This window comes from Janthinobacterium sp. BJB304, assembly GCF_002735765.1.
Taxonomy (GTDB): Bacteria; Pseudomonadota; Gammaproteobacteria; order Burkholderiales; family Burkholderiaceae_D; genus Janthinobacterium.
The window spans coordinates 228,421-442,676 of the sequence record NZ_PDZN01000001.1; the positions used below are offsets into that span (position 1 = coordinate 228,421).

General features: G+C 63.1%; 198 protein-coding genes, 2 tRNA genes and 1 rRNA gene (1 of these 201 running past the window's edge). 85 read left to right on the top strand and 116 right to left on the bottom strand.

Features of this window, described 5'->3' with window-relative positions:
• The 7 genes from CSQ95_RS01050 to CSQ95_RS01080 form a co-directional block, all read left to right on the top strand.
• On the top strand, nt 1–624 hold the 3' portion of the coding sequence (locus tag CSQ95_RS01050) for a branched-chain amino acid ABC transporter permease (RefSeq protein WP_175444778.1). It extends 273 nt beyond the left edge of the window; 624 of the gene's 897 nt are visible here — the last part of the coding sequence; its start codon lies off the left edge, out of view; it ends in the stop codon at nt 622–624.
• A gap of 83 nt (nt 625–707) precedes the next feature.
• A complete protein-coding gene (locus CSQ95_RS01055; protein ID WP_034752817.1) occupies nt 708–1,766 on the top strand; it encodes a branched-chain amino acid ABC transporter permease in 1,059 nt (352 codons plus the stop codon).
• A gap of 58 nt (nt 1,767–1,824) precedes the next feature.
• Nucleotides 1,825–3,144, top strand: coding sequence for an ABC transporter substrate-binding protein (locus CSQ95_RS01060; protein ID WP_086144358.1), 1,320 nt, complete (start codon nt 1,825–1,827; stop codon nt 3,142–3,144).
• 135 nt (nt 3,145–3,279) lie between these two features.
• On the top strand, nt 3,280–4,119 hold the full coding sequence (locus CSQ95_RS01065) for an ABC transporter ATP-binding protein (RefSeq protein ID WP_099408128.1): 840 nt from the start codon (nt 3,280–3,282) through the stop codon (nt 4,117–4,119).
• Nucleotides 4,120–4,134: 15 nt separating this feature from the next.
• Nucleotides 4,135–4,494, top strand: coding sequence for an MmcQ/YjbR family DNA-binding protein (locus tag CSQ95_RS01070; RefSeq protein ID WP_099408129.1), 360 nt, complete (start codon nt 4,135–4,137; stop codon nt 4,492–4,494).
• Nucleotides 4,491–5,747, top strand: a complete 1,257-nt coding sequence (locus CSQ95_RS01075) for a phenylacetate--CoA ligase family protein (RefSeq protein ID WP_099408130.1) — start codon at nt 4,491–4,493, stop codon at nt 5,745–5,747. Before CSQ95_RS01070 ends, CSQ95_RS01075 begins: the two co-directional genes overlap by 4 nt.
• A gap of 63 nt (nt 5,748–5,810) precedes the next feature.
• Nucleotides 5,811–6,392 (top strand): hypoxanthine-guanine phosphoribosyltransferase, encoded by a 582-nt coding sequence (locus CSQ95_RS01080; protein WP_099408131.1) that lies wholly within the window; start codon nt 5,811–5,813, stop codon nt 6,390–6,392.
• Between the two features lie 121 nt (nt 6,393–6,513).
• Here the strand turns inward: CSQ95_RS01080 and CSQ95_RS01085 are convergent, their stop codons facing one another.
• The 4 genes from CSQ95_RS01085 to CSQ95_RS29545 all read right to left on the bottom strand — a co-directional run bounded on the left by CSQ95_RS01085 (nt 6,514) and on the right by CSQ95_RS29545 (nt 8,879).
• The gene (locus CSQ95_RS01085) at nt 6,514–7,467 is read right to left on the bottom strand and encodes a nitronate monooxygenase family protein (protein WP_070218965.1); all 954 of its coding nucleotides are present in this window, start codon (nt 7,465–7,467) and stop codon (nt 6,514–6,516) included.
• Between the two features lie 100 nt (nt 7,468–7,567).
• Nucleotides 7,568–8,491, bottom strand: a complete 924-nt coding sequence (locus tag CSQ95_RS01090) for an MBL fold metallo-hydrolase (protein WP_099408132.1) — start codon at nt 8,489–8,491, stop codon at nt 7,568–7,570.
• Between the two features lie 8 nt (nt 8,492–8,499).
• Entirely contained in the window at nt 8,500–8,649 is a 150-nt protein-coding gene (locus CSQ95_RS30265) for a DUF1289 domain-containing protein (protein ID WP_306532443.1), read from the bottom strand.
• An 80-nt stretch (nt 8,650–8,729) separates the two neighbouring features.
• Nucleotides 8,730–8,879: a hypothetical protein gene (locus CSQ95_RS29545; protein WP_180278921.1), complete on the bottom strand. Its 150-nt coding sequence runs from the start codon at nt 8,877–8,879 to the stop codon at nt 8,730–8,732.
• Nucleotides 8,880–9,010: 131 nt separating this feature from the next.
• Here CSQ95_RS29545 and CSQ95_RS01100 point away from each other — a divergent pair, with 131 nt between their 5' ends.
• Entirely contained in the window at nt 9,011–9,424 is a 414-nt protein-coding gene (locus CSQ95_RS01100) for a CopG family transcriptional regulator (protein ID WP_034752801.1), read from the top strand.
• A 54-nt stretch (nt 9,425–9,478) separates the two neighbouring features.
• A complete protein-coding gene (locus tag CSQ95_RS01105) occupies nt 9,479–10,759 on the top strand; it encodes a PHB depolymerase family esterase (protein ID WP_257217908.1) in 1,281 nt (426 codons plus the stop codon).
• On the opposite strand, the gene CSQ95_RS01110 is transcribed toward CSQ95_RS01105, so the two are convergent.
• From CSQ95_RS01110 to CSQ95_RS01120, 3 genes are all read right to left on the bottom strand, one after another.
• Nucleotides 10,752–11,903: a two-component system response regulator gene (locus tag CSQ95_RS01110; RefSeq protein WP_099408135.1), complete on the bottom strand. Its 1,152-nt coding sequence runs from the start codon at nt 11,901–11,903 to the stop codon at nt 10,752–10,754. The two genes, CSQ95_RS01105 and CSQ95_RS01110, sit on opposite strands and share 8 nt — an antisense overlap.
• A 31-nt stretch (nt 11,904–11,934) precedes the next feature.
• The gene (locus tag CSQ95_RS01115) at nt 11,935–14,991 is read right to left on the bottom strand and encodes a response regulator (RefSeq protein WP_099408136.1); all 3,057 of its coding nucleotides are present in this window, start codon (nt 14,989–14,991) and stop codon (nt 11,935–11,937) included.
• A 98-nt stretch (nt 14,992–15,089) separates the two neighbouring features.
• Nucleotides 15,090–15,287, bottom strand: a complete 198-nt coding sequence (locus CSQ95_RS01120) for a cysteine-rich CWC family protein (RefSeq protein WP_099408137.1) — start codon at nt 15,285–15,287, stop codon at nt 15,090–15,092.
• Nucleotides 15,288–15,518: 231 nt separating this feature from the next.
• Here CSQ95_RS01120 and argB point away from each other — a divergent pair, with 231 nt between their 5' ends.
• A complete protein-coding gene (argB, locus tag CSQ95_RS01125; protein ID WP_010393729.1) occupies nt 15,519–16,412 on the top strand; it encodes an acetylglutamate kinase in 894 nt (297 codons plus the stop codon).
• A gap of 65 nt (nt 16,413–16,477) precedes the next feature.
• Nucleotides 16,478–16,552, top strand: a tRNA-Thr gene (locus CSQ95_RS01130).
• Nucleotides 16,553–16,804: 252 nt separating this feature from the next.
• Here the strand turns inward: CSQ95_RS01130 and CSQ95_RS01135 are convergent.
• The gene (locus CSQ95_RS01135) at nt 16,805–17,674 is read right to left on the bottom strand and encodes a TraB/GumN family protein (RefSeq protein ID WP_257217909.1); all 870 of its coding nucleotides are present in this window, start codon (nt 17,672–17,674) and stop codon (nt 16,805–16,807) included.
• A gap of 90 nt (nt 17,675–17,764) precedes the next feature.
• Between CSQ95_RS01135 and CSQ95_RS01140 the strand changes: the two genes are divergently transcribed.
• The 3 genes from CSQ95_RS01140 to pabB all read left to right on the top strand — a co-directional run bounded on the left by CSQ95_RS01140 (nt 17,765) and on the right by pabB (nt 21,043).
• Nucleotides 17,765–18,499 (top strand): pyrimidine 5'-nucleotidase, encoded by a 735-nt coding sequence (locus tag CSQ95_RS01140; RefSeq protein ID WP_099408139.1) that lies wholly within the window; start codon nt 17,765–17,767, stop codon nt 18,497–18,499.
• A 102-nt stretch (nt 18,500–18,601) separates the two neighbouring features.
• Entirely contained in the window at nt 18,602–19,177 is a 576-nt protein-coding gene (gene slmA, locus CSQ95_RS01145) for a nucleoid occlusion factor SlmA (RefSeq protein WP_070313104.1), read from the top strand.
• Between the two features lie 21 nt (nt 19,178–19,198).
• Nucleotides 19,199–21,043 (top strand): aminodeoxychorismate synthase component I, encoded by a 1,845-nt coding sequence (gene pabB / locus CSQ95_RS01150; protein WP_099408140.1) that lies wholly within the window; start codon nt 19,199–19,201, stop codon nt 21,041–21,043.
• A 165-nt stretch (nt 21,044–21,208) separates the two neighbouring features.
• Here pabB and CSQ95_RS01155 read toward each other — a convergent pair whose 3' ends face one another.
• Nucleotides 21,209–21,568, bottom strand: coding sequence for a DUF1428 domain-containing protein (locus tag CSQ95_RS01155; RefSeq protein ID WP_070313106.1), 360 nt, complete (start codon nt 21,566–21,568; stop codon nt 21,209–21,211).
• A 121-nt stretch (nt 21,569–21,689) separates the two neighbouring features.
• Entirely contained in the window at nt 21,690–22,283 is a 594-nt protein-coding gene (locus CSQ95_RS01160; protein WP_099408267.1) for a glutathione peroxidase, read from the bottom strand.
• 181 nt (nt 22,284–22,464) lie between these two features.
• On the opposite strand from CSQ95_RS01160, the gene CSQ95_RS01165 reads away from it, so the two are divergent.
• Nucleotides 22,465–23,592, top strand: a complete 1,128-nt coding sequence (locus tag CSQ95_RS01165) for a poly(3-hydroxybutyrate) depolymerase (protein WP_099408141.1) — start codon at nt 22,465–22,467, stop codon at nt 23,590–23,592.
• A 157-nt stretch (nt 23,593–23,749) separates the two neighbouring features.
• Here the strand turns inward: CSQ95_RS01165 and gabD are convergent, their stop codons facing one another.
• From gabD to CSQ95_RS01240, 15 genes are all read right to left on the bottom strand, one after another.
• Nucleotides 23,750–25,204, bottom strand: a complete 1,455-nt coding sequence (gabD, locus tag CSQ95_RS01170) for an NADP-dependent succinate-semialdehyde dehydrogenase (RefSeq protein WP_099408142.1) — start codon at nt 25,202–25,204, stop codon at nt 23,750–23,752.
• Between the two features lie 92 nt (nt 25,205–25,296).
• On the bottom strand, nt 25,297–26,139 hold the full coding sequence (locus tag CSQ95_RS01175) for a PPK2 family polyphosphate kinase (RefSeq protein WP_099408143.1): 843 nt from the start codon (nt 26,137–26,139) through the stop codon (nt 25,297–25,299).
• Nucleotides 26,136–26,558: a CoA-binding protein gene (locus tag CSQ95_RS01180; RefSeq protein WP_099408144.1), complete on the bottom strand. Its 423-nt coding sequence runs from the start codon at nt 26,556–26,558 to the stop codon at nt 26,136–26,138. Before CSQ95_RS01180 ends, CSQ95_RS01175 begins: the two co-directional genes overlap by 4 nt.
• A gap of 64 nt (nt 26,559–26,622) precedes the next feature.
• On the bottom strand, nt 26,623–27,276 hold the full coding sequence (locus CSQ95_RS01185) for a bifunctional 2-keto-4-hydroxyglutarate aldolase/2-keto-3-deoxy-6-phosphogluconate aldolase (protein ID WP_099408145.1): 654 nt from the start codon (nt 27,274–27,276) through the stop codon (nt 26,623–26,625).
• A 13-nt stretch (nt 27,277–27,289) separates the two neighbouring features.
• Nucleotides 27,290–28,183: an SMP-30/gluconolactonase/LRE family protein gene (locus CSQ95_RS01190; RefSeq protein ID WP_099408146.1), complete on the bottom strand. Its 894-nt coding sequence runs from the start codon at nt 28,181–28,183 to the stop codon at nt 27,290–27,292.
• A 14-nt stretch (nt 28,184–28,197) separates the two neighbouring features.
• On the bottom strand, nt 28,198–29,928 hold the full coding sequence (gene araD / locus CSQ95_RS01195; RefSeq protein WP_099408147.1) for an L-arabinonate dehydratase: 1,731 nt from the start codon (nt 29,926–29,928) through the stop codon (nt 28,198–28,200).
• Nucleotides 29,925–30,938 (bottom strand): 2-dehydro-3-deoxygalactonokinase, encoded by a 1,014-nt coding sequence (locus tag CSQ95_RS01200; RefSeq protein WP_099408148.1) that lies wholly within the window; start codon nt 30,936–30,938, stop codon nt 29,925–29,927. The genes araD and CSQ95_RS01200 overlap by 4 nt, the downstream gene beginning before the upstream one ends.
• 84 nt (nt 30,939–31,022) lie before the next feature.
• Complete coding sequence (locus CSQ95_RS01205; RefSeq protein ID WP_099408149.1) at nt 31,023–31,796, bottom strand: hypothetical protein; 774 nt, start codon at nt 31,794–31,796, stop codon at nt 31,023–31,025.
• Nucleotides 31,793–32,992 carry a DNA-binding transcriptional regulator gene (locus tag CSQ95_RS01210; protein WP_099408150.1) on the bottom strand — a complete coding sequence of 400 codons (1,200 nt, stop codon included), beginning with the start codon at nt 32,990–32,992 and terminating at the stop codon, nt 31,793–31,795. Before CSQ95_RS01210 ends, CSQ95_RS01205 begins: the two co-directional genes overlap by 4 nt.
• Nucleotides 32,993–33,059: 67 nt before the next feature.
• Nucleotides 33,060–34,202, bottom strand: a complete 1,143-nt coding sequence (locus CSQ95_RS01215; RefSeq protein WP_099408151.1) for a sugar ABC transporter permease — start codon at nt 34,200–34,202, stop codon at nt 33,060–33,062.
• Nucleotides 34,199–35,776, bottom strand: coding sequence for a D-xylose ABC transporter ATP-binding protein (gene xylG, locus CSQ95_RS01220; protein WP_099408152.1), 1,578 nt, complete (start codon nt 35,774–35,776; stop codon nt 34,199–34,201). Before xylG ends, CSQ95_RS01215 begins: the two co-directional genes overlap by 4 nt.
• Nucleotides 35,777–35,921: 145 nt before the next feature.
• Nucleotides 35,922–36,896, bottom strand: coding sequence for a D-xylose ABC transporter substrate-binding protein (xylF, locus tag CSQ95_RS01225; protein WP_099408268.1), 975 nt, complete (start codon nt 36,894–36,896; stop codon nt 35,922–35,924).
• A 153-nt stretch (nt 36,897–37,049) separates the two neighbouring features.
• Complete coding sequence (locus tag CSQ95_RS01230; RefSeq protein ID WP_099408153.1) at nt 37,050–38,837, bottom strand: IlvD/Edd family dehydratase; 1,788 nt, start codon at nt 38,835–38,837, stop codon at nt 37,050–37,052.
• Nucleotides 38,834–39,601, bottom strand: coding sequence for an SDR family NAD(P)-dependent oxidoreductase (locus CSQ95_RS01235; RefSeq protein ID WP_099408154.1), 768 nt, complete (start codon nt 39,599–39,601; stop codon nt 38,834–38,836). Before CSQ95_RS01235 ends, CSQ95_RS01230 begins: the two co-directional genes overlap by 4 nt.
• Nucleotides 39,602–39,769: 168 nt before the next feature.
• A complete protein-coding gene (locus tag CSQ95_RS01240; protein ID WP_099408155.1) occupies nt 39,770–40,930 on the bottom strand; it encodes a fumarylacetoacetate hydrolase family protein in 1,161 nt (386 codons plus the stop codon).
• A 429-nt stretch (nt 40,931–41,359) separates the two neighbouring features.
• Here CSQ95_RS01240 and chvE point away from each other — a divergent pair, with 429 nt between their 5' ends.
• From chvE to mmsB, 3 genes are all read left to right on the top strand, one after another.
• A complete protein-coding gene (chvE, locus tag CSQ95_RS01245; RefSeq protein ID WP_223278970.1) occupies nt 41,360–42,382 on the top strand; it encodes a multiple monosaccharide ABC transporter substrate-binding protein in 1,023 nt (340 codons plus the stop codon).
• Nucleotides 42,383–42,495: 113 nt separating this feature from the next.
• Nucleotides 42,496–44,037: a multiple monosaccharide ABC transporter ATP-binding protein gene (gene mmsA / locus CSQ95_RS01250; RefSeq protein ID WP_099408156.1), complete on the top strand. Its 1,542-nt coding sequence runs from the start codon at nt 42,496–42,498 to the stop codon at nt 44,035–44,037.
• On the top strand, nt 44,027–45,232 hold the full coding sequence (mmsB, locus tag CSQ95_RS01255; protein WP_099408157.1) for a multiple monosaccharide ABC transporter permease: 1,206 nt from the start codon (nt 44,027–44,029) through the stop codon (nt 45,230–45,232). The genes mmsA and mmsB overlap by 11 nt, the downstream gene beginning before the upstream one ends.
• A gap of 49 nt (nt 45,233–45,281) precedes the next feature.
• Here mmsB and CSQ95_RS01260 read toward each other — a convergent pair whose 3' ends face one another.
• Both CSQ95_RS01260 and CSQ95_RS01265 read right to left on the bottom strand, forming a co-directional pair.
• Nucleotides 45,282–46,913, bottom strand: coding sequence for an NAD(P)-binding protein (locus CSQ95_RS01260; RefSeq protein ID WP_099408158.1), 1,632 nt, complete (start codon nt 46,911–46,913; stop codon nt 45,282–45,284).
• The gene (locus CSQ95_RS01265) at nt 46,913–48,424 is read right to left on the bottom strand and encodes a polyamine aminopropyltransferase (RefSeq protein ID WP_099408159.1); all 1,512 of its coding nucleotides are present in this window, start codon (nt 48,422–48,424) and stop codon (nt 46,913–46,915) included. Before CSQ95_RS01265 ends, CSQ95_RS01260 begins: the two co-directional genes overlap by 1 nt.
• A gap of 60 nt (nt 48,425–48,484) precedes the next feature.
• Between CSQ95_RS01265 and CSQ95_RS01270 the strand changes: the two genes are divergently transcribed.
• From CSQ95_RS01270 to CSQ95_RS01300, 8 genes are all read left to right on the top strand, one after another.
• Nucleotides 48,485–48,871, top strand: coding sequence for a DUF350 domain-containing protein (locus CSQ95_RS01270; RefSeq protein ID WP_070288892.1), 387 nt, complete (start codon nt 48,485–48,487; stop codon nt 48,869–48,871).
• Between the two features lie 31 nt (nt 48,872–48,902).
• On the top strand, nt 48,903–49,943 hold the full coding sequence (locus CSQ95_RS01275; protein WP_099408160.1) for an SPFH domain-containing protein: 1,041 nt from the start codon (nt 48,903–48,905) through the stop codon (nt 49,941–49,943).
• A gap of 20 nt (nt 49,944–49,963) precedes the next feature.
• Nucleotides 49,964–51,427: a DUF4178 domain-containing protein gene (locus CSQ95_RS01280; RefSeq protein WP_099408161.1), complete on the top strand. Its 1,464-nt coding sequence runs from the start codon at nt 49,964–49,966 to the stop codon at nt 51,425–51,427.
• Nucleotides 51,424–51,600 (top strand): hypothetical protein, encoded by a 177-nt coding sequence (locus CSQ95_RS29550; RefSeq protein WP_157792409.1) that lies wholly within the window; start codon nt 51,424–51,426, stop codon nt 51,598–51,600. Before CSQ95_RS01280 ends, CSQ95_RS29550 begins: the two co-directional genes overlap by 4 nt.
• A 2-nt stretch (nt 51,601–51,602) precedes the next feature.
• A complete protein-coding gene (speD, locus tag CSQ95_RS01285) occupies nt 51,603–51,968 on the top strand; it encodes an adenosylmethionine decarboxylase (protein ID WP_099408162.1) in 366 nt (121 codons plus the stop codon).
• 69 nt (nt 51,969–52,037) lie between these two features.
• Complete coding sequence (locus tag CSQ95_RS01290; protein ID WP_070218932.1) at nt 52,038–52,592, top strand: hypothetical protein; 555 nt, start codon at nt 52,038–52,040, stop codon at nt 52,590–52,592.
• A gap of 275 nt (nt 52,593–52,867) precedes the next feature.
• Nucleotides 52,868–53,911, top strand: a complete 1,044-nt coding sequence (rsgA, locus tag CSQ95_RS01295) for a ribosome small subunit-dependent GTPase A (RefSeq protein WP_257217910.1) — start codon at nt 52,868–52,870, stop codon at nt 53,909–53,911.
• A gap of 184 nt (nt 53,912–54,095) precedes the next feature.
• Nucleotides 54,096–54,683, top strand: a complete 588-nt coding sequence (locus CSQ95_RS01300; protein ID WP_143449870.1) for a hypothetical protein — start codon at nt 54,096–54,098, stop codon at nt 54,681–54,683.
• Nucleotides 54,684–54,752: 69 nt separating this feature from the next.
• Here the strand turns inward: CSQ95_RS01300 and CSQ95_RS01305 are convergent, their stop codons facing one another.
• The 13 genes from CSQ95_RS01305 to mnmG form a co-directional block, all read right to left on the bottom strand.
• Nucleotides 54,753–55,172: a F0F1 ATP synthase subunit epsilon gene (locus CSQ95_RS01305; RefSeq protein WP_065307860.1), complete on the bottom strand. Its 420-nt coding sequence runs from the start codon at nt 55,170–55,172 to the stop codon at nt 54,753–54,755.
• A gap of 62 nt (nt 55,173–55,234) precedes the next feature.
• Nucleotides 55,235–56,635 carry a F0F1 ATP synthase subunit beta gene (gene atpD / locus CSQ95_RS01310; protein WP_034752705.1) on the bottom strand — a complete coding sequence of 467 codons (1,401 nt, stop codon included), beginning with the start codon at nt 56,633–56,635 and terminating at the stop codon, nt 55,235–55,237.
• A gap of 29 nt (nt 56,636–56,664) precedes the next feature.
• Nucleotides 56,665–57,540, bottom strand: coding sequence for a F0F1 ATP synthase subunit gamma (atpG, locus tag CSQ95_RS01315; protein ID WP_086144317.1), 876 nt, complete (start codon nt 57,538–57,540; stop codon nt 56,665–56,667).
• A 62-nt stretch (nt 57,541–57,602) separates the two neighbouring features.
• Nucleotides 57,603–59,144, bottom strand: coding sequence for a F0F1 ATP synthase subunit alpha (gene atpA, locus CSQ95_RS01320; protein ID WP_034752701.1), 1,542 nt, complete (start codon nt 59,142–59,144; stop codon nt 57,603–57,605).
• A 78-nt stretch (nt 59,145–59,222) separates the two neighbouring features.
• On the bottom strand, nt 59,223–59,768 hold the full coding sequence (locus CSQ95_RS01325; RefSeq protein ID WP_034752699.1) for a F0F1 ATP synthase subunit delta: 546 nt from the start codon (nt 59,766–59,768) through the stop codon (nt 59,223–59,225).
• Between the two features lie 2 nt (nt 59,769–59,770).
• Entirely contained in the window at nt 59,771–60,241 is a 471-nt protein-coding gene (locus CSQ95_RS01330; RefSeq protein ID WP_034752697.1) for a F0F1 ATP synthase subunit B, read from the bottom strand.
• A gap of 43 nt (nt 60,242–60,284) precedes the next feature.
• A complete protein-coding gene (gene atpE, locus CSQ95_RS01335; RefSeq protein WP_034752695.1) occupies nt 60,285–60,563 on the bottom strand; it encodes a F0F1 ATP synthase subunit C in 279 nt (92 codons plus the stop codon).
• 59 nt (nt 60,564–60,622) lie between these two features.
• Complete coding sequence (gene atpB / locus CSQ95_RS01340; protein WP_046681851.1) at nt 60,623–61,432, bottom strand: F0F1 ATP synthase subunit A; 810 nt, start codon at nt 61,430–61,432, stop codon at nt 60,623–60,625.
• A 51-nt stretch (nt 61,433–61,483) separates the two neighbouring features.
• Complete coding sequence (locus tag CSQ95_RS01345; RefSeq protein ID WP_034752692.1) at nt 61,484–61,852, bottom strand: ATP synthase subunit I; 369 nt, start codon at nt 61,850–61,852, stop codon at nt 61,484–61,486.
• 270 nt (nt 61,853–62,122) lie between these two features.
• Nucleotides 62,123–63,007, bottom strand: coding sequence for a ParB/RepB/Spo0J family partition protein (locus CSQ95_RS01350; protein WP_099408164.1), 885 nt, complete (start codon nt 63,005–63,007; stop codon nt 62,123–62,125).
• A gap of 64 nt (nt 63,008–63,071) precedes the next feature.
• Nucleotides 63,072–63,842: a ParA family protein gene (locus CSQ95_RS01355; protein ID WP_046681849.1), complete on the bottom strand. Its 771-nt coding sequence runs from the start codon at nt 63,840–63,842 to the stop codon at nt 63,072–63,074.
• A 168-nt stretch (nt 63,843–64,010) separates the two neighbouring features.
• On the bottom strand, nt 64,011–64,655 hold the full coding sequence (gene rsmG / locus CSQ95_RS01360) for a 16S rRNA (guanine(527)-N(7))-methyltransferase RsmG (protein ID WP_099408165.1): 645 nt from the start codon (nt 64,653–64,655) through the stop codon (nt 64,011–64,013).
• Complete coding sequence (mnmG, locus tag CSQ95_RS01365) at nt 64,652–66,601, bottom strand: tRNA uridine-5-carboxymethylaminomethyl(34) synthesis enzyme MnmG (RefSeq protein ID WP_070288900.1); 1,950 nt, start codon at nt 66,599–66,601, stop codon at nt 64,652–64,654. The genes rsmG and mnmG overlap by 4 nt, the downstream gene beginning before the upstream one ends.
• Nucleotides 66,602–66,926: 325 nt before the next feature.
• Between mnmG and sugE the strand changes: the two genes are divergently transcribed.
• From sugE to CSQ95_RS01385, 4 genes are all read left to right on the top strand, one after another.
• Complete coding sequence (gene sugE / locus CSQ95_RS01370; protein WP_099408166.1) at nt 66,927–67,247, top strand: quaternary ammonium compound efflux SMR transporter SugE; 321 nt, start codon at nt 66,927–66,929, stop codon at nt 67,245–67,247.
• Between the two features lie 11 nt (nt 67,248–67,258).
• Complete coding sequence (locus CSQ95_RS01375) at nt 67,259–67,618, top strand: NADH-quinone oxidoreductase subunit A (protein WP_099408167.1); 360 nt, start codon at nt 67,259–67,261, stop codon at nt 67,616–67,618.
• 85 nt (nt 67,619–67,703) lie between these two features.
• A complete protein-coding gene (locus tag CSQ95_RS01380) occupies nt 67,704–68,861 on the top strand; it encodes an iron-containing alcohol dehydrogenase (protein WP_099408168.1) in 1,158 nt (385 codons plus the stop codon).
• A 44-nt stretch (nt 68,862–68,905) separates the two neighbouring features.
• Nucleotides 68,906–69,697 (top strand): EAL domain-containing protein, encoded by a 792-nt coding sequence (locus tag CSQ95_RS01385; RefSeq protein ID WP_099408269.1) that lies wholly within the window; start codon nt 68,906–68,908, stop codon nt 69,695–69,697.
• A 46-nt stretch (nt 69,698–69,743) separates the two neighbouring features.
• On the opposite strand, the gene CSQ95_RS01390 is transcribed toward CSQ95_RS01385, so the two are convergent.
• The 7 genes from CSQ95_RS01390 to CSQ95_RS01420 all read right to left on the bottom strand — a co-directional run bounded on the left by CSQ95_RS01390 (nt 69,744) and on the right by CSQ95_RS01420 (nt 78,484).
• Nucleotides 69,744–71,807: a 3-hydroxybutyrate oligomer hydrolase family protein gene (locus tag CSQ95_RS01390; protein ID WP_373631103.1), complete on the bottom strand. Its 2,064-nt coding sequence runs from the start codon at nt 71,805–71,807 to the stop codon at nt 69,744–69,746.
• Nucleotides 71,808–71,889: 82 nt separating this feature from the next.
• Entirely contained in the window at nt 71,890–72,870 is a 981-nt protein-coding gene (locus CSQ95_RS01395; RefSeq protein ID WP_070218920.1) for a branched-chain amino acid ABC transporter permease, read from the bottom strand.
• 31 nt (nt 72,871–72,901) lie between these two features.
• Nucleotides 72,902–73,786: a branched-chain amino acid ABC transporter permease gene (locus CSQ95_RS01400; RefSeq protein WP_070288905.1), complete on the bottom strand. Its 885-nt coding sequence runs from the start codon at nt 73,784–73,786 to the stop codon at nt 72,902–72,904.
• Between the two features lie 161 nt (nt 73,787–73,947).
• On the bottom strand, nt 73,948–75,156 hold the full coding sequence (locus tag CSQ95_RS01405; RefSeq protein WP_099408170.1) for an ABC transporter substrate-binding protein: 1,209 nt from the start codon (nt 75,154–75,156) through the stop codon (nt 73,948–73,950).
• A gap of 70 nt (nt 75,157–75,226) precedes the next feature.
• Complete coding sequence (locus CSQ95_RS01410) at nt 75,227–75,955, bottom strand: ABC transporter ATP-binding protein (protein WP_070218917.1); 729 nt, start codon at nt 75,953–75,955, stop codon at nt 75,227–75,229.
• Nucleotides 75,955–76,725, bottom strand: a complete 771-nt coding sequence (locus tag CSQ95_RS01415) for an ABC transporter ATP-binding protein (RefSeq protein WP_035823437.1) — start codon at nt 76,723–76,725, stop codon at nt 75,955–75,957. The genes CSQ95_RS01410 and CSQ95_RS01415 overlap by 1 nt, the downstream gene beginning before the upstream one ends.
• Before the next feature lie 133 nt (nt 76,726–76,858).
• On the bottom strand, nt 76,859–78,484 hold the full coding sequence (locus CSQ95_RS01420) for a GMC family oxidoreductase (RefSeq protein WP_099408171.1): 1,626 nt from the start codon (nt 78,482–78,484) through the stop codon (nt 76,859–76,861).
• Between the two features lie 1,471 nt (nt 78,485–79,955).
• Between CSQ95_RS01420 and CSQ95_RS01425 the strand changes: the two genes are divergently transcribed.
• Nucleotides 79,956–80,714, top strand: coding sequence for a 5'-methylthioadenosine/adenosylhomocysteine nucleosidase (locus CSQ95_RS01425; protein WP_180278927.1), 759 nt, complete (start codon nt 79,956–79,958; stop codon nt 80,712–80,714).
• Nucleotides 80,715–80,789: 75 nt separating this feature from the next.
• Here CSQ95_RS01425 and putA read toward each other — a convergent pair whose 3' ends face one another.
• A complete protein-coding gene (gene putA, locus CSQ95_RS01430) occupies nt 80,790–84,443 on the bottom strand; it encodes a trifunctional transcriptional regulator/proline dehydrogenase/L-glutamate gamma-semialdehyde dehydrogenase (protein WP_099408173.1) in 3,654 nt (1,217 codons plus the stop codon).
• Nucleotides 84,444–84,650: 207 nt separating this feature from the next.
• Between putA and CSQ95_RS01435 the strand changes: the two genes are divergently transcribed.
• Nucleotides 84,651–85,106 (top strand): Lrp/AsnC ligand binding domain-containing protein, encoded by a 456-nt coding sequence (locus CSQ95_RS01435; RefSeq protein ID WP_010393827.1) that lies wholly within the window; start codon nt 84,651–84,653, stop codon nt 85,104–85,106.
• 204 nt (nt 85,107–85,310) lie between these two features.
• Complete coding sequence (locus tag CSQ95_RS01440; protein WP_099408174.1) at nt 85,311–86,870, top strand: methyl-accepting chemotaxis protein; 1,560 nt, start codon at nt 85,311–85,313, stop codon at nt 86,868–86,870.
• Nucleotides 86,871–86,917: 47 nt separating this feature from the next.
• Here the strand turns inward: CSQ95_RS01440 and CSQ95_RS01445 are convergent, their stop codons facing one another.
• Complete coding sequence (locus CSQ95_RS01445; protein ID WP_034783859.1) at nt 86,918–87,898, bottom strand: LysR family transcriptional regulator; 981 nt, start codon at nt 87,896–87,898, stop codon at nt 86,918–86,920.
• Nucleotides 87,899–88,090: 192 nt separating this feature from the next.
• Here CSQ95_RS01445 and CSQ95_RS01450 point away from each other — a divergent pair, with 192 nt between their 5' ends.
• Nucleotides 88,091–88,396: a hypothetical protein gene (locus CSQ95_RS01450; RefSeq protein WP_070218913.1), complete on the top strand. Its 306-nt coding sequence runs from the start codon at nt 88,091–88,093 to the stop codon at nt 88,394–88,396.
• Nucleotides 88,397–88,468: 72 nt separating this feature from the next.
• On the opposite strand, the gene CSQ95_RS01455 is transcribed toward CSQ95_RS01450, so the two are convergent.
• From CSQ95_RS01455 to CSQ95_RS01475, 5 genes are all read right to left on the bottom strand, one after another.
• On the bottom strand, nt 88,469–89,065 hold the full coding sequence (locus CSQ95_RS01455; RefSeq protein ID WP_099408175.1) for a chalcone isomerase family protein: 597 nt from the start codon (nt 89,063–89,065) through the stop codon (nt 88,469–88,471).
• Between the two features lie 108 nt (nt 89,066–89,173).
• Nucleotides 89,174–89,440, bottom strand: coding sequence for a YfhL family 4Fe-4S dicluster ferredoxin (locus CSQ95_RS01460; RefSeq protein ID WP_099408176.1), 267 nt, complete (start codon nt 89,438–89,440; stop codon nt 89,174–89,176).
• 14 nt (nt 89,441–89,454) lie between these two features.
• Nucleotides 89,455–89,952: a pantetheine-phosphate adenylyltransferase gene (gene coaD, locus CSQ95_RS01465; RefSeq protein WP_034752633.1), complete on the bottom strand. Its 498-nt coding sequence runs from the start codon at nt 89,950–89,952 to the stop codon at nt 89,455–89,457.
• A 112-nt stretch (nt 89,953–90,064) separates the two neighbouring features.
• Nucleotides 90,065–90,724 carry a 16S rRNA (guanine(966)-N(2))-methyltransferase RsmD gene (gene rsmD / locus CSQ95_RS01470; protein WP_099408177.1) on the bottom strand — a complete coding sequence of 220 codons (660 nt, stop codon included), beginning with the start codon at nt 90,722–90,724 and terminating at the stop codon, nt 90,065–90,067.
• Between the two features lie 70 nt (nt 90,725–90,794).
• Nucleotides 90,795–91,700 carry a DUF6279 family lipoprotein gene (locus CSQ95_RS01475; RefSeq protein WP_180278922.1) on the bottom strand — a complete coding sequence of 302 codons (906 nt, stop codon included), beginning with the start codon at nt 91,698–91,700 and terminating at the stop codon, nt 90,795–90,797.
• A 26-nt stretch (nt 91,701–91,726) separates the two neighbouring features.
• Between CSQ95_RS01475 and glmU the strand changes: the two genes are divergently transcribed.
• Entirely contained in the window at nt 91,727–93,103 is a 1,377-nt protein-coding gene (glmU, locus tag CSQ95_RS01480; protein WP_099408178.1) for a bifunctional UDP-N-acetylglucosamine diphosphorylase/glucosamine-1-phosphate N-acetyltransferase GlmU, read from the top strand.
• Nucleotides 93,104–93,755: 652 nt separating this feature from the next.
• Here glmU and CSQ95_RS01485 read toward each other — a convergent pair.
• Nucleotides 93,756–94,229 (bottom strand): Lrp/AsnC family transcriptional regulator, encoded by a 474-nt coding sequence (locus CSQ95_RS01485; RefSeq protein ID WP_070217697.1) that lies wholly within the window; start codon nt 94,227–94,229, stop codon nt 93,756–93,758.
• Between the two features lie 161 nt (nt 94,230–94,390).
• Between CSQ95_RS01485 and glmS the strand changes: the two genes are divergently transcribed.
• Complete coding sequence (gene glmS, locus CSQ95_RS01490; protein ID WP_070288915.1) at nt 94,391–96,220, top strand: glutamine--fructose-6-phosphate transaminase (isomerizing); 1,830 nt, start codon at nt 94,391–94,393, stop codon at nt 96,218–96,220.
• A gap of 208 nt (nt 96,221–96,428) precedes the next feature.
• Complete coding sequence (locus CSQ95_RS01495) at nt 96,429–96,770, top strand: hypothetical protein (protein ID WP_218963562.1); 342 nt, start codon at nt 96,429–96,431, stop codon at nt 96,768–96,770.
• 27 nt (nt 96,771–96,797) lie between these two features.
• Here CSQ95_RS01495 and CSQ95_RS01500 read toward each other — a convergent pair whose 3' ends face one another.
• Nucleotides 96,798–97,697, bottom strand: a complete 900-nt coding sequence (locus CSQ95_RS01500) for a LysR family transcriptional regulator (protein ID WP_099408179.1) — start codon at nt 97,695–97,697, stop codon at nt 96,798–96,800.
• Nucleotides 97,698–97,826: 129 nt separating this feature from the next.
• Between CSQ95_RS01500 and msuE the strand changes: the two genes are divergently transcribed.
• From msuE to CSQ95_RS01515, 3 genes are all read left to right on the top strand, one after another.
• A complete protein-coding gene (gene msuE / locus CSQ95_RS01505) occupies nt 97,827–98,408 on the top strand; it encodes an FMN reductase (protein WP_099408180.1) in 582 nt (193 codons plus the stop codon).
• A 70-nt stretch (nt 98,409–98,478) separates the two neighbouring features.
• Nucleotides 98,479–99,459: a DUF1852 domain-containing protein gene (locus tag CSQ95_RS01510; protein WP_099408181.1), complete on the top strand. Its 981-nt coding sequence runs from the start codon at nt 98,479–98,481 to the stop codon at nt 99,457–99,459.
• A 24-nt stretch (nt 99,460–99,483) separates the two neighbouring features.
• On the top strand, nt 99,484–100,509 hold the full coding sequence (locus tag CSQ95_RS01515; protein ID WP_099408182.1) for a methionine synthase: 1,026 nt from the start codon (nt 99,484–99,486) through the stop codon (nt 100,507–100,509).
• Between the two features lie 33 nt (nt 100,510–100,542).
• Here CSQ95_RS01515 and CSQ95_RS01520 read toward each other — a convergent pair whose 3' ends face one another.
• The 3 genes from CSQ95_RS01520 to CSQ95_RS01530 all read right to left on the bottom strand — a co-directional run bounded on the left by CSQ95_RS01520 (nt 100,543) and on the right by CSQ95_RS01530 (nt 103,918).
• The gene (locus CSQ95_RS01520; RefSeq protein ID WP_099408183.1) at nt 100,543–101,787 is read right to left on the bottom strand and encodes a type II toxin-antitoxin system HipA family toxin; all 1,245 of its coding nucleotides are present in this window, start codon (nt 101,785–101,787) and stop codon (nt 100,543–100,545) included.
• Nucleotides 101,774–102,103, bottom strand: coding sequence for a helix-turn-helix transcriptional regulator (locus tag CSQ95_RS01525; RefSeq protein ID WP_099408184.1), 330 nt, complete (start codon nt 102,101–102,103; stop codon nt 101,774–101,776). The genes CSQ95_RS01520 and CSQ95_RS01525 overlap by 14 nt, the downstream gene beginning before the upstream one ends.
• A 144-nt stretch (nt 102,104–102,247) precedes the next feature.
• Nucleotides 102,248–103,918 (bottom strand): methyl-accepting chemotaxis protein, encoded by a 1,671-nt coding sequence (locus CSQ95_RS01530; protein WP_099408185.1) that lies wholly within the window; start codon nt 103,916–103,918, stop codon nt 102,248–102,250.
• 268 nt (nt 103,919–104,186) lie between these two features.
• Between CSQ95_RS01530 and CSQ95_RS01535 the strand changes: the two genes are divergently transcribed.
• Nucleotides 104,187–106,616 (top strand): DUF3772 domain-containing protein, encoded by a 2,430-nt coding sequence (locus CSQ95_RS01535; RefSeq protein WP_099408186.1) that lies wholly within the window; start codon nt 104,187–104,189, stop codon nt 106,614–106,616.
• 9 nt (nt 106,617–106,625) lie between these two features.
• On the opposite strand, the gene CSQ95_RS01540 is transcribed toward CSQ95_RS01535, so the two are convergent.
• A complete protein-coding gene (locus CSQ95_RS01540; protein WP_099408187.1) occupies nt 106,626–107,114 on the bottom strand; it encodes a DUF2938 domain-containing protein in 489 nt (162 codons plus the stop codon).
• A gap of 63 nt (nt 107,115–107,177) precedes the next feature.
• On the opposite strand from CSQ95_RS01540, the gene CSQ95_RS01545 reads away from it, so the two are divergent.
• The 4 genes from CSQ95_RS01545 (at nt 107,178) to CSQ95_RS01560 (ending at nt 111,198) form a co-directional block, all read left to right on the top strand.
• Nucleotides 107,178–107,822 carry a metalloregulator ArsR/SmtB family transcription factor gene (locus CSQ95_RS01545; RefSeq protein WP_099408188.1) on the top strand — a complete coding sequence of 215 codons (645 nt, stop codon included), beginning with the start codon at nt 107,178–107,180 and terminating at the stop codon, nt 107,820–107,822.
• Nucleotides 107,822–108,334: a ClbS/DfsB family four-helix bundle protein gene (locus CSQ95_RS01550; protein ID WP_099408189.1), complete on the top strand. Its 513-nt coding sequence runs from the start codon at nt 107,822–107,824 to the stop codon at nt 108,332–108,334. Before CSQ95_RS01545 ends, CSQ95_RS01550 begins: the two co-directional genes overlap by 1 nt.
• 96 nt (nt 108,335–108,430) lie before the next feature.
• A complete protein-coding gene (locus tag CSQ95_RS01555; RefSeq protein ID WP_099408190.1) occupies nt 108,431–110,146 on the top strand; it encodes an NAD+ synthase in 1,716 nt (571 codons plus the stop codon).
• Nucleotides 110,143–111,198, top strand: coding sequence for a bifunctional nicotinamide-nucleotide adenylyltransferase/Nudix hydroxylase (locus tag CSQ95_RS01560; protein ID WP_099408191.1), 1,056 nt, complete (start codon nt 110,143–110,145; stop codon nt 111,196–111,198). Before CSQ95_RS01555 ends, CSQ95_RS01560 begins: the two co-directional genes overlap by 4 nt.
• 22 nt (nt 111,199–111,220) lie before the next feature.
• Here CSQ95_RS01560 and CSQ95_RS01565 read toward each other — a convergent pair whose 3' ends face one another.
• Complete coding sequence (locus CSQ95_RS01565) at nt 111,221–112,051, bottom strand: hypothetical protein (RefSeq protein WP_143449871.1); 831 nt, start codon at nt 112,049–112,051, stop codon at nt 111,221–111,223.
• 115 nt (nt 112,052–112,166) lie between these two features.
• Nucleotides 112,167–113,069, bottom strand: a complete 903-nt coding sequence (locus CSQ95_RS01570) for a LysR family transcriptional regulator (RefSeq protein ID WP_099408193.1) — start codon at nt 113,067–113,069, stop codon at nt 112,167–112,169.
• 121 nt (nt 113,070–113,190) lie between these two features.
• On the opposite strand from CSQ95_RS01570, the gene CSQ95_RS01575 reads away from it, so the two are divergent.
• The 3 genes from CSQ95_RS01575 to CSQ95_RS01585 all read left to right on the top strand — a co-directional run bounded on the left by CSQ95_RS01575 (nt 113,191) and on the right by CSQ95_RS01585 (nt 115,476).
• Complete coding sequence (locus CSQ95_RS01575; protein WP_099408194.1) at nt 113,191–114,612, top strand: MFS transporter; 1,422 nt, start codon at nt 113,191–113,193, stop codon at nt 114,610–114,612.
• Entirely contained in the window at nt 114,609–115,019 is a 411-nt protein-coding gene (locus CSQ95_RS01580) for a DUF4440 domain-containing protein (RefSeq protein ID WP_099408195.1), read from the top strand. The genes CSQ95_RS01575 and CSQ95_RS01580 overlap by 4 nt, the downstream gene beginning before the upstream one ends.
• A 112-nt stretch (nt 115,020–115,131) precedes the next feature.
• Complete coding sequence (locus CSQ95_RS01585; RefSeq protein WP_099408196.1) at nt 115,132–115,476, top strand: hypothetical protein; 345 nt, start codon at nt 115,132–115,134, stop codon at nt 115,474–115,476.
• Between the two features lie 25 nt (nt 115,477–115,501).
• Here CSQ95_RS01585 and CSQ95_RS01590 read toward each other — a convergent pair whose 3' ends face one another.
• The 5 genes from CSQ95_RS01590 to CSQ95_RS01610 form a co-directional block, all read right to left on the bottom strand.
• A complete protein-coding gene (locus CSQ95_RS01590; protein ID WP_099408197.1) occupies nt 115,502–116,077 on the bottom strand; it encodes a DUF1349 domain-containing protein in 576 nt (191 codons plus the stop codon).
• 25 nt (nt 116,078–116,102) lie between these two features.
• A complete protein-coding gene (locus CSQ95_RS01595; RefSeq protein ID WP_099408198.1) occupies nt 116,103–117,491 on the bottom strand; it encodes an efflux transporter outer membrane subunit in 1,389 nt (462 codons plus the stop codon).
• A complete protein-coding gene (locus tag CSQ95_RS01600; RefSeq protein ID WP_099408199.1) occupies nt 117,488–120,586 on the bottom strand; it encodes a MexW/MexI family multidrug efflux RND transporter permease subunit in 3,099 nt (1,032 codons plus the stop codon). Before CSQ95_RS01600 ends, CSQ95_RS01595 begins: the two co-directional genes overlap by 4 nt.
• A gap of 12 nt (nt 120,587–120,598) precedes the next feature.
• Nucleotides 120,599–121,699, bottom strand: a complete 1,101-nt coding sequence (locus CSQ95_RS01605) for an efflux RND transporter periplasmic adaptor subunit (protein ID WP_099408200.1) — start codon at nt 121,697–121,699, stop codon at nt 120,599–120,601.
• A gap of 83 nt (nt 121,700–121,782) precedes the next feature.
• A complete protein-coding gene (locus tag CSQ95_RS01610) occupies nt 121,783–122,265 on the bottom strand; it encodes a DUF2165 family protein (protein ID WP_070312690.1) in 483 nt (160 codons plus the stop codon).
• Between the two features lie 125 nt (nt 122,266–122,390).
• Here CSQ95_RS01610 and CSQ95_RS01615 point away from each other — a divergent pair, with 125 nt between their 5' ends.
• The gene (locus CSQ95_RS01615) at nt 122,391–123,050 is read left to right on the top strand and encodes a metalloregulator ArsR/SmtB family transcription factor (RefSeq protein ID WP_070223362.1); all 660 of its coding nucleotides are present in this window, start codon (nt 122,391–122,393) and stop codon (nt 123,048–123,050) included.
• Here the strand turns inward: CSQ95_RS01615 and CSQ95_RS01620 are convergent.
• A complete protein-coding gene (locus CSQ95_RS01620) occupies nt 123,047–124,312 on the bottom strand; it encodes an MFS transporter (RefSeq protein WP_099408201.1) in 1,266 nt (421 codons plus the stop codon). The two genes, CSQ95_RS01615 and CSQ95_RS01620, sit on opposite strands and share 4 nt — an antisense overlap.
• A 112-nt stretch (nt 124,313–124,424) precedes the next feature.
• On the opposite strand from CSQ95_RS01620, the gene CSQ95_RS01625 reads away from it, so the two are divergent.
• On the top strand, nt 124,425–125,324 hold the full coding sequence (locus CSQ95_RS01625) for a LysR substrate-binding domain-containing protein (RefSeq protein ID WP_070223293.1): 900 nt from the start codon (nt 124,425–124,427) through the stop codon (nt 125,322–125,324).
• On the opposite strand, the gene CSQ95_RS01630 is transcribed toward CSQ95_RS01625, so the two are convergent.
• Both CSQ95_RS01630 and CSQ95_RS01635 read right to left on the bottom strand, forming a co-directional pair.
• A complete protein-coding gene (locus CSQ95_RS01630; RefSeq protein WP_070288937.1) occupies nt 125,321–126,073 on the bottom strand; it encodes an SDR family oxidoreductase in 753 nt (250 codons plus the stop codon). The two genes, CSQ95_RS01625 and CSQ95_RS01630, sit on opposite strands and share 4 nt — an antisense overlap.
• 117 nt (nt 126,074–126,190) lie before the next feature.
• Nucleotides 126,191–127,222 carry a methyltransferase domain-containing protein gene (locus CSQ95_RS01635; RefSeq protein WP_099408202.1) on the bottom strand — a complete coding sequence of 344 codons (1,032 nt, stop codon included), beginning with the start codon at nt 127,220–127,222 and terminating at the stop codon, nt 126,191–126,193.
• Between the two features lie 127 nt (nt 127,223–127,349).
• Here CSQ95_RS01635 and CSQ95_RS01640 point away from each other — a divergent pair, with 127 nt between their 5' ends.
• Entirely contained in the window at nt 127,350–128,240 is an 891-nt protein-coding gene (locus tag CSQ95_RS01640; RefSeq protein ID WP_099408203.1) for an AraC family transcriptional regulator, read from the top strand.
• 57 nt (nt 128,241–128,297) lie between these two features.
• Nucleotides 128,298–128,702 (top strand): VOC family protein, encoded by a 405-nt coding sequence (locus CSQ95_RS01645; protein ID WP_070223284.1) that lies wholly within the window; start codon nt 128,298–128,300, stop codon nt 128,700–128,702.
• Nucleotides 128,703–128,825: 123 nt separating this feature from the next.
• On the opposite strand, the gene CSQ95_RS01650 is transcribed toward CSQ95_RS01645, so the two are convergent.
• On the bottom strand, nt 128,826–131,696 hold the full coding sequence (locus CSQ95_RS01650; protein ID WP_099408204.1) for an insulinase family protein: 2,871 nt from the start codon (nt 131,694–131,696) through the stop codon (nt 128,826–128,828).
• 296 nt (nt 131,697–131,992) lie between these two features.
• Between CSQ95_RS01650 and CSQ95_RS01655 the strand changes: the two genes are divergently transcribed.
• From CSQ95_RS01655 to CSQ95_RS01675, 5 genes are all read left to right on the top strand, one after another.
• A complete protein-coding gene (locus CSQ95_RS01655) occupies nt 131,993–133,405 on the top strand; it encodes an ATP-binding protein (RefSeq protein ID WP_099408205.1) in 1,413 nt (470 codons plus the stop codon).
• Nucleotides 133,402–133,944 carry a SlyX family protein gene (locus CSQ95_RS01660; RefSeq protein WP_257217911.1) on the top strand — a complete coding sequence of 181 codons (543 nt, stop codon included), beginning with the start codon at nt 133,402–133,404 and terminating at the stop codon, nt 133,942–133,944. The genes CSQ95_RS01655 and CSQ95_RS01660 overlap by 4 nt, the downstream gene beginning before the upstream one ends.
• Entirely contained in the window at nt 133,941–135,308 is a 1,368-nt protein-coding gene (locus CSQ95_RS01665; RefSeq protein WP_070312683.1) for a sigma 54-interacting transcriptional regulator, read from the top strand. Before CSQ95_RS01660 ends, CSQ95_RS01665 begins: the two co-directional genes overlap by 4 nt.
• 267 nt (nt 135,309–135,575) lie before the next feature.
• Nucleotides 135,576–135,938, top strand: a complete 363-nt coding sequence (locus CSQ95_RS01670; RefSeq protein ID WP_034752546.1) for a BON domain-containing protein — start codon at nt 135,576–135,578, stop codon at nt 135,936–135,938.
• Nucleotides 135,939–136,138: 200 nt separating this feature from the next.
• Nucleotides 136,139–137,152: a bile acid:sodium symporter family protein gene (locus CSQ95_RS01675; RefSeq protein ID WP_070312682.1), complete on the top strand. Its 1,014-nt coding sequence runs from the start codon at nt 136,139–136,141 to the stop codon at nt 137,150–137,152.
• Here the strand turns inward: CSQ95_RS01675 and CSQ95_RS01680 are convergent.
• Together CSQ95_RS01680 and CSQ95_RS01685 are read right to left on the bottom strand one after the other, a co-directional pair.
• The gene (locus CSQ95_RS01680; protein ID WP_099408206.1) at nt 137,104–138,579 is read right to left on the bottom strand and encodes a UdgX family uracil-DNA binding protein; all 1,476 of its coding nucleotides are present in this window, start codon (nt 138,577–138,579) and stop codon (nt 137,104–137,106) included. The two genes, CSQ95_RS01675 and CSQ95_RS01680, sit on opposite strands and share 49 nt — an antisense overlap.
• The gene (locus CSQ95_RS01685) at nt 138,576–139,808 is read right to left on the bottom strand and encodes a putative DNA modification/repair radical SAM protein (RefSeq protein WP_099408207.1); all 1,233 of its coding nucleotides are present in this window, start codon (nt 139,806–139,808) and stop codon (nt 138,576–138,578) included. The genes CSQ95_RS01680 and CSQ95_RS01685 overlap by 4 nt, the downstream gene beginning before the upstream one ends.
• A 137-nt stretch (nt 139,809–139,945) precedes the next feature.
• Here CSQ95_RS01685 and modA point away from each other — a divergent pair, with 137 nt between their 5' ends.
• From modA to CSQ95_RS01705, 4 genes are read left to right on the top strand one after another with little or no spacing between them, the layout of a single operon-like run.
• Nucleotides 139,946–140,704 (top strand): molybdate ABC transporter substrate-binding protein, encoded by a 759-nt coding sequence (gene modA / locus CSQ95_RS01690; RefSeq protein WP_099408208.1) that lies wholly within the window; start codon nt 139,946–139,948, stop codon nt 140,702–140,704.
• A 15-nt stretch (nt 140,705–140,719) separates the two neighbouring features.
• Nucleotides 140,720–141,391 (top strand): molybdate ABC transporter permease subunit, encoded by a 672-nt coding sequence (modB, locus tag CSQ95_RS01695; protein ID WP_099408209.1) that lies wholly within the window; start codon nt 140,720–140,722, stop codon nt 141,389–141,391.
• 8 nt (nt 141,392–141,399) lie between these two features.
• Nucleotides 141,400–142,110 carry a sulfate/molybdate ABC transporter ATP-binding protein gene (locus CSQ95_RS01700; protein ID WP_217494580.1) on the top strand — a complete coding sequence of 237 codons (711 nt, stop codon included), beginning with the start codon at nt 141,400–141,402 and terminating at the stop codon, nt 142,108–142,110.
• A 40-nt stretch (nt 142,111–142,150) separates the two neighbouring features.
• Complete coding sequence (locus CSQ95_RS01705; RefSeq protein ID WP_099408272.1) at nt 142,151–142,918, top strand: TOBE domain-containing protein; 768 nt, start codon at nt 142,151–142,153, stop codon at nt 142,916–142,918.
• 92 nt (nt 142,919–143,010) lie between these two features.
• On the opposite strand, the gene CSQ95_RS01710 is transcribed toward CSQ95_RS01705, so the two are convergent.
• On the bottom strand, nt 143,011–146,085 hold the full coding sequence (locus tag CSQ95_RS01710; protein ID WP_099408210.1) for a response regulator: 3,075 nt from the start codon (nt 146,083–146,085) through the stop codon (nt 143,011–143,013).
• A 239-nt stretch (nt 146,086–146,324) separates the two neighbouring features.
• Here CSQ95_RS01710 and fnr point away from each other — a divergent pair, with 239 nt between their 5' ends.
• Nucleotides 146,325–147,083 (top strand): fumarate/nitrate reduction transcriptional regulator Fnr, encoded by a 759-nt coding sequence (fnr, locus tag CSQ95_RS01715; RefSeq protein WP_070223259.1) that lies wholly within the window; start codon nt 146,325–146,327, stop codon nt 147,081–147,083.
• A 124-nt stretch (nt 147,084–147,207) separates the two neighbouring features.
• Here the strand turns inward: fnr and CSQ95_RS01720 are convergent, their stop codons facing one another.
• The 11 genes from CSQ95_RS01720 to CSQ95_RS01770 form a co-directional block, all read right to left on the bottom strand.
• A complete protein-coding gene (locus tag CSQ95_RS01720; RefSeq protein WP_099408211.1) occupies nt 147,208–147,732 on the bottom strand; it encodes a FixH family protein in 525 nt (174 codons plus the stop codon).
• A gap of 146 nt (nt 147,733–147,878) precedes the next feature.
• The gene (gene ccoG / locus CSQ95_RS01725; RefSeq protein ID WP_099408212.1) at nt 147,879–149,261 is read right to left on the bottom strand and encodes a cytochrome c oxidase accessory protein CcoG; all 1,383 of its coding nucleotides are present in this window, start codon (nt 149,259–149,261) and stop codon (nt 147,879–147,881) included.
• A 4-nt stretch (nt 149,262–149,265) separates the two neighbouring features.
• Entirely contained in the window at nt 149,266–150,186 is a 921-nt protein-coding gene (gene ccoP, locus CSQ95_RS01730) for a cytochrome-c oxidase, cbb3-type subunit III (RefSeq protein WP_099408213.1), read from the bottom strand.
• Nucleotides 150,179–150,379, bottom strand: a complete 201-nt coding sequence (locus tag CSQ95_RS01735; protein WP_070223255.1) for a cbb3-type cytochrome c oxidase subunit 3 — start codon at nt 150,377–150,379, stop codon at nt 150,179–150,181. Before CSQ95_RS01735 ends, ccoP begins: the two co-directional genes overlap by 8 nt.
• A 1-nt stretch (nt 150,380) precedes the next feature.
• A complete protein-coding gene (gene ccoO, locus CSQ95_RS01740) occupies nt 150,381–150,995 on the bottom strand; it encodes a cytochrome-c oxidase, cbb3-type subunit II (protein WP_070223252.1) in 615 nt (204 codons plus the stop codon).
• 15 nt (nt 150,996–151,010) lie between these two features.
• Entirely contained in the window at nt 151,011–152,438 is a 1,428-nt protein-coding gene (gene ccoN, locus CSQ95_RS01745; protein WP_046681775.1) for a cytochrome-c oxidase, cbb3-type subunit I, read from the bottom strand.
• Nucleotides 152,439–152,676: 238 nt separating this feature from the next.
• Nucleotides 152,677–152,853: a cbb3-type cytochrome oxidase assembly protein CcoS gene (gene ccoS, locus CSQ95_RS01750; RefSeq protein ID WP_099408214.1), complete on the bottom strand. Its 177-nt coding sequence runs from the start codon at nt 152,851–152,853 to the stop codon at nt 152,677–152,679.
• Nucleotides 152,854–152,855: 2 nt separating this feature from the next.
• Nucleotides 152,856–155,285 carry a heavy metal translocating P-type ATPase gene (locus CSQ95_RS01755; RefSeq protein WP_099408215.1) on the bottom strand — a complete coding sequence of 810 codons (2,430 nt, stop codon included), beginning with the start codon at nt 155,283–155,285 and terminating at the stop codon, nt 152,856–152,858.
• Nucleotides 155,286–155,307: 22 nt separating this feature from the next.
• The gene (locus CSQ95_RS01760; protein WP_099408216.1) at nt 155,308–156,078 is read right to left on the bottom strand and encodes a sulfite exporter TauE/SafE family protein; all 771 of its coding nucleotides are present in this window, start codon (nt 156,076–156,078) and stop codon (nt 155,308–155,310) included.
• A 9-nt stretch (nt 156,079–156,087) separates the two neighbouring features.
• Nucleotides 156,088–157,536: an oxygen-independent coproporphyrinogen III oxidase gene (hemN, locus tag CSQ95_RS01765; RefSeq protein WP_099408217.1), complete on the bottom strand. Its 1,449-nt coding sequence runs from the start codon at nt 157,534–157,536 to the stop codon at nt 156,088–156,090.
• A 25-nt stretch (nt 157,537–157,561) separates the two neighbouring features.
• Entirely contained in the window at nt 157,562–159,220 is a 1,659-nt protein-coding gene (locus CSQ95_RS01770) for a PAS domain-containing methyl-accepting chemotaxis protein (RefSeq protein WP_070223242.1), read from the bottom strand.
• Nucleotides 159,221–159,484: 264 nt separating this feature from the next.
• On the opposite strand from CSQ95_RS01770, the gene CSQ95_RS01775 reads away from it, so the two are divergent.
• Nucleotides 159,485–160,702, top strand: coding sequence for a hypothetical protein (locus CSQ95_RS01775; RefSeq protein ID WP_070312674.1), 1,218 nt, complete (start codon nt 159,485–159,487; stop codon nt 160,700–160,702).
• A 10-nt stretch (nt 160,703–160,712) separates the two neighbouring features.
• On the opposite strand, the gene CSQ95_RS01780 is transcribed toward CSQ95_RS01775, so the two are convergent.
• The 3 genes from CSQ95_RS01780 to CSQ95_RS01790 form a co-directional block, all read right to left on the bottom strand.
• Nucleotides 160,713–162,821, bottom strand: coding sequence for an EAL domain-containing protein (locus CSQ95_RS01780; protein ID WP_099408218.1), 2,109 nt, complete (start codon nt 162,819–162,821; stop codon nt 160,713–160,715).
• A gap of 45 nt (nt 162,822–162,866) precedes the next feature.
• On the bottom strand, nt 162,867–163,298 hold the full coding sequence (gene yiaA, locus CSQ95_RS01785) for an inner membrane protein YiaA (protein ID WP_099408219.1): 432 nt from the start codon (nt 163,296–163,298) through the stop codon (nt 162,867–162,869).
• Nucleotides 163,299–163,382: 84 nt separating this feature from the next.
• A complete protein-coding gene (locus CSQ95_RS01790) occupies nt 163,383–164,330 on the bottom strand; it encodes a DUF808 domain-containing protein (RefSeq protein ID WP_070223238.1) in 948 nt (315 codons plus the stop codon).
• A gap of 181 nt (nt 164,331–164,511) precedes the next feature.
• On the opposite strand from CSQ95_RS01790, the gene CSQ95_RS01795 reads away from it, so the two are divergent.
• The 3 genes from CSQ95_RS01795 (at nt 164,512) to CSQ95_RS01805 (ending at nt 167,623) form a co-directional block, all read left to right on the top strand.
• Entirely contained in the window at nt 164,512–165,153 is a 642-nt protein-coding gene (locus CSQ95_RS01795; protein ID WP_070223237.1) for a LysE family transporter, read from the top strand.
• Between the two features lie 103 nt (nt 165,154–165,256).
• Nucleotides 165,257–167,011, top strand: a complete 1,755-nt coding sequence (locus CSQ95_RS01800; protein ID WP_099408220.1) for a DUF6600 domain-containing protein — start codon at nt 165,257–165,259, stop codon at nt 167,009–167,011.
• Nucleotides 167,012–167,326: 315 nt separating this feature from the next.
• Nucleotides 167,327–167,623: a DUF493 family protein gene (locus tag CSQ95_RS01805; protein ID WP_070223235.1), complete on the top strand. Its 297-nt coding sequence runs from the start codon at nt 167,327–167,329 to the stop codon at nt 167,621–167,623.
• Here CSQ95_RS01805 and CSQ95_RS01810 read toward each other — a convergent pair.
• A complete protein-coding gene (locus CSQ95_RS01810) occupies nt 167,616–168,815 on the bottom strand; it encodes a multidrug effflux MFS transporter (RefSeq protein WP_099408221.1) in 1,200 nt (399 codons plus the stop codon). The two genes, CSQ95_RS01805 and CSQ95_RS01810, sit on opposite strands and share 8 nt — an antisense overlap.
• A 125-nt stretch (nt 168,816–168,940) precedes the next feature.
• Between CSQ95_RS01810 and CSQ95_RS01815 the strand changes: the two genes are divergently transcribed.
• The 6 genes from CSQ95_RS01815 (at nt 168,941) to ung (ending at nt 173,675) form a co-directional block, all read left to right on the top strand.
• Entirely contained in the window at nt 168,941–170,413 is a 1,473-nt protein-coding gene (locus CSQ95_RS01815; RefSeq protein ID WP_099408222.1) for a PLP-dependent aminotransferase family protein, read from the top strand.
• Between the two features lie 75 nt (nt 170,414–170,488).
• The gene (gene lipB, locus CSQ95_RS01820) at nt 170,489–171,193 is read left to right on the top strand and encodes a lipoyl(octanoyl) transferase LipB (RefSeq protein ID WP_099408223.1); all 705 of its coding nucleotides are present in this window, start codon (nt 170,489–170,491) and stop codon (nt 171,191–171,193) included.
• A gap of 37 nt (nt 171,194–171,230) precedes the next feature.
• Nucleotides 171,231–172,238 (top strand): lipoyl synthase, encoded by a 1,008-nt coding sequence (gene lipA / locus CSQ95_RS01825; protein ID WP_099408224.1) that lies wholly within the window; start codon nt 171,231–171,233, stop codon nt 172,236–172,238.
• A gap of 122 nt (nt 172,239–172,360) precedes the next feature.
• Nucleotides 172,361–172,630, top strand: a complete 270-nt coding sequence (locus tag CSQ95_RS01830; protein WP_070223351.1) for a type II toxin-antitoxin system Phd/YefM family antitoxin — start codon at nt 172,361–172,363, stop codon at nt 172,628–172,630.
• Nucleotides 172,611–172,916, top strand: a complete 306-nt coding sequence (locus CSQ95_RS01835) for a Txe/YoeB family addiction module toxin (RefSeq protein ID WP_099408225.1) — start codon at nt 172,611–172,613, stop codon at nt 172,914–172,916. Before CSQ95_RS01830 ends, CSQ95_RS01835 begins: the two co-directional genes overlap by 20 nt.
• A gap of 90 nt (nt 172,917–173,006) precedes the next feature.
• Nucleotides 173,007–173,675, top strand: a complete 669-nt coding sequence (gene ung / locus CSQ95_RS01840; protein ID WP_099408226.1) for a uracil-DNA glycosylase — start codon at nt 173,007–173,009, stop codon at nt 173,673–173,675.
• Between the two features lie 180 nt (nt 173,676–173,855).
• Here ung and CSQ95_RS01845 read toward each other — a convergent pair whose 3' ends face one another.
• The 4 genes from CSQ95_RS01845 to CSQ95_RS01860 form a co-directional block, all read right to left on the bottom strand.
• Entirely contained in the window at nt 173,856–176,012 is a 2,157-nt protein-coding gene (locus tag CSQ95_RS01845; RefSeq protein ID WP_099408227.1) for a TonB-dependent receptor, read from the bottom strand.
• Nucleotides 176,013–176,112: 100 nt separating this feature from the next.
• On the bottom strand, nt 176,113–176,451 hold the full coding sequence (locus CSQ95_RS01850; RefSeq protein WP_143449872.1) for a hypothetical protein: 339 nt from the start codon (nt 176,449–176,451) through the stop codon (nt 176,113–176,115).
• A gap of 67 nt (nt 176,452–176,518) precedes the next feature.
• Nucleotides 176,519–177,340, bottom strand: coding sequence for a helix-turn-helix transcriptional regulator (locus tag CSQ95_RS01855; protein WP_218963563.1), 822 nt, complete (start codon nt 177,338–177,340; stop codon nt 176,519–176,521).
• The gene (locus tag CSQ95_RS01860) at nt 177,330–177,875 is read right to left on the bottom strand and encodes a YbhB/YbcL family Raf kinase inhibitor-like protein (RefSeq protein ID WP_099408230.1); all 546 of its coding nucleotides are present in this window, start codon (nt 177,873–177,875) and stop codon (nt 177,330–177,332) included. The genes CSQ95_RS01855 and CSQ95_RS01860 overlap by 11 nt, the downstream gene beginning before the upstream one ends.
• A gap of 215 nt (nt 177,876–178,090) precedes the next feature.
• Between CSQ95_RS01860 and CSQ95_RS01865 the strand changes: the two genes are divergently transcribed.
• Both CSQ95_RS01865 and CSQ95_RS01870 read left to right on the top strand, forming a co-directional pair.
• Nucleotides 178,091–179,248 carry a PepSY domain-containing protein gene (locus CSQ95_RS01865; protein WP_099408231.1) on the top strand — a complete coding sequence of 386 codons (1,158 nt, stop codon included), beginning with the start codon at nt 178,091–178,093 and terminating at the stop codon, nt 179,246–179,248.
• 90 nt (nt 179,249–179,338) lie between these two features.
• The gene (locus CSQ95_RS01870) at nt 179,339–179,761 is read left to right on the top strand and encodes a PaaI family thioesterase (protein WP_099408232.1); all 423 of its coding nucleotides are present in this window, start codon (nt 179,339–179,341) and stop codon (nt 179,759–179,761) included.
• Nucleotides 179,762–179,828: 67 nt separating this feature from the next.
• Here the strand turns inward: CSQ95_RS01870 and CSQ95_RS01875 are convergent, their stop codons facing one another.
• The 7 genes from CSQ95_RS01875 to CSQ95_RS01905 form a co-directional block, all read right to left on the bottom strand.
• Complete coding sequence (locus tag CSQ95_RS01875; protein WP_099408233.1) at nt 179,829–180,524, bottom strand: anti-sigma factor domain-containing protein; 696 nt, start codon at nt 180,522–180,524, stop codon at nt 179,829–179,831.
• On the bottom strand, nt 180,521–181,111 hold the full coding sequence (locus tag CSQ95_RS01880; RefSeq protein WP_099408234.1) for a sigma-70 family RNA polymerase sigma factor: 591 nt from the start codon (nt 181,109–181,111) through the stop codon (nt 180,521–180,523). Before CSQ95_RS01880 ends, CSQ95_RS01875 begins: the two co-directional genes overlap by 4 nt.
• A 98-nt stretch (nt 181,112–181,209) precedes the next feature.
• Nucleotides 181,210–181,731, bottom strand: coding sequence for a peroxiredoxin (locus CSQ95_RS01885; protein WP_099408235.1), 522 nt, complete (start codon nt 181,729–181,731; stop codon nt 181,210–181,212).
• An 86-nt stretch (nt 181,732–181,817) separates the two neighbouring features.
• On the bottom strand, nt 181,818–182,504 hold the full coding sequence (locus CSQ95_RS01890; RefSeq protein ID WP_070223194.1) for a BON domain-containing protein: 687 nt from the start codon (nt 182,502–182,504) through the stop codon (nt 181,818–181,820).
• On the bottom strand, nt 182,497–183,093 hold the full coding sequence (locus CSQ95_RS01895) for a phosphoheptose isomerase (protein ID WP_034752465.1): 597 nt from the start codon (nt 183,091–183,093) through the stop codon (nt 182,497–182,499). Before CSQ95_RS01895 ends, CSQ95_RS01890 begins: the two co-directional genes overlap by 8 nt.
• Nucleotides 183,094–183,150: 57 nt before the next feature.
• Nucleotides 183,151–183,504, bottom strand: a complete 354-nt coding sequence (locus tag CSQ95_RS01900) for a YraN family protein (protein WP_099408236.1) — start codon at nt 183,502–183,504, stop codon at nt 183,151–183,153.
• Nucleotides 183,505–183,514: 10 nt separating this feature from the next.
• Nucleotides 183,515–184,717, bottom strand: coding sequence for a penicillin-binding protein activator (locus tag CSQ95_RS01905; RefSeq protein ID WP_099408237.1), 1,203 nt, complete (start codon nt 184,715–184,717; stop codon nt 183,515–183,517).
• 165 nt (nt 184,718–184,882) lie between these two features.
• Here CSQ95_RS01905 and rsmI point away from each other — a divergent pair, with 165 nt between their 5' ends.
• Entirely contained in the window at nt 184,883–185,791 is a 909-nt protein-coding gene (rsmI, locus tag CSQ95_RS01910; protein ID WP_070223188.1) for a 16S rRNA (cytidine(1402)-2'-O)-methyltransferase, read from the top strand.
• Nucleotides 185,792–185,832: 41 nt separating this feature from the next.
• On the opposite strand, the gene CSQ95_RS01915 is transcribed toward rsmI, so the two are convergent.
• Nucleotides 185,833–186,426 carry a hypothetical protein gene (locus tag CSQ95_RS01915; RefSeq protein WP_099408238.1) on the bottom strand — a complete coding sequence of 198 codons (594 nt, stop codon included), beginning with the start codon at nt 186,424–186,426 and terminating at the stop codon, nt 185,833–185,835.
• Between the two features lie 208 nt (nt 186,427–186,634).
• On the opposite strand from CSQ95_RS01915, the gene CSQ95_RS01920 reads away from it, so the two are divergent.
• Nucleotides 186,635–186,711, top strand: a tRNA-Pro gene (locus tag CSQ95_RS01920).
• Nucleotides 186,712–186,886: 175 nt separating this feature from the next.
• On the opposite strand, the gene CSQ95_RS01925 is transcribed toward CSQ95_RS01920, so the two are convergent.
• From CSQ95_RS01925 to CSQ95_RS01980, 12 genes are all read right to left on the bottom strand, one after another.
• Nucleotides 186,887–187,810 carry a hydroxymethylglutaryl-CoA lyase gene (locus CSQ95_RS01925; RefSeq protein ID WP_099408239.1) on the bottom strand — a complete coding sequence of 308 codons (924 nt, stop codon included), beginning with the start codon at nt 187,808–187,810 and terminating at the stop codon, nt 186,887–186,889.
• Nucleotide 187,811: 1 nt separating this feature from the next.
• The gene (locus CSQ95_RS01930) at nt 187,812–188,744 is read right to left on the bottom strand and encodes a glyoxylate/hydroxypyruvate reductase A (protein ID WP_099408240.1); all 933 of its coding nucleotides are present in this window, start codon (nt 188,742–188,744) and stop codon (nt 187,812–187,814) included.
• Between the two features lie 11 nt (nt 188,745–188,755).
• Nucleotides 188,756–190,783 carry an acetyl/propionyl/methylcrotonyl-CoA carboxylase subunit alpha gene (locus tag CSQ95_RS01935; RefSeq protein WP_099408241.1) on the bottom strand — a complete coding sequence of 676 codons (2,028 nt, stop codon included), beginning with the start codon at nt 190,781–190,783 and terminating at the stop codon, nt 188,756–188,758.
• Between the two features lie 161 nt (nt 190,784–190,944).
• Nucleotides 190,945–191,991 carry a biotin synthase BioB gene (bioB, locus tag CSQ95_RS01940; RefSeq protein WP_070288973.1) on the bottom strand — a complete coding sequence of 349 codons (1,047 nt, stop codon included), beginning with the start codon at nt 191,989–191,991 and terminating at the stop codon, nt 190,945–190,947.
• A gap of 31 nt (nt 191,992–192,022) precedes the next feature.
• Complete coding sequence (gene bioD, locus CSQ95_RS01945) at nt 192,023–192,814, bottom strand: dethiobiotin synthase (protein WP_099408242.1); 792 nt, start codon at nt 192,812–192,814, stop codon at nt 192,023–192,025.
• Nucleotides 192,804–194,000: an 8-amino-7-oxononanoate synthase gene (gene bioF, locus CSQ95_RS01950; RefSeq protein ID WP_099408243.1), complete on the bottom strand. Its 1,197-nt coding sequence runs from the start codon at nt 193,998–194,000 to the stop codon at nt 192,804–192,806. Before bioF ends, bioD begins: the two co-directional genes overlap by 11 nt.
• A gap of 1 nt (nt 194,001) precedes the next feature.
• Nucleotides 194,002–195,330 (bottom strand): adenosylmethionine--8-amino-7-oxononanoate transaminase, encoded by a 1,329-nt coding sequence (gene bioA / locus CSQ95_RS01955; RefSeq protein WP_099408244.1) that lies wholly within the window; start codon nt 195,328–195,330, stop codon nt 194,002–194,004.
• Nucleotides 195,331–195,375: 45 nt separating this feature from the next.
• Complete coding sequence (locus CSQ95_RS01960) at nt 195,376–196,164, bottom strand: enoyl-CoA hydratase/isomerase family protein (RefSeq protein WP_076564571.1); 789 nt, start codon at nt 196,162–196,164, stop codon at nt 195,376–195,378.
• Nucleotides 196,165–196,185: 21 nt separating this feature from the next.
• Nucleotides 196,186–197,808 carry a carboxyl transferase domain-containing protein gene (locus tag CSQ95_RS01965; RefSeq protein ID WP_099408245.1) on the bottom strand — a complete coding sequence of 541 codons (1,623 nt, stop codon included), beginning with the start codon at nt 197,806–197,808 and terminating at the stop codon, nt 196,186–196,188.
• Nucleotides 197,809–197,848: 40 nt separating this feature from the next.
• Nucleotides 197,849–198,295, bottom strand: a complete 447-nt coding sequence (locus CSQ95_RS01970) for a YchJ family protein (protein ID WP_099408246.1) — start codon at nt 198,293–198,295, stop codon at nt 197,849–197,851.
• Between the two features lie 93 nt (nt 198,296–198,388).
• The gene (locus CSQ95_RS01975; RefSeq protein WP_099408247.1) at nt 198,389–199,675 is read right to left on the bottom strand and encodes a D-amino acid dehydrogenase; all 1,287 of its coding nucleotides are present in this window, start codon (nt 199,673–199,675) and stop codon (nt 198,389–198,391) included.
• A 93-nt stretch (nt 199,676–199,768) separates the two neighbouring features.
• On the bottom strand, nt 199,769–201,085 hold the full coding sequence (locus tag CSQ95_RS01980; RefSeq protein WP_099408248.1) for a serine hydrolase: 1,317 nt from the start codon (nt 201,083–201,085) through the stop codon (nt 199,769–199,771).
• Nucleotides 201,086–201,312: 227 nt separating this feature from the next.
• Between CSQ95_RS01980 and CSQ95_RS01985 the strand changes: the two genes are divergently transcribed.
• Nucleotides 201,313–202,053, top strand: a complete 741-nt coding sequence (locus tag CSQ95_RS01985; protein WP_099408249.1) for a GntR family transcriptional regulator — start codon at nt 201,313–201,315, stop codon at nt 202,051–202,053.
• A gap of 14 nt (nt 202,054–202,067) precedes the next feature.
• Here CSQ95_RS01985 and CSQ95_RS01990 read toward each other — a convergent pair whose 3' ends face one another.
• Both CSQ95_RS01990 and CSQ95_RS01995 read right to left on the bottom strand, forming a co-directional pair.
• Nucleotides 202,068–203,201, bottom strand: coding sequence for a nuclear transport factor 2 family protein (locus CSQ95_RS01990; RefSeq protein WP_099408250.1), 1,134 nt, complete (start codon nt 203,199–203,201; stop codon nt 202,068–202,070).
• A 142-nt stretch (nt 203,202–203,343) separates the two neighbouring features.
• The gene (locus tag CSQ95_RS01995) at nt 203,344–204,402 is read right to left on the bottom strand and encodes a helix-turn-helix transcriptional regulator (protein ID WP_180278923.1); all 1,059 of its coding nucleotides are present in this window, start codon (nt 204,400–204,402) and stop codon (nt 203,344–203,346) included.
• Nucleotides 204,403–204,589: 187 nt separating this feature from the next.
• On the opposite strand from CSQ95_RS01995, the gene CSQ95_RS02000 reads away from it, so the two are divergent.
• The 7 genes from CSQ95_RS02000 (at nt 204,590) to CSQ95_RS02030 (ending at nt 212,040) form a co-directional block, all read left to right on the top strand.
• Nucleotides 204,590–205,471, top strand: a complete 882-nt coding sequence (locus CSQ95_RS02000; RefSeq protein ID WP_070223161.1) for an N-acetylmuramic acid 6-phosphate etherase — start codon at nt 204,590–204,592, stop codon at nt 205,469–205,471.
• A gap of 45 nt (nt 205,472–205,516) precedes the next feature.
• Nucleotides 205,517–206,815 (top strand): MFS transporter, encoded by a 1,299-nt coding sequence (locus CSQ95_RS02005; protein WP_099408252.1) that lies wholly within the window; start codon nt 205,517–205,519, stop codon nt 206,813–206,815.
• Between the two features lie 91 nt (nt 206,816–206,906).
• On the top strand, nt 206,907–208,568 hold the full coding sequence (locus tag CSQ95_RS02010; protein ID WP_099408253.1) for a glycoside hydrolase family 10 protein: 1,662 nt from the start codon (nt 206,907–206,909) through the stop codon (nt 208,566–208,568).
• 94 nt (nt 208,569–208,662) lie between these two features.
• Nucleotides 208,663–209,610 (top strand): BadF/BadG/BcrA/BcrD ATPase family protein, encoded by a 948-nt coding sequence (locus CSQ95_RS02015; RefSeq protein ID WP_257217912.1) that lies wholly within the window; start codon nt 208,663–208,665, stop codon nt 209,608–209,610.
• Nucleotides 209,611–209,640: 30 nt separating this feature from the next.
• On the top strand, nt 209,641–210,441 hold the full coding sequence (locus CSQ95_RS02020) for an N-acetylmuramoyl-L-alanine amidase (RefSeq protein ID WP_070223153.1): 801 nt from the start codon (nt 209,641–209,643) through the stop codon (nt 210,439–210,441).
• Nucleotides 210,442–210,523: 82 nt separating this feature from the next.
• Complete coding sequence (locus tag CSQ95_RS02025) at nt 210,524–211,426, top strand: LysR family transcriptional regulator (protein WP_099408255.1); 903 nt, start codon at nt 210,524–210,526, stop codon at nt 211,424–211,426.
• Entirely contained in the window at nt 211,426–212,040 is a 615-nt protein-coding gene (locus CSQ95_RS02030; protein WP_099408256.1) for a M15 family metallopeptidase, read from the top strand. The genes CSQ95_RS02025 and CSQ95_RS02030 overlap by 1 nt, the downstream gene beginning before the upstream one ends.
• Here the strand turns inward: CSQ95_RS02030 and CSQ95_RS02035 are convergent, their stop codons facing one another.
• Nucleotides 212,041–213,420 carry a sodium-dependent transporter gene (locus CSQ95_RS02035; RefSeq protein ID WP_070223147.1) on the bottom strand — a complete coding sequence of 460 codons (1,380 nt, stop codon included), beginning with the start codon at nt 213,418–213,420 and terminating at the stop codon, nt 212,041–212,043. It abuts the gene before it with no gap.
• Nucleotides 213,421–213,946: 526 nt separating this feature from the next.
• Between CSQ95_RS02035 and CSQ95_RS02040 the strand changes: the two genes are divergently transcribed.
• Nucleotides 213,947–214,256 (top strand): 16S ribosomal RNA (locus tag CSQ95_RS02040); the annotation flags it as partial.

The following is a 214,256-nucleotide window of genomic DNA, read 5'->3' on the forward strand; positions in this document are numbered from 1 at the left end:
GAAATCACGCTCTTCATGGCCACCATCGGCCTGACTTTTTTCATCGAAGGCCTGGCGCAGCTGATGTGGGGCTCGCAGGTACACAAGCTGGACCTACCCATCGAAGACGTGCCGATGCCCTTCCTGATGGATCATTTCAACATCATCGTTTCGCAGTTCGACGTGGTGGCGGCCGGCATCTGCGCGCTGCTGGTGATTTGCCTGGCCCTGCTGTTCTCGAAAACCAAGGTGGGCCGCGCCCTGCGCGCCGTCGCCGACGACCACCAGGCGGCGCTGGCCGTGGGTATCCCGCTGCAGCGCATCTGGGCAGTGGTGTGGGGCGTGGCGGGCCTGGTGGCGATGGTGGCCGGCTTGCTGTGGGGCGCGCGCAACGGGGTGCAGTTCGCCCTCACCTTCATCGCCCTGAAAGCGCTGCCCGTGCTGATCCTCGGCGGCTTTACGTCGGTGCCAGGCGCCATCGTCGGCGGCCTGATCATCGGCGCGTCGGAAAAGCTGGCCGAAGTCTACCTGGGCCCCATGGTGGGCGGCGGCATCGAAGGCTGGTTCCCGTATGTGCTGGCCCTGCTGTTCCTGCTCGTGCGCCCGGAAGGCCTGTTCGGCGAGAAGATCATCCGTCGCATATAACACCACCGAAACAGCATCGTAGGTCGGGTTAGCGCATGGCGCGTAACCCGACAACAGCCAAAACAGCCCGCAAAGGATACGCCATGATTTACCGTGAAGCAGGACAATTCAAGACCAGCTACCAGGCTGACAACCAGATTTTCCCGATCCGGCAAGACCGCCTGGCGCTGACGGCCACGCTGCTCGTCGCCGTCTTCCTCCTGCCGTATTTCGCCTCGCCCTACATGCTGTCGGCGATCCTGATCCCGTTCCTGATCTTCGCCCTGGCGGCATTGGGCCTGAACATCCTGACCGGTTACGCAGGCCAGCTGTCGCTGGGCACGGCCGCCTTCATGGCCGTCGGCGCGTTTGCCTCGTATAACTTCATGGCGCGCCTGCCCGGCTTGCCGCTGCTGGTGTCGTTCATCCTGGGCGGCCTGTGCGCGGCCATGGTGGGCATCGCCTTCGGCCTGCCCTCCCTGCGCATCCGCGGCTTTTACCTGGCCGCCTCCACCCTGGCGACGCAGTTCTTCGTCGTCTGGTGCCTGACCAAGATCCCGTATCTGACCAATTACAGCTCCTCGGGCGTGATCACGGTACAAAAGATGACCATCCTCGGCTACCAGTTCGACACGCCGCAAAGCAAATACCTGCTGGTGCTGGCCATCGTGGCCGGCATGGCCCTGCTGGCCAAGAACATGATCCGCTCGAACGTGGGCCGCTCGTGGATGGCCGTGCGCGACATGGACATGGCGGCCGAAGTCATCGGTTTTCGCCTGATGCGCACCAAGCTGCTGGCGTTTGCCGTCAGCTCGTTCTACTGCGGCGTGGCCGGCGCCCTGTATGCGTACGCCTACCTGGGCACGGTGGAGCCGGAAGCGTACAACCTGGACCTGTCCTTCCGCATCCTGTTCATGATCATCATCGGCGGCGTCGGTTCTATCCTCGGTTCCTTCCTGGGCGCGGCCTTCATCGTGCTGCTGCCCGTCTTCCTGAACACCATCGCGCATGGCCTGGCGTTGCCGACCAGTGTGGCCTCGAACCTGGAGCTGATGGTGTTCGGCGCGCTGATCATCTTCTTCCTGATCGTCGAGCCGCACGGCCTGGCCAGGCTGTGGCAGATCGCCAAGGAAAAGTTGCGACTCTGGCCCTTCCCCCATTAAGTTTTTGCAGTCGATGTCGGTTCACTTGAATACCAAATAAAACAAGAGGAGACACACAATGAAACACATCAAATCGCTCATGCTGGCCGCCGCCATCGCCAGTGCCGCACTCACCATGGCCGGCAGCGCCCAGGCGCAGGACAAGGAACAGTACATCGCCCTGCCCTCCTACCGCGTGGGTCCGTACGCGGCCGGCGGCTCCGGTTTCTACGGCGGCATCATCGATTACTTCAACCTGGTCAACCAGGCCGGCGGCGTCAATGGCGTGAAAATCAGCTGGGAAGAATGCGAAACCGAATACAACCCGTCGCGCGGCGTCGAATGCTATGAACGCCTGAAAACCAAGCAGGGCGGCGCCACCCTGGTCGAAACCCTGTCCACGGGCGTCGCCTACGGCATCCTCGACCGCGTGGCGCAGGACAAGATTCCCATGACGATGATCGGCTACGGCCGCTCGGACGCCGCCAACGGCAAGGTCTTCCCGTATGTGTATCCGCTGATCTCCAGCTACTGGAGCCAGGCCGCCGCCATGATCAAGTATTTGGGCGACAAGGATGGCGGCATGGACAAGCTGAAAGGGAAAAAAATCGTCCACCTGTACCACGATTCGGCCTTCGGCAAGGAGCCGCTGCCCGTGCTCGAAGCGCTGTCGAAACAGTACGGCTTCGAACTGATCAAGATTCCCGTCGCGCCGCCCGGCAGCGAACAGCAATCGCAATGGCTGCAAATCCGCCAGGCCAAGCCGGACCACGTGATCCTGTGGGGCTGGGGCGTGATGAACTCCGTTGCCATCAAAACGGCGCAGCGCAACGGCTTCCCGCGCGACAAAATGCTGGGCGTCTGGTGGGCCGGCTCCGAGGAAGACACGATTCCATCGGGCGACGCGGCCAAGGGCTACACGGCGATGACGTTCAATACGCCGGGCAACTACCCCGTGCTCGACGACATCCGCAAGAAACTCTACGCGTCCGGCAAGGGCAACCTGTCCGACCAGTCGCGCATCGGCTCCGTCTACCACATGCGCGGCGTGACGGCCGGCATCCTGTGGGTCGAAGCGATCCGCACGGCGCAGGAAAAATTCGGCAAGGGCAAGCCGATCACGGGCGAACAGATGCGCTGGGGCCTGGAAAACCTGAACGTCGACGATGCGCGGCAGAAGGCCGTGGGCGCACTGGGCATGTTCCCCACCGTGAAAACCAGCTGCGACGACCATGAAGGCTCGGGCGCCGTGAAGGTGCAGCAGTGGGACGGCAAGAAGTGGACCGCCATCACGCCGAAATGGATCGTCGGCGACAAGGCCCTGGTGCGCAAGCTGGTCGAGGAATCGTCCGGCAAGTACGCCGAAGAGAAAAAGATCACGCCGGCGTGCATGAAGTAAGCGGCTCTCGACGTGGCGTCGGGTTACGCGCTACGCGCTAACCCGACCTACGCCGACCAACACCGCATTCACGTAGGTCGGATTAGCGTAGCGTAATCCGACAGCATCGCCAACACATATGAAAACGAAGCAGCCATGACACCCACTGCCACGCAAACACCAGACACCGCGCCGCCGCCCTACCTGTCGGTAAACAATATCGAAGTCATCTACGACCATGTGATCCTGGTCCTGAAGGGCGTGTCGCTGCAAGTCCCGCAAGGCAAGATCGTGGCGCTCCTGGGCGCCAACGGCGCCGGCAAGTCGACCACGCTGAAAACCATCTCGACCCTGCTGCGCGGCGAACGCGGCGACGTCACCAAGGGCGAAGTCCAGTTCAAGGGCGAGCGCGTGGATCAGTTGACGCCGAATGAGCTGGTCAAGCGGGGCCTGTCGCAAGTGATGGAGGGCCGCCACTGTTTCGGCCACCTCACCATCGAGGAAAACCTGCTGACGGGCGCCTACACGCGCAGCCTGTCGCGCGGCGAACTGAAAGACGCGCTGGACAAGGTCTACCACTACTTTCCGCGCCTGAAAACGCGGCGCAGCAGCCAGGCCGGCTATACCTCGGGCGGCGAGCAGCAGATGTGCGCCATCGGCCGCGCGCTCATGGCCAAGCCGTCGATGATCTTATTGGACGAACCCTCGATGGGCATCGCGCCGCAGATCGTCGAAGAGATCTTCGGCATCGTCAAGGACCTGAACCAGAAGGAAAACGTGTCTTTCCTGCTGGCCGAGCAGAACACCAACGTGGCGCTGCGCTACGCGGACTTCGGCTACATCCTGGAAAACGGCCGCGTCGTGATGGAAGGGCAAGCGCAGGAACTGGCCAGCAACGAAGACGTCAAAGAGTTTTATCTGGGCGTGTCCAGCGCCGGGCGCAAGAGCTTCCGCGACATGAAGTTCTACCGCCGCCGCAAGCGCTGGCTGGCCTGACACGGAAGTTACGACATGGACCTGGAACGGGCGAAGCAAGTGTGCCGCGGCTTTCCCGGCGCGACCGAAGACATCAAGTGGAGCAACGTGCTGGCGTTTTCCGTCGGCGGTCGCCTGTTTGCGCTGTGCGGCGCAGAAGTGCACAGCACGCGCGGCATGAGCTTCAAGGTCGATGCGGAGCGCTTCCTGGAATTGACGGACCGGCCCGGCATCCGCCCGGCGCCCTACCTGGCGCGGGCCAAGTGGGTGCATATCGCCAGCCCCGACGCGCTGGACGACGGGGAAATGGCGGCCCTGCTGCACCGCTCATACAGCCTGATTTTTGCCAGGCTGACGAAAAAACTGCAACGTGACATTGGAGAATCCGCAACATGACCGATACGCTCGACAGTCTGGAAGCACGCGCCCCCGAAGCGCGCGAACGCGAATTGATGGCCGGCCTGCCGCAGCTGATCGCGCGCGCGCAACAGGCGCCGGGCTGGGCCCGCATCCTCGACGGCGTCGATGCGGCCGGCATCACCAGCCGCGCCGCGCTGGCACAGCTGCCCGTGACGCGCAAGTCCGACCTCAAGCAATTGCAGCACGCGCAGCTGCCGTTCGGCGGCTTGAACACGACGCCGAAAAACGCCCTGTCGCGCGTGTTCGTCTCGCCCGGCCCCATCTTCGATCCGGAAGGCCGCGGCCCCGACTGGTGGCGCTTTGCGCGCCCCATGTATGCGGCCGGCGTGCGCGCCGGCGGCCTGCTGCAAAACTGTTTTTCGTATCACTTCACGCCGGCCGCCTTCATGGTCGAAGGGGGCGCCGCGCGCATCGGCTGCACCGTCATCCCGGCCGGCATCGGCCAGACGGAAATGCAGGTGCAGGCGATGGCAGACCTGAAGCCGGACACGTATATCGGCACGCCGTCGTTCCTGAAACTGATCATCGAGAAGGCGCGCGAAATGGGCGCCGACATCAGCAGCGTCACCAAGGCCGTGATGGGCGCGGAAGCGCTGCCCGAATCCTTGCGCAGCTGGTTTGCCGAGAACGGCGTGCCGCACGTGTTCCAGACCTATGCCTCGGCCGATATCGGCAGCATCGCCTATGAAACGGCCAGCAATGGCAAGCTCAATCCCGGCATGGTCGTCGACGAAAACGTGCTGCTCGAGATCGTCCATCCGGGCAGCGGCATTCCCGTCGCACCGGGCGAGGTGGGCGAAGTCGTCGTCACCGTCTTTAATGCCGACTACCCGCTGATCCGCTTTGCCACCGGCGATCTGTCGGCCGTGCTGATGGACGCGCCGCAGTCGCCGTGCGGGCGCACGAATACGCGCATCAAAGGCTGGATGGGGCGCGCCGATCAAACCACCAAGGTGCGCGCCATGTTCGTGCATCCGTCGCAGGTACATGAAATCGCGCGCCGCCACCCGCAAATCAGGAAGGCGCGGCTGGTGGTGTCGGGGCGCATGGCCAACGACGAGATGGCCTTGCATTGCGAAGTCGACGATCCGCATGACGCCAGCGGCGTGGAAGCCATCATCGGTTCGATCCGTGAACTGACCAAGCTGCGCGGCGACGTGGTGCTGGTGGCGGTGGGCAGTCTGGCCCAGGATGGGAAAATCATCGACGACATGCGCGATTACAAATAAGGCCGATTTGCGGGATAATACCGGCATTGACCATCAGCCCCTTTCATCGCCATGCAAGAGTCCATGCAAGAATTTCATCACAACCGTGCCCGTGACCTGATCAAGAACGCGGAACTGCTGTTCGACCAAGATACCGTGCAGGCGTCGATCACGCGCATGGCCGATGTGCTCAACATGCGCTTCAACGCCGAGGATTCGAAAGAGTTCCCGCTGGTGCTGGGCGTGATGGGCGGCGCCGTCGTGTTTACGGGCAGCCTGCTGCCGCAACTGAGCTTCCCGCTCGAATTCGACTACATCCACGTCAGCCGCTACGGCGACGACGACAAGGGTGGCGAAGTGGTGTGGAAAGTCATCCCCCGCTCGAACGTGGCAGGCCGCACCGTCATCGTGCTCGACGATATTCTCGACGAAGGCGAAACCCTGGCGCACGTCAAGCAGCGCTTGCTGGACATGGGCGCCTCGGAAGTCATCCTGGCCGTGTTCGCCGACAAGGCCATCGGCAAGAAAAAGCCTGTACAAGCCGACATCGTCGGCCTGGTGATACCGAACCGCTTCGTCGTCGGCTTCGGCATGGATGCGTACGGCTACTGGCGCAACTTGCCAGGTTTGTGGGCTATCAAGCCCGAGGATTTGAAACAGGAGTGATTGTGGTGTTGTCGGATTACGCGCTGCGCGCTAATCCGACCTACGCCACCAGGTTCGAGTAGGTCGAATTAGCGGCGGTACGCCGCGTAATCCGACACCACCACCACCGTCACAACAACGATTACAGCTTCAACCGCGCGCGCGCCGCATCGTATTCGGCCTTCAGGCGCGCCACCATCTCTGCCACGCTCGGCACGTCATCCATCAAGCCCACGCCCTGGCCCGCGCCCCAGATGTCGCGCCAGGCCTTGGCGCTGCCGGAGCCGAAATTCATCGCGCTCTTGTCCGCTTCGGGCAAGGCTTCCGGATCGAGTCCGGCCGCTTCGATCGATTTCTTCAGGTAATTGCCGTGCACGCCCGTAAACAGGTTCGTGTAGACGATGTCGGCCGCCGCAGACTCCACGATGGCCTCGCGGTAGCCGTCGCTGACGTTCGATTCCTTGGTCGCCAGCCAGCGCGAGCCGATGTAGGCAAAGTCGGCGCCCATCGCTTGCGCGGCCAGCACGGCGTCGCCCGTGGCGATGGAGCCCGACAGCGCCAGCGGGCCGTCGAAGAATTTGCGCACTTCGCCTACCAGCGCGAACGGCGACAGGGTGCCCGCGTGGCCGCCGGCGCCGCTGGCGACCAGGATCAAGCCATCGACGCCCGCTTCCAGCGCCTTTTTCGCGTGGCGGATCGAAATCACGTCATGCAACACGATGCCGCCATAGCTGTGGATGGCGTCGAGCATTTCCTTGGGCGGCGCGCGCAGCGAGGAAATGATGATGGGGACCTGGTGTTTCACGCACACTTCCACGTCATGCGCGAGGCGGTCATTCGACTGGTGCACGATCTGGTTGACGGCGATCGGCCCGACTTTTTTATCGGGATGGGCGGCCTGGAAGGCGGCCAGCTCGGCCTGCAGGTCGGTCAGCCACGTGTCGAGCAATTCGGCGGGACGCGCGTTCAGGGCCGGAAAGGAACCGACGATGCCGGCCTTGCACTGCGCCGCGACGAGGGCCGGGCCGCTGGCGATGAACATCGGCGAAGCGATAACGGGTAAGGAGAGGTTTTGCAACGCAACAGGCAATGCCATGGCGGACTCGCTGGAAAGTTGATCGGACGTGAAAGACACACTGAACGTTGATTATAGTGCAGAAAAAGTACGATCGTGCTGAATTTATCGCAAGACCGGTTCAACCGTCGTTGAGCAAGTACTCACCCTCGACCCGCGCCGCTGCAGCTCTGCATAGCTGCGACACGGCCCACTCGGCCAGCGCGGCCGACTCCTGGCGCAGGAAGCGCCGGTTGGCCTCTTCGAAGACGGGCATGCCGCGCAGCAGGGCCGGTATCTCGACCAGGGCGATGCGCTGGCGCTCCAGCAGCAAAAATTTCAGCAGCACTTTCACCGCATTCTGCGCATTGCGCACGGGGTCGGACGCCAGGTAATCGAGGCGCGAATACGCACGCTGCAGGGCGCCGGCGGCGTCCTGGAACGGCCGCCCGTGGCCGGGAATGACGACGCGCACGTCCAGGCTGGCGATCAGGTCCAGCGTGGCGCGCGCTTCCAGAAAGCCGGAGCCGCCATCGAGTTCGGGGAAGATCACGCCAAAGCCGTTTTCCCACAGGGCGTCGGCGGAAATCAGAATACCCTCGCCGGCGCAGTAAAAAATCAGCGAGTGCGGGTCGTGGCCCGGCGCGCCCAGCGCCTGCCAGCGCATGTCGGCCAAGGTCAAGGTGTCGCCGGGCGAGACGGTGGCGTCAAAGCGGAAGCGCGGGCATTGCTGGCCCGTGGCCTGGAAGCTGAGGGCATCGACATCCCACATTCTCACCTTGTCCGCTTCCGAAACGGGTATGGCCGTCTGGCAGCCGTATGCGGCTTGCAGCAGCGCATTGCCGCCGCAATGGTCGGAGTGCAGGTGGGTATTGAACAGGCGGTCCAGCGGCCGGCCGGCCAGGCTGTGGTGCAGCAGGGCCAGGGTTTGCGGCGCATGCGTGACATAGCCGCTGTCGATCAGGGCCGTGTCATCCTTCCCCTGGAACAGGATGTTGTTCGACGACAGCCAGCCGCGTTCGAACACCTGCATGGCATCGGGGAACAGCGCTGGCGATCGCGGCATGGGCTTCCTCAGTAGTCGGGCTCGAAATCGAGCAAAGATTCGCGGTCGGGCAATTCGGCCCAGACGGCACGCTTGAAGTCGTCGTCGGCCTTGCTCCAGGCGATGATCTCGTCGAGCGTGCGCAGGCAGCCTTCGCACAAGCCGCTGTTGCGGTTCATCTTGCACAGGCTGACGCAGGGCGACGGCACCGGCGACGGCAAAGAAAGCGGAACGGCTGGCGGAGGTGGGGGAGCGACCATCATGGAGCGGCATCGGTAAACGTGAAGACTTTCATTATGCCGCGAAACGGCGCCGGCGAGTCGATGGCATCGCCCTGCAATGTTTCCGTGAATATATTTTCCAGCGAAACAATGGTCAACAACTGCTCTTCCGGAAATATATTTTTCACACATTCTCACTCTACGGGTGCCCGTCCTACAACACGATCAGGCCAGATCCTGCTTGACTTGAGATATTTCAGAACTATACTACCATCCATACAGATGGCAAATGGATGCCACGTGGAGTTTATGGAGAGATATGGCCAAGCAAGACAGCAAGCCCAAAATTGGGGAATCCGAGAAAATCACGATCAACCTCGGCTTGATTGACCTGGGGCAGATCGATCTGCTGGTCCAGGAGGGATTTTATTCCAACCGCACGGATCTGATCCGTACGGCCATACGCAACCAACTGGGCACCCACGCCGACGTAGTGAAACAAACCGTGGCCCGTAAAAGCCTGGTATTGGGCATGCAGCATTACTCGCGCGCCGACCTGGAAGCGATTCAGGCAGCCGGCCAGCGCCTGCAGATACAGGTGCTGGGACTGGCCAGCATCGCCAGCGACGTTTCGGTGGAACTGGCACTGGCCACCATCGAGTCTATTTTCGTATTAGGTGCCCTGCACGCCAGCACCGTCGTCAAGACGGCGCTCGCAGGGCGAATTCACTAGCGTATTGGTTCGCGGCGATGACCCGGCCGATGCGCGGCACCGTTAAGGATGGTCATGAAACTACCTCTCAACATGTTGGCGCAGATGCGCACAGCGACCCGTAATCTGATGGGCAGCGGCCCCGCCGCCGCCACCGCAGCGATCCAGCAGGCGCTGTCTGCGGCCGGACTGACGCCGCAAGCGGCCGCCACGCAAGCGCCGCCACCGCAGCCGATGCGTGATATTAATCCGCCACCTGCGCCGCCACCGGCACCAGCGCAGGCCCGGGGGCAGCCGCAAACTGACGCCGCACCGGAAGCGGCATCGGTGCCGCCCACGCCCGCGCAGGCGGCGCAGGACTTCGCGCAGGATTTCATGGCGCGCCTGGGCGTGCCGGCCGGCCTGGGCCAGCACAGCTTCGACATGCCCAGCTTCGAGCTGCCGAATTTCCACCCGCCCGGCTTCAACGCGCCGGCCGCCACGCCGGTGGAAATCCCCGCCGGCGCGCAGTTCATCGATGGCGTGTACCGCAACCATGCGGGCACGCGTTCGTACAAGCTGTATATCCCCAGCAGCTACCACGGCCAGGCCATGCCGCTGATCGTCATGCTGCACGGCTGCACGCAAAATCCCGACGATTTCGCCGCCGGCACGCAGATGAATGCGCTGGCCGAAGAAAAGGAGTGTTTTGTCGTCTACCCGGCGCAGACGCAGGGCGCCAACAGCTCACGCTGCTGGAACTGGTTCAACGCCATCGACCAGCAGCGCGACCAGGGCGAACCGTCGCTGATCGCCGGCATCGCCCAGCAAGTCATCGACGACTACCCGGTCAACGAGCGTGAAGTGTTCGTCGCCGGCCTGTCGGCGGGCGGCGCCATGGCCGTCATCGTCGGCACCCTGTACCCCGACCTGTTTGCCGCCGTCGGCGTGCATTCCGGCCTGCCCTTCGCCTCGGCGCAGGACTTGCCGTCGGCGCTGGCAGCCATGAAGGGCGGCGCCATGCCCAATGCCCAGCGCAAGGCGCCGGCAGGCGGCGTGCCCATCATCGTTTTTCACGGCGACCGCGACACCACCGTCAACCCGCGCAATGGCGATGAACTGATCGCGCAGGGCGTGCGCAGCCAGGCGGGCGGCAAGGCGGCCAAGGCCGCATCCGTCGACGGCAGCGTACCGAACGGCCACCGCTACACGCGCACCACGCACAGCCAGGCCGACGGCTCGCCGCTGGGCGAACACTGGGTCATCCACGGCGCCGGCCACGCGTGGTCCGGCGGCAGCGATAACGGCAGTTATACGGACGGCAAAGGGCCGGACGCCAGCCGGGAAATGCTGCGCTTCTTCAAGACCGTCAGCTGATATTCTCGGTGTAGGGCGCGATCTGCCGCTGCTTGTCGGCGATCTCGCATACGCCGTCGGCATAACGGTTGGAGATGGCGATGAACTGGTCCTGGATCTGCAGGAAGGCGTCGACGATCTCGGCGTCGAAGTGCGAACCGCGTCCCTCGACGATGATCTGCACGGCCTGCGCGTGGTCCATGCCCTGCTTGTAGATGCGCCGGCTGATCAGGGCGTCGTACACGTCGGCCAGCGCCATCAGGCGCGCCGAAATCGGGATGGCTTCGCCCGCCAAGCCTTGCGGGTAGCCGCTGCCATCCCATTTTTCATGGTGGCTGTAGGCGATCTCTTTCGCATACTTGAGGAAATCGACTTCGATGCCCAGTTCGTGCTCGGCCGCCAGGATGGCGTCGCGTCCCAAGGTGGTGTGCGTCTTCATGATGGCCATTTCATGCGGCTCGAAACGTCCCGGCTTGAGCAGGATATGGTCGGGGATGCCCACCTTGCCGATGTCGTGCAGCGGCGCCGTCTTGAACAGCAGTTCGATATTCTTGTCCGTCAAAAAATCGCGGAAACGCGGCAAGTTGCGCACCTTCTCGGCCAGCGCCTTCAGGTAGTGCGAGGTGCGGCGGATATGGTTGCCCGTCTCGCTGTCGCGCGTCTCGGCCAGCGAGGCCATGGCGTGGATGGTGACGTCCTGCAGCGCCGCCACTTCCTGCACGCGGCGCTCCACTTCCGTTTCCAGGTACTGGTTCTGGTCGCGCAGGAAATCCTGCATCTGCTTCATCGCCAGCTGCGTCTTGATGCGCGCCAGCACGATGGGCGCCGAAATCGGCTTGGTGATGTAATCGACGGCGCCCAGGGCCAGGCCCAGCTGCTCGTCGGCCACTTCGCTCATGGCGGTCACGAAAATCACGGGGATGCCTGCCGTGGCGGGATCGGCCTTCAGCGCGCGGCATACATCGTAACCGCTCATGCCCGGCATCATGATATCGAGCAGGATCAGGTCGGGCTGGTCGCTGCCGGCGGCGATCTTCAGGGCGCGCTCGCCATTGACGGCGATCTTGGTGCGGTAATCGTCTTCCAGCACCGCGCGCAGCAGATCGATATTGTCTGGCGTGTCGTCGACCACCAGGATGGTTGGCTTGCTTGCCGGCGCTCTCATGCCCGTCCTTCGTTCTGCATAGTTATCCTTCTCACAGTGTCAACTCCAGCGCATCGGCCACTTCGCCCAGCTGCGCCAGCGCACCTTCGAAATCGTATTGTCCCAGCATGCGCTTCAACTGGCGCGCATGTTCCGCCTGCCCCGCCGCGACCAGCACGGGACCGATGCCGTCAAGGTGCTTGACGGCCTGCGCATCGTCCTGCTGCAGCAGCTGCGACAGCTCGCGCAAGCCCGCTTCCAGGTATGCCCGGTCCACCGGCGCCACGTGCGCCACCGCCGCGCCGCCCGCTTCGGCCGTATTGCCGCGCGACTGCATGGCCAGCACGATCTTCGGCACCAGTTCGTCGAGCGCCAGGGTGCAGGCGGCCAGCGCCTGCGGCAAACCGTCGTGCGAACCCAGGCTGAGCAAGTGCTCGACCCGCGCGGCGCTGTCGGCCAGGCCGCCGGCGCCGATATTGCCGGCCAGGCCCTTCAGGGTATGCGCTTCGCGGATCGCCGTCTCGAGCTGGTTGTTCTCGATGGCGGCAACGATGCGCTGCATGGCGTCGAACTGGGTTTCCACAAAACGGTCCAGCAATTTTCGCATCAAAGCGGCATTGCCGCCCACGCGGCGCATGGCGTCCGCCATTTTCAGGCCGGCGATCACGGGCAGCTCCGCTTCCGGCTGCGCCGCTACCGACGTCATTGCCTGCGGCGCGGCCGGCGCGATCCAGCGCGCCAGGGTGCCGAACAGCTGCGCCACGTCGATCGGCTTGGCGATGAAATCGTTCATGCCGGCGTCCAGGCATTTTTCCTTGTCGCCCACCATGGCATTGGCCGTCATGGCGATCACGGGCAAATTCGAATAACGGGGGTCCTGGCGCAGCTTGCGCGTCGCCTGGTAGCCATCCATCACCGGCATCTGGCAATCCATCAGCACGCCGTCATAGGCGTTTTCCTCGATCTTCGCCAGCGCGATGGCGCCATTGCCCGCGATGTCGACGCGGATGCCGGCGTCGTTGAGAATATGCTGCGCCACTTCCTGGTTCACTTCATTATCCTCGACCAGCAGCAGCCAGGCGCCGCGCAGGGCGCGCTCGTCGTCGCGGTAGCTGCTCTGGCGCTGCGTCTTGCGGCTCTGTCCCGTCACGCCGCCAAACACGAACGATATCTGGTCGAGCAGGGTCGAGGCGCTGACCGGCTTGTTCAATATCCCGTCGAGCGGCAAATCGCGCTGACGCGCCGCCTCCAGCAGCGCTTCGCGATGGAAAGCCGTGACCATGATGCAGGCCGGCGTCGCATCGATGCCGGCGGCATCGGCACGGATGCCGGCCAGGGTATCGAGGCCGTTCATGCCCGGCATTTTCCAGTCCATCAGCACGAGGCCGTACGGACGCCCCTCGGCGCGCGCCTGCGCCACGGCGCCGATGGCCAGCACGCCGCCAGACACGGCACGCGCCTCGAAGCCCAGCGCCGCCAGCATGCTGACGAAGATTTCACGCGCGCTGGGGTTGTCGTCGACCACCAGCACGCGCAGGCCCTGGAACTGCTGTTGATGTTGCAACTGCGGCAGATTATCGCGCGGCACGGCGGCCAGGCCGAAGCGGGCCGTGAAGAAAAAGGTGCTGCCCACGCCCGCTTCGCTGACCAGGTCGATCTCGCCTTCCATCATTTCCACCAGGCGTTTGCTGATGGTCAGTCCCAGGCCCGTGCCGCCATGGTGGCGCGTGGTGGAGGTGTCAGCCTGGGTAAAGGCCTGGAACAATTTGCTGCGCTGGGGCGGCGTCAGGCCGATGCCCGTGTCGCGCACGTCGACGCGCAGCACGGCCGCATGCTCTTCCAGCTGCTGCAGGCGGATGGTGACGACGATCTCGCCCTTGTCCGTAAATTTGATCGCGTTGTTGGTCAGGTTGATCAGCACCTGGCCCAGGCGCAGCGGGTCGCCCTGCAAGGCGTTCGGCACGTCGGGGGCGATGTCGAACAGCAGTTCAAGCCCCTTGTCCTGCGCGCGCATCACGGACAGGTCGGCGATCTGCGCCAGCACGTCCTCAAGGAAAAAATCGACTTTTTCAAAGGCCATCTTGCCCGCCTCGATCTTCGAGAAATCGAGGATGTCGTCGATGATGGCCAGCAGGTTCTTCGAAGCCGATTCCACCTTCTCCAGGTAGTTGCGCTGGGTTGACGTGAGTTCCGTCTGCAGCGCCAGATGGGTCATGCCGATGATGCCGTTCATCGGCGTGCGGATTTCGTGCGACATATTGGCCAGGAAGTCCGACTTCATCTTGGTCGCATCCTCGGCCACTTCGACGGCGTGGCGCAGGTCCTGCTCGACGGCCAGGCTGGTACTCATGTTCTTGAGCGCCTGCAGCAATTCGCCCGTCTCGTCGCGCGACGTCACCTCGATGACGGAACTGAAGTCGCCATTGGCCACGCGCGTGGCGATCGCCACCGCCTCGCCCAGCGGACGCGTGATCGAGCGCGCCGACCAGGCAAAGGCGAGGCCCGTCAGCAGGGCCGCCAGGCCGATGCCGCCCATCAGCAGCAGCGAAGTGTCGATGTCGTTGCGTATCCTGGCCGCGCTGTCGCGGATCAGCTGTTGCTGCAAATCGTCGAGCTGACCCACGTACAACAGCACTTTTTCCAGCACTGGCAAGGTCTGCGTCTGCATGGCCTGCTCGGCGCGGGCATCCTCGCCGCGCTCGACCAGTTCGAACATCGCCTTCAGCGAGCCATAATACTCGGCGCGCGCCAGGTGCATCTGTTCCAGCAGGCGCCGCTCCTCGGGCCGCGCATCGAGACCGTCGAGAATGCGCACCTGCTCATCGATGCCTTGCTTGATCGCTTCCAGGCGCGCCTGGTTCGCCTGGCGCAGCGCCAGCTCGTGCTGGTTCGGCAGATTGCCGATGCGCGTGGCCGCCTCGCGCGCCAGCCCGTGGATCTTGCTGGTGGCCTTGGCGGCGACCCAGTCGCGCTGCAGGATATCGTCGGTCTCGGCGCGGATGGCGTAGATGCGGCTGCCGGAGAGGACGATGACGATCAGCATCAGCACGATCAACATGGCATAACCGGCATTGATGCGCACGCCGATACTGATATCCCTGAAGCGCATAACTTTCCTATAAGAAATTCTTGAAAATCGAAGTCTGAACGTATTCCCCTACGAAATGCAAGGTTTATTGCAAAGCAATTGCATGCCGAAGCACTTATTTAGCCGACGTTAGGCTTGACAGGAGGTGCCAGGGTGGCGATATGGGCTTGCAGGCAGGCGGGGCACCAGCAGCCCACGGCGGCGCTGCCGGGCACGGGCATGGCGGGCGGCAGCGCCAGGCACCAGCACGGTCCGCTGGCCTGCGGGTCGGTCTGGCCGCACTGGAAGGTGGCGCCGCACAGGCTGCACTGGCTCATGGCTGTGTTTGAATTGGCAAGTGTGTGTCATGCTGCGCCGGGACACGACGCAGATGTAACGGGCAGTAAAAGGGCTGGCTGGGGAACATATCGGGCCAGACTATAGGATCATCAGGGAAAATACAACAAGATCGCCCTATAATGCCTCCAGGATTTTCTTCTTCCCTGTAAAATCGCACAAATCTATTTTCCGGACTCGCCATGAATCAACTAGCTAACTTGAACCTGGACATGAATGACGACTTGACGGCGGTGTCGCCGCAAATCAAGGCGCAGATTCTGGCCGAGGCCCTCCCTTACATCCGCAATTTCCACGGCAAGACCATCGTCATCAAATACGGTGGCAACGCCATGACGGACGAACGCCTGAAGCACGGCTTCGCGCGCGACGTCATCCTGCTCAAGCTGGTCGGCATGAACCCGGTCGTGGTGCACGGCGGCGGACCGCAGATCGACAACGCGCTGAAAAAAATCGGCAAGCAGGGCACCTTCGTACAAGGCATGCGCATCACCGATGAAGAAACCATGGAAGTGGTGGAGTGGGTGCTGGGCGGCGAAGTGCAGCAGGATATCGTCATGCTGATCAACCATTACGGCGGCCAGGCTGTCGGCCTGACGGGCAAGGATGGCGGCTTGATCCGCGCGCGCAAGATGCAGATGCCGGACCGCGAACATCCGGGCGAATTCCTCGACATCGGCTTTGTGGGAGAGATCGACGCGATCAACCCGGCCGTCGTCAAGGCGCTGCAGGACGACGCCTTCATTCCCATCATCTCGCCGATCGGTTTCGGCCAGGATGGCCAGGCCTACAACATCAACGCCGACGTGGTGGCGGGCAAGATCGCGGAAATCCTGAAAGCGGAAAAGCTGATCATGATGACCAACATCGCCGGCGTCCAGGACAAGCAGGGCAATCTGGTGACCGACCTGTCCGCGCGTGAAATCGACGAGATGTTCGCCGATGGCACGATCTCTGGCGGCATGCTGCCGAAGATCTCGTCCGCGCTCGACGCCGCCAAGTCCGGCGTGAACACGGTGCACATCATCGACGGCCGCATCGAACACTCATTATTGCTGGAAGTGTTGACCGAGCAGGCTTTTGGTACTATGATCCGTTCGCACTAAAAAAATCGCAACGCATCACAGCGAGTAGTTTGGCGGCGCAGATCACCTGGCGCCGCTTTTAATTTGCCCTTGTAGCTCAGTGGTAGAGCACTCCCTTGGTAAGGGAGAGGCCACGTGTTCGATCCACGTCAAGGGCACCAACTTTATATCCCCGTATCTGAAAAATGTCCATGGCTGCGTTGCCTCGCCTCGCCGTACATGCGTACTGTCTTCGTCTCGGCGCCTTGCCCTGAACACTTTTCATCTACTCTGCCGTCATCTCCTCATAGTAAAACTGTCCATGGCGGCGTTGTCCTTCCTCGCCGTACATTCGTACTGTCTTCGTCAGTCCGCCTTGCCCTGAACATTTTTCCATCTGCTCTGCTATCCGTCGCCCGCATCTCCTCCGCGTTTCAATACACCCGCTCGACCTTCAAGCCCTTCTGACGCAATAAATCCGGCACGCTTTTTTCTCCGACCAGGTGCAGCACGCCGATGGCGGCCAGGCTGTGCTTTTCGCGCGCAAGGAGTTTGGCGATGCCGTCGGCCAGGGCCGGGTTGCGGCCGTCCAGCAACACCTTTTGCACGAACTGCGCGGCGAACGAGGGGTCTGTCGCTGCCTTGGCCGCCAGCTTGTCGAAGGCGGCCGCGTCGGCGTTGCGCCACGCATCGGCGATCTCGCGCGCTTCCTGGCTTTGTTCCTGATCCTCGATCGATGCCACGCCGTCTTCCAGGAAGCGGCACTGCTCAAACGGCGACATGGCGCCAAACAGCGCCATCTGGCCTTCCATCGATTCGAGTTCCACCACGGGGATCTTGCGCGCCTTGGCCTGCTGCGACAGATAATTGTCGACGGCCAGGTCGGAGCGGTAACCGAGGGTGGAAAATTCGCCGATGGCCAGCACGCTGGCGAGCATCCATGGCTTCATCGGCGCCACCGATTCGGCCCGAATGCCGTATTTTTGCAACAGCGGCGCCAGGCGCGGAGCCAGGGTCTGGCGGCAGTCGGCCGGCACTTTGCTGCCCGGCGCCTCCATGCCGTATTTCAGCACGGCGCTCACAGCCTTGCGCGGATCGGCGCCGGGGTCGATCTCCAGCGCCAGCGCCCCGGCCCGGTGCAGCGCCTGCGTTACTGTCGGCTCGAGCGGGTAAAAATCGGGCGCGCCGACATGGATGGTGCCGAACAGATACAGGGTGTGGGCCGCGTCCTGCACCTTGAACAGGGCGCCGCGGTTTTGCGCCACGGGCGGCGCGTCGGCGAAGGCCGCCTGCAACGGCAGCAAGAATAATCCGCAAAACATCACTATAATCTGGCGTCGCATGGTTTTCCTGATTGTTGAATTTTTCATCTTCTCTCGCTAGCAAAGACTCTCGTGCCTGTGTCCCATCTTAACCGCTCGTCGCCGGTCTGGCTGTTTGACCTCGACAACACGCTGCACAATGCCTCGCACGCCATCTTCCCCACCATCACGGCCAATATGAACACGTATATTGCCCGGGTGCTGGGCGACGGCGTGACGCCGGCCGACGACGCCATCGTCAATGCGGCGCGCGCGGCCTACTGGCGCCGCTATGGCGCCACCTTGCTGGGCATGGTCAAGCACCATCAGGTGCAGGCCGCGCATTTTTTGCACGAGACGCACGCCTTCGACGATTTGCGCGCCATGATACGCGCCGAGCGGGGACTGGGGGCTTTACTCAAACGCCTGCCTGGCCGTAAAATTTTACTCACCAACGCGCCGCTGCGCTATTCGAGCGACGTGATGCGCCACCTGGGGCTGCGCCGGCACTTTTCACACCATGTCGCCATCGAGGCGATGCAGGTGCACCGCCAGCTGCGGCCCAAGCCATCGACGCTGATGCTGCGCAAACTGATGCGCAAGCACCAGATCCGCCCTGGCCGCTGCATCCTGGTGGAAGACACCCTCGCCAACCTGAAGGGCGCAAAAAGACTGGGGCTGCGCACGGCCTGGGTCACGCAATACCTGAAAATGGTCGACCCGATCGGCGTGGCGAAGTTGCCCAAGGCGTTAAATCGCCCCGCTTACGTCGATGTCAAAGTAAAATCTGTCCGGCATTTGGCACGCCGCCTTCACCGTCTGCGTTGAAGGGGACTCCTGGACTTCCGGCTGACGCCGGAAGCTGCACCGCTAGCGGCGGTGACGGACTTCCCCATCAAGGCAGCATTTTTTTTAACGACAAGAGAAAATATGGCAAGCACACCGCCGGGCCAACGCAGGCTACAAATTCTTCAGGCCCTCGCCGCAATGCTGGAGCAGCCGAAAGGCGAAAAGATCACCACCGCCGCACTGGCGGCCAGACTGGCCGTCTCGGAAGCGGCCCTGTACCGCCATTTCGCCAGCAAGGCGCAAATGTTCGAAGGGCTGATCGAATTCATCGAGTCGAGCGTCTTCGGCCTGATCAACCAGATCGCGGAAAAGCACAGCGACGGGATGACGCAGACGCGCGACATCATCGGCATGCTGCTCAATTTCGCCATCAGCAATCCGGGCATGACGCGCGTGCTGATCGGCGATGCGCTGGTCAATGAGGACGAGCGCCTGCAAGTGCGCATGAACCAGTTCTACGACCGCGTGGAGCTGGCGCTCAAGCAGGCCTTGCGCGTGGCCGCCGCCGAAGGCCATGGCAAGGAAAGCGAAGTGGCGGCGCGCGCCACCCTGATCGTCAGCTTCGTCATTGGACGCTGGCACCGCTACGCCAAGAGCGGCTTCAAGATCAATCCCTCCCAGGAAGCGGCGCTGCAAATCGCCATGCTGCTGGGGTAAGTCACCGCCGCGGCTGTCCCCATGCATACCGACTGTTTCGCCCTGCTCGACGACGCCAGCACGCCCGGCGCCGCATCGCGCCTGTACACGGGCCTGACGGCGGTCTTGCGGTGCAGCGAGGGGGAACAGTGGCCGGCCCTGCTCGAAGGGCTGCAAGCGGCCTTGGAACGCGGCCAGTATGCCGTCAGCGTGTGCAGCTACGAGCTGGGCGCGCACTTGCTGGCCATGCCGCCGCGCGCGGCGGATCCCGGCGCGCCGCCGCTGGCGCAGGTGCTCGTCTTCGAACATTGCACCCAGCTGTCGCAGGACGAGGTGGCGCAGTGGCTGGCCGCTCGTACGCCAGCGGCGGAAACGCCGGCCGGCATCGCCGGCATCCGCGCCAACGTGGATCAGGCCGAATTTACGCGCGCGCTGGGGCGCATCCACGACTACATCGTGGCCGGCGACACCTATCAGGTCAACTATACGTATCGGCTGCGCTTCGACGCCTTCGGCTCGCCCCTGGCCCTGTATGCGCGGCTGCGCGCCCGCCAGCCCGTGCCGTATGGCGCGCTGGTGATGCTGCCCGATGGCGGCGCCCTGCTGTCGCTGTCGCCGGAACTGTTCGTGCGCCATGCGCAGGGCGAGCTGACGGCGCGCCCGATGAAAGGCACGGCGCCGGCGGCTCCGCCTGAACAAACGGACGAGAACGCGCGCCGCGCGGCCGCCCTGGCCAATGATCCGAAAAACCGCGCGGAAAACCTGATGATCGTCGACCTGCTGCGCAACGACATCGGCCGCATCGCCGCCACGGGCTCCGTCAAGGTACCGGCCCTGTTCCAGGTGACGCGCTACAGCAGCGTGCTGCAGATGACCTCCACCGTGCAGGCGCGTTTGCGCGGCGACGCCAGCCTGGCCGACATCTTCCAGGCCTTGTATCCGTGCGGCTCGATCACGGGCGCGCCCAAACGCCGCACCATGGAGATCATCGCCGAACTGGAACCGGCGCCGCGCGGTATCTACACGGGCGCCATCGGCTGGTTCGATCCGCCGGCCATCGGCGCGGCCCACCCGGTGGGTGACTTTTGCATGTCCGTGCCGATACGCACCCTGGCCTTGCAGCCGGCGGGCCCTGACGGCCTGCGGCGCGGCGAGATGGGCGTGGGCGCCGGCATCGTCTTGGACAGCGACCCGCACGAGGAATTTGCGGAATGCCAGCTCAAGGCCCGCTTCCTGACGGGGCTGACCAATGACTTCGAACTGTTCGAGACCCTGCACGCCAGCCGCGCCGGCGGCTGCCGCCAGCAGGAGCGCCACCTGGCGCGCCTGGCCGCTTCCAGCGCCTACTTCGGTTTTGCCTGGGACCAACATGCTGCCCGCGCCGCGCTGCAGGCCGCTTGCGCGGCGCGGCCCGACGATGCGCCCTTCCGCCTGCGCCTTGCGCTGCGCCAGGACGGCCAGTTTACGACGCAAAGCGGTGCCCTGTCGCCCTTGCCGGAGACGGTCAACGTCATGCTGGCGCCCGACGCCACGACTGCCGACGACCTGTTCCTGCGCCACAAGAGCAGCGTGCGCGCGCGCTATGACGCAGCGTGGCGCGCGGCCGAGGCGCAAGGCGCCTTCGACATGCTGTTCTTTAACGAGCGGGGCGAGCTGACGGAGGGCGGGCGCAGCAATGTCTTCGTCAAGCTCGATGGCCGCTGGCACACGCCGCCCCTGTCCTGTGGCCTGCTGCCCGGCGTGCAGCGCGCAGCCATGCTGGCCGATCCCGCCTGGAACGCGCAGGAAACCATCATCACGCGCGCCATGCTGGCACAGGCCGAGGCCATCGTCGTGTGCAATGCGCTGCGCGGGGCGATGCCGGCACATCTTATCGCTAGCGCCTGAAACCGTTCAGGGCAAGACGCATTGCCGAAGGCAGTGCGAACTGCACGACGAAGCATTGCAACGCCGCCATGGACTCCTGAAACAGTTCAGGGCAAGGCGCATTGCCGAAGGCAGTGCGAACTGCACGACGAGGCACTGCAACGCCGCCATGGACTGTTTCAGCCGCTAGAGATCTACCTGCATTTCATAGCCGCCGTAGATCATCCGCTTGCCATCGAACGGCAGCTTGGCCGGGTCCATCATCTCGGCCAGGCGCGGGTCTTTCATGACCTTGTCGTTGATTTCATCGCGCTTGGCGCGCGACTCATACACAATCCATGAAAACACCACCACTTCGCCATCCTGCAAGTCCACCGCCTGCGGGAACGAAGTCAGCTTGCCCGGCTTGACATCGTCACCCACGCACTCGCGAAATTCCAGCGCGCCATATTCGCGCCAGACGGCGCCGCAACTGCGCGACATGGCCAGGTAAGCATCGAGCTTGGCTTTCGGTACGGGCACCACAAATCCATCGACATACGCCATGATGATCTCCTTGATGGTTGTTTTGACAAACACGAACAACCAGCTTAGGACAATGATGGCAAGACGACAAGCACGGCATTAAAAAAAAGCAGGCGTTCCAGCCTGCTTGGGTGTCGGCAACTTACATCGCCAGCGCTTTTTCCACTGCGCCAACGAGTTTCTTGTCGTCCGGCGTCACCTTGCTGGGGAAGCTTTCCACCACTTTACCGTGGCGGTCGATCAGGTATTTATGGAAATTCCAGGCCGGGGTCTTGCCCGTCTGCTTGATCAGGTCCACATACAGCGGGTTTGGAGTGGGGCCGGAGACGACGGACTTCGAAAACATGGGGAACTTCACGCCATAGGTGTTGTAGCAGAAATCGGCGATTTCCTTGCTGTTGCCCGGCTCCTGCTTGCCGAAATCGTTCGACGGGAAACCCAGCACCACCAGGCCCTTGCTGCCGTACTTGGCGTACAGCGCCTCGAGAGCTTCATATTGATTGGTAAAACCGCAATAACTGGCAGTATTGACCACCAGCACGACCTTGCCTGCGTACTGGCACAGGTTTTGCGGCGCTTCATCCTGCAGGCGGTTGAAGGTCTGCTTGAGGATGGCGGGGCAGGCGGCCGGAGCTATGGCAGCTGGCGCGGTTTCGGCCGCATGGGCCGGCATGGCCAGGCTGGCGCCGGCGGCAAGGGTGGTGAGCGCAAACAGCTGGGCAAGGGTCTTGGACATGAGGGGCACCATGGTTGAACGGAAAAAAACCATTCTATGTCAAACGCCGCGCGCACGTACAAGACGGTCAACAACAGCGATAGCTTGAGCGACATCAACGACGGTGCAGTACTTGCCCAGCGCACAGTTTTTTTACCTATGCTCGGCCTTCCTGTCCCTTTTCTTGCCTTGTGGAGTAGCCATGCCCTTCCCTCACCTGACCGCATTACCCACCGCCCTGCTGGCCGCCAGCCTGCTCATCCTGGCGCCCGGCGGCGCGCACGCCACCACGACGGCCAAAACCGTCAAGCCCGCCGCGACCAAGGACGCCCCCGCCCTGCCCGCCTACCAGGCCGATCTGAGCCAGACCACCGTGTCCGGCCTGTCCTCGGGCGGCTTCATGGCGGCGCAATTTGCCGTCGCCTACTCGGCCACCGTCGCCGGCGCCGGCATCATCGCGGGCGGCCCGTATTTCTGCTCGGGCCAGCCGGGCCGCTTCCCGTATATTCCCTACCTGACGAATGCCCTGACCACTTGCATGAATCCAGGCAGCTCGCAAGTGGCGCCGCCCGTGGCCAGCGAATTGCTGCGCGCGGCGAACGATTTTGCGCAGGCCCGTCTCATCGACGACACGGCCAACCTGAAACGCCAGCGCGTATATCTGTTCAGCGGAACGAAAGACCAGACCGTGACGCGGCCGGTGGTGGAACAAGTGGGAAAATTCTATCAACTTGCGGGCACGCCGGCGGCGCAGATCCGCTTCGTCGACACGCTAGTCGCGGGCCACGCCATCCTGACCGACAGCAATCAGGACAAGCCGTGCGCCGTGACGGAGTCGCCCTTCATCAACGACTGCGACTACGTGCAGGCGCGCGACATCCTGCAGCACCTGTATCCGGACCTGCAACCGTCGTCGACCACCCTGACGGGCAAGCTGATCGCCTTCAACCAGCGCAGCTTCATCCAGAACGCGTACTCGAGCATGAACAATACGGGCTATGCCTACATCCCGAAAGCCTGCGACAGCGAGAGCTGCCGCGTGCACGTGGTGTTCCACGGCTGCCTGCAAACGACGCAGGCCATCGGCGACCGTTTCTATACCAGCACCGGCTACAACCAGGTGGCGGACGCCAACAAGATCATCGTGCTGTATCCGCAGGCCGAACCGAGCCCCGTCTATCCGTACAACCCGAAAGGCTGCTGGGATTTCTGGGGCTACACCAGCATCAACCCGATCGATCCGGATTTCTACCGCAAGAGCGGCACGCAGATGGAAGCGGTCAAGGGCATGCTGGACAGGTTAGGATCGGCTCGCAACAGCCGCCGATAACGGACGTCACGGATGCTTGAGAAAATCGTAGCGAGCGGCAACGAGGCTCGGCGCCCCCATCTGGCTAAGAAGCGCAGCTGTACTGAGTACGGGGCCGCCGAGGCAGCGAGCATCGCAGGCCGGAAAGCGCGCCGCGCAGCAGATTTAATCAAGCATTCTAGATGCCGCCCATGCAGATGTACTTGATCACGAGGTAGTCTTCGATACCGTAGGTCGACCCTTCACGGCCCAGGCCCGATTGCTTGACGCCGCCGAAGGGCGCGATCTCGTTCGAGATCAGGCCCGTGTTGACGCCGACCATGCCCGTTTCCAAGCCTTCGGCCACGCGCCAGATGCGGCCGATGTCGCGCGAATAGAAGTAGGCGGCCAGGCCGAATTCCGTGTTGTTGGCCAGGGCGATGACTTCCTCGTCCGTCTTGAAACGGAACAGGGGCGCCAGCGGGCCGAAGGTTTCCTCGGTGGCCACGCGCATGTCGTTCGTCACGTCGGCGATGATGGTCGGCTCGAAGAAGCCGTTGCCCAGCGCGTGGCGCTTGCCGCCGGCCAGCAGGCGGCCGCCCTTGCCCAGCGCGTCGGCCACGTGCTCTTCCACCTTGGCCACGGCCTTGGCGTCGATCAGCGGGCCTTGCGTGACGCCCGCCTCGATGCCATTGCCCACCTTCAGCTTGGCCACGGCGGCCACCAGCTTGTCGGCAAACGCGTCGTACACGCTGTCCTGCACGTACAGACGGTTGGCGCACACGCAGGTCTGGCCCGCGTTGCGGTATTTCGAGGCGATGGCGCCTTCCACTGCCGCATCCAGGTCGGCGTCGTCGAAGACGATGAACGGCGCATTGCCGCCCAGTTCCAGCGACAGTTTCTTGATCGTCGGCGCGCACTGTTCCGCCAGCAAACGGCCCACCTGGGTCGACCCTGTGAACGTCAGCTTGCGCACGATGGGGTTCGACGTCATTTCGCCGCCGATGTCTTTCGGCGCGCCCGTGACGATGCTGAACACGCCCGCAGGCACGCCCGCGCGCTCGGCCAGCACGGCCAGCGCCAGCGCGGAAAACGGCGTCGCCTCGGCCGGCTTCAGGACCATCGGGCAGCCGGCGGCCAGGGCCGGGCCGACCTTGCGCGTAATCATGGCGGCGGGGAAATTCCACGGCGTGATGGCGGCGCACACGCCGATCGGCTCCTTGGTGATGACCAGGCGGCGGTCCGGCCACGGCGATTGCAGGGTATCGCCTGCAACGCGCTTGCCTTCTTCGGCAAACCACTCGATGAACGAGGCGCCGAACTGCACTTCGCCCTTCGCTTCCGGCAAGGGCTTGCCCTGCTCGGTGGTCATGATCAGCGCCAGGTCGTCGGCGTTTTCCAGGATCAGGTCATGCCAGCGGCGCAGCACGGCCGCGCGCTCCTTGGCCGTCTTCTTGCGCCAGGCGGGCCAGGCGGCATTGGCCGCCTCGATGGCGCGGCGCGTCTCGGCCGCGCCCATCAGGGGCACCGTGCCGATATGCTCGCCCGTGGCGGGATTGCTCACATTAATCGTCTGGCCACCATCGGCGTCCATCCAGGCGCCATTCACGTAAGCCTGGTGACGCAACAAGGTAGGATCTTTCAACTGCAGCATATGGATCTCCGGTCTGGTTTGAATTATCGACGAGGGATACTATGCCACAGCGCGGCCGATTCCGCAGGCGGACAGCCGAATCGCCCGCGTATTTACTCGACCTTGAACGACGACAGTTTCGGGTCCGGCGCCGGATATTCGAGCTTCATGGCCTGCAGCGTTTCCAGCAGCAGCGAGGCCACCACCAGGTTGCGCTGCGTCTTGGAATTCGATGGCACCACATACCACGGCGCGTGATCGGCATCGGTCTCGCGGATCGCCGTTTCATAGGCGCGCTGGTAGCCATCCCACTTCTTGCGCTGGGCGATATCGTTGGGATCGAACTTCCACTGGCGGTCGGGATCGTCGAGCCGCTCCTGCAGCCGTCCCCGCTGCTCGTCCTTCGAAATATGCAGGAAGACTTTCAGGATGACGGTGCCCGTTTCGCTCAGCATGCGCTCGAAATCGCGGATCTGCGCGTAGCGGCGCCGGCATTCGGCCTTGTCGATCATGTCCTGCACGCGCGTGATCAGCACATCCTCGTAATGGCTGCGGTTGAAGATGGCGATCTCGCCCTTGACGGGCACGTGCTGGTGCACGCGCCACAGGTAGTCGTGCGCCAGTTCGATATCGGTGGGGCCCTTGAACGCCACGGCGCGGATGCCCATCGGGTTGATATTGCTGAAGATGGCCTTCACCGTGCCATCCTTGCCCGAGGTATCCATGCCCTGCAGGACCAGCAGCACCTTCTTCTTGTGCTGCGCGTACAGCATGCTCTGGCACTCGGCGATCTGCGCCGTCAACGCCACGGTTTCCTCGCGATCCAGGGCCTTGCACTGGGCCGCCGTCAGCTTTTTATTGGCCGCCTTGGTGGCCGCGCCCAGCAGGCGCTTGCCGGCGAATTCCTCGTTCAGGTCGAAGCCCTTACCGGCGCGAAATTGCGTGCGCGCCTTCATGCCGCCACCGCCAGCTTGCGGTGCTCAATTTTTGTGCAATGGTCCATCACCACGTCCAGGCCCGCCGCCCGCGCCAGCTGCGCCGCCTCTTCATTGATGACGTCGAGCTGCAGCCACAGGCAGCCCGCCTTGACGGCGATGGCTTCCTCGGCGATGGGCAGAATGTCTGCCGGCTTGCGGAAGCAGTCGACGATGTCGATGCGCGCCGGCGCCACGGCCGCCGCGGCCTGCGTCAAGGTGGCATAGGCGCGCTGGCCCAGCACGTCGCGCCCGGCCAGGGCCGGATTGACGGGCAGCACGCGGTAGCCATGCCGCAGCAGGTAGTCGGCCACTTCATGGCTGGCGCGTTCGGGCTTGTCGGACATGCCGACGATGGCGATGATGCGGCTGTCTTGCAGGATGCGGGCGATGTTGGGCATATTCTGGTCTATGAGGCGTGCGACATTGCCCGCCTAGCGTAGCAGAATTATCCAGCACAGGGAGCTATCCAGAAGACCTGGAACTCCGCACGGCCGCCATCTGCGCGACAAAAGCTTGCGCGCGCGCCGTCACGGCCGCGTAATCTCCCGTGGCGCCCGGGCCACTGAGGCTGCTGCCGATGCCCACGGCCACGGCGCCGCTGGCAAACCATGCATGCAGATTCTCCACCGTCACGCCGCCAGTCGGCATCAGCGGCGCTTGCGGCAACGGGGCGCGCAAGGCCTTGATGTAGGCGGGGCCGAACATCTCGGCGGGGAAGACCTTGACGATGTCGGCGCCCGCCTGCAAGGCCGTGACGATCTCCGTCGGCGTCATCGCCCCCGGCATGGCCAGCACCTGATAGCGCTGGCACAGCGTAATGGTATCCACATTGACGCCGGGCGAGATGATGAACTGGGCGCCGGCCAGGATGGCGGCGCGCGCCGTCTCCGTATCGAGCACCGTGCCCGCGCCCAGCAGCACGTCATGGCCGTGGCGTTCGCGCAAGGTGCGCAGCACGCCCAGGGTATCGGGCGTGGTGAACGCCACTTCCAGCGCCGTGATGCCGCCGGCGATGCACGCCTCGGCGATCTGCAGCGCCGCATCGGGCGAGTCGGCGCGCACGATACCGACCATGCCCCGTTCGAGGATGCCATTGAAAACCAAGTGCTTTTGCATCTGCTCTCTCCTGTCAGACCGGCAGGGCGCCAAAGCGCACTTCCGGCAAACCGCGCACGCCCACCTGGCGCGCATGAAACAATCCGCCGGCCAGCGGTTCGCCCGCCAGCTGGGCCGGGGTCAAGCTTTCCTGCGCCGTGGTGACGAACAATTCGTCGTAGTGCGGGCCGCCCAGGCTGACGCAGCTGGGCTGCGAGACGGGCAAGGCTATCGCCCGTTCGACGCTGCCGTCCGGCGCGAAGCGCAAGACCCTGCCCGCGCCCCACTGCGCGCTCCACAAGTGGTCATCCGCATCGATGGTAGCGCCATCGGCGGCGCCCGGCCCCGGATCGAGCACGGCAAACACCTGTACCCGGCTGGCGTCGCCGCCCAGGTAATCATCCCAGCGGTAGATCGCCTTCTTCATCGAATCGCAAAAATACATGGCCGTGCCATCGACGCTGAAGCAGATGCTGTTCGAGATGGCGATCTGCGGCAGCGGCAGCCGTTCCAGGCTCAAGTCCAGGTTGAGGCGATAGAAGCTGGCGATCGCATCGCGGCACGGGCGTTCATCGAGCGTGCCGAAGACAAAGCGCCCCTGGCGGTCGCAGCGGCCATCGTTCAGGCGCGTCATGGGCAAGTCTGCCTCTACTGCGTGCAAGGGCGTGACGGCCCCGCTGCGCGCGTCGAACCACGCCAGGCGCGAGGCCAGGCCCAGCAGCAGGATGTCGTCGCGGTCCGTCAGCGCGAAGCACGCCAGGCGCTCGGGCATGTCCCAGCGCTGGCGCTCCCCCGTGGCCAGCACCAGCGCATGCAGCTGGCAGCCTTCGATATTCGTCCAGAAAACGCGGCCGCTGCGTTCGCACCAGCGCACACCCTCGCCCAGGAAGTTTTGCGCATCGACCAGTAATTGCGCCTGTGTTCCCATGTCTATTCCTTCTTTCAGTGAGATTCGCGTGGTACTGCCGAACCACGGCAGCCGACGAGGAAGTCCAGATCCGCGCCTTCGTCGGCCTGCGTCACGTGCTTGATGTACATGGACTGGTAGCCGCCCTTCATGGCCGGAGGCGGCGCGCTCCACTCGGCGCGCCGGCGCGCCAGCTCCGCTTCGTCGACGTCCAGGTGCAAACGGCGTCCCGCCACGTCCAGTTCGATCATGTCGCCATCGCGCACCAGGGCCAGCGGCCCGCCCACGGCCGCTTCCGGCGCCACGTGCAGCACCACCGTGCCGTAGGCCGTGCCGCTCATGCGCGCGTCCGAGATGCGCACCATGTCGCGCACGCCCTGCTCCAGCAGTTTTTTCGGCAATCCCATATTGCCCACTTCGGCCATGCCCGGATAGCCCTGCGGGCCGCAATTTTGCAGCACCATCACACAGCTGGCGTCGATGTCGAGCGCGGGATCGTCGACGCGCTTTTTGTAATGCTCGATGCTGTTGAAGACGACGGCGCGGCCACGGTGCTGCATCAGCTCGGGCGACGCGGCCGAGGGCTTGATGACGGCGCCGCGCGGGGCCAGGTTGCCCTGCAGGATGGCGATGCCGCCCTCGTCCTTGAATGGCTGCGCCAGCGGCGTGATCACTTCGGGATTGAAATTTTCCGCCTCGGCCACGTTGACGGCCATGGTCGCCCCCGTGACGGTGAGCGCCCCGCCATGCAATTTTCCCAGCAGGTCGCGGATGATCACGGGCAAGCCGCCCGCATAGTAAAAGTCTTCCATCAGGTACTGGCCCGACGGCATCAGGTTCAGCAAACAGGGAATGTCGCGGCCCAGGCGGTCCCAGTCGCCCAGGCGCATGTCCACGCCGATGCGCCCGGCAATGGCCAGCAGGTGGATCACGGCATTGGTCGAGCCGCCGATGGCGCCGTTGACCATGATGGCGTTTTCAAACGCTTCGCGCGTGAGGATCTGCGACAGTTTCAGGTCTTCATGCACCATGTCGACGATGCGCCGGCCCGTCAGCTGCGCCTGCAGCTTGCGGCGCGCATCGACGGCGGGAATGGCCGCGTTGCCGGGCAGGGTCACGCCAAGCGCTTCGACCATGCTGGCCATGGTCGATGCCGTGCCCATGGTCATGCAGTGGCCGGCGGAGCGCGACATGCACGATTCGGCCTGCTTGAATTCGTTTGAGGTCATGCGCCCGGCGCGCACGTCTTCGGAAAACTTCCAAACGTCCGTGCCCGAGCCGATCGGCTTGCCCCGGTAATTCCCGTTCAGCATGGGGCCGCCAGACAGCACGATGGTGGGCAAGTCCACGCTGGCCGCGCCCATCAGCAAGGCCGGGGTCGTCTTGTCGCAGCCCGTCAGCAGCACCACGCCGTCGATGGGGTTGGCGCGGATCGATTCTTCCACATCCATGCTGGCCAGGTTACGGAACAGCATGGCCGTCGGGCGCAGATTCGTCTCGCCCAGCGACATGACGGGAAATTCGACGGGAAAGCCGCCCGCTTCGAGCACGCCGCGCTTGACCATCTCGGCCAGGTCGCGGAAATGCCCATTGCAGGGCGTCAGTTCGGACCAGGTATTGCAGATGCCGATGACGGGACGGCCATCGAAAGCGTCGCTGGGATAGCCCTGGTTCTTCATCCAGCTGCGGTGAATGAAACTGTCCTTGTCGTCGCCGCCAAACCACGCTTGCGAACGCAAGGGACGCTTGTTCTTGTTGCTGCTCATACTGTCTCCTGCGGGGAAATCAAGCCGCGCGCGGCGGCGATCAGCAGCGCACCGTGACCGGCCAGATAGTCTTGCTGCTGGTCGTCGACGATGATGCGCTTGCCATAAAAAAATCCATGTTCCTCGATCAGCAGCCCGAGCGCCTGGCGCAACATGGGCTTGCCGGTAATGACGAGCGGCGTTTCGGGCCGCATCTGGATGGCGGTGCTGTTGCGCAGCGCCAGCAGGTCGCCGCTGAGGACGGCGCCCATCAGGAAATTGGCCCGCTCATTGCATTCGATGGCGCTGAACTGGCCCAGGGTTCGCACGCTGAAACAGGCGCGCGCCAGCCCCGTTTTTTGCGCCGCGGCCGCGCCGGCCAGCAGCATTTTCGGCACCAGGGTCTGGGCAAAACCGCCATCGACCGATTGCTTGATCAGGGTGTGCTGCGTGATCGCCTGCAGCAGTTCCCCAGCGATGGTGGTGCTGCAGCCGAGGATGCGGCGCTGCTCGTCCACGCTGATCAATTTGGTATGCGAGCCGGGCATGATCAGGGTCGCCGCGCCGCGCAACTGCAGGCGCTCGAGCAGCGCGACGACTTCCGTCTCTTCGCCGCGCATCATGTCCATCGCTTCGACGTTATGCAGGCCGACGGCGCCATGCTGGTTGCGCACGCCGGGAATCAGCCACAGGGGCTGCGCCAGCACGTCAGGCAAGTCCACCGCCTGCATGCCTTGCGCCAGCTGGGCCAGGCCGGCAGGCGCCGGCAGATGCGGCACTTCCTGCACACCCATGGGCGAACTGATCATGCCCGAAGCGAGCGCCAGGTCCACGGCGGACGGCGCGATGCCGGCGCTGGCCAGCACGCTGGCGATGGTGTCGCGCAGCGCCTGTTTCAGCGCGCCGTTATGGCCATCGATGGCGGTATTGCGCACGCCCGTTTCCAGCTGCGCCTGGGCGACGACGGCGCCGCCGCGCCACAGCAAGGTACGCGTATTGGTGGTGCCGGCATCGATGGTGAGTATGTTCATGGGCAGGTTCGCAGCGTCGGTAAGGGCAAAAATAAATGAGGAAAAAACTACCCCATGGTAGAACTGCCCCGCATATCTGACCAATCACTTATTTGACATCATTGATACCGGTTCGGATATGTCAAACGCATCGATATCCTGCACGCCCAAACGGTAGGCGAGCTGGAACCGCCTCACCTGTCCGGGCTGCAATTGCACGCCCTGCGCCAGCAGGGAAAAACAGCGCGCATCGGAATACAGATGGCAGCTGTCCTGGGTGCTGGAAAAACGCAGGACGCGGCCGGAAGCGGGGTCGGCAACCTGCGCCGCCTCGCGCAGCTGGCCGCTGCCCGTCCAGTAAAAGTCATGCCGGAATCCCGCCGACTGCGCCAGCGCGGGCCAGGCCAGGCGTGAGGCGAGCGGTGCCGGCTGGCGGAAGTCAAACGCGCTGCCCGCCACGTCGAGCGCAGCGTCGCCCGCGCAGCCGCCGGGCCAAGGCCGGTAACGGTCCGCCGCCAGGCGCAGCACATGGTCGCCCACGGCAGCGCGGCCGCCCTGCAGATTGAAGCGGGGCGCGGCAAGCGCAAAACGAGAAACCGTATCGGCCGTGGCGGCGCAGTCGAGGTGCAGGCTGCCATCGTCGTCAAGCCGGTAGGCCAGGCGCACCGACAGGCCGTCGTGCGCCAGGTGCAGCAGCAAGCGGCCGTCGTCCGGCGGCGCGCACTGCCAGACCGTGGACGACCGACACGCAGGGGGCGCGGCGCCCAGCACGTCGGCCAGGCGGCCATAACGGTCGGGCGCCCACCAGGCCCGCACGCTGGCATCGTGCGCGTCGATGGCCACGCGCATGCCGCGCGCATTGCGCAGCAGATGCATCATGGCGCCTGCCCGGGGGCTGGCGGTGGCCGGCTGCGCTGCTGGAATTCGCGCGGCGTGCAGCCGAGTTCGCGCTTGAAGACGGCGTGCATGTACTGCACCGTGGTAAAGCCGCAACGCACGGCCACCTCGGCCACCTGTCCCGGACCGCGCGCCAGCAGGGTCTTGGCCGCATCGAGCTTGAAATGCAGGATCTCGTCGTGCACGCTGCGCCCCAGCTCGTGACGGAAGTGCGCTTCGAGCGAGGAGCGCGACACGCCCACGTAATCGGCCACCTGCTCCGTCTTGATGCCCTGGCAGGCGTACTGGCGGATGAAGTGGCGCGCCTGCATCACCTGCGGATGCTGGAAGGGCTGGTGGCGCGTGGACGCGAGCACGTTCAGGCCCGCCGGCGGCACGAGGATGCGCGTGCCGGACAGGCGCGCGCCGTTGAGCATCTGGTGCAGCAAATGCGCGGCCGTGCGGCCCATTTCCTCGGTACCCTGGATCACGGAACTCAAGGGAATGCGCGTGAGCATGCGCGCCAGCGGGTCGTTGTCGATGCCGATCAGGGCCACTTGCTCCGGCACGGCGATGCCCGCATGCATGCACGCTTGCAGCAGCTGGCGCGCGCGCGCGTCGCTCACGGCGATGATGCCGACGGGTTTTTCCAGGCTGTTGAGCCAGGCGATCTGCTGCTCCACCGCTTCGTCCCACGACGGCGCGCTGGTGGCCACGCCCCGGTACACGTCGGCGCGCATGTGGTCGCGCTCCATCAGGGCGCAAAACGCCGTTTCGCGCTCCTGCGCCCAGCGGTTGACATCGGCCTCGGGCAGGCTGAAACAGGCAAAGCGGCTCAGGCCCGCTTCCACCAGGTGTTCATAGGCCAGCTTGACGATCTTGAAGTTGTCGGTCGCCACGTACGGGATGCCGGCCGGGTAATCGTCCTCGCGCGCATACGAGCCGCCCACGGCCACCACGGGCAGGCGGCTGTGCGCCAGCGCCGCGCAGACGGCGGGATCGTCGAAATCGGCGATGATGCCGTCGCCCTGCCAGCGCTCGATGCCGGGCAGGCGGCAGCGAAAATCCTCTTCCAGGAACAGGTCCCACGACACGCGCGTGGTGTTCAGGTAGGCGGCGATGCCCGCGATGATGTCGCGGTCGTAGATTTTATTCCCGTTAAACAGCAGCGCGATCCGGTGCGCGGTCGGTAACTTCATGCTGGTGTCTCCTCCATGTGGCGGCCGGGACGTATTTTCGTCCCTGGCTGCCGGTCACGCATCGGTCTTACCGGCGTCCCGCCCTTGTACTGACATCGACCCAGACGGCGAGGGTCAGAATACTGCCTTTCACGATCATCTGCCAGTAGGTGTCCACGTCCAGCATGGACATGCCGTTATCGAGGCTGGCCATGACCAGCGCGCCGATCAGGGCGCCGTACACGGTGCCCGAGCCGCCGCGCATCGAGGTGCCGCCGATGAAGCAGGCGGCAATGGCGTCGAGTTCGCTGAAGGTGCCGGCCGACGGCGAACCGGCCGCCAGGCGGCCCGTGTTGATCAGGCCGGCGAGCGCGCACATTAGGCCCATGATGCCAAAGATCCACAGCTTGACGGCTTTCACATTGATGCCGGACAGGCGCGTCGCTTCCATATTGCTGCCCACGGCGTAGATGCGGCGGCCGAACACAGTCTGGCTAGTGATGTAGCTGAACAGTCCCAGCAAGGCCAGCAGCAGCAGCACGGGCAGCGGGATGCCTTCATAGCCGTTCAGGGTTTGCACGAAGGCATACAGCACGGCGCCGATAACGGCCAGACGCAAGCCATCGGCCCAGGGCGCCGTCTGCGGCAAGCCATGCTGGGCGCGGCTGGCGCGCGCGCGCCACGTCAGGAAAGCGGCCAGCAGGAACAGGCCGATGCCCAGCACGATGCCGGGCACCGCGGGCAGGTAGCCCTGTCCCAGGTAGACCATCGGCTCGGAGACGGGCGCGATCGTGATGCCGCCCGTGATGCCCAGCAGGATGCCGCGGTACGCGAGCATGCCGCCCAGGCCCACGATGAAGGACGGGATGCCCCGGTACGCCGTCAGGTAGCCGTTGAGCAGGCCGATCACCATGCCGCAGCCCAGCACCGCCATCAGGTTCAGCGCCAGCGGCCAGTGTTGCGTGACGTCCAGCACGGCGGCGATGCCTCCCAGTAACCCCAGCAGGGAGCCGATCGACAGGTCGATCTCGCCGGCGATAATCACCAGCACCATGCCGCAGGCGAGGATGCCGGTGACGGACATCTGGCGCAGCAGGTTCGACAGGTTGCGCGGCGTGAGGAAGCTGCCCTCCGTCTTCCATGAAAAGAAGGCCCAGATCAGCGCCACGGCGATCAGCAGGGCCAGCATCTTGTATTGGGTGAACAGCTGTTTGATACTGTGCGGTTTCATGCTGCGGGTTCCTTGTTTGCGGTGTTGACGGCGGGCGCCGGGCGCTGGTCCAGCGCCGCCGCCAGCACGGTTTCCTGGCTCAGGCCATCGTTGATAAAGTCGCCGCGCAGGCGGCCTTCGCCCATCACCAGCACGCGGTCGGACACGCCCAGCACTTCGGCCAGTTCCGACGAGACCATGATGATGGCCACGCCCCGGTCGGCCAGCGCCAGCATCAGTTTGTAGATTTCATATTTGGCGCCCACGTCCACGCCGCGCGTGGGTTCGTCGAGGATCAGCACGCGCGGGCGCGTCAGCAGCATCTTGGCCAGCACGGCCTTTTGCTGGTTGCCGCCCGACAGGCTCGTAATGGGCAGCGACGGGCTGGCCGCCTTCAGTTCCAGCTGCGCGATCTCGCCGCGCACGGCCTTCAATTCCGCCTCGCCATCGATGCGCGTGGCGCGCGAAAATTCCTCCAGCACGGCCAGGGTGATGTTCTGCCCCACGTCGAGGTCGGGCACGATGCCGTGATGCTTGCGGTCTTCCGGCACCATGGCCAGGCCCATGGCGATGGCCTTTTGCGGAGACGAAGTGTCGATACGGCGGCCATCGAGCCACACTTCGGCCTGGCATGGCCCCTGATAGGCGCCGAACAGGGCCGAGACGAGCTCCGTGCGCCCCGCCCCCACCAGGCCGGCGATGCCGAGGATCTCGCCCTTTCGCAGGGTGAACGACACATCGTCGACCCGCTTGCGCTGCGGGTTGTCTGCATCGATGCAGCTTACGTGGCGCGCCTCGAACAGCACTTCGCCGATCGCCGCCTTTTTCTCCGGCGCGCGCTGCGGGTACAGCTGGCTCATTTCGCGGCCCACCATTTGCGCGATGATGCGCTCGACGTTCATCTGCGCCATCGGCGTGGTGGCGATATGCTTGCCGTCGCGGATGACGACGATGGTGTCGCAGATGGCGGCCACCTCATCGAGCTTGTGCGAAATATAGATGCAGGTGACGCCCTTGGCCTTCAGCGCGCGCAGGATATCGAGCAGCACGGCGATTTCCGAGGCCGTGAGCGACGACGACGGCTCGTCGAGGATCAGCAGGCGCGCGTTCTTGTTGAGCGCCTTGGCGATTTCCACCAGTTGCTGGTGGCCGCCGCCATAGTTCATGACCGGCATCGCCACGTTCAGTTCGGGAATTTTCAGTTCGCGCAGCAGTTCGTCGGCGCGCTTGTACATGGCCGCGTAATGCATGCGCCCGCCGGGCAGGGTAAGCTCGCGGCCCATGAAGATATTCTCGGCCACGGACAACTGCGGCACCAGCATCAGTTCCTGGTGGATGATGATGATGCCCGCGTCTTCCGTGTCGCGGATCGATTGCGCGCGCAGGGGCTGGCCATCCCACAGGATCTCGCCATCCCAGGTGCCGTGCGGGTAGACGCCGGACAGCACCTTCATCAGGGTCGACTTGCCGGCGCCATTCTCGCCGCACAAGCCGATGCACTCGCCGGCCCTTACCTGCAGGTCGATGCCGTCGAGCGCGCGGACACCGCCAAACTGTTTGACGATGCCTTTCATTTCAAGCAGATATTCGGACATCTGAGCTCACATTCATTGACCAGGAAGGAGTAGGTCAGATTAGCGCGCAGCGCGTAAGCCGACACCACCACCAGCGTTTTCCGGAGCTGGCGGATGTCGGATTACGCTGCGCTAATCCGACCTACGTCCAATATTCTCGAGGGACTTAATTACCCAGCTGCGCCTTGGTATAGAAACCGTCATCGACGAGAATGTTCACGTTCGCCTTGGTCAAGGGCGTGGGTTTGAGCAGCACCGTGCTGACTTTTTTCAGGCCGTTGTCATAGCTGGAGTTATAGGCCGGCTTTTCATTGCGCGCCAGTTGCACGGCCAGCTTGGCCGCTTCGGCGGCGATGGTTTTCAGGGGTTTGTAGACGGTCATCGACTGCGTGCCGGCGATGACGCGTTTGACCGCCGCCAGATCGGCGTCCTGGCCCGAGACCGGCACCTTGCCGGCCAGTTTTTGCGCGGCCAGCGCCTGGATGGCGCCGCCGGCCGTGCCGTCGTTCGAGGCCACGATGGCGTCGATCTTGTTGCCGTTGGCCGTCAGCGCGTTTTCCACGATGGACAGCGCTTCGGTGGCGCTCCAGTCCTTCACCCACTGCTGGCCGACGATCTTGATATCGCCCTTGTCGATGAACGGTTTGAGCACCTTCATCTGGCCTTCGCGCAGCATCTTGGCGTTGTTGTCGGTCGGCGAACCGCCCAGCAAATAGTAATTGCCCTTCGGCTGCAGCCTGGTCACGCCTTCGGCCTGCATCTCTCCCACTTTCTCGTTGTCGAACGAGATATACGCATCGATATCGGCGTTCAGGATCAGGCGGTCATACGACAGCACCTTGATGCCGGCCTTTTTCGCTTCCTTGACGGTGTTGTTGAGCACCGTGGCGTTGAACGGCACGATCACCAGCACGTCCACGCCGCGCGAGATCAGGTTTTCGATCTGCGAAATCTGGCGCTGTTCGCTGGCGTCGGCCGACTGCACGAAGACCTTGGCGCCCTGCTTTTCGGCGGCGGCGATGAAGAAGTCGCGGTCGCGCGTCCAGCGCTCGACGCGCAAATCGTCGATGGAAAAGCCGATCTTCGGGTTTTTCGCATCGGCCAGGGCGGCGCTGCTGCTCAATGCCAACATGGCGGTCATGATGGCTGCACTGATGATCTTGTTCATTGTGTGTCTCCTTGTGGATTTTATTAACAACGTTTTTTGAACTGCGGGTACTGCTGAAAAATTTTATGTCTGTGGTGGTGTCGGGTTACGCGCGGAGCGCTAACCCGACCTACCGCGACCTGCCTGCTAATGGTTGTGGCGCGGCAGGGTCTGGCCCACGGCGCGGTATTTCAGGGCCAGCTCCATGCAGGCGCCCGTTTCCAGCTGGCCCACGCTGGCGCGGTAGATTTCCTGCCACGGCGTGGCGCTGTCGTTGACGGGCGGCGGCAACTCCTGCGCGCGGCGCGCCAGTTCGGCACTATCGACCAGCATGTCGCAGCGCCCCGCACTTAAATCCACGCGGATGATGTCGCCCGTGCGCAGCAGCGCCAGGCCGCCGCCGACGGCGCTTTCCGGCGACGCGTTCAGGATCGAGGGGCTGTCCGAGGTGCCCGACTGGCGCCCGTCGCCCAGGGTCGGCAGGTTCAAAATGCCGGCCTTCAGCAAGGCGTCGGGCGGCTGCATGTTGACCACCTCGGCCGAACCGGGCCAGCCGACAGGGCCGGCGCCGCGCATGATCAGCATGCAGCTGTCATCGATATTGAGTGCCGGGTCGTTGATGCGCGCGTGATAGTCGCTTGAACCGTCAAAGACGATGGCGCGCGCCTCGAACACGCCCTCGCTGCCAGGGCGCGACAGGTAGCGCTCGCGGAAGGCGGGCGAGATCACGCTGGTTTTCATGATGGCGAAGTCGAACAGGTTGCCCTGCAAGGCCATGAAACCAGCCTTTTCCTTCAGCGGCGCGGCAAACGGGCGGATCATCTCGCGGTCCGCGCTCTCCCGGCCTTGCAAGTTGGCCGCCATGCTCTGGCCCGTGACCGTCAAGCGGTCCGCATGCAGCAGGCCCGCCTGCTGCAGCTCCCACATCACGGCCGGCACGCCGCCGGCGCGGTGGAAGCGCTCGCCCAGATACTTCCCGGCCGGCTGCATGTTCAACAGCAGTGGCACGTCGTAGCCATGTTCCATCCAGTCGCTCGAATGCAATGCCACGCCCGCATGGCGCGCCATGGCCATCAGGTGCGGCTGGGCGTTGGTGGAGCCGCCGATGGCCGCGTTGACGATGATGGCGTCCAGGAAGGCCTCGCGCGTGAGGATGCTCGACGGGCGCACGTCGTCATGCGCCATGCCGACGATGCGGCGCCCCGTTGCATAGGCGATCTGGCCCCGTTCGCGATACGGCGCGGGGATGGCCGAGCAGCCCGTCAGGGACATGCCCAGCGCTTCGGCCAGCGCATTCATGGTCGATGCCGTGCCCATGGTGTTGCAGTGGCCAGCCGACGGCGCCGAGGCGGCGGCGATCTGCAGGAATTTGTCGTTGTCGATCAAGCCGGCGGACAGCTGGCGGCGGCCCTTCCAGATGGCCGCGCCGGAACCGACCAGTTCGCCGTCCATCCAGCCGTCGAGCATGGGCCCGCCCGACAGCACGATGGCGGGAATGTCCACCGTGGCGCCGGCCATCAATTGCGCCGGCGTGGTCTTGTCGCAGCCCGTCGTCAGCACCACGGCGTCGATCGGATAGCCATGCAGGATTTCCACCAGGCCCAGATACGCGAGGTTGCGGTCCAGCGCGGCCGTGGGACGGCGGCAGTTCTCGAAGATCGGGTGCAGCGGGAATTCCATCGGGATGCCGCCCGCGTCGCGGATGCCGTCGCGCACGCGCTGGGCCAGCTCCAGGTGGATGCGGTTGCAGGGACTGATATCGCTGCCGCTTTGCGCGATGCCGATGATGGGCCGGCCCGAACGCAGTTCCTCGGCCGTGATCCCGTAGTTCATGAAGCGCTCCAGGTACAGCGCCGTCATGTCGATGTGATCGGGATTGTCGAACCAGTCCTGCGAACGGAAGCGCCGCGCCTGGCGGTTGCCTGGGGTACTCATGCGCCGTACCAGCCTGCGTCGACATAGTATTCGCGGCCGGCGCACTTGGCGGCGTTGTCGGACGCGAGGAACAGCGCCAGCGCCGCCACGTCTTCCGGCTCCACGCGCAGTTGCAGGCATTGTCCCTGCAGGATCACGGCTTCCGCTTCCGGCGTATGCCACAGCCGCTCCTGGCGCGGCGTGCGCACGGCGCCGGGAATGATGCAGTTGACGCGGATGCCGTCGGCACCCAGGTCGCGCGCCAGGCCGCGCGTCAGCCCTTCGATGCCGGCTTTCGCCGTCATGTAGATCGACAGGTTTGCCTGCGCCAGGTGCCAGGAAATCGAGCCCAGGTTGAGGATCACGCCGCTGCCCTTGGCGCGCATGCCCGGCGCCACTGCCTGGGCGCAGAAATACTGGTGGCGCAGGTTGACGGCCATGCGCTCGTCCCAGTAGGCGGGCGTGACGTCCTGCAGCTGGTGGCGGTCGTCATTGGCCGCGTTGTTGACGAGGATATCCGTGGCGCCCGCGCTGTGTTCAATCTCGGCGAAGGTGGCGGCCAGGGCTGCCAGGTCCGTCAGGTCGCAATAGCGGAAAACGGGCGGCTGCGCCAGGTGCGCCAGCTTTTCCTGCAGCGCCAGCGACGCCTCGCGGGCGATGTCGAGGAAGGTGACGTGGGCGCCCTGGCGCGCGAACGCCTCGACGATGGCCACGCCGATGCCGGTGCCGCCGCCCGTGATGACGACGCGCTGGCCTGCCAGGCTGGGATAGATTGCATGCTGCATGTTATCTCTCTTTTTAGGAACGCTTAACCAAACCTACTGCGCGTCGAGATTTGCGGCCTCCGATGCTCACTGACTCGGCGTCCCCGTGCATGCGCACAGCTCCGCTTCTCAGCCACAACTCTCATCCGCTCGCTACGGTTTTGTTAAACGTTCGAAGTTAATAAATAATTAAAGCAAACCGCGGCGGGCCAGGTTCTGGTACAGCGCGCGCACGCCGAACGTCCAGGGGGCAATCGCATCGCAGCGCTGCACTTCGTTGACCAGCGCGCCCAGCGCGGCGCTGGCAATCGTCACGCGGTCGCCTAGGTGGTGCGTGAAGCCGCCGCCCTGCGCGCCGCGGTCCTTCACGGGCGAGAACATGGTGCCCAGGAACAGCATGAAGCCGTCCGGATACTGGTGGTACTGGCCTGCCGTCTGGCGCACCAGGTCGAGCGGATCGCGGCTGATCTCGCGCATGAAGCTGGCGCCTTCGAGCACAAAGCCGTCGTCCGCGCCCTCGATCAGCAGCGACACTTCCGCCTGGCGCACGGTGTCGAGCGTGAAGTGTTCGTCGAACAGGCGGATGAAGGGGCCGATGGCGCAGGAACCGTTGTTATCCTTGGCCTTGCCCAGCAAGAGGGCGCTGCGCCCTTCGATGTCGCGCAGGTTGACGTCGTTGCCCAGGGTCGCTCCCAGCACCTCGCCGCGGCTGTTGACGGCCAGGACGATCTCGGGCTCGGGGTTGTTCCAGGCGGACGATGGCAGCAAGCCCACCTGCGCGCCGCAGCCCACCGACGACATCGGCTGCGCCTTGGTAAACACTTCCGCGTCGGGGCCGATGCCCACTTCCATGTATTGCGACCAGGCGCCGCGCTGCTGCAGCTGCTGTTTCAGGCGCTGCGCCGCCTCCGAGCCGGGTTTTAATGCGGACAAGTCGCCGCCCAGCGTCGTTTGCAGCGCGGCGCGCAAGCTTGCCGCGCGCGCCGCGTCGCCGCCCGCCTGTTCCTCGATCACCCGTTCGAGCAGGCTGACGGCGAAGGTCACGCCGCAGGCCTTGACGGCCTGCAGGTCGCACGGCGCCAGCAGCAAAGGCTCGCCGGCCGGCGCGGCCAGCGCCTGCTCCAGCAGCGCCTGCACGGAGCCGAGCGCAGTGCCGGGCGCATGGCGGGCGATATCGAGCGCATCGCCGCGTTCGAACAGCTCGGCCACCGTCGCTACCGTCTGCGTGATGTCGACCACCTCGCCGCCGCGCACGGCGACGACGCAGGGGCCGTCACGCCAGATGCGGCCGATGAGGAGAGCCTGCGCCAGGTCGGCGGGCAACAGGGAGGCGGGGGAAATCGGCTGCATGGCAAGCTTTCAAAAGGTCGTGACGGGATGGCTGGTCTTCAAGTTCGGACCGATTCTGCGCGCCGCCCTGTGTCGCCGCAATTACGAAAATCACCAAATTGAATGATGATTATTGGTATTGCAGCGCACCAAAAAAAGCCGCCGCCCGGCCTGCGCTCCCGCCCTGTCCGCAGGCGGGAAGCGGCACTATGGCGCATTGCATCAATTGGCCTATCGATATCGTTTTGGATATCGGCTATGCGAAAAAAGTGATTGGTGAGGGATGGATGGACAAACTAGTATCAGCCGTGGCCCGCAATCGGCCATTCGCACGGAGCCCGCCCGCTGGACGACGGCCCTGGCACATTCAACTATCGAAGACGGTGGAGACCTGAAATGAAAACAACAATGAAAATGCTGACCGCGAGCCTGGCGCTGGCCATCTCCGGCATGGCGGTAATGCCCGTGGCAAGCGCCGCAGACAAGGGCGCGATCGGCATCTCGATGCCGACCAAGTCGTCCATGCGCTGGATCGCCGACGGCGACAACATGGTCAAGGTATTCAAGGAGCGCGGCTACAAGACGGACTTGCAGTTTGCCGACGACGATATCCCGAACCAGCTGGCGCAGGTGGAAAACATGATCACCAAGGGCGCCAAGGTGCTGGTGATCGCCGCCATCGACGGCACCACCTTGTCGAACGTGCTGCAAAAGGCGGCCGACAAGGGCATCAAGGTCATTTCGTATGACCGTCTGATCCGCGGCACGAAAAACATCGATTACTACGCCACCTTCGACAACTTCCAGGTCGGCGTGCTGCAAGCGGGCTATATCGAATCGGCGCTGAAACTCAAGGAAGGCAAGGGTCCGTTCAATATCGAACTGTTCGGCGGCTCGGCCGACGACAACAATGCGCACTTCTTCTACAACGGCGCGCTGTCGGTCCTGAAACCGTACATCGACAGCGGCAAGCTGGTGGTGCGCTCGAAGCAGATGGGCATGGAAAAGGTCGCCACCCTGCGCTGGGACGGCGCCGTGGCACAGGCCCGCATGGACAACCTGCTCAGCGCCTACTACGGCAATGCGAGAGTCGACGCGGTGCTGTCGCCGTATGACGGCTTAAGCATCGGCATCCTGTCTTCGCTCAAGGGCGTCGGCTACGGCACGCCGAAACAGCCGTTCCCCGTCGTGACGGGCCAGGATGCGGAAATTCCGTCGGTGAAATCGATCATCCGCGGCGAACAGGCATCGACCGTGTTCAAGGACACGCGCGAACTGGCCAAGGTGACGGCGAACATGGTCGACGCGATGATGAGCGGCAAGACGCCGACCGTCAACGATACCAAGACCTATAACAACGGCGTGAAAGTCGTGCCGTCCTACCTGCTGAAACCGGTCACCGTCGACAAGGCGAACTGGAAGCAGGTGCTCGTCACCGGCAGCGGCTACTACACGGAAGCGCAAGTGAAATAAGCATCCAAGGTACTGAAGGCCCGGCACTGCCGGGCCTTTCGCTTCACGCACGATCAAGAACAAGACTGCCGCACGACCGCTGCCCACCAGCGCGGCCGTGCCAGAGAGGTTATATGACGAACACTATCCTGGAAATGCGCGGGATACGCAAAACATTCCCGGGCGTCGTTGCGCTCGACAATGTCAACCTGCGGGTGCGCAGCGGCGAGATCCACGCCATCGTCGGCGAAAACGGCGCCGGCAAATCCACGCTGATGAAAGTGCTGAGCGGCGTCTACGGCCATGGCAGCTATACGGGCGACATCGATTACCTGGGCCAGACGCGGCACTTCCGCGGCATCAAGGACAGCGAAGAAATCGGCATCATCATCATCCACCAGGAACTGGCGCTGGTGCCCCAGCTGTCGATCGCCGAGAATATCTTTCTCGGCAACGAGCCGTCCCGCATGGGCGTCATCGACTGGGAATACGCGCAAGCGAAGACGCGCGACCTGCTGCAGAAAGTCGGCCTGAAGGAGTCCCCCGACACCCTGATCACCAACCTGGGCGTGGGCAAGCAGCAGCTGATCGAGATCGCCAAGGCGCTGTGCAAGGACGTCAAGCTGCTGATCCTCGACGAGCCGACGGCCAGCCTGAACGAAAGCGACAGCGCGGCCCTGCTCGACCTGCTGCTGGGCCTGAAAGCCCAGGGCATCGCCTCGATCCTGATCTCGCACAAGCTCAATGAAATTTCACGGGTCGCCGATGCCATCACGGTGCTGCGCGACGGGAACACGGTCGACAGTTTCGACTGCCGCACGGAGCCCGTCAGCGAAGACCGCATCATCGAAAAAATGGTCGGGCGCGAGATGGCGGACCGCTATCCGCCGCGCACGCCCACCATCGGCGAGACCATTTTCGAAGTACGCGACTGGCGCGTCTTCCATCCCGAGCATGCCGATCGCCCCGTCATCAAAGGCATCAATATGCACGCAAAAAAGGGCGAGATCATCGGCATCGCCGGCCTGATGGGCTCCGGGCGCACGGAACTGGCGATGAGCCTGTTCGGCCGCGCCTACGGCCAGCGCATCAGCGGCACGGTGCTCAAGCATGGCCAGGAGATCGACGTCAGCACCATCGGCAAGGCGATCGCGCACGGCCTCGCCTATGTCACGGAAGACCGCAAGGGCCTGGGCCTGATCCTCGAGGAAGACATCCAGAAGAACACCAGCCTGGCCAACCTGGACGCGATTTCGCGGCACATGGTGATCGACGAGCAGCGTGAATTCGGCGTGGCCCAGGAGTTCCGCCGCAAGCTCAAGACCCGTTGCTCGAGCGTGGCGCAGAAGGTGGTCAACCTGTCCGGCGGCAACCAGCAGAAAGTGGTGCTGGCGAAATGGCTGTTTTCGCGCCCCGACGTGCTGATCCTCGATGAACCGAGCCGCGGCATCGACGTGGGCGCCAAGTACGAGATCTACAGCATCATCAGCGAGCTGGCCGCCGAAGGCAAATGCATCATCATGATTTCCTCGGAAATGCCGGAATTGCTGGGCATGTGCGACCGGATCTATGTCATGAACGAAGGCCGCTTCGCGGCAGAACTGAGCGCGGCAGAAGCATCGCAGGAACGCATCATGCGCGCGATCGTTACACACGGAGAAAACAATGGACAATAAACTGACAGCAGGCGCGCCGGCAGCGGCCGCGCCGCAAGCGAAAAGCTATGCCGGCTTCCTGAAAAACAATATGCGCGACTACGGCATGCTGCTCTCGCTGATCGTCATCATGGGCTTTTTCCAGTACATGACGGACGGCACCCTGATGCAGCCGCTGAACCTGACTAACCTGGTGCTGCAAAACAGCTACATCGTCATCATGGCGCTGGGCATGCTGATGGTCATCGTGGCCGGCCATATCGATTTGTCCGTCGGCTCGGTGGTCGGCTTCGTCGGCGCGCTGGCCGCCGTCCTGATCGTCAACTACCACATGCATTTTGTCGCCGCCAGCATCCTCTGCCTGCTGGCCGGTGCCGTCATCGGCGGCGCGCAAGGCTATTTCGTCGCCTTCTTTAAAATCCCGTCCTTCATCGTCACCCTGGCCGGCATGCTGGTGTTCAAGGGCCTGACCCTGGCGCTGCTGGCAGGCCAGTCGGTCGGTCCCTTCCCGGAAGGCTTCCAGATGCTCAGTTCCGGCTTCCTGCCCGACCCGTTCGGCGGCGACAACCTGCGCGGCCTGTCGCTGCTGCTGGGCGTGATCGCCGCCGCGGCGCTGATCGTCACCTCGCTGCGCAGCCGCGCCAAACAACTGAAACACGGCATGGAAAACGAGCCGCGCGCCTTCTTCCTGCTGAAAAACGCCATCTTCGCGGCTGTGATGGTGTATTTCAGCTACCTGCTGGCGTCGTACCGCGGCTTTCCCAACGTGCTGGCCGTGATGTCGCTGCTCATCGTCGCCTACACCTTCATCACCAACCGCACCGTGCTGGGCCGCCGCGTGTACGCCGTGGGCGGCAACGAAAAGGCGGCGCGCCTGTCGGGCATCAAGACGGAACGGGTCAGCTTCTACACCTTCGTCAACATGGGCATGCTGGCCGCGCTGGCCGGCCTGATCTTCGCGGCGCGCCTGAACACGGCCACGCCGAAGGCGGGCACAGGTTTCGAGCTGGACGTGATCGCCGCCTGCTTCATCGGCGGCGCCTCGGCCTCGGGCGGCGTGGGCAAGGTGATGGGAGCCGTCATCGGCGCCTTCATCATGGGCGTGATGAACAACGGCATGTCCATCATGGGCATCGGCATCGATTACCAGCAGGTGATCAAGGGCCTGGTGCTGCTGGCGGCCGTGTTCATCGACGTGATCAACAAGAACAAGTAGACCGGTTCGAGCCTTAGGGGGCTCTGGCCGGCGTTCGCGCCGGTCTTTTTTATGCGGCAGCTAAGCGCGCAGCCCTATCCCCCCACCATGCCGCTTCCTCGAACACGGAAAAGCCTGACAAATCCGCATGCGCGAACAGGATGGCGCCGTCGTGCTCGCGCAAGGCCTTCAGGCCGACGTTGCTGCGAAATCCCGGCAAGGGCGCCGCCATGGCGTGGCCGCGTACGGTGATGTCGACGCGCTCGACGGAGCTGGCAAAATCGCGTCCATACGCCGTCTTTAAATCGACGCTGGCCAGCGCCAGCAGTTCTTCGGGGCTGGCCGTGTCGAGCCACTTGCGCGCTTGCTGCGGCGTGCGGTCGGACAGGGCCACGTAGGCGCTGAAGACGGTTTTCTCGGGCGGGCGCACGCGGATGTCCTGGTGCGTCGAGACGACATAGCCGAGGCCCGGCTCCTGGTACACCACGTTGTCCCAGCACAGGGGCGCATGCGGCAGTTCCTCGGGAAAGCGTTTCAGTAAAAAATTCGCCACCAGCCATGGCGCATACGCGGGCGTATCGCGTTTCGCGTCGAAGCCATACTCGGCGATGTTCTTCACCACGCGCGCCGCCACGTACAACGGCATGGCGCAGATGGCCTTGCGCGCCTTGACCAGGTAGGTGCGCGGCTGGCCGTCGACCAGTTCCAGGCACAGCGCTTCCACGCCGTTGGCCGTCGTCGTGAGGGAAACCACCGTGCCCGCGTGGCGCCGGACCTTGGACGCCTGTTCCATGGCCGTGGCGACCGGCTGCATGCCGCCCGGCCAGGTCAGCCAGGCGCCATTGCCGGCATTGGCCGCCTGGCCCCAGCGGCTGCAGTAGTAATGCAGGCCGGCCCAGGCCGAGACCTGGTCGTAGCGCGTGCCGTAATCGTCGCGGCAGCAGTAATTCAGATACCAGTGCAGGGTGGGCGAGGTATAGCCTTCGCGCTCCATCCACTGCTTCAAGGTGATGGTGTCGAGCGCCTGCCAGGCCGGATCCTGCGACGATTCCACGGTAGGAAAGACAAACACGCGCTTGCCATCGTTGCCATGCGCCTGGCGCAAACGCCGCACCTCGGCAAAGAAGCGCTCATGCTGCGCCAGTTCTTCGGCAGAGACGCCTTCGGTGGGAATGAAGCCGTCCTGCCACTGGCCGTTGAACAGCAATCGCTCTTCCGGCGCGTGCAGAATGTAGCGCTCGTCGTAAGTCGGCTTTTCCGCCTGCGGATCGCGCTCGATGATCCCCAGGTCGAACAGGATCTCGCGCACATGGGTCGATTCGGGCGACGGCAACGGCAGGTAATGGCCACCGGTCGGATAAGCGAGGTCGCCGAAGTGGCCGCCGGCCGCGTTGCCATACGGCTGCGGGCCATCGATCATGAGAAAATCCTGGTGCCCCAGCTTGTTCAGGCGCCAGGCGGCCGTCAGGCCCGCGATGCCGGAGCCGAGGATGGCCACGTCGGTCGTCAAGGTGCGTGCAGGCGGCGGCAGCGCCGTGCCCTCGCGCAGCAGCTTGCGCAAATAATGCCCCTCGTTGCGGCCCGGATACAGCACTGTCGGCGTGATTTCCTGCCAGCGCAGATACGCGGCGATGCTGCCGATGCCAGCGGCTGCCGCCGCCGTGCCGCCGGCGGCCCACAGCATGAAGGAGCGGCGCTGCATCAGCGGATCACCCGGTTCCAGTCCTGCTCGAATTCATGCACGAGCGACTGGGTATTCAAGCGGTTCGGCGCCATGGGCAGCGGCTGCATGTCGGGCGGGAAGATGAACATCTCGCGCGTGGTGTCCGCATTCAGGTAGCGCATCGGCAGGCGGTATTTCGTCGGCGGTGCGTAGTCGAGCTGGGGCGAGGCAAGGATAAAACCCCATTCGCCGAACGAAGGCACGTAGGCGTGGTAGGGCCAGGTGCGCATGCCCACTTCGCGCAGGGTCGAATTGATGGTCCAGTAGGCGTGCGGGGCAAAGAACGGCGACGTCGATTGCACCACCATCAGTCCCTTGGCCGCCAGATGCTTTTTCACCAGGTCGTAGAACGGCACCGAGTACAGTTTGCCGAGCGCGAAGCTGGACGGATCGGGGAAATCGACGATGGCCGCGTCGAACATGTCGCCGTTGTTGCGCAGCCAGACGGCGGCATCGGCATTGACGACGGTGACGCGCTTGTCCGAGAACGAGTTGTTATTTAACTTTGCCAGTTCCGGGCGCGTGGTAAACGCGGCCGTCATGGCAGGATCGAGGTCGACCACGGTGACGTGTTCGATCTGTGGATAACGGAGGATTTCGCGCAGCGCCAGGCCATCGCCGCCGCCCAGCACCAGCACGCGGCGCGCCCACGGCAGCGCTTCGAGCACGGGGTGCACCAGCGCCTCGTGGTAGCGGTACTCGTCGCGCGAGGAAAACTGCAGATTGCCGTTGATGTACAGCCGCGTATCGTCCTTCCAGCGCGTGATCACCAGGCGCTGGTAAGGCGTCGTGGTGGAATACACGATCTGGTCGCCGAACAGGCCGTGCTCGCCCCAGGCCACCATGCGGTCGGACATGGCAAAGCCGGCGACCAGCACCAGCATCACGGCGCAGGCGCGCAGGAAGCGCCCCGTGAGGTTCTTCAGCTCCGCGCGGAACACGTAAATCGTCCACAGGCCCACGCCCACGTTGAGCATGCCGAACAAAAAGCCCGTGCGCACCAGGCCCAGGTAGGGCGACAGCACCAGCGGAAACAGCAGGGAGACGGCCAGCGCACCCAGGTAATCGAAGGTGAGCACGCGGCTGACCAGCTCGGAAAACTCCGTCTGGCGCGAGTTCAGGGCGCGCATCACCAGCGGCACTTCCATGCCGACCAGTGCGCCGATCAGGAACACCATCACATACAATAAGGTCCGAAAGGGCGCGGCCATCCACGAAAACGTCATGAACAGGATGGCGGCCGACAGGCCGCCGATCAGGCCCACGGCCAGCTCGATGTCGACGAAGCGCGAGAGCACGTCGTCGTCCCGCACATACTTGGAAAAGTGGGCGCCTACCCCCATGGCAAACAGGTAGCAGCCGATGATGGTGGAAAACTGCAGGATCGAATCGCCGAGCAGGTAGCTGGACATGGCGCCGGCGATCAGTTCATACGCGAGGCCGCAGGAGGCGACCACGAAGACGGACAAAATCAGAATCTTTTTGTTCATTGGACTTTTTTTTGTTCTAATATGCGTTGACGTTATCAAATACTCATTGCGAGGAAAGCCGTGCCCGCCATCCTAAACTATCTGATCCATCTTATACTGGCCGCCGCGCTGCTGATTGCCTTTTTTATCATCTACACGCGCGTCACGCCGTATAACGAAGTGCTGCTGATCCGACAGGGCAACCAGGCGGCGGCCCTGTCGCTGGGCGGCGCGCTGCTGGGCTTTTCCGCCACCATCGCCTCGTCCCTGATGCACACGGCCGACTACCAGCAATTCTTCGCCTGGGCCTTCGGTGCCATGGTGGTGCAATTGCTCGCGTATGTGGTCACCACGCGCCTGCTGCGCATGTCGAAGGATCAGATCGAATCGAACAACAGCGCTTTCGGCGGCCTGCTGGGCGCCATTTCGCTGTCGATCGGCGCCATCAACGCCGCCTGCATTTCCTGACACCGCTTTATCTTATTCAAGGACATCCATCATGAGCCTCGGCAGCTTTATCAAGAAGCAGTTTATCGACGTACTGCAGTGGAACGAAGAGACGGAAGGCGTGCTGGCCTGGCGCTTCCCCATGCAGGATTTCGAGATCCAGAACGGCGCCATCCTGAATGTGCGCGAATCGCAGGTCGCCGTCTTCGTCAATGAAGGCAAGATCGCCGACGTCTTCGGTCCCGGCACGCACAAGCTGACGACGCAGACCTTGCCGCTGCTGACCAACCTGAAAAACTGGGACAAGCTGTTCAATTCGCCGTTCAAGTCGGACGTGTATTACTTCAGCACGCGCGTGCAGACCGGCCGCAAGTGGGGCACACCGCAGCCGATCACCATCCGCGACAAGGATTTCGACATGATCCGCGTGCGCGCCTTCGGCATGTATTCGTACCGCATCGCCGACGCCCGCACCTTCTTCACGGAGATCAGCGGCACGCGCGAAGTCTATACGCGCGACGACGTGGAAGATCAATTGCGCGGCATTCTGATGTCGAGCATGGCCAGCTCGCTGGGCGGCGCGAATGTTCCCTTCCTCGACATGGCAGCCAACCAGGCGCTGATGGCGCAAGAGGTCAAGGATGGCCTGGCGCAGGCGTTTGCCCGCTACGGCGTGGGCCTCGATGAATTCAACGTGGCCAGCATCAGCCTGCCCGAGGAATTGCAGGCGGCGCTCGACGAGCGTATTTCCGCCGGCATGAAGGGCGGCCTGGGCGCCGACAAGATGAGCGGCTACACCAAATTCCAGGTGGCCAACGCGATCCCGCTGGCGGCGCAGAACGAAGGCGGCATGGCCGGTATCGGCGCAGGCCTCGGCGCCGGGCTGTCGATCGGCCAGGTGATGGCGCAAAGCATGGGCGGTGCGCTGCAGCAGCCCGCGCCCGCCGCGTCACCTGCGGCGCCACCGGCTCCCGCGGAAGAACCAATCGAGGCGCGCCTGGAAAAACTCAAGGGTTTACTGGACAAGGGACTCATTTCGCCGGCCGACTACGACGGCGCCAAGGCTGAACTGCTGAAAAAACTGATCGGCTGATTAGAGCGAAATACGACTGCATGCAAACTGTTTCCTGTCCCAGCTGCGGCGCGGAAGTGCATTTCCGCTCGCACGCTTCCGTGCTCGCCGTGTGCGAGTACTGCCACAGCACCATCCTCAAGGACGCCGATTCCGTCAGGGACCTGGGCAAGATGTCGGCCGTCCTGGAAGATTATTCGCCAATCCAGATCGGCACGGCCGGCGTGCACGACGGCGTGCACTTCACCGTCGTCGGGCGCATCCAGCAGCGCTACAGCGCCGGCACGTGGAACGAATGGTATCTGCTGTTCGACGACGCCAGCACGGCGTGGCTGGGCGACTCGTCCGGCCTGTACACGCTGACGCGCGAGCGCGGCACGCAGGATGCCCTGCCCGCCTTTGGCGAGCTGGCGCCGGGCAGGCGCTACACGATCTGCGGCGAACCGTACACGGCGGCCGAGATCCGCAATGCCGAATGCATCGCCGGCCAGGGCGAGCTGCCCTTCAAGGTGGGCGCCGGCTGGCGCATCCAGGTGGCGGACTTCCGCAACTACGCGAGCTTCGTCACGCTCGACTACACGGATGGCCCGCAACCCGTCGTCTACCAGGGCGTCGCCGTCACCCTGGACAGTTTGAAGTGCCAGCTGCTGCGCGACGACGAGACCATCGCCAAGAGCGCCGGCAAGTACCGCGGCAAGCTCGATGCGCTCGACTGCCCCTCCTGCGGCAGCGGCATTCAATATGTGCCGGGTGCGGCGGCGCAGCTCGTGTGTCCCGCCTGCCACGCGCAGCTCGACGCCAGCGGCCCGGAAGCGCAGGTGCTGGCCATCGGCAAGCAGGTGCACGAGAACGCCGACATCACGCTGGAACTGGGCGCCAGCGCGAAGATCAGCAATGTGGATTTCACGGTGATCGGCATGATGCGCCGCGCCGACGACGAGGGCAGCGAGTGGAACGAATACCTGCTGTACAACGCGCGCGCCGGCTTCTTCTGGTTGGTGGAGACGGACGAGGGCTGGTCGCGCTCGAACGTGCTGCCGAACTGGCCCAGCTGGGCCTCGCTGGACGCCGCCAGCTGCACGCTCGATGGCGCCACCTACCGCAAACTGTATGACTACGGCTCGCAGGTCGTGTACGCAGCGGGCGCCTTCAACTGGAAGGTGGCCGTCGGCGACAGCACGCGCGTCTATGAATTCGAGCAGGGACAGACCAAGCTGGCGGCGGAGCTCACGGGCGAGGAAATGACCTGGTCGCGCTCCGTGCCCGTCGCCTATGACCAGATGGCCGCCTGGTTCGGCGCCGCCTTCCATGGCGCCATCAAAACGACGAATATCCAGCTCAGTCACCGCGGCATCGCCAAGGTCTTCATCGTCATCGTGCTGGTCTTGAATGCGATCCCCATGTTCGTGTCGTTCTCCAGCACCTTGATGTGGAGTTTGCTGGGCTGCCTTGCGCTGTTCCTGCCCGCCGTTTTCCTCGACAAGAATGCAAAGAATCCCCCATGAGTAAATACGTGATCTACGCCCTGATGGTGACCTTCAGTGTCACGGCCGCCAACTGGGTGCGCATGTTCAAGGTGGCCGGCAGCGGCAGCAGCGGCGGCAGCAGTTGGAGTTCGCGCACGGGCGGCGGCGGCGGCAGCTATGGCGGCGGCTCCAGCGGCGGCAGCCACAAATAAGCATGGCGTCCGCACCGCATCTCCCCCTGGGTACCCATCTGCTGGCCGACCTGTCGGGCATCGCACCGGAACGCCTGCGCGACTGCGCCGCGCTCGAGCGCCTGCTGCGCGAGGCGGCCATCGCGGCCGGTGCGCAAGTACTGCACGGCCATTTCCACAGCTTTGGCCCGGGCCAGGGCGTCACGGGCGTGCTGCTGCTGGCCGAGTCGCACATCTCGCTCCATACCTGGCCCGAAGTGGGCTTTGCCGCCGTCGACATCTTCATGTGCGGCGCGGCCCGGCCGCAGCTGGCGCTGGACATCATCCAGGCTGCGCTGCAACCGGCGCATTGCCAGCTGCAGTCCGTGCGGCGCGCCCCGCCCGGATAGACCTGGCGTCGCTGGTGGATCGCGCGGGGATCGCTTACACTGTCGGCTGATCCCCCAACCGTGACTCCCATGCGCCGTTCCGCCCTCCTTGCCCTGCCCCTGCTGCTGCTGGTTTCCGCCTGCGATGACTACACGGCGCCCAGCCTGTACCAGGCCACCACGCCCGAGTGCAAGACGTGGACGGATGGCTCGCGTTTCGAACTGCCGCGCGGTATCAGCATCTACGCCACGCCGCCTGTCACCCTGAAGGAAGGCGGCACGGAGCTGGCGCTGATTTTTACCTTGCCCGTCGGCACCCAAGCCAGTTTTACGCGCCTGTCCTTCCTGCTGGAAGAACCGAAAAAGCCGCCTTTCGCGGAAGCCAAGATACTCACCATTTACCAGCGCGGCATGAACCAGAAGGCGGAGATCGTCGACGTCATCGAGCAGTTGCCCATCATGTTTGCCGCCGTCGGCAACAGCAAGGAAACCCAGTGGCGCTTGCGCCTGCAACTGCCGCGCCAGCTGCCGCAGCGCTTTGATCTATCCATGCCCGACATGCTCGTCGGCGGCAAGCGCTATCCGGTACGCACGTTTACGTACCGTTATTTCCCCGAGCGCCAGGCATACGGCATGTGCAGCTGAGCCACACCATCCATTGACGGCGGCGCATGCCGCTGGCACACTGGCGTTTTCCATCACACAACAGGAGTAGACAACATGCGCCATTCGGATACTGCCGTGCTGTCGGCTGCCTGATCACTGTTTTCCCCTGCTAAGCCTTTTTAGCTCGCCATTCCCCATACGCGTGATCGCGTAGCCGACGTCCCTTCTTTCGTGCCAGTCATCGCGACTGGCGGTGCCTGCACGCGCAGGCTACACGTCCGCATGCGGACGATAGAATTTGGAATCACGCTACCATGATCGCATTCGATTTTGCGCAACTACACCTTATCGGGCTGCAGCAGGCCATCGCCGGCGCAGCCACCCAACTCAACGTATCTTCCCCCGCCGCGCAGCTGATGCGCGTGAGCGCCGTGCACCGCGACAGCATCGGCGTGCACGACGGCAGCCAGGAACAGCCGGCGCAGATCCTGCCACGCCTGCTGCACGCGCTGCTCGAACACGACACCATCCTTGCTGTCGGTGACTGGGTCGCCGTCGAACCCGATCTTCACGGCACGCTGTGGATAACAGCGCACTTATCCCCAATCACGCAGATCGCGCGGCGCGGCAATGACGGCCGCCGCCAAGTGCTGGCCAGCAATGTCGACACGGCCCTGCTGGTGATGGGACTCGACGAGGATTTTAATCCGCGCCGCCTGGAGCGTTACCTGGCCATCGTGCTGGCGGCGCACGTAACGCCCGTGGTGGTGCTGAGCAAGGCCGACGTGGCCGATGACGTGGGAGGCAAGCTGGCCCAGCTCAGACAGCGCCTGCCGCCCCACGTCCCGCTGTTCGCCATCGATACACGCCATGCGTATGACGTGGCCATCCTGGAACCCTGGCTGGGTGCCGGCCAGACCCTGGTACTGCTCGGTTCATCGGGCGCGGGCAAGTCCAGCCTGACCAATACCTTGTGCGCGGCGGATCAAGCGACCAATGGCGTGCGCCACGGCGGCGGCCGCGGCCGGCACACGACGACGGCCCGCTCGCTGCACCTGTGTGCGGATGGCGCCTGCATCATCGACACGCCGGGCTTGCGCAGCTGGCGCGCCGATGCCGATGCGCAGACCCTGGCGACCACGTTCGACGACATCGCGGCGCTTGCCGCAACGTGCCAGTTCCGCGATTGCCAGCATGCCAGCGAACCCGGTTGCCAGCATGCCAGCGAACCCGGTTGCCAGGTCCGTGGCGCCGTCGATGCGGATCGCCTGCGCAACATCACAAGCTGCTGCGCGACGCGCGCCGCAGCGAGGAGACGCCGCTCGAGCGCAGCGCAGCGCGCGCCAAGTGGAAAGTGACGATGAAGGCCTTCAGGCAACGTGACAAGGATGGAATGGCGTGAACAGCCGAGCCGCAGCCAGGATGCTGGAATATATCAAAGTTGCAATTGAGAAATATGCAAGGTATAGTCAAATGCACTACCAACAGAGATGCCCCGCACGCAATGCGCGCGGTCCGCCAACCATGACATGAGGATGCACTGTGTTCAAGGGAAAAACCGTTTTACTACTGAGTACATTGTCAGCTTGCCTGTTCGCCAGCAGCTCGCTGTTCGCGCAGAAGCTGATCGTGCCGCAAGAGATTCACCATGCCGACAAAGTCTACACGCTGACGTTTACCGCGCCGCAGGGTCGCAACAGCAAACGGGCCTTGTATGAATATACGACGAATGGCGAAGCGGTGGAAAAATGGAGCAGCCTGATTACCATACTCTACGAAGGCAATTCCAAGACCGATCCCTTGGACTTCTCGGCCGCCCTGCTCAAGTCGCTGGCAGCCACCAAGCCGGAACCCATTTCCTCCGTCACTGTCGAGAATGGCCACGTGCTGATGCGGTCGGTATATGAACCGGATGCGGCCAACCCCGTGTATGAATCGAACGTCAGCAAGAGCTTTCATGGCGCTGCCGCCTGTGGTGGCCTGCTGCAGTTTCAATATGCGGTAAAGACACCGGCGGGCGCGGACCAGTCAGCGGCGGGCAGGCAGGCTAGCCTGAAGCTGGTCAATGAGGGCAATGCCAGCCTGGCTGCCCAGTTGCGCGATAGCGCCTGGCAGCCAAGCTGCGAATAAGCCAGGCGGCTGAAGCATAAAAAAAGGCAGCCCGCAGGCTGCCTTTTTGTATTACTGCATGCAAGCAAATTAATGCTTGCGCAGCTTCTGGATCGCTGCCAGCTGCGCAATCGCGCTGGCCAGCTCGGCTTGCGCTTGCGCGTAGTCGATGCCCGAATCCTTGTTGTGGATATTTTCTTCCGCCAACTTCTTCGCTTCCAGCGCTTTCGCTTCGTCGAGGTCGTGACCGCGGATCGCGGTATCGGCCAGGACGGTCACGGTATCCGGTTGCACTTCCAGCAGGCCGCCGGCAACGAAGACGAACTCTTCTTCAGCCTGGCCGACTACCTTGATGCGGACCGCGCCCGGACGGATGCGGGTAATCAAAGGCGTGTGGCGTGGGTAGATACCCAGCTCGCCCTGTTCACCCGGCAACGCGACGAATTCTGCTTCGCCTGAAAAAATCAGTTCTTCAGCGGAAACCACGTCAACGTGAATTGTGTGTGCCATGTGTGTCCTATCGGGTTGAAGAACCCCGCCGTCTAACGGGCGGGGTTAGGCCCAGACTTAACTTAGTTAAGTTTCTTGGCTTTTTCGATTGCTTCTTCGATCGTGCCGACCATGTAGAACGCTTGTTCCGGCAGGTGATCGAGTTCGCCCGAAGCGATCATTTTGAAGCCCTTGATCGTGTCTTTGAGCGAAACGTATTTACCAGGCGCGCCGGTAAAGACTTCAGCGACGTGGAAAGGCTGCGACAGGAAACGCTGCATCTTACGTGCACGGGCGACCAGCAGTTTGTCTTCCGGTGCCAGCTCGTCCATACCCAGAATCGCGATAATGTCGCGCAATTCCTTGTAGCGTTGCAGGGTCGTTTGCACGGCACGCGCGGTGTCATAGTGCTCTTGACCAACGATCAACGGATCGAGCTGACGCGAGGTCGAATCCAGTGGGTCCACGGCTGGGTAGATACCCAGGGAAGCGATGTCACGCGACAGCGCAACGGTCGAATCCAAGTGAGCAAACGTGGTAGCAGGCGACGGATCGGTGTAATCATCGGCTGGAACGTAGACGGCCTGGATCGAGGTGATCGAACCGGTCTTGGTCGACGTAATACGCTCTTGCAGACGGCCCATTTCTTCCGCCAGGGTCGGTTGGTAACCCACAGCCGACGGCATACGGCCCAGCAGTGCCGACACTTCGGTACCTGCCAGCGTAAAGCGGTAGATGTTGTCGACGAAGAACAACACGTCCTTGCCTTCATCACGGAACGATTCAGCGATCGTCAGGCCAGTCAGCGCGACGCGCAGACGGTTACCTGGCGGTTCATTCATCTGACCGTAGACCATCGCCACTTTGGAGTTCTCCGGGTTTTCCAGATCGACCACTTTCGCGTCAGCCATCTCGTGGTAGAAGTCGTTACCTTCACGGGTACGCTCACCGACGCCGGCGAATACGGACACGCCGCTGTGCGCCTTGGCGATGTTGTTAATCAGTTCCATCATGTTCACGGTCTTGCCTACGCCAGCGCCGCCGAACAGACCAACTTTACCGCCTTTTGCAAACGGGCATACCAGGTCGATCACCTTGATGCCGGTTTCCAGCAGTTCTTGCGATGGCGACAGTTCGTCGTATGCAGGAGCGGTGCGGTGGATCGACGCGATCTGCTCGTGCGACACGGGGCCGCATTCGTCGATCGGGTTGCCCAGCACGTCCATGATGCGACCCAGGGTTGCTTTACCGACTGGCACCATGATAGGTTTGCCGGTGTTCTGGATCATCATGCCGCGACGCAGGCCATCGGACGAGCCGAGTGCAATGGTACGGACAATGCCGTCGCCCAACTGCTGTTGTACTTCCAGGGTCAGTTCCGAGCCTGCCATCTTCAAGGCATCAAATACCTTAGGCATCGCGTTGCGGGGAAACTCAACGTCCACCACAGCGCCGATACACTGAACGATTTTGCCATCAGCCATGTTCGTTCCTTCAATATAGTTAAATTCGTTTAAACCGCAGCCGCACCGGCGACGATTTCGGAGAGTTCTTTGGTAATCGCAGCTTGGCGGGTCTTGTTGTAGATCAGCTTCAATTCGCCGATCACACTACCCGCGTTGTCGCTTGCAGCTTTCATCGCGACCATCCGTGCCGATTGCTCGGACGCCAGATTCTCCGCGACTGCCTGGTACACCAGCGCTTCTACATAGCGCTCCAGCAATTCGTCGATGATGCTTTGTGCATCCGGCTCGTAGATGTAATCCCACGAGTGTGCGCTCTTGTCGGCGACCATTTTGTCAGCCGTCAACGGCAGCAACTGTTCGACCACTGGTTCCTGCTTCATCGTGTTGATGAATTTGGTGTAGCACAGGTACACTGCGTCGAGCTTGCCAGCCTGGAATTCTTCGAGCATGACCTTGACAGGTCCGATCAATTTATCCAGGTGCGGCGTATCACCGGTTTGAATGGCAGAGGCGACGATCTTGACGCCGATGCGATTCAAAAAACCCAAACCCTTGTTACCGATGGCAACTGCTTCAATCCGGTTGCCAGCTGCTTCCAGCTCGCGCGACTTCGACGTCACCTGGCGCAGGATGTTGGTGTTCATGCCGCCGCACAGACCTTTGTCGGTCGTGACAACGATGAAACCCACTGCCTTCGCTTGCGTACCCTGGGCAGCTGCCAGGAACGGGTGCGTGTATTCCGGATTGGCGGTCGCCAGATTGGCGGCGATATTCCGAATCTTGTCACTGTAGGGACGAGCGGCCCGCATCCGGTCTTGCGCCTTGCGCATTTTGGACGCGGCGACCATTTCCATCGCCTTGGTGATCTTCTTCGTATTCTCTACGCTCTTGATCTTGCCTCGTATCTCTTTGCTTGATGCCATGAGTCCTTACTCCTTCTGCGCGTAGGGCGGCGCCTCACTCGAGGCGGGCGCCGCCTGGCCGCTTAATATGCGCCGGATTTCTTGAAATCAGCAATGGCCGCCGACAGAGTTGCTTCGCTGTCTTTGTCGAGTTGCTTGGTTTCTTCGATCTTGGCCAGCAGAGCAGCTTGCTTGGTCTTCATGTAAGCGTGGACACCAGCTTCGAACGACAGCACTTGCTTGACTGGCACGTCGTCCATGAAGCCTTTGTTCACCGAGAACAGCGATACGGCCATCAGCGAGATCGACAGTGGCGAGTATTGGGCTTGCTTGAGCAATTCCGTTACGCGGGCACCACGGTCCAGCTGCTTGCGGGTCGACTCATCCAGGTCCGAAGCGAACTGCGCAAACGCGGCCAGTTCACGGTACTGCGCCAAGTCGGTACGGATACCGCCGGACAGGTTTTTGATGACCTTGGTCTGGGCGGCGCCACCGACGCGCGATACGGAAATACCGGCGTTAATCGCAGGACGGATACCGGCGTTGAACAGCGAGGTTTCCAGGAAGATCTGACCGTCGGTAATCGAAATCACGTTGGTTGGAACGAATGCGGACACGTCGCCAGCTTGCGTTTCAATGATCGGCAGTGCCGTCAGGGAACCGGTCTTGCCTTTGACGGCGCCGTCGGTGAACTTCTCGACGTAGTCGGCGTTCACGCGTGCTGCGCGTTCCAGCAGGCGGCTGTGCAGGTAGAACACGTCGCCTGGGTACGCTTCGCGACCTGGTGGACGGCGCAGCAGCAGCGAGATTTGACGGTATGCAACAGCTTGTTTGGACAGATCATCGTAGACGATCAGTGCATCTTCACCGCGGTCACGGAAGTATTCGCCCATGGCGCAACCGGAGTACGGCGAGATGTATTGCATGGCGGCCGATTCCGAAGCGGAAGCGGCGACAACGATGGTGTATTCCATCGCGCCGTGCTGTTCCAGCGAGCGCACGATGTTCTTGATCGACGAGGCTTTTTGGCCAATCGCGACGTAGATACATTTCATGCCCTGGCCTTTTTGATTGATGATCGCATCAATCGCCACGGCCGACTTGCCGGTTTGACGGTCGCCGATGATCAGTTCGCGCTGGCCGCGGCCAACTGGAACCATCGCATCGATCGACTTCAGGCCGGTTTGCATCGGTTGCGAAACGGATTCACGGGCGATCACGCCCGGGGCGATTTTTTCAATCGCGGCCGTCAGTTTGGTCTCGATGGCGCCTTTGCCGTCGATCGGCTGGCCCAGCGCGTTGACAACGCGGCCGAGCAGCTCAGGACCGACTGGCACTTCCAGAATGCGGCCGGTGCATTTCACCGTGTCGCCTTCGGAGATGTGCTCGTAGGCACCCAGAATCACGGAACCGACGGAGTCGCGTTCCAGATTCATTGCCAGGCCAAACGTGTTGCCTGGGAATTCCAGCATCTCGCCTTGCATCACGTCCGACAAACCGTGGATGCGGCAGATACCGTCGGCGACGGAAATAACCGTGCCTTGATTACGCACTTCAGCGCCGCCGTCAAGACCTTGGATCCGGCTCTTGATCAACTCGCTGATTTCAGATGGGTTGAGTTGCATACTAACTCCTAAAAGTGTTTCTCTCAGCTTGCGCGAGGGGTAAGGGTCTGTCTAAGCTGGCCTGCCGAAGCGCGTGTCTTACGACACCAGTGCAGCGTGCAGTTGCTGCAGCTTGGCGCGCACCGAGGTATCGAGCACTTGGTCGCCAACAACCACGCGCACGCCGCCGAGCAGCGATGGATCCACTGTGACGGCAGGGTTGAGCTTACGACTGAATTTCTTTTCCAGCGTTGCGACCAGCTCGGCCGTTTGGCCTTCGCTCAGATCGAAAGCGCTCGTGATCTCGGCGTCAGCCGCACCTTCCAGGCCATTTTTCAAGGCATGGAATTGCGCGCCGATTTCCGGCAGCAGGCTGATGCGGCCATTTTCGATCAACATCGTGACGAAGTTTTTCACTTCCTCATTGAGCGGCGATTTCAACAACGACAGGATGGTGGCGGCGACGTCGCTTTCCGAAACCTTCGGATTGCGCGCGTACGCCTGTACCTCGGGGTGGCTACCGATCTGTGCCAGTTCGGACACCAGCTCGGACCACGCCGCGAGGTTGCTTGACTCCTTACCAGCTTGGGCTACGCGGAACAAAGCTTCCGCGTAGGGACGGGCGACGGTTGCGAGTTCTGCCATGATTACAGCTCGACAGCAAGACGCTGCAACATTTCGGCGTGAGCCGTAGCGTTGACTTCACGCTTCAGGATCTGCTCGGCACCCTTGACAGCCAGGTCAGCCACCTGAGCGCGCAATTGTTCGCGTGCTTTCGACAGTTGCTGTTCGGCGTCCGACTGGGCTTGCGCAATGATACGCGCAGCTTCAGCTTGTGCATTTTGCTTGATCTCTTCAGCAACCAGCTGCGCGCGCTTTTCAGCGTCCGCAACGCGTTGCGACGCTTCTTCACGTGCACTGTTCAATGCCTCTTGCGCACGCTTTTCAGCGACTGCCATCGAAGCCTGACCTTGATCGGCCGCAGCCAATCCATCCGCGATTCGTTTGGCACGCTCATCCAGCGCGTTGTTCAGCGCTGGAAATACGAACTTCATCGAGAACCAGACCAACACCGCGAAGGTGATCATCTGGCCGATGAGCGACATATTGATGTCCATACCTTTGCTCCTAACTAAAAGTTTCTCCTAGGGTTGGAGCGAATTACTGAGCAACAGCCGTCAGAGCGGACAGGAACGGGTTAGCGAACGTGTACAGCAGAGCAACACCAACGCCGATCATCGAGATAGCATCCAGCAGACCAGCGATAACGAACAGTTTGGTTTGCAGTTGTGGCATCAGTTCTGGTTGACGTGCCGAAGCTTCCAGGAATTTGCCACCCAAGATAGCGAAGCCCAGAGCGGTGCCGATTGCGGCCAGGCCGATGATGATTGCTGCTGCCAGAACGGTCATGCTTTGTACTTGTGCGATCAGAGCTTGCATAAAATTCTCCTAAATTTAAAAACGAAAGATACTAAAAAAACAAAATATAAAGTTAATGATTAATGTTTCTCAACCGCGAGGCTCAGATACACAACCGTCAACGCCATAAACACAAAAGCTTGCAAAGTTACAATCAAGATATGGAAAATTGCCCATGGACCACCCAACGCCCACTGTGCCCACCAAGGCAACAACGCGATCAAGATGAAAATCAGTTCGCCGGCATACATATTGCCGAACAGTCGCAGCGACAGGGAGATCAGTTTTGCAACCAGCTCAACCATTTGCAGCAAGAAATTGACAGGTGCCAGGGCGATCGTGCCGATCAGGCCGCTCGCATGGAACGGTGCCGTGAACAGTTCCTTGATCCAGCCGCCCAGGCCCTTGGCCTTGATCGAGAAGGCGATCACGCACAGCACGACCGACAGCGACATGGCGAATGTGTGGTTGACGTCGGCGGTCGGCACGGCGCGCAGTTTATGCACGCCAAACCAGCTCAGGATCTTCGGCAACAGGTCAACCGGCAGGAAGTCCATCGCGTTCAACAACCAGACCCACACAAAAATAGTGATGGCCAGCGGCGCGATGACCTTGCTTTTCGCGTGGAAGGCCCCATTAATAGTGTCATTGACGATTTCCATGACCATTTCGACGAAGTTTTGCAACTTGCCAGGGACACCAGCCGTCGCGCGGCGCGACGCCATATAGAAAACAGCCAGGAAAACAAAGCCCAGAATGGCCGAAATCCAGAACGTATCCAGATTGATCATGCCGTCGGCACTTCTCAGGTGGGCCAGATGGTGACTGATGTATTCTGTGGCGTTGGCCGGGGCAGCATGGCCCGCTTCAATAGCGTGTTCTGTGGTCATAATGAATTTAGATTTGTCGTTTCAGAGCTCAACAGGCCCCAAAACCAATGATTAAACAGCGAGCAATGAAAACCAGTATGCTAAGGTTGCCACCGCGAAACCCAAGATCAGCCATAACCAGGCGGCCGACTGAAACAACACCAGTGCCAATATAAACAGCACCGCTGTGATAAATATTTTCACCACTTCTGCGCGCAAATGCGCCCGGAATGCCTTGTTGGCGTCGCTAGAACCGCGAACCACCAACAGGGCATACACCAGGCTACCGATGACTGCGATAGCGCCGCCGTATGCGGCGGACCAGCCTCTGACACTGCCACCGAAAAACAGGGTGACCGTGGCAAAACTGATAGCGATTGCTAGCTGCAATGCAACTACTTTGTAGACTGGCTTGGCAATGCTTTGTTGTGAATCACTCAATTGCCAAGTTCCCAGAAAAATCTACACACGCAAAGACACGGGATTATAGTTGGCTTTGATCTATAGAGTCAAACGTTGGTGCACCGCAGCAGGGCAATTGCTGCGTGAAACTGACGCTTTACCGACTATTCGCCGCCATTTGCACCACTATATGGCAAAGTCGCTTGTCTGGCCGCTTCCAGCCGTGTTATCAAGGAATCACGTGGTGCATCTGGAAAGCATGGCCGGATCGGCCACACCCGCATGGCCCCTGTCTTTGCAGCTTGCTATTTAACCACGCAAACGTGTCAACAAGCCATCGAGCACGTCAAGATCGGCAAAATCGATGACCAATTGGCCACGGCCTTTGTTGCCCATCTTGAACACCACGGGCGTGGCCAGCGCATCGGACAGCTCTTCTTCCAGGCGCGCGATGTCGCCGGACTTTTCCTTTTGCCGCGGCTCAACCGGGTTGGCCGCTTCCTCGAGCGTGCGGGTGACGAGCTTTTCCGTTTCGCGCACCGACAGGCGCTTGGCCACGACCTGGTTCGCCAGGGTGATCTGGCTGGCCGCATCGACGGCCAGCAGCGCGCGCGCATGGCCCATGTCGATATCGCCGGCCATCAGCATGGTTTGCACGGGGTTGGCCAGGTTCATCAAACGCAACAGGTTCGACACGGCGCTGCGCGAGCGTCCCAGCGCAGTGGCCGCTTGCTCATGCGTAAAACTGAAGTCGGCGATCAGGCGGTGGATGCCCTGCGCCTCTTCCAAAGGATTGAGGTCTTCGCGCTGGATGTTCTCGATCAGCGCCATCGCGGCGGCGGCCAGGTCGTCCACGTCGCGCACCAGCACCGGCACTTCCGTCAGGCCGGCCAGCTGCGAGGCGCGGAAACGGCGTTCACCGGCGATAATTTCATATTTGACAAGTCCGCTCAGGGTGTCCTGCCCGATCGGGCGCACCAGAATCGGCTGCATCAGCCCTTGCGCCTTGATCGAAGCGGCCAGTTCATTCAAGGCCCCCTCGTCCATGCGCGTGCGCGGCTGGTACTTGCCGGCTTGCATTTGTGATACGGGCAAGTTCGACGGTTGTGTCGTGTCCGGACTGGCAAAATCGCCGCCGCCGCCCAACAGGGCGTCGAGTCCGCGACCCAGTCCTTTTAATTTTTTCGTAGCCATGCTGTCCTAATCGTGTTTTCAGAGTAAGCGCTTACATCAAACCGTGCAGGCGCCCGCCTCTTGTTTACATATGTTTGATGCGCTCGACCATCTCGGCGCCGAAGGCGATATACGCCTGGGCACCTTTCGAGCTGGGGTCGAAGGTCACGCCGGGCAAGCCGTACGACGGCGCTTCGGCCAGGCGCACGTTGCGCGGGATGATGGTATTGAAGACCTTGTCGCCGAAGTGCTGTTCCAGCTGCGCCGACACTTGTTGCGATAATGTCATGCGCGGATCGAACATCACGCGCAGCAAGCCGATGATCTTCAAATCCGGGTTCAGGTTCGCATGCACCTTCTTGATGGTGTTGACCAGGTCGGACAAGCCTTCCAGCGCGTAGTACTCGCACTGCATCGGGATGATCACGCCATGCGCGGCGCACAGGCCATTCAAGGTCAGCATCGACAATGCCGGCGGGCAATCCACCAGGATGAAGTCATATTCACTGTCGACTTCGGCCAGCGCATCCTTCAGGCGGCGTTCGCGGTTGTCGAGTTCGACCATCTCCACTTCGGCGCCGGCCAGTTCGCGGTTCGACGGCAAGACATCGAAGCGCCCCGCTTCCGAACGCTGGCGTGCCGTCTTCACATCGGACTCGCCCAGCATGACTTCATAGGTCGACGCCTTCAGGCCGGCCTTGTTTATGCCGGCGCCCATGGTCGCATTGCCCTGCGGGTCGAGGTCGACCAGCAGCACGCGCTGGTTCAACTTGGCCAGACCGGCGGAGAGGTTGACGCTCGTTGTGGTTTTACCAACACCACCCTTTTGATTTGCTACACAAAAAATTTTGGCCATGTATCTTCTAGTTGTAAAGAGATGCAAACTTCATCGTGCGCCCCGGCATCTGGCCGAAACGATTTATACTGTTTATTTTATTTATACGATATAAATCGTTTATACGGTTTATATTATTTATACCGTATAAACTGTTTATATGATTTATACCGTTCAATTCCGAGGCCTTTAAACTCTTGCTATAAAGACCAGATGACGCTCTGCATTTAGCCCTGGCACCTGGATCGCTCGTAATTCCGTCACTCTCCAGTCTGCCGGCAGTCGCTCTCTCTCGTCTGGCGGTGCCACCCCTTTCAAGGCGATGAATTGCCCGTCCTCGGCCAGCACGTGGTGCGACCAGTTGACGAAGTCGGACAGGTCGGCAAAGGCACGCGAGGTAATCACGTCGAATTTCTGCGCCACTTCCAGCTGTTCCACCCGTTTCGTGTACACGGTGACGTTGGTCAGCCCCAGTTCCGCCTTCACTTGCGTCAAAAATGCCGTCTTTTTATGCACGGTGTCGATCATCGACACCTTCACATCGGGCCGTGCGATGGCCAGGACCATGCCCGGCAAACCGCCGCCGGCGCCCACATCGAGCACATTCTTTGCATCCGCGAACGCCGGTACGGCCGCCAGCGAATCGAGCACGTGCAGGGTCAGCATCTGCAGGGGATCGCGCACCGACGTCAGGTTGTACACGCTGTTCCATTTGGCCAGCAAGGCCAGGTAATCGAGCAGTTTTTCCGTCTGATCCGCGCTCAGGTCGAGCCCCAGCGCGGCGATGCCTTCATTCAAAATCTGGGCCAATGCGGCCCGGTCAAACTGCTTCATTCAACAACCTCGTCCTTTAAAGTGGTGGTCTGTATTTCGGCTTGCCCTGCGCCAAAACCGCGCTTTTTCAGATGCACCAGCAGCAGCGAAATCGCCGCCGGCGTCACGCCCGATATGCGCGATGCCTGGCCCAGGGTTTCAGGGCGCTGCTTGTCGAGTTTTTGCCGCACTTCGACCGACAGCGCGCCGATATCGAGGTAATTGAAACCTTCCGGCAAGGCCAGGTTTTCATAGTGTTCATGGCGCTCGATTTCCTTGCTCTGGCGCTCGATGTAGCCCGCATATTTGAGCTGGATTTCCACCTGCTCGCGCACGGCGGGGTCTTCCACGCCCGGGCCGGCCAGGGCCTGGCCTTCCATGCCCGTCATGCTCATCAGGGTGTCGTAGGCCACGTTCGGGCGGCACAGCAGGTCCGCCAGCGAGTACTCGCGCTCGATGGCCTGGCCGACGATGCGTTCCGATTCGGCGGCCGCCAGGATGCGCGGATTGACCCACGTGGAACGCAGGCGTTCGAGTTCGCGCGCCACCGCTTCGCGCTTGGTCTCGAACGCTTGCCATTGGGCGTCGCCCACGCAGCCCAGCGCGCGGCCGATTTCCGTCAGGCGCATGTCGGCATTGTCTTCGCGCAGGCTCAAACGGTACTCGGCGCGGCTGGTGAACATGCGGTACGGTTCCTGCACGCCCTGGGTGATCAAATCGTCGACCAGCACGCCCAGATAGGCCTCGGAGCGGCCCGGTACCCAGGCTTCCTTGTCCTGCGTCAGCAAGGCCGCATTCAGGCCCGCCAGCATGCCTTGCGCGGCCGCTTCCTCGTAGCCCGTGGTGCCGTTGATCTGGCCGGCGAAGAACAGGCCCGCGACGGCCTTCGTTTCCAGCGACGCCTTCAAGCCGCGCGGGTCGAAATAATCGTATTCGATGGCATAGCCGGGGCGCAGGATATGGGCGTTTTCCATGCCCTTCATCGACTGCACCAGGGCGATCTGCACGTCGAACGGCAGGCTGGTGGAGATGCCGTTCGGATAGAACTCGTGCGTCGTCAAACCTTCCGGCTCGAGGAAGATCTGGTGCGATTCCTTGCCCGAGAAGCGGTGGATCTTGTCTTCGATCGACGGGCAATAGCGGGGCCCCACGCCTTCGATCACGCCCGTGTACATGGGGCTGCGGTCCAGGCCGGCGCGGATGATGTCGTGCGTCTGGCTATTCGTGTGCGTGACCCAGCACGGCACCTGGCGCGGGTGCATGGCCGTGTTGCCCATGACGGAAAACACCGGCACGGGATCGAGGTCGCCCGCCTGTTCTTGCATCACGGAAAAGTCGATCGTGCGGCCATCGATGCGCGGCGGCGTGCCCGTTTTCAAACGGCCCTGCGGCAGTTTCAGCTCTTTCAAGCGGGCCGAAAGCGAGATGGCGGGCGGATCGCCGGCGCGGCCGGCCGAATAATTATTCAAGCCCACGTGGATCTTGCCGTCGAGGAAAGTGCCGGCCGTCAACACCACGGCGCGCGCGAGGAACTTCAGGCCGATCTGCGTCACGGCTCCAACGACCCGGTCGCCTTCGACGATCAGGTCATCGACCGCTTGCTGGAACAGCCACAGATTCGTCTGGTTTTCCAGGCGCGTGCGGATGGCGGCCTTGTACAAAATACGGTCTGCCTGGGCGCGCGTGGCGCGCACTGCCGGGCCTTTCGAGGAATTCAGGATGCGGAACTGGATGCCGGACTCGTCGGTGGCAATCGCCATCGCGCCGCCCATGGCATCGACCTCCTTGACCAGGTGGCCCTTGCCGATGCCGCCGATGGAGGGGTTGCACGACATCTGGCCCAGTGTCTCAATATTATGCGTGAGCAATAGCGTCTTCTGCCCCATGCGGGCGGAAGCGAGGGCCGCCTCGGTACCGGCGTGACCACCACCGACAACGATGACGTCGAATTCTGTAGGAAATAACATGATAAATAGGTAACAGTGCAAGTAAAAATGCGGGAAGAGAGCTCCGATTATAGAGTCTTTTTGCGAACGCAACCTTCCACGGGCCAATTTTTGCTTAATTTTTACTCAGCGAGGGCAAGTCGACAGCGATTTTTGTTTCACGTGGAACACGCCCAGGTGCCAGGACAGGCCCGCGCCGCGCTGCGCGGTCCGGCAATGTTTGCTACAATTGCCGCATCGTTCGCCTCCGTGCTCACGCCAGTGGCCAGCGCGACGATCATCCAGGAGGACGGCCTCCCCCATCATGGGAACACACCGGGACGGCCCGCTCTGTATAGGAGCCGCCATGGCCTGGATACTTTTAATGATTGCCGGCATGCTTGAAGTCGTGTGGGCATACTCGATGAAACTCTCCGAGGGTTTCACCAAAATCACTCCCTCCGTTGTCACCGTCGTCATGATGATCGCCAGCTTCGGCTTGCTGTCGCTGGCCATGCGCACGCTGCCCCTGGGCACGGCTTACACCATCTGGACGGGCATCGGTGCCGTCGGCGCCTTTATCGTTGGCATCGTCTTTCTGGGCGAGCAAGTCAACACCATGCGCGTGTGCGCCGCCGTCCTCATCGTGTGCGGTATCGTGCTGATGAAACTGTCATCGAGCCACTGAGAGGAATCCCCATGCTCCTCGAACACTATTTTCCCGTCCTGCTATTCATTCTGATCGGCATCCTGGTCGGCATCGTGCCCATGCTGCTGGGACGCGTACTGGGGCCGCACAAGCCCGATGCGCAAAAACTGTCACCGTACGAATGCGGCTTCGAGGCGTTCGGCGACGCGCGCATGAAGTTCGACATCCGCTTCTACCTGGTCGCCATCCTGTTCATCCTGTTCGATATCGAGGTGATCTTCCTGATGCCGTGGGCGGCCAACGTCAACGAGCTAGGCCTGCCCGGGTTCTGGGCCGTCATGGGCTTTCTGGGCGTGCTGGCCATCGGCCTGGCCTATGAATGGAAGCGCGGCGCGCTCGAGTGGGAGTAAGCTCCGCTTTTGGTTCCACGTGAAACAGGCACGGGGCAGGAAAGCGGAGTATGCTGGACTTCTGTCCTCACTGTCAGGAGCATGCATGTCCGCCTTCCAGTTCCGTACCGTGCCGCATCTGATCGTTGAACCGGGCGCCGCTGCCCAACTGGGCGCCCATATCGCCCACCACTTCCCCGCCGTGCGCCGCGCCCTGCTCGTCACCGACGCGGGCTTTTTGCGCACGGGTCTGGCCGATGCACCGTTGCGCAGCTTGCAAGCGGCCGGCATCGAGGTGCATGTCTTTTCCGATGTACAAGCCGATCCGCCCGAAGCCGTCGTGCTGGCTGGCGTGGCCCAGGCCCAGATGTTTCACGTGGAACTGATTATCGGCCTTGGAGGCGGCAGCTCGCTGGACGTGGCCAAGCTGATCGCCGTGCTGGCGCCCGGCCACCAGGAACTGACCCAGCTGTACGGCATCGGCAACGTGCACGGTCAGCGCCTGCCGCTGGTGCAATTGCCGACGACGGCCGGCACGGGCTCGGAAGTCACGCACATCGCCATCGTCACCACGGGCGCCACCAGCAAGATGGGCGTGGTCGCGCCGCAACTGTATGCGGACCTGGCCATCCTCGACGCCAGCCTGACCCTGGGCTTGCCGCCCGCCGTGACGGCTGCCACCGGCATCGATGCCATGGTGCATGCGATCGAAGCCTACACCAGCCGCCTGCTGAAAAATCCCTTGTCCGACATGCTGGCTACCCAGGCTCTGTCGCTGCTCTCCAGCAACTTGGTCGCAGCCTGCCGCGATGGCAGCAACTTGCCGGCGCGGCAAGCCATGCTGCTGGGCGCCATGCTGGCCGGCCAGGCATTTGCCAACGCGCCCGTGGCTGCCGTGCACGCGCTGGCCTATCCCATCGGCGGCCTGTTCCACGTGCCGCACGGCCTGTCGAACGCGCTGGTGCTGCCGCACGTGCTGCGTTTTAACTTGTCCCATGCGGCGCCCCTGTATGCGCAACTGGCGACCGTCTTGCAACCCGGCATCACGGGCAGCGAGGAAGCGCGGGCCGAGGCCCTGATCGACGCCATGCAGGAGATTGCCGTGGCTACCGGTATCGCGTGCACCTTGCGCGAAGTGGGCATCGCAGCCGGCGACCTGGACCGCCTGGCCGATGAAGCCATGCTGCAGACGCGCTTGCTGGGCAACAATCCGCGGCCCGTCACGCGCGCCGATGCGCGCGCCATCTATGCGGCCGCACTGTGAACCAGCAGACGGAATCTGCCAACCCGCCCAGCTACACTGACGCCATGACGCCTCCCGACATCCCCATTCATCCCGACAGCACCCACTTTCCCTACGGTGCCTGTGCCGGCTGCCATGACAGCGCGCCGCTGCCGTTTGCCTTCGAGTATGCCTATCAACCCATCGTCGACCTGGCCACGCGCGGCATCTATGCGCACGAGGCACTGGTGCGTGGCCCGAACGGCGAAAGCGCGGCCAGCGTGCTGGCGCAAGTCAACGACGCCAACCGCTACCGCTTCGACCAGGCGTGCCGCGTCAAGGCCGTGGCCGGTGCAGCGCGCCTCGGCATGCAGGGCTTCCTGTCGATCAATTTTTTGCCCAACGCCGTCTACCGCCCGGAAGTGTGCATCCGCAGCACCCTGGAAGCGGCCAGGCTGCACCGCTTCCCCACCGATAAAATCATCTTTGAAGTGACGGAAGGCGAACGGGTGCAGGACCGTCCCCACCTGGTCGAGATTTTCCGCGCCTACCGGCGCTTCGGTTTCCAGACGGCCATCGATGATTTCGGCGCCGGCTATGCGGGCTTGAACCTGCTGGCCGAATACCAGCCCGACATCATCAAGATCGACATGGACCTGGTGCGCGGCATCGATACGCTGGCGCCGCGCCAGGCGATCGTGCGCGCCATCGCCAGCCTGTGCCGTGAACTCGGTATCCGCGTGCTGGCCGAAGGCATCGAGACACGCGCCGAGCGCGACTTCCTGGCCAGCTGCGGCATTTCACTGATGCAGGGCTACTGGTTTTCCAAGCCCGTCTTTCAGGGACTGGGCCAGATCGCCGATACGGCCTGGGAATAAAAACGGCCACGTGAAACGTGGCCGCAGGTTTCACAAGCGATACAGCCTAGTTCGGAATATCCACCTGCGTGCCCGTCACGCTGACGGCATTGGCGGGTGCCGGCGTTGCCGCAATCACCGGCACGTTGACGTTCGTAATCAAGGTCGACGCATCGGCGCGCGTCACCGTGCGCACCACCTGCGATGGCGGCAAGGCTTGCTTGGCGTTCAAGTGCGCATACATGGCGTCGAGCGCCCGGTTCAGGTAGACGTGCAGCGGTACGATCAGGGTCGGCAAGGCGCTGCTGAAGGAATCGAAATGGTTGGCATTGGTCACCTCGATATAGCGTAGCCGGCTGGCGGCCCCTTCCACGGCGGCGTTCAGGCCAAGATAGGCGCGCGAAGCATGATTGACGGGAATCAAGGTGTCGCTGCGGCCGTGCACGATGATGGCCGGCTTGCCCTGCAATTTGCCGCTGGCCGCGACTTCGGCCATGCCGGCCCGCACGCGCACGCTTTGCCCGGCCAGGGTGCCCTGCAAGTTGGCGCCGCTGACGGCGTCGCGCCCCGTCGCCAGGCTGCGCAGGCACAGGAAGCCGTCGAGCGACTGGTCCGCCAAGCTGGTCGATGGCGACACGCCTGCCGTGTAGACCTTGGCGCCGCCCACGCTGTTCTCGTACACGACATTGCCGAGGATGCCGTTTTGCGCGGCAAAGCTGGCCGCTTTTTGCGCCGTGGTAAACGCGATCGGATTGCCGCTGCCGTCCGTCTGCGCAAACGTGAAACCGCACACTTTATCGGTCACGGAAAATTTCCCATAGGCATACGCATACGTGACGGCCACGAGGATGTTCGTGCCCGCGTGCGCCGCCTGCAGCGGATCAGAGTCGACCAACCAGCCATACGCACGCAAGCGCTGCTTCGCGTCCGCCTGCTGCGCCGCCAGGTCGGCGCCGTTCAATAAGCCCTTGGCCACCAGCGCCGTGCAGCGTCCCGCATTGCCGGCCACGGAAGCGATGCACGGCTGATACAGGGCCGCATAGGTAGCGTAGTCGAACAGCGCGCGGCCCGGATTGGCCACCACCGCCCCGCCCTGGCGCACGCTGTAAGCGTTAGACGCCGCCGGCTGGATTTGCGGTTCGCTGGCCGCCACGCCGCTGATCAAGCCTTTCGTATCCTGTTCCGCCGCCAGCAAGGCCGAGCCAGCGCCGTTGGAAATGCTCGAGGCGATCGTGATGGTGTTCTTTGGCGTCAGGCGCACGATGCGCGAACTGCCGTCGCGGGCCAGCACGCCGTAGCGTTCGTTCAACACGTAAAACGCCATCTCGACCGCCTGCAAGGTGACCTTGCCCCAGTCCTTCTCCGGGTTTTGCTGCGAGTGCGCATGCTTGAAGGCGATGCGGTTCGGATAGGCGCCAGCCCAGGCAAGCCGGTCGACGTCGCTCAAGTCGGGCGCGAAGAGCGCGTTCTTGCCGGCGGCGACTCTTCCCGCGCGCAAGCCGTTCTGCAGATTGACGCTGTCGTCCTCGAACACATACAAGCCCGTGCCGGAACCCTTGTCGGCATACGCCACAGCGCAACCTTTTTTCAGGCCCCATTCGCCCGAGCTGCCGATGGCGCCGTAGATGCCGCGCGAACCGCTGGACGTGCCCGTGACGATGCAGGCATGGTCCGGGTCGAAGCTGGCCGGCACCTGCACCATCAGGGTGACATTTTTCTTGCCCGTGCCATCATCGGCATAGGCGATGTATTCGCTGCCCGCCACCAGGCCCTCGCCGCTGCCCACGTTGCCGGCCGCATCCACGTTCGGCCCGTACAGGGTGCCGTAGCCGCTGTTGGCGGCAATGTCGAGCACGGCGCGGTAATTGGCGTAGATCGCATTGCGGCGCAGCTCGAGCGGCGTCGGCTGTTCAGCATTCGCATACGCGGGCGTGGCGCCCGCCAGCCCCGTCTTGCCCAGCCCTGCTGTCAGCAGATCGTTCGTCTTGCCGTCGTAGTCGGCGCGCGTGATGGTGCCCAGGTAGCCGGGCATCTGATTCAGTTCTTCCGGCGCATGGTTGCTGCCGCAGGCTGCCAACGCCAGCAGGGTGCACAGGCTCGTGCCAACAGTGCCCGCGCGCGTGATCGTCATTTGCATGGTGGTTCTCTCCGTTGAAGTAACAGTGGACGCACAATGAAAAACGCCGGACGAATCGTCCGGCGTTGCTTGAAAATCAGACAGCGGCTTTGGCCGCCCTGCCGCCGAAACGCGCGATGGCTTCGCCGACGATGCCGCGCCGGAACAACAGCACGCAGATGACGAAGATCACGCCCGTGACCATGCCCACCGATTCACCTAGGGTGCCGAACCACTCGATGCCCGTGTGCGTGGCCAGGTAGGTGCCGACATCGCCCAGCTTGTTTTCCAGCGCGATGATCAATACGGCGCCGAGGATGGGACCGGACAAGGTGCCCATGCCGCCCACCAAGGTCATCAGCACGACCAGGCCCGACATGCCCCAGTACACATCGGTCAGGGTCTCAAAGCCCAGCACCAGCGTCTTGGTGGCGCCGGCCAGCGCGGCCAGCGACGCCGACAGCACGATGGCCATCAGCTTGTACTTGTTGACGTCGTAGCCGAGCGAGATGGCGCGTGGTTCGTTTTCCTTGATCGCCTTGAGCACCTGTCCGAACGGCGAATGGATGGTGCGCACGATCAGGGCGAAGCCGGCGACAAAAATGGCCAGCACGACGTAGTACAGCACCGTGTCGTTGGCCAGGTCTATCGTGCCCAGCAAGGTTCCACGTGGAACACCCTGCAAGCCGTCCTCGCCGCCCGTGAACGGCAGGCGCAAGGCCAGGAAGTACACCATCTGCGCCAGCGCCAGGGTGATCATCGTAAAGTAGATGCCCTGGCGGCGGATCGCCAAGCCGCCGATCACCAGGCCCAGCAAGGCGCCCGTGGCGACGCCCGCCAGCAAGCCCAGTTCCGTCGGCCAGCCCCAGGTGCGCAGCGCATAACCGGTGACATAGCCGGCGCCGCCGAAGAAGGCCGCATGTCCGAACGACAGCAAGCCCGTGTAGCCGATCAGCAAGTTGAACGCGCAGGCAAACAGGGCAAAGCACAGCAACTTCATCAGGAAGACGGGGTAGCCGTAAAACGGGGCCGCCAACGCCAGCAGCAGGGCAATGGCGTAGCCTACATTCTTATTCATCGTGGTAGCTCCAATACATGACTGATGAGGATTACTTTTCTTTGCCGAACAGGCCGGCGGGACGCAGCAGCAGCACGATGACCATCACCACGAACACCACGGTGGCCGAGCCTTCCGGGTAGAACACGCGGGTCAGGCCCTCGATCACGCCCAGGCCCAGGCCCGTCAGGATGGACCCCATGATGGAACCCATGCCGCCGATCACCACCACGGCAAATACGACGATGATCAGGTTCGAGCCCATCAGCGGCGAAACCTGGATGATCGGCGCCGCCAGCACGCCGGCGAAACCGGCCAGCGCCACGCCGAAGCCGAAGGTCAAGGTCACCATCAGCGGCACGTTGATGCCGAACGCCTCCACCAGTTTCGGGTTTTCCGTGCCGGCCCGCAGGTAGGCGCCGAGCTTGGTTTTCTCGATGACGAACCAGGTGGCCAGGCAGACGGAGAGCGAGGCGATCACCACCCAGGCGCGGTAGTTCGGCAAGATCATGAAGCCGAGGTCCGTCGCGCCGGCCAGCGCCTCGGGCACGGCATACGGCTGACCCGAGACGCCATAGAACGAGCGAAACACACCCTCCATGATCAGGGTGATGCCAAAGGTCAGCAGCAAGCCATACAGGTGGTCGAGTTTGTACAGCCAGCGCAGCATGGTTTTTTCGATCAGGATGCCGACCAGGCCGACGAGGATCGGGGCGATGACCAGCATGGCCCAGTAATTGATGTCGAAATAGCTGAGGCCCATCCAGGCCAGGAAGGCGCCCATCATGTACATGGCGCCGTGCGAGAAATTAATAACGTTGAGCAAGCCGAAGATGACGGCCAGACCGAGGGACAACATGGCATAGAACGAGCCGTTGACGAGACCCAGCAGCAGCTGGCTCATCATCGCTTGTAATGGAACGCCGAAAATTTCCATGGCATCACAGTATAAAAAGCACCGCCGGGTAGCGGTGTGGTATCAAGGGAAACGCGCCACCGCAAACGGGTGCGGCGGCGCAAGGCGAACCCTGCGAGCGAAGCGCATGCAGGACGGAGCGCCCGCGCGGCGGCGGGCAGTCCGTGGAGGTTGCTACTGCGTTACTTCCACAACGAACACTTCGATTCAGCCTTGGTCACATATGCTTGCGCACCGGGCACGGTGGCGACCACCTTGTAGTAATCCCATGGGTATTTCGACTCGGATGGCTTTTTGACTTCCATCAAATACATATCGTGCACCATGCGGCCATCGGGACGTACTTCGCCATTCTGGGTGAACATGTCGTTGATCTTGGTCTTTTTCAGGTAGGCCATGACCTTGTCCGTATCATCCGTGCCGACGGCCTTGACGGCTTTCAGGTAGTTCGCCGCGGCCGAATAGTCGGCCGCCTGCAGCATCGACGGCTCCTTCTTCATCTTGGCGAAATAGCGTTTCGACCAGGCGCGCGTTTCAGGATTCAAGTCCCAGTACCAGCCATCGGTCAGGTACATGCCCTGCGTCAGGTTCAGGCCCAGCGAATGGATGTCGTTGATGAAGATCAGCAAGCCGGCCAGTTTCATCGATTTCGTCAGGCCGAACTCGTTGGCCGCCTTGATGCTGTTGATGGCGTCGCCACCCGCATTGGCCAGACCGAGGATCTGCGGTTTGGCCGCTTGCGCCTGCAGCAGGAAGGACGAGAAATCCGAGGCGCCCAGCGGATGCTTGACGCTGCCCAGCACCTTGCCGCCGGCCGCCTTGACGACCTCGGCCGTGTCTTTTTCCAGCGAATGGCCAAACGCATAGTCGGCCGTCATGAAATACCAGTTCTTGCCGCCCTGCTTGACGATGGTGCCGCCCGTGCCGCGCGCCAGCGCCACTGTGTCGTAGGCGTAATGCACGGTGTACGGCGTGCACTCTTCATTCGTCAGGCGCGAGGAGCCGGCACCGATGGCAATGAAGATTTTTTTCTTTTCAGCCGCGACCTTGGCCATGGCCAGGCTGGCGCCGGAATTGGTGCCGCCGATCAGCATGTCGACGCCCTGCTGGTCGAACCATTCGCGTGCCTTCGAGGCGGCGATGTCGGCCTTGTTTTGATGGTCGGCGGAAATGAATTCCACCTTTTTGCCGGCCAGTACCACGCCGGCATCGGCGATCGCCATCTTGATGGCTTCCGCGCCACCGAGGCCGTCGACGTCGGAATACACGCCTGACATGTCGGAAATAAAACCGATCTTGATGGTATCGCCCGATACCTGGGCGTGCGCGGCGGCGGAAAAGCTCAGGGCGCAAAGAGTGGCGGTGGCAATGGCGATAGCGTTACGTTTCATAGTGTCTCCGTTGGGATTATTGTTTGCTATTTAAACGATTGCTCGACGACGATACGGAACTACATGGGCATTACACGCCAAGCAGCTCGGTCAATACCGGCATCTTGGCTTCCAGTTCGGATGCAGCAAAAGTCTCGACGATCTGACCGTGCTCCATCACATAAAACCGGTCCGCCAGCGGCGCGGCAAACCGGAAATTCTGTTCCACCATGACGATGGTGTAGCCCTTTGCCTTCAGGGTGGTAATCATGCGCGCCAGGCCCTGCACGATGACGGGTGCCAGGCCTTCGGAAATTTCATCGAGCAGCAGCAAACGGGCGCCCGTGCGCAGGATGCGCGCCACGGCCAGCATCTGCTGCTCCCCGCCCGACAATCGCGTGCCCTGGCTGTGGCGGCGCTCCTGCAAATTCGGGAACATGGCGTAGATTTCCTCCACCGACATGCCCTTCTCGCCGCTGGCCAGGGTCGGCGGCAGCAGCAGGTTTTCCTCGGTCGACAGCGACGAGAAAATGCCGCGCTCTTCAGGACAGTAACCGATACCCAGGTGGGCGATTTTGTGCGTGGCCAAACCTATCGCTTCGCTGCCATTGACTTTGATGGAGCCCGTGCGTGCGCCCGTCAGCCCCATGATGGCGCGCAAGGTGGTCGTGCGGCCGGCGCCGTTGCGGCCCAGCAAAGTCACCACTTCGCCCTGCTCCACTTTCAGATTGACGTCGTGCAGGATGTGCGATTCGCCATACCAGGTGTGCAGTTGCGTAATTTCCAGCGCGGGTGCGCCGCCATTCACTTGTGTCGCCATCAATGCGCCCCTTCCAGTTCGGCGTGGGTGGTGCCCATGTAGGCTTCCATCACTTGCGGATTGCGCGACACTTCCGCATAACTGCCTTCGGCCAGCATGGCGCCGCGCTGCAGGACGGAAATCTTGTCGCATATGCCAGAGACCACGCTCATATTGTGTTCCACCATCAAAATCGTGCGGCCGGCCGACACTTTTTTGATCAGCTCGGTGACGCGGTGCACGTCTTCGTGGCCCATGCCTTGCGTCGGTTCATCGAGCAGCATCATTTCCGGCTCCATCGCCAGGGTGGTGGCAATTTCCAGCGCCCGCTTGCGTCCGTAGGGCATGTCGACCGTGATGGTGTCGGCAAACTCCGTCAGGTCGACTTCGGCCAGCAAGGCCATGGCGCGGTCGTTGAGCTGGTTCAAGGCACGTTCGCTTTGCCAGAAATGGAACGAGGTACCGAGCTGGCGCTGCAAGCCGATGCGCACATTCTGCAGCACGGACAGATGCGGGAAGACGGCGGAAATCTGGAAGGAACGGATCACGCCCATGCGCGCGATCTGGGCCGGTTTGGCGGCCGTGATATCTTTCCCATTGAACAGGATCTGCCCGGATGTGGGGACCAGGAATTTGGTGAGCAAGTTGAAACACGTGGTCTTGCCGGCGCCGTTAGGACCGATCAAGGCGTGGATATGGCCCCGCTCTACCTTCAGGTTCACCTCGCTCACAGCGGTGAACCCCTTGAATTCCTTGGTCAAATTTCTTGTTTCCAAGATTACGTTTGACATCGTGTCTCCTAGTTGTACTTTTTGTACTACTTAGTCATTTTTATAATACACAACTTAAATTTAACGCACAATACAGTATAACTACGGGGATTTTTCGCCAGCCCGAATGGCGCAAACTCGCACGCTTGCCCCGCTATTTCCAGGCCGCGTGTATCATTTGCGCCGCTTTTTCCGCGATCATCACGGTGGGCGAGTTCGTGTTACCAGAAGTAATGTACGGCATGATCGAGGCATCGACGACACGCAAGCCGGCCACGCCGATCACGCGCAAGGAGCTGTCAACCACGCTAGAGGCCTCGCTGGCCAGACCCATGCGGCAGGTGCCCACCGGGTGGAAGATGGTGGTGCCGATCTGGCTGGCCGCCTGCGCCAGCTCTTCCTGGTTCTGGAATTGCACGCCCGGCTTGTATTCTTCGGGAGCGAATTTTTTCAGGGCCGGCGCGGCGGCGATGGCGCGCGTCAGGCGCAAGGCGTCGGCCGCCACGGCGCGGTCCTGCTCGGTACTCAGGTAATTGGGCACGATCTTCGGCGCCGCATAGCTGTCGGCGCTGGCGATGTGCACATGGCCGCGCGAGGTGGGACGCAAATTACAGACGCTGGCCGTAAACGCGGGAAACGCATGCAAGGGTTCGCCGAATTTGTCGAGCGACAGCGGCTGCACGTGGTATTGCAGATTCGGCGTGGCTTGCTGCGGGTCGGACTTGGCGAACGCCCCCAGCTGCGACGGCGCCATCGACATGGGCCCGCTCTGGAACAGCGCATATTGCAAGCCGATCTGCATTTTTCCGACGATATTGCTGGCCATCACGTTCAAGGTCTTGACGCCCTGCACCTTGTACACCATACGCAGCTGCAAATGGTCTTGCAAATTGCCGCCCACGCCAGCCGAGTCCAGCACGGGCGTGATGCCGTGTTCGCGCAGCAAGGCGGCCGGGCCGATGCCGGACAATTGCAGCAATTGGGGCGAACCGATGGCACCCGCCGTCAGCAAGGTTTCCCGTTTGGCCGTCGCCTGCCACTGCGTGCCGCCGCCCGTAAACACGATGCCCGTGCAGCGCGGCCCCGTTTCCGTCGTTTCCAGCAGCAGACGTTCCACGTGGCAGCCCGTCATGATCGTCAGGTTCGGCCGGCGCGCGGCCGGTTTCAAGAACGCTTTCGAGGTATTCCAGCGAATGCCGCGGCGCTGATTGACGTCGAAATACGCGCTGCCGCTATTGTCGCCGCCATTGAAATCGCTGGTTTTCGGGATGCCCACCTGCTGCGCCGCGTCGCGGAACGCATTCAAAATATCCCACGACAGGCGCTGTTTTTCCACGCGCCACTCGCCACCGACGCCATGGTTTTCCGAGGCGCCGCCGTAATAATCCTCGCTTTGTTTAAATAGCGGCAAGACTTTGTCCCAGCGCCACGAAGCGTCGTCCGTCAGGTCGGCCCAGTGATCGTAATCGCCGGCCTGGCCACGCATGTAGATCATGCCGTTGATGGAAGAGCTGCCCCCGAGCACTTTGCCGCGCGGATAGATCAGGCTGCGCCCGCCCAGGCCCGCGTCCGCCTGCGTGGTATACAACCAGTCCGTGCGGGGGTTGCCGATGCAATGCAGATAGCCGACGGGGATGTGGATCCACACGTAATCGTCCTTGCCGCCCGCTTCCACGAGCAAAACGTTGGCATCCTTGTCGCGCGTGAGCCGGTTGGCCAGCACGCAACCTGCCGTGCCGCCGCCCACGATGATGTAGTCGTATTCGCCTGCCGATTCCAATGAAGCTCCTTTCGGTATGCCATCAAGCTGTCGCGCGGCGTGTCTCCCCACCGCGTCCCTTTACCAGAGTCTGTCTTTCTTCATGCATGCATGGCTGCTGAGCCGTCTTGAGATTACCACCAGTCCTGGGCCAGGGCGACATTAATCGTGGCCAGCGATATGGGCGAGCGTCACGATAAGCTCAAAAACAAGGTCGCCAAGCTGTGGATAACCGTATGGATATCCACAGGTACGATATGTGAGTAAACGAAAATTTTTTTGGACGCCTTTTTTTTATCCCAAAACCATCCCCGGCAGATACAACCCTTACTCAGCGTTTATCCGTACGCCAAGCGATTGTTTACAAGGATAAATCAGGACTTATCCACAGAAGATGTCGCCGTTAACTACTATTACTATTCTTGTATACGATCTTGTTAAGGTAAACCTGACAACGCGCGCTTTGCCTGCCCTTTTCCTTCGGGAAGGTTCACAAGCCTGTCTTCAAAAAAAACGGCGAGCTGCTTTGACTGACAAAAAAAATCGCGCCAACAACTGAGCGACGAAAACCGGCACGGCCGGCATCACGCGCACTGCACTGCCAAACCGTTTTGCAAAATGGAATCGTCAACCGTCCTGGCCAGGTATTCGGCCGAGAGACGGTGCGATGTCGAAAAGAGGGGGTATTTGAGACGATTGTGGATAAGTCACTTGATATCCACAGGATGACTTGTGAGTAAACACGAAGTTATGCGCAGGCCCGCATTTTATACAATTTTGCTCCTCGCGTGATACAGCGATTATGCACGCTTTATTTTGCGCGTAAACGGTTGATCCTGTTGAAAAAAAGTGACTTATCCACAGAAAAAAACGCGTTTACTATTACTACTATTTTTATATATAGATCTATTGTAAACCGACAAAAAAAACGAAAGTCCGGGGATATTTCCAAAAAGCATGCAAAAAACGTCAAAAAAAAGCCAACGGCAACAGTGCTACCCACTGCCAAACCGTCTGCCAGGAATCACCTGGATGCCGATGTTCGTGAAAGAAGCGCGTTCGGGATCGCTCAGCTTCGATTGCCAGACAGGAATCAGTCCACACAAATCCCGTCAAACATGTCATTGCAGCAAGAAAAAATGCGATTTTTGCGTAGCGGTGTGGATAAGTGCCTGCATATCCACAGGATGAGATGTGGGAAAAGTCGATCTTTGTCCACAAGCCAATTTTTATCCCAAACAAGTCCTCGCTGGATACAATGCTTGTGCGCCTACTTTTTTGTGCGCTAAGTCGATGATTTTTCGATGGTATACCGACTTATCCACAAAAAAATGGCCGTTTACTATCATTACTATTTTTATGTATACATCTTTATTTAAAACACAGAGACAAACGCGCACGATGGAAAAGTCACCGAAAAGGCTGTTTTCACCCTGTAAACCGTTTTGCAATTCAAAAAACCTGTAAAAACAGCATGAATTCACACAAAAAAATGCGTTTAGGCATCATCAGTGCCTTGCACGAAGAACAGCAGGGGCTGGTAGAAGCCATGCAAGGCCCTCAGAGGCGTTCGCACGGCATGCGTGACTACACCCTGGGGAACCTGTGGAATATCGACGCTGTGTGCGTCCTGTCGCGTCTGGGCAAGGTTGCCGCTGCCATGACAGCTTCTATCCTTGTGGAAAAGTACGGAGTTACCCACATCGTCTTCACCGGCGTGGCCGGCAGTGGGGATAAACACGTGAAAGTGGGCGACATCGTGGTGGCCGAATCGCTGCTGCAGCATGATATGGACGCCCGACCTTTGTTTCCCCGCTTCGAAGTGCCGCTGACGGGCTTGCAGCGCTTCGCCACGGACCTGGCGTTGAGCACGCAACTGGCCGCCGCCGCGGAAGATTTCCTGCGCGACGATGTTTCCAGCGTGCTCAAGGCGGCCGATATCGTGGCATTCGGCTTGCAGCACGCGCAGGTGCACCGCGGCCTGATCGCCAGCGGCGACCAGTTCATCGGCAGCGCCGCGCATATCAACCAGCTGAAAGCGGATATCCCTGACTTGCTGGCCGTCGAAATGGAAGGCGCCGCCGTGGCGCAAGTGTGTTTTGAACTCGGTGTGCCGTTTACGGTCATGCGCACCATTTCCGACAATGCCAACGAAGAGGCGGCCGTCGACTTCATGCGTTTCGTGCAATCCGTCGCTTCGCCGTATGCGTTTGCAGTGATTCAGCAGCTATGCCAGCGCCTGGCTGGCTGATGTTTCAGCTAGCGTGCATAAAAAAAGGGCAGAACCACTGGTTCTGCCCTTCCTTGTTAACTACCTGCTTAAAATTTAGACACTTAACATCATTAAACTGGCATTACCACCGGCCGCCGTCGTATTCACGCACAGCGCCCGCTCAGCGACCAGGCGCCACAGGGGGATGGCACCGTCCTGCGTGGTGGCGATGGTGGCCACCAGGGCCCCTTCCCGTGCCGCCAGCAGCGGTTTGAGCTGGCCATCGAGGCAGGGCTCGATCATGGCGATCTGGAAATCATGCTTGACCGACTCCAGGCTGCCGACGACCTGGATGCGGTCCTTCAGCGCCGCCGGCAAGTCGCCGGGGATCAGATCCGGCGCTTGCGCCAGCACGAGGGCCTGGTTACCGGTGGCCAGCACGGCCGCCAGCTGGTTCATCAAGGTGCCGGACGTGGCCGCCGCGCACAGAATCGTGCCCCGTGCGGCAAAGCTCAGGGTATTGCGCTCGCCCGTCGGGCCTGGCAAGACGGTGGTGCTGCCCAGCAAGGTGGTGCGTGCGTATTCCTGCGCCAGTTGCTGCACCTGGTCGTGGCCATGCATCTTCGCCCAGACGGTCAGCGCGTCGAGCGCGGGCGGCGCCTGGCGCTGGTGCTGCGCGCCGGCCGGCGCATTGCGCTGCAGGCGTTTCAGATACAGGGGGCCACCGGCTTTCGGTCCCGTGCCCGATTTGCCTTCGCCGCCGAACGGTTGCACGCCGACGACGGCGCCAACGATATTGCGGTTCACATAAATATTGCCCACGTGCGCGCGCTGGGTGATGAAAGCGATGGTTTCGTCGATGCGCGTATGAATGCCCAGGGTCAAGCCATAACCGCTGTCGTTGATCGATTGCACCAGTTGCGGCAGTTCGGCCCGCTTGTAGCGGATCACGTGCAGCACGGGGCCGAAGACTTCCTGCGTCAATTGCGCCAGCGACTTGATTTCCAGCACGGTCGGGGCGACGAACGTGCCTTTGACGGTCGGCAAATCGAGCGAATAATGGTCGATGGCCATGGTTTTCATCTTGTTGATATGCGCCAGCAAGTTACCTTGCGCTTCCGCATCGATGACGGGACCGATATCGGTCGCCAGGCGGTCAGGATTGCCAACGCGCAATTCCTGCATGGCACCTTTCAGCATATGGATGGTCTTGTCGGCGATTTCCGTTTGCAGGAACAGCACGCGCAAGGCCGAGCAGCGCTGGCCGGCGCTGTCAAAAGCGGACGACATCACGTCCTGCACCACCTGTTCCGGCAAGGCGGACGAATCGACGATCAGCGCGTTCTGGCCGCCCGTTTCGGCGATCAGGGGAATGTCGATGCCTTCGGCCACGGCGCGCGCGGCCAGGTTGCGGTTGATCAACTGCGCCACTTCCGTTGAGCCCGTGAAAATCACGCCTTTCACGCGCGCGTCATTGCACAGGCCGGCCCCGACCACTTCTCCACTGCCGGGAAGGAATTGCAGCGCGCCGCGCGGCACGCCCGCCGCATGCAGCAATTGCACGGCGCGGTGGGCGATCAGCGGCGTTTGCTCGGCCGGCTTGGCCAGCACTACGTTGCCCGCTGCCAGAGCGGCGGCCAGTTGGCCCGTAAAGATGGCCAGCGGGAAGTTCCACGGGCTGATGCAGGTGACGGGACCGAGCGCCAGGGTGTTGGGCGCATGTTCCACCTGCGCCGCGTAGTAGCGCAGGAAGTCGACGGCTTCGCGGATTTCCGCGATCGCGTTCGGCAGCGACTTGCCCGCTTCGCGCACGGCCAGGGCCATCAGCTCAATATGGTGTTCCTCGAACAGGTCGGCGGCGCGCAGCAACGCTTGCGCGCGGACCGACGGTTCCGTCGTTTGCCAATCCATGGCATACGCGCTGGCGCTGGCCAGCGCCGTTTCCACGTCCGCCGGACCGGCTTCCATGACCTTGCCCACGACATCGTCGTGCTGGGCCGGATTGTGGATGACTTGCATCGGCGTATTCAGGCTGACGGCGCCATCGATCAGCGGCGCCGCCTGCCATGTCTGCTGCTGCGCCAGGCCGGTGGCCAGGGTGCGCAAGGTGTCTTCATTCGACAGGTCCAGGCCGGCCGAGTTCCTGCGCTCGCTGCCAAACATGTCCAGCGGCAGCGGAATCGACGGGTGCGGCAAGCCGCCCTGCAGGCGTGCCTGTTCCAGCGGATCGCGGATCAGACTATCGATGGCCACGCTTTCGTCGACGATCTGGTTGACGAACGATGAGTTGGCGCCGTTTTCCAGCAGGCGGCGCACCAGGTAGGCCAGCAGGGTTTCATGCGAGCCGACGGGGGCGTAGATGCGGCACGGCTTGTCCAGGTTGTCGGGGCCGACGACCTGGTCGTACAGGGTTTCGCCCATGCCGTGCAGGCACTGGAATTCATAGTCGGTAATACCGTCGCGTTTTGCCCAGGTATAAATGGTCGACAGGGTTTGCGCGTTGTGCGTGGCAAACTGCGGGTAGATCAGGCTGCTGGCAGCCAGCAGTTTTTGCGCACACACGAGGTAAGAGACGTCCGTGTAGACCTTGCGCGTGTAGACGGGATAGCCTTCCTGGCCGTCGACTTGCGCGCGCTTGACTTCCGCATCCCAGTACGCGCCCTTGACCAGGCGCACCATGAACTTGCGGCCGCTGCGGTGCGCCAGGTCGATCAGGAAATCGATGGCGAACGGGCAGCGCTTCTGATACGCCTGCACCACGTAGCCGATGCCTTCGAAGCCGGCCAGGTCCGCATCGAAGGCCAGTGCTTCCATCAGGTCGAGCGACAGTTCCAGGCGGTCCGTCTCTTCCGCATCGATGTTGAAGCCGATGTTGTACTGTTTTGCCAGCAACAGCAGCGCTTTGACCTTCGGCAGCAATTCTTCCATGACGCGGGCGCGCTGGGCGCGGCTGTAGCGCGCGTGCAGGGCCGACAGTTTCACGGAAATGCCGGGGCCGTTGCGGATGCCGCGTCCGTTCGACGCCTTGCCGATGGCGTGGATCGCCGTTTCGTACGAGGCGTAGTAGTTGGCCGCGTCGGCTTGCGTCAGGGCCGCCTCGCCCAGCATGTCGTACGAGTAGCGGTAGCCGCGCGTTTCATTCTCGCGGCTGTTCTTCAACGCTTCCTCGATGGTTTGCCCCGTGACGAACTGGTTGCCCAGCATGCGCATGGCCAGGTCGACGCCCTTGCGGATCAGCGGTTCGCCGCCTTTGGCGATGAGCTTGGTCATGGCAGAACCGAGGCCCGATTCGCTGCTGGTACTGACCAGTTTGCCCGTAATCAGCAAGCCCCAGGTGGCCGCATTGACGAACAGCGACGGCGATTCGCCCAGGTGCTTCTTCCAGTCGCCCTTGCTGATTTTGTCGGCGATTAAACGGTCGGCCGTCTGACTGTCGGGTATACGCAACAGCGCTTCAGCCAGACACATCAATGCAACACCCTCTTCCGACGACAGCGAGAACTCGTGCATCAGTGCATCGACACCGGACGCGCGTGTGCGTTTTTGGCGCACGTTCGAGACCAGGCGGTGCGCCAGCGCTTGTCCTTCGGCGGTCGTTTCGGTGCTGCTGGGGCGCACTTGTTGCAACAGCCACTGCACGGCGGAAACCTCATCGCGCCTATAGGCGGCAGTGATGGCGGCGCGTTGGGGTGTCGCTTCGGGCAGGATTTCTGCCTGGAACGCAGCAAAAGGAATCGGGGTAAAAGCCGAGGGGCCTGCAGGGTGCATAAGTGCTCTTTACAAGGAAAAAGGGGACGAAAACTGACGTAATTCTTGCTCTTTTTTGGTGCAAAAAAATACAGAAAGTCGGACGTTAAGATGATTCGATTGTAAAGGGGATTCTTATGGATTAATTCTGGTAATACAGGGGACTAGCAATAGATAGTTTTTGATGCGACAATTTAACCAAATAATATTAATTTGGGGGTGATAGGAATGCTGGACAAGATCAGTAAGAAAATCTTGATGGAATTGCAGAGCGATGGACGCATCAGCAATGTGGAGCTGGCCGCGCGCGTGAACCTGTCGCCGGCCGCCTGCCTGGAGCGCGTGCGCAAGCTGCACGAATCCGGTTACATCATGGGCTATACGGCCCAGTTGAACCCGCAGCTGCTCGACGTGTCGCTGCTGGTGTTCATCGAAGTGGTGCTCGATCGCACGACGCCGGAAGTGTTCGACGCCTTCAAGCATAGCGTACAAATCATTCCAGAGGTACTGGAATGTCATATGGTGGCCGGCGGCTTCGATTACCTGGTCAAGGCGCGCGTCAAGGACATGGCCGCCTACCGCGAATTCCTGGGCAAGACGCTGTTGCAGAAAGGTGTGCGGGAAACCCACACTTATGCCGTCATGGAAGAGGTCAAAAACACCACCAAATTGCCGATTAAGTGACCCTGGTGTAGCCGCCCCACTTTTCTGATTGAGCTATCGGAACAAATGTTGTAGGGTAGAACCACAATTCTGCTATCCGGTAGCCGCCTGAAACGCCGCATAGACGTGACGTTCAGGGTGCAAGGCGGGCAATCGTGCCCACCCGCATACGGTTACAGCACGTCCCTTCAACGGGACGTGACGGGTTCGCGCAGCGGGGGACAAATGAAGCAGTTGCAGCATCAGCTGGTGCGTTTCTTTGTATTCACGATCCTGGCCATGGCCATCGCCTGTTGCCTGGCCTATCTGTTGCTGCTGTCGGGCGGCGACCATCCGTATCTGATCGCTTGCGTGGCCGCCGCCATCGGCGCCGCGCTGCTGTCGTTTGCCAGCCGTGCGCGCGGCGAGCCGGGCTTGCACGAGTTCGCCGGCACCGTGGGCAACGCCATCGACGCCATCATGATCGGCGCGGCGGAAACCTCGTATTTTGTCGATTCCGTCAAACAGAAGGTGGAACTCGACGTGCGCACGGCCAGCGACATCGCCGACAGCTCCGTACAAAATGCCGCGATGACGGAAAAGATCGCCGCCAATGCGGAACGGGCCGCCAAGGTGGCCGCCGGTGTGCGTGTGGAAAGCGTGGCGGCGCGCGCCGAAGTGGACCAGGGCTTGCGCCGCATCAATCATGCACGCGAGGAAGCGCAAGGCGCCTCCAGCAACATGCTGAGCTTGCAGGAAAAATCCAAACGCATCACCGGCTTTACGGAAGCCATTTCCGATATTTCCGCGCGCACCAACTTGCTGGCGCTGAACGCCGCCATCGAAGCGGCGCGCGCCGGCGAACACGGGCGCGGTTTTGCCGTGGTGGCCGGCGAAGTGCGGCAATTGGCGCAGCGCACCAAGGAAGCCTCCGATGAAATCAGCGTGATGGTGCGCGAAATCAATGAACAGGCGGAAAAAGCCGCACGTGGCATGAGTTCGCTGGCGGCCGGTGTCACGGAAGCGGCGCGCAATGTCGAAAGCGTGCATGCCTCGCTCAGCCATATCGAGGAATCGTCGGGCGAGTCCGAGGACGAGATCGGGCAAATCGCCCGCGCCTCGCGCGAGCACGTCGACACGACGCAGCTGATCGCCGACGCCATCCTGCAAATCCGCGACAGCATGTTGTCGACGAATGCGGAATTGCCGCGTGCCACACAGTCGGCCATGGCCCTGGCCGAGCGGGCTGAAGTGATCGCCGGCGCGCTGGGCGAATCGAGCGTGGCCACGCCGCACGACGAGATCCGCGAGGCGGCCCAGCGCGCCGCGCGCGAGGTAGGCAAACTGTTCGAGCAGGCGATCGCCTCGGGGCGCATTACGCGCGAAGCCCTGTTCGACCGCCACTACCGCCCCATCCCGAACACGAATCCGCCCAAGCACAACACCAAGTTCGACGCGTTTACGGACAAGGTGCTGCCCGACCTGCAGGAAGGCGTGCTGGCCGCATTACCCCATCTGGCCTATGCGGGCGCCGTCGACAACAATGGATATTTTCCAACGCATAACAAGAAGTTTTCCCAGCCGCTGACGGGCGACTACGCCACCGATATCGTGAATAACCGCACCAAGCGCATCTTCAGCGACCGTACGGGCAAGCGCTGCGGCAGCAACACCAAGCCCTTCCTGTTGCAGACCTATAAACGCGACACGGGCGAAGTCATGCACGATTTATCCGTGCCGATCCACGTCGAGGGCAAGCACTGGGGCGGTTTCAGAATCGGTTATCGGTCCAGCAATCACGCATAAAAAAAACGCCTGATGTTTCATCAGGCGTTTTTTTTGCTGGCAGTCACTTACTCGACGTGCGGTTTCGGTGCCACGCCGCCGCCGGCCGCCGTGGCCGTGCGCAGGGTGGGCGTGTTCATGCTTTCCAGGTGATTGCGCAGCCACTTGTGGGCGGGGCTGCGGGCGTCGCGTTCGTGCCACAGCATGTCCAGGTGGACGGCCGGCAAGGTCAACGGCAAATCCTTGTACAGCAGAGACTCCGTCATGCCCGTCGAGGCGATCAGATGGCGCGGCAAGACCGTGATCAGGTCGGAATTGGCGACGACGCGCCCGGCCGTGAAGAACTGGTTGACCGTCAACAAAATGCGCCGTTCGCGGTGGATCTGCGACAGCGCTTCGTCGATCAAACCATGCGCGCGGCCGGAAAAGCTCACCAGTAAATGGTTGGCCGCGCAATAGTTATCCAGAGTCAATTCCTTGTCGGCCAGCGGATGGCCGCGCCGCATCACGCATACATACTTGCCGGAATACAGGCGCTCGTGGCGGATGGGCGAACCCGTCTCGCTCGACAATTGCGCCGCCACGCCCGGAAAGAAGCCCACGGCCAGGTCGATATCGCCGCGCAGCAGCATCGGGCGCGGTTCGCGCGTGGTCAGCGGCATCATGCGCACGTTGACACCAGGCGCTTCGCGTTCGATCGAGCGCATCAATGAAGGCAGCCAGAACGCGGCCGTCGCATCGGCCATGGCCATGCGGAAGGTGGCGTGGGTCTTCGACACGTCGAAGGTTTCCGGCGTGACGGCCGCTTCCAGGCTGGCCAGAGCCGAGCGTACGGACGGCCACAGCGCTTCGGCGCGGGGCGTGGGTTTCACGCCATATGCCGTGCGGATCAGCAATTCGTCACCGAGGCTCTCGCGCAGGCGTTTGATGGCGTTCGATACCGCCGGCTGCGTCATCGCCAGGTGGCCCGCTGCGCGCGTCAGGTTTTGTTCCGTCATGACGGCGTCGAAAACACGCAGCAAGTTCAGATCCAGCGTCAGAAAACTCATGGAAAGCCCAAGATAAAAGTTGAATTGATTACTTAAGAGTGTAAACCGCGCCGGGCACGAATATTTTCACTCGTAAAAAAATATTACAGTTTTCCATTCACGATTCATATAATTGGTATCAAGAAATGGAATTAGATTTATATGTTGCACTGCACTATAGTACTGGCAAATTCTATAATGCACTGGAACAGTATGTCTACCTTCGCCTCCGCCCTGTACGCAGTATCCGCACCCGTGCTGGAGATTTCCCTGCTGAACGCCCTGCAACTCGTGCTGGTGATCGTTGCCGTGGGCGCCTTCGCCCTGCTGTTCAAGCCTTTGCTGGTGGGCATTGCCCGCGCCATGGTGCTGGTGGTGCGTCCCAAGCTGAGCCGCGAAGAGCGCCTGGCGCGCCAGCAGATGCGCGAAGCGCAAGCCTTGCAACGTACCTTGGGCAAGATGGATGGCGTGTCGCCAAGCAACGCCGCCGAATTGCGCGCCCTGTCGACGCGCGCCTGAGCGATCAACTGTTGCAAATGATAAGCCGGCCTGCGCTGGCTTTTTTTACGCCCGCCGCCAGCCGCCAGCCGGTTATGCCACGTCGCCCAGCAAATGCGCGCGCAACACCGTGTCGGCCGGATGGGCGCCGATCCAGATTTTCAGCAGCGCATTGTAAAAAGCCAGATCCGGCACCATGTCGCCCACCTGTTTGCCGTTCAGCTTGCACAAGGTCCCCTCTTCCGGCAGCCAGTCCACGGTGAGGATATCGCCCTTTTTCAGCCCGGGCACCGTTTCGAACATGGCGCCGAACTGCATCGTCTGGCTCAGCAGGCGCGTACGGTCGGCCTGGTCGGAACTGCGCTTCAAGCCCTGCATGAACGCTTGTCCCAGCTCGTCGGAAGTGATGTCGCGCAGCATGACGATTTCCAGGCGGCGCGGCCCGGGCAGTGCCAGGATGTCGGTCAGCTGGGTTTTCTTTTCCGGCAGGTACAGCGCAATCGTGTAGACCTTGAAGATGACCTTGTAGCGCACGCCGGCGCCGTTGAGTTTCAACTCGCGGCTGGCCAGCTGCACCGTGTCGTCCAGCCTGACGCCGCCCACTTCGACGGCCAGCGCAGGTTGCGCCAGGGCGGCGCACAGGCAGGCGGCGGCCAGGGAGCGGCCCAAACGGAATGTGCGTATTTGCATCTTCTGCCTCCGTAGAGAAACATGTGCTGTGGATAAGTCCGCACAAGCACACAGTGTAGAACAGTTGGCAGAAGCTGGCGCCACGCAGAAGTGGCGAGGAAGAAATGCTTAGGGTTTGGCGGCAGGCAGTTCCGCCTGCAGGCGTTCGTACTTGGCCATCAATTGCTCCTGGCTTTCGCGCCAGGCGGGATTGAAGGGGATGCAGCTGACTGGGCACACTTGCTGGCATTGCGGCTCGTCAAAGTGCCCCACGCATTCGGTGCACTTGTTGGGATCGATTTCGTAGATTTCCGCGCCCATGTAGATCGCGTCATTCGGGCACTCGGGCTCGCAAATGTCGCAATTGATGCATTCGTCGGTGATCAGTAATGCCATGATTTCACTCTTACTTATTGCGATGAGGCAGCGTTGGCGGCAATCTTGTTTTGCAGCCAGCGGTTCACCGAGGGGAAGACAAACTTGGAGACGTCGCCGCCCAGTGCCGCGATTTCGCGCACGATGGTGCCCGAAATGAACTGGTACTGGTCGGACGGCGTCAGGAACATGGTTTCGACATCGGGCAGCAGGTAGCGGTTCATGCCCGCCATCTGGAATTCGTATTCGAAGTCGGAGACGGCGCGCAAGCCGCGCACGATGACCCGCGCTTCATGCTTGCGCACGAAATCCTTGAGCAGGCCGGAAAAGCTTTCCACTTGCACATTCGGGTAGTGACCGAGCACTTCGTTGGCGATTTCCAGGCGTTCGTCGAGCGAGAAAAACGGTTGCTTGTTCTTGCTGTCGGCCACACCGACGATCAGCTTGTCAAACAGGCCCGATGCGCGGCGCACCAAATCTTCATGACCGCGCGTGAGCGGATCGAATGTTCCTGGATAAACGGCTACAACCATTGCGGCTCCCTGATGATGCACCAATATAGACGCGCATTATGCCTGAAATTGGTGACTACCTTGGTGCTGCGCCTCGGGCCAGGGGGCTTTTTTGCCTCATTTATAGGCAGATTCAGGCAGTTGCCGGCACTTTGTTGTAAGTTAGCAAATGATAATAAACGGTGCCCGCCTTGTCGGCGCGGATGACTTCCCATGGCGCCATCCATTCCGGCTTTTCCAGTGCGCTGGCTTCATCGAAGACCAGCGGCAAGCCCGATTCCGCGTAAATCATGCCGCCTTCCTTGAGCAGGTTGGCGCACAGCGGCAACACTTTCGCCAGGAAATCCTGCTGGTAAGGCGGATCGAGGAAGATCAGGTCGTAACGCTGGCCGCGCGCTGCCAGGCCTTGCGCCGTCAGCAGGGCGTCGCCGCGCAGCAGCTGGACATTGTCGGCGCGCAATTTCGTCTTGTTTTCTTCCAGCTGGCGGATCACGGGCGTATGCGTATCGACCATGGTGACGGACGCCGCACCGCGGCTGGCCGCCTCGAAGCCCAGTGCGCCGCTGCCGGCAAACAGGTCCAGCACCTGGGCGTTGGCCCAGTCGCCGTCGCGCAAGTGGTTGATCCAGTTGAATACGGTTTCGCGCACGCGGTCCGGCGTCGGGCGCAAGCCCAGTGCCTGCAAAACAGGCAGCACGGAGCGCTTCCACTGGCCGCCGATGATGCGCACCTGGTTCGGTGGCGGCGCGTGGTGGACGGGGACTTTGGCGGGTTTTTTAATTTTTTTTTGCATGGGGATTTCTTCAATTCGATGGCGGCCACTATAGCATATGGCCCCATCCCCCCCTGCTGGCGCTGCCTGCCTATTTGGCTTGCGTGGCCAGGGAATTGAAATCGTCGATCCAGCCCTGCATGCGCTTGACGGCATGGGCTTTTTGCGCCGGTGTGGCGATCTTGATCACCGTCAAGATCATCTGCGCCGTGCTGCTTTCGTAGGCGTCAAAAAAGGCCTTGCGCTCCGAGTGTTCCAGGCGCTCGAAACTGTCCTTGATCAGGGTCGTGATCAAGGCTGCGGCCGCTTCCTTGCCGAGTTTTTCTTGGTGGACTTTCTTGACCAGGGTCAACACATTCTGCTGGCGCCGCATGCGTTCGTCGAGCCAGATCTCATTGTTCAGCGGACGCGCGTCGGACGCCTTGCGGATGATGGCTTCCTGCTCGCTGCTGAAGCTGCCGAACCACAGTTCGAATTGCTCCATGGCTTTCTTGTAACGCAGTTTCTGACGCTTCTCCTGGTCGCCGCTCAGGTATTTCTTGCGGTAATCCTCATTGTTCGACTTGAACTTCTTTTCCATCTGCGTGATCTGCTCGGGCTTGAGCGAGCGGGCCAGGTCGGCCAGCTCGGGCGTGGCTTTCAGCAGCAGCGCCTGGGTGCGTTGCTTGATCTCGCTGTAGTCGGCCATCAGGTCTGCCTGCGTGATATTGCCTTGCAGCTGTTTCTGGCCCGTGCGCAGGATTTCCACGTAATCCTTCAATTGCGTCTTGCGGTGCCAGTCGAACAGCTTGTCGATGTCTTCGCGCACCCAGCCCTTCTGGTCGCGGTCCAGGTCGACATACGCGTTCAGCCACCAGTACAGCACGGTATCGCCGTTGTTGTAGGCCAGGCGCAAGCCGCTGCAGCCGGCCATGACGACAAGCATGACGGCCAGCACGGCATAAGTAAACCGCTGGAAGGGCGTGGAAGACGGGGCCTGCGTGTTAAACTTTTTCATATTCTTAACTTATAAAATTACGGTCTATGAACGTTGTCATTCTCGCTGCCGGTATGGGCAAACGCATGCAGTCGGCACTGCCCAAGGTATTGCACCCGTTGGCGGGCAAGCCGCTGTTGTCGCACGTCATCGACACGGCGCGCGTCCTGGCGCCGTCCCGATTATGCGTGATTTACGGTCATGGGGGCGCAGCGGTGCTGAAGTTGCTGGACGGCTACAAGACCAAGCAGGATCTGGCGATCGACGCGGCGGAACAAACGCAGCAGCTGGGCACCGGTCATGCCGTGCAGCAAGCGGTGGCGTTGCTGGATGACAGCGTGCCGACCCTGATCCTGTACGGCGACGTGCCGCTGACCAGCGCCGCTTCCCTGCAGCAACTGGTGCAGGCGGCCGGCAAGGACAAGCTGGCCATCCTGACCGTGGAACAGGACGATCCCTTCGGCCTGGGCCGCATCGTGCGCGAGCACGGCGCCATCGTGCGCATTGTCGAGGAAAAGGATGCCACGCCAGACGAGCGCGCCATCCGCGAGATCAACAGCGGCATCATGGTCGCGCCCACCGTGCAGCTGAAGCAGTGGCTGTCGGCCTTGTCGAATGACAATGCCCAAGGGGAATACTATCTGACCGATATCGTTGCCCAGGCCGTCGCCGACGGCGTGGCAGTCACCTCGGCCCACCCGGCTGCCGTGTGGGAAGTGGCGGGCGTCAACAGCAAGGTGCAGCTGGCCCAGTTGGAACGCATCCACCAGAACAATATCGCGCAAGCCCTGCTCGAGCGCGGCGTGACCCTGCTGGACCCGGCCCGTATCGACGTGCGCGGCGAACTCATTTGCGGCCGCGATGTCACCATCGACGTCGGCTGCGTGTTCGAAGGCCGCGTGGAACTGGGCGACGGCGTGCGCGTGGGCGCCAACAACGTCATCATCAATGCCACCGTGGCCGCCGGCGCGCACATCAAGCCGTTCTGCCATCTCGAGGACGCCGTCGTCGGCGCCGCTTCCATCATCGGCCCTTACGCGCGCCTGCGCCCGGGCACGGTCCTGGCGGAAGACGTGCACGTCGGTAACTTCGTCGAAGTGAAAAACAGCCAGATCGCCGCGCACAGTAAGGCCAACCACCTGGCCTACATCGGCGACGCCACCATCGGCTCGAAGGTCAACATCGGCGCCGGCACGATCACCTGCAACTATGATGGCGTGAACAAGTTCCGCACGGTGATTGAAGACGACGCCTTCATTGGCAGCGACAGCCAGCTGATCGCGCCCGTCACCGTCGGCAAGGGCGCCACCCTGGGCGCCGGCACGACCTTGTCGAAGGATGCGCCGGCCGGCAAGCTGACGGTGTCGCGCGCGCGCCAGGTGACCATCGACGGCTGGACGCGTCCGGTGAAAATCCCCAAGTAAGCGAGTCCGCCCTCACCCGGCATGACGCCGCCAGCCTGTCCGGGCTGGCGGCGTTTTTTTACGCCTGTGGATAATCCTGTGGAAAGCTGGCTGGTAACCCGGGATAAGTTGCAGCTTTATTTGCATCAAGTATTTCTGCTGTATTTTGGTGTGTGGATAAACATGTGAACAAGCAGGCGGACAAGTGATGGATAAGCCCGGTATAAGTTGCGTATAAATGGTGAAAAACCTGTGGGAAAGATGGGATAAGTTATCTGGCGAAGTTTGGTGCCCGAGCAGACGCGCTCGTCTCGCAGACTACGAAAGTAGCCTCAGATTTTTGCCTGCCTGGATTGTGGATAAGCTTGTGCGTAATTGGCGAATAAGTCATGAATAACTTATAAGTCATTGTATTACAAGGGTATTTAAGACAAATTTGTAAAGCCTGGCTGTGGGTAAAGCTGTGCAAAAGCCTGTGATTAAAGCGTGGGCAAGCGTTGGATAAGCCGGGATAAGTTTTGTCCGGGAGCTGATGTCTATTTATTCAGAGGCCTCATGCGCGGCTGGATGGCGGCGGCCGTGGAAATCCACGATTTTCATACTGTGGATAAGCTTGTGCATAAGCGGGCGAAAAGGCTGGGATAAGCGGGGATAACTTCTCTGCCAACCGGATTTATACCGCGATGCGGGTCTCGAACTTGCTGCGAAACGTGGAAAAATAGCTTTTTACGTTGCGCACATTCGCGTGCGCGGCGAACAGGCGGTGCGCCAGCGCGTGGTAGGCGGGCATGTCGGCAACCTGCACCATCAGCACGAAGTCGGGCCCGGGCGAGACGCGGTAGCATTGCAGCACGGCGGGCTCGTCCGCCACGAGTTGCTCGAATTCGGCCATGCGCTCCGCCGCCTGCACGTCGAGCGTGATTTCCACAATGGCCGTCAGGCGCGCGCCCACCAGCTGCGGCGCGACGATGGCCACTTGCCGCTCGATGACGCCGCTTTCCCGTAAATGTTTGACCCGCCGCAAACATGTGGGCGCCGAGACGTGTACCGCTTGCGCCAGCTCGCTGTTGGTTTGCGACGCATCAATTTGCAGGGCATTCAGGATGCGACGATCGATTTCATCGAGGGTAATATTGTGCTCGCTCATGATTTTGATGAATTAGAAAATATATCGAGTATAAATGAAATAATATTTCACCGTGAAATAGTCATGAAATATTCAGTCAAAAATATACGGATTTAGAAAGCATATTTCATGCACTCTGCATTAGCATGCGTGCATTGATTAAATTTTAGACAGAGGTTTCCATGTGCGGCATCGTCGGCGCGGTAGCGCAACGTAATATCACTCCCATTCTGGTCGAAGGCTTGAAGCGCCTGGAATACCGCGGCTACGATTCCTGCGGCATCGCCCTGCATGCGGATGGCCGGCTGCAGCGTTCGCGTTCCACCGCGCGTGTGGCCGAGCTGGAAAAGCAGATCGCCGAAGAAGGCTTGAGCGGTTTTACGGGCATCGCCCACACGCGCTGGGCCACGCATGGCGCCCCGGTCTCGTTCAATGCCCATCCGCACTTTTCCCCGACGGAAGAGAACGCCCGCGTGGCACTGGTGCATAACGGCATCATCGAAAACCATGACGAACTGCGCGCCGAACTGACGGCCCTCGGTTACGTCTTCCAGAGCCAGACGGACACGGAAGTGATCGCCCACCTGGTCGAGCACATGTATAACGGCGACCTGTTCGAGACCGTGCAGCAGGCCGTGAAACGCCTCGACGGCGCGTATGCGATCGCCGTCTTCTGCCGCGACGAGCCGCACCGCGTGGTGGCCGCGCGCCAGGGCTCGCCCCTGATCGTCGGCCTGGGCAATGGTGAAAACTTTGTCGCGTCGGACGCCATGGCGCTGGCCGGTACGACGGACCAGATCATCTACCTGGAAGAAGGCGACGTGGTCGACCTGCAATTGTCGCGCTGCTGGATCGTCGACGTCGACGGCAAGCCCGTCGAGCGCGAAGTGAAAACCGTGCACGCCCACACGGGCGCGGCCGAGCTGGGCCCGTACCGCCACTACATGCAGAAGGAAATCTTCGAGCAGCCGCGCGCCATCGGCGACACGCTCGAAGGCGTGACGGGCATCATGCCGGAACTGTTCGGCGACGACGCGTATAAAATCTTCAAGCAGATCGACCGCGTGCTGATCCTCGCCTGCGGCACCAGCTCGTATGCGGGCATGACGGCCAAGTACTGGATCGAGTCGATCGCCAAGGTGCCCGTCAGCGTGGAAGTGGCCAGCGAATACCGCTACCGCGACAGCGTGCCGCATCCGAACACCCTGGTCGTGACCATTTCGCAAAGCGGCGAAACGGCTGACACCCTGGCCGCCCTGAAACATGCGCGCAGCCTGGGCATGCAGCACACCCTGACCATCTGCAACGTGGCCACCAGCGCCATGGTGCGCGAATGCGCGCTGGCCTACATCACGCGCGCCGGCGTGGAAGTGGGCGTGGCGTCGACCAAGGCGTTTACGACGCAGCTGGCCGGCCTGTTCCTGCTGACCCTGTGCCTGGCGCAAGTCAACGGTCACCTGTCCGAAGAGCAGGAAGCGGCGCACCTGAAAGCCATGCGCCACCTGCCCGTCGCCATCGCGTCCGTGCTGGCGCTGGAACCGCAGATCATCGCCTGGTCCGAAGAATTCGCGCGCAAGGAAAACGCCCTCTTCCTGGGCCGCGGCATGCACTACCCGATCGCCCTGGAAGGCGCGTTGAAACTGAAGGAAATCTCGTACATCCACGCCGAAGCGTATCCGGCCGGTGAACTGAAGCACGGCCCGCTGGCCCTGGTGACGAATGAAATGCCCGTCGTCACCATCGCGCCGAACGACGCCCTGATCGAAAAGCTGAAATCGAACATGCAGGAAGTACGCGCCCGCGGCGGCCAGCTGTACGTCTTCGCCGACGTCGACTCGCGCATCAGCTCCGGCGAAGGCCTGCACGTGATCCGCCTGCCCGAGCACTACGGCGATTTGTCGCCGATCCTGCACGTGGTCGCGCTGCAATTGCTGGCGTACCACACGGCACTGGCGCGCGGCACGGATGTGGACAAGCCAAGGAATCTGGCCAAGTCGGTGACTGTGGAGTAAGCCGGGCGGGGGCCGCCCCGGGCCGCCGGGAATAGAAAGAAAACGCCACCTCCGGGTGGCGTTTTCTTTTAGTCTGGAAAAACCATGCGCGTGACTTTTTTCTGCCGCCGCCGAAGCCATTGTGCGAGAATGCCCGTCCCCCTTCGATGGTGCGCATGATGACCAAACTCGCCGCAATCATGACTGGAATGACACTCGTGCTGGCAGCTTGCAAGCCCGCAGCCACGGCACCTGCGCACGATATTCCTGCGGCCATGCGCCAGACCGCGCCCATCCTGCCGTCGTCGAATCGCACCAGCCGCTGGTCCGCTTTCAGGACGACTTCAGCATCGGCTATTTCTGGAACATCGGCAACAATCGCCAGTTGGGCACGCATTATGTCCACCATGGCGGCGTGCCGCGTGCGCAAAGCTACGCCTACGTCGTTCCCAAGTATCAGCTTGGCGTCTTCATCATCACCAACCAGAGCGGCGACGCTACGGCCGGCGCCATGGAAAGCGCGCTGGCGCATATTTTCGACACCGTGGAAGCCATGGAAGGCGCGCGGTAGCCGGCCCCAGTGAACAGGCGTGCGTGCTTAGCTTCCTTGCGCAACGACAGGCTGGCGCGCCAGTGCGATGAAGGCCCGCACGTAGTCGATGGCCGTGTCCGTCTCGCGTGCGCCCAGGAAGATCTGCTTGGCGATGCCGCGCGCGCCCAGGCGCACGGGCACCACGTCCATCTTGGCCGCGTATTCCTCGACCAGCCAGCGCGGCAGGGCGGCCACGCCGCGGCCGCTGGCCACCATCTGCAGCATGATGTCGGTCGTTTCGATGGCTTTGTGGCGCTTGGGCGTGACACCGGCCGGCAAGAGGAATTGATTGTAAATATCCAGGCGCTCGATGTCGACGGGGTAGCTGATGAGCACTTCCTGCGTCAGTTGCCGGGGCTGCACATACGCCGCCCCAGCTAGCGCATGGCCCTTGGCCACGACGAGCACCTGCTCGTAGTCGAACACGGGTTCGAATGTCAGCCCCGGCTTGTACAGCGGGTCGGGCGTGACCAGCAGGTCGATTTCGTAGCCGAATAGCGCGCCGATGCCGCCGAACTGGAACTTTTGCTTGACGTCCACATCCACGTCGGGCCATGCGGTCAGATACGGCGACACCACTTTGAGCAGCCATTGGTAGCAGGGGTGGCATTCCATGCCGATGCGCAACGCACCGCGCTCGCCCTGCGCGAACTGGCCCAGGCGCTCTTCGGCCAGGTCCAGTTGCGGCAGCACCCGGTTCGCCACCGCCAGCAGATACTGGCCGGCCTGCGTCAGGCGCAAATTTCTCCCTTCGCGCAGCCAGACGTCGGTGCCCAGTTGCTGCTCCAGCTTCTTCATGCTGTGGCTCAGGGCCGACTGGGTCAGGTGCAGCACGCCTGCGGCGGCCGTCAACGACCCCTGTTTTTCGACTTGCTGGACGATGCTGAGGTGGATGCGTTCAAGCATTGGAATGAGCCATATTCATGGATGTATGAAATATGACCATTATACTTCATCGATTCCTCCCGCTATCATCCACTTCCCTGTTGCCGGCATTTACTAGGCCTTCGCGCATCACTCCCTATGAAAGCAACCATGACACGTCCATTGCGTATAGTCGCCGTTTCCGGTGGGCTGCAACGCCCTTCCAAGGCGGCAGCCCTGGCCGAACACCTGATGGACCTGATCGCCGACGAAGTGCTGTGCGAACAACGCCTGGTCGAACTGGGTCAGCTGGCGCCGCAGCTGGCCGGCGCCGTCTGGCGCTCGCAGTTGCCCGAGACGGTGGAGCGGGAACTTGCGGCGGTCGAGCAAGCCGACATCGTGGTGGTGGCAACCCCGGTCTATCGCGGCGCCTACACGGGACTGTTCAAGCACTTCTTCGACTTCATTCATCAGGACGCCTTGGTCGACAAGCCCATCCTGCTGGCGGCCACCGGCGGCAGCGAGCGCCATGCCCTGATGATCGATCACCAGCTGCGGCCCCTGTTCAGCTTTTTCCAGGCACGCACCTTGCCGCTGGGCGTCTATGCGACCGACAAGGATTTCCTCGACTACCGTCTGCAGGACGAGGCGCTGCTCCAGCGGGCCGCACTGGCGGTGCAACGGGCCTTGCCCTTGATCGCATTGACGCGCCATGCGAGCTCGGCCACGGCTGACGAGCTGGCCGTAGCCTGAGACGCTTCACCGCGGGTACCAAGCAAGCAACACATTCATCTTTTCGCAGAATTCAGGACAGCAGAACACCATGAGCAACGATTTTGTATTCAGCATCAAGAGCATTGTTTTCGATGAAAACTATCATCCATCGGACACTACGCGCCTGACGACCAACTTTGCCAATCTGGCCAGGGGAAAGAGCCGCCAGGAGAACTTGCGCAACACCCTGAAAATGATCGACAGCCGCTTCAACAGCCTGGCGCATTGGGACAACCCGAAGGCAGACCGCTACTCGGTCGAGCTCGAAATCATTTCCGTCGAGTTGAATATCGATGTCAAAGGCGGCAATATCCCGCTGATCGAGATATTGAAGCCGAATATCATCGATAAAAAAACCGGCCAACGCATCGAGGGCATTGCGGGGAATAACTTCTCCTCTTACGTGCGCGATTACGACTTCAGCGTGGTGCTGCCAGAGCACAACAACAATCAATCCGCATTCAGTGCACCGGATGATTTCGGCGATTTTCATGGCAAGCTGTTCAAGCACTTTGTCAGATCCGATGCTTATCAAGAGCGTTTCAGCAAGCCGCCGGTCATCTGCCTCAGCGCTTCGAGCAGCAAGACCTATCAGCGCACGGAAAATCAGCACCCCATCCTGGGCGTCGAGTATCAGCAAAACGAGTTCTCCTCGACGGATGCCTATTTCGAGAAAATGGGCATGCAGGTGCGCTATTTCATGCCGCCAAACAGTGCCGCGCCGCTGGCGTTTTATTTTATCGGCGACCTGCTGGCCGACTACAGCAATCTGGAGCTGATCGCCACCATCAGCACGATGGAAACCTTTCAAAAGATTTACCGGCCCGAAATCTACAACGCCAATGCCGCGGCGGGGAAATGCTATCAGCCCAGCCTGAAGAATCAGGATTATTCGTTGACGCAAATTGTCTATGACCGGGAAGAGCGCAGCCAGCTGGCTGTCAAGCAGGGCAAATATACGGAAGAGCACTTCATCAAGCCGTACAAGCATGTTCTTGAACAATGGGCTGCCGCCACGCTCGCTGATTAATCCCAATACACGAAATCGCTGATCATGAAAAAATTATTGCCTACTTCAACCGCCGGCAGCTTGCCCAAACCTTCCTGGCTGGCGCAGCCTGAAAAACTCTGGTCGCCGTGGAAATTACAGGACGAGGAGTTAATCGAGGGCAAACAGGATGCCTTGCGCTTGTCGCTGCAGGAACAGCAGCAGGCAGGCATCGATATCGTCAGCGATGGCGAGCAGACCCGCCAGCATTTTGTCACCACGTTTATCGAGCATCTGAGCGGCGTGGATTTTGACAAACGCGAGACCGTCCGGATTCGTGACCGCTACGATGCGAGCGTGCCGACCGTCGTGGGCGCCGTGAGCCGCACCAAGCCGGTGTTTGTGGACGACGCCAGATTTTTACGTCAGCAGACCACGCAGCCGATCAAATGGGCGCTGCCAGGTCCGATGACGATGATCGATACGCTGTATGACAGCCACTATAAAAGCCGCGAAAAACTGGCCTGGGAATTCGCCATGATCCTCAATCAGGAAGCGCGGGAACTGGAGGCGGCCGGCGTCGACATCATCCAGTTTGACGAACCCGCTTTCAATGTGTTCTTTGATGAAGTGAACGATTGGGGCATCGCCACCCTGGAGCGGGCGATCGAAGGCCTCAAATGCGAAACGGCCGTGCATATTTGCTATGGCTACGGCATCAAGGCCAATACGGACTGGAAAAATACGCTGGGGTCCGAGTGGCGTCAATATGAGGAATCGTTCCCCAAGCTGCAGCAGTCGAATATCGACATCATCTCGCTGGAATGCCACAACTCGCGTGTGCCCATCGACCTGATCGAACTCATACGCGGCAAAAAAGTGATGGTCGGGGCCATCGACGTGGCAAGCAATGCCATTGAAACGCCGGAGGAAGTGGCCAACACCCTGCGCAAGGCGCTGCGCTTTGTCGATGCCGACAAGCTCTACCCTAGCACCAACTGTGGCATGGCGCCCTTGGCGCGTGGCGTGGCAAGAGGGAAATTGCATGCGCTTAGCGCGGGCGCGGACATCATCCGCAGAGAAATCTCCTAGCAGACTGGGAAAATACCGCAAACCCGATTTCGCCTAAGCCAGTCGTACCAGCATCACCCGCAAGCGCTCCGCCATCCGTGCCCGCAAGGCCCCGTTCAGCAGCGGCGCCGCCTGCGCAAAAGCTTCGGCGATGCGCACAAGTAAGGCATCGACATGCTCCTCTGCCTGCAGGCGCGTGGCGAAGCCGAAACGGGTGTGATCGCGCAGCATGGCGTCGCGCGTGATGTCGCGGCGGCCGGCGCTCACTTGCATGACCAGCGTTTGCGGGTCGTCTTCCGTATCCGGCACGACATCGAACGCGGGCGAGAGGCGCCAGCGCTGTTCATCCAGGTCGAACAGCACGGCGTGGTTGCGCGGATGATCGTCGTTGTTGCCGACGACACCGTTGAAGACCATGCGGCCGAACAGCTCGATGCCGTCTTCCGGCGGCGCGCCGATGCGCCGGAGTTCTTCGGCCAGGCGGGGATAGCTGGCGCCATCGCTGTCGGCCGCGTCCACCGGCGGATATTGCACTTGCAGCAGCGAAGCGGCGCTGGCCGTCATGACGCGTTGCGCGCCGCGCCGGTCGTAACGCAGGATGCGCACGACGCTGCGTTCGGCCGTCAATGCATGGTGGCGCGTGTCGGCGAAACGCAGGCCGGCCGCCTTGCCCCATTGCATGGTCGCGTATTCCAGCAGCGCCAGGTCGACCGTATCGGTCATCAGGCCCGGTTTCACCAGCCAATAGTCTTCGCCGTCCCGCACCGTGGCCTTCGGGCGTGCGCCGCCCATGCTCGGGGTGGCGAACAGGCGCTTGCGCAAGGGCGCATTGAGTGGCGGCCGGCTTTCCGCGATGGCCAGCAGTTCCTGCACCAGCGCGTCCAGGCGATGCAGCGTGGGGCTGGCCAGCTGCGCTATGTTTGGTTTGGGCGTGTCGCCCACAGCCAGCGCACCCCAGCGGTCGCCATTGCCCGACAGGCGCAGGAACTCGATGGCCGTGGCTTTTTCGCCCAGCTGGTGTGCGCGGCGTATCAGCATCTGCCCCCAGGAATCCGGACTCGCGTCGCGCAGCACGTCATGCAGGCCGTCATAGCGTCGCGCCAGGTGTTGCACGCCGGGAATAAAAGGCAGATTGACGGGATCGATGCTCCAGGACAAGCCTGCATCGGCATAGCTGGGCGCGTACAGAAAGCTACCGATGCCGGTATGCGCATCGAGCACATAGCGGCCCACCACTACCCACGCGCCGTTGTCGGGCCGCTGCAGATAGACAAACAAGGGACGGCTAGAAGTAGCCATCGTCGCCCTCGTTCAAGGCGGGGCGGCTGCGGATGTTGGCGCTGTCCATCTGCCACAGCACCGCGTCGGGTTCCGGCGCCGTGATGGCGAGGATGCCGAGCACGTGGAAGGCGGCCAGGAACAGGCCCACGTTGACGGACGCTTCCCCCCTTTCCATGCGTTGCAGGGTGGGGTGTGAAATGTCGAGGCGGGCGCACAGGTCGCGTGCCGTGATGTTTTGCTGCACGCGCTGCTTGCGCACGCACTGGCCCCATATCCTGAGCCGCTCGTTGACGAGCGTCGGCATGGCGTCTTCCGGGCGGGCACGTTTTGTCATGATAAGGAAGTAAACATATTTTTTATATTGTAGTCCTTAATTGAAAGAATATGTCCACTGTCCTTCATCTTTAAGTAAACATAGAATTGAATTTAATGATACTAAACTCAATCTTATGTTCATGATTTTCGCCGTTGCCCTATTTTAAAATTCCTCCCACTGCGCCGGTGCGCAGGCGCGTTGCGGCGCGGCTTTCACGCTCACGCGCATTGCCGTGCCGGTCGCTGGCCGCGCGGCAGGCGTTGGCAAGGTTGCCGCCGACGCGCCGGCTTCCAGCTTGAAGGCGCTCACCACCTGCGCCAGAGTAGCCGCCTGCTCCTGCATGGCGGCGGCGGCCGCTGCCGATTCTTCCACCAGGGCCGCGTTTTGCTGGGTGACGTTGTCCATCTCGCTGATGGCCTGGTTGATTTGCTCGATGCCGGCAGTCTGTTCCGCGCTGGCCGAGGTGATCTCTTGCATGATGTCGGTAACGCGGCGCACGCTGTCGACCAGGTCGCGCATGGTGCTGCCAGCCTGGTGCACGAGCTCGCTGCCGGCCGCCACGCTTTGGGTCGAGTCGTCGATCAGGGTCTTGATTTCCTTGGCGGCGGCCGCCGAGCGGTGCGCCAGGCTGCGCACTTCCGTGGCCACCACGGCAAAGCCGCGGCCCTGCTCACCCGCGCGCGCCGCTTCCACGGCCGCGTTCAAGGCCAGAATGTTGGTCTGGAAGGCGATGCCGTCAATGACGCCGATGATGTCGGCAATCTTGTTTGACGAGGCGTCGATTTGTCGCATGGTCGCCACCACTTGCGCGATGACGGCGCCGCCGCGCTGCGCCACGCCCGAGGCCGTGTCAGCCAGCACGTGCGCCTGGCGCGCATTGTCGGCATTCTGCTTGACGGTCGAGGTCAGCTCTTCCATGGATGAGGCTGTCTCTTCCAGCGAACTGGCTTGCTGCTCCGTGCGCGCAGACAGGTCCAGGCTGCCCGCCGCCACTTCGGACGAGGCCGACGCGATCGTTTCCGTGCCGGCGCGCACCGTGCCCACCGTGTGCGCCAGGTTGTCGTTCATGCGCTTGAGCGCTTGCAACAGTTGCCCCATTTCATCGCTCGACTGCACGGTGATACGGCTGCGTAAATCGCCCGCGGCCACCGTGTTGGCCACCTGCAGCGCCGTGGCGACGGGACCGGTGATCGAGCGCGTGATACCGTATGCCAATGCCGCCGCGATGGCCAGCGCCGCCAGCGACATGCCGATCAGCAAGGTGCGTGTATTGGCATAGGTGGTGTTGGCGTTGTCGCCCGCCGTGGTGGCCAGGGTGTTTTGCAAGCTGATTTGTTCGGCAATCAACTGCTTGTAGACAAGCAAGACGGGGCGCAGCTGGCCGTACAGGTAGGCGCTGCTGTCGTCCGGCGTACCGCTTTTGATCAGCGCCAGCAGCACCTCCTGCCCCTGCGCGTAGCGGATGTTGGCGTCGTTCATCTTCGCCAGCAAGGCGCGTTCGCGCTCGGAATCGAGCATGCTGGCGAGCTTGCCGAGATTGCCGGCCGCCGCCTGGCGCGCGGCCAGGATGGCGTCGGTCTGCTTGCGCTGGTCGGCGGGATCGGCGCTGAGCATCATGTTGCGCAGGGCAATGGCGATGTCGTTGATGTTGGCCGACACGCTGTTGGCGAGCGCAATCTTGGGCATGCTGTCATGCACGATGTGGCCGGTGCCCTGGTTGATCTTGCCCAGCATGGCAATGCCCAGGCAAGAGATGATGATCAGCATGGCGCCGATGGCGCCAAAGCCTGTGGCGAGGCGTGTGCCGATGGTCAGGTGGGATAAAAACTTCATGGCTGTCTCAATACGGAGGGAATGGTGAAAAGGTCGGCGGCTGCGGATTGGGGGCCGCGCCGCCAAGCGGACGACGATCCTAGACCTTTTTGAATGATATTTCCATAGGGCAATATGCCTAGTCGCGCCTCGGGGTACACGCCAGTTCCGCCTATCCTGCGGCTTGCGCGCGTTTTCAGCTATATTGGCAGGCACCCGCCGGGCCGCACGCCATGACTGGCGCCGCTGCCAATCCGGCCGTTTTTCTCATTTTCAGCCATAGGTCCGCATGACTTCTTTCCGTCTCCGTTGCTTCCCCTTCCTGCTGGCCTTGCTGCTGGCGTGCTCATTGACCGCGCCGCCCGCCTGGGCGCAACCCGTCGATGACGCCGCCACGGCCGACCAGCGCCTCGATGGCTTGCGCAAGCAGATTACAACCATCCAGAAGGCGCTCGATGGCGAGGCGGAACTCGATGACGCGACTCTGTCGCAGATGCGCGCCGATGCGCTGGCGGCCAGCGCCGAGGCCGACAAGGTGGCCGATGCGCTCGTGCCCACGCTGTCGAGCGTGCAGGCGCGGCTGGCCGAGCTGGGCAAGCCGGCGGCGGGCACGAAAGACGCCCCCGACGTGGCGGCCCAGCGCAGCCAGCTGGACCGCACCAGCAGCGCGCTCGATGCGCAGGTGAAATTGGCGCGCTTGCTGGCCGTGGAAGCGACGCAGGCGTCGGAGCAGGTGTCGACGGTGCGCCGCGCGCAGTTGCAGGCGCGCCTGGGTGAACGCACGGCGTCAATACTGGCCGGTTCGTTCTGGAAGCAACTGCATGCGGAATTGCCGCAGAATCTGCAGCGCCTGCGGGCGCTGGAGGGGGAATTGACGAACGCGGCAAGCGCCACGCCGTGGTCGGCCTGGGGTGGCTTGTTGGCCGGCATCGTGGCCGTGTTCGGCGCCAGCGTCTGGGCTTCGCGCTATCTGCTGGTGATCACGGCCACGCGCGTGCCGCATGGCCGTTTGCGCCGTTCGCTGCATGCGCTGGCCGTGCTGGTGCTGGCGGCGGCCACGCCGGGCCTGGTGGCCGAATTGCTGGCCATGGGGCTGCGCTGGGATGGCGGTCTGTCCGAAAAAACCTCGACTTTCCTCAGCAGCTTGATCGGCATCATCTGTTTTGCCGGCTTTACGGCAGGGCTCGGCCACGCGCTGCTGTCGCCGCGCCGTGTATCGTGGCGCTTGCTGCCCCTGCCCGATGCGCTGGCGCACCGCATGCGCAATTTTCCATCGATGTTTTCCTTCATCGTCGTGCTCGTGTGGGCCACGGAACGGGTCACCATCGTCATCAATGCGGGTCTGTCGACGGCCGTGGCCGTCAACTGCATCGTCGCTCTGGTGATGAGCACGACCATCGCCTACGGCCTGATGCGCGCCGAGCGCTGCTGGCGCCAGTTGCGCGAGGCCGATCCCGCCACCCTGGTCACGCCGCTGTGGCTGCGCTGCGTCACGGTGCTGCTGTGGCTGGCGCTGGCATCGAGCGTCATCAGCTTGCTGGTCGGCTATGTGGCGTTCGGCAGTTTTATTGCCAAGCAAATCGCCTGGGTCATCGTGGTGCTGTGCAGCACCTATCTGCTGACGGTGCTGGTCGACGATATCTGCATGCTGCTGGCCTCGACCCCGCCGCCGCCGGACGCCGCCCATCCTGTGCTGGCCACGCCCAAGGCGCGCGACCAGGCGGCCGTGCTGCTGTCGGGCATCGGCCGCGCCATCGTCGTGCTGCTGGCCCTGATGCTGCTGCTGGCGCCGTTTGGCGAAGGTCCGGGCGAGCTGTTCCAACGCGTGGGCAAGCTGCAGGATGGCCTGGCCATCGGCGAGGTGGCGATCCGCCCGGCCGCCATGATCCAGGCGCTGCTGGTGCTGGTCGTGGGCTTTATCGCGCTGGGCCTGTTCAAGCGCTGGCTGCAAAACAGTTATTTGCCGACCACCAATCTCGATACCGGCATGCAAGTATCGTTCATCACCCTGTTCGGCTACATCGGCGGCGTGCTGGCCGTGGCGCTGGCCCTGTCGGCGGCCGGCATCGGCCTGGAACGCATCGCCTGGGTGGCGTCGGCCTTGTCGGTGGGTATCGGTTTCGGCCTGCAGGCGGTGGTGCAGAACTTCGTTTCCGGCTTGATCCTGCTGGCCGAGCGCCCTGTGAAAGTGGGCGACTGGGTCTCGCTCGGCGGCGTGGAGGGCGATATCCGCCGCATCAATGTGCGCGCCACGGAAATTCAGCTGAGCGACCGTTCGACAGTGATCGTGCCGAATTCGGAATTCATTACCAAGACGGTGCGCAATGTCACGCTGGCCAATCCGCTGGGTCTGGTGCAAGTCAAGCTGCCGCTGCCGCTGGGCACGGATGCGCAGGAGGCGCGCGCGCTGATCCTGTCCGTCTTTGTCGACAATCCCGACGTGCTCGATACGCCGGCGCCCAGCGTACAGCTCGATGGCATCGACAATGGCCTGTTGTTGTTCAACGCCACCGGCTTTGCCTCGTCGCCGCGCCTGACATCGGGCATCCGCAGCGCGCTGCTGTTCGAACTGCTCAAGCGCCTGGACGATGCGCACATCGCGATCGCCAAGCCCAGCACGATGGTGCTGAGCACCTTGCCGGCGCAGCCCGAGGCGCCGGCCATGTCAGCGGTGGCCGCCGCACCGGCACCGGCGCCCGTGCCGCCGCTGACGAGCTAGCCGGACAAGTCAGCGCACGGTCGACCACAGCAGGGCCGCCAGGTACAGGCCGATGCCGAACGCCGTGTGGGCCATCAGGCTGCGCAGTCGGGCGGCCGCCGGATGCGGCGTCTTGCTGGCGGCCAGGCCGGCACCCATGCCCGGCTGCAAGATGCAAAACGGCGCGGCCACGCTCACCAGGCCCGCCAGCAAGGCCGGCGCGAACGTCGGCCTTTGCACCCACTCCTGTCCCACCAGCGCCAGCAGCACGGCCGCAAACAGCACGCCGATCACGTAATGGGCCGTCCAGCCCAGGATGGCTTCATCGCGCACGGGCGCCGCCTGGGCGATGTTGACGTGGGTGAAGGTACCGCGCGGAAGATGGCCGAGCCAGCGTCCCACCATCGCCAAGTTCAGCGAGGGTATGCACCAGAAGCGCTTTAATGCCACCGCCCACACATCCATCACTGCCGTCGCGCCCACGCCGATCGCCAGGGCATCGAGCCAGAGTATTTGCATCGTGTCTCCCTTATAACATTCAATTGATTGCTTGAATGTTATAAGGGTGCTAGCATCGTGTCAATGAAAAATGCCGATATCGAATTGCTTGCCGGTTCCGCCGGATTTGCCCATATTTTAGGCAGCGCGCCGCGCTTGCGCCTGCTCGAGCAGATCGCGCACGGCGAGTATGCGGTGGAGCAGCTGGTGGAGTTGACGGGCTTGTCCGTCGCGAATACCTCGCAGCATTTGCAACAGTTGCGGCGCGCCGGTTTCGTGCAGGCGCGACGCGACGGCAAGCGCGTGTTGTACCGGCTCGGTAACGGTCCTGTCATGCAGTTGCTCGCTGCGCTGGACGTGTATGCGCAGCACCAGCGCAGCGAGCTGCAGGCGCTGGGCCGAGGCGACCATGTGGAAGCGATCACGGGCGACGAACTGCGGGAACGCATGCAGGAAGCCAGCATCACTGTGCTCGACGTGCGGCCCGCGCAGGAATTTGCCGCCGGCCACTTGCCCGGCGCGATCAATATTCCGTTTGACGACTTGCAGCGGCGCCTGGGCGAATTGCCCGCGAACGCGGAGATCGCCGCCTACTGCCGCGGCCCGTACTGCGTGCTGTCCGTGCAAGCCGTGGCGGCCCTGCGCCAGCACGGCTTGCAGGCGCGCCGTTTGGGCAGCGGCTACGACGACTGGCAGGCGGCCGGCTTGCCTGTTGTGAAGGCGGCATAATGGCGATTCCGAACAGCAAGCAGGAACTGGTCGACGCCATCAACAGCACGTACGCCAAGCTGATGCAGGAGCTGGCACGCGTGCCGCCGGCCTTGGCGCGCGATCCCGTGCTGGAGGGGCAAGTGAAAGGCACGCGCATGAGCGTGTGTGATCTGCTTGCCTATCTGGTGGGCTGGAACGAGCTGGTCTTGCACTGGCACGCCCAGCTGCGCGACGGCAAACGCATCGAGGATATCGCCTTTCCCGCCGAAGGTTTCACGTGGAACGCTCTGGGAAAACTGGCGCAGCGCTTTTATGCCGACTATGCTGAACTGGGCATGGATGCCTTGCTGCAGCGCCTGGAACAGGCGAAAGACCAGCTGCTGGCGCTGATCGATGCGCATGACGATGCGCAATTGTATGGCCAGCCCTGGTACACGCATTACACGATGGGGCGCATGATCCAGTTCAATACGGCGTCGCCGTATGCGAATGCGCGCACGCGCTTGCGGGCCTGGCTGAAGACTTTGTAGGGACTGGATCGGCAGGCTTGCACGATTGCATCAGTACGCTCAGAAAACTTTTCAGGCAGGATAGTGGTTTCAAGCGGAACCAATTGAAGGATCACCATGCTGACCATCGCCCTCGCCCAGATGAATCCCACCGTGGGCGACTTCGACGCCAATGTCGCTGCCATCACCGCGCGCATGCAGCGCGCCAGCAGCGATGGCGCCGACTTGCTCGTGTGCCCCGAACTGTCGCTGTGCGCGTACTACCCGGGCGACCTGTTAGAAGATGCCGCCTTCCTGCGCGGCCTGCAGCAGGCGCTCGAGACCCTGCTGCAAGCGTCCACGCGCTGGCCAGCGCTGGTCACCGTCATCGGCACGGCGCGCCCCAACCCCGGCGTCGGCAAGCCCCTCTACAACGCCTTGCTGGCCATCCGCGACGGGCATATCGTGGCCGAATACTACAAGCAGCTGCTGCCGACCTACGGCATCTTCGACGAGGGCCGCCATTTCGAGCCCGGTCCGCCCGGCGCCTGCACCTTGACTATCGCCGGCTGCAAGGTCGGCTTCATGATTTGCGAGGATGGCTGGAACGACGATGGCCGCGCCTACGCCGTCAACCCGTTCGAGGCCCTGCACGCGGCGCGGCCTGATCTCATCGTCAGCATCAATGCCAGCCCGTCCGACATCGGCAAGCGCGCGCAGCGCCACGCCGTGTTTGGCGCCGCCTGCCAGCGCGTGAATCTGCCCCTGCTCTTCGTCAACCAGGTGGGCGGCCAGGACCAGCTCGTGTTCGACGGCGCCTCGTTCGCCATCTCGCCCGGCGACGGCCTGCAATTCGAGGCGGCCCGCTTCGTCGAGGATTTCCAATTGCTGCGTTTTGCCGATGGGCGTTTCGCGCAATCCGATGGCCAGCCCTTCCCCGTGCCGGACCCGGATGGCATCCCCGCCGTGGAGTTTGCGCGGCGCCAGATCGTACTCGGCTTGCGCGACTACGCGCGCCGCTGCCGTTTTAGCAAAGTCGTCGTCGGCTGCTCGGGCGGCATCGATTCGGCGCTGACCCTGGCCCTGGCCGTCGAGGCGCTCGGTGCCGACAATGTGGTGGCGATCACCATGCCGTCCGTATTTTCCAGCGCCGGCTCCGTCACCGATTCCGTCGCCCTGTGCGCCAACCTCGGCATCGCCCTGACCACGCATCCCATCCGCGACATCGTGGCACAATACGAAGCCGGCTATGCCCAGGCCTTCGACGGCAAGCTGCAAGGGCTGCCGCTGGAAAACCTGCAGGCGCGCGTGCGCGGCACGATATTGATGGAATACTCGAACGCGTTCGGCGCCCTGCTGCTCACCACCGGCAACAAGAGCGAAATCTCGGTGGGCTACTGCACCCTGTACGGCGACACGAACGGGGGCCTGGGCTTGATCGGCGACCTGTATAAAACGGAGGTGTTCGCCCTGTCGCGCCACATCAACGCCAGCGCCGGGCGCGAACTGATTCCTGTGGCCGTGCTGGAGAAACCGCCGTCGGCGGAGCTGGCGCCGGGCCAGCGCGACACCGACAGCTTGCCGCCGTATCCCGTGCTCGATGAAATCCTCAAATGGCATATCGAAGGACGGCGTTTGCCGGCGGCCGAAAGCGCGCAGGCGCTGACCCTGGTCGACCAGCTGCGCGAGACGGACGAGGGGCGCGCGCTCGTGACGCGCATCCTCGGCATGGTCGCCCGCAACGAATACAAACGGCGCCAGGCGGCGCCGATCATCCGCGTGCGTTCGCGCGCCTTTGGCAGCGGCCGCCAATTGCCGATCGCCGCCCACTACCCGACCGGAGACGACGCATGACCTTATCCTATTGCGCCGACGCGGCCATTCTGATCGGCCGTTTCCAGCCTTTTCACAATGGCCATGCCGGCTTGCTGCAGAAGGCGCTGACGACGGCCGCGCAAGTGGTGGTGGTGCTCGGTTCCGCCTTCCATGCGCGCAGTCCTAAAAACCCGTTTACGTGGCAGGAGCGGGCCGCCATGATCGCCGCCACCCTGCCCGAGGCACAGCGCGCGCGCGTGCATTACGTGGCCGTGCGCGATTACTACGACGATGGACTGTGGGCCGACGCCGTGCGGCGCGCCGTGGCGGTCGCCGTGCCTGCGGTGCAGCGCATCGCCCTGGTGGCCTGCTTCAAGGACGCCACCAGTTATTACCTGCACCACTTTCCGCACTGGCAGCTATTGAATCTGGAGATCGATCCTGGCGCACCGATAGGCGCGACGGCCATCCGCAACGTGCTGTTCGAGGCGGAAGACGTCGACGTGTCGCTGAGCGCCGTGGCGCAGCTGTTGCCGGCGGCCATCGGCCAATATCTGAAAGCGTGGACCTTGCTGCCGTGGTACGCGCCGCTGGTGCAGGAATACCGCGCCATCGAGGCCTACAAGGCGCGCTGGAAAGTGGCGCCGTATGCGCCCATCTTCACGACCGTCGATGCGCTGGTGCAGACGGGCGGCCACGTGCTGCTCGTGCGCCGTGGCGGCTATCCGGGCAAGGGCCTGTGGGCCTTGCCGGGCGGCTTCCTGGAGCCGCGCGAACGGCTGCTGCAGGGGGCGCTGCGCGAGCTGGCGGAAGAAACCCAGCTGGGCGTGCTGGCGCCCACCCTTGTCGAGGCGCTGGTGGGCGTGGCCGTGTTCGACCACCCGGACCGCAGCCAGCGCGGGCGTACCATCACGCATGCGCATTATTTCGACCTGAAGACGCGCCAGCTGCCGGCCGTGACGGCGGCCGACGACGCGGCGCTGGCGCAGTGGGTGCCCGTGGCGTCGCTGCCGGCCATGGAAGAGCAATTCTTCGAAGACCACTTCCACATCCTGAACCACTTCCTCAAGCTCACGCACGAGGGGCGCTGAGGGGCGCAAACCCCTCAGCGCGTCAGGACGTCACGCGTTCCCAGCCATGCTTGATGGCCGCCTTGAAGTTCTCCCACGCCGACTGGGGATACGTGTGCTCCCACGTGGAACGCAGGTCCGCTTCCACCTCGTCCCATGGGCGGCCCCGGTAGCTGTCGCTGTTGGCCATGGAATGGCCATAGCGGTAGGCGGGATCGTAGTCCTCGAAGCGCGCGCCGGTGGCGACATAGGTGGCGCTCCAGTGGCTGCGGTAGTACTGCTCGTCGTCGTAGCTGGTGCCGGGCAGGTTGTCGGCGCCGGGATAGCGGCGCACGTTGGCGCCCGCGCCGGACGGCGGCGGCGATGCCATGTCGCTGGCAAACTGCTGCGACCCTGGCGCCTCGTTCATATTGCCGGCGGACGTGCCTTGCTGCGATGGCGCGCCGGACTGCATGCTGGCACCCTGGCGCCTCGCGCTGTCGTCTTGCGGCGCGCCTTGCCAGCCGCCGGCGCGCCAGTGCTCGGCGTGTGCATCGATGTCGAGCGGCGCGTAGCGCTCGACGAGGTCGGTGGCGCGCTGGATATCGGCGTCGCTCGCTCCTTCCAGGGTCAGCACGACATGCCCGCGCCGCACGGCTTCCGCATAGATGTGGCGGTCGGCGTGGCTGCCGAACAGGTCCGTAAAGAAATGCTTGATGTTGTCGAGCAGGCTGTCGCTGTCGTCGCGGCGGATATTTTCCGTGGCGGAAAATTCGTCGCTGCCCGCATCGTGCAGGCGGATGTTGGCGCCAGGAAAGCCCGCCGTGATCAGGTCGTGCCGGGCGCGCTCGGCCATGTCGCGCACGGCGAAAACTGCTGCCAATGTATGTGCCATGATGGTCTCCATTCGATGAACAACGTCCTTCCAGTGTAGGCCGTGAAAACCGAAAGGGGCGCCCGTTTGCCCCTTGGAAATCGTTGCAGTGATCAAATATTGACGAAGTGAAATCTCAGTCCGGCGCACTCACGAACGCGCGCAAGAAGTCGATAAAGGCGCGCACTTTTTCCGCGATATGCTGGGTGTTCGGATACACGGCATACACGCCCTGTTCCGGGAAGACGACGTCGGGCAGCAGGCGGCGCAGGCGTCCCGCGCGCACCTCCCCTTCCACCAGCCACTGCGGCAGCAGGGCCACGCCGCAGCCGCCCAGGGCAAAGCCCAGCAGCGCCGAGGCGGAGTCGGAATGGATGGCGGCGTCGTCCTGCACGGCGAAGGCGGCGGGGCCGTCGGGTGTCTGCACGTCCCAGCGCAGGGGCGAGGCCAGGCGGCTGTGCGCCAGCCAGCGCGCGCGCTGCAAGTCGTCCAAGGTGGCGATCTTCGTGCCGGGCCGGCTGGCCAGGTAGGCGGGCGAGGCGACGGGCCAGATCGCGTACGGCTCGATCAGCGCGGCGCGGTAACTCGAATCGTTGAGGGAACCCATGCGGATGGCCAGGTCATAGCGGCCCGAGATCAGGTCTTCGTGCGACGATGAAGACGAATGCTGGATCTGCAGCTGCGGGTGGGCGGCGGCGAAGGCGATCAGTGCGGGAATCACCGTGCGGCTGCCATATTCGACGGTGGTGGTCAGGCGCAGGGTGCCGCGCAAGCCTTGCTGGCCCTGGCGCGCCGTCTCGATGGCGCCGTGCGCTTCGCTCAGCACGCGCTGGCAATCCTCGTAAAAGCGCCGCCCCACGTCCGTCAGCGCCAGGCTGCGCGTGCTGCGCGTGAGCAGCGACACGCCCAGCTCCGCCTCCAGCTGTTTCAAATTAAAACTGACGACGGCCTTGCTCTGGCCCAGCACGGCGGCGGCGGCCGTCAGCGAACCGGCATCGACGATGGCAATGAAAATACCCAGGCGGTCAAGACTGATCATAAATAAGAAGAGATGCGGGTTGCGGGGCTTTGTCAAAATAGGTTTGACAGTGTAATCGGCGCTGGCCCGTTACGCAAATGACGATGGGCGCTTAAGCTGGCCGTTTGCCATTTGGAGCACCATGGACTATCGCAAAAAAGTGGCGGCCATCTATCTGCTGGGGTTTTTCGTCGACCTGATCAACATGTTCATCACCAGCGTCGCCTACCCCGACATCGGCCATGCCCTGCACGCCTCGGTGGCGCAGCTGGCCTGGATCAGCACCGCCTACATCCTCGGCCTGACCATCGTCATCCCGGCCAGCGCCTGGCTGGCTGCCTATTATGGCAGCAAAACCGTGTTCATGGCATCGTTGCTAACTTTTTTATGCGCGAGCATCGGCGCCGGCCTGGCGCCCTCGATTGAGGCGCTGATCGCCTGGCGCTGCGTGCAGGGCCTCGGTGGCGGCCTGCTCATTCCGCTGGGGCAAAGCATGACCTACCAGCTATATCAACCTGCGGAGCGCCCCGGCCTGTCCTCCGTCATCATGCTGGTGGGCTTGCTGGCGCCCGCCCTGTCGCCCGCCCTGGGTGGCGTGATCGTCGACAGCCTGTCGTGGCGGGCGATTTTCTATTTGAACGTGCCGTTCGCCGCGCTGGCGCTGCTGCTGGCCGCCTGCTGGCTGCGTCCCGATCCGCCGCGCGCGGCCGTGCCCCGTCTCGATGTGGGCGGCCTGCTGGCGGGCAGCACGGCGGTGTTGCTGCTGCTGCTGGGCTTGACCATGCTCGGTACGCCGGGCGAGTTGCTGACCGGCGCCGGCGTGCTGGCGCTGGGCGCCGCCTGCGCGTGGGCCTACGTGCGCGGCGCGCTGCGCAAGTCGACGCCGCTGCTCAACCTGCGCCTGGCCGCCGAGCCGCTGCTGCGCATTGCCATGCTGATGTATCTGCTGGTGCCGGGTGTCTTCATGGGCGTGAGCCTGCTGGCCATGCTGTATCTGCAGGGCGTGCTGGGCATGCCGGCATCGACGGCGGGCGCCTTGATGCTGCCGTGGGCGCTGGCCTCGTTTGCGGCCATTTCGCTCACCGGTAAAAGCTACCGCCGCGTGGGGCCGCGGCCGCTGTTCATCGCGGGCGCCCTGCTGCAGGCGGCGGGCATGCTGATGCTGCTGCGGGTGGACTCGGCGGGCCAGTTATTCTGGCTGGCCGGCGCGTATGCCGTCATGGGTTTTGGCGGCGGCTTGTGCAGCAGCACGGCGCAAAGCACGGCGTTTTTGCGCACGCCGGACGCGCAGCTGAGCCAGGCCAGCGCCGTGTGGAATATCAACCGCCAGCTGGGCTTTTGCCTGGGCGTGGCGCTGCTCAGCGTACTGCTCAATGGCTTGCTGGCGGCGCACGGTATCGCATCGCTGGACGACCCTGCCCTGCATGCGCGCGCGGCGCAGGTGTTTCACTGGTGCTTTGCCTTGGCCGCCAGCGCGTGCGTGCTGCCTTTGGCGCTGTGCCTGCGCATCGACAACCGCGCCGTTCTCGACCTTTTACATCACCATGGAGCAAGCAAAAAATGAATGCTACAAATCTTTATTTTGACGACGTTTTATCCACGCATGTGCTGATCCGCGCATGGCTTTCCGGCGCAGCCACGGCGCCCGAACATTGCGCTGATTTGCTCGCGCGTTTCTCGCCTGATTTCACGATGGTGGCGCCCGGTGGCAAGCAGCTCGATGGCGCGGGCCTGGCGGCGTTTTTCCGCGCCGCCGGCGCCAGCCGTCCTGGCTTGCAGATGCGCATTTCGGATCTCGTTCTGATACAGGAAAGTGCGGCCGGCGCCACCGTGTCCTACCGCGAATTCCAGTCGCTGCCCGGCGCGGAAAACACCGAGCGCTGGTCCACCGTCGTGTATGAAAAAACGGCCAGCGGCGCCCTGCTGTGGCGCCATTTGCACGAGACGTGGGTGGCGCCGGCGGCCGCGTAAAGCGGCACCGCGCGCGGCATTTTCCTACAGGAAGACTAGCCGCGCGCTGGCTGCGCAGTAGGAATTATCGGTTCAAGATGGGATTTTATCGACTATTGGCAGGAGAAACGCGATGAACGATACCCCCTCGAAGCCCGCAGACCAGGCCCGCAATAGCGGCATGGACAAGACCGCTGCCGCGCAAGCGGATGGCGACGCCTATGCCAACCAGGGCGGCGGCAAGCCCGCCAGCGGCAATGTCGCCAGCGGCCACTGGGCGAACAATGTGATTACGCCACAGAGCCCGCCCGATGTCGTGGAGCAGGAAAACCTGCCTGGCCTGGGACAGCCGGAACACCGCGACCACGTCAAGGGCGTGGCCCAGCAGCCGCACAGCGAAGCGGGCAAGCTGGCCGATGACAGGCCGGGGCGCAACGAGTCGAAAGACGTGCACCGCTCGCTCAACCAGCACGAATAAACAGCCGTGATTTTATGCTGGAAAATCAGCTTAAATCATGCAACGCTTTTTGCAGCGCAGGACCGGTGGAAAACTGCGAAAAAACCACTTCCAGGCCACCGCGTTCCGGCGTGCAGCACATGGGCCCCACGCGGTAGTGGCTGGCCTCGGGAAACGGCGCCAGGCGCAGCAGCGGCCACAGCTTGCCGTCGGTCGAATACTGCACCCGGATGACGCCCTTTTCCACTGTCACGCGCAGCCAGAAACCGTCCGGCATGGCGGGCGCCAGGCTGACGGCCCAATCCGATTTATCCACCGTCAGCACGGTGCTCAACAGCAGCTGGCCGTCGGAAAATTCGACGCCGCATTTGATCCAGTGTTGCTCGTCGATGCGCACCATCATGCCGGCCTGGTCGTACAGCGCCGCGTACTGCGCGGCCACGTGCAGCTGCGCCGTGAAATCACCATCGACTTCCGTGCCGAAAAAGTGGCCGCTGTCGCGGATAAAACCATACGAGGTCTTGCGCCAGAAATCCGTGTTCGCATCCGTCGTCACGCGCAGCTGCGCGGCGTCGGCGGACCAGTTTTCCGGTGGATTGAGCCAGCTGCCTTGCGTGAACATCGGATTTCCTCCTGATCGAAAAATGCTACATAGTTTGCCCCCATCCCAGCGCCTTGTACAGGGCAATCGCATCGATGTAGGACGCCGTCTCCGCCAGCAGCGCTTCGCGCCGGATATCGTACAAGGCGCGCTGGTTTTCCAGCACGGCCTGATAGCTGCCACCGCCGCCCGCATAGCGCGTGCTGGCGATGCCGAGGGCCGCGTTGCCGTGGCGCGCCGATTCCAGCAGGGAGGCCAATCGCGTCTGGTTTTCCGCCAGCTGCGTGACGGCGTTTTCCACGTCTTCCTGCGCCAATAACATCGTGTGTTCATAGCGTGCCAGCGCGCCCTGCGCCTCGGCCTGCGTGCCGCGCAAGCGTGCCCTGACGCTGCCCAGGCGGAAGGCCGGATAGCTGACGGAGGGTGCCACCTCGAAAGCGCGCGCGCCGCCGTCGAACACGCCGCTGCCGCGCAGTGCGAAGAAGCCCAGAAAGCCGCCGAGGCTCAGGCGCGGATACAGGTCGGCCGTGGCGGCACCCACGTCTTCGCTGGACGCGGCCAGCAGGCGCTCGGCGCGCACCACGTCGGGACGCTGCTTGATCAACTGATTCACGTCGCCGAGCGGCAGCTGGCCCGCCAGCGGCGCCTGTTGCTGGGGCTTGGTGGCCAGCGCGATGGCGCCAGGCGCTTGCCCGCTCAGCACATCGAGCCGGTACTGCGCCTGGCGCAGGCCCGCCTGCAACGGTGGCAATGCCGCCTCGCTGCGCGCCAGGTTGGCCAGTGCGTTGTGGCGTTCTTCCGGCAAGCCGCTGCCGGCACGGATGCGCGCGTCGATCAATGCCACCGTGTCGCGCCAGCTTTGCACCTGCGCCTGCGTCAGCGCCAGGTTTTGCTGGTAGCCCAGCGCCTCGTAATAATTGCGCGCCACCTCGGCGGCGATCGTCAGCCGCACTTGCCGCAAGTCCGCCTGCGCCGCATCGGCGCGCGCCTGCGCCGAACGGCTCATGTGCGCCAGGCGGCCGAACAGGTCGATCTCCCATTGCGCGTCGAATCCCACGCGCGTGCTGGCGCTGGCGGTGCGGCTGTCGGGCGTGTTTTGCTGCACCGTGCGCTGCCAGCCGGCCTGGCCCGTGACAGTGGGCAGTTCGTCGAGCCGACGTTCGTCGAAGACGGCGCGCGCGGCCAGCAGGTTGGCCTGCGCCTGGGCGATATCGAGGTTGTGTTCGAGCGCGCTGGCGATCAGCTGCGACAGCCGTGCATCATCGAAAAACGTCCACCAAGCGGCCTCGCTGACGGCGCCCGTGCCAGCTGCGAATTGCGCTTGCTGCGGGCTGGCCAGGGTGATGGCGGGCGTGCCCGGCATGACGTAGGCGGGGCTGACGGCGCAGCCGGCCAGCACGGGGAAAAGGGCAATAAGATAGCGGTAATTTTTCATACGGATTCCTTCAGCGCCTGCGACAGGTCGCGGGCGCGCGGCGTGGCATGGTCGGCCGTGTGGCGGCGGGCCAGAAAGGTGTACACGGTGGGCAGCACGAACAGGGTGAAGAAGGTGCCGATCAACATGCCCGAGACGATCACGACACCGAGGCCGAAGCGGCTGTTGGCACCCGCGCCGGAAGCGAACAGCAGCGGCACGAGGCCCACCACCATGGCGGCCGTCGTCATCAAGATCGGGCGCAGGCGGATCTGCGCCGCCTTGCGGATGGCCGTGATGCGGTCGAGCTGTTCATGCACCTGCAATTCGTTGGCAAATTCCACCATCAGGATGCCGTGCTTGCTGATCAAGCCGATCAGGGTCACCAGGCCGATCTGCGTGTAGATGTTGACGGTGGCGTAGCCGAGCGCCAGCGGAATCAGGGCGCCGCAAATCGACAGGGGCACGGTGATCAGGATAATCAGCGGGTCCGTCAGGCTTTCGTACTGGGCCGCCAGCACCAGGTAAATCACGACGACGGCCGCCAGGAAGGCCAGCAGAAGGGCATTGCCTTCCGTGGCGAACTGGCGCGCATCTGATTGCCAGTCGTAGCTGAAGCCGGGCGGCAGGGTTTTCGCCACGCCATCGAGGAAGGCGACGGCGTCGCCCAGGGTCACGCCGGGCGCCGGCACGCCCTGGAAGGTGGCCGCGTTTTGCTGATTGAACTGCGTCAGCATGTTCGGCTCGATCTGTTCGCTCACCGAGACGACGGCGGACAGGGGCAGCAGGCTGCCATCGTCGGCGCGCACGTACTGCTGCGTCAGGGCTTGCGCCGTGAGTCGCTGTTCGCGCGGGCTTTGCGCGATGACGTCATAGGCGCGGCCATCCATGCCGAAGCGGTTCAAATAATTTTCGCCCACCAGCACGGCCAGCGATTCGCCGATGTCCTGCATGCGGATGCCCAGGCTGTTCGCCTTCGAGCGGTCCACGCGCACTTTCACCACGGGGTTGTTGTAATCGAGGTCGCTGTCGACGACGGCAAACAGGCCGCTGTCGCGCGCGCGCTGCTTGACGTCTTCCATGGTGCGGAACAGGGTGGCGTAATCCTGCGCGCTGCGCAGCACCATCTGCACGGGCAAGCCGCCGCTCGATCCGGGCAAGGGCGCTAGCTGGAAGGCGAAGATGCTGGTGCCTTCCACGTCGCCCACGGCGTGCTGCAATTCCGCCTGGATGACGGCCGCGTTGCGCGCGCGTTCGGCCCACGGCGTCAGGTTGATGCCGCCGATGCTCGATGCCGGACCTTCGCCGCCGTTGATGATCCAGCGCGAGTGCGTTTCGGGGATATGCTTGTAGATGGCATCGAGCTTGTACGAAAAGCGCTCGACGTAATCGAGGTTGGCGTGCTGCGGCGCCTTGATCGCCGTCAACACGCTGGCCTGGTCTTCCGCCGGCGCCAGTTCGCGCTGCGGCAGCAGGTACAGGAACGGCAGACTCACCATCACCAGCGCGGCGAAACCGGCACTCAGCCAGCGGTGGTGCAGCGAGCGGTCCAGCAGGCGCGCATAGCGGCTGGTCAAACCTTCGAAGAAATGCTCGGCGGCGCGCGCCATGCGCCCTTCCGATTGTTTCGGCTGCAGCAGCAAGGAGCTCATCACGGGAGACAGGGTCAATGCCACCACGCCCGACACCACCACGGCGCCGGCCAGGGTCAGCGCGAATTCCTTGAACAGCGCTCCCGTGAGGCCCCCCATCATGCCGATGGGCGCATACACGGCCGCCAGCGTGATCGTCATGGCGATCACGGGGCCGGCCACTTCGCGCGCACCGACCAGCGCGGCGGCCACGGGCGTCTTGCCTTCCTCGATATGCCGGTGCACGTTTTCCACCACGACGATGGCGTCGTCGACCACCAGGCCCACGGCCAGCACCATCGCCAGCAGGGTGAGCAGATTGATGCTGAAGCCGAAGGCCAGCATCAGCGCCGCCGCGCCCAGCATCGACAGCGGAATCGTCACGACGGGAATCAGCACGGAGCGCAGGGAACCCATGCACAGATAGATGACGATGACGACAATGAGAAGCGCTTCGAGCAGGGTGTGCGCCACCTCCTCGATGGACGACTGGATGAAGCGCGCCGTCTCGAACGCCAGCTCCACTTTCACGCCGGGCGGCAGGGTTTTCTGGATCTCGGGCAGCAGTTTCTTGATGCCGTCGACGATCACCAGCGGGTTGCCGCCCGGCGTGGGCGACAGGCCCAGGTACACGGCCGGCACGCCATCCATGATGCCGCTCGTTTCCGTCGCGGCCGCACCCAGCTCCACCGTGCCCACGTCTTTCAGGCGCACGAGCGATGCGCTGTCTTTTTCATCGCCGCCCTTGCGGATGACCATGTCGCGGAACTCGGCCACGCTGGTCAGATCCGTGTTGACGCTGATGTTGGAGACGACGAATTGTCCTTTCACCTTGCCCGGCGCCGCCTGGTAGTTATTGCGCCGCACGGCGTCGGCCACGTCGGCTGCCGTCAAGCCGCGCGCCGCTAATTTTGCCGGGTCGATCCACAAACGCATGGCCAGCTGCTGGCCGCCGTACACGTCGACCTTGGCCACGCCGTCGATGGTGGCGAACATCGGCTGCACCACGCGCGCCAGATAGTCCGTCAGTGCGGGCGCCGAGACGCTCTCGCTGGCAAAGCCCACATAGGCGACGGCCGAGGAATCGCCGGCCGAGCGCTCGATGACGGGGTCAAAAGCGCCTTCGGGCAGCTTGTAGCGCACCTGGTTGACCTTGGCCATCACTTCCGTCAGCGCCTGGGTGGAATCGCGGTTCAATTCCATGCGCACGGTGACCGTGCTGCTGCCTTGCACGGAGGACGAGGTCAGATAATCGATGCCTTCCACCGACGACACGGCTTGCGCGATCGGCTGCGTGACAAAACCCTGCATCAGTTCTGCCGAGGCGCCCGGATACGTGGTTTTCACCGTGATGGTCGATGATTCGAGCATCGGATACTGGCGGATCGGCAGCTGCAGGATGGCGACCACGCCCAGCATCAAAATCAGGGTACTGATCACCAGCGCCAGCACGGGGCGGCGCACGAATAAATCGGTAAATTTCATTGTGTGCGCTCCTTAGGAACCGGCCTTGGGCGCGGCGCGCTTGGCCTCGTCCAGGGTATTGGCCACGGCTTGCACGGCCATGCCGTCGGCCAGTTTCAGCTGGCCCGAAGCGACCACACGCTGCCCTTCGCGCAAACCGTCCAGGATGGCGACACGGCCCCCTGCCCGCTCGCCCAGTTTGACGCCCACGCGCTTGACGGTGAGCGGCTGTTTGCCCTCCTGCTGCGCGACAAACACCGTGTCGCCATACGCGCTGTAGGTCACGGCCGTTTCCGGCACCGTCAGCTGCTGGCCCGCCTCGCGCGCCACGCGCACATTCGCGTACATGCCCGCTTTCAGGGCGCCGCGCGGATTGGAGAGCGCCGCCTGTACCTGCACCATGCGCGAGCGGGCGATCAGCGGGTCGATGGCGTTGATCTTCGCTGTAAAAACGTCGCCCGGATAGGCGTCCACCAGCACTTGCACGGCCTGGCCCGGCGCCAGCTTGGCGCTGCTCTGCTCATCGAGGGCGAAGTTCACCAGCAGCGACTTCGTGTCGATCAGGCTGGCCACCGTGTCGGCCGCATTCAGGTACTGGCCCGCGTGCACCTTGCGGATGCCCAGCTGCCCCGCGAACGGGGCGCGGATGGTCTTTTGCGCGATCAGCGCTTCCGTCTGGCGCACGTCGCCCAGGGCCGCGTCGCGCGCGGCCAGCGCAGTGTCGAGCTGCTCCTGCGTGGCCGCCTTTTCCTTGACCATCTGCAGCGTGCGCGCATGGCTGCTTTCCGCGTTTTTCAGCTGCGCGCGCTGGCGCAGCAGCATTGCCTGTTCTTGGGCGTCATTGAGCTGTACCAGCACGGCGCCGGCCGTCACGGTTTGCCCCGATTCGAAGCGGATCTGCGTGATCCGGCCGCCCGTTTCGGCGGCCACTTGTACTTGCCGCGCCGCTTCCAGTTCGCCCACGCCGGCAAAAAAGCGTTCCTGCGTGCCCAGCACGACAGGGACCAGCGCCACCTTGGTGGCCGGGTAAGCGGCGGCATCGGCCGCATGCGAGTCGGCGCGGGGGTATAGCGCGGCGCCCACGACGGCCAGGGCGATGGCCAGCGCGGAGGCGCCGACGATTTTCGTATTCATGATGAAGTCCTTTACAGCAGTACAAAGGGAAAAGTACAAAGAGGGAAAAGTACAAAGGGAAGAAGAGGCGCAGCGGAGGCTGGTCAGGTCCGCTGCGCGTTGAAGAGTACAAACAGGGCTATGGTCCACAGCAGCAGCACCAGGTGCGTCGTCTGCAAGCCTTCCTGCGCGATCCAGTAGCCGAACCACAGGCCGCCCAGGTGCATCAGCAGCAAAAAGGCGGCCATGGCGCACAAGGCCAGGTTCAGCCAGGGCAAGCCAGCAGCCAGGCCGCCGCCGAACAACAGCGCCACGCCCGTCCAGGCGGCGATGGCGGCCAGCAGTTGCAGCGCCAGCACCACGCCCAGCGAGAGCCTGTGCAAGGTCAACGAGGTGAGCGCGCGGCGCAGCAGCGGCGTCTGGATGGTCGGGTCCTGGCGCAGCGGGTCCATGCGCATGGTGTTGCCGATGGCCCAGACGGAGCCGTGGAAGGCGTGCAGGTTGTTGATGGCGGCCAGGGTGAGCCAGGAGGCCAGGCCGGTAGCGAGGATGGCGTGAAACAGCCAGATGGAGTGAGACAGTTGCATGGGAAAATCCTGTCAAAAGAGTACCTTGCCGGCATGCAGGCGTGGAAACTCCTCGACAGCGGGGAGCTACCGGCCTATTATGCAAGCAATTAGTTGGTTAACTGGCCCCATGATAGTTGAGCGAAATGAATTACACAAGTAAACGTTTGGATAATAGCGAAGCGCCGCAAACGACGGAGCGCATCCTGTATTTCATCAAGACCAAGGGACCCGTCTCCACGGCGACCCTGGCCAAGACCCTGGACATGACGGGCGAGGCGGCGCGCCAGCAAGTGCAAAAGCTGGTGGCGGCAGGCCTGATCGAAGGACGCCAGGAAGCGCAGGCGGGCGCGGGACGGCCGCGCCAGAACTGGGTCTTGACGGAAGCGGGCAATGCGCGCTTTCCCGACACGCATGCGCAACTGACGATCAAGCTGATCGGTTCCGTGCGCCAGCTGTTCGGCGAGGCGGGGCTGGATAAACTGATCACGCAGCGCGAAGAGGAAAGCCGCAGCGCGTACGCCTTGGCGTGTTCGGCGCCGGACTTGCCCACGCGGCTGCAGCAATTGGCCGCCGTGCGCGATGAAGAGGGGTATATGGCGCGCGTGGAAGCGGACGGCGACGACTGGCTGCTGATCGAAGACCACTGCCCCATCTGCGCCGCGGCGCGCACCTGCCAGGGCTTTTGCCGCTCCGAACTGCAGCTGTTCCAGGAAGTGGTGGGGCCAAGCGCCAGCATCGTGCGCGAGCAGCACGTGCTGGCGAACGCGATGCGCTGCGTTTACCGGATTTCGCCGCTTTCTTAAGGCTTCGGAAACAGCGGCCAGGTCAGTAGCGCCACCAGTCCCGCCAGCCACCATACGACGGGCCAGTTGCTGGCCGCCAGCAGGTGCGGGATGGCCATCGGCGTGAGGAACAGCCCCACGTAGACGGCCGTGTTCGCCATGCCCAGGGCCGTGCCCGCGTTGGCGCCGCCCGCTTCCGTGGCCAGCTCCGTGTAGGCCACGCCATGCCAGGCGGACACGGCGATGCCGGCGAGCACCACGGCGGCCATCAGCAGCCAGCCCGGCGCCTCCAGCCAGGCGATGCATCCCAGCAAAATGAATGCAGCCAGCGCCACCAGGGCCGAGCCGCGCAGGTAGGCGGGCCGGTTCGCGTGGCGGTCCGTATGGCGTCCGCTCCAGATGCGCATCACCATGGCGCCCGCCTGCAGGGCCACCATCACGGCCGTGATGGCCGCCAGGCCCAGGCCGCCATGGTCGTGCAGGAAGACGGTGGCGTAGCTGAGCACGGCAAACTGGGGCACGCACAGCAAGCCGATGGCGGCCACCATGCGCCAGACCTTTCGATTGCGTAACGGTGGCAGTGGCTTGATCCCGGACAGGCTTTTGGACGCATTGTGCGGCCCCTTGGCGGCCTCGGCAGAGAAATCGGGTTCATGCATCCAGCGCCACGTAAAAAACGCCGACAGGCCGCATACGAGGGCCAGGGCGCCAAACACGGGCATGAAGCCGTAGCGCGATGCCAGGCTGGGCAGGATGAGGGCGCCGAGGCCGCCGCCCAGCGGCACGGCCGTCTGGCGGATGCTCATGGCAAAACCCCGTTCGCCGGGGCCGAACCAGCGCATCACGGCGCGGCCGCTGGCGCCGTTCACGCTGCCGCCCAGCACGCCGACCAGGGCCAGCCCCGCCGCCAGCGCCCATAACGGCGGCACGGACCCGCCAGCGGGCGTAATCCACAGCAGCAAGGCCAGCAGCGCCAGCATGGTGCCCAGCAAGCCGGTCAGCAGCACGGGACGGTCGCCCCAGCGGTCGGTGGCGATGCCCCATGGCAATTCGGTCAGGGCCACGCCCAGGCCCATGGCGCCCAGCGCCACCCCCAGTTCTGTATTGCTCAGGTGATAGCCGCTGCGCAGCCAGATGGCCGTGGTGGGCATGCCGTTGGCGGCGGCGGAAAAGCTGGCATTGGCCGCCACGCCGACGGCGAGTACTTTCCAGCGGTGGGCGTCGCCCAGCACGGGCGCGGTGACGGGGACAGGAACAGGAATGGCTTGGCAACGGGTGCTCATGGCAGGGAGAGAAAAGTGGTTGACCCTGACAGTGTGGCGCGCTACGATCATTCTGAATATCAGATAATTTGTGCTACACCATCCCATAAAACCGGACGATCACCGCCACGCCATGAGCCTGCTTAATTTCGACATCGCCTTTCTGCGCAGCTATGTGGCTGGCATCGAGCTGGGCAGCTTTGCCCGCGCGGCCGACAAGGTGGGCCGTTCCACCTCGGCCGTCAGCGCGCAGCTGAAAAAACTCGAGGAGCAGGCGGGCATGCCCCTGTTCCGCAAGGATGGCAGGGGCCTGGCGCTGACGCCGGCCGGCGACGTGCTGCTCGGCTATGCGCGCCGCCTGCTGGAACTCAACGACGAGGCGGCCGTCGCCTTGCGCGGGGCGGAACTGGAAGGGTGGATCCGGCTGGGCTTGCAGGAAGATTTTGGCGAAGCCTTGCTGCCTGACGTGCTGGGGCGTTTTGCCCGCGCGCATCCGAAAGTGCGCATCGAGGCGCACGTGGCGCGCAACACGGCCCTGATGGAAGGGCTGGCCATGGGCCAGCTGGACCTGGCCCTGCTGTGGGGCGGCGCCTGTATCGCCGACGTGGCCGAATATCCGCAGCAGCAGCGCCAGCATATTGCCGAACCGTCCATGCGCTGGATCGCCTCGTCCAGCCTGGCCTGGCGCCCCGAGTCGGGCGAGCCTTTGCCGCTCATTACGTTCGACCGCGAATGCCTGTTCCAGCGCTGCGCCACGCAGGCGCTCGATGGGGCCGGCATCGCCTGGCGCACGGCGTTTACCAGTCCCAGCCTGGCGGGACTGTGGGCGGCGGCGGCGGCCGGGCTGGGCGTGACGGTGCGCACGGGCCTGGGCTTGCCCTCGACCGTGCGCGCGCTCGATCACGTGGAAGCGGGCTTGCCCGCCCTGCCTCCGCTGTCGCTGGAATTGCTGCGCGCCTCAAGCGTGTCCAGGCCGCCCGTCGAGCGCCTGGCCGGCTTGATCATCGAATCGCTGCAACAGGATGCCGCTTAAAACGCCTGCGCCGTCGGGCGCAGCACGATCTCATTGATAGCCACGTCGGCCGGCTGCTCGATCGCATACGCGATGGCGCGCGCCACGGCATCGGCGGGAATGGCGATCTGGTAGAACTCCTTGACGGCCTTGGCGCTCTCGGCGTGGCTGCTGCCCTGGCTCAACTCCGTGTCCACGGCGCCCGGCGCAATGACGGTGGTGCGGATGGTGCCGCCGCTGGCCGCCAGCTCGTGGCGCAAGCCTTCTGAAATGGCGCTGACGGCAAACTTGGTGCCGCTGTAGACGGTGCCGCCCGGGCTGAAGACTTTTTGTCCCGCCACCGACGAGATATTGATGAAGTGGCCGCTGTTTTGCGCCTGGAAATGCGGCAGGACGGCGGCGATGCCGTTCAACACGCCTTTGATGTTGATATCGATCATGTTGTTCCACTCGTCGACTTGCAAGGCGCTCATCGGCGCGATGGCCATCAGCCCCGCATTGTTGATCATCACATCGACCTTGCCGAACACGGCCAGGGCCGTGTCGACCAGGCGCTTCAGGTCGCCCGCCTGAGTGACGTCGGTCTGGGCAATGGCGGCCTGGCCGCCGGCGGCCGTGATTTCCTCGGCGATGGTATTGAGCAAATCCATGCGGCGCGCACCGAGCACGACGCAGGCGCCCAATGCGGCCAGATGGCGCGCGGTGGCTTCTCCCAGGCCGCTGCTGGCACCGGTGATGAGGACGACTTTCCCTGCAATAGCTTGACTCATGATGGGTTCCTTGTGAAGGCAGCACAGTGCTGCGGATGACATCGATCAATGCCGGCACAGCTTAGCGCATTTGCGTCCTTTTTTGCTATAAAAAAGATAATTGCCAAATGGTAATTGTTAGGCACGAGCAATCAGCACCTGCACGGGGGCCATGGGAAAATCGCTGGCGCCGTATTGCTCCACTTGCCGCCAGCCCGTGTCGCGCAGCAGCTGCGCCAATTCACCGTGCCGTGTCACCGTGCGGCCCAGCATGCGCATTGGCAAGTAATACGGCAGCACGCGCGCCGCGTCGCCCGGCGCCGCCGCGATTTCCGCCTGTATGCAGACGAGCACGCCACCTGGCTTCAAGGCTGCCTGCATCTTGCGCAAGGCAGCCGCCATGTCTGGCACGAAATGCAGCACGGACGAGCACCAGATGAGGTCGTAGCCGCCGCCGATATCGTCGCTGTCCAGGTCGCCGCCCAGGGTCTCCAGGCGGTCGGATAGTTGCGCATGGGCGATGTTCGCGGCCGCCACGGCCACCGTTTCCGGCCAGTCGAAAACGCAGCCGTGCACGCCCGCATGGGCTTGCGCCAGCGCAATGGCCACCCAGCCGGGACCGCCGCCCGCGTCGAGCAGGCGCAGCGGCGTGTTGCCGTCCGCAAACGGGGCGACGCGCTGCATCACGCACAGGGCGGCGCGCATGGTGACGGCGCGCTGCTCCTGGCCGATCTGCTGCTGCGCGGCGGTGGCCCAGTTGACCCCGCTCGCCGTGCTGTAGGGCGTTACTTTTCCGCCGTCGCGCACCAGGGTGTTGAGCTGCGTGGCGAAATGGCGCAGCGCGTGCAGCCGGTACAGCCAGGCGTCGCCGCAAAAGGCAACAGAGTCGCGGCAGAAATACTGCAAGGTGGTGGCCGTGCAGCGGTAGCGTAGTGCCTCAGTATCGGCGCCGTCGCGCTCCAGCACCTGCATGCTCCAAAGCAATTCCAGCAGCAGGGCCGTGTGCGGCGCATGCAGCGACAGGACGTCCGCCAGTTGCGCCGGCGTGTGCGGCGTGGCCAGCACGTCGAAAATACCCAGTTCCAGGGCGGCGGCCAGTCCATCGGCCTGGACGGGCGCGACGGCCAGGTCCCAGTACGGTTGCAAGGCGTGTTGCGTATCGAATGACATGATCTTCCTTTCGGCGAGGTGGGCATCAGCATCATTTTATGTAACAATGAGAATAATTATCATTTGCATTTGTATGCGGCACGGCGTATTTCGTATGCGCGACGGCGCGCAAGGACAGGGAGGAGCGATGAGGGGACAGGACAGGGAAGCGGCAGGCTGGACGCGGCGCCAGCTGGACCCGGGGTTGAAAGAGTGCCGCGCCGAGCAGCGCCAGGTCGACCAGGGCTTGCTGCTCGTGCATTCCGACTACCGGCCACGGCTTGCGCTCGTCGAGCCATCGCAGCATGACGACGGGGGCGGCATGGTGATCACCATCGGCCTGGAAGGCGCGTCCGCCTACGCCACGCGCGATGGCGAACAATTGCGTTTCCAGGGTGGCCATACAACGATGACGGTGTTCCGGCACGTCAGCGGCGAGCGCCGTTTCGAGGCGCATCAACGGGCGGCGCAATTGCGCGTGCTGATCGATGAAGAGGCGCTGGCGCGCTACTGGCCGGAGGGGTTGGCGTCCCTGCTGCCCCACGGCGGCGCGCGCCAGCTGGCGCATGCGGCCACCACTGCGGCCGCTACCCTGCACGCCCGCTCGCTGCTGCGCGCGACGGACCCGCTGGCCGTGCATATCGGCGTGCTGAGTATCCTGGCGGAACAGCTGCGGGGACTGCGGCCCGCGCCCGCATCCGTGCCGCGCTGGTCCGAGGCCGACATCGTCAAATTGGAACGCGTCTACGCGCTGATGCAGGAGCAGATGGCGCAGGCACTCACGCTCGATTACCTGTGCGCGCAAGCGGGCTTGAGTTTGTTCAAGCTCAAGCAGGGATGGCGCTACCGCTATGGCGACAGCCCCCAGCGCACCCTGCTGGCGCTGCGCATGCAGCGGGCAAAGTTACTGCTGGAAAATGGTTGCCAGGTGGCGCAGGCGGGCTGGCAAACGGGCTACCGTCACCCGGCCAATTTCAGTGCCGCCTTCAGCCGCTATTTCGGCTACGCGCCGAAGACCGTGGGACGCGCGGGCGCGTAAAAAGCCGGTGTAGAATCGGCGGGCAGCATCCATAACTACGACCCACAAGGAGACATGATGGCCCGCAAAATCTTTGTCAATCTTCCCGTCCAGTCGCTGGAACGCTCCGTGGCGTTTTTCACGGCGCTGGGCTTCAGTTTCAATGCCCATTTCACGGATGAAACAGCGACGTGCATGATCGTTGCCGACGATATCTTCGTGATGCTGTTGACGCACGACAAGTTCAAGCAATTCACGCCCAAGCAGCTGTGCGATACCAAGGTAGCGACGGAAGTGCTCGTGTGTTTGTCAGCCGAGAGCCGGGGCGAAGTCGATGCGCTGGTGGCGAAAGCCGTCCAGGCGGGTGGCAGCATCTACAAGGAGCCGATCGATTTCGGCTTCATGTATGGCCACAGTTTCCAGGACCCCGATGGGCATCAGTGGGAATTGATGTACATGGAAGCAGGCGCCGTACCTGGCTGATCGGTGGTGGTGTCGGATTACGCGGCGTGCCGCCGCTAATCCGACCTACGCTACGGCTCAGGCAGATCGGGTAGGTCGGATTAGCGCGGCAACGCCGCGCGTAATCCGACGTCACCGGCCAGCTTAGGAAGCCAGCGCCAGCAGATCGACCACGTCCAGGCCGGCCAGGTCTTGCGTCGTATTGCCCGCAAACGCGGCGCGGCTTTGCTGGCCGTTTTTCAGCCAGGTGTGCGTGACGTCCTTGATCTGCGCCAGGGTGCAATTGAGCACGCCGGTACGGAACTGCTGGCGCACGGCTTCCGTCGTGCCCCGCTGCTGCATGTTCCAGGCCGTCAGCGCTTCCGCGTACGGCGAGTGCGGCTTGTCGAGCCCCTTGATGACGCAGATGATGGCTTCTTCCACCTGCTCTTGCGAGAAATCGCCGTCGAGGATCTGGTCGAGCGTCGTGCCGAAGTCGGCGAACGTGCCGGCCAGGCGCGGATCGCGGTAGGAGCTTAGCGTGAACGTGCCGGCGCCGGCCGCGTAGCTGGCGCTGCCGCCATACGCGCCGCCTTTTTCGCGCAGGGCCGTATGCAGCACCTGGTTGGTCATCAGCTCGGCGGCCACGGCCAGGGCCGCAGCATCGGGATTATGCACGCCGGGCACGGCCCAGGAAACGAAGCAATGGTTGATCTGGCTCGTCGCATACAGGGCCGTGTTGGCCAGTGGCAAGGTAGCCGGAGCGGCGGCAACGGCTGGCGCGGCCGCCTCCGTGCTGGCGGCCGGCAACTCGAGCAGACGTGCCAGCGTGATGCCATCCTGCTCCAGGCCCGCGCACAGCACGGTCGGCGGCTGGGCGATGATGTGCGCATGCAGGGTGTCGAGTTCGCGGGCGATTTCCTGCAAGCCTGCCGATGTCTTGCTCAGCTGCTGCAAACGGCGGTAAAACGGCAATGCTGCCGGGCCGCCGACGATGTCGTCGAAGCGGCGCGTCGGCGACAGCGGCGCTGCCGAGGCCAGCATGGCGTAGCGGTTGCCCGATTCGGCCAGGCTGGAGAGTTTGTCTTGCACCAGGCTTTCGATCAGGAAGGCCAGGCGCTCTTCTTCATCGAAGCGTGGCTTGGCGATCCATGCCGACAGCACGGCGGCGATGGCCGCGTGTTCTTCGCGCAAGCCGCTGGCCGAGAACGACAATTCCACGCGCATCGCTTGCTGCGGGCGGGGAATGGCTTCCAGGCCGATGTGGAACGACGGCACCATGCTCTGGCGCCAGGCGCTGGCGTCATCGAACGACATGTCGCCCACGCCCAGTTCCGGCGCCAGGTCCGTGTACAGGCGCAGCCATGACCACGACGCTTCCGGCAGGCCCGACACGTCGTACAGCACGTTGGCATAGCTGATGCCGTTCGAGGCAATGCTGAACGCCACGGCGCCATCGACGGCCGGTGGAATCGGCAGGGCCGGGCGCGGCGCGGCGCTGACGTCGCCAGGGCGGATGCGCGGCAGCACTTCCGAATTTGACGGCAGCTGCTGATGCGCTTCCAGCGCTGCGGACTCGGCCACGATGTGTTCGCGCTCGGCATCCGTCAGCTTTGCCTGCAGGGCCGCCAGTTTGGCGTCTTCCTGCGCGGCGCGGTCGGTAAAATAGGCGCTGTCGGGCACCACGTGCGTCGTCAAACGGGTCGGGTTGGCGATCAGCTCGCGCACCAGCTGCTTGAAGAATGCCGGGTCGTCGATCTGCTGCTCCAGGGTTTCCAGGATGGCCGCATTGTCGAAGGCGTCCATCACGTTGCCGTCGTACATGGCCAGCGGCAAGGCGTGCAGCAAACGGCCCAGGCCGTAAGGCATGCGGCCGCTGCTGATTTCGCGCTGGCTGTATTTGATGTCGCGCAAGGCCGCGTGCAGCACGGCGGCGGGAATGCCCTCTTCCGCCGTTTCTTCCAGCGCGGCCCAGATGCGCTGGTGCGCATCGGCGATCTGTTCTTTGGTTAAACCTTCCATGCCGATGTGGAACACCATCTGGCGGATGCCCGCGTCGCGGCCATTCATGTCCGATGGGCGGCCATAGCCGGCCGATTCCATGGCGCGCATGACGGGCGCCGACGATTCACCGAGCAAGCCATGCGACAGCAAATGCGCGTGGTAGTAGGCGATGGGGTCGCTCGATTCGCCCATCAGCCAGGCAAATTGCAGGCCGAATTCATCGTCGCGCGCTTCCTGTGAAGGAATCTTGACGATGTTTTCCTGCGGCGCCGTCCACGCGGGCGCCAGCTGCGGCAGGCGGCGCGGGCTAAAGCCGCTGAGCTTGGATAGCACGCGCTCGGCGACCTGCTCCTGCACGGCCGACGCTTCGATATTGCCGGCGGTCATGATCACGGCTTGCGAAGGATGGTAGTGACTGGCGTGGAATTCTTTCAGCATGGCATGCGTCAGCTCGGGGATGTCGAGCGGATCGCCGCCCGATTCCACTTCATACGTCGTGCCCTTGAGCAAGGCGCTGGCGATGCCGCTGTCGAGCGCGCGCATGGGGCTGTTGAAGGCGCCCTTCATTTCATTGAAGACGATGCCCTGGTACACGAGCTTGTCGCCTTCGAACGCATGGCGCCAGCCTTCCTGGCGGAAGTTCAGGTAATCGAGGTTCGGGAAGAAGGCCGCATCGAGATAGACGTCGAGCAGGTTGAAGAAATCCTTGCGGTCGGTGCTGGCGAACGGGTACACGGTGCGGTCCGGATAGGTCATCGCATTCATGAAGGTGGCCGTCGAGCGGCGCAGCATCGAGAAAAACGGGTCGCGCACCGGGTAGCGCGACGAACCGCACAAGGCCAGGTGTTCGAGGATGTGGGCGCGTCCGTCGCTCACTTCCGGCACAGTGGGAAAGGCCACCAGGAACACCATCTCAGCCTGCTCGGTATGCATGTGGATATGGCGCATGCCCGTTGCTGGCTCGACATATTGCTCGATGGTTGCCTGCAAGACTGGAATGAAGTTGCTGCTGACTTTTTCAAATGTGCTCATGCGGTATGGGATCTCTTCGGTAGGTGATTCGGATAGTCGGTGGGGCTGCATCACATGTGGGGGCAAAGTGGCGGAATGCCAGGACTGGCCGCCAGGGCGGGGTGTCACTTTGATGCCTGCGTGAAGTTTTCCCTATTGTACTAGGAGTATTCGTGCGCCGCCGCCGGGCCTCGCTTGTCGGCCGGAAAAGCAACAATGTTGCAAAATAAGCTATTTTTGGACAGGTGGCGCCCCAGGATGGGGGCTTAGCGTACCATGCGCCTTTTGCACTCCAGACTGAACCGAAGGCGCCTACCTTGTCCCGACTTTCCTTTCGCCAACTGTTATTTGCCGCCTTCATTTTGACGACGGGTATCTTGACGGCCACCTCCGTGCAAGCCCTGCTGACCCTGGAGCACCTGGCCCGGCTGGGGCGTGAGACGGCGGCGCAGGCGATCGCCCTGACGGAACAGTCGCAGCGCCTGTCCGAGCGCACCCTGGCCATGGAGCGCAGCGCGCGCCAGTTCCTCGTGCTGGACGACCCCGTGTTCCGCGAGCGTTACGCGGCGGCGCGCGAGGAAGCGACGGCGGCGCTGCAAGTGCTGAACCGCGCCACGCCCGAATTCGCTCCCCAGCTGGCCGACGAATGGACGGTGCAGGCGCAATCGGCGTGGGAAGTCTTGCAAGCTGGAAAACGCCGCAAACGCGATGGCCACGCCGTCGTGTACCGCGCGTTTGCCCGCATGACGCAGATCAATGACAGCCTGGCGCGCGAAAGCAAGACGGAAATCGGCAGCCGCAATGACGCGCTGCTGGCCGAGCTGGAGCGCCAGCGCCGCCTGCTGGGCCTGCTGGTGGGCGGCGCCGTGCTGCTGGCGGCCGTGCTGGCCACCTGCTTCGGTTTTTTACTCTCGCGTCCGCTGCGCCGCATCGAGACGGCCATCGAGCGCCTGGGCGAGAAGCGCTACGACCAGCCCATCGTCGTCGGCGGCCCGGCCGACACGCGCCGCCTGGGCCAGCAGCTGGACTGGCTGCGCCAGCGCCTGGCGGACCTCGATGCCGACAAGGAACGTTTTCTGCGCCATATCTCGCATGAGCTGAAGACGCCGCTGGCGGCCCTGCGCGAAGGCGTGGCCTTGCTGGAAGACGAGGTGGCCGGCAAGCTCAGCGACAGCCAGCGCGAAATCGCCGGCATCTTGCAGCAAAACACGGCCTCGCTGCAAACCCAGATCGAAGACTTGCTGCGCTACAATACCGCCGCTTTTGACGCCCAGCATCTGGCGCACAGCAAGGTCGACTTGCTGGTCTTGCTGCAAGATGTGGTGGCCGCGCAGCGCCTGCAATGGCTGGCGCGCCGTTTGACGGTCGAGGTGCAGGGCGAGTCCCTGATCGTGCAGGCCGACCGCGACAAGCTGGCCACCGCCCTGGCGAATTTGCTGTCGAATGCCGTGCGTTTCAGCCCGGAGGGCGGCACCGTGCGTTTCACCCTGTCTTGCGAAGGAGGCCGCGTGCGCATCGATTGCATCGACGAGGGCGCCGGCGTGGCGCCCGAGGATGCCGCGCGCATTTTTGAACCGTTTTACCAGGGAGTGCGCCAGGCGGCCGGCGCGCGCAACGGCAATGGCATCGGCCTGTCCATCGTGCGCGAATATATCGCCGCCCACGATGGCAGCGTCACTCTTTTACCGCGCCAGGCTGGCGCGCATTTTCGGATAGAACTGCCCTTATGATGACGAGAACTTCCCTGGCCGGCATGGCCGCCTGCGCGCTGCTGTTGGGCGCTTGCGCCGCCAAGCCCCCCACCCAGACGCCCGTGCTGGTGCAGACGCCGCCGCGCGTGGTGGTGGTGGCCGATCCCCAGCTGACCGAACTGCTCGCGTATCAGAGTGCCTTGCGCCTGATGACGCCGTCGGAACTGGCGAAAGCGCAGCTGGACCTGGCCAAGGCCGATCATGCGCCGCACAACACGATACGCCGCGCCATGCTGCAGGCGACCGTGCGCGCGCCCGGCGACCTGGCCCGCGCGCAAGCCTTGCTGGAACCGCTGGCCACGGCCACGGGCAAGGATGCGCAACTGCTGGCGCCGCTGGCGCAATTGCTGGGCAGCCAGTATGCGGAACTGCGCCGCCAGGAAGACAGCATCGACAAGCTCAACACGCAGCTGCGCGACGCCCAGCGCCGCATCGACCAGCTCAATGAAAAACTCGAGGCGCTGAAAAACATCGAGCGCAGCCTGTCCGTGCGCCCTGCCGCAGGAGCGGCGAAATGAGCGAGCACGCCCACATTTTATTGGTCGACGACGATCCCGACCTGCTGCGTTTGCTGACCATCCGCTTGAAGGCGGGCAACTATCGCGTGACGGCCGTGGGCAGCGCGGAAGCGGCGCTGGCGCGCCTGGCCGTGGAATTGCCGGCCCTGGTCATTACCGACGTGCAATTGCCGGGCCGCGACGGCCTGGCGCTGTTCGATGAAATCCGCCGTCAGCACGCGGCCCTGCCCGTCATTTTGCTCACGGCGCACGGCACCATTCCCGATGCCGTCGATGCGACGGCGCGCGGCGCGTTTGCCTACCTGACGAAGCCGTTCGACGGCAAGCTCTTGATGGAAAAAGTGGCGTACGCCATCAACTTGTCCACCGTCATGCCGGCGCCGGCATCCGGCGACGAAAGCTGGCGTGCCGAACTGATCAGCCGCAGTGCGCAGATGGCCGAGCTGCTGGCCGAAGCCAAGCTGGTAGCGGGGTCCGACGCCAGCATCCTGATCCGCGGCCCCAGCGGCACGGGCAAGGAATTGCTGGCGCGCGCGCTGCACAACGCCAGCCGCCGCGCCAAGGCGCCGTTCATCGCCGTCAATTGCGGCGCCATCCCCGAGCAGCTGCTGGAATCGGAACTGTTCGGCCACGTGAAAGGCTCGTTTACGGGCGCCGTCGGCAACCGCGAAGGTTTATTTCAGGCGGCCGATGGCGGCACCCTGTTTCTGGACGAGATCGGCGACATGCCGCTGCCGCTGCAAGTCAAATTGCTGCGCGTGCTGCAGGAGCGGGCCGTGCGGCCCGTGGGCGCCGACCAGACGCGGCCCGTCGACGTGCGCTTGCTGTCCGCCACGCACCGCGACCTCGATGTGGCCATGGCGGAAGGGCAATTCCGCGAAGACCTGTATTACCGCCTCAACGTCGTGACCTTGACCTTGCCGCCGCTGGCCGAGCGCCGCGAAGACATCGCCTTGCTGGCAAACCATTTCCTGCAGAAACTGGCGGCCAAGTATCAAAAACCGTTGAACGGCTTCGCGCCCGACGCCCTCACGGCGCTGGTGGCCGCGCCATGGCCGGGCAACGTACGCCAACTGGTCAATGTCGTCGAGCAAGTGTGCGCGCTGGCCACGGCGCCGCTGGTGCCCTTGTCGCTGGTGCAGCGGGCCTTGCGCGTGCCGTCGCTCGAAGCGCTCAGCTATAACGAAGCCAAGCAGCGCTTCGAGCGCGACTACCTGATCCAGTTGCTGCGCCTGACGGACGGCAACGTGGCCGACGCGGCCCGCCTGGCTGACCGCAACCGCACGGAGTTCTACCGTTTATTGCAGAAATATGAGCTGACGCCGGCCTTGTTCCGGGCCGACGGCGACCCTGTCGCTGATTAGCGACAAAAATAAAGCGTTAAAAATCAGCGGCTTAACCTGAAACATTGATATTGTTGCCACAAGCTGTCGCTGGCAGGCGACAAAAAGCCCCCTTTTTCGGGCCGGATCCGGCGGAAATGGGCTGGAAAAATCGGCTTTGAATATAAGTACTTGATTTTGAAGGGAAATTAAAAGCTGGCACGGTGCTTGCTGTATGGGTAGATGTGACGCTTCAAAGTGTTGCTTTATCCAAGTAAGAAGCTTTTAACTTCATTGAGAGGAACTACCATGCAAACATCGAAACTGTTCAATACCCTGGTTGCCGCTATCGTACTGTCGGGCGCCTCGATCACCGCTTCGCATGCAGCTGACTCCGCCCCAAAAGCACAAGCTCCTGCTGACACCGTCGTGGCCGCCAACGCCGCCGCAGCCGTCCCTGATGAAACCATCACTTCCTCGGCCAAGGCCGCCCTGAGCGCCGATGCGCAAGCCGCTGCCCTGCCGGTCAAGGTAGCAACCCAGCAAGGTGTGGTCGTCCTGTCGGGCGACGTGCCGAGCGCCGAAGCGGGTGACCGCGTCGTGCAGATCGTCGCTTCCGTGAGCGGCGTGAAAGAAATCAAGAACGAGCTGAAAGTCAAAGCCGCCGGTTAATCCCTCGCGCTGTACTTTACTCCGGGTTGCCCTGTCTGCGGACAGGGCATTTTTTTGTGCCATTGTGTCCACAAGCCACGCTTGCTTCCAGGCAGGTAGTCCGGCGATAGGGTTAGAATAGCCAGCACTGGCGCCGATTCCGGCGCTTTTTGTCATCCATGGCGCAGTGTTGCAAGGCTGGGCCGCTACCAGGCTACCGCATGTCTTCTTTTTCTTCCGCCGCCCTGCTGCGCAATCTGAAACCCGACAACTTCACCATCGCCCTGCTCGTCACCGTGGCGCTGGCCAGCTTCCTGCCCTGCACGGGCCAGACGGCCGTGGTCTTCGGCAATATCACCACCGTCGCCATCGGCGCCCTGTTCTTCCTGCATGGGGCCAAGCTGTCGCGCGAAGCTGTGGTGGCCGGCATCATGCACTGGCGCCTGCATTTGCTGGTGCTGGCCAGCACGTTCATTTTGTTCCCCCTGCTGGGCCTGGCCCTGCGGCCACTGGCGCTGACCTTCCTCACGCCCGAGCTGTACGTGGGCATCCTGTTCCTGTGCGCCTTGCCGTCGACCGTGCAATCGTCGATCGCCCTGACGGCCATGGCGCGCGGCAATGTGCCAGCCGCCATCTGCAGCGCCTCGGCCTCGAATTTCATCGGCATTTTCCTTGCGCCCATCCTGGTGGGCTTGCTTGTGGCCAAGGGCGCGGAAAGCAAGTCGTCGGTGGACGCCGTTTTATCGATTGTCATGCAGCTGCTGCTGCCCTTCCTGGCCGGCCAGTTCCTGCGCCGCTGGATAGGCCGCTGGGTCGACCGCCACAAGGCCATGCTGAAATTCGTCGACCAGGGTTCCATTTTGCTGGTGGTCTACACGGCCTTCAGCGAAGCCGTCAGCGAAGGCCTGTGGCACACGATCTCGGTGGAAACCCTGGTCGCTCTGGGCGTGTTCAGCATTGTGCTGCTGGCCCTGGTCCTGGGCCTGATGACGTTCATCAGCCGCCGCCTGGGCTTTAGCAAGGAAGATGAAATCGCCATCGTTTTCTGCGGCTCGAAGAAAAGCCTGGCCAGCGGCGTACCGATGGCCAAGGTCTTGTTTGCCACGCACTCGCTGGGCATGGTGATTTTGCCGCTGATGCTGTTCCACCAGATTCAATTGATGATCTGCGCCGTGATTGCGCAGCGCTATGCGCGGCGCGACGAGGCGCAGGAAGTGCCGGCGGCGACGCCGTGATGCGGCTCCTGCAGTAGCCGCAGCGCATGCCGCAAGCCATCGACAATCACCGCATACGCCTGGCGCCGGCTCTCTTCGTCCCGTGCGCGCAGCACATATGACGGGTGATACACGGCCACCACCCAGCGCCCGTCGTGTTCGATGGGCGTGCCGATCAGCGGCGTCATGCTGACCGCGCCATCCTGCAGCACGGATTTTAGTGCCGTGCTGCCCAGCGCCACGATCACCTGTGGTTTGCCACGTTCGATCTCTTCTTCCAGCCAGCCATGGCAGGCGAGGATCTCGCGCTGCGCAGGCGTCTTGTGCAGGCGGCGCTTGCCGCGCGGTTCCCACTTGAAATGCTTGACAGCATTGGTCAGATAGATGCTGTCGCGCGCCAGGCCCGCTTCCTGCATGGCCTGGTCCAGCAGTGTTCCGGCCGGGCCGACGAAGGGCAGTCCGGCCAGGTCTTCCTGGTCGCCCGGTTGTTCACCGACGAGCATGATGCGGGCGGTGTGCGGGCCTGTGCCGGGCACCGCTTGCGTGGCGTGCTGCCACAGCGCGCAGCGTCGGCACTGGTCCAGCGTCGTGGCAGTCGCGCGCGCGGGCTGGGCCCGCTCTGCGCTGATCGGGATCATGGCGGCGCCCTGGCGCTTTCCCACGCTGGCGGTCTGGCCCGTGCGCCGCTCGCCGTTGGCCGCGCCGCTCAGCATGGCGGGCACGATGGCGCCTTCTGGTAAATTTTTCCAGAAGCGCGAAGGGATATGGCTGTGCAGCAAGTCCGCATTCACGCGCGCGGGGTTGAAGATGCTGCGGTAGTACGTCAGCCATAGCGCTTCGCCCGCATCGTCGATGTCGGCCGCGCCGCGCAGCAGGGCCGGTCCCGCGTGCAAGGTGGCGCCATCCCACAGCATGCTGGCGCCGGGCGTGGCGATCATCCAGCTGGCCTTTCCCATGCGGCGCGCGAAGTGGCGCGCCACTTGCGGCAGCACCTCGTGCGTGGGCTCGAACCAGGCGATAAAACGGGGCGCGCCGTCACTTTCGGCCCGCTCGCGGAAGCGCACGTAGGCATGCATGTCGTGCTCCTCGCGGTGCACGGCCTTGACCATGGAGTGCAGGCGCGCGCCGTCCGCGTCGGCCGGGGACACCACGTCGTGCTGGCCCTGCTGCCAGCGCCACAGCACCTGATACAGGAAGGCCCAGCGGTCATGCACGTTGAAACTGGCGGCGCTCTCCAGCAGTTCCACCAGCTGGCGGGGCAGGCGCAGCGGTGGCGCGCCGGTATCCGTGGCCTCTGGCGTGGAGGAAAACAGGTCGCCCTCGCCGGGCTGCGATTGCCAGGCCACGTCGGCAGGCGGCACGCCGCGCGCGATCAGTTCGCGCGCGGCCGCGCGCCACGCGTCGAACGATTGCGCCAGCCGCACCACGCGCTCATGGATATCTTTCATGCTGCCTGCAGCTCCGGCCATAAGTTCAATTGCTGCGGTGCGTCCGCCATGGCGCGGCGCAAGTGTTCGGAGGCGGTGGTGTCGCGCGCGGGAAAGTAGTCGGCCGTGATGATGAAGGGGGCAATCTTTTTCATGCTGCAGCGCAGGCGCGACAGGTCGGCATAGCGCACCTGGCGCAAACGGCGCAGGTCGACGATGCGCTGCGCGTTACGCAGGCCGATGCCGGGCACGCGCGCGATCATGTGCTGCGCCGCGCGGTTCAAGTCCAGCGGAAAATGTTCGCGGTGCGCCAGCGCCCACGCCAGTTTCGGATCGATGTCGAGCGCCAGGTTGCCGCCGCTGGCGGGCAGCAGTTCGCTGGCCTGGAAACCATAGCTGCGCAGCAAGAAATCGGCCTGGTACAGCCGGTGTTCGCGCAGCATCGGCGGCGGCGCCAGCGGCACGCTTTTCGGGCTGTCGGGGATGGGGCTGAAGGCTGAGTAGTACACGCGCTTGAGTTTATAGCTGCCGTACAGGGTTTCGGCCGTGGCGAGGATCTGCTGGTCGTCGCTGGCGTCGGCGCCGACGATCATCTGCGTGCTTTGCCCGGCCGGCGCGAAGCGCGGCGAGCGCGGTTCTTCCGCCTTTTCATCGAGCTTGCGGCGGATGGCGCCCATGGCCAGCTTGATCGTGTGCACGCTCTTTTCCGGCGCCAGTTTCTGCACGCTGTCCTGGGTCGGCAGTTCGATGTTGACGCTGAGCCGGTCGGCATAGCGGCCCGCCTGCGCGACCAGGGCCGGATCGGCGTCGGGGATGGTTTTCAGGTGGATGTAGCCGCGGAACTGGTGCACCTCGCGCAACTCGCGCGCCACCTGCACCAGTTGCTCCATCGTGTAGTCGGCCGACCGGATGATGCCGGAACTGAGGAACAGGCCGTCGATGTAGTTGCGCAAGTAAAAGTCGCTGGTCAGTTTCACCACTTCGGCCACCGTAAAGCGCGCGCGCGGCACGTTCGAGGTACGGCGGTTGACGCAGTACTGGCAATCATACAGGCAGTAATTGGTCAACAGTATCTTCAGCAGCGAGACGCAGCGCCCGTCCGGCGTGTAGCTGTGGCAAATCCCCATGCCCGAGGTGGCGCCAAAGCCGTCCTTGCCGATGGAATCGCGCTTCGGCGCGCCGCTGCTGGCGCAGGAAGCGTCGTACTTGGCCGCGTCGGCCAGGATTTCCAGCTTGTCCGTCAATTCCATGGCTCACCTCGATATACTGTGTTTATATACAGTATATCAGGGAATCGGCCTGGTACCGGCTTGATCTGTGCAATGGCAGAACGCTATATATCGGTGTATATTACGGGCCTGGTTCTCTTCTCATCAAGGATACGATCATGCGCCTCACCTCCCTCGCCCGCCTGCTTGGCGTCACCCTGCTCGCCACTGCAGCTACCTCCGCCCTTGCCGGCGAAGTGGTCGTGTCGGCCGCAGCCAGCCTGACGAACGCGTTCAAGGATGCGGCGCAAAGCTACGAGGCGCAGTATCCGGGCAGCAAGGTGTCCCTGAACTTTGCCGCCTCGGGCGTGCTGCTGCAGCAGATCGTCAAGGGCGCGCCCGTGGACGTGTTTGCCTCGGCCGACCAGGAAACCATGGATGCGGCGCAAAAGCAGGGCCTGGTATTGCCGGCCGACCGCATGGACTTCGTCGGCAACAGCCTGGTGCTGATCGTGCCGCACGATAGCAAGCTGGGCATCAAAGCTTTGGCCGACCTGACGCACAAGGGCGTGACCCGCGTGGCCATCGCCAACCCGGCCAGCGTGCCCGTCGGCCGCTATTCGGAAGGCGCGCTGAAGAGGGCGAAGCTGTGGGAAGCCGTGCAGCCGAAAGCCATCGGCACGCAAAACGTGCGCCAGTCGCTCGACTATGTGGCGCGCGGCGAAGTCGATGTGGGCTTTGTCTACGCCACCGACGCGGCCATCATGAAAGACAAGGTGAACGTGGTGCTGGACGTGCCGCTCGACGCGCCCGTGCTGTACCCGATCGCCACCATCAAGGGCAGCAGCAATGCGGCCGAAGCGAAGCGCTTCGTCAGCTACCTGCAAACGGCGCCGGCGCAAGCCATCCTGGCCAAGTACGGCTTCAAGAAACCCTAACGCCACCGCGCCCGCATGGATATCGCCTGGACCGCGCTGGCCCTGTCGCTGAAAGTAGCGGCCTGGGCCACGGCGCTCAATTTGCTGTTCGGCATCGGTACGGGCTATCTGCTGGCGCGCACGCGTTTTCCCGGGCGCGAGCTGCTCGACGCCCTGCTGACCCTGCCAATGGTGATGCCGCCCACCGTGCTCGGCTATTACCTGCTGGTGCTGCTGGGCCGGCGCGGCACGCTGGGCATCTGGCTGCAGGACAACTTCGGCATCAACCTGATCTTTACGTGGCAGGGCGCCGTGATCGCTTCCACCGTGGTCGCCTTTCCCCTCGTCTTCAAGCCCGCGCGCGCCGCCTTCGAGGCGGTCGACGGCCAGCTCGAGCAGGCGGCCCGCGTGCTGGGCATCTCGGAGCTGGCGATTTTCTTTCGCGTCACCTTGCCGCTGGCCTGGCGCGGCATCCTGGCCGGCGTGCTTCTGGGATTCGTGCGCGCGCTCGGTGAATTCGGCGCCACGCTGATGGTGGCCGGCAGCATTCCCGGCAAGACGCAGACCCTGTCGGTGGCCGTGTATGAAGCCGTGCAGGCGGGCCAGGATGAGGTGGCCAATACGCTGGTCGTGATTATCTCGCTAGTCTGCATCGTGGTGCTGCTGTCGGCTGGCCGCCTGGCGCCCGGGCGCGTCGCGCACAAATGAGGCCTATGATGACGCCCATGCAACTCGACCTCGACATTCGCGCTACCTTGCGCTCCGGCAAACGCCGTTTCGACCTGCACGTGCAATGCACCTCAGGCAGCCAGCGCATCGCCATGTATGGCCCGTCCGGCGCCGGCAAGAGCATGACCCTGAAAGCCATTGCCGGACTGTTTACACCGGATGCGGGCCATATCCGCCTGAACGGGCGCACGCTGTTCGACTCGGCCGCCGGCATCAACTTGCCGCCGCAGCAGCGCAATGTCGCCTACCTGTTCCAGGATTACGCGCTGTTCCCGCACCTGACGGTGCGCCAGAACGTGGGCTTCGGCCTGGCGCGCGGCTGGTTCAATCCGCGTGCGCGCGAAAAATTGCAGACGGTCGAGCATTGGCTCGATGCATTCCACTTGCAGGAACTGGCGCACCAGTTTCCCGACGAGTTGTCCGGAGGCCAGCGCCAAAGGGTGGCGCTGGCGAGGGCGCTCGTGGCCGAGCCGGCCGCGCTGCTGCTCGACGAGCCGTTTGCCGCCCTCGATCCGGCCCTGCGTGTCAAAATGCGCCTGGAACTGAGCCAGTGGCAGCAGCGCCTGGACGTGCCCATGATCCTGATCACCCATGATCCGGAAGATGCGCGCATCCTGGGCGAGCATGTGCTGTACTTGCGCGACGGACAGATCGATAACAGGGAAGAACACATGGCATTGGGTGAACGCATTGGATAAATCAGCGGCAGCGGAAATCGGCCTGCAAGGCTCGGTATGGATGACGGTGGGCGGAGAGCACCTGGGCGGCGCCGGCCGGGTGGAATTGCTGGGCGCCATCGCCGAGTGCGGCTCCATCACGCAGGCGGCCAAACTCGTCAAGATGAGCTACAAGGCGGCCTGGGACGCGATCGATGCGATGAACAATCTGGCCGGCGAGCCGCTGGTCGAACGCCTGACGGGCGGCAAGGGCGGCGGCGGCACGCGGCTGACGCAACGGGGACGCCAGCTGGTCGACAATTTCCGCATCATCGAGCGCGAGCATGCGCGCTACCTGCGCCAGCTGGGCAGCCAGGCCGAAGGCATCGCCGACGATCTTTTACTCATACGGAGAATGGCCATGAAAACCACGGCACGCAACCAATTCCTGGGCAAGGTGGCCGAACTGAAACAGGGCGCCGTCAACGACGAAGTCACGTTGGAATTGCCCGGTGGCCAGCACATCGTGGCCATCGTCACGCAAGGCAGCAGCGCAAGTCTGGGCCTGGTGCCGGGCGCGGAAGCGTTTGCGCTGATCAAGGCATCGTCGATCATCCTCGTGGCCGACAGCGCAGGCGCGCGCTTTTCCGCGCGCAATCAGCTGGCCGGGCTGGTGACGCGGGTGCAGACGGGCGCCGTCAACACGGAAGTGGTGCTGAACTTGCCGCGCGGCGGCACCATCGCCGCCATCATCACCAACCAGAGCAGCACCGAGCTGGGCATCGAGATCGGCAGCAGTGTGACGGCGATTTTCAAGGCGTCCAGCGTGATCCTGGGCGTGCCGGCGTAAATGGGGTAGGTCGGATTAGCGCGCAAGCGCGTAATCCGACAAGGTTCCGGGGTCAGACCCGGCGGGTCTGACCCCAGTTTTACGTTGCAGGCTTAATCCTTCAGCCTGGACAACCAATCCGCTGCCGCCGCCAGCGCCTGCTCCAGCTCCTGCGCCGTCTGCGCCAGCAGTGCCGGCACTGCGTCCAGGCGGCCCGCATCGATGGCTTCCTCGGTGGCGAACGCGGTGCGGATCAGGCGTTTCGTGCCCAGGGTGCCGACGGAGCCGCGCACGCTGTGCAGGATGCGCGCCACGTCGCTGTGGCGGCCTGCCTGCAATGCTGTTTCGGCGTCGCGCATGGGCGTCATGCCCTTGTTCAGCGCGTCTTCCACCATGCGCCGCAGCACGCCGCGCCCCTTCGCGTCGCGCCCCATCACGCGCATCAGCGGCGCCATGGAAAACACTTCCTCATCGGCGACGGGCGCTGGCCCGGCCGTCTGCACTGGCGGGCGCTTGGGCAGGTGGCGCAGGATCACTTCCATCATCTCTTCCACCACCACGGGCTTGGCGATGAAATCGCTGATGCCGGCCGTCATGCAGCGCTCGCGCTCGGACGCCAGCACGCCGGCCGTCATGGCGATCACGGGCAGGCTCAAGCGTAGTTCCGTGCGGATGATGTGGGTGGCGCTGAAGCCGTCCATGACGGGCATCTGCATGTCCATCAGCACGATGTCGTAGCGCAGCGCTTCCGTGCGCAGCCGTTCCACCGCTTGCAAGCCGTCGCCCACCACGTCCAGGGTGGCGCCCATGTGTTCGAGGATGCCGCGCGCCACGGCCTGGTTCAAATGGTTGTCTTCCACCAGCAGGAAATGCACGCCGGCCAGTTCCGTGCCCAGCGGCTGTTGCAGCATGCGCTGCTCGCCGCCGTCGTGCTTGGTAATCAGCGCCTGGTGCAGGGCGTCGAACAGGCTCGAGCCCGTGATGGGCTTCATCAGCACGACGTCGGCCTCGGCCGCGCTGGAGATTTCCTCGAGGTGGTTGCGGGCGAAGGCATTGACCATGACCACGATGGGCTGGCGCTGGCCGCTGGCCGCTTGGCGGATGGCCTTGGCCGTGGCCAGGCCGTCCATCACGGGCATGTGCCAGTCGGCCAGCACCACGTCGTACGGCTGCTGCTGCGCCAGGCGCTCGCGGTACAGTTCGATAGCGGCAAAGCCGGAGTCCACTTCGTCGGCCAGCCAGCCCCACGCCTCGATCAGCTTGACGATCAGTTCGCGCGTGGTGCGGTTGTCGTCGGCCACCAGCAGGCGCAGCTGGCCCAGGGTGGGCGTGCGCCGCGTTTCGGCCGGCTGCGCCAGCATCTCGAACGGCACGCTGAACCAGAAACGGCTGCCTTTGCCTTCGCTGCTGGCGACGGCGATGTCGCCGCCCATCATGTGGATCAGCTGTTTGCTGATGGCCAGTCCCAGGCCCGTGCCGCCGAAGCGCCGCGTGATGCTCTGGTCGCCCTGCGAAAACGCGGCAAACAGCTGCTGTTGCTGCAACTCCGTCATGCCGATGCCCGTGTCGCGCACTTCGAAGCGCAGCCAGGCGCGGCCGTTGTCTTTCTCGGCCAGGCTGACGGCCACCACCACTTCGCCGCTCTCGGTGAACTTGATGGCGTTGCCGGCCAGGTTGACGAGAATCTGCTGCAGGCGCTGGGCGTCGCCCATGAGGCGGCGCGGCACGTCGGGCTCGACGGCAATCGCCAGTTCCAGCTCCTTTTCGCCCGCATTCATCGTCATCGTCGTGGCCAGCGTGTTCATGACCTCGTCGAGGTCGAATTCGACGGGCGACAATTCCATGCGGCGCGCCTCGATCTTCGAATAATCGAGCACGTCGTTGAGGATGCCCAGCAGCGACTGGCCCGCCACGCGCACCATGGTCAGATACTTGCGCTGTTCCGTATCGAGCTTGGTATTGCCCAGCAAATACACCATGCCCAGCACGGCATTGAGGGGCGTGCGGATTTCATGGCTCATGTTGGCCACGAAATCGCTTTTCGCGCGGTTGGCCGCCTCGGCCCGGTCGCGCTCCTGTTCCAGCTCCGCCGCGCGCGATTCGAGTTCCTGCTGCAGGCGGTCGCGCTCGCTCATCAGGCCGTTGAACGCTTCCGTCAGCTCGCCGATCTCGTCGCGCTGCTGTACGGGAACGGGGGTGAAACGGCTGCCGCTGGTGCGCAGCGCCTGCAGGGTGTCGCGCAGGCGCACCAGGGGCGAGAGCAGGCGCACGGTGACCCAGCCCAGCACGGCTGCGGCCAGCAGCGAGGCGAGGATGCTCCACAGCACCAGCCGGTACAGCACGCCGTCGAACGGTTCGAAGGCGTCGTGGAGGGGCAGCGAGGCGGCCAGCAGCCAGTTCACCGATTTCAGGCGTTTGAAGCTGTTGACGGCCGTGATGCCGCGGCTGTTGGTGCTGACCATGGTGCCTTCGCCATCGTCCTTCAGCAGCCGGGTGGTCGTCAGGTTGGCGTTCGGCACGCGCGGCTGCAGCAAACGGCTGGTGTCGGGATGCAGCACATAGCGCGGCACGGCGCCGCGCGTGAGGATGAAGTAATAGCCGCTCTTGCCGATCTTTTCCGAGCGCAGGCGCCCCAGCAGGTTGTCCTTGTACAGGCGCAGCACGCCGATCACCACGCCGGCCACCTGGCCATCGGCGGCGAGTATGGGCGCGACCATCTGCACGATGGGCATGCCGCTTGATTTGCCCAGCATCGGCTCGGTGATCATGGGCTGGCGCGTGCGCAGCACGGTCTGGAAATACTCGCGCTCGGCGACGTTGATGCCGGCGCGCCCCGCCACTTCCGGCATGTCGGCCACGACGGCGCCGTGCGCGTCGAGCACCAGCACGTCGTCGAACAGCACCAGCATCGAGCGGCGCGAATAGTATTCGCGCAATTGGGCGGGCTGGGTGATCAGTTCTGGCGGCTGCTGCCGGGCCGTCAGGGTGACGATCTGCAGCAGCATGCCCAGCTTGTCGTCGAGCTCGGCGGCGGTGCGGCTGATCAGGGACGACTGCTGGCTCAACAGTACCTTGGTGAAATCGTCGCGCATGTGCTGCACCTGGATCATGGTGACCAGCGCGATCATGGCGATCGAGGTCAGGCTGGTGGCCAGCGCGACTTTTGCTTTGATGCCGAGAGGCTTCATGATTTCCTTTTCAGTACCGGGCGGCACAGGCGGCAGATAATGCTGTCAGGAATTTTCCTATCAATACCCCAGCTTGGCAAGCGCCGCCACGCAAATTGCCCTCTCCGCATGGGCTTTTGACGATGTTGCCATATAATTAAAGTCGGAACGTCGTTTATTCAGCGAAATTGCGGTGAAATTGGCACACGGCAACCCTGTATGCAGTAAACTTGTTGTTGCATTTTCTAAAAGGTACCGACATGACTGAAGCGCTACTCACTCCAACCTCGCCCACAGTGACCGTGGAAGCGTTGCGTGCGCGATGCTCGACCTGCAGCATGCATCAATTGTGCCTGCCGATGGGCCTCGACGTGGGCGACATGGACAGACTGGACCAGATCATCGGCCGCCGCCGCAAGATCGTGCGCGGCGCTTCGCTGTTCCGCATCGGCGACTCGTTCCAGAACCTGTATGCGATCCGTCTGGGCCACTTCAAGACCTACCAGATCAATCCGGGCGGCGAAGAGCAGGTGACGGGCTTCCAGATGGCGGGCGAACTGCTGGGCATGGACGCCATCAGCGCCGACCGCCACCACTGTAATGCGGTGGCGCTGGAAGACAGCGAAGTGTGTGAAATCCCGTTTTCCAGCCTGGAACAATTGCTGGGCAATATGCCGACCCTGCTGCGCCATTTCCACCGCATGATGAGCCAGGAAATCACGCGCGAGCAAAGTGTCATGCTGTTGCTGGGCAACATGCAGGCGACGCAGCGTTTTGCCGCCTTTATCGTCAACCTGGCGTCGCGCTATGAAGCGCGCGGCTATTCGGCCAGCAAATTTCAGTTGCGCATGTCGCGCGAGGAAATCGGCAACTACCTGGGCCTGACCATCGAAAGCGTCAGCCGTTTATTGTCGAAATTCAAGAAGGAAGGCTGGCTGCGCGTCTCCAACCGCGAGATCGAGATCTTGCAGCCGGCAAAACTGAAGGCCATTACGGCCGGCACCGACGTCTGCAAGTAACAGCACCGTCAAAACCTACTGCGCGTCGTGCTTTGCGGCCTGCGATGCTCGCTGTGCTATAGCACAGCTGTGCTTCTCAGCCACAAATCACTGCCGCTCGCTACGGTTTTCCCGGCACTGTACGTTATAGTTCCTCATCCGCGTGCAGCGCGATGCTGCGTTGCAGCGGCCAGGTCCAGATGCCGGACAGGCGCCACTCGCGTTTGTCGTTTTCCACCAGCACTTGCCAGCGGCTGCGCTCGAGCATCGGCAGCGCCACGGAAAAATTGCCGGCCGCATCGGGCTGCACCAGCAGCTTGATATCCTTTTCCGGCAGGGTCGCATGCGCCAGGTGCAGCTGCAATGGCCCCTGGTACGCCTTGCCGAAGCTGTGCACGGAGCCGCTCAGGCGCGCTGCAGCGACGTCATACGACAGGGTCGTATCCATCGCCAGGTCGCTGGCGATCGTGTCGCGCTTCAAATCCTGGTTGATCGCCTTGCCCTGCTTGTAATAGTCGCCCACCACCAGCGCGTCGGGCTGCGTAAACGCGATATAGCCCATGAAGCTGCCGACGACCACGGACAGGCCGGGACCGATCATCAGCAGCCATGGCCAGCGATGCTTGTACCATGGGGCAACGGGAGGTTGCAGTTTCAGACTGTCGGACATTGTGTTCTCCTTGGGGCCGGACCCTTTGGGTCCGACCCCAGCTTTTGCTTCCGGGTTGAAAATCAAGTGACCCTAACGCATGATTGATGATACCCCTACGGCGAAATACCGGGGTCGGGCCCGGAGGGGCCGACCCCAAATCAACATCACCGCGGCACGATGAACACCGCGCTTTCGCGCACATGCAGCGACGGGTCGTCCAGCGATTGCAATTCGATCGCAATCTTGTTCGAGCCCTTCTCGCCCACGCCGTGCGGCACGCGCAGGCGGATCGGCCAGCCCAGCGTTTCCGTCGGCTGCAAGGTCACTTCCTCGCGCGTCAGCAAGGTCAGGCCCGGCAAGCCGGAAGCGCTGATTTTGAAATGCTGGCTTTGCTCCGAGGTGTTCATGATCTGCAGACGATAGACGTTTTCGATCATGCCGTCTTCCACTTCGCGTCCCATCGAACCGCGGTCGCGGATCACGTCCATCTTCAGGGGCGTGCGCAGGGCCAGCGACGTACACACGGCGATGATGATCAGGGCCAGGATGGACGTGTAGATCAGCACGCGCGGGCGCATGGCGCGCTGGCGGATCTGCTTCGAATTGAAGTTGTTTTCCATCGCATGGTCGGTGCTGTAGCGTATCAGGCCACGCGGCCGCTCGACCTTGTCCATCACGGTGTTGCAGGCATCGACGCAGGCGGCGCAGCCGATGCATTCATACTGCAGGCCGTTGCGGATATCGATACCGGTCGGACACACCTGCACGCACAGGGTGCAATCGATGCAGTCGCCCAGCCTGTCGTTGTTGCCGGCCTTCTTGCTCATGGCGCCGCGTGGTTCGCCGCGCTTGGCATCGTAGGTGATGATCAGCGTGTCCTGGTCGAACATGGCGCTCTGGAAGCGCGCGTAGGGGCACATGTATTTGCACACCTGCTCGCGCAGCCAGCCCGCGTTGCCGTAGGTTGCCAGGCTGTAGAACAAGACCCAGAACCATTCCCAGGGACCGAAATTGAGGGTGGTCACCTCGCGCGCCAGTTCCTTGATCGGCGTGAAGTAGCCGACAAAGGTAAAGCCCGTCCACAGGGCGATGGCGCCCCATACCAGGTGCTTGGCCGTCTTCTTGAACGCCTTGCGCACGGAGGGGCCCTGCTTGTCGAGGGCCATGCGCGCGCTGCGCGTGCCCTCGATGCGGCGTTCGACCCACAGGAAGATTTCCGTGTATACCGTTTGCGGGCAAGAAAACCCGCACCACACCCGCCCGGCAATGGCCGTGACGAGGAATAACAAATACGCACAGATGATCAGCAGGGCCGCCAGATAGATGAAATCCTGGGGCCACAGCACGACGCCGAAAATGTAGAACTTGCGCGTGGTCAAATCGAACAGCAGGGCTTGCCTGCCATTCCAGGTCAACCACGGCAAGCCGTAGAACGCGAGCTGGGTAAGCCATACGCATACCCATCTCCAGGTAGCGTAGCGTCCTTTGGCCTCGCGAGGGTAGATTTGCTCGCGGGCCGCATACATCTTGATGACTTGAGGTTCCATTACATCATTTCACTGGCGTCTGGGGATTCGACAGGCTCCAGACATACGCCGACAGCACGTGTACCTTGGATTCGCCGAGGAAATCGCTGAAGGCCGGCATGGTGTTGCTGCGTCCCTTGCGCACGGTTTCCATGATGGTATCGGCGCTGCCGCCGTACAGCCACACCTTGTCCGTCAGGTTAGGCGCACCGAGCATCTGGTTGCCCTTCGCATCGGCGCCGTGACAGGCCATGCAGGCGCCGAACTTGGCCTTGCCCAGCACGGATTTGACAGGGTCCGAGGTGGAACCGGACAGGCTCAGCACGTAGTGGGCCACGTTCTCGACATCTTTTTCGGAACCGAGCGCGGCGCCCATCGGCGGCATCTGCCCATTGCGGCCATGCATGATGGTGGTCTTGATGATGTCGGGATCGCCGCCATACAGCCAGTCCTTGTCCGTCAGGTTGGGGAAGCCCTTGTTGCCGCGGGCATCCGAACCGTGGCACTGCGCGCAGTAGGTCAGGAACAGACGCTGGCCGATGGCTTGCGCCTGCGGATCGGCGGCCACCGTCTTCAAGTCCTGGCTCAGGTACTTGTTGAACAGGGGGCCGTAGTCGGCTTCCGCCTTCTTCAGCTCTTCCTCGTACTGGCCCGTCGATTTCCAGCCCAGACTGCCGGCGTAGGTGCCCAGGCCCGGGTACAGGAACAGGTAGGCCAGCGCGAAGACGATGGTGATGTAGAACAGCCACATCCACCAGCGCGGCATCGGCGTGTTGAGTTCCTTCAAGTCCTCGTCCCACACGTGGCCCGTGGTGCCGTCGGCGGGGGCGCCGGCGGCCACTTTCACTTTCGACTGCGAGTACAGCAGCACGCCGCAGCCGATGATGCCCAGCAGGGACAGCACGACGATGTAGATATTCCAGAAGCCATTGGTAAAGTCAGCCATGGTTGCGCTCCCCTTGTGCCGGCGCGGCATCGGCCGGATAGTCGAGCGCCTCGTCGGCGAACGGCAGGCGTGCCGCCGCGTCGAAGTCGCCATTGCTGCGGCTGAACGTCCACCACAGGATGCCCACGAATGTCATAAAGGAAACCACCGTCATGACGCTGCTGGCGCTGTCAAACAGGTTTTCGATTGCCATGCTAATTCCTTGTTTTGATTAATGTACCGAGGCCTTGCAGATAGGCGACCAGGGCGTCTTCTTCCGTCTTGTCCTGCAGCTGCGCGGGGCCGGCGGCGATCTCTTCGTCGCTGTACGGCTGGCCCAGGCGTTTCAGGGCGCGCATCTTCGGCATGATGTCGTCAGGCACCAGCTTGGTCTTCGCCAGCCATGGGTAGGCCGGCATGTTCGACTCGGGCACCACGTCGCGCGGGTTGTTCAAGTGCGTGCGGTGCCATTCGTCGCTGTAGCGGGCGCCCACGCGGGCCAGATCCGGCCCCGTGCGCTTGGAACCCCACTGGAACGGACGGTCGTAGACGAACTCGCCGGCGACCGAATAGTGGCCATAGCGTTCCGTTTCCGCGCGCAGCGGACGCACCATCTGCGAATGGCAGTTGTAGCAGCCTTCGCGCACGTAGATGTCGCGGCCCGCCAGGCGCAGCGGCGAATACGGCTTCAGGCCGGCGACGGGCTCCGTCGTGCTCTTCTGGAAGAACAGGGGGACGATCTCGACGGCGCCGCCGATGCTGATCACCACCGTGACCAGGGCGATCAGCAGCCAGGGGTTTTTCTCAATCCATGCATGTGAAAATTTCATTTGCTTTCGCTCCTATCAGGCGTGCGCCGCGTTCAGTTCCGGAATGCGGGCGACGGGGAGTTTGCTGCCGCGCAGAGTCATCCAGGTGTTGTAGCCCATGATGCACATACCCGACAGGTACAGCAGGCCACCGGCCACGCGCACCACGTAGTACGGATACGTTGCTTTCACGCTCTCGACAAAGGTGTAGGTCAGGGTGCCGTCCGGATTGACCGCGCGCCACATCAGGCCTTGCATCACGCCGGCGATCCACATTGCCGCGATGTACAGCACGATGCCGATGGTGGCCACCCAGAAGTGCACGTCGACCAGGCGCGTGCTGTGCATCTGCGTGCGGCCCGCCAGGCGCGGCAGCAGGTAGTAGATCGAACCCATGGTGATGAAGCCCACCCAGCCCAGGGCGCCCGCATGCACGTGGGCAACGGTCCAGTCGGTGTAGTGCGACAGCGAGTTGATGGTCTTGATCGACATCATCGGACCTTCGAAGGTGGCGATGCCATAGAACGACAGCGAGACGATCATGAATTTCAGGATCGGATCGGTACGCAGCTTGTGCCAGGCGCCCGACAGGGTCATGATGCCGTTGATCATGCCGCCCCAGCTTGGTGCCAGCAGGACCAGCGAGAAGACCATGCCGATCGATTGCGTCCAGTCAGGCAAGGCCGTGTAGTGCAGGTGATGCGGGCCCGCCCACATGTAGGTGAAGATCAGCGCCCAGAAGTGGACGATCGACAAACGGTACGAGTACACGGGGCGCTCGGCCTGTTTCGGGATGAAGTAGTAGACCATGCCCAGGTAGCCGGCGGTCAGGATGAAGCCCACCGCGTTATGGCCGTACCACCACTGGATCATGGCGTCCTGCACGCCCGCATACGCGGAATACGACTTGGTGAACGAGGCTGGCATGACGGCGCCATTGACCACGTGCAAAATCGTCACGGCCAGGATGTAGGCGCCGAAGAACCAGTTGGCCACGTAGATGTGCTTGACCTTGCGCTTGATCAGCGTACCGAAGAAGACGATGGCGTAGGCGATCCAGACGACGGCGATGAGGATGGCGATAGGCCATTCCAGTTCGGCGTATTCCTTGCCGCGGGTCAGGCCCATGGGCAGGCTGACGACCGCGCACAGGATCACGGCTTGCCAGCCCCAGAACGTGAAGGCGGCCAGTTTGTCGGAAAACAGGCGCACCTGGCAGGTGCGTTGCACGACGTAGTACGAGGTGGCGAACAGGCCGCAGATGCCGAAGGCGAAAATCACCGCATTCGTGTGCAGCGGACGCAGACGTCCGTATGTCAGCCATGGTATGTCGAGGTTCAGGGCAGGCCAGGCCAGCTGAGCGGCGATGATAACGCCAACCAGCATGCCGATGATGCCCCATACCACAGTAGCGACCGCGAATTGCTTCACGATCTTGTAGTTATAGTTCAGCGATTGATCCACAAAGACTCTCCCTGGAATTACTATTTATGATGGTGGCCAGAGAGTAAGTGTTTGACCGCGAAAAAACTTTGATGTGGATCAAAATTCCCCGGATGAAATAAGCGTAGCGAACTGGCATCGAAATAAAGTGATATTTCGATCAAAAAAGCCGTACAAGATCCCTGCAAGAGGTGCTTGAGCTATGTCAAAAAGCGTTTTCCTGCGATGGCCAGGCACCGGCGTGCAGGAGGGGGAAACGTCAAGCGTGCGGTTCGCCGGGCGCCGGCTTGACCGTCGTGTCGTCATCCTGCAGCACGCGCAGGCCCGGTCCGACGAGGTCGTCGAACTGGCCGCTGTCCGAGGCCGTGAAATACACCCACAGGGCGATGAAGACGACCACGACGCTCAGGGGGATGAGGAGATACAGTGCTTCCATGTTCAGGCTTTCCGCAGGCGCAGGGCGTTGGCGATGACGACGGCCGAGCTGGCAGCCATGCCGATGCCGGACAGCCAGGGGTTCAAGAAGCCCAGCGCGGCGGCCGGGATGGCCGTCAGATTGTACAGCGTGGCCCAGCCCAGGTTTTCGCGGATGATGCGCATGCTGCGCGCGGCCGTCTTGGCCGTGTCCAGCACGGAGACCAATTGGCTCGACAGCAGCACCGTGTCCGCATGCGCTTGCGCCAGCGCGGCGCCGGAACCCATGGCGAAGGACACGTCGGCACCGCTCAGCACGGCGGCGTCGTTGATGCCGTCGCCCACCATCGCCACCACGGCGCCCGTCGCCTGCAATTGCTGCACGAAATCGAGCTTTTCATCGGGCAGGCATTCGCCGCACGCCGTGGCGATGCCCAGCTCCGCCGCCACGCTTTGCGTCAGCGCTTCCTGGTCACCGCTCAGCAGCACGACTTGCTTGCCGTGCCGGTGGAAATACGCGACCACGTCGCGCGCTTCCGGGCGCAGCGCGTCGCTGAGCAGGAAACGCGTCAGCCAGCGGCCCTGCGTGCCCAGGTACAGCGGCGTCATGCCCTGCATGCCGACGGCCGTGTCACCCAGCGGCGGACCCGCGATGGCGGCGACAAAGGCCGCATTGCCCAGGCGGTAGCGCACGCCGTCGACGACGCCTTCGAGGCCCTGGCCCTGCACTTCCTGCAGGTTTTCCGCATGCGTGCGCGGCGTTTCTCCCGCTGCTGCCAGGATCGCCTGCGCCAGCGGATGGGCGCTGCCCGCCTCCAGCGCGGCGGCCACCTGCAGGCAGTCGTCTTCCGTCATGCCGTCCAGGCCCTCGATCTGTTTCAGCACGGGGCGGCCCAGGGTCAATGTCCCCGTCTTGTCGAAGACGATGTGGGTGGCGCGGTGCAGGGTTTCCAGCACATGCGGCTGGACGATCAGCACGCCGCGCCGCAGCAGGCTGTCGGTGGCGGCCGCCAGCGCCGTCGGCGTGGCAAGCGACAGCGCGCACGGGCACGACACGACCAGCACGGCGATGGCCACGGGCCACGCCTGCGACGGGTCGTGCCAGCTCCAGAAGGCGAACACGGCGATGGCAAACAGCAGCAGGCCCAGCACGAACCAGGCGGCGACCTTGTCGGCCCACTGCGCGATCTGCGGCTTGCCGCTGCCGGCCCGCTCGATCAGTTTCAACAGGTCGGACAAGGTGCTTTCGCGCGCCGGTTTCAGTACGCGCAAGATCAGTGCCGCGCTGGCGTTGATGGCCCCGCCCGGCACCCGCTCGCCCAGTTTGCGGCGCTGCGCCGCGCTCTCACCCGTCAGCAGCGATAAATCGAGCGCGCTCGTGCCTTCGATGATGACGCTGTCGGCGGCGATCGCCTCGCCCGGCTTGACCAGGATGATGTCACCGACGGCCAGGCTGCCGGCCGGCACCAGGGTGGTGGCGCGGTTGTCCGGAAAGCCCGCCATCAGCGAGGCGGACGCGGGCAAGGCGTGCTGCAAGCGCTCGAGGGCCGAGGCAGCCTTGCGGCGCGCCTGCAGCTCGAAATAGCGGCTGCACAGCAGCAGAAAAATGAACATCGTGGCCGAGTCGTAATACACCTCGCCGCGGCCCGTAAACGTCGCCACCACGCTGCCGAAGAACGCTGCCAGGATGCCCAGCGCCACGGGCACGTCCATGCCCAGGGTGCGCGCGCGCAGGCTGGCCCAGGCGCCCTGGAAAAACGGCATGGCCGAATAGCAGATGGCGGGCAGGGTCAAGAGCAGGCTGGCCCAGCGCATCAGGCTGGCCATATTCTCGTCCAGCGTGCCGTCTTCGGCCGCCAGGTAGGCGGGTGCCACGTACATCATTACCTGCATCATCGACAGGCCGGCCACGAACAGCTGGCGGCCCAGCGTCTTGCTGGCTTTTTGCAGGCGTTCACCATGGCGCACGGCGTCGTACGGATAGGCCGTGTAGCCGACTTGCCGCACGGCTTGCAGGATATCGCCCGGCTCGCACTGCGCGCGGCTCCAGCGCACGTACAGGCGCTCCGTGGCGACGTTCAGGCTGGCCGCCTGCACGCCGGGCAGGCGCGTCAATTGACGTTCGATCAGCCAGACGCAGGCGGCGCAGCGGATGCCTTCGACAGAGAGCGTTGCTTCGCAGCTGCTGGCGTCGCGCGCGAATTGCGCGTCGTCATTGCTGTACAAACGCAGTTCGGGCGGCACCATGGTGGCGTCAGCCGCGTTGACGGCGTATTCGTCGCGGTCGCGGTAGTAGGCGCTCTGGCCGATGTCGACGATGGTTTGCGCCACCGCTTCGCAGCCGGGGCAGCACATGGCGCGCGGCACGTCGTCGATGGTGACGTGCCAGCTCGAGCCGCTGGGCACGGGCAAGCCGCAATGGAAGCAGGCGGAGGGTTGTAAAACTGCATTCATAAGTTTGTTTTCATGCGTCTTTTCATGGATGGCCCGTGACGCACAGGGCGTCGAGCCAGCCCAGCGAGACGCCATTCGCTGCGCGCAGCAGGCCCAGCAAGCCAAAGCCCAGCACCAGCACGCCGCTGGCGATGCGCACGGGGCGGCGCTGCATCTGTGCGCGCAGGCGCGTGCCCAGCAGTCCCATGCCCAGCAACGTGGGCAGGGTACCCAGGCCGAAGGCGGCCATCGTGGCCGCGCCGCTCAGGGCCGAGCCTTGCATCATGGCCGTCAGCAGGGCGCTGTAGACCATGCCGCACGGCACCCAGCCCCACAGGCCGCCCACGGCCAGCGCTTTTAGAGGGGTATCCATCGGCATCAGCGGTTTCAGCAGGGGACGCACGCGGCGCCAGACGACGTTGCCCGCCGCTTCCAGGCGGGCCAGGCCGCGCCAGGCATCCATCAGGTACAGGCCCAACGCCACCAGCATCAGGTTGGCCAGCCAGTAGCCGGCCACTTGCAGGGACGCCATGTGCAGCATGCCCGCGCCGGCCAGGCTGCCGGCCAGGGCGCCAGCCAGCATGTAGCTGCCTATGCGCCCGCCGTTGTAGGCCAGCACGCGCAGCACATTGGCCTGCACGGTTGTCTGTAACGCCGGGCGCGCCACGGCGATGGCGATCACGGGGCGCGCTGGCGCGGGAGCGGCACCGCCGCTGATCGACAGGGCGCCCACGATGCCGCCGCACATGCCGATGCAGTGCACGCTGCCGGCCAGGCCGACCAGGAACATGGGCACGAGGCTGAGGGCGTTCATCGGGCGGTGTTACACCGTTTTCGAGTAGCGCAGCGGCTGCACCGCGTCCGGCGCCGCGTTGGCGCGCGCCATGGTCAGGTAGCGGTCGAAAACCATGCAGATATTGCGGATCAGCAAGCGCCCTTTCGGCGTCACCGTCAGCCAGTCTTCCTCGATGACGAGCAAGCCGTCACGCGCCAGTTCGCGCAGCTTTTCCAGTTCCGTGGCGAAGTAGCTGCGGAATTTCACGGGATGCGCCTGCTCGATGGTGGCGATCGACAATTCGAAATTGCACATCAGCATCTGGATGATGATACGGCGTAATAAGTCGTCCGTATCGAGCTTGATGCCGCGCGCGATCGGCAGCACGCCTTCGTCGAGCTTTTCATAGTATGCGTCGAGCGTCTTTTCATTCTGGCTGTAGACGGCGCCGACGGAACTGATGGCCGACACGCCGCAGGCGATCAGGTCCGCTTCCGCGCGCGTGGAATAGCCCTGGAAATTGCGGTGCAAGCGGCCCTGGCGCTGCGCCACGGCCAGGTCGTCCGTCGGCTTGGCGAAATGATCCATGCCGATGTAGACATAGCCGGCGGCGGTCAGGCGTGCGATGCACAGGCCCAGCATGGCCAGCTTGGTGGCGCTGTCGGGCATGTCGGCGTCGAGGATGCGGCGCTGCGGCTTGAACAGGTGCGGCATGTGCGCGTAGTGGTACAGGGCGATGCGGTCGGGGCTGGCGTTGATCACCTTGCGCAAGGTTTCCGTCATCGTGTCCAGGTTTTGCTTGGGCAGGCCGTAGATCAGGTCGATGCTGATCGAGCGGAAACCGGCGTCGCGCGCCGCCTGCATGATGGCCACCGTTTCCGCTTCCGGCTGGATGCGGTTGACGGCTTTTTGCACGTCCGCGTCGAAATCCTGCACGCCCAGGCTGATGCGATTAAAGCCTTGCGCGCGCAGGGAAAACACGCGCTCGCGCGACACGGTGCGCGGGTCGATTTCGATCGAATATTCGCCGTCTTCATCGGCAGCGAACTCGAAATGCTGGCGCAGGTGCGCCATCAGCTCGTCCATCTGCTTTTCGCTCAGGTAGGTGGGCGTGCCGCCGCCGAAGTGCAATTGCTCGATCTGGTTCATGCCGGCAAACAGCTTGCCCTGCATGGCGATTTCCTGTTTCAGGTAGCTGAGGTAGGTGGCGGCCTTGCTGCGGTCTTTCGTGATGATCTTGTTGCAGGCGCAGTAGTAGCACAGGGTGTCGCAGAACGGCACGTGCACGTACAGCGACAGCGGACGGCGGCCGCCGCGCATGCGCAGCGCGGCCAGCGCTTCGAGGAAATTGCCGTAGCCAAAGTCGGCACTGAAACGGTCGGCGGTCGGATACGACGTGTAGCGGGGGCCGGACTGGCTCATCTTGCCGATGATGACCGGGTCGAATTCGACGACGGCGTCCAGGTCGGCGGAAGCACTGCTGAGGAGTGTAGGCATGATGTGTTTTGATGTCTTGAAAGGTTTAGGCGGCCAGGCGTTTCATGGCGGGTTTGCCGGCGTTCGCGGCGCCGCCCTTGCCGCCGGGCATGGCGACGCGGCGCGGTGGCGGCATCTTGCCGAAATTGAACAGGCTCACGGCTTGCGACAGGCTGGCTGCTTCTTCCGCCAGGCGGGTGGCGGCCGCGGCGGCTTCTTCCACCAGGGCCGCGTTCTGCTGCGTCACCTGGTCCATGTGGGCGATGGCCTGGTTGACCTGGTCGACGCCGATGCTCTGCTCGCGCGAGGCGATGGAAATTTCCTGCATGATGGCCGTCACCTGCTTGACGGAGCTGACCACCTGCTCCATGGTGGCGCCCGCGCGGTTCACCTGCAGCATGCCGGCGCCCACCTTGCCGACGGAAATTTCGATCAGCTGCTTGATGTCCTTGGCCGCCACGGACGAGCGCTGCGCCAGGTTGCGCACTTCGCCCGCCACCACGGCAAAGCCCCTGCCCTGCTCGCCGGCGCGCGCCGCTTCCACGGCCGCGTTCAGGGCCAGGATGTTGGTCTGGAAGGCGATGCCTTCGATCAGGCCGATGATGTCGACGATCTTCTTTGACGAGGTGTTGATGTCGTCCATGGTGGTGATCACCTCGGAAACGATCTCGCCGCCCTGCACCGCCACTTTCGAGGCGGCCACGGCCAGTTCATTCGCCTGCACCGAGTTGTCCGCATTCTGTTTCACGGTCGACGAGAATTCCTCGATGCTCGAGGCCGTCTCTTCCAGGCTGGCCGCCTGCGATTCCGTGCGGCCCGACAGGTCCATATTGCCGACGGCGATCTGCTTGGTGGCCACGGCCATGGTTTCCACGTTGATGCGCACGTCGCGGATGGTGGCGATCAGGTTGCTGTTCATCTGTTGCAGCGCGCGCAGCAGCTGGCCCATTTCATCCGTGCTGTCCGTTTCGAAACTGCCCGACAGGTCGCCGGCGGCAATCGCCCGCGCGCCGTTCAGGGCCTTGCCCAGCGGCTTGAGCACGGACATGCGCAAGGTGTACCAGAGGAAGACGTTGATCAGGAAACCGAACAGGGTAGCGCCGAAGATGGCGTAATTGGTGATCTTGCCGCCGCTGGCGAACAGGCTGATGATGCACACCAGCAGCTGCAGGCAGTTGACGATGGAGGTGGCGGCCCAGATGCGCAGGTTGAGCGACATGTGCGTCAGGTTGTGCAGCAGGTGCGCCAGGCCCGGGCGCACGATCTGGCCATGCTTGATGACGATGTTGCCGCCTTCCTTGTTGCGGATGGCCGCGTAGGCTTCCTCGGCTGCCTTGACCTGATCCTTGTCGGCCTTCACGCGCACCGACATGTAGCCGATGGTCTTGCCCGCTTCGCGGATGGGCGTGACGTTGGCGCGCACCCAGTAAAAATCGCCGTTCTTGCAGCGGTTCTTGACCAGGCCCGTCCAAGGTGTGCCCGCCTGGATCGAGGCCCACAGGTCGGCGAACGCTTCGGCCGGCATGTCCGGGTGGCGCACGATGTTCTGGGGCGAACCGAGCAGCTCTGCCTCGCTGAAGCCGCTGACCTGGCTGAAGTACGGATTCACGTAGACGATATTGCCGTTCATATCCGTTTTCGACACGATGGCCTGGTCGTCCTGGACGAGGACTTCACGGTTAGTCACTGGCAAATTTTGTCGCATGGTCGCGGCTTCCTGGTCGGTTAAATGAGCAATTGGTGAGTAAGACTTGCACGATTGCAAGAATGGAGATCAGTGTAAGGAGTCACCTGCGCAAATTTATTGATGTAGATCAAAATCCTCCAGATTGGCTCGGGTAATTTGCCGCAGCTCTCAAGCGAGTCCCATTTCGTCCCGGCAGCTTTTCGTTTATAGTGCCAAATTGGCTATTTCTTTTGCTAATTGGCACTATTTGCCTTGGCGGCTTTCTTTGGATTCAGGAGACCCATGGGTTTATTCGATTTTTTCCGCAGCCCTCCCTCGCGCGATGCCTTTGCGCAGCTCGTCCTGCGGCAGATCGGCCAGGATGGCCTGGCATCCGACAGCCGCTATGAACGGGAACAGTTTCGCATCGTGTCGGGCAGCGACGACGGGCATGTTTTCAATCTGGACAATGCCTACCGCGACTATTGCGCCGCGCCGCGCAAGCAGCGGGCACACGTCGTGCAGCACTACCTGAGCATCTACTCGGCTCCCGGCGTGCCATCCAGCTTTGCCGACGCCCGCGCCAGCCTGATGCCCGTACTGCGCAGCCGCCGGCAGGGCGACCATCTGCGCCTGCTGGCGCAGACCGAGCCGCAGCGTCCGGCATTTGCCACTGCCTGCCAGGACTTCAGCGAGGATGCGGTCGTCATGCTGGCCTACGATACGGAAGCGAATATGGCCACCATCGGCCAGGCTACGCTGGCGCAGTGGGGCGTGACGTTCGAACAGGCGCTGGCGGCGGCCATGGACAATTTGCGCGACCGCACGGCGCACAGTTTCGTCGCGTTGGGCAACGGCTTGCTGCTGGGCGACTGGAACGACGCCTATGATTCTTCGCGCCTGCTGCTGCCGGACTTGCTGTACCGCGCCTGCGAAGGCGGCGAACCGCTGGTGATGGTGCCCACGCGCGGCCGCTTCCTGCTGGCGTCGTCGCACCATGCGGCGGGACAGCTGGCCATGGTGGCCCTGGCCGACCAACTGGCGCGCGACGAGGGGCGGCAGGTCTCGACCGCCCTGTATGGCGTGCGGGACGGGAAAATCGTCGCCTGCGAACCGGCCGATGCGGCCGTCGCCACGGCGCTGCGGCGTTTCCAGACGATCGTGCGCGCCGATCTCTACAACCAGCAGAAGGAAGAGTGGGAGCAACTCAACACGAGCACGGGCGAAGATGTCTTCGTCGCCAGCTGCCTGCTGATCGAACGGCAGCCGGGCGAGCGCGTCGTTTCCGTGAGCAGCTGGGCCCGCGACGTGCATACCTTGCTGCCGCGCACCGATGTCGTGGCGCTCGAGGTGCGCGACGAGCATGGCGAGCGCAGCGGCAGCAAGCTGCTGGCGTGGGACGAGGCGCAAGCCATCGGCGGCGGCCTGATGGAGCAAATCGATTGCTACCCGGTGCGCTACCGCGTGCGCGCGTTTCCCGATGCGCAGTGCGTGGCGGCGGCGCCGGCCTGCGAGCTCTGAAGCCTGGCCGCTAGTCCACGCCCGCCGTCAGCGGCCGCAGGCTGCCCACGGCGTAGCCTTGCGCATAGTCGATGCCCAGCTCGCGGATGACGGCCAGGGTGGCTTCGTCTTCCACGTATTCGGCCACCGTTTTTAAGCCCATCACGTGGCCCACTTCATTGATGGCCTTGACCATGGCGCGGTTGATGGCGTTGGTGGCGATGTCGCGCACGAAGACGCCGTCGATCTTCAGATAGTCGACGGGCAGGGCCTTCAGGTAGCCGAACGAGGAAAAGCCGCTGCCGAAGTCGTCGAGCGAGAAGCGGCAGCCCATGGCCTTGAGCTGGCGCATGAATATTTGCGCCTTGGGCAGGTTGGCGATGACGGCCGTTTCCGTGATTTCAAAACAGATTTGCTCGGGTGCAATCGCGAATTGCACGAACTGCTCGGTGATGTAGTCGTGCAAGCCCGTGTCGGCCAGCGACATGCCCGACAGGTTGATGGAATACAGGGCCGGGGTGCGGCGCCGGCTTTCGGCCAGCGCATCGAGCGGCGGCAGGCCGTCGCGCACGCTTGCGATATGCGCGCAGACGGCACGGATGACCCAGCGGTCGATGGACAGCATCATATCGTAGCGTTCGGCGGCGGGGATGAAGGCGCCGGGCAGTATCAGGTCGCCCTTGCTGTTGCGGATACGGATCAGCACTTCGTCGTGGTGTTCCGGATGGTCGCGCAGGTGCACGATGGGCATGGCGTACAGGCGGAAATAATCGTGTTTGAATGCTTCGTTCAGGCGGGAAATCCACAGCATTTCGCCATGCCGCTGCGCCAGCATGACGTCGGACTCCTGGTACACGTGCAGGCGGTTGCGGCCCTGCTCCTTGGCCAGGTAGCAGGCCCGGTCGGCCGCGCTCAGCAGTTCGCTCATGGACTTGCTGTCCTGACTGATTTCCACGATGCCGATGCTCACGCCCAGCTCGAAGCTGCGGTTATCCCAGGCGAAACGGAAATCGCGGATGGACTGGCGCAGCTGTTCGCCGATCTGGCGCGCATGGTCGAGCGGACAGTGCGGCAACAGCACGCCCAGTTCGTCGCCGCCGAGGCGCGCCAGGATGTCACTGTCGCGCATGCGGCCCTGCAGCATCTTGGCCAGCAGCTGCAGCAGCACGTCGCCGGCGCCGTGGCCGCAGGTGTCGTTGATGACCTTGAACTGGTCCAGGTCCAGGTACAGCAGCGCATGCACGTGGCCGTCCTGCTTGGCCGTGTGCAGGGCGCCGGCCACCAGGTGTTCGAATTCGCGCCGGTTGATCAGGCCCGTCAGGGTGTCGTGCGAGGCTTGCCACGACAGTTCCTGGCTCAGCTTGCGTTCGTGGCTGACGTCGCGAAACACGACGACGGCGCCGAGGATCTCGCCGTCGCGCGACCAGATGGGCGCGGCCGACTCCTCGACGGCGATGCGCCGCCCTTCGCGCGTGATCAGCTGCGAGTGAGGGGAAATGCCGATGGCCTTGCGTTGTTGCAGGCAGTGCATGGCCACGTGCTCGAGCGCTTCGCCCGTGCGTTCGTCGGCCAGCGGCATGGTCTGGCCGATGTCCAGACCCTGCGCCATGTCATTGGTCCAGCCCGTCAACTGCTCGGCCACGCGGTTCAGGTAGCGCGTCTTGCCCTGCGGATCGGTGGTGATGACGCCGTCGCCGATGGAGCTGAGCGTCACCTCGGCCAGTTCCTTGCGCTCGGCGATCATCAGCTCGCGCGCCATGTGCTCGGTGATATCCCAGATGATGCCCAGGGTGCGTTCGGGTTGCCCGCCGGCATCGACGAAGACGTGCGCCTTGGCCGCCAGCCAGTGTTCGCTGCCATCGGGCCAGACGACGCGGTATTGCAGGGCGTAGCCGCCGCCCCGGCGCACGCCGTCCTGCAGCACGCTCAGTACCTTGTCGCGGTCGCTGGCGTGCACGCAGTCGAGAAAGACGCGGAACGGCTGCGTCAGCGGGCGCTCCTCGAGGCCCAGCAAGGTGGCGCCTTTGGCCGACCAGCTGACCGTGCCGTCGATGACCTGGCCATCGACGATGCGCGAATCCCAGATCGCCATGTGCGCCGCCTCCAGCGCCATCTGCAAACGTTTCTGCTGGTCGCTCATCATCCTCTCCTGACATGGATACAGGGATAGATGCGCGGCTGATATTTAAGTTCCCGGCGCCTCGGCAGAGGTGGCTGGCGCGGCGCGCGCCACGTCGCGCACATTCTTTTGCACGGCCACGGCTGCAAACAGGCTCAGCAGGAATGCCATCGCATAAAACCCCTTCTCGCTATTTTGCAGATTAGCGTTCCACAGGCCCACAGTCAATAACAGCAAGGCCAGCAGCACGGAAATCCAGCACAGGCCAAAGTAAATCCCCGTCACGGCGATGCCCTCGCTGCGGTCGCGCACGGATTTCTGCAGCGAGATGGCGGCGAACAGGCCGTACATCAGGATCGTAAAATAATAGCCCTTCTCGTTGAGGGCCATGCCGGCGTTCCACAGACCGGACAGGTAAGTGACGATGCCGATCAGCAATGCCGCCCAGGACGCGCCGATAAAGGCGCTGCTGGGGCGTGGGGCGGGGGAAGTCTGCATAAGGTCTCCATGGGCAGCGGGCGCCGCCGGCATGGCCGGGGCGGCAGGCACGGATGCGCCTGCCGCCTCATCAGACCAGAAAGTTTATTTGCTTGGCTTGATCATGCGCAACAAAGCCGACACGGCGGTGACGCCGGCCAGCACCAGGCCGCCGGCGATCAGGCCGGCCACCGCGTTGATCAGGCTGGGCGTGACGGCGGCCAGCACGGGGCCGATGCCGGCCACGCTGCCGACGGCTTCTTCCGCATGGTGCAGCATGGCGCTGGCCCATGGCCAGCCGTGCGTCAGGATGCCGCCGCCGACCATGAACATGGCCAGCGTGCCCACGACGGACAGGAATTTCATCAGTTTCGGCGCCGCCGACACCAGCATGCGGCCAAAGCCGCGCACGCCGTCCATCAGCGCGCCCGCACCCTTGCGCGCGGACAAATAAAAGCCCGCGTCATCGAGCTTGACGATGCCGGCCACCAGGCCGTACACGCCCACCGTCATGATGATGGCGATGCCGACGACGACGGCCACCTGCTCGGCGAAGGTGGCTGCGGCCACGGTGCCCAGCGCGATGACGATGATTTCCGCTGACAAAATGAAGTCGGTGCGGATGGCGCCCTTGATTTTGTCCTTTTCCAGGGCGACGAGGTCGACCTGCGGGTCGCGCAGCGCCTGCGCCAGCTCGGCCTTGTGGCTGTCGTCCGGGTGCAAATACTTGTGGGCAATCTTTTCGAAACCTTCGAAGCACAGGTAGGCGCCGCCCACCATCAGCAGCGGCGTGATGGCCCACGGCGCAAACGCGCTGATGGCCAGCGCGGCGGGCACGAGGATTGCCTTGTTCTTCAGCGAACCGACGGCGACGGCCCAGACGACGGGCAGTTCGCGTTCGGCACGCACGCCGGCCACTTGCTGCGCGTTCAGGGCCAGGTCGTCGCCGAGCACGCCGGCCGTCTTCTTGGCGGCCACCTTGGTCATCAGGGAAACGTCATCGAGGATGCTGGCGATGTCGTCTAGCAGGGCCAGCAGGCTGGAGCCGGCCATCTCAGTGCGCTCCCACGGTAGCGGCAGGAAATTGTGGAGCGAGGAAAGTGTTGTTTTTCATGATGTTATTCTTGGTTGTACGGCAAGGAAGTGTGTGACTGCGATCTTACCTCAGGGCGGGCCGGCAAGGCCGCACCGACCGGGTTAAAATTGCTCATCGTCACCATTTTTTGGACACCGCATGCATTTCGCCACCTGGATCACCTTTGTCATCGCCGCTTCCATCATCGCCGTCTCGCCCGGATCGGGCGCCGTGCTGTCGATGTCGCACGGCCTGTCGTATGGGGTGAAAAAGGCCAGCGCGACGATTCTGGGCCTGCAGCTGGGGCTGCTGGTGGTGCTGGGCATCGCCGGCGCCGGGGTCGGTTCCCTGCTGCTCGCTTCCGAAGTGGCGTTCAATATCGTCAAGACGGTGGGCGCGCTGTACCTGATCTATTTGGGCCTGTCGCAATGGCGTGCCAAGGTGGCCGTCACGGGCGACCTGCATGCCGACGCCGTGGTGCCTTCCATGGGCCGGCGCGTGCTGACGGGCTTTCTGACCAACGTGACTAACCCGAAAGGCATCATTTTCATGGTGGCGGTGTTGCCGCAATTTATCAGCCCGGCAGCGCCGCTGTTGCCGCAGCTGCTGATCCTGGCCGTCACCATGTGCACGATCGATCAGATCGTCATGCACAGCTACGCCTTCCTGGCTTCCTCGATGCAGCGCTTTTTCCGCGATGCGCGCGCCGTGAAAAAGCAGAACCGCTTCTTTGGCGGCTTGCTGATGGCTGTCGGCGCGGCCCTGTTCTTCGTCAAGCGGGGCAGCCAGGCGGCATCCTGAACGAAGTCAATATGCAAACATTTGTAAGCCCGCTTGCGAGGTCCGTCGAATGCGGATGTAATCGGTAGCAATCATCCCTGTAAGTCCTGCCTGGAGCGCTGCCATGCGTCCGACCCTGACTCTCCTCTTCCTGCGCACCCTGTGCGCCGTGCTGCTGTCGTCGGCGTGCGCCTTCGCCCTGGCGCAGGACCCGCCCGCCCGCGTGGGCCGCATTTCCACCGTCGAAGGGCAAGTGCTGGTGCGCGCCGGCGATGGCGACGCGCAAAACGCCCTCTTGAACTGGCCCGTCACGACGGATAATCGCTTGAGCACCCTGCGCGGTGCGCTGGCGGAATTTCGCGTGGGCGCGGCCGCCGTGCGCCTCGATGGCGATTCCGAGCTGGAAGTGAGCGAACTCGATGACGACAGTTTCAAATTGCACCTCAGCTATGGCACGGTCAGCGTGCGCGTGCGCAACCCGGACGCGCTGCGCGGCTTCGAGCTGACCACGGCCCAGGCCCGTGTGATCCTGACCCAGCCGGGCTGGGTGCGCATCGAGGCGGGACGCCAGCCCGGCACCAGCGTCGTCAGCGTGCTCGACGGCGCGGCCGACGTGGATGGCGCGACGGGCAGCGTGACCTTGCGTGCCGGCAAGCGCGCCGAGTTGACGGACGAAGAATTGCGCACGGGCGCCGTGCAGCGCGTGGCGTTCGACCACTGGCCCGAAGCCTTGCCCGCCGCCGCGCCGGCCTTGCGCTATGTCACGGACGATACCACCGGCTATGAAGAGCTGGACCGCTACGGCGCCTGGCAGGAAGACGCACAATACGGGCCCCTGTGGTTGCCCAGCGCGGTGCCGGCCGGCTGGGCGCCGTACAGCGACGGGCGCTGGACGTGGATCGCGCCGTGGGGCTGGACCTGGGTCGACAATGCGCCGTGGGGCTATGCGCCCTCGCACTACGGCCGCTGGGTGCTGCTGGGCCACCGCTGGGGCTGGGCGCCGGGCCGCGAGCGCGGCCGCGTGCCTTGGGCGCCGGCCCTGGTGGGCTGGGTCGGCGGCAACCATGGGCAGCAGCACGGCCAGCGGCCGGGACCCGGTATCGGCTGGTTCCCCCTGTCGCCGCACGACCGCTACGTGCCCGGCTACCGCGCCAGCGCGGACTATGAACGCCGCATCAACCGCGTCGCCGAAGGGCGCCGTTTCGTGGCGGGCGAACGCGAACGGCGCGAAGGCATGACCATGCTGCCGGGCGAGCGTTTTGGCGCCTCGCGCACGGTCGACGTGCCGCGCCGCAACCGCACCACCATGCCGCCGCCCGTCATGCAAAGCTTGCCGTTGAGCACCGCGCCTGCGCCGGCCGGCAACTGGCAGCGTCCCGTTGAGGCGCCGCGCGGCGACCGGGAGCCCCGGCGCGACTGGGGCAGCCGCCCTGGCCGCCTGCAGACGGACGACGGCCAGACGCACCTGGCGCCGCATCCCATGCAGCCGAACCGCCCGCCCGTGCCGGCCCAGCCGCAGCAGCCCCCCATGCCGGCGCAGCCCGTGATGCCGGCGATGCCGGTCTTGCCACCGGTGCATGACCATGTGGCCCGTCCCGGCTGGCGTGGCGAGGAGCGGCCCCGCGCCGACTGGCCCCGCGCCGAGCGTGGCCCCCGCCGCGAGGTGCTGCAGACGGCGCCGCCGCCATCCTTGCCCGCGCCGCCGCCCGTGGCACAGCCGCGGCCCGCGCCGCCGCCGATGCCGGCTCCTGCCGCCCGTCCGGCCCAGGAGGCGCGCAGCGCCGAGCGTCCCAATCCGCCCCGTGAACGCAACAATGAGCGCAACAACGAGCGCGGCGGTCCCGGCCGCAATGGCCGGATGCAGGAAGCGGAGCGCTGACGGCCGTGCCGTCTGTCGCGCCGTATCGACGTTCAAGCCGCGAAATGCGCAGTTCGTCACATACCGGAGGTAAAGCTGCCGTGGTTTGTCTACAGTACGGCCACTGCTTATCCTCCAAGTGACAGCATCGACTTTTCCGGCTATTTTGTCCAAACGAAATAGTTTTCGCCAGCTTACCCAGCTGGCTTTTTTTTTCCGCGCCCCTGGGGCCATGGCGGCCGGCGCAGGCGCTGCAAAAGTTGGCTACAATACGCCTTTATGCAGCCGCCGCGCGATAAGCGCTGCCTGTTCTGACCGGCACTGATTGGATTTCCCATGCAAACCACCCCACCGACCGAAGTGACGATTCCTCCCAGCGAATCGCTGATCGAATACCCGAGCGATTTTCCCATCAAGATCATGGGTCCGACGCATGTCGATTTCGCGCCGACCATGCTCGAGCTGGTCATCAGCCACGATCCGACCTTCCATGTGGGCCGCATGGAAGAGCGTCCATCGGGCAAGGGCAATTACACGGGCCTGACCGTGACCGTGCGCGCCATCAGCCGCGAGCAGCTCGACGCCCTGTACATGGCGCTGTCGGGCCACCCGATGGTCAAGATCGTCATGTAAGGCTGGCTGCCGCCACGCTGGCCCGGCTCTTCGTGAGCAGCCAGACGGCGGCAAAGGCGCCGCTGGCCGCCGCCGTCACCCACAGCAGCGGCTTTTCGCTGCCGTCCGTAATGGCGGCGATGACGGCGCCGCAGGCGGCGGTGATGGCCATCTGCACGAAGAAGAACAGGCCCGAGGCGCTGCCCGCCTGGGCGCCATACGGCTGCAGCACGGCCAGCTGGCAGGCGGGAATCGCCATGCCCACCGACACCATCACCAGCAGCATGGGCGCCACCAGCGACGCCACGTGCTGCGGCGCCAACGTACCCGCCAGCAACAGGCTGGCCGCCCCCGCCACATTCAGCAGCACCGCCACGCCCAGCATGTGATCGGCGCCCAGGCGCGGTCCCAGCGCCCGGAACAGGCTCGACCCCGCGATATAGCCGCTCACCGTCAGCCCGAACACCAGCGCATACGCGCCGGGCGACAGGTGCATGCCCCTTTGCAACAGCACGGACGATTCCGCAATGAAGGGGAAATACGTGCAATACACGCAGCCGATGGCCAGCGCATAGCGCAGGAAATATCTGTCGCCCAGCAGGCGGTAGTACAGCGCCAGGGTATTGCCCTGTGGTACGACGCTGGCCGGCTTGGTTTCCGGCACGTAGGCGGCGATCAGCCACAGCGACAGCGCACCCAGCAGGCACAGCACGCCAAACACGGCGCGCCAGCCGAACGCCGCGTCGAGCACGCTGCCGGCCAGCGGCGCCAGGATCGGTGACAAGCCCATCGCCATCGATATTCTGCCCAGCATGCGCGCCTGCGTGGCGGGATCGAAGCGGTCGCGCACCATGACCCGGCCGATGATGGTGCCGCTGCAGCCGCCGAACGCCTGCAGCACGCGCGCGGCGATCAGCACGTGCACATCGGAGGTCACGGTGCAGACGATGCTGGCGAGCACAAAAATGCCCGTGCCAGCCAGCAGCACGGGCCGGCGTCCGTAGCGGTCGGCCAGCGGTCCGCAGGCGAGCATCGAGGCGGCGGAGCCGGCCATGAACAGGCTCAGGGTCAGTTGTAACTGGGCATCGCTGGCATGCAGGGCATCGGCCATGGCCGGCAGCGAAGGGAGATAGATGTCGATGCTGATGCGCGACAGGCAGACCAGCAGCAGCACGATGCCACCCCGGGCCCATAAAGCGATGTGTTTCTGCATTGTTTTATACGATCCTTGCAAACGTGCGCCCCGCTGGCGCACCGGAACGGTGAGAGTAGGATGGTTGTGGTGTAATGCGAAGTGCCACTCATCAGAAAACTTATTGGACCACTTGGACGATCATCATGCCGCGAGGAAAATCACCGCACGCCCTGGACTTGCCTCGTCCCACCAGCTGGCTCGACAAGGCAGGCGTCAACAAGCAGGATGGCGCGTATGAAGCGCTGCGCTCGGCCATCCTGACGAAGATGCTGCCGGCGGGCAGCCGGCTGCCATCGAGCCGCACCCTGGCCGAACGGTGGGAGTTGTCGCGTGGCACCATCGAAACCGTGTTCGACCGTCTGCACGCGGAAGCGTATGTGACGCGCGTGCCCGGTTCCGGCACGCGCGTGTGCGCCGTGGTGCCGGAGCGCTTCCTGATGGCAGGCTTCGGCGATGCCGCCCCGGCCGCGCCGGCCAGCGTGCCCACGCCCGCCCCGGACACGGGTGTGCGCGACGGCTTGCCCTTCGTGGCGCGGCGCGCCGACGCCAGCCTGTTTCCCATGGCAGCCTGGTCCAAGTGCGCCACGCGGGCGCTGGCGGCCGCCACGCCGGAGCAGCTGTGCAGCGCCGATCCGGCCGGCTTGCCCCAGCTGCGCCAGCAGATTGCCGACTTCCTCGCCAAGTACCGCGGCATCCGCTGCGACCCGCAAGACATCGTTGTCACGACCGGCATCCGCCACGCGATCGACTTGCTGGCGCGCGGCATCGTGCGCGATGGCGACAAGGTGTGCCTGGAAGAACCGGGCTATCCGGCTGCGCGCGCCCTGTTCGCCCTGGCCGGCGCCGTGCCCGTGGATATTGCCGTCGACGCCGAGGGCATCGATTGCGCCGCCCTGGCCGTGCACACGGACGCCTGCCTCGCCTATGTGACGCCGGCGCACCAGTCGCCGCTGGGCGTGACCATGTCCGTCACGCGCCGCCTGGCCTTGCTGGAATGGGCGAACGACAGCGGCGCCTGGGTGGTGGAAGACGATTACGACAGCGAATTCAATTACCACAGCGCGCCGCTGGCGGCCCTGAAGGCGCTCGATCAATACCAGCGCGTGATTTATTGCGGCAGTTTCAACAAGACCCTGTTTGCCGGCCTGCGCGTGGGCTTCATGGTGCTGCCGCCCGCCTTGCGCCCGCAGCTGCTGCGCATCGTGCAATTGACGGGCAGGTCCGTGGGCGTGACGGAACAGCTGGCGCTGGCCGCCTGGATGGAGGAAGGCGCTTTCGTGCGCCATCTGCGCCAGGCGCGGCTGGCCTACAAGGAGCGGCGCGACTTGCTGCTGGCCTGTCTCGAGCAGGCCGCGCCCGGGTGTTACACGATTTCCGGCCAGCAGGCGGGTTTTCATTGCGTGCTGTGGCTGCCGCCCGATGGCGACGAACGGGCGTTTTGCGCGCGCGCGGCGCAGGACGGGCTGGCGCTGCAGCCGCTCGGCGATTTTTGCCACAGCGCCAGGCTGGCGCCGGCCGTGCTGCTCGGCTACACGGCCCTGAGCCTGGCCCAGGTGCGCCACGCTGCACAAAAATTGGGCAGATTGCTGCTGTCGCCGGCGCCTGCGGCTGAATGAAACGGCGGCCTGGCTTATAATCACGGCTTCGCCGCAGCGTCCGCAGGGCGCCGGCAGCTGATTACAGAATCTGTCATGACCACCACCCGCACCGAAACGGCGCTGATCCGCGAGCTGGGCCGCGTCGATTACGAGCCGACCTTTGCCGCCATGCGCGCGTTTACCGACGCGCGCACGACGGACACGCGCGACGAACTGTGGATCGTCGAGCATCCGCCCGTATTTACTTTGGGCCTGGCGGCCGACCGCGGCCATCTGCTGGCCGGCGCCGAGAGTGTGCCCGTGGTGCAGACGGACCGGGGCGGCGAAGTCACCTTCCACGGCCCCGGCCAGGTGGTGATTTACCTGCTGATGGACTTGCGCCGCAACAAGCCGGGCGGCAAGCTGTATGCGCGCCAGTTCGTGCATAAAATCGAGCAAGCCATCATCAACGTGCTGGCGGCGTATAATCTCGCTGGCGAGCGCATCGATGGCGCGCCAGGCATCTATATTGCCGGCGGGCCAGACAAGGGTGCGAAGATCGCCGCGCTGGGATTGAAAGTGCGCGGCAACGGCTGCACCTACCATGGCGTATCGCTCAACGTGGCGATGGACCTGGCGCCGTTTTCCTGGATTAACCCTTGCGGCTATTCCGGCCTGAAGACGGTGGACATGCGCAGCATGGGCGTCGTGGCGCCGCTGGCCGAGGTGCAGCGGGCCCTGGCCCATGAATTGACCGTATTACTCGATGTAAGCGAAGTAAACAGCGCCGCAGGCGCGCCTCAGGCAGCGGATGCCTGAGCAAACAAACCAACATGCCCGTCAAGGGCTTGCAGCCATGACTTCTGAGACCATTTCCAGCACCGCCCCCGCCGCTCCCGCCTACAACCCGAGCGAAAAGCAAAAAGGCGCCAGCAAGACGTCGCGCATCCCGATCAAGATCATTCCGATCGAGCAAGTCGAGCGCCTGAAAAAGCCGGACTGGATCCGCGTCAAGGCCGCTTCGGCATCGACCCGTTTCTATGAAATCAAGGACATCCTGCGCGAAAACAAGCTCGTGACCGTATGCGAGGAAGCCAGCTGCCCGAACATCGGCGAGTGCTTCGGCAAGGGCACGGCCACCTTCATGATCATGGGCGACAAGTGCACGCGCCGCTGCCCGTTCTGCGACGTCGGCCATGGCCGTCCGGACCCGCTGGACAAGGAAGAGCCGGCCAACCTGTCGAAAACCATCGCCAAGCTGCGCCTGAACTACGTCGTCATCACCTCCGTCGACCGCGATGACTTGCGCGACGGCGGCGCCGGCCATTTCGTCGAGTGCATCCAGCAAACGCGCGCCCTGTCGCCGAACACCCGCATCGAAGTGCTGGTGCCCGACTTCCGTGGCCGCCTGGAAAAAGCGTTGAATCTGTTCAAGGATGGCTTGCCTGACGTCATGAACCACAACCTGGAAACGGCACCGCGCCTGTACAAGGAAGCGCGTCCCGGCTCCGACTACATGCACTCGCTGAAATTGCTGAAGGATTTCAAGGCCATGTACCCGGACGTCAAAACCAAGTCCGGCATCATGGTGGGCCTGGGCGAGACGGACGAGGAAATCCTGCAAGTCATGCGCGACATGCGCGAGCACGACATCGACATGCTGACCATCGGCCAGTACCTGGCGCCATCGAACAGCCACCTGCCCGTGCGCCGCTACGTGCACCCGGACGTGTTTAAAATGTTCGAAGAGGAAGCCTATAAAATGGGCTTCACCCACGCCGCCGTGGGCGCCATGGTGCGCAGTTCGTACCACGCGGATGAACAGGCGCACAGCGCCGGCGTGGAATCGGCGCTGAATTTCTAAGCAGCTTGCGCCACATCAAAGCCGCCCGCGATAGCGTGGCGGCTTTTTTTTGCCTGATTGAGGTGATGTACAACATCCTGTACAATTATTGGCATGTACTTTCAATGGAGTGGTGGCACGGCATGAATATCCTGACTTTCAGCGAGGCGCGCGCGGGCCTGAAAAGCGTGATGGACGACGTCTGCAACGACCATACACCCACCGTGATCACGCGCGTGAATGGCGAACACGTGGTGATGCTGTCCTTGTCGGACTACAACAGCATCGAGGAAACCCTGTATTTGCTGGGCACGGCAAAGAATGCCAGCCGCCTGATGGCGTCCGTGGCGCAGATCAAGGCGGGCAAGGCGCAGCCACGGGCATTGGCGCGGCATGAAAAACCGGAAGACTGAAAACAAGCAGCAGGCGCGCGCCGCCGTGCTGGCCTGGACCGATCATGCCTGGGAAGATTATCTGTTCTGGCAAGAGCGCGACCTGAAAATCCTGCAAAAAATCAATGACTTGCTCGATGCATGCCTGGCCGATCCGTTCAAGGGCACGGGCAAGCCGGAACCGCTGAAAGGCGACCTGACGGGCTTTTGGTCGCGCCGCATCGACCGCCAGCACCGGCTTGTGTATCTGCCCGACGCGGGCTGCATCTACGTGGCGGCTTGCCGTTATCACTATGATGACAAATAGGCATTGCCCAGCCGTACCGTAACGCGGTAACGAACGTGACGCGGCTATACTGATCAATGATGTTTTAAAAACATGATTGACGGGGGAGCCATGGACGTACGCATCGACGCATCGTGGAAGGCGCGGCTGGAGGGGGAGTTTGCCCAGCCCTACTGGGAGCGCCTGGCCGCCTTCGTGAAGGAAGAGTACGCGGCGGGGCCGTGTTTTCCGCCGGGTAAATACATTTTTCGCGCCTTCGACCTGACGCCGTTCGAGCAAGTCAAGGTCGTGATCCTGGGGCAAGACCCGTATCACACGCCCGGCGCCGCCATGGGACTGTGCTTTTCGATTCCCGAAGGCACGCCGCCGCAGCCGAGCTTGCAGAATATCTTCAAGGAATTACACAGCGACGTAGGCGTGATGCGCACGCGCACGGATTTGTCCGATTGGGCGCAGCAAGGCGTGTTCTTGCTCAACAGCGTGCTGACGGTGCGCGCGGGGGCGGCCGGTTCGCATGCGGCCAAGGGGTGGGAAAAGCTGACGGACAGCGCCATCGGCCACCTGTCGGCCGAGCGCGAACACCTCGTGTTCATCCTGTGGGGCGGCTATGCGCAAGCCAAGCGCACCCTGATCGATCCCGGCAAGCACCTGGTGCTGGCAGCGCCCCATCCATCTCCCTTGTCGGCCAGCAAAGGTTTCTTTGGCAGCAAGCCGTTCAGCCTGGCAAATGCGTATCTGCAGGCGCATGGCCAGGCGCCTATCGCCTGGGGTGATGGCTGATTCCTGACGGCAACCGACAGCGGCAGGCGTTGCTCCCTGCCGCTGTCTTCGCGCGACTTACAACACCTGGACAGAACCGTAGCGAGCGGATGTGCGGCGTGGCCGAGAAGCGCAGCTGTGCTTTAGCACAGTGAGCATCGGAGGCCGCGCCCCACGCCGCGCAGTAGGTACTGTCAGGTGTTAAAAACTGGTGGACAGGCCTGCGTAGAAACTGCGGCGGGCGCCATACTGCGGCGCTCCCACGCCCACGCCGGAACCGTCGCGCAGCAAATATGACTTGTCGAACAGGTTGATCAGGGCCAGCCGTCCTTCCACCTTGCCCAGCGGCGTGTTTTTCCACGTGTGCGTGAGCGCCGTGTTGACGGTGAAGTAACTGGGCAGATGGCCGGAATTCGGTGCACCGCCATCCGGCGTCATGCGCAGGCCGCTGCCGTAGAGGAAGTCAGCGCTCACTTGCGAGTCGCCGAAGTGATAGTGGCCGCCACCGGACAGCGTGTATTTCTGGTCATGATCGAGATAGACATAGTGGCTGCTGATGTAGTTCAACTCATCGGCGCCAAACAGGGCTTGCCCCGAATTGATGTTGCGGCCCTGCGCCTTTTGCGTGCTGGCGTTGAGGAACAGGCCCCAGTTTTTCTCGCTGTAGATGGCGGACAGCTCCAGGCCCTTGGCGTAGCCGTCCGCATAGTTGAACGGCGTCAGGATCAAAGCCTGGCCGAACTGGCCTTCGTCCAGCAGATTGTTGATCTTTTTATAGTACACATCGGCCGTCACGGTCAGCTTTGAATTCACCTGGTGGCTGATGCCGATATCGTAGTAATGCGTGCGCTCGGCCTTGACGTTGTCGGACCGGCCGATTTCCGGCGCATTCGTCGTGTTCGCGTACAGGTCGATGCTGCCCTGGGCGGCCAGTTCCTGCGGCGGCGGCGTGAAGTAGCGCGAATAGCCCGCGTGCAGGGCTGTGCCCGGCGCGATCTGGTAGGCCAGGTTGACGCGCGGGCTCCATTGCTGTTCGCTCGTGTAGGCCGAGACCTTGTCGAAGCGGGCGCCGTAGTTCAGGGTCAGCGGCTTGCTGATATGCCACTCATCCTGCAGGTAGACACTGGCCAGGGTGCCCGTCTTGCCGCTGTTGTCCAGAATGCTGACCGGCGTGGTGGAAGTTTGCGCCCCGTCCATGGCGGGGAACACGGCCACCGTGTTGTCGCTCGTCGTCTTCTGGCGCGTGTAGGCCAGGCCGGCGCGCACGGTGTGGTCCTGGTGCAGCTTGTAGCTGATGTCGAACTGGGCACCGGAAGCGCTGTTCGCGCGGCGCGAGTCCGAGGCCACGCCGTTGTAGATCAAGTCGCCGATGGCGTCGGGCGTGAAGTGCAGTTCCGAATACTGGTGGAAGGCCGACACCTGATAATTGACGTCGCCCAGGCTTTTTTGCAGCGACAGCACGAGAAAACGGTTCACTTCGCGCTGGTTTTCATTCAGCTGCGAGGAAGGGATGCTGGACGTGCCCGCCTGCGCATCGCTGTGGCCGGCCAGCGAGAAGCCCGGCGCCTGGTTGGGGTTGTTCGGGATCTGGAAGCGGCCGTTGTACGTGCCGAACATGGCGCCCAGACGCGTGTTGTCATCGAGGAAATACGACAGGCTGCCGAAGGTTTTATTCTGGCGCGTCTTGTCGTGCAGGGCGCTGCGCGTGTCCTGCGGGTTTTCCACGCCCAGGGCATTGCCCAGGTAGCTGCCGGACAGGTAGTAATTGAACTTGCCCACGCTGCCGAAAAATTCGGCACTCGGCTCCACGTGGTCATGGCTGCCGACCATGATGCCGATGCGCCCGCCGGGCGTCAGTCCGCCCTCCTTCGTTTCAATATCGACAATGCCGGCCGTGCGCAGGCCGAACTGGGCCGGCAAGGCGCCCGTCATGAAATCCGTCTTGTCGATCAATCGCGTGTCGATCGACTGGCCGAAGCCGCTGATGCTTTCGGGCAGTTGCACGCCATTGATGCGGTATTGCACGTTGGCATGGTCGTCGCGCACGTGCAGGGCGCCGGAACCCTTCGAATCCTGCGACACGCCCGGCAGGCGCAGCAGCACTTCATTGAACGGCGTGTTGTCGCCCTGGCCCAGCATGTCGACCATGTGGCTGTCGATGCTGTAGATGGTGGTGCCGACCTTCGGCGACAGTTCGATGCGCGCGCTTTTCAGATGGGCGGAGGTGACTTCGACCTTTTGCATTTCTGACGGGGCGGCATCGCTACTGGCCTCGGCAGGCTCGGCGGCATGGGCGGAAAAGCTAAACAGGCTGGCAAGGGCGAGCGACAGCGCGCTCAGACGTGGAGTGTGTTGCATGGTAAACCTCGAAAATAGTCAACGCCAGGCGGCCCGGCGCGCATGCGGAGAACGCGGCGCGCGGCGGTGCAGCCTGAAAAGGATAAAAACAGCGTGGGAACTACAGTGAGGCGGCAGGCGGGCCGCGTACGGGCGGCAGCAGGATGGCGGCGACGGGCGCCAAGGTAGCGGGCGCCAAGGCCAGCAGGCGGTACGGCAGTAACTGGGCGGGCGGCTCGGCGATGGCCGGCGGCACGGCGATGTCGGCCACCTTGTCGATGACCGTGGCGCACAGCGCGCACTCTTCCGCGTCGAGCGTCGTCTTGTGCAGGTGCGACGCGGCCGTCGACAGCAGGAACACGAGGGCCAGCGCACTGAACAGCGCCACGCAGAGCTTCCACGGCGTGCGCGCGGGGGCGGACGCCGGGTAAGGCTTGCGGGATGGCTGGCGGGAAGACATGGGCGCATAGTAGCAAGAAAATCGTCCCGCTGTCAGCGCTTGTTGCGTGATTTGCGCCAGAGCGCCCTTACAGCGTGGCGCGCAGTTCGCGCGGCGACAGGCCGTAATGCTGGCGGAAACGGGCCGCGAAGCGCGATGGCGAGGCATAGCCGCAGGCGGCGGCGATGTCGCCGATGGGTAAGATGCCAGATTGTAATTCCTGCAAGGCCAGTCCCAGGCGTACGTCTTCCAGGATGGCGCGGAAGTGACGCTGTTCCAGGGCCAGCTGGCGGCGCAGAGTGGAGGCGCCCAGGTGCAGATGGCTGGCGACCTTGGCCACGCTCCAGTCGGCGCCCGGGTCCAGCAGCAGCACTTGCTGCACGCGCGCGGCCAGCGGATCGCGGCGGTCCAGCAACAGCGGGCCGCAATGGCCGCCCAAGGCCAGGGCCAGCAGCAAGCCTTCCGCCTGGTGCGCCAGCAGCGCGGGCGGTGTGCTGCTCGCCAGGCTGGCCGTCAGCTGGTCCCAGGCCAGTGCCGCGTGGGCATCGAGCGGCACGCACAGGCTGGCCGTGGCCGCCTGGCGCAGCTGGGTATCGACGAGGCCGCCATGGCGCGCGCGGAAACGGGCGATCAGGGCCGGCGAAAAACTCAGCACTTCCGCCCGATAGCCTTGCGCGTCAGGCAGGTTGGCTACGCCCAGTTCCTGTCCCGCCGGCATCAGCACCACGTCGTGCGTGCCGGCGCGCGCCTGGCGCGCCCCCCATTCCAGCAGCTTGGTTCCCTGCCGCACGCGGCACAGGGCGCTCTGGAAGACGGGCACGCGGCGCAGGGTTTGCGCGCGGCGCGCCTCGATGGTGCCGTGGGCGATGCGCAGCTCGCTCAGGGCCACCGCTTCCATGTCATCTGCCATACAGTCCCGTCAGCTGTGCCTTGCCCAGCGCGTTGGCATTGAGCATGTAGCCGAGCATGGCGCCGCTGGCGTGCTGGTCCAGCGGCAGCTTGTCCGTTTTCAGCGCCCACACCGTGATCTGGTAGCGGTGGGCCTGGTCGCCCGGTGGCGGGCAAGCGCCGCCGTAGGCGCTGTCGCCGTAATCGTTGCGCCCTTGTACGGCGCCCGCCGGCAGGGTGGCGGTTGTCGTTCCCGCAGGCAAGGACGTGGTGCTGGTCGGTACATTGAATACGCTCCAGTGCCACCAGCCGCTGCCCGTGGGCGCGTCCGGGTCGTACAGGGTGACGGCGTAGCTTTTGGTGCCGGCCGGTGCGTTGCTCCATGACAATTGCGGCGCCAGGTTGCCGCCCGTGCAGCCGAAGCCGTGGAACACTTGCGCGCTCGCCAGGCGCTGGCCGGGGGCGATGTCGGTGCTGGTCACCGTGAAATCGGCGGCGTGGGCGCCCAGGTGAAGAGCGAGGCCCAAGGTGGCGGCGAGGAAGCGGGAGGCGGTCATAGTTTTCCTTTCGATAAGTATAGGGGAAAGTGTATGCCGCGCAACATAACCGCGCGATGCCGATGCGCTCGCTGATGGTGCCGAAACGCTCGTTTTTATCCGAATCTGCCGTTGTCATGAGCGTGTTGTTCTATTCCTTCCTTTCTTGCTGCGCGTGATTTTCCCCGCAGGGCTTTCATGCTATCGTTTCGCAGCCCAAATTTCCCAAAGTTTCCATGTCACAACGCTCGATCAAGTGGTTGCTCAGCAAACTGCACCTGTATGCGGGGCTGTGGTTCGGCGCCCTGTTCGTCCTGCTGGGCTTGACGGGCTCCGCCATCGCCTGGATGCCGGAGTTCGACGCGTATCTGAATCCGAATTTGTTGCAGGCGAGCACGCCCGCGCCCGGCCAGGTGTTTCAGGTGACGCCGCGCACGGTGCAGGCGGTGGTGGACCAGCTTACGGCCGACCCCGCCTATGGCAAGCCGAGCCAGCTCAATCCGCCCGCCGACGCGCGCGACGTGTACGTGGCCTCGTACCGCCAGCCAGGCAAACCATCCCTCTTCAGCCAGGCCATCGTGCGCCAGGTGATGGTCGACCCGTACACCCTGCAAGTCAAAGGCGAGCGCGACTGGGGGCGCTTCGGCCTCACGCGCCCATTGCTGATGTCGGGCATGTTTCATTTGCACCGCTATGTATTGTCCGGCGACGCGGGCAAGACCATTACGGGCATTTCCGGCGTGGCCCTGCTGCTGATGGCCCTGAGCGGCATCTACCTGTGGTGGCCGCGCCTGCAGTGGACGGCGATCAAGCGCGCCCTGACCGTGTCGCATGGCGGCTCCTGGCCCCGTTTTAATTACACGTTTCACAAGGCGGCGGGCTTCTTTGCCGCGCCCGTGCTGGCCGTGCTCGCCTTTTCCGGCATCTATTTCAATTTGCCGCAATTGATCGTGCCCCTGGTGGAGCTCGTGTCGACGGTGCCCGATACCGTCAAACTGAAGAATGTGGCCCAGGACGGCGCCGTGCTCGATGCGGGCCAGGCCATGGCCGCCGCGCAGCAGCTGTATCCGCAGGCGCGCGTGTCGCGCATCGTGCTGCCGGCGAAAAAGGACCAGCCGTACGACGTGCGCGTGCGCCAGCCCGGTGAAATCGCCCACGGCGACGGCGCCACGCGCATCACCCTGGACGCGCGCAGCGGCTTGCCCCTGCGCATACGCGATCCCTTGCGGGCGCCGGCCGGAGACGTTTTCCTGGGCTGGCAATTCCCCCTGCATTCGGGCCAGGCGTTTGGCGTGGCCGGGCGCGCCTTCATTACCGTCTTCGGTTTGATGCCCTTGCTGTTCCTGCTGACGGGGACCCTGGTGTGGTGGAAACGGCGGCGCGGCCGGAAATAAGGGGCCGCCAAACCGTTGCGGGGAAAGTTGCTATCATCATAGTATTTTCCGGCGTATCCACTGTCCGGACTCACCCGCACAAGGACCAGCATGAGCAATCCCGACATCACCGTAGCAATGTTGAATGAACGCGGCACGGGCCGCTTGCCCGGCCACCTGGGCATCGTCATCACGGCCGTGGGCGACGGCCAGCTGACGGCGGAATTGCCCGTGCTGCCGCATCTGCTGGCGCCGAACGGCTACCTGCACGCGGGCAGCGTGGTGACCTTGGCCGACACGGCGTCCGGCTATGGCTGCATCGTCAACCTGCCCGAGGGCGCCAACAATTTTACGACCATCGAATTGAAATCGAACCACCTGGGCACGGCCCGCGAAGGCACGCTGATCTGCACGGCGAAAGTCGAGCACAAGGGCCGCAACACGCAAGTGTGGGATGCCGTGGTGAAAAGCAAGGAAACGGGCAAGACGATTGCCCTCTTCCGCTGCACGCAGATGATTCTGTATCCAAAGTAAGGTAAGCAACCCAAATCAACTGCTGGGGTCAGACCCGACGGGTCTGACCCCGGATTTTGCGTTAGGGTTAAATTTTTACCCAGTTACCTTTATACAAAACGGGTCCCGTCGGTCCGTTCGGATTCGGCGAACCGCCTTTCGGCTCCAGGGTGACGGCCAGCAAGGCCACGTCGTTGCCGATGGCGCGCTGCGACAGGGCCAGTTTCACGTTGCCCTTGTCTGCCAGCAAGCCCAGGGAGCGCGGGTTGCCGCTCTTCGGCACGGCCCACAGTTCCAGGTCGCGCTCGGCCGGCACGGGCGCGTTGGCCACCATGCGCACTTCGAGCGCGCCGTGGCGGCTGTCGGCCGTCAGCAGCAATGCCGTTTGCGCCTTCTCGTCCGTCAGGCTGGCGACATAGCTGATCTGCGGCGCCTCCATCACGCGCGTGGCCAAGACGATCACCAGCAGCGCGGCGATGGCGCTCGAGGCCATGCCCAGGCCACGCCAGAACGACAGCGCATCGCGGAACCAGGACCAGCCGCCCTGCGGCTTCAGGTGCAGGCGCTGCTCGATCTGCTGCCACACGCGCTTGGGCGGCGCCACGGGCGTGGCGAATTCGGCCATCGGTTCCAGGCGCTGGCGCCATTCGGCCGTGATATTGCGCAAGTCGGCGTCGTTGTGCAGCCAGCCTTCGAAACGCCGCCGCGCGCCCCCTTTCAGGGTGCCCAGCACGTATTCGGACGCCAGTTTCTGGCGCAGCGCGTCATTGCCGCGGATATTCATGATGCCTCCCGTTTCGCCAGGCACGTGCGCAGCCGTTCCAGGCTGCGGCGTATCCACGTCTTCACGGTGCCGATCGGCAGCGACATCTGCTGCGCCACTTCGCTGTGCGACAGGTCGTGATAGAACGCCAGGGCCACCACCTGCCGGTGCAGCCCTTCCAGGGCCGACATGCAAAACGCCAGCGCCTTGGCGTCACCGCTCAGCTGCAGCGATTCGATCGGCGTGGCCTGGGGGTCCCGGAGTGCATTCATGACTTCGCTATCAAACTGTTCGGCATCGATTTCCACGGTATCGTCGCTGCGCCGCAGCACATCGAACGCCTTGTTGCGCACGATGGTGGCCATCCAGGTCATCGGCGCGGCCAGATGGCTCTGGTAAGCGGCGGCGTTGTTCCAGATGGCGACGAACCCCTCTTGCAAGGCCTCTTCAGCGAGCTCTTGCTTATGCAATATACGCAGCGCGAAGCCAAACAGTTTCGATGATGTGGAGTTATACAGCTGGCGGAAGGCCGTGGCGTCCTTGTTGCCGGTGGCAAGCAGCCAGGCTTTCAGTTGCTGCGGGTCGAGCGATGGAGCGGCTGTGGACACGGCTGGCCTTCACAAGGTGAATGGGATCACGCCTGGGAAGGTTATAACAGATTGACAACGCTTGGCAACAGGGTTTTGTGCGGTGTTTGCGCGGTGTCTTAGCCCGCGATGGCCGATTCGAGCAACTTGTGCAGTTCGGCAAATTCCGGCTTGCCCACGTAGCGCTTGAGGATCTTGCCCTGCTTGTCGAGCACGAAGGTGGTGGGCGTGAGGGCCACGTCGCCGTAGGCCTTGGCCGCTTCGCCCGTCACGTCGAGCGCCACCTTGAACGGCAGCTGGCGCGTTTCGGCGAAGTTCAGCACGTAGTTGGCCGGATCGTATTTCATGGCCACGGCCACGAACTCCAGGCCCTGCCCCTTGTACTTGTTGTAGGTGTCGATCATGTCCGGCATTTCCGCCACGCAGGTGGTGCACGAAGTGGCCCAGAAATTGACCATCACCACCTTGCCGCGCAGGCTGGCCGAAGTGATTTTCTCGCCATGGATGCCGTGGAAAGTCACGTCCGGCGCGCTTTGCTTGTCATTGAGCGACAGATAGCCGGCCGCAGCCACGCCCGCCACGAACACGGCGACGAGGGCTGGCTTGATCCAGGACTTGCTTGCGGAGGGCGAAGTGGACATGGCAAAGTTTCACTAATGTAGAGCAACGATGCGGCCATTATAGACGCATCGTCAGTCTGGCGCCGTAGGTCAAACGGCGGAGGCGTTTATTGCTGGACCGTATCGCTGACCGTGCTGGTCGTGCGCTGCTGCGGCGGATCGGGCTGCAATTGCTTCAGTTCCGCTTCCGAAATGTAGTCGAACAGCTTGACCACTTTCTGCACGCCGCCCACGCCGCGCGCCACGTCGGCCGCGACCGTGCCTTCGCGCTGGGTCACGCGGCCCATCAGGAAGACGGTGCCGTTTTCCGTGACGACCTTGAACGAGGCGGCCGAGATGGTTTTCATGTCGACCAGGCTGGCCTTGACCTTGGTGGTGATCAGCGCGTCGTTCGAGCGCGAGGTATAGCTGGCCGGTCCGGCGATGATCAACTCATTGGCCACCGACTCCACGCCCTCGATATTGCGCACTTCGCGCTCGACGGCATTTTTCATCGCCTCGTCGCGCACTTCGCCCGTCAGCAGGACACGGCGGTTGAAGCTGGTGACGTTCACGTGCCCCGCATCGCCGACGATGGACGGGATGCGCGCCTCGCCCTTGACGGCGATCGACTTGTCTTCGGTCTGGGCGCCCAGGGTGCGGCGGTCCGCCGCGGCAACGCCGCCCATCACCGCGCCGCCGACCATCAATTCGATGCAGCCGGTGAGCGAAGTGAGCATGGCGCCGCACAGCAGTGCGGTGGCCAGCGGGCGTTGTACGCGTTTCCAGCCTGGGCCAGTACCGAATTTAGTCATTCACGTCTCCTCCGAATAGCGCGACGTCGATGCCGTCGCAGATGCAATGTATGGTGGTCAGGTGGACTTCCTGGATGCGCGCCGTGCGCTCGGCCGGCACGCAGATATGCACGTCGGCGTCCGTCAGCATCTTGCCGATGGCGCCGCCGTCCTTGCCCGTCAGCGCCACGACGCGCATTTCGCGCTCGAGCGCCGCTTCCACGGCCGCCATCACGTTGGCCGAATTGCCCGACGTGGAGATGGCCAGCAGGATGTCGCCGGCCTGGCCGAAGGCCTGCACCTGCTTCGAGAAGATCTCGCGGTAGCTGTAGTCGTTGGCCACGGCCGTCAGGATCGACGTATCCGTCGTCAGCGCCAGGGCCGGCAGCGGAAAGCGCTCGCGTTCGAAGCGTCCGACCAGCTCGGCCGCGAAATGCTGGCAATCGGCGGCGGAACCGCCGTTGCCGCAGGCGAGGATCTTGTTGCCGTTGGACAATGCATAAAACATCAGGTCGATCGCCTGCGCAATGGGTTGCGCCAGTACGGTGGCTGCCTGGATCTTGAGTTCGGCACTTTCGTGGAAGTGCGAGAGGATGCGTTGATTATTCATAGTCTGCCGATTATAGTGCAGGCGCGCGGCATGGCGGACAAGCACTGTTAAAAATGCTTACATATCGAGGATGTTCTTCAGCCAGCTGATGCGCCCGCCATCGATGGCCAGCGCGTCGAAGCGGCATGGCGGCACGGTTTTTTGTCCCAGCAGCCAGGTTTGCGCGGCCACCACCATGCGCCGCTGCTTGGCTGGCGTGATGCTGGCCAGGGCACCGCCGAAGCTGGCACTGCTGCGCAGCCGCACTTCGACGAAGACGATGGAGGCGCCATCGCGCATGATCAGGTCCAGCTCGCCGCCCTTGCACAGATAATTGCGTTCCAGCAGCACCAAGCCTTGCAGCAACAGATACGCGAGCGCATCATCTTCCCCCTGCCGTCCCCGTTCCCGTTTGTTCCAGAAGGGCGGCATGGCGGTGTCCTTATTGTACCGGCGGCGCGGCCGGCGGGGCCGGTGGCCAGGTGCCCAGCACGCCCTGCTGGTAGGTGGCGGCCTGTTCCGTGCGTTCGAACAAGCTTTGATCATTCTCAAAGCGCACGGCCAGGCGGCCCGTCACGCCATCGAGCGTGAATGGCGCGTTCGGCCGCAGCGCCACTTCGCGCGCCACGCGGAAGGCATCGATGCCCAGCGCGTACAGGCGTTCCATGTCGGCCGTCAAACGGGCGTCCGCCGGCTGCGGCGGCTGCGGATACACCATCACTTGCGGATGGTCGCGCCGCACCTGCCATGGCAGGTCCAGCAGGCGCGCGCCGTCGAGTTCGGGACCGCTGGCGCCGCGCCCGGCGCCGGGGTTCAGTGACGAGGTGCCATACAGGGGCAGATCGCTGCCGATGGCCACGCGCAGCTGGCGCGCCTGGTCGGCGTCGAGCGCGGCAAACAGCAGGCCCGGCGGCGTGGCGGCCAGGCGCGCGCGCAGTTGCACCAGTTCCGCATCGCTGAGGTAGCCATTCGTGGCCGTCAAGTCCATCACATCGACCTTGCCGCCCTGGCGCAGCCATTCCTGCTTGAAGGCGGCGCTGATGCGGCGCTGCGAAGGCGAACCGGCCGACAGGATCAGCGCGCTGGCGCCCGGCTGTTCGCTCGCGGCCCAGGCGGCGACCTGACGCGCTTCCGCCTCGATCGACAGGCCCATCACCAGCAGCTTGGCCGGAAGGCGCGCTTCGCCGCGGTTGTCCGGGTGGTTCAGGGCGATCGTTGGTTTACGCACCAGGTCGCTGTTCGCCACGGCCGTCACGGCCGAGCGCGACAAAGGCCCCACGACGACGTCCTGTTCCTCTTGCGCTTGCGCAAACTTGTTCAGCACGTCGGTGCTGCCGTCGCCCGTGTCGATCACCGTTACTTCGAAGCCGCTGCGGTCGCGCTCATACGCGGCCATGAAACCGGCGCGCAGCAGTTCGGCGGCCGGGCCCAGGGACGCCGAGCGCAGCGGCAGCAGCAGGCCGATATGGTGCAGATTGCCGTCGGACGGCGCCGGCGCCGTGGCGGCCGGCATGTCCTGCGGCGTGCCCGTTGCCGGCTTGGTGGTGGTGGGCGCCAGCGGCGCGCCGCTGCCGTCGTACGCGGTAATATCGGGCACGGCCACGGCAAACGTCACCGGTTCGGGCGCGGGCGGCTTGGGCGGCACGGGAGGCGGCAGCGGCTTCGGTGGCGGCAGCGCCCTTGTGTTAGATTCAATAGGCGCGCACAATTGCCCGGGCGCGTCGCAAGGCGTGCTGCAAGCGCTCAGCATGCCGGTCGCGGCACAAACAAGCAGTAACTTCACACTATTAGCAAGCATTCAACCTCCAAAATGACCGTACAAGAAATCAGTTCCATCGCCAGCCTGCCCATCATGACAGAGGCGGCGCACCAGGTCTATCCTATCGCAACATTGTATATAGTGGCCACGCCCATCGGTAATGTGACCGATATCAGCCTGCGCGCGCTGCACTTGCTGAGCCTTGCCGATGCCGTCGCCTGTGAAGATACGCGCAACACGGCGCACCTGCTGACGCGCTTCGGCTTGAACAAGCCATTGATTGCGGCGCATCAACATAATGAGCGCGAAGTGGCGCAGACCTTGATCGCGCGCCTGCACGCGGGCGAGCGCATCGCCCTCGTCTCGGACGCGGGCACGCCCGCCGTGTCCGACCCCGGCGCGCGCATCGTCGACGCCGTGCGCGCGGCGGGATTGCGCGTGCTGCCCCTGCCCGGCCCGTCGGCGGCGATTACCGCCATTTCCGCCAGCGGGCTGTTGAACGACCAGTTCTACTTTGTCGGCTTCCTGCCAGCCAAGGCCAAGCAGCGCGAAAACATCTTGCACAGCCTGCGCGGCGTAACGGCCACGATGGTGTTTTATGAGGCACCGCACCGCATCCTCGACTGCGCCACGGCCCTGGTGGAAGCGTTCGAGCCGACGCGCCAGGTGGTGTTCGCGCGCGAACTGACGAAACTGTTCGAGGAAATCCACCGCTGCCCCCTGTCCGAAGCGGAAAGCTGGATCCGTGCCGACGCGCACCGCGAAAAGGGAGAATTCGTCGTCCTGCTCGAAGGCGCCACGCAAGCGCAGGATGCGGAAGACGTGGAAGCGGAACGCATCCTGAACATCCTGTTGGCCGAATGCAGCGTCAAGCAGGCGGCGAATCTGACGGCGCAGATCACGGGCCGCAAGAAAAACGCCCTGTATGAGCGGGCGTTGCAGTTGAAGGGGCAGGAATAATGTGATGATGGCCTAGCCAAGATGGATATATTGCCAGATCGTTACCACTTGCAGCCGCTATCCTTCTTGTCCAGTAACATCAGCACGGGCGCCAGCAAGCCTGCGCCGGAATAGGCGGTGCGGCAATCGCCGCGTTTGCCTTGCGCGATATCGCGCGCCAGCTGGCTTTCCGTTTGCAGGGGCTTGCCGGGGATTTGCCCCACGGCCGTGCCCACCTTGGACGGGTCGCGCTCGCCCGCCATCTTGCGCGCCGTGCGTCTGGCCGCTTCCATGTCGAACTTGGGCGTTTCCGGAGTTTCTTGCCTGAAGGTATCGGGACTGACCGCCGGCGTTGCCGGGACCACCGTGATGGCTTGCGGGCTGGCCACTGGTGTTGTGGCCGCCGCCGGCGTTTCGCGGACAGCGGCGTGTTTCTGTTTGCTGATGGGCTTGGGTTCGCGCTTCGGCTTGACGACCTCGACAGGCGGCGGCGGGGGCTTGGCGGCCAGCGGACGTATCCACACGGCGATCGATTCCACGCGCGGTGCCGTGTCCGGCGGCACAGGTGGCTGGACGTGGCGCCACAGATAGATCAAGGCGCCATGCAGCAGCAAGGACACGCCGACGCCCAGCGCGATGCCGCGGCGATTTGGCATGGGCTGGCCGCCGCCGCTGCTTCTTTCTATCCTGAACTCCATTGCCGTCGTCGCCTTCATGTCTGATCGGGAAAACTTGCAAACCCAGTGTCGCATACTTCAATCGTTTTGAAAAATACATGAGTCGCAGTGCCGCGCGTAAATAATTTACACAGAGTTTCACCTGACCCTTGACCGAAGTCGATACGGCCTGTATTATCTTGGTCTTCGGAGTGTGGCGCAGCCCGGTAGCGCACCTGGTTTGGGACCAGGGGGTCCAAGGTTCGAATCCTTGTACTCCGACCAAATTTGTAGAAAAAAACCCAAGAGTTTCGGCTCTTGGGTTTTTTTTCGTCCGTATGGTTCAGGCAGGTCAGGTAGGTCGGGTTAGCGCAAAGCGCGTAACCCGACAACAGTGTTGGCCATGGCCATGGCCATGGCGCTGGTGGCGTCGGATTACGCGCTTGCGCGCTAATCCGACCTACGCCGCGAGGCGTTTCGCCGCAATCGCATTACCCGCTCGGCTGGAACCCTTGCGCCCCAGCTGCTGCGCAATGAACTGCCCCGCGTCGACCACCAGGTCCAGGTCGATGCCGGTGGCGATCCCCAGCCCTTGCATCATGTACAGCACGTCCTCGGTGGCCACGTTACCGGTGGCGCCCTTGGCGTACGGGCAGCCACCCAGGCCCGAGACGGATGAGTGATAGATCGCAATGCCCGTTTCCAGGCTGGCGTAGATGTTGGCCAGCGCCTGGCCGTAGGTGTCGTGGAAGTGGCCGGACAGGCCGCCCACGTGGAAAGCCGCGATGGCGCGCTGCATCACCGCCTGCGTCTTTCTCGGCGTGGCCACGCCGATGGTGTCGGCGATGTCGATCTCGTCGCAACCGAGGTCGCGCATGCGGCCCACCACGTCGGCCACGGCGTCGAGCGGCACGTCTCCCTGGTAGGGGCAGCCGAAGGCGCAGCTGATGCTGCCGCGCAGGCGCAGGCCGTGTTCCTTGGCCGCTTTCGCCACGCCTTCGAAGCGGGCGATCGATTCGGCGATCGAGCAGTTGATGTTCTTTTGCGAGAACGCCTCCGATGCCGAGCCGAAAATCACCACTTCATCGGCTTTTGCCGCCAAGGCGGCATCGAAACCCTGCATGTTCGGCGTCAGCGCCGAATAAATGGTGCCCGGGCGGCGCGCGATTCTCTCCATCACTTCCGCGCTGGTGGCCATCTGCGGCACCCATTTCGGCGAAACGAACGACGCCGCCTCGATGTTGGCGAAGCCGGCCAGCGTCAGGCGGTCGACCAGCTCGATCTTGACGGCGGCGCTGATGGTTTCCTTCTCGTTTTGCAGGCCGTCGCGCGGGCCCACTTCGACGATCTTGACCTGCTTGGGCAAACTGGTAGTAGGGTTCATCTCAATATCCTTGCAAACGGTTGACGATGCCGGCCACAAGCTCTCCGGCGTGCAGGCGGCGCATCTTGGCGGCGATCTGCGCCACGCTTTCGCGGCGCAGGGTGGCGGCCGAAATATGCGGCGTGATGGTGATGCGCGGTTCTTGCCAGAACGGGTGCTGCTGCGGCAGCGGCTCGTTGCGGAACACGTCGAGGGTCGCCCCGGCGATATGCCCGGAGCGGATCAACGTCAATAAGTCCGGTTCGGCCAGATGCGCGCCGCGCGCCACGTTGATGACGTAGGCGCCCGGCAGCAGCATCGACAGGCGGGCACGGTCGAGCAGGTTGTGCGTGTCCGGCGTGAGCGGCAGCATGCACACCAGCACGCGCGTGCCGCGCAAAAAGGCATCGAGCCCCTCTTCGCCCGCAAAACACTGCACGCCATCGATGTGCTTCCGGCTGCGGCTCCAGCCCCGCAGGGGAAATTCGAACTGCGCCAGCGCTTGCAGCACGCGCGTGCCCAGCACGCCCATGCCCAGCACGCCGACGGGAAAATCGGCCTTGTCGAAGGCGGGCAGCGGCTGCCAGATGCCGGCGCGGCCCTGCGCCTCGTAGTCGTCGAAGCGGCGGAAGTGGCGCAGCACGGCGTGGCTCACATATTCGGCCATCTGCACGCCCATGCCCGCGTCGTCGAGGCGCACCAGCGGCACGTGGGCCGGCAGCGCGTCGCCGAACTTCAACAGCGCGTCGACGCCGGCGCCCGTGTTGAAGATGGCTTTGACTTCGCTCAATGCCGGCAGCATGGCGGCGGGCGGCTGCCACACGACGGCATAATCGCATGGCGCGAACGTCTCGCCTTCGCGCCAGAAGTGGATTTCAGCTTCGGGCAGCAAGTCTTTAAAATCGGCGATCCACGCCGCTTCCTTGCCGTCCGAGCGTTGTAAAAGGATGCGCATCGTGGCTGCCTCTATGCGGCAGCCTTGAAAGCCAGCAGCGGCGCGCCATCGGCCACCTGGTCGCCGACCGCGTACAGCACGTCTTCCACCAGGCCGTCATGCGGCGCGGCGATCGTGTGCTCCATCTTCATCGCTTCCATGATGACCAAAGGCTCGCCCTTCCTGACGTCCTGCCCTTTGTTGACCAGCACGGCGACGACCTTGCCCGGCATCGGCGCCGTCAGGCGGCCGCCTTCCGCTTCGACTTCGCCCGCATGCGCCATCGGGTCGCTGTAGTGCAGCGTGTAATGCAAGCCGCCGGTGAATACGTGGAACTGCTCGCCGTCGCGCAGCACCGTGCCATGCACGGCACGTTCACCGAGCTTGATGTGCAGCTCGTTGCCTTTGCGCGCCGTCAAAGTGAGAGTCTGGCCGTTGAACAGCCAGCCATCGGTCTTGTAGGCGATGCGCGCGGCATAGGTTTTGTCGTCGCTGGCCAATGCGAATTCATCGGCGAATGACAGGCTGCGCCCCAGGGTGCTGTTGAGGCGCCAGCCCAGGACATTGCCCCACGGGTCGGCGCGGTTGGCCGACTGCGCTTCGGCGGCCGTTTTTTCTTCCAGCAGCAGGGCGACGGATGCCAGCGCCAGGGCCGTGTCTGGCGCTGCTTGCAGGGCGGGGAACAGCGACGCTTGATTGCGCTCGATCAAACCCGTATCGAGATCCGCCGAGCTGAATGCCTGGCCTTCGACCAGGCGTTTTAAAAAGGCGATATTGCTGGCCAGGCCGACGATCTGGTAGTCGGACAGCGCCTGCGCCATGCGCGCCAGCGCTTCGCGGCGGTCCACGCCCCAGACGATCAGCTTGGCGATCATCGGGTCGTAGAACGGCGAGATGGCGTCGCCTTCGCGCACGCCCGAATCGATGCGCACGGACGCCGGCACCACGGTGCCGCCCAGTTCGAACGTCACGGCCGATGGCGACTGCATGTGGCGCAGGGTGCCGATCGACGGCAAAAAGCCCTTTTCCGGGTTTTCCGCGTAGATGCGCGCCTCGATGGCGTGGCCGTGGATCGTCAATTCATTCTGTTTTTTCGGCAGCGGCTCGCCAAAGGCGACGCGCAATTGCCATTCCACCAAGTCGGTGCCGGTGATCATTTCCGTCACCGGGTGTTCCACCTGCAGGCGCGTGTTCATCTCCATGAAGTAGAACGAGCCATCCTGGTTGGCGATGAATTCCACCGTGCCCGCACCCACGTAGCCGACGGCCTTGGCGGCGGCGACGGCCGCCTCGCCCATGGCCGCGCGGCGGTCAGCCGGCATGCCCGGCGCCGGCGCTTCTTCCAGCACCTTCTGGTGACGGCGCTGCACCGAGCAATCGCGCTCGAACAGGTAGATGCAGTTGCCGAGCGTGTCTGCAAACACCTGGATTTCGATATGGCGCGGACGCGACAGATATTTTTCGGCCAGCACCTTGTCGTCGCCGAAAGAGCTGATCGCTTCGCGCTTGCACGAGGCCAGCGCGGCCTTGAAGTCGGCGCTGTTCTCGATGACGCGCATGCCCTTGCCGCCGCCGCCGGCCGAAGCCTTCAGCAGGACCGGGTAGCCGATCTTGTCGGCCTGGCCGTGCAAGAAGTCCGCATCCTGATTCTCGCCGTGGTAGCCGGGCACCAGCGGCACATTGGCTTTCTCCATCAGCGACTTGGCGGCCGATTTCGAACCCATGGCGCGCATGGCGGACGCCGGCGGGCCGATGAAGACCAGGCCCGCCGCGTGGCAGGCGTCGGCGAAGTCGGCGTTCTCGGACAAAAAGCCGTAGCCGGGGTGGATCGCCTGCGCACCGGTGGCCAGCGCCACGGCGATGATCTTGTCGCCGCACAGATAGCTTTCCTTGGCCGGCGCGGGGCCGATCAGCACCGCTTCGTCGCAGACGGCGACGTGCTTGGCGTTGGCGTCCGCCTCCGAATACACGGCGACGGTCTGGATGCCCATGCGGCGCGCGGTGGCGGCGACACGGCAAGCGATTTCGCCGCGGTTGGCGATCAGGATTTTAGTGAACATGGTCTCTCTCTATTCTCTCAAAAAGGGGCAGCTGTCTCTTGTCATGGACGTTGTGTGCTGGCGTGTCGGCTTACGCGCTTTGCGCTAAGCCGACCTACGCATTGGTGAGGCGGTATTCGTAGGTCGGGTTAGCCGGCACGGCGTAACCCGACAGGGCTGGATCAGCAGCCGCACTTCTCTTTCTGTACCGATTCCAACATGGCGCCGCGCGTCTGCAAGCCCAGTTTATTCAACAAGACGCGGTCGTCTTCCGCTTCCGGGTTGTCGGTGGTGAGCAGCTTGTCGCCGTAGAAGATGGAATTGGCGCCGGCCAGGAAGCACATGGCTTGCACGGCTTCGCCCATCTGGCGGCGGCCGGCCGACAAACGCACGCGCGCTTTCGGCATGGTGATGCGGGCCACGGCGATCGTGCGCACGAATTCGAACGGGTCCAGCGCTTCCAGGCCGAACAAAGGCGTGCCCTCCACCTGCACCAGGTGGTTGACGGGCACCGATTCCGGGTACGGATTCAGGTTCGCCAGCTGGGCGATCAGGCCCGCGCGCTGCAGACGCGTCTCGCCCATGCCGACGATGCCGCCGCAGCACACTTTCAAGCCCGCTTCGCGCACGCGGCCCAAAGTATCGAGGCGGTCCTGGTATTCGCGCGTCGAGATGACGTTGTCGTAGAACTCGGGCGCCGTATCGAGGTTATGGTTGTAGAAGTCCAGGCCCGCGTTTTTCAGGCGGTCCGCTTGTCCCTCTTCCAGCATGCCCAAAGTAGCGCATGTTTCCAGGCCCAGCGCCTTGACCTTGGTCACCATCTCTTCGACTTTTTCCATGTCGCGCTCTTTCGGGCTGCGCCAGGCGGCGCCCATGCAGAAGCGCGTGGCGCCGTTGGCTTTCGCCTGGCGGGCCGCGTCGAGCACCGTGTCGATGTCGAGGATTTTTTTCGCTTCCACGCCCGTGTCGTAGCGGGCCGCCTGCGGGCAGTAGCCGCAGTCTTCCTCGCAGCCGCCCGTCTTGATCGACAACAGGGTCGCCAGTTCCACGTCGCCGTCGGGGAAGTTGACGCGGTGGGTTTGCTGGGCCTTGAACATCAAGTCATTGAATGGCAGGTCGAACAGGGCCAGCACGTCGGCGACGGGCCAGGTGGCCGCTTCCGGCACGGTGATGCGCGCCGCTGGGCGGTGCAGTTCGACGGTTTTTGCTGCTTCTTGGACGTGAGACATGTGATTCCTTCGTTTCTATTTTTGAATGCGTTTAAGTGTTGGGATGCTGCGCCGGCCAGTTGGGCAAGCCGGTGAAATCGAGATACGCGGCCGCCGCTTCCGCAGTGGGTTGCGCCAGGCGCGGCACCCTGCCCAGCAGCGGCGCCGGGATGCGCTCGATCAGCGCATCGATATTTTCGTCGAGGAAGCGCATTTCCACTTCCAAGGTGTTGGCGACCCAGCCGATCACCGTCAGGCCGCGCGCCTCGATGGCTTCCACCGTCAGCAAGGCCTGGCTGATGCAGCCCAGACGCATGCCGACCACGAGGATCACGGGCAGGTCGAGCTGCTGCGCCAGGTCGGCCGAATCGAAACCGGGCGACAGCGGCACGCGGAAACCGCCCACGCCTTCGACCACGACGGCGTCCGAGGCGGCGGCGATTTCCAGGTAGGCGGCCAGGATCGGCACCGATTCGATGCTCACGCCTTCGAGCGCGGCGGCGATGTGCGGCGCGGCCGGTTCCTTCAGCATGTAGGGCGTGGTCAGGCTGCGCAGCATGGTGACGTTGCCGGCGGCGATCAGGCTGTCGGCGTCTTCATTATGCAGTTCTCCGTCGCGCATCTCGGCGCCGGCGGCCACGGGCTTCATGCCGCAGGCGCGCACGCCGCGCGCCACCAGCGCGTGCAGCAGGGCCGACGACGTCAATGTCTTGCCGATTTCCGTGTCGGTGCCGGTGACGAAACAGGCAAAGCGCGAGGGCAGGCCGATGGCTGCCGGCGCCGGCTGCACGGCCGGCGCCAGGTCCGCCAGCACTTCCGCCACGATAGGGTCATCAAGGCTCATGGCGAGTCCTTTCCAGGGTGTTGACTGCGTTGATCAATTGCGCCACTTCCTGCGCCGTATGGCCGGCCGACAGGGTTACGCGCAGGCGCGCCGTGCCGGCAGGGACCGTGGGCGGGCGGATGGCGCCGACCCACAGGCCTTGCTGGTACAGATTCGCGGCGACGGCCAGCATGTCCGCATTGTCGCCGATGATGACGGGCTGGATGGCGGAGAGCGATGGCAAGGCTTGCCAGCGCTGCAGCTGCAAGCCCTCGTTCCATTGCGCCACCAGCGCGGCCAGGTGCATCCGGCGTTGTTTTCCTTCTTCACCGGCGATGATGTCCAGGCTGGCCAGGAGCGCATGCGCGAGCGCGGGCGCGGCCGCCGTGGTGAAGATGTAGGGGCGGGCCTTCTGGATCAGCGTCTCGATTACGGCTTCGTGCGCGCAAACGAAGGCGCCGCCCACGCCGGCCGATTTTCCCAGCGTGCCCACGTAGACCAGGTGCGGTGAGTGCAGGCCGAAGTGTTCCAGCGCGCCGCGGCCATTGGCTCCCAGTGCGCCGAAGCCATGCGCGTCGTCGACCACCAGCCAGGCGCCGTACTGCTCGCACAGGGCCAGCAGCGCGGGCAGCGGCGCCAGGTCGCCATCCATGCTGAAGACGCTGTCCGTGACGACGATTTTCGTTTTGGCTTTGCTTTCCGCCAGCAGGAGCGTCAGGGCATCGAGGTCCGCATGCGGATACACGCGCGTCTTGACGCGTGCCAGGCGCGTGCCGTCGATCAGCGAAGCGTGGTTCAGCGCTTCCGAGAAGATCTCGGTCTCCGCGTCGCCCGCCGACAGGGCCGTGAGCACAGCGAGATTCGCCATGTAGCCGGTGCAGAAATACAGCGCGCGCGCCTGTTCCAGGTTGGCGCCCACGAAAGCCGCCAGCCGTTCTTCCAGCTGCGCGTGGGCGCGGCTATGGCCGCTGATCAAATGCGAAGCGCCGCTGCCGGCGCCATACAGGTCGGCGCCCTCTTTCAGCGCGGCGACGATGCGCGGATGCGACGCCAGGCCCAGGTAGTCATTGCTGCAAAAGGCCAGCATGGCGCGCCCGTCCACCGTCAGGCGTGGCGCGCACGGCGTGTCGACGGTGCGGCGGCGGCGGATCAGGCTGCGCTCCTCCAGTCCTTGCAACTGCTGTTGTAATCGCGCGATCAGTTCCATCTCAGGCCCCGATCACATGATTGAAGACGGCCAGCGTCTGCTGGCCCAGGCCCGCGATTTCCTCGTCGTCGAGGATGTACGGCGGCATCAGGTAGACGGTGGAACCGATGGGGCGCATCAGCAGTTCGTGTTCCAGCGCCGTGCTGAAGAAGCGGCGCGAAAAGTCGGGCGCCGCATCGACCGCGTCAAACGCCCAGATCATGCCCTGCTGGCGGAAGTGTTTGACTTTTTCATGCTGCGCCAGTGGCGCCAGGGCGCGCGTGATTTTCTCGGCGCGCACCCGGTTGGCTGCCAGCACATCGTCTTCCTCGAAAATCGACAGGGTCGCCAGCGCCGCGCGGCAAGCCAGCGGGTTGCCCGTGTACGAGTGCGAATGCAGGAAACCGCGGCGCACGTCGGTGCTGTAGAACGCCTGATAAATATCTTCGCGCGTCATCACGAGGGACAGCGGCAGATAGCCGCCGCTGATGCCCTTCGACAGGCAGACGAAATCGGGCCAGATGCCGGCCTGTTCGCAAGCAAAGAAGGTGCCCGTGCGCCCGCAGCCGACGGCGATTTCGTCGAGGATCAGATGGACTTGATAACGGTCGCACAGGTCGCGCACCAGCGACAGGTACAGCGGGTCGTGCATGGCCATGCCGGTGGCGCACTGCACCAGCGGCTCGATGATGATGGCGGCGATCTTGTCCGCTTTTTGCTGGAACAGCTGTTCGACTTCGGCGGCGGCGCGGCGGGCCACGTCCTGGGCGGACTCGCCCTCGGCCGCCTGGCGGAAGTCGGGCGACATCACCGTCTGCGAGGCACGCAGCAGGGGGCCGTAGGCATCCTTGAACAGTGCCACGTCCGTAACGGCCAGGGCGCCGATGGTTTCGCCGTGGTAGCTGCCCTTCAAACAGACGAATTCCTGCTTTTCACCCTTGTCGCTGTTGCGCCAGGCGTGAAAACTCATTTTCAGGGCGATTTCCACGGCCGAGGCGCCATCGGACGCATAAAAACTGTGGCCAAGCACGCCGCCCGTCAAGGCGGAGAGTTTTTCCGACAGCTCGATCACCGGTTCATGCGTAAAACCGGCCAGCATCGCGTGTTCCAGGCGGTCCAGTTGATCCTTGAGTTCCGCATTGATGCGCGGGTTGGCATGGCCGAACAGGTTCACCCACCAGGAGCTGATGGCGTCCAGGTAGCGTCGGCCCTCGTGGTCATACAGCCAGGCGCCGCGGCCATGGCTGACGGGGATGAGGGGAACCGTCTCGTGATGCTGCATTTGCGTGCACGGATGCCACACGCTGCGCAGACTGCGTTCGACCCAGCCCGATTGTTTTTCTGCTTTCAAAACTGCTCCAATGATATTCTTAGTCCATGAGCTTTGGACTATTAACTAGCCCATGAGCCAACCCGGCTTGCGCTTGTCGAGGAACGATTGCACGCCTTCGCGTCCCTGCTCCGAGGCGCGGATCTGCGCGATGCGCTCGGCGGTGTCCGCCAGCAGCGCGTCATCGACCGGCTGGCCGGCGATCTCGCGCACCAGCGTTTTCGCTTGCGCCACGGCGTGCGGGCTGTTGCCCGTCAGGGCTTTCAGTACCTCGGCGGTTTTCGCGTCCAGCGCGCTTGCCTCGACTACCTCGTGGGCAAAGCCGATGCGCAGCGCTTCCTGGGCGGAGAATCGCTCCGCCGTCAGGAAATAGCGGCGTGCCGCGTTTTCGCCCATGGCCTTGATGACATACGGTGAAATAGTGGCCGGGATCAGTCCCAGCCGCACTTCGCTCAGGCAGAAATGCACGTCTTCCGCAACCAGAATGATATCGCATGCGGCGACGAGGCCCATGCCGCCCGCATAGCAGTCGCCCTGGATCTTCGCCACCACGGGCTTGGGACACAGGTAAATCGTGCGCAGCATCTGCGCCAGCTGCAGCGCGTCGGCCTGGTTTTCGGCATGCGTGTAGCCTGCCATCTTCTTCATCCAGTTCAAGTCCGCGCCGGCGCAAAAGGCCGCGCCGTTCGCGGCCAGCACGATGGCGCGCACCATGTCGCTGCGCCCCAGGCCCTCGAAGGCGCGCGCCAGTTCGGCAATCGTCGTCTCGTTGAAGGCATTGCGCACGTCGGGGCGGTTCAGGGTCACGGTGGCGACGTTGCCTTCGATGACCAGCTTTAAGGTTTCAAATTCCATTATCTTCTCCCTGAATGCCGCTTACATGCGGAATACGCCGAACTTCGTGTCCGGGATTTCCGCGTTCAAGGCGGCCGACAGGCCCAGGCCCAGCACCATGCGGGTGTCGGCCGGGTCGATCACGCCATCGTCCCACAGGCGCGCGGTGGCGTAATACGGGTGGCCCTGGTGTTCGTATTGATCCTTGATCGGCTGCTTGAAGGCCGCTTCCTCGTCCGCGCTCCATGCGCCGCCCTTGCCCTCGATGCCGTCGCGCTTGACGGTCGCCAGCACGGAAGCGGCCTGGTCGCCGCCCATGACGGAAATGCGTGCATTCGGCCACATCCACATGAAACGGGGAGAGAACGCGCGGCCGCACATGCCGTAATTGCCGGCGCCGAAGCTGCCGCCGATGATCACCGTGAATTTCGGCACGGCGGCCGTGGCCACGGCCGTCACCATCTTGGCACCATTGCGGGCGATGCCCTCGTTTTCGTACTTGCGGCCCACCATGAAGCCCGTGATGTTTTGCAGGAAGACGAGCGGGATCTTGCGCTGGCAGCACAATTCGATGAAATGCGTGCCTTTCAAGGCCGATTCCGAGAACAGGATGCCGTTATTGGCGATGATGCCGACTTTGACGCCATAGATGTGCGCAAAGCCGCAGATCAGGGTGGTGCCGTAGCGGGCCTTGAATTCGTCGAAATCGCTGCCGTCGACGATGCGCGCGATCACCTCGCGCACGTCGAACGGTTTGCGCGTATCGACGGGGATCACGCCATACAGTTCCTGCGTCGGGTATTTCGGTTCGACAGACTCGCGCAGCGCCATCTGCTGCGGTTTTGTACGGTTCAGGTTCGAGACGATGGTGCGCGCCAGCGACAGCGCATGCAGATCGTTCTGCGCCAGGTGGTCGACCACGCCGGACAGGCGCGTGTGCACGTCGCCGCCGCCCAGGTCTTCGGCCGTCACCACTTCGCCGGTGGCAGCCTTCACCAGCGGCGGGCCGCCGAGGAAAATCGTGCCTTGCTCCTTGACGATGATCGATTCGTCGCTCATGGCCGGCACATACGCGCCGCCCGCCGTGCAAGAGCCCATCACGACGGCGATTTGCGGAATGCCCTTGGCCGACAAATTCGCCTGGTTATAGAAGATGCGGCCGAAATGGTCGCGGTCGGGGAAGACGTCGTCCTGGTTCGGCAGGTTGGCGCCGCCCGAGTCGACCAGGTAGATGCACGGCAGGTTGTTCTGGTCGGCGATTTCCTGGGCGCGCAAATGCTTTTTCACCGTCATCGGATAATACGTGCCGCCCTTGACTGTAGCGTCGTTACACACGATGACGCATTCCTGGCCCGAGACGCGGCCGATGCCGGTGATGATGCCGGCGCTGGGCGCCGCATCGACGCCCTTGGCGTCCTGGTACATGGCGTAGGCCGCCATCTGGGAAAACTCGAGGAAGGGCGTGCCGGGATCGAGCAGCATCTGCACGCGGTCGCGCGGCAGCAGCTTTCCGCGCGCCAGGTGCTTGGCGGCAGCCGCTTCGCCGCCGCCGGCCGCGATCTTTTCCACCTTGTCGCGCAGATCGTCGACGATGGCTTGCATGGCCGCGGCATTGGCCTTGAAATCTTCACTGCGCGGATTGAGTTTGCTTTCGATGTGCGGCATTGCGGTTCCTTTTTATTATCGCCCGGTCTCTCGGGTCGCGCTATTCGGGAAAACTGCCGTCGAGATAAAACCAGCGCAGGGCGCCGCCCTCAGCCGCTTCGCGCACAAAGCGGCTCACTTCATGCAGGCGGTGCGCGCGGCCGTTGACCTTGTAGCGGGCCACGAATTCCACGGTGTCGCGATGTATCTCTTCGGCCTGATCTGCTGATTCTGCTTTACGTTGACGTAAACGTAAAGCAGATTTTACCTCAAGTCCCATCCAGTGGACTTTTTCTTCTTCGGCAAACAAGGCGTCGGCGGGACGGGTGCTGGCATGCCAGGTGGCGCGCAGATACGCTTCATCGCGCAAGGTAAACGCCGTGTAGCGCGAACGCATCAGGACTTCGGCCGTGGGCGGAAAGGCGTCGCCCGCGATATACGGGCCGCAGCAGCTGGCGTAGGAGGCGCCGCCACAGGGGCAGGCGGACAATTTCGAAGGTGTGGGCATGCGCTGACGATATGCAACAGAAAAGAGGGAACAGGAAAGTTCCACAATTATCCGCCATAACGGCGGCGCCGGTCGCCGTTGCTGTCGCTCCGCCTACTTTTGAGGCGCGAGGAAGTCCAGCGCGAACGGCGGCGCCTTGCCGGCCATGAGGTCGGCGAGGATGCGCGCCGTGCCGGCGGCAAAGGTAAAGCCCAGCGGACCGTGGCCCACGTTGAGCCAAAGGTTCGCAACTTTGCTGGCGCCGACCAGCGGCGCGCTGTTCGGCGTGGCGGGGCGCAGGCCGGCCCAGGCCGTGGCCTGGTCGTAGTCGGCGCCGTGCGGCATGGCTTCGCGCGCCAGCCGCGTCAGGCCGGCGATGCGGTTCCAATCGATGCTGTTGTCGGCGCCCACCATGTCGACCATGGCAGCCACGCGCAGGTCGCCGCCTATGCGCGCATACAGCACCTTGCGCTCGAAATCCGTGATGCTGATCTCGGGCGCCCTGTCCTGCGCGCGGATGGGGGCCGTCAGGCTGTAGCCTTTCAGCGGATACAGGGGCAGGTAGATGCCGGCCGTGGCGGCCAGGTCGCGGCTCTGGATGCCGGCCGCCAGCACGTAGTGATCCGCTTGTAGCAGGCCCAGGCTGGTGTCGACGCCCGTGATCCTGCCCTTGTGCGTGAGGAGTCGGCGCGCCTCGCCTTTCAATATGAGTGAACAGTTCGGATGCTGCAATAAACGCGTTTCCAGGGCCAGGCAAAAGGCGTGGCAATCGGCCACCGCCTCGCCTTCTGTAAAGATGCCGCCCGCCAGCGCGCCCTGCAAGGCGGCCAGCGCCGGTTCGCGTTGTACGGCTTCAAGCGGCGACAAGACGATGCGCGCCTCTTCCGATTCGGGCCGCGCCACGGCCCGCTGGAAGATGGCGGGCGAGCGGTAGACGATGAGTTTGCCCGCATCGCGCCAGGCATACGCCTCGGGCGGCACCGCCAGTTCCAGCTGCGCCATGCCGGCGCGGCTCCATTCGCCCAGCTGCAGCAGCTTGGCCGTCGTGCGGGCATTGCTGGCTGCATTGCAATTGCGCAAGAAACTGGCCAGCCAGCGCCATTGGCGCCAGTCCGCCTCGGGACGGAAGCGCAGCGGACCGTCTTTCTGCAGCAGCCATTGCAGGGCTTTGAAGGGCACGCCCGCGTCCGCCAGCGGTGCCACATAGCGATAGCTGAGCTGGCCGCCATTGCGGTAGCTGGCGGCGATCGCCACCTGTTCATTGCGTTCGAGTACCGTGACCTTGTAGCCGGCCTCGGCCAGCCACCAGGCCGATGTCAGACCGACGACGCCGCCGCCGATGATGATGACGTGTTGCTGCATGTTGCCTCGCTGCGTTGCGCTCCCATGGTGCGGGAGCATTCGATGAGAGCTTAGAGGCTGGCCATCACGGGAGCCAATGAAACATCATGGTGCAGCCATAACTTTCAGGAATGCACCATTTCAATGCAAGGGCTAGTTGTTGTCAATCGCACCACGGTATAGCGCGGTGAGTATCAATTCCTCGCTGCGCCCCATGGCGGAATACGTGCCCGGATAACGTTCGGGATCGCTGCCCGTACCGCCCACCAGCATCACCATGCCATTCTTGTGCTTGAAATCGAGCACGAAGGCGGAGACCAGGCCATACGCGTCGCCCAGGTGGCCCACGGCCGTGAAGCTGGCGCCTTCGACCAGGCCGTTGCCCTGCTCGATATCGGCATCGAATTGCTGATTACCCAGGCCCCAGACACGGTACAAGCCCCGTTCGCTGTTGCCATTGCATCCGTCCGGCGCCAGCTGCCATTGGCGGCCAAACATCAAGGCGACGGTGGCTGGCTGCAATAGTTGCTTGCCCTCATGGCGGCCACCGTCGAGCAGCATCTGCATGATATTGCCCAGCCCCGCGGCGGAGATGCGCAAGCCGCCCGTGGGACTGAAGACGGTGGCGTTGCTGCCGATCACATAGTTGGCCAGGCCGGCCGGTGGATGCTGGTCAAAATCGTCGGCTTGCGCGATCCAGGGGCCGTGCGGCCGCCACTCTTCCGTCTCCAGCGTGCGCTTGCGGTACAGGGTGGCCGTGTTCGCTATCTCGTCCGCGGTGAATGCCGGCGGATGGTAGCCGCCGCGTACATCGAGGGGATCGAGCAGCAGGCGCCGCATCAGCAAGTCGAAGCGCTCGCCCGTGACTTGCTCCATCACCGTGCCGATCACGCCCCAGTTCAGGTTGGAATACGTAAAGTAGCGGCCAGGTGCCGCGCTGGAATCCCACATCGCGTCGCCGCCGGCCGTAAACACGTCGCGCAGGCTGCGCTCGGGGCCCCAGGCATAGCCGCCCGCATCGCGCAGCGAGGAAGTGTGGCTGAGCAGGCTGCGCAAGGTCAACGGTTGCAGGGGGAAATGCGGGTTGCGCAGGGAAAACCCCAGATAGATGCCCACATCCTGATCCAGGCTCAGCTTGCCCTGCTCGACCAGCCGCATCAGGCCCACGGTGGTCATCATCTTCGAGACGGAAGCGATGCGGAACAGGGTGGCCGGCGTCACGGGCAAGTTCTCTGCCGGCGTGGCGCCGATACGCCGGTATCCAAATTGTTGTTGATACGACACCTTGCCGTGGCGGATGGCGAGTACGGACAGGCTGGCCAGCGGGTGGGCCGTATCGTCGACGATGGCGGCCAACGTGGCATCGAGCGCGCGCTGCTGGTCCTTGCCGCTGCCGGGCGGGGCGGCCAACGCGCTCCAGGTTGTGCCCAGCAGCAGCAAGCCCAGCAAACCCGTCATTTTATTGTGCATGTTTCCCTGTGTCGCGATGTGGTGGAGGCATCGCCAGCATAGGGCGGGATCGTTTCCCAGGCTAATGAAAATTGCTTATTTATCTATAATGCAAAGCTATACGTACGGTAAAACATTGTTTTTTTAAATGTATAACCGTTATTTATGGTCATTTTCCATTTATTCATGGGTGGACGGGCTACGCGCAAGCGCCATCGCTATTACACTAGGAGGACAAGGAGAACTGTATGAGCCAGACCAGCGTAGAACTCAAGGTCGATTTAAATGACAATTCGCCTTTATATATGCAGATCGCCCGCAAGCTGAGCGATGACGTACGCAACGGCCGCTACCAGGTAGACCAGGCCCTGCCATCCGAACGTACCCTGTCCGAACTGCTCGACGTATCGCGCGTGACTGCCCGCAAGGCCATCGATCAATTGGTCGAGCAAGGCCTCGTCGTGCGCCGCCGCGGTTCGGGCAACTATATTGCCCCGCGCATCGAGCAGCCGCTGTCGAATTTGTCGAGCTTTTCCGAGCAGCTGCAGCAGCGCGGCTACCGTCCCGGCTCGCGCTGGCTCAAGCGCGAAGTCGTCATCGCCAGCAGCGACGAGCAGCTGAGCCTGGGCCTGGCGCAAAACACGAAAGTGGCGCGCCTGGAGCGCCTGCGCCTGGCCGACGACGTGGTGATGGCGTATGAAGTGAGCGTGCTGCCCTTCAGCGTGGTGCCGGACCCGGCCGCCATGGGCGACTCGCTGTATGAATACTTGAGCAGCATCAAGAAGGCGCCCGTGCGCGCCTTGCAGCACATCCGCGCCATGAATGCGACGGACGTGCTGGCCAAGCAGCTGGGCATCCCTGATGGCCAGGCCGTGCTGTTCATCACGCGTATCGCCTACCTGGAAACGGGCGAGGCGGTGGAACTGACGCATTCGTATTGCCGTAGCGACCATTACGACTTCGTGGCCGAGATGCGCCGTTCTCCGTAATTCAGCTGCCGGAATTACTGCTGGATCAGGCGGATCATGGATTCGGCCACGCCCACGGATGACTCCCAGCTCATGCCGGTCACCAGCCGGCCATCGACCTCGACGTGACTCTTGCCGTTGGCGCCGTGCCTGAAGATGCCGCCATGGCGCTTGATGCTCGCTTCCGCCGAAAAGGGATAGGCCTTGTATATCGGCGATTCCTTGTTGAGATACGCATCGGGGAACGAGGTGAGCACCTTGCCCTGGATCAGGAAAGTACCGTCGCTGAGCTTCAGATTCTTGATGCCCTCGGTTCCATGGCAGATGGCCGCGATCACCCCGCCGTGTTGCTCGTAGATACGCACAGCGATGTCCTGCAGCGGCTTGTTGTCCGGGATGCCGACGATGGCCGCGCCGCCGCCGACGAAAGCCATGCCCGCATACTCGTCTGCCCTGACCTCGGCGACGGGCTTGGTATGGGCCAGTGCCCACATGAAATCACTGTCGTACAGATGCTTTTTGAGCAACTCGTCCGACGTGACGATCATTTCCAGGGGAATGGCGCCCCCCTCGGGACTGACGAAGTCGACCGCGTACCCTGCCTTGCGAAAGACATCATAGGTATAGGCCAGTTCGGGAAAATTGTTGCCCGCGTTAACTTTTGTACCGGGATATTGATGCACATTCGATACCACCAGCAGCACCTTGCGTGCCTGGCGCGCGGCGGCCGGCTCGCGGTCGGCCGACTTGCTGACGATCTTCCAGGTGCCGGCGATCTTTCTTAAAAGAAAGACATCCATATAGCGCACCCCTTGCTGGGGAATGTGGATCTCGGCCTTGGCGGTGGCCACCTTGCCGCTCGCCTCCACCTTGATCAGTCGCCCATGGCGTCCATTGAATTGGCCTATTTTCTCCTGGGGAAAGAGTTTGGCGTATTCCGGACCGCTGAGCTCCCATTCCGTATCGTTTTTGCCGTCCAGATAAAGACGGGAGGTGATATGGAAGGCCTGGTTGATCTCGTCCTGTACGTTGAAACTGGTGCCATGCAGATACAAGCGCACGGTTTCCCGGATGGCATTTTCGTCCTGGTCGGCGGATGCGGCGGTGCCGGCGGCGGCGCTGCTGAGCAAGCAACAGGCGAGTACCGTTCGCAATAAAAACTGAATCATGACTTTACCCTGAATGAATAACTGCGTTTATCGGAGCAACGACTATTTCAGGTCGTTGTTGGTCGATAAGTTATCGAAATGCAGGGGAGTTGATGTCGCCAAACAGGATTTCAGACTCCGGAATGGCGATTCCGGAGCGGTTTTACGCGGAAATGGCCGTGGCCGCCTGGCTGGGCTGGGCGCGGAAGCTGGCGGGAGTCTGCCCAGCCACTTTCTTGAAGGTGGAGTAGAAGGTGGAGCTGGAATTGAACCCGCAGCGCTCGGCAACGGTATCCATGTTTAGTTGCGGCTCGTCGACCAAGACCTGTTTTGCTTCGGCGATACGGTATTCGTTGACGTAGGTGCTGAAGCTCTTGCTCAGCTTGTCATTCAATACCTGCGACACCTGCGCCTGCGTGCACCCCGCCCGCTTGGCAAGTTGGGCCAGGGTCAGGTTCGGGTTCAGATAGGATTTCTGCCCGGTCATCTGTTGTTCCAGCGCAGCGAGCACGGCAAGCGCATCGTCGTGCGTCAGGCGGCTGTTCTGGTATTTCGGCTTCGGTTCGGCAGGCGTCGCGGTTTCCTTTCTCAGCAGAAAGACCATGACCGCGACATGCAGCGAGAAGGTGAACGACAAGGCGCCGACAATATACGACGTGAACGGCGTGCTCGCGTACGCCGCCAACATGACACAGCTGCCCGCAAAGACGCTCAGCATCAGCATGCTGCCGGTCGCCATCCGCTGTCCGTCGTGCAGCCAGACATGGCGGCTTTGCCAGAGCAAGCTGGCGGTCGCCAGCAGGTAGCATAGCCAGAACAGATGAATCGTATGACTCGAACGGTCCCACACAGGACGATACGCGGAATATGGAAAGGCAACGCCGATGGCTATCAGCAGGCAGGACAGGCCGAGATGCCAGCGCCATTGCTGGCCGGCAGGCTGTTGTGCAAGGCCGGCGATGAAGGAATGCACATAGAGATAGGTCAAGGGACCGATCAGCAGACAGGCCGACAGTCCCAGCTGGCGGAATTCGATGGCGATCGCCGGGTTGAAGTAGAGGAAGGCGGATTTGGCGGTGCGCACCCCCACGGCAAGCAGCAATGCGCCGAGCATGCAGTCGGCCAGGCAGCGAGGCCGGCGGCTGAAAAAATAGACGGCCAGGAAAATGCCGTTGATGGCGCCAAGGGCGCTAAACAGGAACAGCAATTGGCGAGCGATCATGGGGCATGTCGTGGATGTTGGCGTCGAACCCAAGTATAGACACAAACGGGAGCGTATCGAAGTACAAGTAGTACACCACGTTCCTGTATTAGCCATAAACTCCCGTTATGCCCGCCCGCCATCCTTTCATGGCTGATCTTGCTCGTTGGTATTAAACTGGTTTCACCTTCAACCATGTTCTGAAATCATGTTGAAAACTGAAACCCCGAGCCGGCGGCATCCGGATCTGGACTTGTATCCGGTGGAGCAACTGGTGGCGGCGTTGGTCGACGACCAGTTCTGGGCCGTCGAAGCCGTGCGGCTGGCCTCGCCGCAAATCGGGGCCGCCATCGCGGCCGCCCTGCCCCGCATCGCGGCCGGCGGACGCTTGCTGTACGTGGGCGCTGGCACGTCGGGACGTCTGGGCGTGCTCGACAGCGTTGAATTGACGCCCACGTTTTCCTGGCCGCCCGAGCGGGCCGTCGCCATTCTGGCCGGCGGCGCGGGCGCCATGTTCACGGCCGTGGAGGGGGCGGAAGATGATGTACAGCAAGGCGAACGCGATGTGCTGGCCCTGTTGCCGCAAGAAAATGATGTCGTGATCCTGCTGGCCGCCTCCGGCGCCACGCCGTACGTGCTGGGCGCCCTGCTGGCCGCGCGCAAGGCGGGCGCCTTGACGATAGGCATTGCCAACAATGTGGACGCCCCCGTGGCGCACGAGGCACAATGCGGTATCGTGCTCGACACAGGCACGGAAGTCATTTCCGGCAGCACGCGTTTGAAAGCGGGTACGGCGCAGAAAATCACCCTGAACACGATTTCCAGCGCCCTGATGGTCGGTTTGCACAAAACTTACGGAAACTTGATGGTAGACTTGAAGCCGACCAACGCCAAGCTGATCTGGCGGGCCGTGCGTCTGACCATGCATGCCACCGGCGCCAGCGAGGTGCAGGCCAGGACCGTGCTGGAGCAATGCCACTATCACGTCAAGGTGGCGATTGTTGCCTTGATCAAAAAAATCAACACAAACCAGGCACAGGCATTGTTGGCCGGCGCAGGCGGCAGTGTGCGGGCGGCACTGGCGGCGTGATCCGATGGCGCGGCATTCTTCTGTCTGGGAGACCAAGAAGGATGTATGGAGCTAGTGAAACAACCCGTCCCGGTGCGCACCAATAAGCCGTGGCTGTGGATCCCTTCCCTGTATTTCGGCCAGGGTATCCCCTACGTAGTGGTCATGACCTTGTCCGTGATCATGTACAAGAATTACGGCTTTTCCAATACGGATATCGCGCTGTACACGAGCTGGCTGTACTTGCCTTGGGTCATCAAGCCCCTGTGGTCGCCCTTCATCGATATGTACCGCACCAAGCGCTTCTGGATCGTCGGCTTGCAGCTGGTGATCGGCGCCGCGCTGGCGCTGGTGGCCCTGACGACGTCGCTGCCCCATTTCTTCCAGATCAGCCTGGCCATCTTCTGGCTGATGGCCTTCAGTTCCGCCACGCATGATATTGCCGCCGACGGCTTTTATATGCTGGGCCTGGAAGAGCATCAGCAGGCGGCCTTCGTGGGCGTGCGCAGCACGTTTTATCGCCTGGCCATGATTGCGGGCCAGGGCGGCCTCGTGTATCTGGCCGGCTATCTGACGCATGCGACGGGCAATGTGCAGCTGGCCTGGTCCGTCGTGTTCGCCATCCTGGCGGGCCTGTTCATCGCCCTCTTCCTGTACCACTATTTCATTTTGCCCAAGCCTAAAGATGACCGGCCCAGCATCCAGGGCGCCGGCATTTCTCCGCTGCAAGAGTTCATCGCCACCTTTGCGGCCTTCTTCAAGAAGAAGGATATTGTCGTCATCCTTGGCTTCTTGCTGCTGTTCCGCCTCGGCGAAGCGCAATTGCTCAAATTGGCCGCGCCCTTCCTGCTCGACCCTGTCGCCAAGGGCGGCCTGGGCCTCACGACGGAACAGGTGGGCCTCGTCTACGGCACCATCGGCGTGATCGCCCTGACCCTGGGCGGCTTGCTGGGAGGCTTCATCATTTCCCGCTTTGGCTTGAAACGCTGCCTGTGGATCATGGTGCTGTCCGTGCACTTGCCCGACCTGGTGTTTGTGTACCTGGCCAGCGCCTTGCCCAGCAACATTTATGTGATCGCCGGTGGCATTGCGTTGGAGCAATTCGGTTACGGCTTTGGTTTCGCCTCGTATATGTTGTACATGATCATGGTGTCCGATGGCGCGCATAAAACGGCCCATTACGCCATTTGCACGGGCTTCATGGCACTGGGCATGATGTTGCCGGGCATGGCCAGCGGCTGGATCCAGCAAATGCTCGGTTACCAGCACTTCTTCATCTGGGTGTGCATCGCCACGATTCCCGCTTTCATCATGGCCGCGCTGGTCAAGATCGATCCCGAATTCGGCAAGAAGGCCGAGACCTGATTCTTTTGAACCGTGCGCCCGCATGGATGGCGGGCGCACAGTAAAATGCCCGCACCGATAGACCTGCGCTTCACCACTGCAAGGAATTGTTTTGTTGTCTACTTTGAAAAAACGCCTGAGTGCCACGGCCGGCGTGCTGGCCGCCTTGGCCACCGCCACATTGCTCAGCAGCTGTACCAGCACCAAAATGCCGTCCGCAGTGACGCCAGGCGAAGCGGGCTTGCCGGCCGTGCCGCCCGTGCAGCACATCACGGGCGAAGTGCCGCCGCCGGCGCCGCGCGAATTCCGCGCCGCCTGGGTCTCGACGGTGGCCAATATCGACTGGCCCAGCCGCAGCAATTTGCCTGTCGCTAAGCAGCAAGCCGAAGCGATCGCCATCCTCGACCGCGCCAAGTCCTTGAATCTGAACGCGATTGTGCTGCAGGTGCGCCCCAGCGCCGACACGATTTACCCGTCGCAGCTGGAACCGTGGTCGGAATACCTGACAGGCAAGCAAGGCCAGCCGCCATTGCCCATGTATGACCCGCTGGCCTTCTGGGTGGCCCAGGCGCATGCGCGCGGCCTCGAGTTGCACGCCTGGTTCAACCCGTACCGGGCCCGTCACGCCACGGCCAAGTCGCCGCTGGCGCGCGACAGTTTCGCGTCCACCAACCCCGCGTCCGTCAAGCAATACGGCCGCTACCTGTGGATGGACCCGGGCGATGCGGCCGCGTCCAAGCATACGACGGACGTGGTGCTCGACGTGGTGCGCCGCTACGATATCGACGGCGTGCACATCGACGACTATTTTTATCCGTATCCGATCGACGCGCCTGGCGCCGGCGCCGGTGCGGAAACGGCCGCGCTGGACGCGGGCAATGGCGGCGCCAAGCGCGAACTGCCCTTCCCCGATGAGCCTTCCTGGCAGCAATATCTGCTGGCCGGCGGCCAGCTGGACCGCGCTTCGTGGCGCCGCCAGAACGTCAACCAGCTGATCGAAGCCTTGTATACAGGCATCCACCGCGAAAAGAGCTGGGTGCGTTTCGGCATCAGCCCGTTCGGCATCGGCCGTCCCGACCGCCGCCCTGCCGGCATCGTCGGCTTCAGCCAGTACGATAAATTGTATGCGGATGCGGAACTATGGCTGGCCAAGGGCTGGCTCGACTACCTGTCGCCGCAGCTGTACTGGCCCGTGGCGCAGGCGCCGCAAGCGTTTGGCGTGCTGCTCGACTACTGGCTCGCGCAAAATCCGTATGGCCGCCACGTGTGGCCCGGTTTATATACGAGCCGCATCGACAATTCCGCCAAATCCTTCACGCCGCAAGAGATCATCAAGCAGATCGAAGTGACGCGCACGCGCCCCGGCGCGAATGGCCAAGTGCATTTCAGCATGGTGCCCCTGATGCAGAACCGCAAAGGTGTCAGCGAGCAACTCAAGGCGAGCGTGTATCAAAGCCCGGCCCTGATTCCCGCCACGCCGTGGCTGGGCAAGGAAGCACCGGGCACGCCCGTGCTGGCTTTGCGCCGCGATTCCACCAGCCTGAACGTCAAGTTGACGTCGGGCGGCGGCAAACCCGTGGCGCAATACGCCATCTGGGCCCGCTACGGCGAAGACTGGCGTTTCACCGTGGTCACTGGCGTGCAGGCTGAACTGACCCTGGTTGATGATGCCATCGGTAAAGTCAATGCGGTGGTGGTCAGCGCCGTGGACCGCCTCGGCAATGAAAGCCCTCGCGTCACCGTGCGCGCACCGTTTACGGCCCCTGCCAAGTAATTGTTGAGCGTTCACCACTAGTCCATAACCTGTAGGCATGAAACATGCGCAAGCTTTCATGCCTGCAAGCTTCGCTTGGCTTTACACTCATGCCATGATTTCCTTCCCTGCAACCAATACTGATACTGCCGTGCTCGGGCTGGGCATCGACGCGGGCGGCACGCAGACGCGCTGGGCCTTGGCCACCGCCGACGGCGCCATCGTGGCCGACGGGGCCGTCGAAGGCTTGTCTGCCTTGCAAATGGGCAGCGATGCGGGCCGCGCCGCCGTGCACGCCACGTTTGCCCGGCTGTGCCAGGCCGTGCTGGCCGTTGGCCAACCGCGTGCCGTGGTGGCGGGCTTGACGGGTTTTGGCGGCGATGATGTTGTGCTGGCGCAAACCTTGGCCAGCCTGCTGGCGCTGGATGCCGCTGACGTCAGCCTGGGCAACGACATTGAAATCGCCTATCGCGACAGTTTTGAACCTGGCGAAGGTTATCTGGTCTACGCTGGCACGGGTTCGATCGCCGCCTGGATCGATGTGGATGGCGGCTTTCACCGCGCGGGCGGGCGCGGCGTGCTGCTCGACGATGGCGGCGGCGGCTACTGGATCGCGCGCGAAGCCTTGCGCCACATCTGGCGCCGCGAAGACGAGGCGCCCGGCAGCTGGCACAGTTCGCCTATGGCCGAAGCCGTATTTGCGCAACTGGGCGGCAGCGACTGGTCGCTGTCGCGCGCCTTCATGTATGGCCAGGACCGGGGCGCCATCGGCCGGCTGGCGCTGGCCGTGGCCGCCAGTGCGGATGCCGACCCGCTGGCGCTGGACATCTTGCAGCGCGCGGGACAGGAACTGGCGCGATTGGCGCTGGCGCTGACGGCGCGCTACGGTCCCCGTCCCGTGGTGCTGGCCGGGCGCGCGGCGCAATTGCACCCGGCCATCGCGGCTGCCATGCGCGCCGCTTTGCCTGTATCGTTGATGATGGAGCAAAAAGTTGCCCGTTCGCATGAGGCCGCGGCCAAGCTGGCGGCCAGGACGGCGAGCCAGCGTATTGTCAAGTACTGACTATTTTATTAACCCGAACACGGATCTTTCATGAAAAAAATCGCCCTCGCCCTGCTGGTGGCACTGCTTTCCGCGTGTACCACGCCCGCGCCGCACCTCGACCATAGCTTGACGGCGCGCAGCCAGAGCCCGCGCGTGAAATTCATCGTCATCCATTACACGGTCAGCGACCTGCCCCGTTCGATCAAGATCCTGACGGAACAAGTAGTCAGCAGCCATTATTTGCTGACGGACACGGATAAGCCGAAGTTTTACGTGCTGGTCGACGAATCGCGCCAGGCCAATCACGCGGGTGTGAGTAACTGGAAGACTTATACACAGTTAAATGTCAGCTCGATCGGCATCGAGATCGTCAACCCTGGCTACAAGGACACGCCGGAAGGCCGCCTCTGGTATCCATTCCCGCAGGCACAGATCGATGAACTCATTCCGCTGTTGAAAGATATCCAGGCCCGCTACAACATCGCGCCGGAAAATATCCTGGGCCACAACGAAATCGCCCCGCAGCGCAAGCAGGACCCGGGTCCGCTGTTTCCATGGCGTCAGCTGGCCGATGCGGGCCTGATCGTCTGGCCCGATGCCAACCGCGTGGCCGCGCAACGCCTCATTTTTGAGCAGCAAGTGCCGGACGCCGTCTGGTTCCAGAAAAAACTGGCCCAGCATGGCTATGCGACGCCGCAGACGGGTATGTTCGACGAAGCGACGCGCAATGTGCTGATCGCCTTCCAGATGAAATACCGCAATACGCGCTTTGACGGCATGCCCGATGGTGAAACGGCCGCCCTGCTGGAAGTGCTGACGACACCGGCCACAGCTGTTGCAACAAAGTAGCATGGCCGTTCCAGCCCATGACTTTTTCTTATATGCTGAACATTACGGCCCAGGCGGCCACGGCAAGGTAAAGGAATAGCTCATGCGGCTGCGTCATATCGAAGTGTTTCACGCCATCATGCAAGTTGGCACCATCAGCGGCGCCGCCCAGGTGCTGCATATCTCGCAGCCGGCTGTGACCAAGGTCTTGCAGCATTGCGAGTTGCAACTGGGCATGCCGCTGTTCGAACGCGTGCGGGGCAAGCTGTACCCGAAGCCCGAGGCGCACCGTTTGTTTGTCGAGACGGAAAAGCTCAACCGCGATTTATTGGGCATTCGCCGCCTGGCGGCCAGCCTGAAGGGCCATGCGGTGGAAACCATCCGCCTGGTCTCGACGCCGACGCTCGCCATCAGCGTCTTGCCCTTTGCCATGACGGAGTGGCGGCGCGACTTTCCTCACACGCGTTGCCAACTGGCTACCCACCACACGGGCGAGATCGTCAATACCTTGCGCCTCGGTGAAGCGGACCTGGCCGTATCGCTGCAAGACCCGCGCCATCCGGGCATCGTGGCCGAACCCATTGCGCAGGGTGTTATGACGGTGATCGCCCCGGCCGGCACCTGGCATGCGGCCGATTGCGGCACACCGTTGACGGCGCATGGCCTGAATGGCGAACTGATCGGTCATGCGGACAACGATCCGCTGGGCGAACTGGTGGTCGCCGCCTGCGAGGCGCAGGATATCCACCCCGTGTTTTCTACCGTGGTGCAGACCTATCAAATCGCCCGTTCCCTGGTGGAAGCGGGCGCCGGCATGGCCGTGGTCGACCCGTTTACGGCCGCGTCCGGCTCGCCCGAGCGGCTGCAGCGCCGTCCCTGGGCGCCCACGATACCGATCCAACTATATTTATTGACGGCGAGCCACTCGCCGCTGTCGCATGGCGCGCGGCGCCTGGCCGACAGCATTGGCGTGGCGGCGCGCAACTGCCTGGAAAGAGGAGTCTGATGTCTGTTGCAAGTTTGCAATTGGAAGCGGTCGGCAGCGATCCGCAATTTCGCCATCTGAGCAGCATCGCCGGCATCGCCGTCGACTTGCGCTATGCCACGCCCGACAATTTCGTTGGCCGCGACTTGTACAGCCCCATCGATTGCGCCTGGCTGCATCGCGACGCCGCCGCCGCGCTGGAAAAAGCCGTGGCTTGGCTGGCCGTGCATCGCCCTGATCATCATTTATTGGTGCTCGACGCCCTGCGCCCGCAGCGGGTGCAGCAGCAATTGTGGGATGCGCTGCAGGGAACGGAGTTGCTGGGCTACATCGCCGAGCCGTCGCGCGGCTCCATCCACTCGTTCGGCATGGCACTCGACATCACGATCGTCGGCCCGGACGGCCGGGAATTGGACATGGGTACGGGCTTTGATGACCTGAGTGAGCGCTCACACCCTGCGTTGGAACTGGTGTTGCTGGAAAAGAGAGAAATTACCGAGGAGCAAGTAGAACATCGCCGTTTGTTGCGTGACGCCATGTTCCAGGCGGGTTTCTTCGGCATCAACAGCGAATGGTGGCATTTCGATTGCGGCGACCGGGTGCTGGTGCGCCAGACCTACACCCGGGTACTCTGATTAGAAGACCTTTAATCCCTTCAGCATCACGATCAGGATCAGCACGGGCGAGACAAAGCGCAGCAGGAACAGCAGCACGTGCGCCAGAGTTTGATTTTGCAACTGACCATGATTGCTGATCGCCTCGATGAAATGCTGCTTGCCCCAGGCCCAGCCTGTAAACAAGGCAATCGCGATGCCGCCCACAGGCAGGAAGATATTCGACGAGACGAAGTCGAACAAATCAAACATATTCAAATTGAATAGCTTGAAGTCCGCCAGGGTGCTGTTACTCAGCGCGCACACGGAACCGAGCACGGCCAGCAGAAGCATGGTCACGATGGTGGACTTGGTGCGAGTCCAGCCGAAGCGTTCATGGAAAATCACCACGGGCACTTCCATCAGCGACAGCATCGCCCCTGTGGCAGCCACGGCGGCCAGGATGAAGAACACCACCATCAGCACTTGTCCCATGGGAATTTGCGAAAACACGGCCGGAATCGTGATGAACACCAGCGACGGTCCCGCGCTGGGGGCGAAGCCAAACGTGAACACGGCGGGGAAGATGGCGATACCGGCCAGCATCGATACGCCGAGGTCGGCCGCCATCACGCGCAAAGTGGTGACGGGGATATTCTGGTCATCGCGGAAATAGCTGCCGTAGGTCATCATCGTGCCCATGCCGACGGACAATTTAAAGAAGGCCAGGCCCATGGCTGTCAGCACGACGGAAGCCGTCAGCTTGGAAAAATCAGGGCGGAACAGGAAAGCCAAGCCTTCGCCCGCCTTATCGAGCGACAGGCTGACCGCGCACAGCAGCAGTAACAGCAGGAACAGCAGCGGCATCAGCTTCTTGGCGATCGCCTCGATGCCCTTGGTCACGCCCAGCATCAATATGCCGCCGATAAACAGCAGCACGCCCCATTGCCAGAACAGCGATTGCAAAGGATTGCTGATCAGCGAGGCGAAGGCCGCTTCCGTCACCAGCTTGTCGCTGCTCAAGATGGAGCCGTCGATGGCCTTGGCGATGTACGCAAACACCCAGCCCACCACTTCCGAATAAAACGCGACGATCAGGAAGGCGGCGACCATGCCGATAAAGCCGACCAGCCACCAGGGCTTGCCCTTCGGTGCCAGCTGTTCCATGGTGGAAATCGGGTTGACCTTGGCGCGGCGCCCGAGGGTGATTTCCGCGATCATCACGGGCAGTCCTACTAATAAGGTGGCGAGCAGATAGATGAGCAGGAAGCCGGCGCCGCCATTGGCGCCTGTTAGATAGGGGAACTTCCAGATATTTCCGAGACCGACTGCGGAACCGAGGGTGGCGGCGAGCACGCCGAAGCCAGTGGTAAAGCCAGCTCGTTTCAGGGTCAGGCCTGATCCTTGAGCTTGTTGTTTCATGGTGAATCTTCTATGGTTCTATATATAGACAAGCGCCGTTTGGCGCGGAGGGGGCGAAATTGTAGCAGTTGGCCGCAAAAGCACCGGAAAAGCCTTGCTTCCGCTGGGGCGCTTTGCTATAGTTCGCCTCCCCAATGAGACGCAGTCAAATGCGGCAGTTGAGGATCACCGGAAACGGCGATGAGTAGTAAAAGAAGGAGTTGACGGATGTAGTGAAATGCTTCATACTCTTCCTTCTTCGCAGCTGACAAACACAACGCTTTGTCGATAGCGCGAAAGTAGCACCGAATACAGTTCTTTAACAATTAACAGTCGATAAGTGTGGGCATTTGATGCAAGTGCAGCGTCAATCTTCGGATTGACGTAAAACTTAAAATATCAAATGTTCACAAGAAATAATGAAATAGGATACTTCTTCGGAAGTAGCCTGTCAGTTTTTTGAGTGAGCAAACACCTCGCAATGCGAGGGGTTTGAACTAGTTAAATAGTTCGACCATGCCGGTAAAACGGCAAAGTAACAGAGATTAAACTGAAGAGTTTGATCCTGGCTCAGATTGAACGCTGGCGGCATGCCTTACACATGCAAGTCGAACGGCAGCACGGAGCTTGCTCTGGTGGCGAGTGGCGAACGGGTGAGTAATATATCGGAACGTACCCTGGAGTGGGGGATAACGTAGCGAAAGTTACGCTAATACCGCATACGATCTAAGGATGAAAGTGGGGGATCGCAAGACCTCATGCTCGTGGAGCGGCCGATATCTGATTAGCTAGTTGGTAGGGTAAAAGCCTACCAAGGCATCGATCAGTAGCTGGTCTGAGAGGACGACCAGCCACAC

What these genes read in the sequence shown, in the direction of transcription:
- CSQ95_RS30265 (WP_306532443.1), bottom strand. Translation starts at nt 8,649, where the DNA reads ATGAACCGCAACAGCGGCTTGTGCGAAGGCTGCCTGCGCACGCTCGAC.
- CSQ95_RS01530 (WP_099408185.1), bottom strand. Translation starts at nt 103,918, where the DNA reads ATGAAGTTTTTATCCCACCTGACCATCGGCACACGCCTCGCCACAGGC.
- speD (WP_099408162.1), top strand. Translation starts at nt 51,603, where the DNA reads ATGGCGTCCGCACCGCATCTCCCCCTGGGTACCCATCTGCTGGCCGAC.
- CSQ95_RS01930 (WP_099408240.1), bottom strand. Translation starts at nt 188,744, where the DNA reads ATGCGCATCCTTTTACAACGCTCGGACGGCAAGGAAGCGGCGTGGATC.
- CSQ95_RS01670 (WP_034752546.1), top strand. Translation starts at nt 135,576, where the DNA reads ATGCAAACATCGAAACTGTTCAATACCCTGGTTGCCGCTATCGTACTG.
- CSQ95_RS01615 (WP_070223362.1), top strand. Translation starts at nt 122,391, where the DNA reads ATGAATTACACAAGTAAACGTTTGGATAATAGCGAAGCGCCGCAAACG.
- CSQ95_RS01870 (WP_099408232.1), top strand. Translation starts at nt 179,339, where the DNA reads ATGAGCAATCCCGACATCACCGTAGCAATGTTGAATGAACGCGGCACG.
- CSQ95_RS01575 (WP_099408194.1), top strand. Translation starts at nt 113,191, where the DNA reads ATGGACTATCGCAAAAAAGTGGCGGCCATCTATCTGCTGGGGTTTTTC.
- CSQ95_RS01520 (WP_099408183.1), bottom strand. Translation starts at nt 101,787, where the DNA reads ATGGCTACTTCTAGCCGTCCCTTGTTTGTCTATCTGCAGCGGCCCGAC.
- CSQ95_RS01075 (WP_099408130.1), top strand. Translation starts at nt 4,491, where the DNA reads ATGACCGATACGCTCGACAGTCTGGAAGCACGCGCCCCCGAAGCGCGC.
- CSQ95_RS01070 (WP_099408129.1), top strand. Translation starts at nt 4,135, where the DNA reads ATGGACCTGGAACGGGCGAAGCAAGTGTGCCGCGGCTTTCCCGGCGCG.
- CSQ95_RS01160 (WP_099408267.1), bottom strand. Translation starts at nt 22,283, where the DNA reads ATGTCCAAGACCCTTGCCCAGCTGTTTGCGCTCACCACCCTTGCCGCC.
- CSQ95_RS01935 (WP_099408241.1), bottom strand. Translation starts at nt 190,783, where the DNA reads ATGTTCACTAAAATCCTGATCGCCAACCGCGGCGAAATCGCTTGCCGT.
- argB (WP_010393729.1), top strand. Translation starts at nt 15,519, where the DNA reads ATGAATGACGACTTGACGGCGGTGTCGCCGCAAATCAAGGCGCAGATT.
- rsgA (WP_257217910.1), top strand. Translation starts at nt 52,868, where the DNA reads ATGATCGCATTCGATTTTGCGCAACTACACCTTATCGGGCTGCAGCAG.
- CSQ95_RS01805 (WP_070223235.1), top strand. Translation starts at nt 167,327, where the DNA reads ATGCAAACCACCCCACCGACCGAAGTGACGATTCCTCCCAGCGAATCG.
- CSQ95_RS01165 (WP_099408141.1), top strand. Translation starts at nt 22,465, where the DNA reads ATGCCCTTCCCTCACCTGACCGCATTACCCACCGCCCTGCTGGCCGCC.
- CSQ95_RS01275 (WP_099408160.1), top strand. Translation starts at nt 48,903, where the DNA reads ATGAGCCTCGGCAGCTTTATCAAGAAGCAGTTTATCGACGTACTGCAG.
- CSQ95_RS01265 (WP_099408159.1), bottom strand. Translation starts at nt 48,424, where the DNA reads ATGAACAAAAAGATTCTGATTTTGTCCGTCTTCGTGGTCGCCTCCTGC.
- CSQ95_RS01230 (WP_099408153.1), bottom strand. Translation starts at nt 38,837, where the DNA reads ATGAGTACCCCAGGCAACCGCCAGGCGCGGCGCTTCCGTTCGCAGGAC.
- CSQ95_RS01875 (WP_099408233.1), bottom strand. Translation starts at nt 180,524, where the DNA reads ATGAATATCCGCGGCAATGACGCGCTGCGCCAGAAACTGGCGTCCGAA.
- CSQ95_RS01515 (WP_099408182.1), top strand. Translation starts at nt 99,484, where the DNA reads ATGAAAAAATTATTGCCTACTTCAACCGCCGGCAGCTTGCCCAAACCT.
- CSQ95_RS01240 (WP_099408155.1), bottom strand. Translation starts at nt 40,930, where the DNA reads ATGCAGCCGATTTCCCCCGCCTCCCTGTTGCCCGCCGACCTGGCGCAG.
- CSQ95_RS01325 (WP_034752699.1), bottom strand. Translation starts at nt 59,768, where the DNA reads ATGGCAGAACTCGCAACCGTCGCCCGTCCCTACGCGGAAGCTTTGTTC.
- CSQ95_RS01215 (WP_099408151.1), bottom strand. Translation starts at nt 34,202, where the DNA reads ATGAAACCGCACAGTATCAAACAGCTGTTCACCCAATACAAGATGCTG.
- CSQ95_RS01440 (WP_099408174.1), top strand. Translation starts at nt 85,311, where the DNA reads ATGAAGCAGTTGCAGCATCAGCTGGTGCGTTTCTTTGTATTCACGATC.
- fnr (WP_070223259.1), top strand. Translation starts at nt 146,325, where the DNA reads ATGACTGAAGCGCTACTCACTCCAACCTCGCCCACAGTGACCGTGGAA.
- CSQ95_RS01060 (WP_086144358.1), top strand. Translation starts at nt 1,825, where the DNA reads ATGAAACACATCAAATCGCTCATGCTGGCCGCCGCCATCGCCAGTGCC.
- gabD (WP_099408142.1), bottom strand. Translation starts at nt 25,204, where the DNA reads ATGCTGCAGTTGAAAGATCCTACCTTGTTGCGTCACCAGGCTTACGTG.
- CSQ95_RS01570 (WP_099408193.1), bottom strand. Translation starts at nt 113,069, where the DNA reads ATGATCAGTCTTGACCGCCTGGGTATTTTCATTGCCATCGTCGATGCC.
- CSQ95_RS01210 (WP_099408150.1), bottom strand. Translation starts at nt 32,992, where the DNA reads ATGAAGTTACCGACCGCGCACCGGATCGCGCTGCTGTTTAACGGGAAT.
- modA (WP_099408208.1), top strand. Translation starts at nt 139,946, where the DNA reads ATGCGCCTCACCTCCCTCGCCCGCCTGCTTGGCGTCACCCTGCTCGCC.
- CSQ95_RS01450 (WP_070218913.1), top strand. Translation starts at nt 88,091, where the DNA reads ATGTCTACCTTCGCCTCCGCCCTGTACGCAGTATCCGCACCCGTGCTG.
- CSQ95_RS01590 (WP_099408197.1), bottom strand. Translation starts at nt 116,077, where the DNA reads ATGTTCACGCAAGGCAGCTGGCTCAATCCACCGGAAAACTGGTCCGCC.
- CSQ95_RS01755 (WP_099408215.1), bottom strand. Translation starts at nt 155,285, where the DNA reads ATGAATGCAGTTTTACAACCCTCCGCCTGCTTCCATTGCGGCTTGCCC.
- CSQ95_RS01600 (WP_099408199.1), bottom strand. Translation starts at nt 120,586, where the DNA reads ATGAAATTTACCGATTTATTCGTGCGCCGCCCCGTGCTGGCGCTGGTG.
- CSQ95_RS01860 (WP_099408230.1), bottom strand. Translation starts at nt 177,875, where the DNA reads ATGACCGCCTCCCGCTTCCTCGCCGCCACCTTGGGCCTCGCTCTTCAC.
- atpE (WP_034752695.1), bottom strand. Translation starts at nt 60,563, where the DNA reads ATGCAAGCTCTGATCGCACAAGTACAAAGCATGACCGTTCTGGCAGCA.
- CSQ95_RS01080 (WP_099408131.1), top strand. Translation starts at nt 5,811, where the DNA reads ATGCAAGAATTTCATCACAACCGTGCCCGTGACCTGATCAAGAACGCG.
- CSQ95_RS01545 (WP_099408188.1), top strand. Translation starts at nt 107,178, where the DNA reads ATGAAAAATGCCGATATCGAATTGCTTGCCGGTTCCGCCGGATTTGCC.
- CSQ95_RS01605 (WP_099408200.1), bottom strand. Translation starts at nt 121,699, where the DNA reads ATGAATACGAAAATCGTCGGCGCCTCCGCGCTGGCCATCGCCCTGGCC.
- CSQ95_RS01175 (WP_099408143.1), bottom strand. Translation starts at nt 26,139, where the DNA reads ATGAAGGCGCGCACGCAATTTCGCGCCGGTAAGGGCTTCGACCTGAAC.
- CSQ95_RS01965 (WP_099408245.1), bottom strand. Translation starts at nt 197,808, where the DNA reads ATGCCGCACATCGAAAGCAAACTCAATCCGCGCAGTGAAGATTTCAAG.
- bioF (WP_099408243.1), bottom strand. Translation starts at nt 194,000, where the DNA reads ATGGAACTGATCGCGCGATTACAACAGCAGTTGCAAGGACTGGAGGAG.
- rsmI (WP_070223188.1), top strand. Translation starts at nt 184,883, where the DNA reads ATGACCGTACAAGAAATCAGTTCCATCGCCAGCCTGCCCATCATGACA.
- CSQ95_RS01445 (WP_034783859.1), bottom strand. Translation starts at nt 87,898, where the DNA reads ATGAGTTTTCTGACGCTGGATCTGAACTTGCTGCGTGTTTTCGACGCC.
- CSQ95_RS01995 (WP_180278923.1), bottom strand. Translation starts at nt 204,402, where the DNA reads ATGATCGCTCGCCAATTGCTGTTCCTGTTTAGCGCCCTTGGCGCCATC.
- mmsA (WP_099408156.1), top strand. Translation starts at nt 42,496, where the DNA reads ATGACGAACACTATCCTGGAAATGCGCGGGATACGCAAAACATTCCCG.
- CSQ95_RS01555 (WP_099408190.1), top strand. Translation starts at nt 108,431, where the DNA reads ATGCTGACCATCGCCCTCGCCCAGATGAATCCCACCGTGGGCGACTTC.
- rsmD (WP_099408177.1), bottom strand. Translation starts at nt 90,724, where the DNA reads ATGCAAAAAAAAATTAAAAAACCCGCCAAAGTCCCCGTCCACCACGCG.
- CSQ95_RS01330 (WP_034752697.1), bottom strand. Translation starts at nt 60,241, where the DNA reads ATGGACATCAATATGTCGCTCATCGGCCAGATGATCACCTTCGCGGTG.
- CSQ95_RS01680 (WP_099408206.1), bottom strand. Translation starts at nt 138,579, where the DNA reads ATGAAAGATATCCATGAGCGCGTGGTGCGGCTGGCGCAATCGTTCGAC.
- CSQ95_RS01795 (WP_070223237.1), top strand. Translation starts at nt 164,512, where the DNA reads ATGCATTTCGCCACCTGGATCACCTTTGTCATCGCCGCTTCCATCATC.
- CSQ95_RS01485 (WP_070217697.1), bottom strand. Translation starts at nt 94,229, where the DNA reads ATGAGCGAGCACAATATTACCCTCGATGAAATCGATCGTCGCATCCTG.
- CSQ95_RS01775 (WP_070312674.1), top strand. Translation starts at nt 159,485, where the DNA reads ATGGGTTTATTCGATTTTTTCCGCAGCCCTCCCTCGCGCGATGCCTTT.
- CSQ95_RS02000 (WP_070223161.1), top strand. Translation starts at nt 204,590, where the DNA reads ATGTTGAAAACTGAAACCCCGAGCCGGCGGCATCCGGATCTGGACTTG.
- CSQ95_RS01625 (WP_070223293.1), top strand. Translation starts at nt 124,425, where the DNA reads ATGAGCCTGCTTAATTTCGACATCGCCTTTCTGCGCAGCTATGTGGCT.
- CSQ95_RS01890 (WP_070223194.1), bottom strand. Translation starts at nt 182,504, where the DNA reads ATGACTAAATTCGGTACTGGCCCAGGCTGGAAACGCGTACAACGCCCG.
- CSQ95_RS01380 (WP_099408168.1), top strand. Translation starts at nt 67,704, where the DNA reads ATGTCCGCCTTCCAGTTCCGTACCGTGCCGCATCTGATCGTTGAACCG.
- CSQ95_RS01675 (WP_070312682.1), top strand. Translation starts at nt 136,139, where the DNA reads ATGTCTTCTTTTTCTTCCGCCGCCCTGCTGCGCAATCTGAAACCCGAC.
- chvE (WP_223278970.1), top strand. Translation starts at nt 41,360, where the DNA reads ATGGCGGTAATGCCCGTGGCAAGCGCCGCAGACAAGGGCGCGATCGGC.
- mmsB (WP_099408157.1), top strand. Translation starts at nt 44,027, where the DNA reads ATGGACAATAAACTGACAGCAGGCGCGCCGGCAGCGGCCGCGCCGCAA.
- CSQ95_RS01235 (WP_099408154.1), bottom strand. Translation starts at nt 39,601, where the DNA reads ATGCAGCATGCAATCTATCCCAGCCTGGCAGGCCAGCGCGTCGTCATC.
- glmS (WP_070288915.1), top strand. Translation starts at nt 94,391, where the DNA reads ATGTGCGGCATCGTCGGCGCGGTAGCGCAACGTAATATCACTCCCATT.
- CSQ95_RS01810 (WP_099408221.1), bottom strand. Translation starts at nt 168,815, where the DNA reads ATGCAGAAACACATCGCTTTATGGGCCCGGGGTGGCATCGTGCTGCTG.
- CSQ95_RS01500 (WP_099408179.1), bottom strand. Translation starts at nt 97,697, where the DNA reads ATGCTTGAACGCATCCACCTCAGCATCGTCCAGCAAGTCGAAAAACAG.
- atpG (WP_086144317.1), bottom strand. Translation starts at nt 57,540, where the DNA reads ATGGCATCAAGCAAAGAGATACGAGGCAAGATCAAGAGCGTAGAGAAT.
- CSQ95_RS01205 (WP_099408149.1), bottom strand. Translation starts at nt 31,796, where the DNA reads ATGATGCATCTGCTGCGCAATGCGCGCGGCATGCGCGTGGCCATCGAC.
- CSQ95_RS01705 (WP_099408272.1), top strand. Translation starts at nt 142,151, where the DNA reads ATGACGGTGGGCGGAGAGCACCTGGGCGGCGCCGGCCGGGTGGAATTG.
- CSQ95_RS01400 (WP_070288905.1), bottom strand. Translation starts at nt 73,786, where the DNA reads ATGGAAATTTTCGGCGTTCCATTACAAGCGATGATGAGCCAGCTGCTG.
- xylF (WP_099408268.1), bottom strand. Translation starts at nt 36,896, where the DNA reads ATGACCGCCATGTTGGCATTGAGCAGCAGCGCCGCCCTGGCCGATGCG.
- CSQ95_RS01735 (WP_070223255.1), bottom strand. Translation starts at nt 150,379, where the DNA reads ATGGCAATCGAAAACCTGTTTGACAGCGCCAGCAGCGTCATGACGGTG.
- CSQ95_RS01865 (WP_099408231.1), top strand. Translation starts at nt 178,091, where the DNA reads ATGTCACAACGCTCGATCAAGTGGTTGCTCAGCAAACTGCACCTGTAT.
- CSQ95_RS01305 (WP_065307860.1), bottom strand. Translation starts at nt 55,172, where the DNA reads ATGGCACACACAATTCACGTTGACGTGGTTTCCGCTGAAGAACTGATT.
- CSQ95_RS01665 (WP_070312683.1), top strand. Translation starts at nt 133,941, where the DNA reads ATGAGCGAGCACGCCCACATTTTATTGGTCGACGACGATCCCGACCTG.
- CSQ95_RS01780 (WP_099408218.1), bottom strand. Translation starts at nt 162,821, where the DNA reads ATGAGCGACCAGCAGAAACGTTTGCAGATGGCGCTGGAGGCGGCGCAC.
- CSQ95_RS01350 (WP_099408164.1), bottom strand. Translation starts at nt 63,007, where the DNA reads ATGGCTACGAAAAAATTAAAAGGACTGGGTCGCGGACTCGACGCCCTG.
- ccoO (WP_070223252.1), bottom strand. Translation starts at nt 150,995, where the DNA reads ATGAAATTTTCACATGCATGGATTGAGAAAAACCCCTGGCTGCTGATC.
- xylG (WP_099408152.1), bottom strand. Translation starts at nt 35,776, where the DNA reads ATGTCCGAATATCTGCTTGAAATGAAAGGCATCGTCAAACAGTTTGGC.
- CSQ95_RS01475 (WP_180278922.1), bottom strand. Translation starts at nt 91,700, where the DNA reads ATGAAAAAGTTTAACACGCAGGCCCCGTCTTCCACGCCCTTCCAGCGG.
- CSQ95_RS01375 (WP_099408167.1), top strand. Translation starts at nt 67,259, where the DNA reads ATGCTCCTCGAACACTATTTTCCCGTCCTGCTATTCATTCTGATCGGC.
- CSQ95_RS01620 (WP_099408201.1), bottom strand. Translation starts at nt 124,312, where the DNA reads ATGAGCACCCGTTGCCAAGCCATTCCTGTTCCTGTCCCCGTCACCGCG.
- CSQ95_RS01525 (WP_099408184.1), bottom strand. Translation starts at nt 102,103, where the DNA reads ATGACAAAACGTGCCCGCCCGGAAGACGCCATGCCGACGCTCGTCAAC.
- CSQ95_RS01425 (WP_180278927.1), top strand. Translation starts at nt 79,956, where the DNA reads ATGCGTTTAGGCATCATCAGTGCCTTGCACGAAGAACAGCAGGGGCTG.
- CSQ95_RS02025 (WP_099408255.1), top strand. Translation starts at nt 210,524, where the DNA reads ATGCGGCTGCGTCATATCGAAGTGTTTCACGCCATCATGCAAGTTGGC.
- CSQ95_RS01650 (WP_099408204.1), bottom strand. Translation starts at nt 131,696, where the DNA reads ATGAGCACATTTGAAAAAGTCAGCAGCAACTTCATTCCAGTCTTGCAG.
- yiaA (WP_099408219.1), bottom strand. Translation starts at nt 163,298, where the DNA reads ATGCAGACTTCCCCCGCCCCACGCCCCAGCAGCGCCTTTATCGGCGCG.
- CSQ95_RS01850 (WP_143449872.1), bottom strand. Translation starts at nt 176,451, where the DNA reads ATGTCTTCCCGCCAGCCATCCCGCAAGCCTTACCCGGCGTCCGCCCCC.
- CSQ95_RS01065 (WP_099408128.1), top strand. Translation starts at nt 3,280, where the DNA reads ATGACACCCACTGCCACGCAAACACCAGACACCGCGCCGCCGCCCTAC.
- CSQ95_RS01390 (WP_373631103.1), bottom strand. Translation starts at nt 71,807, where the DNA reads ATGACGATCACGCGCGCGGGCACTGTTGGCACGAGCCTGTGCACCCTG.
- CSQ95_RS01685 (WP_099408207.1), bottom strand. Translation starts at nt 139,808, where the DNA reads ATGGAATTGACGGACAAGCTGGAAATCCTGGCCGACGCGGCCAAGTAC.
- modB (WP_099408209.1), top strand. Translation starts at nt 140,720, where the DNA reads ATGGATATCGCCTGGACCGCGCTGGCCCTGTCGCTGAAAGTAGCGGCC.
- araD (WP_099408147.1), bottom strand. Translation starts at nt 29,928, where the DNA reads ATGAGCAGCAACAAGAACAAGCGTCCCTTGCGTTCGCAAGCGTGGTTT.
- pabB (WP_099408140.1), top strand. Translation starts at nt 19,199, where the DNA reads ATGCATACCGACTGTTTCGCCCTGCTCGACGACGCCAGCACGCCCGGC.
- CSQ95_RS01925 (WP_099408239.1), bottom strand. Translation starts at nt 187,810, where the DNA reads ATGAACCCTACTACCAGTTTGCCCAAGCAGGTCAAGATCGTCGAAGTG.
- CSQ95_RS01830 (WP_070223351.1), top strand. Translation starts at nt 172,361, where the DNA reads ATGAATATCCTGACTTTCAGCGAGGCGCGCGCGGGCCTGAAAAGCGTG.
- CSQ95_RS01085 (WP_070218965.1), bottom strand. Translation starts at nt 7,467, where the DNA reads ATGGCATTGCCTGTTGCGTTGCAAAACCTCTCCTTACCCGTTATCGCT.
- msuE (WP_099408180.1), top strand. Translation starts at nt 97,827, where the DNA reads ATGACACGTCCATTGCGTATAGTCGCCGTTTCCGGTGGGCTGCAACGC.
- CSQ95_RS01190 (WP_099408146.1), bottom strand. Translation starts at nt 28,183, where the DNA reads ATGGGAACACAGGCGCAATTACTGGTCGATGCGCAAAACTTCCTGGGC.
- CSQ95_RS01455 (WP_099408175.1), bottom strand. Translation starts at nt 89,065, where the DNA reads ATGCAAATACGCACATTCCGTTTGGGCCGCTCCCTGGCCGCCGCCTGC.
- CSQ95_RS01115 (WP_099408136.1), bottom strand. Translation starts at nt 14,991, where the DNA reads ATGCGCTTCAGGGATATCAGTATCGGCGTGCGCATCAATGCCGGTTAT.
- CSQ95_RS01595 (WP_099408198.1), bottom strand. Translation starts at nt 117,491, where the DNA reads ATGAAAAATTACCGCTATCTTATTGCCCTTTTCCCCGTGCTGGCCGGC.
- CSQ95_RS01900 (WP_099408236.1), bottom strand. Translation starts at nt 183,504, where the DNA reads ATGCCGCCCTTCTGGAACAAACGGGAACGGGGACGGCAGGGGGAAGAT.
- CSQ95_RS01835 (WP_099408225.1), top strand. Translation starts at nt 172,611, where the DNA reads ATGAAAAACCGGAAGACTGAAAACAAGCAGCAGGCGCGCGCCGCCGTG.
- CSQ95_RS01410 (WP_070218917.1), bottom strand. Translation starts at nt 75,955, where the DNA reads ATGGCGACACAAGTGAATGGCGGCGCACCCGCGCTGGAAATTACGCAA.
- CSQ95_RS01405 (WP_099408170.1), bottom strand. Translation starts at nt 75,156, where the DNA reads ATGAAACGTAACGCTATCGCCATTGCCACCGCCACTCTTTGCGCCCTG.
- CSQ95_RS01540 (WP_099408187.1), bottom strand. Translation starts at nt 107,114, where the DNA reads ATGCAAATACTCTGGCTCGATGCCCTGGCGATCGGCGTGGGCGCGACG.
- CSQ95_RS01640 (WP_099408203.1), top strand. Translation starts at nt 127,350, where the DNA reads ATGAGGGGACAGGACAGGGAAGCGGCAGGCTGGACGCGGCGCCAGCTG.
- CSQ95_RS01990 (WP_099408250.1), bottom strand. Translation starts at nt 203,201, where the DNA reads ATGATTCAGTTTTTATTGCGAACGGTACTCGCCTGTTGCTTGCTCAGC.
- CSQ95_RS02020 (WP_070223153.1), top strand. Translation starts at nt 209,641, where the DNA reads ATGAAAAAAATCGCCCTCGCCCTGCTGGTGGCACTGCTTTCCGCGTGT.
- CSQ95_RS01800 (WP_099408220.1), top strand. Translation starts at nt 165,257, where the DNA reads ATGCGTCCGACCCTGACTCTCCTCTTCCTGCGCACCCTGTGCGCCGTG.
- CSQ95_RS01815 (WP_099408222.1), top strand. Translation starts at nt 168,941, where the DNA reads ATGCCGCGAGGAAAATCACCGCACGCCCTGGACTTGCCTCGTCCCACC.
- ccoP (WP_099408213.1), bottom strand. Translation starts at nt 150,186, where the DNA reads ATGGCTGACTTTACCAATGGCTTCTGGAATATCTACATCGTCGTGCTG.
- ung (WP_099408226.1), top strand. Translation starts at nt 173,007, where the DNA reads ATGGACGTACGCATCGACGCATCGTGGAAGGCGCGGCTGGAGGGGGAG.
- CSQ95_RS01970 (WP_099408246.1), bottom strand. Translation starts at nt 198,295, where the DNA reads ATGCCCACACCTTCGAAATTGTCCGCCTGCCCCTGTGGCGGCGCCTCC.
- mnmG (WP_070288900.1), bottom strand. Translation starts at nt 66,601, where the DNA reads ATGTTATTTCCTACAGAATTCGACGTCATCGTTGTCGGTGGTGGTCAC.
- CSQ95_RS02030 (WP_099408256.1), top strand. Translation starts at nt 211,426, where the DNA reads ATGTCTGTTGCAAGTTTGCAATTGGAAGCGGTCGGCAGCGATCCGCAA.
- CSQ95_RS01585 (WP_099408196.1), top strand. Translation starts at nt 115,132, where the DNA reads ATGAACGATACCCCCTCGAAGCCCGCAGACCAGGCCCGCAATAGCGGC.
- coaD (WP_034752633.1), bottom strand. Translation starts at nt 89,952, where the DNA reads ATGGTTGTAGCCGTTTATCCAGGAACATTCGATCCGCTCACGCGCGGT.
- CSQ95_RS01395 (WP_070218920.1), bottom strand. Translation starts at nt 72,870, where the DNA reads ATGAATAAGAATGTAGGCTACGCCATTGCCCTGCTGCTGGCGTTGGCG.
- lipA (WP_099408224.1), top strand. Translation starts at nt 171,231, where the DNA reads ATGACTTCTGAGACCATTTCCAGCACCGCCCCCGCCGCTCCCGCCTAC.
- bioD (WP_099408242.1), bottom strand. Translation starts at nt 192,814, where the DNA reads ATGAGCCTTGATGACCCTATCGTGGCGGAAGTGCTGGCGGACCTGGCG.
- CSQ95_RS01580 (WP_099408195.1), top strand. Translation starts at nt 114,609, where the DNA reads ATGAATGCTACAAATCTTTATTTTGACGACGTTTTATCCACGCATGTG.
- CSQ95_RS01790 (WP_070223238.1), bottom strand. Translation starts at nt 164,330, where the DNA reads ATGGCCGGCTCCAGCCTGCTGGCCCTGCTAGACGACATCGCCAGCATC.
- CSQ95_RS01535 (WP_099408186.1), top strand. Translation starts at nt 104,187, where the DNA reads ATGACTTCTTTCCGTCTCCGTTGCTTCCCCTTCCTGCTGGCCTTGCTG.
- CSQ95_RS01975 (WP_099408247.1), bottom strand. Translation starts at nt 199,675, where the DNA reads ATGCTCCCGCACCATGGGAGCGCAACGCAGCGAGGCAACATGCAGCAA.
- CSQ95_RS01200 (WP_099408148.1), bottom strand. Translation starts at nt 30,938, where the DNA reads ATGAACATACTCACCATCGATGCCGGCACCACCAATACGCGTACCTTG.
- bioB (WP_070288973.1), bottom strand. Translation starts at nt 191,991, where the DNA reads ATGTCTCACGTCCAAGAAGCAGCAAAAACCGTCGAACTGCACCGCCCA.
- CSQ95_RS01260 (WP_099408158.1), bottom strand. Translation starts at nt 46,913, where the DNA reads ATGCAGCGCCGCTCCTTCATGCTGTGGGCCGCCGGCGGCACGGCGGCG.
- CSQ95_RS01710 (WP_099408210.1), bottom strand. Translation starts at nt 146,085, where the DNA reads ATGAAGCCTCTCGGCATCAAAGCAAAAGTCGCGCTGGCCACCAGCCTG.
- CSQ95_RS01960 (WP_076564571.1), bottom strand. Translation starts at nt 196,164, where the DNA reads ATGGAATTTGAAACCTTAAAGCTGGTCATCGAAGGCAACGTCGCCACC.
- CSQ95_RS02005 (WP_099408252.1), top strand. Translation starts at nt 205,517, where the DNA reads ATGGAGCTAGTGAAACAACCCGTCCCGGTGCGCACCAATAAGCCGTGG.
- putA (WP_099408173.1), bottom strand. Translation starts at nt 84,443, where the DNA reads ATGCACCCTGCAGGCCCCTCGGCTTTTACCCCGATTCCTTTTGCTGCG.
- slmA (WP_070313104.1), top strand. Translation starts at nt 18,602, where the DNA reads ATGGCAAGCACACCGCCGGGCCAACGCAGGCTACAAATTCTTCAGGCC.
- CSQ95_RS02035 (WP_070223147.1), bottom strand. Translation starts at nt 213,420, where the DNA reads ATGAAACAACAAGCTCAAGGATCAGGCCTGACCCTGAAACGAGCTGGC.
- CSQ95_RS01355 (WP_046681849.1), bottom strand. Translation starts at nt 63,842, where the DNA reads ATGGCCAAAATTTTTTGTGTAGCAAATCAAAAGGGTGGTGTTGGTAAA.
- CSQ95_RS01980 (WP_099408248.1), bottom strand. Translation starts at nt 201,085, where the DNA reads ATGCACAATAAAATGACGGGTTTGCTGGGCTTGCTGCTGCTGGGCACA.
- CSQ95_RS01100 (WP_034752801.1), top strand. Translation starts at nt 9,011, where the DNA reads ATGGCCAAGCAAGACAGCAAGCCCAAAATTGGGGAATCCGAGAAAATC.
- CSQ95_RS01635 (WP_099408202.1), bottom strand. Translation starts at nt 127,222, where the DNA reads ATGTCATTCGATACGCAACACGCCTTGCAACCGTACTGGGACCTGGCC.
- CSQ95_RS01895 (WP_034752465.1), bottom strand. Translation starts at nt 183,093, where the DNA reads ATGAATAATCAACGCATCCTCTCGCACTTCCACGAAAGTGCCGAACTC.
- glmU (WP_099408178.1), top strand. Translation starts at nt 91,727, where the DNA reads ATGAACGTTGTCATTCTCGCTGCCGGTATGGGCAAACGCATGCAGTCG.
- ccoS (WP_099408214.1), bottom strand. Translation starts at nt 152,853, where the DNA reads ATGGAAGCACTGTATCTCCTCATCCCCCTGAGCGTCGTGGTCGTCTTC.
- CSQ95_RS01845 (WP_099408227.1), bottom strand. Translation starts at nt 176,012, where the DNA reads ATGCAACACACTCCACGTCTGAGCGCGCTGTCGCTCGCCCTTGCCAGC.
- CSQ95_RS01760 (WP_099408216.1), bottom strand. Translation starts at nt 156,078, where the DNA reads ATGAACGCCCTCAGCCTCGTGCCCATGTTCCTGGTCGGCCTGGCCGGC.
- CSQ95_RS01280 (WP_099408161.1), top strand. Translation starts at nt 49,964, where the DNA reads ATGCAAACTGTTTCCTGTCCCAGCTGCGGCGCGGAAGTGCATTTCCGC.
- hemN (WP_099408217.1), bottom strand. Translation starts at nt 157,536, where the DNA reads ATGCCTACACTCCTCAGCAGTGCTTCCGCCGACCTGGACGCCGTCGTC.
- CSQ95_RS01550 (WP_099408189.1), top strand. Translation starts at nt 107,822, where the DNA reads ATGGCGATTCCGAACAGCAAGCAGGAACTGGTCGACGCCATCAACAGC.
- CSQ95_RS02015 (WP_257217912.1), top strand. Translation starts at nt 208,663, where the DNA reads ATGATTTCCTTCCCTGCAACCAATACTGATACTGCCGTGCTCGGGCTG.
- CSQ95_RS01660 (WP_257217911.1), top strand. Translation starts at nt 133,402, where the DNA reads ATGATGACGAGAACTTCCCTGGCCGGCATGGCCGCCTGCGCGCTGCTG.
- sugE (WP_099408166.1), top strand. Translation starts at nt 66,927, where the DNA reads ATGGCCTGGATACTTTTAATGATTGCCGGCATGCTTGAAGTCGTGTGG.
- CSQ95_RS01720 (WP_099408211.1), bottom strand. Translation starts at nt 147,732, where the DNA reads ATGTCCGACAGTCTGAAACTGCAACCTCCCGTTGCCCCATGGTACAAG.
- CSQ95_RS01700 (WP_217494580.1), top strand. Translation starts at nt 141,400, where the DNA reads ATGACGCCCATGCAACTCGACCTCGACATTCGCGCTACCTTGCGCTCC.
- atpB (WP_046681851.1), bottom strand. Translation starts at nt 61,432, where the DNA reads ATGACCACAGAACACGCTATTGAAGCGGGCCATGCTGCCCCGGCCAAC.
- CSQ95_RS01985 (WP_099408249.1), top strand. Translation starts at nt 201,313, where the DNA reads ATGAGCCAGACCAGCGTAGAACTCAAGGTCGATTTAAATGACAATTCG.
- CSQ95_RS01565 (WP_143449871.1), bottom strand. Translation starts at nt 112,051, where the DNA reads ATGGCACATACATTGGCAGCAGTTTTCGCCGTGCGCGACATGGCCGAG.
- CSQ95_RS01155 (WP_070313106.1), bottom strand. Translation starts at nt 21,568, where the DNA reads ATGGCGTATGTCGATGGATTTGTGGTGCCCGTACCGAAAGCCAAGCTC.
- CSQ95_RS01120 (WP_099408137.1), bottom strand. Translation starts at nt 15,287, where the DNA reads ATGAGCCAGTGCAGCCTGTGCGGCGCCACCTTCCAGTGCGGCCAGACC.
- CSQ95_RS01610 (WP_070312690.1), bottom strand. Translation starts at nt 122,265, where the DNA reads ATGCAACTGTCTCACTCCATCTGGCTGTTTCACGCCATCCTCGCTACC.
- CSQ95_RS01185 (WP_099408145.1), bottom strand. Translation starts at nt 27,276, where the DNA reads ATGCAAAAGCACTTGGTTTTCAATGGCATCCTCGAACGGGGCATGGTC.
- rsmG (WP_099408165.1), bottom strand. Translation starts at nt 64,655, where the DNA reads ATGAAGCAGTTTGACCGGGCCGCATTGGCCCAGATTTTGAATGAAGGC.
- CSQ95_RS01055 (WP_034752817.1), top strand. Translation starts at nt 708, where the DNA reads ATGATTTACCGTGAAGCAGGACAATTCAAGACCAGCTACCAGGCTGAC.
- lipB (WP_099408223.1), top strand. Translation starts at nt 170,489, where the DNA reads ATGACCACCACCCGCACCGAAACGGCGCTGATCCGCGAGCTGGGCCGC.
- CSQ95_RS01435 (WP_010393827.1), top strand. Translation starts at nt 84,651, where the DNA reads ATGCTGGACAAGATCAGTAAGAAAATCTTGATGGAATTGCAGAGCGAT.
- CSQ95_RS01180 (WP_099408144.1), bottom strand. Translation starts at nt 26,558, where the DNA reads ATGCCCAACATCGCCCGCATCCTGCAAGACAGCCGCATCATCGCCATC.
- CSQ95_RS01385 (WP_099408269.1), top strand. Translation starts at nt 68,906, where the DNA reads ATGACGCCTCCCGACATCCCCATTCATCCCGACAGCACCCACTTTCCC.
- CSQ95_RS01560 (WP_099408191.1), top strand. Translation starts at nt 110,143, where the DNA reads ATGACCTTATCCTATTGCGCCGACGCGGCCATTCTGATCGGCCGTTTC.
- CSQ95_RS01885 (WP_099408235.1), bottom strand. Translation starts at nt 181,731, where the DNA reads ATGTCCACTTCGCCCTCCGCAAGCAAGTCCTGGATCAAGCCAGCCCTC.
- CSQ95_RS01290 (WP_070218932.1), top strand. Translation starts at nt 52,038, where the DNA reads ATGCGCCGTTCCGCCCTCCTTGCCCTGCCCCTGCTGCTGCTGGTTTCC.
- CSQ95_RS01415 (WP_035823437.1), bottom strand. Translation starts at nt 76,725, where the DNA reads ATGTCAAACGTAATCTTGGAAACAAGAAATTTGACCAAGGAATTCAAG.
- atpA (WP_034752701.1), bottom strand. Translation starts at nt 59,144, where the DNA reads ATGCAACTCAACCCATCTGAAATCAGCGAGTTGATCAAGAGCCGGATC.
- atpD (WP_034752705.1), bottom strand. Translation starts at nt 56,635, where the DNA reads ATGGCTGATGGCAAAATCGTTCAGTGTATCGGCGCTGTGGTGGACGTT.
- CSQ95_RS01090 (WP_099408132.1), bottom strand. Translation starts at nt 8,491, where the DNA reads ATGCCGCGATCGCCAGCGCTGTTCCCCGATGCCATGCAGGTGTTCGAA.
- CSQ95_RS01105 (WP_257217908.1), top strand. Translation starts at nt 9,479, where the DNA reads ATGAAACTACCTCTCAACATGTTGGCGCAGATGCGCACAGCGACCCGT.
- CSQ95_RS01770 (WP_070223242.1), bottom strand. Translation starts at nt 159,220, where the DNA reads ATGCGACAAAATTTGCCAGTGACTAACCGTGAAGTCCTCGTCCAGGAC.
- ccoG (WP_099408212.1), bottom strand. Translation starts at nt 149,261, where the DNA reads ATGGAACCTCAAGTCATCAAGATGTATGCGGCCCGCGAGCAAATCTAC.
- CSQ95_RS01915 (WP_099408238.1), bottom strand. Translation starts at nt 186,426, where the DNA reads ATGCCAAATCGCCGCGGCATCGCGCTGGGCGTCGGCGTGTCCTTGCTG.
- CSQ95_RS01460 (WP_099408176.1), bottom strand. Translation starts at nt 89,440, where the DNA reads ATGGCATTACTGATCACCGACGAATGCATCAATTGCGACATTTGCGAG.
- CSQ95_RS01510 (WP_099408181.1), top strand. Translation starts at nt 98,479, where the DNA reads ATGAGCAACGATTTTGTATTCAGCATCAAGAGCATTGTTTTCGATGAA.
- CSQ95_RS01630 (WP_070288937.1), bottom strand. Translation starts at nt 126,073, where the DNA reads ATGAGTCAAGCTATTGCAGGGAAAGTCGTCCTCATCACCGGTGCCAGC.
- CSQ95_RS01645 (WP_070223284.1), top strand. Translation starts at nt 128,298, where the DNA reads ATGGCCCGCAAAATCTTTGTCAATCTTCCCGTCCAGTCGCTGGAACGC.
- CSQ95_RS01110 (WP_099408135.1), bottom strand. Translation starts at nt 11,903, where the DNA reads ATGAGAGCGCCGGCAAGCAAGCCAACCATCCTGGTGGTCGACGACACG.
- CSQ95_RS29550 (WP_157792409.1), top strand. Translation starts at nt 51,424, where the DNA reads ATGAGTAAATACGTGATCTACGCCCTGATGGTGACCTTCAGTGTCACG.
- CSQ95_RS01855 (WP_218963563.1), bottom strand. Translation starts at nt 177,340, where the DNA reads ATGGCAGATGACATGGAAGCGGTGGCCCTGAGCGAGCTGCGCATCGCC.